The organism is Phormidium tenue FACHB-1052, assembly GCF_014696675.1.
Lineage (GTDB): Bacteria > Cyanobacteriota > Cyanobacteriia > Phormidesmidales > Phormidesmidaceae > Nodosilinea > Nodosilinea tenuis_A.
In genome coordinates, this window is record NZ_JACJQN010000001.1 from 568,193 (window position 1) to 797,350 (window position 229,158).

211 protein-coding genes, 2 tRNA genes and 1 riboswitch (2 of these 214 only partly in view) are annotated in these 229,158 nt (G+C 56.6%); of the genes, 102 read left to right on the plus strand and 111 right to left on the minus strand.

All coding sequences use genetic code 11. From position 1 onward, the window contains the following. Window positions 1-1,112 carry the 3' portion of an ABC transporter substrate-binding protein gene (locus H6G07_RS02615; protein WP_073606558.1) on the plus strand. 172 nt of this gene lie to the left of the window's left edge, so only the last 1,112 of its 1,284 coding nucleotides appear in the window; the start codon falls outside the window, past its left edge; its stop codon occupies window positions 1,110-1,112. Window positions 1,113-1,254: 142 nt separating this feature from the next. Here the strand turns inward: H6G07_RS02615 and H6G07_RS02620 are convergent, their stop codons facing one another. From H6G07_RS02620 to H6G07_RS02630, 3 genes are all read right to left on the minus strand, one after another. Beyond that, the gene (locus tag H6G07_RS02620; protein WP_073606557.1) at window positions 1,255-1,641 is read right to left on the minus strand and encodes a hypothetical protein; all 387 of its coding nucleotides are present in this window, start codon (window positions 1,639-1,641) and stop codon (window positions 1,255-1,257) included. Window positions 1,642-1,817: 176 nt separating this feature from the next. Beyond that, window positions 1,818-3,503: a hormogonium polysaccharide biosynthesis protein HpsL gene (gene hpsL / locus H6G07_RS02625; protein WP_073607021.1), complete on the minus strand. Its 1,686-nt coding sequence runs from the start codon at window positions 3,501-3,503 to the stop codon at window positions 1,818-1,820. Between the two features lie 176 nt (window positions 3,504-3,679). Continuing rightward, window positions 3,680-4,723: an MBL fold metallo-hydrolase gene (locus tag H6G07_RS02630; protein WP_199311848.1), complete on the minus strand. Its 1,044-nt coding sequence runs from the start codon at window positions 4,721-4,723 to the stop codon at window positions 3,680-3,682. 152 nt (window positions 4,724-4,875) lie between these two features. Between H6G07_RS02630 and H6G07_RS02635 the strand changes: the two genes are divergently transcribed. From H6G07_RS02635 to H6G07_RS02665, 7 genes are all read left to right on the plus strand, one after another. Beyond that, the gene (locus tag H6G07_RS02635; RefSeq protein WP_073606556.1) at window positions 4,876-5,196 is read left to right on the plus strand and encodes a nucleotidyltransferase domain-containing protein; all 321 of its coding nucleotides are present in this window, start codon (window positions 4,876-4,878) and stop codon (window positions 5,194-5,196) included. Then, the gene (locus H6G07_RS02640; RefSeq protein WP_073606555.1) at window positions 5,189-5,581 is read left to right on the plus strand and encodes a HEPN domain-containing protein; all 393 of its coding nucleotides are present in this window, start codon (window positions 5,189-5,191) and stop codon (window positions 5,579-5,581) included. Before H6G07_RS02635 ends, H6G07_RS02640 begins: the two co-directional genes overlap by 8 nt. Window positions 5,582-5,587: 6 nt before the next feature. Continuing rightward, window positions 5,588-6,979 carry a sensor histidine kinase gene (locus H6G07_RS02645; RefSeq protein WP_073606554.1) on the plus strand — a complete coding sequence of 464 codons (1,392 nt, stop codon included), beginning with the start codon at window positions 5,588-5,590 and terminating at the stop codon, window positions 6,977-6,979. Between the two features lie 42 nt (window positions 6,980-7,021). Continuing rightward, entirely contained in the window at window positions 7,022-7,153 is a 132-nt protein-coding gene (locus H6G07_RS26980) for a GNAT family N-acetyltransferase (protein ID WP_199311881.1), read from the plus strand. Between the two features lie 445 nt (window positions 7,154-7,598). Next, window positions 7,599-10,262: a DUF3536 domain-containing protein gene (locus tag H6G07_RS02655; RefSeq protein ID WP_073607019.1), complete on the plus strand. Its 2,664-nt coding sequence runs from the start codon at window positions 7,599-7,601 to the stop codon at window positions 10,260-10,262. Between the two features lie 68 nt (window positions 10,263-10,330). Continuing rightward, window positions 10,331-10,609, plus strand: a complete 279-nt coding sequence (locus tag H6G07_RS02660; RefSeq protein WP_073606553.1) for a BrnT family toxin — start codon at window positions 10,331-10,333, stop codon at window positions 10,607-10,609. Next, window positions 10,572-10,847: a BrnA antitoxin family protein gene (locus H6G07_RS02665; protein WP_073606552.1), complete on the plus strand. Its 276-nt coding sequence runs from the start codon at window positions 10,572-10,574 to the stop codon at window positions 10,845-10,847. The genes H6G07_RS02660 and H6G07_RS02665 overlap by 38 nt, the downstream gene beginning before the upstream one ends. Here H6G07_RS02665 and H6G07_RS02670 read toward each other — a convergent pair. The 3 genes from H6G07_RS02670 to ribBA form a co-directional block, all read right to left on the minus strand. Next, window positions 10,844-11,071: a hypothetical protein gene (locus H6G07_RS02670; protein ID WP_242026580.1), complete on the minus strand. Its 228-nt coding sequence runs from the start codon at window positions 11,069-11,071 to the stop codon at window positions 10,844-10,846. The genes H6G07_RS02665 and H6G07_RS02670 overlap by 4 nt on opposite strands. Window positions 11,072-11,471: 400 nt before the next feature. Continuing rightward, window positions 11,472-11,996, minus strand: a complete 525-nt coding sequence (locus H6G07_RS02675; RefSeq protein ID WP_073606551.1) for a dihydrofolate reductase family protein — start codon at window positions 11,994-11,996, stop codon at window positions 11,472-11,474. 102 nt (window positions 11,997-12,098) lie between these two features. Continuing rightward, window positions 12,099-13,844 (minus strand): bifunctional 3,4-dihydroxy-2-butanone-4-phosphate synthase/GTP cyclohydrolase II, encoded by a 1,746-nt coding sequence (gene ribBA / locus H6G07_RS02680; protein WP_073606550.1) that lies wholly within the window; start codon window positions 13,842-13,844, stop codon window positions 12,099-12,101. A gap of 290 nt (window positions 13,845-14,134) precedes the next feature. On the opposite strand from ribBA, the gene argC reads away from it, so the two are divergent. After that, window positions 14,135-15,202 carry an N-acetyl-gamma-glutamyl-phosphate reductase gene (argC, locus tag H6G07_RS02685; protein ID WP_073606549.1) on the plus strand — a complete coding sequence of 356 codons (1,068 nt, stop codon included), beginning with the start codon at window positions 14,135-14,137 and terminating at the stop codon, window positions 15,200-15,202. Window positions 15,203-15,366: 164 nt separating this feature from the next. Here argC and H6G07_RS02690 read toward each other — a convergent pair whose 3' ends face one another. Both H6G07_RS02690 and H6G07_RS02695 read right to left on the minus strand, forming a co-directional pair. Beyond that, complete coding sequence (locus H6G07_RS02690; protein ID WP_073606548.1) at window positions 15,367-17,070, minus strand: response regulator; 1,704 nt, start codon at window positions 17,068-17,070, stop codon at window positions 15,367-15,369. Window positions 17,071-17,159: 89 nt separating this feature from the next. After that, a complete protein-coding gene (locus H6G07_RS02695; RefSeq protein ID WP_073606547.1) occupies window positions 17,160-23,900 on the minus strand; it encodes a HAMP domain-containing protein in 6,741 nt (2,246 codons plus the stop codon). A 514-nt stretch (window positions 23,901-24,414) separates the two neighbouring features. Here H6G07_RS02695 and H6G07_RS02700 point away from each other — a divergent pair. Further along, window positions 24,415-24,747: a hypothetical protein gene (locus H6G07_RS02700; protein ID WP_073606546.1), complete on the plus strand. Its 333-nt coding sequence runs from the start codon at window positions 24,415-24,417 to the stop codon at window positions 24,745-24,747. Between the two features lie 262 nt (window positions 24,748-25,009). On the opposite strand, the gene H6G07_RS02705 is transcribed toward H6G07_RS02700, so the two are convergent. Continuing rightward, on the minus strand, window positions 25,010-25,396 hold the full coding sequence (locus tag H6G07_RS02705; protein ID WP_139296887.1) for a slr1601 family putative cell division protein: 387 nt from the start codon (window positions 25,394-25,396) through the stop codon (window positions 25,010-25,012). Window positions 25,397-25,615: 219 nt separating this feature from the next. Here H6G07_RS02705 and H6G07_RS02710 point away from each other — a divergent pair, with 219 nt between their 5' ends. Beyond that, complete coding sequence (locus H6G07_RS02710; protein WP_073606544.1) at window positions 25,616-26,377, plus strand: metallophosphoesterase family protein; 762 nt, start codon at window positions 25,616-25,618, stop codon at window positions 26,375-26,377. 225 nt (window positions 26,378-26,602) lie between these two features. After that, window positions 26,603-26,764: a hypothetical protein gene (locus tag H6G07_RS02715; RefSeq protein ID WP_171972929.1), complete on the plus strand. Its 162-nt coding sequence runs from the start codon at window positions 26,603-26,605 to the stop codon at window positions 26,762-26,764. A 29-nt stretch (window positions 26,765-26,793) separates the two neighbouring features. On the opposite strand, the gene H6G07_RS02720 is transcribed toward H6G07_RS02715, so the two are convergent. Then, window positions 26,794-27,321 (minus strand): alpha/beta hydrolase, encoded by a 528-nt coding sequence (locus tag H6G07_RS02720; RefSeq protein ID WP_073606543.1) that lies wholly within the window; start codon window positions 27,319-27,321, stop codon window positions 26,794-26,796. A 274-nt stretch (window positions 27,322-27,595) separates the two neighbouring features. Continuing rightward, the gene (locus tag H6G07_RS02725; RefSeq protein ID WP_073606542.1) at window positions 27,596-27,940 is read right to left on the minus strand and encodes a GIY-YIG nuclease family protein; all 345 of its coding nucleotides are present in this window, start codon (window positions 27,938-27,940) and stop codon (window positions 27,596-27,598) included. A 461-nt stretch (window positions 27,941-28,401) separates the two neighbouring features. Here H6G07_RS02725 and H6G07_RS02730 point away from each other — a divergent pair, with 461 nt between their 5' ends. Continuing rightward, window positions 28,402-29,802, plus strand: a complete 1,401-nt coding sequence (locus H6G07_RS02730) for an ATP-binding protein (protein WP_073606541.1) — start codon at window positions 28,402-28,404, stop codon at window positions 29,800-29,802. Further along, window positions 29,780-31,258: a tetratricopeptide repeat protein gene (locus H6G07_RS02735; RefSeq protein WP_073606540.1), complete on the plus strand. Its 1,479-nt coding sequence runs from the start codon at window positions 29,780-29,782 to the stop codon at window positions 31,256-31,258. The genes H6G07_RS02730 and H6G07_RS02735 overlap by 23 nt, the downstream gene beginning before the upstream one ends. 25 nt (window positions 31,259-31,283) lie before the next feature. Here the strand turns inward: H6G07_RS02735 and H6G07_RS02740 are convergent, their stop codons facing one another. Both H6G07_RS02740 and H6G07_RS02745 read right to left on the minus strand, forming a co-directional pair. Beyond that, window positions 31,284-32,492 (minus strand): MFS transporter, encoded by a 1,209-nt coding sequence (locus tag H6G07_RS02740; protein ID WP_073606539.1) that lies wholly within the window; start codon window positions 32,490-32,492, stop codon window positions 31,284-31,286. 98 nt (window positions 32,493-32,590) lie between these two features. Then, window positions 32,591-33,310, minus strand: coding sequence for a GntR family transcriptional regulator (locus H6G07_RS02745; RefSeq protein WP_073606538.1), 720 nt, complete (start codon window positions 33,308-33,310; stop codon window positions 32,591-32,593). 235 nt (window positions 33,311-33,545) lie between these two features. On the opposite strand from H6G07_RS02745, the gene H6G07_RS02750 reads away from it, so the two are divergent. From H6G07_RS02750 to H6G07_RS02765, 4 genes are all read left to right on the plus strand, one after another. Further along, window positions 33,546-34,478: a fatty acid desaturase gene (locus H6G07_RS02750; RefSeq protein WP_073606537.1), complete on the plus strand. Its 933-nt coding sequence runs from the start codon at window positions 33,546-33,548 to the stop codon at window positions 34,476-34,478. Further along, window positions 34,478-35,494, plus strand: coding sequence for an alpha/beta fold hydrolase (locus tag H6G07_RS02755; protein WP_073606536.1), 1,017 nt, complete (start codon window positions 34,478-34,480; stop codon window positions 35,492-35,494). The genes H6G07_RS02750 and H6G07_RS02755 overlap by 1 nt, the downstream gene beginning before the upstream one ends. Before the next feature lie 384 nt (window positions 35,495-35,878). After that, window positions 35,879-36,541: a GNAT family N-acetyltransferase gene (locus H6G07_RS02760; RefSeq protein ID WP_199311849.1), complete on the plus strand. Its 663-nt coding sequence runs from the start codon at window positions 35,879-35,881 to the stop codon at window positions 36,539-36,541. A gap of 118 nt (window positions 36,542-36,659) precedes the next feature. Further along, window positions 36,660-37,646 carry a homocysteine S-methyltransferase family protein gene (locus tag H6G07_RS02765; protein WP_073606535.1) on the plus strand — a complete coding sequence of 329 codons (987 nt, stop codon included), beginning with the start codon at window positions 36,660-36,662 and terminating at the stop codon, window positions 37,644-37,646. A gap of 65 nt (window positions 37,647-37,711) precedes the next feature. Here H6G07_RS02765 and H6G07_RS02770 read toward each other — a convergent pair whose 3' ends face one another. From H6G07_RS02770 to H6G07_RS02800, 7 genes are all read right to left on the minus strand, one after another. After that, window positions 37,712-38,221 (minus strand): OsmC family protein, encoded by a 510-nt coding sequence (locus tag H6G07_RS02770; RefSeq protein WP_073606534.1) that lies wholly within the window; start codon window positions 38,219-38,221, stop codon window positions 37,712-37,714. Between the two features lie 26 nt (window positions 38,222-38,247). Further along, the gene (locus H6G07_RS02775; protein WP_073606533.1) at window positions 38,248-38,697 is read right to left on the minus strand and encodes a GNAT family N-acetyltransferase; all 450 of its coding nucleotides are present in this window, start codon (window positions 38,695-38,697) and stop codon (window positions 38,248-38,250) included. Between the two features lie 157 nt (window positions 38,698-38,854). Further along, the gene (gene petE, locus H6G07_RS02780; protein WP_073606532.1) at window positions 38,855-39,271 is read right to left on the minus strand and encodes a plastocyanin; all 417 of its coding nucleotides are present in this window, start codon (window positions 39,269-39,271) and stop codon (window positions 38,855-38,857) included. Window positions 39,272-39,491: 220 nt separating this feature from the next. Next, complete coding sequence (psbV, locus tag H6G07_RS02785; RefSeq protein WP_073606531.1) at window positions 39,492-39,998, minus strand: photosystem II cytochrome c-550; 507 nt, start codon at window positions 39,996-39,998, stop codon at window positions 39,492-39,494. 199 nt (window positions 39,999-40,197) lie between these two features. Next, window positions 40,198-41,142, minus strand: a complete 945-nt coding sequence (accD, locus tag H6G07_RS02790; protein ID WP_073607016.1) for an acetyl-CoA carboxylase, carboxyltransferase subunit beta — start codon at window positions 41,140-41,142, stop codon at window positions 40,198-40,200. A 185-nt stretch (window positions 41,143-41,327) separates the two neighbouring features. Then, window positions 41,328-43,895, minus strand: a complete 2,568-nt coding sequence (locus H6G07_RS02795) for a GAF domain-containing protein (RefSeq protein WP_073606530.1) — start codon at window positions 43,893-43,895, stop codon at window positions 41,328-41,330. A 257-nt stretch (window positions 43,896-44,152) separates the two neighbouring features. Beyond that, window positions 44,153-44,908 carry a dienelactone hydrolase family protein gene (locus H6G07_RS02800; protein WP_073606529.1) on the minus strand — a complete coding sequence of 252 codons (756 nt, stop codon included), beginning with the start codon at window positions 44,906-44,908 and terminating at the stop codon, window positions 44,153-44,155. 237 nt (window positions 44,909-45,145) lie between these two features. Here H6G07_RS02800 and H6G07_RS02805 point away from each other — a divergent pair, with 237 nt between their 5' ends. The 4 genes from H6G07_RS02805 (at window position 45,146) to H6G07_RS02820 (ending at window position 50,658) form a co-directional block, all read left to right on the plus strand. Continuing rightward, complete coding sequence (locus H6G07_RS02805; RefSeq protein WP_073606528.1) at window positions 45,146-46,084, plus strand: serine hydrolase; 939 nt, start codon at window positions 45,146-45,148, stop codon at window positions 46,082-46,084. A gap of 292 nt (window positions 46,085-46,376) precedes the next feature. Then, a complete protein-coding gene (locus tag H6G07_RS02810) occupies window positions 46,377-47,201 on the plus strand; it encodes a porin family protein (RefSeq protein ID WP_073606527.1) in 825 nt (274 codons plus the stop codon). 162 nt (window positions 47,202-47,363) lie between these two features. After that, the gene (locus H6G07_RS02815; protein ID WP_073606526.1) at window positions 47,364-48,836 is read left to right on the plus strand and encodes a RecQ family ATP-dependent DNA helicase; all 1,473 of its coding nucleotides are present in this window, start codon (window positions 47,364-47,366) and stop codon (window positions 48,834-48,836) included. 199 nt (window positions 48,837-49,035) lie between these two features. Next, window positions 49,036-50,658, plus strand: a complete 1,623-nt coding sequence (locus tag H6G07_RS02820; protein WP_073606525.1) for a B12-binding domain-containing radical SAM protein — start codon at window positions 49,036-49,038, stop codon at window positions 50,656-50,658. Between the two features lie 123 nt (window positions 50,659-50,781). Here the strand turns inward: H6G07_RS02820 and H6G07_RS02825 are convergent, their stop codons facing one another. Beyond that, complete coding sequence (locus H6G07_RS02825; RefSeq protein ID WP_171972928.1) at window positions 50,782-50,931, minus strand: hypothetical protein; 150 nt, start codon at window positions 50,929-50,931, stop codon at window positions 50,782-50,784. Between the two features lie 363 nt (window positions 50,932-51,294). Between H6G07_RS02825 and nrdJ the strand changes: the two genes are divergently transcribed. Continuing rightward, complete coding sequence (gene nrdJ / locus H6G07_RS02830) at window positions 51,295-54,585, plus strand: ribonucleoside-triphosphate reductase, adenosylcobalamin-dependent (RefSeq protein WP_073606524.1); 3,291 nt, start codon at window positions 51,295-51,297, stop codon at window positions 54,583-54,585. A gap of 294 nt (window positions 54,586-54,879) precedes the next feature. On the opposite strand, the gene H6G07_RS02835 is transcribed toward nrdJ, so the two are convergent. Genes H6G07_RS02835 through H6G07_RS02855 form a run of 5 tightly spaced genes read right to left on the minus strand, consistent with a single transcriptional unit; the run spans window position 54,880 to window position 58,494 of the window. Beyond that, on the minus strand, window positions 54,880-55,674 hold the full coding sequence (locus H6G07_RS02835) for an energy-coupling factor ABC transporter ATP-binding protein (RefSeq protein ID WP_073607015.1): 795 nt from the start codon (window positions 55,672-55,674) through the stop codon (window positions 54,880-54,882). A 14-nt stretch (window positions 55,675-55,688) separates the two neighbouring features. Then, the gene (gene cbiQ / locus H6G07_RS02840; RefSeq protein WP_073606523.1) at window positions 55,689-56,486 is read right to left on the minus strand and encodes a cobalt ECF transporter T component CbiQ; all 798 of its coding nucleotides are present in this window, start codon (window positions 56,484-56,486) and stop codon (window positions 55,689-55,691) included. Between the two features lie 6 nt (window positions 56,487-56,492). Beyond that, window positions 56,493-57,137 (minus strand): cobalt transporter CbiM, encoded by a 645-nt coding sequence (gene cbiM, locus H6G07_RS02845; protein WP_073606522.1) that lies wholly within the window; start codon window positions 57,135-57,137, stop codon window positions 56,493-56,495. Continuing rightward, entirely contained in the window at window positions 57,137-57,625 is a 489-nt protein-coding gene (locus tag H6G07_RS02850) for a carboxypeptidase-like regulatory domain-containing protein (RefSeq protein WP_073606521.1), read from the minus strand. Before H6G07_RS02850 ends, cbiM begins: the two co-directional genes overlap by 1 nt. Next, a complete protein-coding gene (locus H6G07_RS02855) occupies window positions 57,622-58,494 on the minus strand; it encodes a DUF4382 domain-containing protein (protein ID WP_073606520.1) in 873 nt (290 codons plus the stop codon). The genes H6G07_RS02850 and H6G07_RS02855 overlap by 4 nt, the downstream gene beginning before the upstream one ends. A 215-nt stretch (window positions 58,495-58,709) precedes the next feature. Between H6G07_RS02855 and H6G07_RS02860 the strand changes: the two genes are divergently transcribed. The 3 genes from H6G07_RS02860 to H6G07_RS02870 all read left to right on the plus strand — a co-directional run bounded on the left by H6G07_RS02860 (window position 58,710) and on the right by H6G07_RS02870 (window position 60,492). After that, complete coding sequence (locus H6G07_RS02860; RefSeq protein ID WP_073606519.1) at window positions 58,710-59,828, plus strand: geranylgeranyl reductase family protein; 1,119 nt, start codon at window positions 58,710-58,712, stop codon at window positions 59,826-59,828. A 69-nt stretch (window positions 59,829-59,897) separates the two neighbouring features. After that, complete coding sequence (locus H6G07_RS02865; protein ID WP_073606518.1) at window positions 59,898-60,194, plus strand: BrnT family toxin; 297 nt, start codon at window positions 59,898-59,900, stop codon at window positions 60,192-60,194. A gap of 34 nt (window positions 60,195-60,228) precedes the next feature. Then, window positions 60,229-60,492, plus strand: coding sequence for a hypothetical protein (locus H6G07_RS02870; RefSeq protein ID WP_242026582.1), 264 nt, complete (start codon window positions 60,229-60,231; stop codon window positions 60,490-60,492). A 17-nt stretch (window positions 60,493-60,509) separates the two neighbouring features. Here the strand turns inward: H6G07_RS02870 and H6G07_RS02875 are convergent, their stop codons facing one another. Next, entirely contained in the window at window positions 60,510-61,208 is a 699-nt protein-coding gene (locus H6G07_RS02875; RefSeq protein WP_073606516.1) for a TIGR04283 family arsenosugar biosynthesis glycosyltransferase, read from the minus strand. 104 nt (window positions 61,209-61,312) lie between these two features. Then, window positions 61,313-62,002 (minus strand): glycerophosphodiester phosphodiesterase family protein, encoded by a 690-nt coding sequence (locus H6G07_RS02880; protein WP_073606515.1) that lies wholly within the window; start codon window positions 62,000-62,002, stop codon window positions 61,313-61,315. A gap of 179 nt (window positions 62,003-62,181) precedes the next feature. Here H6G07_RS02880 and H6G07_RS02885 point away from each other — a divergent pair, with 179 nt between their 5' ends. Then, window positions 62,182-62,892 carry a TIGR02466 family protein gene (locus H6G07_RS02885; protein ID WP_073606514.1) on the plus strand — a complete coding sequence of 237 codons (711 nt, stop codon included), beginning with the start codon at window positions 62,182-62,184 and terminating at the stop codon, window positions 62,890-62,892. Window positions 62,893-62,928: 36 nt separating this feature from the next. Next, window positions 62,929-63,384: a GNAT family N-acetyltransferase gene (locus tag H6G07_RS02890; protein WP_073606513.1), complete on the plus strand. Its 456-nt coding sequence runs from the start codon at window positions 62,929-62,931 to the stop codon at window positions 63,382-63,384. Window positions 63,385-63,433: 49 nt separating this feature from the next. On the opposite strand, the gene H6G07_RS02895 is transcribed toward H6G07_RS02890, so the two are convergent. Continuing rightward, entirely contained in the window at window positions 63,434-63,760 is a 327-nt protein-coding gene (locus tag H6G07_RS02895; RefSeq protein WP_073606512.1) for a DUF433 domain-containing protein, read from the minus strand. A gap of 737 nt (window positions 63,761-64,497) precedes the next feature. Here H6G07_RS02895 and H6G07_RS02900 point away from each other — a divergent pair. After that, the gene (locus H6G07_RS02900) at window positions 64,498-65,373 is read left to right on the plus strand and encodes a hypothetical protein (RefSeq protein ID WP_190740677.1); all 876 of its coding nucleotides are present in this window, start codon (window positions 64,498-64,500) and stop codon (window positions 65,371-65,373) included. A gap of 161 nt (window positions 65,374-65,534) precedes the next feature. Here H6G07_RS02900 and H6G07_RS02905 read toward each other — a convergent pair whose 3' ends face one another. Together H6G07_RS02905 and H6G07_RS02910 are read right to left on the minus strand one after the other, a co-directional pair. Continuing rightward, window positions 65,535-65,825, minus strand: a complete 291-nt coding sequence (locus H6G07_RS02905; RefSeq protein ID WP_073606510.1) for a hypothetical protein — start codon at window positions 65,823-65,825, stop codon at window positions 65,535-65,537. A gap of 962 nt (window positions 65,826-66,787) precedes the next feature. Continuing rightward, on the minus strand, window positions 66,788-67,645 hold the full coding sequence (locus tag H6G07_RS02910; protein ID WP_073607014.1) for a hypothetical protein: 858 nt from the start codon (window positions 67,643-67,645) through the stop codon (window positions 66,788-66,790). Window positions 67,646-67,970: 325 nt separating this feature from the next. Between H6G07_RS02910 and H6G07_RS02915 the strand changes: the two genes are divergently transcribed. After that, a complete protein-coding gene (locus H6G07_RS02915) occupies window positions 67,971-68,477 on the plus strand; it encodes a 2'-5' RNA ligase family protein (protein ID WP_073606509.1) in 507 nt (168 codons plus the stop codon). A gap of 194 nt (window positions 68,478-68,671) precedes the next feature. Here H6G07_RS02915 and H6G07_RS02920 read toward each other — a convergent pair whose 3' ends face one another. Both H6G07_RS02920 and H6G07_RS02925 read right to left on the minus strand, forming a co-directional pair. Further along, window positions 68,672-70,108, minus strand: coding sequence for a glycosyltransferase family 2 protein (locus H6G07_RS02920; protein WP_073606508.1), 1,437 nt, complete (start codon window positions 70,106-70,108; stop codon window positions 68,672-68,674). Between the two features lie 15 nt (window positions 70,109-70,123). Continuing rightward, a complete protein-coding gene (locus tag H6G07_RS02925; protein WP_206756250.1) occupies window positions 70,124-71,539 on the minus strand; it encodes an acyltransferase family protein in 1,416 nt (471 codons plus the stop codon). 466 nt (window positions 71,540-72,005) lie between these two features. Here H6G07_RS02925 and H6G07_RS02930 point away from each other — a divergent pair, with 466 nt between their 5' ends. From H6G07_RS02930 to H6G07_RS25970, 6 genes are all read left to right on the plus strand, one after another. Then, window positions 72,006-73,370, plus strand: coding sequence for a GH1 family beta-glucosidase (locus tag H6G07_RS02930; protein WP_073606507.1), 1,365 nt, complete (start codon window positions 72,006-72,008; stop codon window positions 73,368-73,370). Window positions 73,371-73,428: 58 nt separating this feature from the next. Beyond that, window positions 73,429-73,680, plus strand: a complete 252-nt coding sequence (locus H6G07_RS02935; protein WP_073606506.1) for a type II toxin-antitoxin system Phd/YefM family antitoxin — start codon at window positions 73,429-73,431, stop codon at window positions 73,678-73,680. After that, window positions 73,677-73,931 carry a Txe/YoeB family addiction module toxin gene (locus H6G07_RS02940; RefSeq protein ID WP_073606505.1) on the plus strand — a complete coding sequence of 85 codons (255 nt, stop codon included), beginning with the start codon at window positions 73,677-73,679 and terminating at the stop codon, window positions 73,929-73,931. The genes H6G07_RS02935 and H6G07_RS02940 overlap by 4 nt, the downstream gene beginning before the upstream one ends. A gap of 74 nt (window positions 73,932-74,005) precedes the next feature. Continuing rightward, window positions 74,006-74,665, plus strand: coding sequence for a hypothetical protein (locus H6G07_RS02945; RefSeq protein ID WP_073606504.1), 660 nt, complete (start codon window positions 74,006-74,008; stop codon window positions 74,663-74,665). A 64-nt stretch (window positions 74,666-74,729) separates the two neighbouring features. Next, complete coding sequence (locus tag H6G07_RS02950) at window positions 74,730-75,893, plus strand: lipase family protein (protein WP_073606503.1); 1,164 nt, start codon at window positions 74,730-74,732, stop codon at window positions 75,891-75,893. A 234-nt stretch (window positions 75,894-76,127) separates the two neighbouring features. Further along, window positions 76,128-76,391, plus strand: a complete 264-nt coding sequence (locus tag H6G07_RS25970; RefSeq protein WP_199311850.1) for a hypothetical protein — start codon at window positions 76,128-76,130, stop codon at window positions 76,389-76,391. A gap of 185 nt (window positions 76,392-76,576) precedes the next feature. On the opposite strand, the gene H6G07_RS02960 is transcribed toward H6G07_RS25970, so the two are convergent. The 4 genes from H6G07_RS02960 to H6G07_RS02975 all read right to left on the minus strand — a co-directional run bounded on the left by H6G07_RS02960 (window position 76,577) and on the right by H6G07_RS02975 (window position 80,101). Continuing rightward, a tRNA-Val gene (locus H6G07_RS02960) sits at window positions 76,577-76,650 on the minus strand. Window positions 76,651-76,707: 57 nt separating this feature from the next. After that, on the minus strand, window positions 76,708-77,922 hold the full coding sequence (locus H6G07_RS02965) for a SpoIID/LytB domain-containing protein (protein ID WP_073606502.1): 1,215 nt from the start codon (window positions 77,920-77,922) through the stop codon (window positions 76,708-76,710). 158 nt (window positions 77,923-78,080) lie between these two features. Continuing rightward, window positions 78,081-79,439: a hormogonium tapered terminus morphoprotein TftA gene (gene tftA, locus H6G07_RS02970; protein ID WP_073606501.1), complete on the minus strand. Its 1,359-nt coding sequence runs from the start codon at window positions 79,437-79,439 to the stop codon at window positions 78,081-78,083. A gap of 155 nt (window positions 79,440-79,594) precedes the next feature. Continuing rightward, window positions 79,595-80,101 (minus strand): GNAT family N-acetyltransferase, encoded by a 507-nt coding sequence (locus H6G07_RS02975; RefSeq protein WP_073606500.1) that lies wholly within the window; start codon window positions 80,099-80,101, stop codon window positions 79,595-79,597. A gap of 581 nt (window positions 80,102-80,682) precedes the next feature. Between H6G07_RS02975 and H6G07_RS02980 the strand changes: the two genes are divergently transcribed. Beyond that, window positions 80,683-82,161, plus strand: a complete 1,479-nt coding sequence (locus tag H6G07_RS02980; protein ID WP_073606499.1) for an alpha-amylase — start codon at window positions 80,683-80,685, stop codon at window positions 82,159-82,161. Between the two features lie 33 nt (window positions 82,162-82,194). On the opposite strand, the gene truB is transcribed toward H6G07_RS02980, so the two are convergent. From truB to H6G07_RS03000, 4 genes are all read right to left on the minus strand, one after another. After that, window positions 82,195-83,070, minus strand: a complete 876-nt coding sequence (truB, locus tag H6G07_RS02985) for a tRNA pseudouridine(55) synthase TruB (protein WP_242026584.1) — start codon at window positions 83,068-83,070, stop codon at window positions 82,195-82,197. Between the two features lie 85 nt (window positions 83,071-83,155). Continuing rightward, entirely contained in the window at window positions 83,156-83,815 is a 660-nt protein-coding gene (msrA, locus tag H6G07_RS02990; RefSeq protein ID WP_073606497.1) for a peptide-methionine (S)-S-oxide reductase MsrA, read from the minus strand. A gap of 48 nt (window positions 83,816-83,863) precedes the next feature. Next, window positions 83,864-85,153 (minus strand): dicarboxylate/amino acid:cation symporter, encoded by a 1,290-nt coding sequence (locus tag H6G07_RS02995; protein ID WP_073606496.1) that lies wholly within the window; start codon window positions 85,151-85,153, stop codon window positions 83,864-83,866. A gap of 16 nt (window positions 85,154-85,169) precedes the next feature. After that, complete coding sequence (locus H6G07_RS03000) at window positions 85,170-86,054, minus strand: ABC transporter substrate-binding protein (RefSeq protein WP_084172819.1); 885 nt, start codon at window positions 86,052-86,054, stop codon at window positions 85,170-85,172. A gap of 591 nt (window positions 86,055-86,645) precedes the next feature. On the opposite strand from H6G07_RS03000, the gene H6G07_RS03005 reads away from it, so the two are divergent. From H6G07_RS03005 to H6G07_RS03020, 4 genes are all read left to right on the plus strand, one after another. Then, window positions 86,646-87,353, plus strand: a complete 708-nt coding sequence (locus tag H6G07_RS03005) for a GntR family transcriptional regulator (RefSeq protein WP_073606494.1) — start codon at window positions 86,646-86,648, stop codon at window positions 87,351-87,353. 76 nt (window positions 87,354-87,429) lie between these two features. Further along, window positions 87,430-87,717: a small RNA NsiR4-regulated ssr1528 family protein gene (locus tag H6G07_RS03010; RefSeq protein WP_073606493.1), complete on the plus strand. Its 288-nt coding sequence runs from the start codon at window positions 87,430-87,432 to the stop codon at window positions 87,715-87,717. Window positions 87,718-87,940: 223 nt separating this feature from the next. After that, window positions 87,941-89,017, plus strand: a complete 1,077-nt coding sequence (locus H6G07_RS03015) for a hypothetical protein (RefSeq protein ID WP_242026586.1) — start codon at window positions 87,941-87,943, stop codon at window positions 89,015-89,017. Between the two features lie 250 nt (window positions 89,018-89,267). Then, window positions 89,268-90,203, plus strand: coding sequence for a c-type heme family protein (locus H6G07_RS03020; protein ID WP_073606491.1), 936 nt, complete (start codon window positions 89,268-89,270; stop codon window positions 90,201-90,203). Window positions 90,204-90,314: 111 nt separating this feature from the next. Here H6G07_RS03020 and H6G07_RS03025 read toward each other — a convergent pair whose 3' ends face one another. The 3 genes from H6G07_RS03025 to H6G07_RS03035 all read right to left on the minus strand — a co-directional run bounded on the left by H6G07_RS03025 (window position 90,315) and on the right by H6G07_RS03035 (window position 94,256). Then, on the minus strand, window positions 90,315-92,357 hold the full coding sequence (locus H6G07_RS03025; RefSeq protein WP_084172818.1) for a DUF8082 domain-containing protein: 2,043 nt from the start codon (window positions 92,355-92,357) through the stop codon (window positions 90,315-90,317). Window positions 92,358-92,664: 307 nt separating this feature from the next. Beyond that, window positions 92,665-93,543, minus strand: coding sequence for a phosphate/phosphite/phosphonate ABC transporter substrate-binding protein (locus H6G07_RS03030; protein ID WP_073606490.1), 879 nt, complete (start codon window positions 93,541-93,543; stop codon window positions 92,665-92,667). Window positions 93,544-93,674: 131 nt separating this feature from the next. Further along, the gene (locus H6G07_RS03035) at window positions 93,675-94,256 is read right to left on the minus strand and encodes a thioredoxin family protein (protein ID WP_073606489.1); all 582 of its coding nucleotides are present in this window, start codon (window positions 94,254-94,256) and stop codon (window positions 93,675-93,677) included. Between the two features lie 61 nt (window positions 94,257-94,317). On the opposite strand from H6G07_RS03035, the gene H6G07_RS03040 reads away from it, so the two are divergent. From H6G07_RS03040 to H6G07_RS03050, 3 genes are all read left to right on the plus strand, one after another. Beyond that, window positions 94,318-94,767 carry a protein tyrosine phosphatase family protein gene (locus H6G07_RS03040; RefSeq protein ID WP_073606488.1) on the plus strand — a complete coding sequence of 150 codons (450 nt, stop codon included), beginning with the start codon at window positions 94,318-94,320 and terminating at the stop codon, window positions 94,765-94,767. Between the two features lie 57 nt (window positions 94,768-94,824). Further along, window positions 94,825-95,535: a J domain-containing protein gene (locus tag H6G07_RS03045; protein WP_073606487.1), complete on the plus strand. Its 711-nt coding sequence runs from the start codon at window positions 94,825-94,827 to the stop codon at window positions 95,533-95,535. Between the two features lie 70 nt (window positions 95,536-95,605). Continuing rightward, window positions 95,606-96,559 carry a pseudouridine synthase gene (locus H6G07_RS03050; protein ID WP_073606486.1) on the plus strand — a complete coding sequence of 318 codons (954 nt, stop codon included), beginning with the start codon at window positions 95,606-95,608 and terminating at the stop codon, window positions 96,557-96,559. A gap of 47 nt (window positions 96,560-96,606) precedes the next feature. On the opposite strand, the gene H6G07_RS03055 is transcribed toward H6G07_RS03050, so the two are convergent. Further along, window positions 96,607-97,026, minus strand: coding sequence for a GNAT family N-acetyltransferase (locus H6G07_RS03055; protein ID WP_073606485.1), 420 nt, complete (start codon window positions 97,024-97,026; stop codon window positions 96,607-96,609). A gap of 273 nt (window positions 97,027-97,299) precedes the next feature. On the opposite strand from H6G07_RS03055, the gene H6G07_RS03060 reads away from it, so the two are divergent. Next, window positions 97,300-97,731 (plus strand): pentapeptide repeat-containing protein, encoded by a 432-nt coding sequence (locus H6G07_RS03060; RefSeq protein ID WP_073606484.1) that lies wholly within the window; start codon window positions 97,300-97,302, stop codon window positions 97,729-97,731. A gap of 457 nt (window positions 97,732-98,188) precedes the next feature. On the opposite strand, the gene H6G07_RS03065 is transcribed toward H6G07_RS03060, so the two are convergent. Both H6G07_RS03065 and H6G07_RS03070 read right to left on the minus strand, forming a co-directional pair. Next, window positions 98,189-98,259 (minus strand) — tRNA-Cys (locus tag H6G07_RS03065). A 153-nt stretch (window positions 98,260-98,412) separates the two neighbouring features. Then, a complete protein-coding gene (locus H6G07_RS03070) occupies window positions 98,413-99,231 on the minus strand; it encodes a creatininase family protein (RefSeq protein WP_073606483.1) in 819 nt (272 codons plus the stop codon). Between the two features lie 155 nt (window positions 99,232-99,386). Then, window positions 99,387-99,442: riboswitch (Glutamine riboswitch) on the plus strand. Between the two features lie 39 nt (window positions 99,443-99,481). Here H6G07_RS03070 and H6G07_RS03075 point away from each other — a divergent pair. From H6G07_RS03075 to H6G07_RS03090, 4 genes are all read left to right on the plus strand, one after another. Continuing rightward, entirely contained in the window at window positions 99,482-99,652 is a 171-nt protein-coding gene (locus H6G07_RS03075; RefSeq protein WP_084172817.1) for a DUF4278 domain-containing protein, read from the plus strand. A gap of 177 nt (window positions 99,653-99,829) precedes the next feature. Then, on the plus strand, window positions 99,830-101,188 hold the full coding sequence (locus tag H6G07_RS03080) for a sensor histidine kinase (RefSeq protein ID WP_073606482.1): 1,359 nt from the start codon (window positions 99,830-99,832) through the stop codon (window positions 101,186-101,188). A 150-nt stretch (window positions 101,189-101,338) separates the two neighbouring features. Further along, entirely contained in the window at window positions 101,339-102,121 is a 783-nt protein-coding gene (locus H6G07_RS03085) for a pseudouridine synthase (RefSeq protein ID WP_518518783.1), read from the plus strand. Between the two features lie 32 nt (window positions 102,122-102,153). Further along, a complete protein-coding gene (locus tag H6G07_RS03090) occupies window positions 102,154-102,933 on the plus strand; it encodes a helix-turn-helix domain-containing protein (RefSeq protein WP_073606480.1) in 780 nt (259 codons plus the stop codon). Window positions 102,934-103,011: 78 nt separating this feature from the next. On the opposite strand, the gene H6G07_RS03095 is transcribed toward H6G07_RS03090, so the two are convergent. Continuing rightward, a complete protein-coding gene (locus H6G07_RS03095) occupies window positions 103,012-103,836 on the minus strand; it encodes a prohibitin family protein (RefSeq protein WP_338420677.1) in 825 nt (274 codons plus the stop codon). A gap of 154 nt (window positions 103,837-103,990) precedes the next feature. Further along, the gene (gene purM / locus H6G07_RS03100) at window positions 103,991-105,043 is read right to left on the minus strand and encodes a phosphoribosylformylglycinamidine cyclo-ligase (RefSeq protein ID WP_073606478.1); all 1,053 of its coding nucleotides are present in this window, start codon (window positions 105,041-105,043) and stop codon (window positions 103,991-103,993) included. Window positions 105,044-105,663: 620 nt separating this feature from the next. On the opposite strand from purM, the gene H6G07_RS03105 reads away from it, so the two are divergent. From H6G07_RS03105 to H6G07_RS03115, 3 genes are all read left to right on the plus strand, one after another. Beyond that, a complete protein-coding gene (locus H6G07_RS03105) occupies window positions 105,664-106,779 on the plus strand; it encodes a septal ring lytic transglycosylase RlpA family protein (RefSeq protein WP_084172816.1) in 1,116 nt (371 codons plus the stop codon). A 255-nt stretch (window positions 106,780-107,034) separates the two neighbouring features. After that, entirely contained in the window at window positions 107,035-108,603 is a 1,569-nt protein-coding gene (locus tag H6G07_RS03110) for a bifunctional pantoate--beta-alanine ligase/(d)CMP kinase (protein WP_073606477.1), read from the plus strand. After that, window positions 108,600-109,460, plus strand: coding sequence for a shikimate dehydrogenase (locus tag H6G07_RS03115; RefSeq protein ID WP_073606476.1), 861 nt, complete (start codon window positions 108,600-108,602; stop codon window positions 109,458-109,460). The genes H6G07_RS03110 and H6G07_RS03115 overlap by 4 nt, the downstream gene beginning before the upstream one ends. An 89-nt stretch (window positions 109,461-109,549) precedes the next feature. On the opposite strand, the gene H6G07_RS03120 is transcribed toward H6G07_RS03115, so the two are convergent. Continuing rightward, the gene (locus H6G07_RS03120; protein ID WP_073606475.1) at window positions 109,550-110,902 is read right to left on the minus strand and encodes a serine hydrolase; all 1,353 of its coding nucleotides are present in this window, start codon (window positions 110,900-110,902) and stop codon (window positions 109,550-109,552) included. 118 nt (window positions 110,903-111,020) lie between these two features. Beyond that, on the minus strand, window positions 111,021-111,392 hold the full coding sequence (locus H6G07_RS03125) for a hypothetical protein (protein WP_073606474.1): 372 nt from the start codon (window positions 111,390-111,392) through the stop codon (window positions 111,021-111,023). Between the two features lie 68 nt (window positions 111,393-111,460). Between H6G07_RS03125 and recR the strand changes: the two genes are divergently transcribed. From recR to H6G07_RS03145, 4 genes are all read left to right on the plus strand, one after another. After that, the gene (gene recR / locus H6G07_RS03130) at window positions 111,461-112,054 is read left to right on the plus strand and encodes a recombination mediator RecR (RefSeq protein WP_073606473.1); all 594 of its coding nucleotides are present in this window, start codon (window positions 111,461-111,463) and stop codon (window positions 112,052-112,054) included. Between the two features lie 164 nt (window positions 112,055-112,218). Continuing rightward, the gene (locus H6G07_RS03135; RefSeq protein WP_073607010.1) at window positions 112,219-112,863 is read left to right on the plus strand and encodes a histidine phosphatase family protein; all 645 of its coding nucleotides are present in this window, start codon (window positions 112,219-112,221) and stop codon (window positions 112,861-112,863) included. Between the two features lie 13 nt (window positions 112,864-112,876). Further along, window positions 112,877-113,530 (plus strand): histidine phosphatase family protein, encoded by a 654-nt coding sequence (locus H6G07_RS03140; protein ID WP_073606472.1) that lies wholly within the window; start codon window positions 112,877-112,879, stop codon window positions 113,528-113,530. Between the two features lie 296 nt (window positions 113,531-113,826). Further along, window positions 113,827-114,888: a PQQ-dependent sugar dehydrogenase gene (locus H6G07_RS03145; protein WP_244901892.1), complete on the plus strand. Its 1,062-nt coding sequence runs from the start codon at window positions 113,827-113,829 to the stop codon at window positions 114,886-114,888. A 285-nt stretch (window positions 114,889-115,173) separates the two neighbouring features. On the opposite strand, the gene H6G07_RS03150 is transcribed toward H6G07_RS03145, so the two are convergent. The 6 genes from H6G07_RS03150 to grpE all read right to left on the minus strand — a co-directional run bounded on the left by H6G07_RS03150 (window position 115,174) and on the right by grpE (window position 121,591). Continuing rightward, the gene (locus tag H6G07_RS03150; RefSeq protein ID WP_084172815.1) at window positions 115,174-115,398 is read right to left on the minus strand and encodes a DUF2811 domain-containing protein; all 225 of its coding nucleotides are present in this window, start codon (window positions 115,396-115,398) and stop codon (window positions 115,174-115,176) included. Between the two features lie 677 nt (window positions 115,399-116,075). Next, a complete protein-coding gene (gene rsgA, locus H6G07_RS03155) occupies window positions 116,076-117,239 on the minus strand; it encodes a small ribosomal subunit biogenesis GTPase RsgA (RefSeq protein ID WP_073606471.1) in 1,164 nt (387 codons plus the stop codon). 3 nt (window positions 117,240-117,242) lie between these two features. Further along, window positions 117,243-117,485 (minus strand): sulfurtransferase TusA family protein, encoded by a 243-nt coding sequence (locus H6G07_RS03160; RefSeq protein WP_073606470.1) that lies wholly within the window; start codon window positions 117,483-117,485, stop codon window positions 117,243-117,245. Then, complete coding sequence (gene dnaJ, locus H6G07_RS03165) at window positions 117,482-118,603, minus strand: molecular chaperone DnaJ (RefSeq protein ID WP_073606469.1); 1,122 nt, start codon at window positions 118,601-118,603, stop codon at window positions 117,482-117,484. Before dnaJ ends, H6G07_RS03160 begins: the two co-directional genes overlap by 4 nt. Before the next feature lie 97 nt (window positions 118,604-118,700). Then, window positions 118,701-120,656, minus strand: a complete 1,956-nt coding sequence (gene dnaK / locus H6G07_RS03170) for a molecular chaperone DnaK (RefSeq protein ID WP_073606468.1) — start codon at window positions 120,654-120,656, stop codon at window positions 118,701-118,703. 233 nt (window positions 120,657-120,889) lie between these two features. Next, on the minus strand, window positions 120,890-121,591 hold the full coding sequence (gene grpE / locus H6G07_RS03175) for a nucleotide exchange factor GrpE (RefSeq protein ID WP_073606467.1): 702 nt from the start codon (window positions 121,589-121,591) through the stop codon (window positions 120,890-120,892). Between the two features lie 330 nt (window positions 121,592-121,921). Between grpE and H6G07_RS03180 the strand changes: the two genes are divergently transcribed. The 3 genes from H6G07_RS03180 to H6G07_RS03190 all read left to right on the plus strand — a co-directional run bounded on the left by H6G07_RS03180 (window position 121,922) and on the right by H6G07_RS03190 (window position 126,659). After that, window positions 121,922-123,925 carry a GspE/PulE family protein gene (locus tag H6G07_RS03180; protein WP_073606466.1) on the plus strand — a complete coding sequence of 668 codons (2,004 nt, stop codon included), beginning with the start codon at window positions 121,922-121,924 and terminating at the stop codon, window positions 123,923-123,925. A 143-nt stretch (window positions 123,926-124,068) separates the two neighbouring features. Next, window positions 124,069-125,193 (plus strand): type IV pilus twitching motility protein PilT, encoded by a 1,125-nt coding sequence (locus H6G07_RS03185; RefSeq protein ID WP_073606465.1) that lies wholly within the window; start codon window positions 124,069-124,071, stop codon window positions 125,191-125,193. Between the two features lie 245 nt (window positions 125,194-125,438). After that, the gene (locus H6G07_RS03190; protein ID WP_073606464.1) at window positions 125,439-126,659 is read left to right on the plus strand and encodes a type II secretion system F family protein; all 1,221 of its coding nucleotides are present in this window, start codon (window positions 125,439-125,441) and stop codon (window positions 126,657-126,659) included. Window positions 126,660-126,759: 100 nt separating this feature from the next. Here the strand turns inward: H6G07_RS03190 and H6G07_RS03195 are convergent, their stop codons facing one another. The 9 genes from H6G07_RS03195 to rpaB all read right to left on the minus strand — a co-directional run bounded on the left by H6G07_RS03195 (window position 126,760) and on the right by rpaB (window position 135,138). Then, complete coding sequence (locus tag H6G07_RS03195; RefSeq protein WP_073606463.1) at window positions 126,760-127,911, minus strand: geranylgeranyl reductase family protein; 1,152 nt, start codon at window positions 127,909-127,911, stop codon at window positions 126,760-126,762. Window positions 127,912-127,944: 33 nt separating this feature from the next. Beyond that, complete coding sequence (locus H6G07_RS03200; RefSeq protein ID WP_084172814.1) at window positions 127,945-128,943, minus strand: homogentisate phytyltransferase; 999 nt, start codon at window positions 128,941-128,943, stop codon at window positions 127,945-127,947. Between the two features lie 91 nt (window positions 128,944-129,034). Next, on the minus strand, window positions 129,035-130,120 hold the full coding sequence (locus tag H6G07_RS03205; protein ID WP_084172813.1) for an AI-2E family transporter: 1,086 nt from the start codon (window positions 130,118-130,120) through the stop codon (window positions 129,035-129,037). Then, a complete protein-coding gene (locus H6G07_RS03210) occupies window positions 130,110-130,520 on the minus strand; it encodes a DUF2288 domain-containing protein (protein WP_338420669.1) in 411 nt (136 codons plus the stop codon). Before H6G07_RS03210 ends, H6G07_RS03205 begins: the two co-directional genes overlap by 11 nt. Then, window positions 130,510-131,148 (minus strand): lysophospholipid acyltransferase family protein, encoded by a 639-nt coding sequence (locus tag H6G07_RS03215; protein ID WP_073606461.1) that lies wholly within the window; start codon window positions 131,146-131,148, stop codon window positions 130,510-130,512. The genes H6G07_RS03210 and H6G07_RS03215 overlap by 11 nt, the downstream gene beginning before the upstream one ends. Before the next feature lie 66 nt (window positions 131,149-131,214). Then, complete coding sequence (gene fabD / locus H6G07_RS03220) at window positions 131,215-132,102, minus strand: ACP S-malonyltransferase (RefSeq protein WP_073606460.1); 888 nt, start codon at window positions 132,100-132,102, stop codon at window positions 131,215-131,217. A 222-nt stretch (window positions 132,103-132,324) separates the two neighbouring features. Next, window positions 132,325-133,308, minus strand: coding sequence for a beta-ketoacyl-ACP synthase III (locus tag H6G07_RS03225; protein ID WP_073606459.1), 984 nt, complete (start codon window positions 133,306-133,308; stop codon window positions 132,325-132,327). 15 nt (window positions 133,309-133,323) lie between these two features. Continuing rightward, on the minus strand, window positions 133,324-134,358 hold the full coding sequence (gene plsX / locus H6G07_RS03230; protein ID WP_073606458.1) for a phosphate acyltransferase PlsX: 1,035 nt from the start codon (window positions 134,356-134,358) through the stop codon (window positions 133,324-133,326). A gap of 51 nt (window positions 134,359-134,409) precedes the next feature. After that, on the minus strand, window positions 134,410-135,138 hold the full coding sequence (gene rpaB / locus H6G07_RS03235; protein ID WP_026072530.1) for a response regulator transcription factor RpaB: 729 nt from the start codon (window positions 135,136-135,138) through the stop codon (window positions 134,410-134,412). 299 nt (window positions 135,139-135,437) lie between these two features. Between rpaB and radA the strand changes: the two genes are divergently transcribed. Together radA and grxC are read left to right on the plus strand one after the other, a co-directional pair. Then, a complete protein-coding gene (radA, locus tag H6G07_RS03240) occupies window positions 135,438-136,958 on the plus strand; it encodes a DNA repair protein RadA (protein WP_073606457.1) in 1,521 nt (506 codons plus the stop codon). A gap of 92 nt (window positions 136,959-137,050) precedes the next feature. Next, window positions 137,051-137,320, plus strand: a complete 270-nt coding sequence (grxC, locus tag H6G07_RS03245; RefSeq protein WP_073606456.1) for a glutaredoxin 3 — start codon at window positions 137,051-137,053, stop codon at window positions 137,318-137,320. 156 nt (window positions 137,321-137,476) lie between these two features. On the opposite strand, the gene hpf is transcribed toward grxC, so the two are convergent. Then, on the minus strand, window positions 137,477-138,124 hold the full coding sequence (gene hpf / locus H6G07_RS03250) for a ribosome hibernation-promoting factor, HPF/YfiA family (protein WP_073606455.1): 648 nt from the start codon (window positions 138,122-138,124) through the stop codon (window positions 137,477-137,479). Window positions 138,125-138,301: 177 nt separating this feature from the next. Between hpf and lipB the strand changes: the two genes are divergently transcribed. After that, a complete protein-coding gene (gene lipB, locus H6G07_RS03255) occupies window positions 138,302-138,961 on the plus strand; it encodes a lipoyl(octanoyl) transferase LipB (protein WP_199311852.1) in 660 nt (219 codons plus the stop codon). Here lipB and H6G07_RS03260 read toward each other — a convergent pair. Beyond that, the gene (locus tag H6G07_RS03260; protein ID WP_073606453.1) at window positions 138,930-139,517 is read right to left on the minus strand and encodes a DciA family protein; all 588 of its coding nucleotides are present in this window, start codon (window positions 139,515-139,517) and stop codon (window positions 138,930-138,932) included. The two genes, lipB and H6G07_RS03260, sit on opposite strands and share 32 nt — an antisense overlap. Before the next feature lie 237 nt (window positions 139,518-139,754). On the opposite strand from H6G07_RS03260, the gene H6G07_RS03265 reads away from it, so the two are divergent. Continuing rightward, a complete protein-coding gene (locus H6G07_RS03265; protein WP_073606452.1) occupies window positions 139,755-141,335 on the plus strand; it encodes a metallophosphoesterase in 1,581 nt (526 codons plus the stop codon). Between the two features lie 8 nt (window positions 141,336-141,343). Further along, the gene (locus H6G07_RS03270) at window positions 141,344-141,928 is read left to right on the plus strand and encodes a DUF924 family protein (RefSeq protein ID WP_073606451.1); all 585 of its coding nucleotides are present in this window, start codon (window positions 141,344-141,346) and stop codon (window positions 141,926-141,928) included. A 69-nt stretch (window positions 141,929-141,997) separates the two neighbouring features. On the opposite strand, the gene rppA is transcribed toward H6G07_RS03270, so the two are convergent. The 4 genes from rppA to glpK form a co-directional block, all read right to left on the minus strand. Continuing rightward, complete coding sequence (gene rppA / locus H6G07_RS03275) at window positions 141,998-142,675, minus strand: two-component system response regulator RppA (protein WP_073606450.1); 678 nt, start codon at window positions 142,673-142,675, stop codon at window positions 141,998-142,000. Between the two features lie 42 nt (window positions 142,676-142,717). Next, window positions 142,718-143,176 carry a DUF29 domain-containing protein gene (locus tag H6G07_RS03280; protein ID WP_073606449.1) on the minus strand — a complete coding sequence of 153 codons (459 nt, stop codon included), beginning with the start codon at window positions 143,174-143,176 and terminating at the stop codon, window positions 142,718-142,720. 60 nt (window positions 143,177-143,236) lie between these two features. Beyond that, complete coding sequence (locus H6G07_RS03285; RefSeq protein WP_084172812.1) at window positions 143,237-144,601, minus strand: aspartate aminotransferase family protein; 1,365 nt, start codon at window positions 144,599-144,601, stop codon at window positions 143,237-143,239. A gap of 69 nt (window positions 144,602-144,670) precedes the next feature. Continuing rightward, a complete protein-coding gene (glpK, locus tag H6G07_RS03290; protein WP_073606447.1) occupies window positions 144,671-146,185 on the minus strand; it encodes a glycerol kinase GlpK in 1,515 nt (504 codons plus the stop codon). A 181-nt stretch (window positions 146,186-146,366) separates the two neighbouring features. On the opposite strand from glpK, the gene H6G07_RS03295 reads away from it, so the two are divergent. Then, a complete protein-coding gene (locus H6G07_RS03295) occupies window positions 146,367-147,521 on the plus strand; it encodes an HhoA/HhoB/HtrA family serine endopeptidase (protein WP_338420670.1) in 1,155 nt (384 codons plus the stop codon). A gap of 75 nt (window positions 147,522-147,596) precedes the next feature. Beyond that, window positions 147,597-147,941 carry a DUF4870 domain-containing protein gene (locus H6G07_RS03300; protein ID WP_073606445.1) on the plus strand — a complete coding sequence of 115 codons (345 nt, stop codon included), beginning with the start codon at window positions 147,597-147,599 and terminating at the stop codon, window positions 147,939-147,941. Between the two features lie 46 nt (window positions 147,942-147,987). Here the strand turns inward: H6G07_RS03300 and H6G07_RS03305 are convergent, their stop codons facing one another. Beyond that, window positions 147,988-149,028 carry a YheT family hydrolase gene (locus tag H6G07_RS03305; protein ID WP_073606444.1) on the minus strand — a complete coding sequence of 347 codons (1,041 nt, stop codon included), beginning with the start codon at window positions 149,026-149,028 and terminating at the stop codon, window positions 147,988-147,990. 109 nt (window positions 149,029-149,137) lie between these two features. Between H6G07_RS03305 and H6G07_RS03310 the strand changes: the two genes are divergently transcribed. Further along, window positions 149,138-150,187 carry a Gfo/Idh/MocA family protein gene (locus tag H6G07_RS03310; protein ID WP_073606443.1) on the plus strand — a complete coding sequence of 350 codons (1,050 nt, stop codon included), beginning with the start codon at window positions 149,138-149,140 and terminating at the stop codon, window positions 150,185-150,187. Here the strand turns inward: H6G07_RS03310 and H6G07_RS03315 are convergent. Then, entirely contained in the window at window positions 150,147-150,344 is a 198-nt protein-coding gene (locus H6G07_RS03315; protein ID WP_073606442.1) for a heavy-metal-associated domain-containing protein, read from the minus strand. The genes H6G07_RS03310 and H6G07_RS03315 overlap by 41 nt on opposite strands. Before the next feature lie 296 nt (window positions 150,345-150,640). Between H6G07_RS03315 and H6G07_RS03320 the strand changes: the two genes are divergently transcribed. The 6 genes from H6G07_RS03320 (at window position 150,641) to H6G07_RS03345 (ending at window position 156,196) form a co-directional block, all read left to right on the plus strand. Further along, window positions 150,641-151,822 (plus strand): citrate synthase, encoded by a 1,182-nt coding sequence (locus H6G07_RS03320; protein WP_073606441.1) that lies wholly within the window; start codon window positions 150,641-150,643, stop codon window positions 151,820-151,822. Window positions 151,823-152,174: 352 nt separating this feature from the next. Then, window positions 152,175-153,293, plus strand: coding sequence for an NADH-quinone oxidoreductase subunit NuoH (gene nuoH, locus H6G07_RS03325; protein WP_073606440.1), 1,119 nt, complete (start codon window positions 152,175-152,177; stop codon window positions 153,291-153,293). Between the two features lie 107 nt (window positions 153,294-153,400). Beyond that, window positions 153,401-154,036: an NAD(P)H-quinone oxidoreductase subunit I gene (ndhI, locus tag H6G07_RS03330; protein ID WP_199311889.1), complete on the plus strand. Its 636-nt coding sequence runs from the start codon at window positions 153,401-153,403 to the stop codon at window positions 154,034-154,036. 83 nt (window positions 154,037-154,119) lie between these two features. Then, entirely contained in the window at window positions 154,120-154,731 is a 612-nt protein-coding gene (locus H6G07_RS03335; protein ID WP_073606438.1) for an NADH-quinone oxidoreductase subunit J, read from the plus strand. Window positions 154,732-154,820: 89 nt separating this feature from the next. Then, window positions 154,821-155,126 (plus strand): NADH-quinone oxidoreductase subunit NuoK, encoded by a 306-nt coding sequence (gene nuoK / locus H6G07_RS03340; RefSeq protein ID WP_073606437.1) that lies wholly within the window; start codon window positions 154,821-154,823, stop codon window positions 155,124-155,126. A gap of 149 nt (window positions 155,127-155,275) precedes the next feature. After that, the gene (locus H6G07_RS03345; RefSeq protein ID WP_073606436.1) at window positions 155,276-156,196 is read left to right on the plus strand and encodes an NAD(+) kinase; all 921 of its coding nucleotides are present in this window, start codon (window positions 155,276-155,278) and stop codon (window positions 156,194-156,196) included. On the opposite strand, the gene H6G07_RS03350 is transcribed toward H6G07_RS03345, so the two are convergent. Next, the gene (locus H6G07_RS03350; protein ID WP_073606435.1) at window positions 156,193-156,822 is read right to left on the minus strand and encodes a type I restriction enzyme HsdR N-terminal domain-containing protein; all 630 of its coding nucleotides are present in this window, start codon (window positions 156,820-156,822) and stop codon (window positions 156,193-156,195) included. The genes H6G07_RS03345 and H6G07_RS03350 overlap by 4 nt on opposite strands. Before the next feature lie 114 nt (window positions 156,823-156,936). Then, a complete protein-coding gene (locus H6G07_RS03355) occupies window positions 156,937-157,227 on the minus strand; it encodes a hypothetical protein (protein ID WP_073606434.1) in 291 nt (96 codons plus the stop codon). 276 nt (window positions 157,228-157,503) lie between these two features. On the opposite strand from H6G07_RS03355, the gene H6G07_RS03360 reads away from it, so the two are divergent. The 3 genes from H6G07_RS03360 to H6G07_RS03370 all read left to right on the plus strand — a co-directional run bounded on the left by H6G07_RS03360 (window position 157,504) and on the right by H6G07_RS03370 (window position 159,830). Then, complete coding sequence (locus tag H6G07_RS03360; protein WP_073606433.1) at window positions 157,504-158,025, plus strand: photosystem I assembly protein Ycf3; 522 nt, start codon at window positions 157,504-157,506, stop codon at window positions 158,023-158,025. Between the two features lie 169 nt (window positions 158,026-158,194). Beyond that, on the plus strand, window positions 158,195-158,482 hold the full coding sequence (gene gatC, locus H6G07_RS03365) for an Asp-tRNA(Asn)/Glu-tRNA(Gln) amidotransferase subunit GatC (RefSeq protein WP_073606432.1): 288 nt from the start codon (window positions 158,195-158,197) through the stop codon (window positions 158,480-158,482). A 205-nt stretch (window positions 158,483-158,687) separates the two neighbouring features. Further along, a complete protein-coding gene (locus H6G07_RS03370; protein WP_073606431.1) occupies window positions 158,688-159,830 on the plus strand; it encodes a TRAP transporter substrate-binding protein in 1,143 nt (380 codons plus the stop codon). 25 nt (window positions 159,831-159,855) lie between these two features. On the opposite strand, the gene H6G07_RS03375 is transcribed toward H6G07_RS03370, so the two are convergent. From H6G07_RS03375 to puuE, 5 genes are all read right to left on the minus strand, one after another. Beyond that, window positions 159,856-161,190 carry a TRAP transporter large permease gene (locus H6G07_RS03375; protein WP_073606430.1) on the minus strand — a complete coding sequence of 445 codons (1,335 nt, stop codon included), beginning with the start codon at window positions 161,188-161,190 and terminating at the stop codon, window positions 159,856-159,858. 66 nt (window positions 161,191-161,256) lie between these two features. Next, the gene (locus tag H6G07_RS03380) at window positions 161,257-161,868 is read right to left on the minus strand and encodes a TRAP transporter small permease subunit (protein ID WP_199311853.1); all 612 of its coding nucleotides are present in this window, start codon (window positions 161,866-161,868) and stop codon (window positions 161,257-161,259) included. A 57-nt stretch (window positions 161,869-161,925) separates the two neighbouring features. Then, on the minus strand, window positions 161,926-162,264 hold the full coding sequence (locus H6G07_RS03385; protein WP_073606429.1) for a nucleotidyltransferase domain-containing protein: 339 nt from the start codon (window positions 162,262-162,264) through the stop codon (window positions 161,926-161,928). Further along, window positions 162,257-162,661 carry a nucleotidyltransferase substrate binding protein gene (locus H6G07_RS03390; RefSeq protein ID WP_073606428.1) on the minus strand — a complete coding sequence of 135 codons (405 nt, stop codon included), beginning with the start codon at window positions 162,659-162,661 and terminating at the stop codon, window positions 162,257-162,259. The genes H6G07_RS03385 and H6G07_RS03390 overlap by 8 nt, the downstream gene beginning before the upstream one ends. A gap of 26 nt (window positions 162,662-162,687) precedes the next feature. Further along, on the minus strand, window positions 162,688-163,602 hold the full coding sequence (gene puuE, locus H6G07_RS03395; RefSeq protein WP_073606427.1) for an allantoinase PuuE: 915 nt from the start codon (window positions 163,600-163,602) through the stop codon (window positions 162,688-162,690). A 384-nt stretch (window positions 163,603-163,986) separates the two neighbouring features. On the opposite strand from puuE, the gene H6G07_RS03400 reads away from it, so the two are divergent. Both H6G07_RS03400 and H6G07_RS26195 read left to right on the plus strand, forming a co-directional pair. Continuing rightward, window positions 163,987-164,763, plus strand: a complete 777-nt coding sequence (locus tag H6G07_RS03400) for a phosphoadenylyl-sulfate reductase (protein WP_073606426.1) — start codon at window positions 163,987-163,989, stop codon at window positions 164,761-164,763. Window positions 164,764-165,319: 556 nt separating this feature from the next. Further along, the gene (locus H6G07_RS26195) at window positions 165,320-169,429 is read left to right on the plus strand and encodes a PAS domain S-box protein (protein ID WP_073606425.1); all 4,110 of its coding nucleotides are present in this window, start codon (window positions 165,320-165,322) and stop codon (window positions 169,427-169,429) included. Between the two features lie 145 nt (window positions 169,430-169,574). On the opposite strand, the gene H6G07_RS03410 is transcribed toward H6G07_RS26195, so the two are convergent. Then, on the minus strand, window positions 169,575-169,964 hold the full coding sequence (locus H6G07_RS03410; protein ID WP_073606424.1) for a response regulator: 390 nt from the start codon (window positions 169,962-169,964) through the stop codon (window positions 169,575-169,577). A 153-nt stretch (window positions 169,965-170,117) separates the two neighbouring features. Then, a complete protein-coding gene (locus H6G07_RS03415) occupies window positions 170,118-170,786 on the minus strand; it encodes a hypothetical protein (RefSeq protein ID WP_073606423.1) in 669 nt (222 codons plus the stop codon). A 406-nt stretch (window positions 170,787-171,192) separates the two neighbouring features. Here H6G07_RS03415 and H6G07_RS03420 point away from each other — a divergent pair, with 406 nt between their 5' ends. Further along, window positions 171,193-172,482: a glucose-1-phosphate adenylyltransferase gene (locus tag H6G07_RS03420; RefSeq protein ID WP_073606422.1), complete on the plus strand. Its 1,290-nt coding sequence runs from the start codon at window positions 171,193-171,195 to the stop codon at window positions 172,480-172,482. Window positions 172,483-172,869: 387 nt separating this feature from the next. Here the strand turns inward: H6G07_RS03420 and H6G07_RS03425 are convergent, their stop codons facing one another. Next, entirely contained in the window at window positions 172,870-175,941 is a 3,072-nt protein-coding gene (locus H6G07_RS03425) for a Rad50 family protein (protein ID WP_073606421.1), read from the minus strand. A 652-nt stretch (window positions 175,942-176,593) separates the two neighbouring features. Here H6G07_RS03425 and H6G07_RS03430 point away from each other — a divergent pair. From H6G07_RS03430 to H6G07_RS03455, 6 genes are all read left to right on the plus strand, one after another. Then, window positions 176,594-176,776: a CsbD family protein gene (locus H6G07_RS03430; protein ID WP_073606420.1), complete on the plus strand. Its 183-nt coding sequence runs from the start codon at window positions 176,594-176,596 to the stop codon at window positions 176,774-176,776. Window positions 176,777-177,029: 253 nt separating this feature from the next. Continuing rightward, entirely contained in the window at window positions 177,030-178,430 is a 1,401-nt protein-coding gene (locus tag H6G07_RS03435) for an MFS transporter (RefSeq protein WP_084172811.1), read from the plus strand. 101 nt (window positions 178,431-178,531) lie between these two features. After that, window positions 178,532-178,882, plus strand: coding sequence for a hypothetical protein (locus H6G07_RS03440; protein ID WP_073607003.1), 351 nt, complete (start codon window positions 178,532-178,534; stop codon window positions 178,880-178,882). Between the two features lie 23 nt (window positions 178,883-178,905). After that, window positions 178,906-179,169, plus strand: coding sequence for an AtpZ/AtpI family protein (locus tag H6G07_RS03445; protein WP_073606419.1), 264 nt, complete (start codon window positions 178,906-178,908; stop codon window positions 179,167-179,169). A 218-nt stretch (window positions 179,170-179,387) separates the two neighbouring features. Then, window positions 179,388-179,981, plus strand: coding sequence for a DUF3177 family protein (locus H6G07_RS03450; protein ID WP_073606418.1), 594 nt, complete (start codon window positions 179,388-179,390; stop codon window positions 179,979-179,981). A 6-nt stretch (window positions 179,982-179,987) separates the two neighbouring features. Beyond that, window positions 179,988-180,281, plus strand: a complete 294-nt coding sequence (locus tag H6G07_RS03455) for a DUF7734 family protein (RefSeq protein ID WP_073606417.1) — start codon at window positions 179,988-179,990, stop codon at window positions 180,279-180,281. 101 nt (window positions 180,282-180,382) lie between these two features. On the opposite strand, the gene glmU is transcribed toward H6G07_RS03455, so the two are convergent. The 8 genes from glmU to H6G07_RS03495 form a co-directional block, all read right to left on the minus strand. Next, entirely contained in the window at window positions 180,383-181,756 is a 1,374-nt protein-coding gene (gene glmU / locus H6G07_RS03460; protein WP_073606416.1) for a bifunctional UDP-N-acetylglucosamine diphosphorylase/glucosamine-1-phosphate N-acetyltransferase GlmU, read from the minus strand. Window positions 181,757-181,876: 120 nt separating this feature from the next. Further along, a complete protein-coding gene (locus tag H6G07_RS03465; RefSeq protein WP_242026588.1) occupies window positions 181,877-182,806 on the minus strand; it encodes an FTR1 family iron permease in 930 nt (309 codons plus the stop codon). A gap of 114 nt (window positions 182,807-182,920) precedes the next feature. Beyond that, window positions 182,921-184,501: a gamma-glutamyltransferase gene (gene ggt, locus H6G07_RS03470; protein WP_073606414.1), complete on the minus strand. Its 1,581-nt coding sequence runs from the start codon at window positions 184,499-184,501 to the stop codon at window positions 182,921-182,923. Window positions 184,502-184,518: 17 nt separating this feature from the next. Further along, the gene (locus tag H6G07_RS03475; protein WP_073606413.1) at window positions 184,519-184,806 is read right to left on the minus strand and encodes a DUF3288 family protein; all 288 of its coding nucleotides are present in this window, start codon (window positions 184,804-184,806) and stop codon (window positions 184,519-184,521) included. A 130-nt stretch (window positions 184,807-184,936) separates the two neighbouring features. Continuing rightward, entirely contained in the window at window positions 184,937-185,191 is a 255-nt protein-coding gene (locus H6G07_RS03480) for a DUF5615 family PIN-like protein (protein WP_338420671.1), read from the minus strand. Window positions 185,192-185,193: 2 nt separating this feature from the next. Further along, window positions 185,194-185,541, minus strand: a complete 348-nt coding sequence (locus H6G07_RS03485) for a DUF433 domain-containing protein (RefSeq protein WP_073606412.1) — start codon at window positions 185,539-185,541, stop codon at window positions 185,194-185,196. Between the two features lie 8 nt (window positions 185,542-185,549). Next, the gene (mnmA, locus tag H6G07_RS03490; RefSeq protein WP_073606411.1) at window positions 185,550-186,665 is read right to left on the minus strand and encodes a tRNA 2-thiouridine(34) synthase MnmA; all 1,116 of its coding nucleotides are present in this window, start codon (window positions 186,663-186,665) and stop codon (window positions 185,550-185,552) included. Between the two features lie 134 nt (window positions 186,666-186,799). After that, window positions 186,800-187,222, minus strand: coding sequence for a heavy metal-responsive transcriptional regulator (locus H6G07_RS03495; protein WP_073606410.1), 423 nt, complete (start codon window positions 187,220-187,222; stop codon window positions 186,800-186,802). A gap of 134 nt (window positions 187,223-187,356) precedes the next feature. Between H6G07_RS03495 and H6G07_RS03500 the strand changes: the two genes are divergently transcribed. The 3 genes from H6G07_RS03500 to H6G07_RS03510 all read left to right on the plus strand — a co-directional run bounded on the left by H6G07_RS03500 (window position 187,357) and on the right by H6G07_RS03510 (window position 190,839). Then, on the plus strand, window positions 187,357-187,947 hold the full coding sequence (locus H6G07_RS03500) for a thioredoxin-like domain-containing protein (protein ID WP_073606409.1): 591 nt from the start codon (window positions 187,357-187,359) through the stop codon (window positions 187,945-187,947). A gap of 194 nt (window positions 187,948-188,141) precedes the next feature. Then, on the plus strand, window positions 188,142-190,043 hold the full coding sequence (locus H6G07_RS03505; RefSeq protein WP_073606408.1) for an ArsA family ATPase: 1,902 nt from the start codon (window positions 188,142-188,144) through the stop codon (window positions 190,041-190,043). A 232-nt stretch (window positions 190,044-190,275) separates the two neighbouring features. Further along, window positions 190,276-190,839, plus strand: a complete 564-nt coding sequence (locus H6G07_RS03510) for a response regulator (protein WP_073606407.1) — start codon at window positions 190,276-190,278, stop codon at window positions 190,837-190,839. 103 nt (window positions 190,840-190,942) lie between these two features. Here the strand turns inward: H6G07_RS03510 and H6G07_RS03515 are convergent, their stop codons facing one another. The 4 genes from H6G07_RS03515 to H6G07_RS03530 all read right to left on the minus strand — a co-directional run bounded on the left by H6G07_RS03515 (window position 190,943) and on the right by H6G07_RS03530 (window position 196,538). Beyond that, window positions 190,943-192,754: a mechanosensitive ion channel family protein gene (locus H6G07_RS03515; protein ID WP_084172809.1), complete on the minus strand. Its 1,812-nt coding sequence runs from the start codon at window positions 192,752-192,754 to the stop codon at window positions 190,943-190,945. Between the two features lie 288 nt (window positions 192,755-193,042). Continuing rightward, window positions 193,043-194,029 carry a c-type cytochrome biogenesis protein CcsB gene (gene ccsB, locus H6G07_RS03520; protein ID WP_073606405.1) on the minus strand — a complete coding sequence of 329 codons (987 nt, stop codon included), beginning with the start codon at window positions 194,027-194,029 and terminating at the stop codon, window positions 193,043-193,045. Between the two features lie 86 nt (window positions 194,030-194,115). Further along, window positions 194,116-195,903 (minus strand): DUF3352 domain-containing protein, encoded by a 1,788-nt coding sequence (locus tag H6G07_RS03525; protein WP_190740678.1) that lies wholly within the window; start codon window positions 195,901-195,903, stop codon window positions 194,116-194,118. A gap of 74 nt (window positions 195,904-195,977) precedes the next feature. After that, complete coding sequence (locus tag H6G07_RS03530) at window positions 195,978-196,538, minus strand: hypothetical protein (protein WP_084172807.1); 561 nt, start codon at window positions 196,536-196,538, stop codon at window positions 195,978-195,980. A gap of 689 nt (window positions 196,539-197,227) precedes the next feature. Here H6G07_RS03530 and arfB point away from each other — a divergent pair. The 3 genes from arfB to lspA all read left to right on the plus strand — a co-directional run bounded on the left by arfB (window position 197,228) and on the right by lspA (window position 198,866). Then, a complete protein-coding gene (gene arfB / locus H6G07_RS03535; RefSeq protein WP_073606403.1) occupies window positions 197,228-197,641 on the plus strand; it encodes an alternative ribosome rescue aminoacyl-tRNA hydrolase ArfB in 414 nt (137 codons plus the stop codon). A gap of 120 nt (window positions 197,642-197,761) precedes the next feature. After that, a complete protein-coding gene (locus H6G07_RS03540) occupies window positions 197,762-198,361 on the plus strand; it encodes a biotin transporter BioY (protein ID WP_171972926.1) in 600 nt (199 codons plus the stop codon). 4 nt (window positions 198,362-198,365) lie between these two features. Next, complete coding sequence (lspA, locus tag H6G07_RS03545) at window positions 198,366-198,866, plus strand: signal peptidase II (RefSeq protein ID WP_073606401.1); 501 nt, start codon at window positions 198,366-198,368, stop codon at window positions 198,864-198,866. Window positions 198,867-198,953: 87 nt separating this feature from the next. On the opposite strand, the gene H6G07_RS03550 is transcribed toward lspA, so the two are convergent. The 8 genes from H6G07_RS03550 to trxA all read right to left on the minus strand — a co-directional run bounded on the left by H6G07_RS03550 (window position 198,954) and on the right by trxA (window position 208,284). After that, window positions 198,954-201,485: a glycogen/starch/alpha-glucan phosphorylase gene (locus H6G07_RS03550; RefSeq protein ID WP_073606400.1), complete on the minus strand. Its 2,532-nt coding sequence runs from the start codon at window positions 201,483-201,485 to the stop codon at window positions 198,954-198,956. A gap of 923 nt (window positions 201,486-202,408) precedes the next feature. After that, window positions 202,409-203,041, minus strand: coding sequence for a uracil phosphoribosyltransferase (gene upp, locus H6G07_RS03555; protein ID WP_073606399.1), 633 nt, complete (start codon window positions 203,039-203,041; stop codon window positions 202,409-202,411). 92 nt (window positions 203,042-203,133) lie between these two features. Continuing rightward, complete coding sequence (locus tag H6G07_RS03560) at window positions 203,134-204,405, minus strand: URC4/urg3 family protein (protein WP_073606398.1); 1,272 nt, start codon at window positions 204,403-204,405, stop codon at window positions 203,134-203,136. A gap of 2 nt (window positions 204,406-204,407) precedes the next feature. Continuing rightward, window positions 204,408-205,718, minus strand: a complete 1,311-nt coding sequence (locus tag H6G07_RS03565; RefSeq protein ID WP_199311854.1) for a GTP cyclohydrolase II — start codon at window positions 205,716-205,718, stop codon at window positions 204,408-204,410. A gap of 190 nt (window positions 205,719-205,908) precedes the next feature. Next, window positions 205,909-206,202 (minus strand): hypothetical protein, encoded by a 294-nt coding sequence (locus H6G07_RS03570; RefSeq protein ID WP_073606397.1) that lies wholly within the window; start codon window positions 206,200-206,202, stop codon window positions 205,909-205,911. Window positions 206,203-206,227: 25 nt separating this feature from the next. Continuing rightward, complete coding sequence (gene glgA / locus H6G07_RS03575) at window positions 206,228-207,709, minus strand: glycogen synthase GlgA (protein WP_084172806.1); 1,482 nt, start codon at window positions 207,707-207,709, stop codon at window positions 206,228-206,230. 78 nt (window positions 207,710-207,787) lie between these two features. Further along, window positions 207,788-207,937, minus strand: a complete 150-nt coding sequence (locus H6G07_RS03580) for a hypothetical protein (protein ID WP_171972925.1) — start codon at window positions 207,935-207,937, stop codon at window positions 207,788-207,790. A gap of 23 nt (window positions 207,938-207,960) precedes the next feature. Further along, the gene (gene trxA / locus H6G07_RS03585) at window positions 207,961-208,284 is read right to left on the minus strand and encodes a thioredoxin (protein WP_073606396.1); all 324 of its coding nucleotides are present in this window, start codon (window positions 208,282-208,284) and stop codon (window positions 207,961-207,963) included. A 399-nt stretch (window positions 208,285-208,683) separates the two neighbouring features. On the opposite strand from trxA, the gene rbp reads away from it, so the two are divergent. After that, window positions 208,684-209,013, plus strand: a complete 330-nt coding sequence (rbp, locus tag H6G07_RS03590) for an RNA-binding regulator (RefSeq protein ID WP_073606395.1) — start codon at window positions 208,684-208,686, stop codon at window positions 209,011-209,013. Window positions 209,014-209,133: 120 nt separating this feature from the next. Here rbp and H6G07_RS03595 read toward each other — a convergent pair whose 3' ends face one another. Beyond that, the gene (locus H6G07_RS03595) at window positions 209,134-210,204 is read right to left on the minus strand and encodes an adenosine deaminase (protein WP_073607000.1); all 1,071 of its coding nucleotides are present in this window, start codon (window positions 210,202-210,204) and stop codon (window positions 209,134-209,136) included. Between the two features lie 315 nt (window positions 210,205-210,519). Here H6G07_RS03595 and H6G07_RS03600 point away from each other — a divergent pair, with 315 nt between their 5' ends. The 5 genes from H6G07_RS03600 (at window position 210,520) to dprA (ending at window position 215,680) form a co-directional block, all read left to right on the plus strand. After that, the gene (locus H6G07_RS03600) at window positions 210,520-211,854 is read left to right on the plus strand and encodes an adenylosuccinate synthase (protein WP_073606394.1); all 1,335 of its coding nucleotides are present in this window, start codon (window positions 210,520-210,522) and stop codon (window positions 211,852-211,854) included. Between the two features lie 50 nt (window positions 211,855-211,904). Continuing rightward, window positions 211,905-212,501, plus strand: coding sequence for a 50S ribosomal protein L25/general stress protein Ctc (locus H6G07_RS03605; protein WP_073606393.1), 597 nt, complete (start codon window positions 211,905-211,907; stop codon window positions 212,499-212,501). Between the two features lie 95 nt (window positions 212,502-212,596). Further along, window positions 212,597-214,132 carry a bifunctional aminoglycoside phosphotransferase/ATP-binding protein gene (locus H6G07_RS03610; RefSeq protein WP_073606392.1) on the plus strand — a complete coding sequence of 512 codons (1,536 nt, stop codon included), beginning with the start codon at window positions 212,597-212,599 and terminating at the stop codon, window positions 214,130-214,132. A 42-nt stretch (window positions 214,133-214,174) separates the two neighbouring features. Continuing rightward, window positions 214,175-214,462 (plus strand): hypothetical protein, encoded by a 288-nt coding sequence (locus tag H6G07_RS03615; RefSeq protein WP_073606391.1) that lies wholly within the window; start codon window positions 214,175-214,177, stop codon window positions 214,460-214,462. A 54-nt stretch (window positions 214,463-214,516) separates the two neighbouring features. Then, the gene (gene dprA, locus H6G07_RS03620; protein ID WP_073606390.1) at window positions 214,517-215,680 is read left to right on the plus strand and encodes a DNA-processing protein DprA; all 1,164 of its coding nucleotides are present in this window, start codon (window positions 214,517-214,519) and stop codon (window positions 215,678-215,680) included. On the opposite strand, the gene H6G07_RS03625 is transcribed toward dprA, so the two are convergent. Then, window positions 215,677-216,255 carry an FHA domain-containing protein gene (locus H6G07_RS03625; RefSeq protein ID WP_073606389.1) on the minus strand — a complete coding sequence of 193 codons (579 nt, stop codon included), beginning with the start codon at window positions 216,253-216,255 and terminating at the stop codon, window positions 215,677-215,679. The two genes, dprA and H6G07_RS03625, sit on opposite strands and share 4 nt — an antisense overlap. Window positions 216,256-216,665: 410 nt before the next feature. Between H6G07_RS03625 and H6G07_RS03630 the strand changes: the two genes are divergently transcribed. Genes H6G07_RS03630 through H6G07_RS03640 form a run of 3 tightly spaced genes read left to right on the plus strand, consistent with a single transcriptional unit; the run spans window position 216,666 to window position 221,393 of the window. Beyond that, window positions 216,666-218,078, plus strand: a complete 1,413-nt coding sequence (locus H6G07_RS03630; protein ID WP_073606388.1) for a 1-acyl-sn-glycerol-3-phosphate acyltransferase — start codon at window positions 216,666-216,668, stop codon at window positions 218,076-218,078. A 29-nt stretch (window positions 218,079-218,107) separates the two neighbouring features. Further along, entirely contained in the window at window positions 218,108-219,388 is a 1,281-nt protein-coding gene (locus H6G07_RS03635) for a P-loop NTPase fold protein (RefSeq protein ID WP_073606387.1), read from the plus strand. A 55-nt stretch (window positions 219,389-219,443) separates the two neighbouring features. Next, entirely contained in the window at window positions 219,444-221,393 is a 1,950-nt protein-coding gene (locus H6G07_RS03640; RefSeq protein ID WP_073606386.1) for a tetratricopeptide repeat protein, read from the plus strand. 170 nt (window positions 221,394-221,563) lie between these two features. Here the strand turns inward: H6G07_RS03640 and H6G07_RS03645 are convergent, their stop codons facing one another. From H6G07_RS03645 to H6G07_RS03655, 3 genes are read right to left on the minus strand one after another with little or no spacing between them, the layout of a single operon-like run. Continuing rightward, complete coding sequence (locus H6G07_RS03645; RefSeq protein WP_073606385.1) at window positions 221,564-221,752, minus strand: prevent-host-death protein; 189 nt, start codon at window positions 221,750-221,752, stop codon at window positions 221,564-221,566. 59 nt (window positions 221,753-221,811) lie between these two features. Beyond that, window positions 221,812-222,384 carry a DUF1802 family protein gene (locus H6G07_RS03650; protein WP_073606384.1) on the minus strand — a complete coding sequence of 191 codons (573 nt, stop codon included), beginning with the start codon at window positions 222,382-222,384 and terminating at the stop codon, window positions 221,812-221,814. Between the two features lie 26 nt (window positions 222,385-222,410). Continuing rightward, a complete protein-coding gene (locus tag H6G07_RS03655; RefSeq protein WP_084172805.1) occupies window positions 222,411-223,193 on the minus strand; it encodes an HAD family hydrolase in 783 nt (260 codons plus the stop codon). 103 nt (window positions 223,194-223,296) lie between these two features. On the opposite strand from H6G07_RS03655, the gene aspS reads away from it, so the two are divergent. Both aspS and H6G07_RS03665 read left to right on the plus strand, forming a co-directional pair. Next, window positions 223,297-225,087 carry an aspartate--tRNA ligase gene (gene aspS, locus H6G07_RS03660; protein WP_073606382.1) on the plus strand — a complete coding sequence of 597 codons (1,791 nt, stop codon included), beginning with the start codon at window positions 223,297-223,299 and terminating at the stop codon, window positions 225,085-225,087. 145 nt (window positions 225,088-225,232) lie between these two features. Continuing rightward, on the plus strand, window positions 225,233-226,717 hold the full coding sequence (locus H6G07_RS03665) for an ammonium transporter (RefSeq protein WP_084172804.1): 1,485 nt from the start codon (window positions 225,233-225,235) through the stop codon (window positions 226,715-226,717). Window positions 226,718-226,750: 33 nt separating this feature from the next. Here the strand turns inward: H6G07_RS03665 and H6G07_RS03670 are convergent, their stop codons facing one another. Both H6G07_RS03670 and H6G07_RS03675 read right to left on the minus strand, forming a co-directional pair. Further along, entirely contained in the window at window positions 226,751-227,455 is a 705-nt protein-coding gene (locus H6G07_RS03670; RefSeq protein ID WP_171972924.1) for a GvpL/GvpF family gas vesicle protein, read from the minus strand. A 150-nt stretch (window positions 227,456-227,605) separates the two neighbouring features. Beyond that, window positions 227,606-229,158, minus strand: partial view of a hypothetical protein gene (locus H6G07_RS03675; RefSeq protein ID WP_139296883.1) — the 3' portion only. Its footprint extends 79 nt past the window's final position; 1,553 of the gene's 1,632 nt are visible here — the last part of the coding sequence; its start codon lies off the right edge, out of view; the stop codon is at window positions 227,606-227,608.

Here is a 229,158-nt window from a genome sequence, read left to right on the forward strand (position 1 = left end):
TCAATGGGCTGATTGCCGACTACGAAGCGCAAAACCCCGACACCACCGTGCGCTGGGTCGATGTGCCCTGGGCCGACATGCAGAGCAAAATTCTCACCGCCGTCACCGCTGGCACCGCCCCCGATGTGGTCAACCTCAACCCCGACTTTGCCGCCCAGTTGGCCAGCCGCAACGCCTGGCTGCCGTTAGATGACAAAGTGCCCGCCGAGGCCAAGCAGGTTTATCTACCCAACATCTGGGAGGCCAACACCCTCAATGGCCAGAGCTTCGGCATTCCCTGGTATCTGACCACCAACGTCACCCTGCACAACCAGGAGTTACTGGAGGCCGCTGGGGTCGAGCCGCCCACCACCTACGCTGAGCTGGCCGAGGTGGCCCGCCAGGTGAAAGAAAAAACCGGCAAGTACGCCTACTTCACCACCTTCGTGCCCGAGGACTCCGCCGACGTGCTGCAATCCTTTGTGCAGATGGGGGTCGAGCTGGTGGATGATCAGGGCCAGGCGGCCTTCGACACCGACGCGGGCCGCGCCGTCTTCCAGTACTGGACTGACCTCTACCAGCAGGAGTTGCTGCCCCAGGAGGTGCTGACCCAGGGCCATCGCCGGGCGATCGATCTCTACCAGGCCGGAGAAGTAGCGCTGCTATCCACTGGGGCAGAATTTTTTCCCACCATTGAGGCCAACGCCCCCGACATTGCCGCCGTCACTGGCAGCGGCCCCCAAATTACCGGCGACACCGGCAAGACTAACGTCGCGGTGATGAATGTAGTGATTCCGGCGGGTACCGATGTGCCCGATGCGGCGCTAGATTTTGCCCTGTATGTCACCAACGACGCCAACCAGCTCAGCTTTGCCAAAGCCGCCAACGTGCTGCCTTCTACCACTGGGGCGCTTGAGGATGGCTACTTTGCTGCCGAGGCCACCAAGGGCGTGGAAAAGGCGCGATCGGTCAGTGCCGAGCAGATGAACCAGGCTGAGGTGCTGATCCCCGCCATGGATGGAGTTAAGGAACTGCAAGCCATCATTTACGACAACCTGCAAGCGGCGATGCTGGGCCAAAAAACCGTAGACCAAGCTGTCAGCGACGCCGCAGCTGCTTGGAACGCTCGATAGCCGGTAGGGTGCATCCGCATAGCGATGCACCACCGAGGGAGATGAACGCTTCTTGTCACAGTGAGCGGTTCATTACGGCGGAGCGCAATTTAAGCTCCGGGGATCTTAGGTAGCTGACCGCCTAATGACACCCTACGGATAATTACGACTTGAGCAACTGATCTAAAATCGCTCGGGCCGGTTGGGCGCGCTCCAGTGCCCCTTGGTAGTCGCTGTAGAGCTTCAGCAGCTTAGAGAGGCCGCTGATGCCGCCGCGCAATTCTTCTAGATCGTCGCCAGATACCAGTTCGCCGTCGAGCAGCCGCACAATTAGAGGCTTGATATCGCCCACATCTTGCCGGGCTTTTTGCAGCTTTTCGACGGTGCTCAACAAGGTCTTGAGGTCTTTGAACAGGTCGTCAATTTGGTCGTGATCGACCGCTTCAACAGCGGTGTCTTCGCCATCGTCATCGACTGGAACCGCAGTGTCTAAATCTATAGTGGCGCTGTCTGACTCTGCGATCGCGCCGTTCCGTTTTGCCTGTGCCATTGAGCCGTCTCCGTAGAAACCGTGGATGGGGAGAGTATAGTCTAGCCTGGTTCAGGAGTACTATTGACTAACTCACTGCTTTCCCTGAGTTTTACCACGTTGGCCCTGCTGAAGCGCAATAAGTTGCGCGAACAATCGACCCCTGACGGCAAAACCTGACTCAGCGCAGCAGGCCTTTACTCAAACACAATGGTTTCCTGCTGCTGGAGCTGCTTGCGCTCGCGCTTGGTGAGCTTACGGCGGCGACTGGCCTCTTCTAAACGCTGTTGTAGTCGCTCTTTTTGGTCGATTTCGGGCAGTTTGAGCACAATGCCTGCCGCCAGCCAGTAATACACATTCACCGGATCTACATCCAGCGGGTAGTAGTAGGGAAAGATGCTGATAAATAGCACAAACACCCACATAGAAGCGCCATAGCCCCGCAGGTTAGGGTCTTTGATGGAGCGGTAGGCTTTGAAGGTGGCGACGGTGAGGGAGAGGTACACCGCCAGGGTGGCCAATAGCCCCAATGGCCCAATTTCGTACATCAGCTTGGGATGGTAGGTTTCGACCAGCTCGGTTTTGCCAAAGATGCGGGCGGCGTTGGTGGCGCGGCCCACCCCTCGGCCCAAGATGCCCTCCTGCTGTTTTTGAGCCCACTGGAACTGCTGCACAATAAATTCATGGGGCGGCGAGGCACTCCAGCGGCTTTCAAAGCTGGCCCACCGTTCGTTGACCACCGCTGGGTTTTGGGCCATAAACAAGGTGAGAATGAGCGCCAGACCAATGCCGATGGGCAAAAAGCGCTTCAAGTTAGCTACTTGACCCGTGAGAATTAGCAATCCAACAATGGTGACAGGCACCAGAGCCAGGGCGATGCGCTGCCCCGAAACCACCGCCATCACTCCCACCGCCGCCAGCGACCCCAGACCTACGATGCGCCACAGGGGGCTGCGATCGCTAAACGCCGTGCCAAAGGCAAAAAATCCGCTTGAAATCAAAAACCAGCCCCACTGCCAGGGGGCATTAAACGTGCCCGGCAGGCGAATCTGGCCCTGGGCCGGGGTATACAGCAGCGACCCACCGACAAAACAGCGCGACTCCAGGGATGCTTTGAACAGGTCTTCGCCCTCGCCGATAGTGCCCTGGCAAATGCCCAGTCGCAGCATCATGTACTGAATGAAGCCCAGGCCGCAGCAGACCAAAATCAGCACCACTTGCAGGCGCAGGAGGAAGTAGACGTCTTCGCGATCGCGCAGCAAATAGTAAATGCACGGAATAATTAGCACGTAGCCGATCAGCACCTTCAGCCCGAGCACGCCGATCAAAATTGGCACCTCGCCCCCCGCCGCATCGAGCTGCTGGCCCCCATTCACCACCAGCAGGGTCAGCCCGCTCATCCCCAGCAGCGTCAGCAGCGGAATTTTGATCATTTGAGGAATAATCAGCGGCTGCCGAGTGCGGCGGCAAAACTGCATCACGCCAATCAGCGCGGGGATATAGATGGCATCTTTGGCTAACTGCAAAATGCCGCTGCCCCCCAGGGCATAGGTAACGGTGCCGCTAAAGGGTACGTAGATAATCAACCCATAGATCGCCTGGCGGGGATATTTGAAGGAGAGGGCTAGGCATGCGATCGCCACCACCGCCGCCAGCGCCAGCTTTGGTTCCCCCAGCAGCGCCAGCAAGACTCCGATCAGCCCCGCGACAAACAATGTTGCCGACAGGTATTGAATTAATTCCTTCCGCGCCTTTTGGGCCTGGCGCTTCTTAGCTCGCTCTGCTTTGCGGCTGAGGGGAGAAGCTTGATCCGCCCGATCCTTTTTGCCTTTGCGCCATTGGGGCCGAGACGTTTTTACCTGAGTCTGGGGAGTATCTACCACGGCACGATCGCATGGGGCTTGCACTGTCAGGGTAGCCTTTAGCCCAACGCTTTGAGCAGCGCTCGTCCCATCGCCACACATTCCACAACAACAAGCGGAACCCAGATTCTCCATCCGGGTTCCGCTGGCTACTTTTCTCGGGGCTTAACTGTCTAATCGAGTTCCAAACCTAGAACCTACAACTCAAACCCAAAATCCCAGACGATCGGCTCCCAGCCGTAGGCATCGCCTTGGGCGCGCACGTGACCGAGGCCGGGGAAGGGCATGTGGGGCACTAGCAGTTTGCGGCGATCGCCCGTAACCGTCTCCAGCAATTGTCTTCGCGTAGCCACGCCCTCGGTGGGATCAGTGTCAAAGGCCACTTCCCAGTCAGGATTTTCCAGGTTCAGAGGGTCGCTAAAGAACACGTCCCCGGTGGCCAGCAGGCTGTCGTCGCCGGAGGTGATCAGGTAAGAGGCTTGCCCAGGGGTGTGGCCCACCGAGGGTACCGAGACAACGCCGGGGATGATCTCGTCGCCTAGGGTGAAACGGGTGGTGCGGTCAGCGATCGCCCCCAGCCATTCCTTCGCTACGGCTACCGTAGTCGCCTGGGTATCTGCATCCGACAGCGCGTTGGGCATTTCTACCGTCGGTGCCGTCCAAAAGTCCCACTCTGGCTCAGAAATGTAGTAGCTGGCGTTGGCAAAAACCGGGTTGCCGCTGTCGTCGAGAATGCCGCCGATGTGATCGGGGTGAGCATGGGTCAAAATGACGGTGTCAATGGTGTCGGGGGCAATGCCCGCCGCTGCCAGATTGTCGGCCAGATAGCCGACGGTGGGGCCAAAGGTGTTGCCCGCCCCAGTGTCGATCAGCACCTTGTGCTCATCGGTTTCTAGATACAGCACGTTGAGATGGGCTAAGACATTGTCAGTCGGCAAAAAGTTGTCCATCAGGGCTGCCGCTGCCGCCTCAGGATCGGCATTGGGCACAAAGAACCCCACCGGGAACGTCAGCGTGCCGTCACTCACCACCCTTGCGCTGTAGTCGCCCACAGTAAAACGGTAGGTCGTGGCATTGGTAGGGATGGCCCGTTCTACGGCGGGTTCAGTCTGGGCATGGGCCGTTGTGGATGGCCAGTGCGGCCCGCCCAGCCAGAGAGAAAAGCCAAGGGTAGCTGTGGCGACGAGGGCCATCAGTCCCCACCGCTTTGAATGCTTTGCAGCAGCTAAAAAATTGGGCACGAATCGTCTCCTCAGTACAACGTCAGGCTGCTTTGGGGGAAACCAGCCCCCTCATACCTCACTCATCGTAGATCAGGAGTTTTGCCGCTGCATGGTGCTGGATTAGGATAGAACCAGCAATCGCCGCCCACCTCGCCAGGGTTAGGTAACCAGTGCCACCACTCACCACCGATCTGCTCGACCAAATTACCCAGCGTTTGGTGACTGCCCTTCAGCCAGAGCAGATCATTTTGTTTGGCTCCTATGCCTACGGCGAACCCACCGCAGACAGCGATATTGACCTACTCGTGATTGTTTCGCAGTCAGACGAACCTCGCTATCGCCGAGCGCGAGTCGCCTACAAAGCGCTGCGGGGGTTAGGCATTCCCAAAGATATTTTGGTAATGACCCGCGAAGAAGTCGAGCGCAAGAAGAACGTGGTGAGTTCCCTGGTCTGTCAAGCAATTCGCCAGGGCAAAGTTCTTTATGGCTGAGGATCAGCGTGCGGAGGTCGAGAAATGGCTGACCATCAGTAGACGAGATTTGCAATCAGCCAGAGCACTTTTTAAAGAACTGATACTTGAAAATGTTGTCTACCATTGCCAGCAGTCAGCAGAGAAAACGCTGAAGGCTTATCTTGTGAATCAAGGCGTAGTATTTCCAAAAACCCACGACCTAGACCTAGATGTTTTGCTCGATCTCTGCTGCCAATCGGATACAGGTTTCAGACGTTGGGATGATGCAGCAGATATCTTAACTCCCTACGCCACAGAGTTTCGTTATCCCTCAGACAGCCTCGAACCCGAAGAAGAAGATGCCCAACAGGCTATAGAGTTGGCCGCGTCAATTCTCGATTTTGTCATTCAAAAACTGCCCTAGAGGTCTATGTTTCAGGCGACTCGGCGGCGACTGGCGCTTTGGTATACGGCGGTGACGGCGGTGCTGCTGCTGCTGTTTGCCAGCGGTTTTTATCTCTACGTACGCACCACCCTAGTCGAGCGGGTGGATGACACCCTGAACCATGTGGTGGAAATTGTGGAGCGATCGCTCGTCATCGAACCCGACGCCGCCGGGGATCACATCTTTGCCACCGTCGATGCCAATAGCCCGCCGCTGCGCGTCAATGTGGAAGCCAGCTTTCGCGACAACGCCCGCGCCGTCGAAGACGACCACATCGACCTGGAGTGGTTTGGCCCCGATGGGCAGCTGCTGTGGTCCACCTTTGCAGACCTCCAGCCCGTGCCCCTGCACGTGAACCCGGCGGGCGAAACCGTGCGGGTGGGGCAAGAGACCTTTTTTCGCCAGATTACCGAGCGGGTGCAAGACCAGGGGCAGGTGCTAGGCTATCTGCGGGTCAGCCATCCCTGGTTTGAGGTGACGAAACCCAGTCGTCGGCTAATTGTAGATCTGGCCCTGGGCACCAGCTTAATGGTGGGGGCGGTGGCGGCGATCGGCTGGCTGCTGTCGGGCATCGCTATGGCCCCAGTGCGCGACTCGTACCAACAGCTCAAGCAGTTCACTGCCGACGCCTCCCACGAGCTGCGTAACCCGATCGCCGTGATTCAAACCAACGCCCAGGTGGCCCTGTCCGACCCCAACCCCGATGTGGAGATTCAGCAAAAGCAGTTTCAGGTGATTGAGCGCCTCACCCGGCGACTGGGGCGGCTGGTGGATGACCTGCTGTTTCTCGCCCGCCAGGAGAGCGGACTGATTGCTTTTACCCCCGCTTCGCTCAGTCTGGAGGGGCTGCTGGAAGATGTGCTGGAGGAGCAGCAGGTGATGGCTACCGAACGCCAGATCGCACTGCAAATGGCAGTAGCAGAAAACGGTTTGGGTAAAAATTCTGGCAAACAGCGGTCTAAAAACGTAGCCCTGTTGGCGGCTCCCCCCACGGCTAGCTCCACGATTTTGGGCGATCCCGGCCAGCTCACTCGGCTGTTCACCAACCTGATCAGCAATGCGGTGCAGTACACCCCCAATGGCGGCACCGTGACGGTCAAGGTCAAGCCTACCAAACACCAGGGACAGCCAGGGGTGCAGGTGACGGTGCAGGATACAGGCATTGGCATGGATAGCGAGGCGATCGCCCACGCCTTCGATCGCTTCTATCGGGCAGACCCATCGCGCCTGCGCAGTGGCGAGCAGGGCACGGGGCTGGGGCTGGCGATCGCCAAGGTGATCGTCGATGCCCACCGGGGCCACATTCACCTCGACAGCCAGCCTGGACAGGGAACCACGGTAACTGTAGTGCTACCCCAGGGCGGATTGGGCGGATAGCATGACTCCGGTCATCTACAGGCAACCCCAGCTAGCCGAGCGCTGTTTGAGCAATGCGCCTATGACCTAGACACAGTTACGGTTAATGCCGCTGAAGCTGCGGTGGGCTTTTATCAAACGGTAGGGTTTAGGGCCCAGGGCGATCGCTTCTTTAAGCATGGAATATGGGGTTAACCCATGGTCTGGGTTAACCCTGCGGTGAGTCTCTAGGAAAGTCTCGCCCTAGTTCACGCCTCTTCCCCCTTGGGGTGGATGGGCGAATCGCCTGGTTGCCGTAATTTTGAATGTGGGGCACGATTCTTGACTCTGCTTGAGAAACGTCAACGGAGGTTAAGCGCAACCAACTGTTTTTCAAAAGCGGGTTAAAATTAGCAAAGCTATAATCACTGGGTAGACACCTTAGCGATCGCGTCAGTCGCCCTAGTTCCCAATGCCGCCACCGCTGTTCCAACGGCACTAGTTTGGCTCTTAGCGTTTAACCAATCTGCCGCATTGCCCCCAGAGCAATGATCCCTGGCTCCAAGCTTTTTCTAAAACCCAATCCCTGGTTGCAGCCCGGCTAATGCTAAGTTGGCTGCTGCGTTCAGGATTTATTCAATTCCTCACTCATTTTTCTCCTATGGCTGATTCACTCCAGCATCCGGCATTGCAGGCTAGTTCTGCGGTCTCCACGGCCTATGATGGCCCCCACGATGGCTTGATCCCCGCTGTTAGCACCGGGGTTTTTGTTTGCGTCCACGGCCACTTTTACCAGCCGCCCCGCGAAAATCCCTACCTGGATGCGATCGAGAAGCAGCCCAGCGCCGCCCCCTTCCACAACTGGAACGAGCGCATTCACCACGAGTGCTATCGGCCCAACGCCTACGCCCGCATTCTCAACGATCGCGGGGAAGTCGTCCGCATCGTCAACACCTTTGAATACATCAGCTTTAACATCGGCCCCACCCTGATGAGCTGGATGGAGCGCCACGATCTCGAGACCTACCAGCGCATCATCGACGCCGATCGCAACAGCTGTGCAAGGCTGAGCGGGCACGGGAATGCGATCGCCCAGGTCTACAACCACATCATTTTGCCCCTGGCCAACCAGCACGACAAAGTTACCCAGGTGCACTGGGGCATTGAGGATTTTCGCCGCCGCTTTGGCCGCAATCCTGAGGGGATCTGGCTGGCAGAAACCGCCATTGATTACCCCACGCTAGACGTGCTCCACGCCGAGGGGATCAAATTCACCATTCTGGCGCCGTCGCAGGTGCAGCGCTGCCGCCCGATGGTCAGCTACAACGGCGAGCGTGACACCTGGCAAGAAGTCGGCGGTGGCCAGATCGACCCCAGCCGCCCCTACCGCTGCTTCCTCAAGCATGCCGACGGCAGCCCCGACCCCAGCCGCTATATCGACATTTTCTTCTACGACGGCCCGATCTCCCGCGACATGGGCTTTAACGACGTGCTGAGTTCCTCCCAGCACTTTGTCGGGCGCATCGGCCAGGCCATCCACGGGGATCACCGGCCTTTTCAGCTGATTTCGGTGGCCACCGACGGCGAGACCTTTGGCCACCACCGGGGCGGGGCCGAAAAAGCCCTTGCCTATGCCCTCACTGAAGAATTTCCCCGCCAGGGCTGGACGGTGACCAACTACGCCCACTACCTGGCCACCCACCCGCCCACCTGGGAAGCCGAACTGAAGCCCGTCACCGCCTGGAGCTGCTCCCACGGCGTCGATCGCTGGCAGGATGACTGCGGCTGTGGCGGCGGCGGCGAATGGCACCAGCAGTGGCGACGCCCCTTGCGCGACACCCTCGACTGGCTGCGCGATCAGCTGGTCGCCGTCTACGAAGCGCAGGGGTCAGACCTGCTGCGCGATCCCTGGGCGGCGCGCAATGCCTATGTGGCGGTGGTGGGCGATCGCAGCCCTGAAAACCTAGACGCCTTCTTTGCCACCCACCAGACCCACAAGCTGTCGGCGATCGAGCGGGTCACTGCCCTGCAACTGCTCGAAATGCAGCGCCACGCCCTGTTTATGTACACTAGCTGCGGCTGGTTCTTTGAAGAACTCTCTCGCCCCGAGGGCACCCAGATCCTCCGCTACGCTGCCCGTGCGATGGAGCTGGCTGGCGAAGTCTCGGGGATCGCCCTGGAAGCCGAGTTTGTGAAGCGCCTGGGCCACGCCGCCAGCAATGTGGAAGAATTCGTCACCGGCACTGGAGTTTACGAGTCTCTGGTTAGGCCTTCCCGCATTACCCTAGAGCAGGTGGTAGCTCACTACGCCATGGGGTCGCTGTTCACCGACTACCACCGCGAGCAGACCGTCTACTGCTACACCGTCGAGCAGCACGACTACCGCCGCCAGCGCCTCGGGCCGATTTCCCTAGCGGTGGGTCTGGTCGAAATTACTTCCACCATCACCCGCGAGAGCATTAGCCTCGCCTTTGCCGTGGTACACCTGGGCGGCTGGGACTTTCATTGTGGGATCAAGGGAGTGCGATCGCGCCTCGACTACACCCAGGCAAAAGCCGCCGTGTTTGAGAGCCTCAGCCAAGCCAGCGCCGCCCAGGTAATTCTTGCCATCAACAGCGCCTTTGGCCCCCACACCTACGGCCTGCAAGACCTGTTCGCCGAAGAGCGCCACCGCATGATGGGACTGCTCTCCCAAGATACCCTGCTGCGCCTCGACCAGCTCTACGCCCAGGTCTACCGCGACAACTACGGGGTGCTGCGGGCCTTCCACCGCGACGGTCTGCCTGTGCCCCGTGAACTGCAAGTGGCGGCGGATATTGCCCTCAGCCACCGGGCGATGGAGGTGCTGCAATCCCTGGAGCGCGAGACCAGCGACCCCACCGCCAGCCCCCTGCGCCAAGGTGAAGACTATTTGAATGAATTGGAGGCGATCGCTACCGAAGCCAGCACCTGCAATGCTTCCCTGTCGCTAGCGGCGGCCAAACCCATGCTGGAGCGACTGATTGGGCGATCGGTCTGGCAAATTCTCAACCAGGCACCGGCAGAATCCCTCGCCGCCGATGTCGATTGGCTGGGGCGACTGGTCAACCTGGGCCAGCAGCTCAACCTGGGCCTTTCGTTAGAACGCCCCCAGGAGCTGTATTACCAGCACCTCAACCGCCAGGTGTTTGCCCTACTCAAACAGGCAGCAGTGTCTAGAAAACCTCTCGGCTCCGACAGCCGCGCCCAGGTCAACGACATCCTCCGCCTCGGCGAATACCTGTCGATGGATGTGGGAGCCGTGCTGAAGGCATTGGATCACCTCGCTCCGGGTCGCCCTGCATAACCAGTCCGACGTTGGAAATCGTCCTGGTTCTAAAATAGAAATAGCTCAGTTGGCATTGCTAGGCTGTCATGCAGTTTGAATGGGATGAAGCAAAAAATCTCGAAAATGTTCGCAAACACGAGATTGACTTTGCCGATGTCCCTGAAATCTTTGAAGGCCCAATGCTAATTGAGCTAGACGAACGGTTTAACTATGGTGAAGACCGATGGTTTGGCATTGGGCTTCTCGGCAACGGCGTAGCAGTTGTGGTTTGGATAGAACGCCAAAACGATGTGATCCGAATTATCTCAGCACGAAGGGCTAACCGACATGAGCGGCAAAGACTTAAGCAATACCTCTCGTACTAATTGGGCAGCACTAGAGTCACTAGACGATGAAGGAATCGATTATTCCGATATTCCTCCTCTGACAGAAGAGTTCTTTGAGAAGGCGACACTAAGAATTCCGGCGTCACAAGCACAGCAGCTTGTGCAAATTGAGCCTGATGTGTTGCAGTGGTTTCAGGCTCAAGGCGAAGAATACAAAGATCTAATCAACTCGATTTTGCGTCGTTACGTTGAAAGTCATACTGGGTCAAGTTCTTAAGTTTGCTCGGCATGATGCTCAGCTATTGCTGAGGCGGCAAGTTTAGCTAATAGATCTGGTGAGCGGGAAAATGACTCATCCCAACTCCGCTCTTCTTCAATTTCTTCCAGGATGATGAACGCGATCGCATTTTGCTCACTTTCAGGCAAAGTCTGCAACCGTGCGATCGCCCTGGACAATATATTGTGCCTCATCGCCATCAAGCAACTTGCGGTCTTGGACATAGTTCCAGAAAGATTCTGGCCAGCCGTTTTCCGAAATAATGTCCCGGTTATGTAGCTTAAGCAGTTCAACTCGGACTACTTTGTTCACTGGAATTTCGTGAGCTGGAATCTTCTAAAATTTTGCACTCATAACATCACCGCAAAAACTAAGTACTTATCTGACATTGGAAATTTAAACCAGACCTTAAACGATTCCAGAGAAAATTTCATATCGATTTAGACTTACTATCTTTTCAAGAATTTAAGTTTTTTGAGAGCTTAGACAATCTTTTTCGTAAAACGTTTGGCATTAGCGGTGCGCATAGAACATGAAGCATGAAAAGTCAGTTGATTGCACGTCCGCTGCATATCGTTGTTAGATTGCGCTAGCACCGTACGAACGGGCGCTACCCTCAACACCTTACTTCTTTACGCGGTAGGAAAGCAGCACAACACCGCTGTCATAAACCTTGCTATCGATTAACTCTAAATCAACATTCTTGCCGATGTCGGCCATCAGCGGGATACCCGAGCCGAGCAGCAGCGGATTCACCTTCAGGATGACCTCGTCGATAAGGCATTCTTTAAACAGCGCTGTCGCTAAAGCTGCGCCGCCACACAGGTAGATGTCTTTACCCGTTTCAGCTTTCAGTCTCCTGACCACATGCACGGCGTCCTCGCCGACGACCTCGACACGCTCGTCCGGGCTCTCCTTCATCGTGCGCGAAAAGACGTAGCTCTTCAGGTGCGGGTAGGGGTCGGTAACGCCCACCTTCAGCCCCACCTCGTAGGTATTACGCCCCATGAGGACGGCACCGTACGACTGTAAAGACTTTAGATAATCTGCTACATGCTCACCTTCCATGGGGAAGCAGTCGAAGGAGCCGTCCTCACGAGCGATAAACCCATCGGCGCTAGTGGCGACATGATACTTTAGTTTTCGCATCCTGCTTAAATCCAATCCAATACGAGACCAGCTAACAAATTACTATGCTGACAGTTTCCGTATAACTTCCCCTAGGAAAGCAATTACACGGATAGTCTCTAACTAATCTGCTGGAATGTGGCTGGAGAAGACATAGATGCGCTGGCTTTCTAGACTGCCACAGAGGTCGGAGGGTTTGACAGTTTCGGGAGTTGGCACTGCATCGTGGTGAAACACCTGGCGATCGAGGCCCACCTGCAAGCCGCTGAAGGGGTCGCTGCCATTAGAGATTAAGAAGGCGAGCTGGTCAATCTCGGGCCAAGCAGCGAGTTTGTCGAGCAGGGTGGCGATCGCCTTCATCTGCGGTAGTTCACAGTCGTGGTACCACGCGTCAGCCCCCTCGACAGGCAAAGTATCTAGCCCCAAATTCACGATTAGATCGGGCTGGCTAAATAGTGCCGCCGCCACCGGGCGGGCTTCTTCTTGCAGCATCAGGCCCTGGCTGTGGGCCAGCTCGCGCAGGTGCTCTAGCTTTTGGTAGCGCTCCTGCACCGGCAGATCGCCGCTGCGCCAGTGGATCGCCACCGTAGCCAGATAAGTTTGCACCAGCAGGTGGCCCAGCTTTTGGGCCTTAGTAGCCAAGTAGCCCGAGTTGTAGTCGGTGGCCTCGATAATCAGCGGCACCCGGTTCACCATTTCTAAGCCATAGCCTTTGATGCCCGCAATTTTGCGCGGGTTGTTGGTGATCAGGCAAAACTTTTGCACGCCGATGTCGTTGAGAATCTGCGCGCCGATGCCGTAGTTGCGCTGGTCTACCGGTAGGCCCAGCTTTTCGTTGGCCTCTACCGTATCGAGGCCCATGTCTTGCAGGGAGTAGGCCTTGAGCTTGTTGACCAGGCCAATACCGCGCCCCTCCTGGCGCAGGTAGACCACCACGCCGCGCCCCGCAGCATCAATCATTTTGAGCGCCGCCTGGAGCTGCATGCGGCAGTCGCAGCGCAGGGAGCCAAAGGCATCGCCCGTCAGGCATTCGGAGTGGACGCGCACCATCACCGACTGGTCGGCAAAGGTGGCAGGGTCGCCCTTGACCATAGCCACATGCTCGGAGCCATCGAGCAGGTTGCGGTAGGCGTAGATGGCAAAGTCGCCAAACTGGGTGGGCATCTTAGCCACCGCCTCGCGCTGCACAAAGCGCTCGTGCTGAAGGCGATAGTGAATGAGGTCGGCGATGCTGATCAGCTTTAGGCCAAAGTTTTTGGCGTAGTTGACCAGCTCTGGCAGCCGTGCCATCGAGCCGTCAGGATTTTGAATTTCGCAGATCACCCCGGCGGGGTAGAGGCCCGCCAGCCGAGCCAGATCGACCCCGGCTTCGGTGTGACCCGCACGCTTGAGTACGCCGCCTTCCTTGGCTCGCAGTGGAAAGATGTGTCCCGGACGGCGTAGGTCTTGGGGGCGGGCGTTTGGGTTGATGGCCACTTGAATGGTGCGGGCGCGATCGTCGGCGGAAATGCCGGTGGTAACGCCCCAATTCAGGCCGGCGTCGATGCTGACGGTGAAGGCGGTCTGCTCGTTCTCGTCTTCGAAGGCGCTGGGGCTGACCATGAGGGGGAGATCGAGTTGATCGAGCCGTTCGCCGGTCATGGCCAGGCAGATCAGCCCGCGCGCTTCTACCGCCATAAAGTTGATGTTGTCGGGGGTGGCAAACTGGGCGGCGCAGATTACATCGCCTTCGTTCTCGCGGTTTTCGTCATCGACTACCACAATCGACTTACCGGCGGCCAGGTCGTGGAGCGCCGACTCAATGGAGTCGAACTGAAAACCGGGCGGCAGTTCAAGCTCGGCGGCAGAGGGTTTAGGGGCTTGAGACATCTCCGCTTCTGGGTTAAGCACGGTGGGGCGAACCTGTAGAAAGTACGATTGCTTCTAAAATTCTAGCTTTACGGCCTGCGCTTCATCGGCAGAATCGCTGCATCCGACCCCGCCGTTCTTGGCCTGGGACAATCGGCCCGCGACAGCATCCCAAGCCACCATGTTGAATTGAGATTACTGGTTTACTATTACAGTGCTGAACGAAGGGGAAGGTGCTAACTGGGTTAGCGATCGCCCCCAAGCCCGGCTCTCGGCCCTGTCTATTCTTTCAACCAGCTAGCCCCAGAACCATGAGCGAGTCGTCACCCGTCGGAAAAATCAAAGTCGGCATTGTGGGGGCCTCGGGCTATGGAGGGGTACAGCTAGTGCGCCTGCTTACTCAGCACCCCGAGGTGGAGCTGGTCTATTTGGGAGGCGACAGCAGTGCCGGACAGCCCTACACCGACATCTATCCCCACCTGGCTGACTCCGTAAATTTGACGGTAGAAGCTGTAGACTTGGGCGAAATTGCCCAGCGCTGCCAGGCAGTGTTTCTCTCGCTGCCCAACGGGCTGGCCTACACCATGGCCCCTACCTTGTTAGAGCGAGGCTGTCGGGTGCTCGACCTCTCGGCTGACTACCGCTTTGAAAATTTGAATACCTATCAGTCGTGGTACGGGGGCGATCGCACCGACCAGACCACCGCCGTCGAAGCCGTCTACGGGTTGCCCGAGCTGTTTCGCGATCGTATTCGCAACGCCCGCCTGGTGGGCTGCCCCGGCTGCTACCCCACCGCCAGCCTGCTCGGCATTGCCCCCCTGCTCAAACAGGGCCTCGCCCAGCCCGAAACCCTAATTATTGACGCTAAATCGGGCACCTCGGGCGGCGGACGGGTAGCCAAAACCGGCATGTTGTTGGCTGAAGCCAGCAACTCTCTCGGAGCCTACGGCGTTGCCCGTCACCGCCACACCCCCGAAATTGAGCAAATTTGCACCCATTTGGCCAGTCAAGAGGTCACGGTGCAGTTTACGCCGCACCTGATTCCGATGGTGCGGGGCATTTTGGCCACCATCTACGCCACCCTGCGCGACCCTGGCCTGGTGCGCGACGACCTGCTCACCATCTACAGCGCTTTCTACCGATCATCCCCCTGGGTGACGGTGCTGCCCAGCGGCACCTACCCCCAAACCAAGTGGGCCTGGGGCACCAACCGCTGCTACATCGGCCTCGAAACCGACGCCCGCACCGGGCGGGTAGTGGTCATGTCGGCGATCGACAACCTGATGAAAGGCCAGGCCTCTCAGGCCGTGCAGTGCTTCAACCTAATGATGGGTCTTGAAGAAGGCCTTGGTCTACCGACCACTACCTTTTATCCTTAATCCCAAATCCGAATTACATAACCCCGATTCCCAAGAGGCCAAACCTTAGGGGTGTAGGCATAGCCAAGCCAGGGGCTTTATCGCATTTGCCCTTCTAAAGCGTGGATAGCCAAGCAGGATTTAGTATTAGCTGTCAGGGACTATCAAAGAGTTTTAATGCGTGTTTAGAGGGCTGTCAGATTGCCGACTTTTGTTCTGGCTGCCGTTGCTACGACTTCAATTAACTGAATTGGATCAATGGGTTTGGAGAGAAATTGTTGGAAGCCACCTGCGAGGGCTTGATCTCGAGCTTCTTGCTTGGCAAAGGCCGTTAGGGCGATCGCCGGGATTGTTATCCCCCGTTCTTGTTCAACCATCCGAACCCGTTGCAGTAGTTCATAACCATTTTCGTTGGGCATGGCAATGTCACTTAACAACACGTCGGGGTGTGAGTGTTGCAGGTAATCTATCACCTCTTGTCCAGTCGCCACCGCCGTGACTTGAGCACCCGCTAGCTCCAGCGCGGTTACTAGATAATTTCGATTATCAACATTGTCATCTACTACCAAAACAGAGATATTCTCTAGGGCTAAATTGCTATGCACTGACTCCGGGTTTGACATATCGAAAGATGGATCAAGTTGGGTTGGAATGTGCAACGGCAGCAAGATAGTAAAGGTCGTGCCTTTATCCTTGCCCTCGCTAGCAGCGTCAATTTTGCCGCCGTGAAGCTCAACGAGTTGGCGGACGATCGCCAATCCTAGCCCTAACCCATCATGAGGACGGGTGGAAGAGGAATCTGCTTGGCGAAAGTATTCAAAAATCTGAGGTAGAAAATCAGCGTCAATGCCGATGCCGGTGTCAGCTACAGTGATTTGGGCAAATGCAGGGATTGGTGAGGGGGGTTGGGTCGTTCGTTGTGACTCTTGGTCTCTGCTAATTATCCATGACTCATCACCCATAATTCGCTTTAACCCCACCTCAACTCGCCCACTTTCTGGCGTGAATTTAATGGCATTTGAGAGTAAGTTGCGAATGATTTGCTGTAGGCGTTGCATATCGCCGCTGACAATGCAGGGATCGGGCATAAACTCACCCGTCAGTTGAATACCTTTTTCGTTTGCGGCAGGACGAATGGACTCCAGTTCTTCTGAAATCAAGTTGAGTAAATTGACCGGCTGTTGATGAATTTTCACTCTGCCGCCGGTAAGGCGGGCAACATCCAGGATGTCATCAATGAGTTGCGCCTGAGATAGGGCATTGCGATTAATCGTTTCGATCGCACGACTCTTCGCGCTCTCGTCAAGTTTGCCTGCTAGCAATAGTTTTGACCAGCCTAAGATCGAGTTGAGCGGGGTTCGTAGTTCATGGGAAACGATCGCCATGAATTCATCTTTCATGCGGTTGGCAGATTCTGCTTGTTGACGAGCAAGCTGTTCTTGGATAATCTCGATCTTCTGCATAGCTAATTCCGCTGATTGCCGCTGGATCTCCTGGGTCTTTTTGAACAATTCAACAAATACAGAGACTTTAGAAATGAGAATGTCAGGGTTAATTGGTTTGAGTAAATAATCCACTGCTCCCAACGCGTAGCCCTTCATCTGCAAGTGATCGTCGGTGCCAAAAGCAGTGACAAAGATGATTGGGGTATGTTGCGATCGCTCTCGCTGCCGAATCAGGGATGCGGTTTCAAATCCATCCATGCCTGGCATTTCTACATCTAACAAAATTGCGGCAAAATCCTGATTCAGCAGACAGCGAAGCGCCTCTTTCCCTGATTGGGCGGTCACGAGGTTCTGCCCCAATTTGCACAAAATTTCTTCTAGGGCGATCAAGTTTTCTACGCGATCGTCAACCAGAAGAATGTTGGCTTTGAGCTCAAAGGACATGGTGTGGAGAATTGGAGGACGGAGAGGACGAACTGCCAAGCAAAGCGTGAGTTGGGGGTGAGAGGAGCCCAGTTCTCACCCTCTAGCACCTAGTCTCTGGATTGGGAGAGCCAGACTCGTAGTAGTGACAGCAGTTGCTCCATTTCGACCGGTTTCGTAATGTAATCGGTTGCACCTGCTTCCAGACATTTTTCGCGATCGCCTTTCATGGCTTTAGCCGTGAGGGCAATCATCGGTAAATCGGCAAACTGACTAATCTGTCGGATTGCCCCCATGGTTTCATAGCCGTCCATTCCAGGCATCATAATATCCATCAGTACTACATCAACATCAGGATTTGCCTGCAAAACACTGATGCCATCTTGGCCGCTTTCGGCGTAGAGCACCTGCATTTGCTGACGCTCTAACAGGCTGGTAAGGGCAAAGATGTTGCGAACATCATCATCTACAATCAGCACTTTTTTGTCTGCCAGAATCGGATCGTTCCGCCGTAGTTGTTCTAGCATCGACCGTTGGTGATCAGGTAGGTTTGCCTGAATCCGGTGGAGGAACAGACTGGTTTCGTCGAGCAGGCGTTCGGGCGATCGCGCATCCTTGATGATCAAGGTGTCAGACAGGCGGTGCAGTTCTGTTTCTTCCTGAGTGGTTAGATCTTTGCCCGTGTAGACGATGATTGGCAGGCGACCTAGGTTCGGTTCGCGTTTGATTTGTTCGAGTAGCTCAAAATCCTTAGCATCGGGCAGCATCAGATCGAGAACTACACAATCAAACTGTTCGGCGCGAATAGCGGCTAGGGTTTCGGCAGCGGTGGCCACTGCCGTGATGCTGACATCGCTATTTCCAATCAAATCGACGATGCTTTGGCGTTGCTGGTCGTCGTCTTCTACCACTAGCAAGCTCTTGACTAACCGTTCCACAAACTCTTTCATGCTGGCCAGGGCATTGAGCAGAGATTCACTGCTGACGGGTTTTTGGAGGTAGGCGATCGCGCCCTGTCGCAAGCTGCGACCCTGCCCATCTTCTACGGTCATGATGTGAACCGGAATGTGGCGAGTATCAGGGTCGTGCTTGAGATAGTTGAGCACGGTCCAACCGTCCAAAACGGGTAACCGGATGTCAAGCATGATGGCGGAGGGTTGAAATTCTCGCGCCATCTGGAGTCCCACATCTCCCCGGGTGGCAACTAAGCCTTTGAAGCCGTGTTCCCGCGACAGATCGAGCAAGATGCGGGCGAAGTTAACATCATCTTCAATGATGAGCAAAGAGCGATCGTCGGGTTGAATCGAAACGCGATCGTCTTCCAGCATCGGATCAACTGAAAAGGTACCCACCTGAGTTGCGGTGACAGAAATAGCATCTCGGATTCCCCCTGACGGGGCGGGTGACGCGACTTCTGGGGGGCGCAGGGCGATCGTCGAGTTAACCGGGTAAGCCGTGGAGCCCGCTCTGCGAGTTTCTACCGGCATGGTTCTCTGCTCCCTACCGTCCCATCTGCCTGTCTCCCCGTTCTCCTGGCGCTCCACATAGGTCAATGGCAAATATAGGGTAAACGTACTGCCCTGACCCAGTTCACTCATCAGGCGAATTTCACCTCCCAAAAGCTGGGCGATTTCCCGGCTAATCGACAGGCCTAAACCGGTGCCACCATAGCGGCGGCTCGTTGTTCCATCTTCCTGCTGGAAGGCTTCAAAGATAATCTGCTGCTTCTCGGGAGCAATGCCGATGCCCGTATCGGTCACCGCAAAGGCAATTACTTGATCCGCCTGATTTAATCTGGCTTTCTCTAGACTCCAGCCTTGGGTAACAACGCTAATTTCTAACTCGACTTGTCCCCGCTCTGTGAACTTGAAGGCGTTTGCCAGCAGGTTTTTTAACACCTGTTGCAGCCGCTTGGCATCGGTGTAGAGGGTGCGTGGTAGTTGCTCGCTGAAGCGCATGGAAAAATCGAGTTTGCGATCGATGGCAACCTGGCGAAAGGTACGCTCTAGATGAACTTGCAGATCGGCGAACAGGATCGGCTCGGCATTGACTGAAATGGTGCCGGATTCGATCTTCGCCAGATCGAGGATGTCGTTAATCAGCCCTAGCAGGTCATTGCCCGCGGAGTAAATGGTCTGAGAATATTCCACCTGCTTGTGGGTCAAGTTATTCTCGCTGTTGTCAGACAGCAGTCGCGCCAGAATCAGCAAGCTGTTCAGCGGAGTTCGGAGTTCGTGGGACATGTTTGCCAGAAACTCAGACTTGTATTTAGATGTGAGCGCTAGCTGTTCAGCTTTCTCTTCCAAAGACAATCGCGCCTGCTCAATTTCGCTGTTTTTGCGCTCCACTTCCCTGTTCTGCTTCGCCAATAGTTCGGCTTTTTCTTGTAGTTCTTCGTTGGTCCGTTGTAGTTGCTCTTGCTGGCTCTTGAGTAAGTCTTCTGACGCTTTCAAGGATTGCGCCTGCTGCTCCAAACGCCGGTTGGTGTCGGTGAGCTCAGTTTGCTGGCCCTGCATTTCTTCTGCCAGAGATTGGGACTGTTTGAGCAGTTCCTCGGTTCGCATACTGGCGGCGATCGTGTTGAGAACGATCGCGATACTTTCGGTCAATTGGTCAAAGAAGGTGAGGTGAATTTCATTAAAGCGGTTGAAGGACGCGAGTTCGACTACTGCCGTCACTTGCCCCTCAAACAGAACGGGCAGCACGACCACATTCATCGGCGAAGCTTCACCCAGGCCAGAATTGATTTTGATGTAGTCTGAGGGCACCTCAGTGACCAGAATTCGCTCTTTCTCCAGGGCACATTGTCCGACCAAGCCTTCGCCGAGATAGAAGCGATTGGCTAGACTCTTGCGCTCTCGATAGGCGTAGGTGCTGAGCAATTTCAGGATTGGTGGATGGATCTCGCTGGTTTCTAGCAGGTAGAATACGCCGTGTTGAGCGGATACCAGAGGAGCCAGTTCGGACAAGATCAGCTTGGAAACCGTTTCCAGGTCGCGCTGACCCTGCAACATCCGCGTAAATTTTGCCAGGTTGGTTTTGAGCCAGTCTTGCTCGATGTTTTTCTGGGTGGTTTCGCGCAGGTTGGCAATCATCTGGTTGACGTTGTCTTTCAGAATGGCAACTTCGCCCTGGGCCTCAACCGCAATCACCCGCGTCAAATCGCCCTTGGTCACGGCGGTTGCCACTTCGGCGATCGCGCGTACCTGAGTGGTCAAGTTGGCCGCCAGTTCATTCACGTTGTCGGTCAAATCACGCCAGGTGCCTGATGCCCCCGGCACTTTCGCCTGACCACCCAGTTTTCCTTCAATCCCTACTTCCCGGGCTACGGTTGTCACCTGATCGGCGAAGGTTGCCAGCGTGTCGATCATCTCGTTGATCGTGTCGGCCAGGGTTTCAATTTCCCCTTTGGCATCCAGCATCAGCTTCTGTTTTAGGTTGCCGTTGGCGACGGCAGTCACGACCTTAGCGATGCCTCGAACCTGCGCCGTCAGGTTGCCGGCCATGGAGTTGACGTTATCGGTCAGATCTTTCCAGATACCGGCTACGCCAACTACCTGGGCTTGACCGCCCAGTTTGCCTTCGGTGCCCACTTCGCGCGCCACCCGCGTTACCTCGGAGGCAAAGGAACTCAGCTGATCCACCATCGTGTTGACGGTGTTTTTCAGTTCAAAAATCTCACCGCGCACATCTACGGTAATTTTCTTGGACAGGTCGCCGTTGGCGATCGCGGTTGAGACCTCGGCAATGTTCCGCACCTGCGCCGTCAGGTTGCCGGCCATCGAGTTTACCGAGTCGGTCAGGTCTTTCCAGGTGCCGGCAACCCCAGACACCTGCGCCTGTACACCCAGTTTGCCTTCGGTGCCCACCTCCCGCGCCACCCGCGTTACCTCAGAGGCAAAGGAGTTGAGCTGATCCACCATGATGTTGATGGTGCTTTTTAGGTCAAGAATCTCACCTTTGACATCGACCGTGATTTTCTTGGAGAGATCGCCGTTCGCCACCGCCGTTGTGACTTCGGCAATGTTCCGCACCTGCGCCGTCAAACTACCCGCCATGAAGTTTACCGAGTCGGTCAGATCTTTCCAGGTGCCCGCCACCCCAGGCACCTCTGCCTGGACGCCCAACTTCCCTTCGGCGCCGACTTCCCGCGCCACCCGCGTCACCTCCGAGGCAAAGGAATTCAACTGATCCACCATCGTATTGACGGTGTTTTTCAGCTCCAAGATTTCGCCCTTAACATCCACCGTGATTTTCTTGGACAAGTCGCCGTTGGCCACAGCGGTTGTCACTGCGGCGATGTTCCGCACCTGGGCCGTCAAACTGCCGGCCATGAAGTTGACGGAATCGGTTAGATCTTTCCAGGTGCCAGCCACGCCGCGGACATCAGCCTGCACACCCAGCTTGCCTTCGGCACCCACTTCTCGGGCCACCCGCGTTACCTCAGAGGCAAAGGAGCTGAGCTGATCCACCATGATGTTGATGGTGTTTTTCAGCTCCAAGATTTCACCTTTCACCTGCACGGTAATCTTCTTGGACAGGTCACCGTTGGCGATCGCCGTTGCCACGTCAGCAATGTTTCGCACCTGCCCGGTGAGGTTGCCTGCCATCGAGTTCACATTGTCGGTCAAATCCTTCCAGGTGCCGGCAACGCCAGGAACTTCCGCCTGCACGCCCAGTTTCCCTTCCGTTCCCACTTCCCGTGCGACCCGCGTTACCTCAGAGGCAAAGGAACTGAGTTGATCCACCATCGTATTGATCGTGTTCTTCAGTTCCAGAATTTCACCTTTGACATCCACCGTGATTTTCTTGGACAAATCGCCGTTGGCCACAGCGGTTGTCACCTCGGCAATATTCCGCACCTGCGCTGTCAGGTTGCCCGCCATCGAGTTCACGGAATCGGTCAAATCCTTCCAGGTGCCAGCCACCCCGCGCACCTCGGCCTGGACGCCCAGTTTCCCTTCAGTGCCCACCTCCCGCGCCACCCGCGTCACCTCCGAGGCAAAGGAGTTGAGTTGATCCACCATGATGTTGATAGTGCTTTTCAGGTCGAGGATTTCGCCTTTTACGTCTACCGTAATTTTTTTGGAAAGATCGCCATTGGCCACAGCGGTGGTCACTTCGGCAATATTCCGCACCTGCGCCGTCAAACTACCCGCCATGAAGTTTACTGAGTCAGTCAAATCCTTCCAGGTGCCAGCAACGCCACGCACTTGCGCCTGCCCGCCCAGTTTGCCATCGGCTCCCACTTCCCGCGCTACCCGCGTCACCTCAGAGGCAAAGGAGTTCAACTGATCCACCATTGTGTTGACGGTGTTTTTCAGCTCCAGAATTTCACCTTTGACATCGACCGTGATTTTGCGGGACAGGTCACCATTGGCGATCGCCGTTGCCACTTCAGCAATGTTTCGCACCTGCCCGGTCAAATTGCCCGCCATCAGGTTTACGTTGTCCGTCAGATCTTTCCAGGTGCCAGCAACGCCAGGCACTTCCGCCTGCACGCCCAGCTTTCCTTCGGTGCCCACTTCCCGCGCCACCCGCGTTACCTCAGAGGCAAAGGAATTCAGCTGATCCACCATCGTGTTGACGGTGTTTTTCAGCTCCAGAATTTCACCTTTGACATCGACCGTAATTTTGCGGGACAGGTCACCGTTGGCGATCGCCGTTGCCACTTCGGCAATGTTTCGCACCTGTCCGGTCAAGTTACCGGCCATGAAGTTTACCGAATCGGTCAGGTCTTTCCAGGTGCCCGCCACGCCGCGCACCTCGGCCTGGCCGCCCAGCTTACCCTCAGCGCCCACTTCCCGCGCCACCCGCGTCACCTCAGAGGCAAAGGAGTTGAGTTGATCCACCATTGTGTTGATGGTGCTTTTCAGGTCAAGAATTTCGCCTTTAACATCCACCGTAATTTTCTTGGACAAATCACCGTTTGCCACAGCGGTCGTCACTTCGGCAATGTTTCGCACCTGCGCCGTCAGGTTCCCCGCCATCGAGTTCACGGAATCCGTCAGGTCTTTCCAGGTGCCAGCTACCCCAGGCACCTGCGCCTGCACACCCAACTTTCCTTCGGTTCCCACTTCCCGCGCCACCCGCGTCACCTCAGAGGCGAAGGAGTTGAGCTGATCCACCATGATGTTGATGGTGCTTTTCAGGTCAAGAATTTCGCCTTTGACATCGACCGTAATTTTCTTGGAGAGGTCGCCGTTGGCCACAGCGGTCGTCACTTCGGCAATGTTCCGTACCTGCGCCGTCAGGTTCCCCGCCATCGAGTTCACGTTATCGGTCAAATCTTTCCAGGTGCCAGCCACCCCTTTGACTTCGGCCTGCACGCCCAGTTTCCCCTCGGTTCCCACTTCCCGCGCCACTCGCGTCACCTCAGAAGCAAAGGACTGCAGCTGGGCCACCATTGTGTTGACAATTTGTGCCGTTTGCAGAAACTCCCCTTGCAGCGATCGCCCTTCGATCTCCGTTGCGATCGCCTGCGACAGGTCACCATTGGCTACGGATCGGATTACCCGTGTAATCGCCGCCATGGGCTGCACTAAATCCACAATCAGCGTGTTGATTGACCCTTCACAGGCTTTCCACGACCCTTTTGCTCCACCTAACGAAGCCCGTTCGTTCGTCTTGCCCTCTTTCCCCACCACTCCGCTGATCCGCTCTAGCTCCGTCGCGATCTGCTCGTTCTTGTCAATGATGTCATTGAGCGTATCAGCAACTTTTCCGGCGATCCCCGTCTGATCAACCGGCATTCGCACTGAAAAATTTCCTTTCTTCACTTCGGTCAAAACTTTAAGCAGTTGCTTCAGGTCGAAGCTATTGGTCTCAGTGAGGGTTTGAGCGGTTGTCATAAACTTCTACGGCTGCTTGTGGTGAGGATGGTGATAAAAAAAGATGATGCTGAATCCAATTTTGCAAGTAACCCCCCATCCCCAACCCCTTTTTCCAAAAAGGGCGAAGGGGAGCCGGATTCAATGTTCCTCTCCCGCTCTGGGAGAGGAATTTGGGGTTAAGGGCTACAAAAGTGGGACGCATCCGATGACGCTTGAGACCGTGAGGTAGTAGGTTTCTACAGCGAAAGGCTTTTCAAAGGACAAACACGCTCCCCCTTATGGATCATCTACCGCAAAGGATAGAATCGGCTTCATACCTTGGACAGAAGGCTAAATTATCATTGATCAGTCTAAAGAGAGATGTCGATATAGCAGTTTTGGCTCAATTTAGGTAGGCTAGCCATTACGCTTAAATTTACACAATAGTTGCTTGCAGGCTGGATGGCGAGTAGTTGGCAATGGATCGTAATTACATTTCCGACTGTTAGTTATCTACTGCCCATACCAGCTCCCCTACTAACCCGCAATTCCCTTGGACGACCAATCCTTACCGAATGAATCGAGTCAGTGGGGAATCAATTTACCCCAACTGGTCGAAGCTGTAGTTCAAGCTGTCACAAAAGTCGGTGAAAGCCGGGACTTAGAGACTGCCTTAGCCATTCGGGATGAAATCCGGCGCTTACCGGACGAGCTAGTGACCGAGGTTTTGAATCAGTTGATTCTAAGATTAATTTTTATTGATCTGCCGCTGTGTCGTTGGTTTGTGCTAGACGTGTTTTTGCATGATGCTGATCCAGAGGCAAAAGCTGATGTCGCCGAGCGAATTAATATGTTGATGACAGATTTGCGATCGCAGCAAAAATGATTTTTTTCGTACAGTAGCCCAAGCTTGATTGCTTACTATAAGGTTGTGAATAAGCAACCAAGGCAGGATGCCTTGAATCAAATAGACTGATTCATTCACGCAACACGCCCGCTCTAGTCATACCCGCTGTTGCCCCATTGGCCTGACATTGAGCATCGCACTATATTCAGGCATCAGATGGATGTGGCGCTCTTATGCCAGTTTCTTGACCAGTTACAAGCATTACATTCAGCGGGAGCTTGCGTTTACCGACTAGGCTCGCCTAATCCGTCCAGACCACCTGGCGTTCTGACTTGGTGCGATAGCCCGTTTGCTCCTGAATGATCCGGCCTGACTGAGCGGGGTCAAAGTAGCGATCAAAATCGGCTCGTAAACGGGCATGGGTGACTTCGGCCTGGTCAAGGTCGCGGCGCACTACCTCTAGCTGCTGCACCTGAGCCTGGAGATAAGGCACCAAACGCCCCAGTGACACCGCCGATACCAGCACTAAAAAACCGTTTACTCCTAGCCGAGCGCTCAGCTCAAACACTGGGGTGTGGCGGGCTAAGCGCCGCAAAGGGTCGGCCCGCCGCTGTCCTCGTCGCCGCTGAGGAGACATTCGATGGGCAGAAGACGTAGACAGCGAGCTACGAGATCGGGAACGGCGCATAGGTTAGGTGCTATAAGCTGGCCTTTATTATGCCTGAGAATAATGAGAATAAACGCCATCTGCCTCCAGAAGTAAGCGGTTTGCCTTTTAGGCGATCGCAAATCTCCAACCTTGGTTAGAAACTCCGCTTTGAATGGCCTTTAAACATCTAAGCATTATGAAAAACCAGGAGTTGAGTTTGGGGTTAAGGCATAATAAAGGCAATGGATTTCCTACACCATGCCCCGACGCATTTTTATTGGCGACATTCACGGTCACTTCGATGGTCTGCAACGGCTGTGGGAGGCGATCGCCCCAGAACCCGACGATAAAGTCTACTGTGTCGGCGACCTGATCGATCGCGGCCCTAAGAGTGCTGATGTGGTTGACTTTGTGCGCCGTAACGCCGCTGGCTGCGTGCGGGGCAACCATGAGCAGCTGATTCTCGACACCTTTGTCGACGGCAAGATCAATCCTCCCACCCTCCAGGGCTGGATCTTTAGCGGTGGTCAGGCCACTCTATCCAGCTACCACGGCTCCGCCGCCACCCTCGAAGACCACCTTGACTGGCTGCGCCAGCTGCCCCTATACATTGACCTGGGCGATCTGTGGCTGGTGCATGCTGGGGTCAACCCCATGCTGCCCATCGCCGAACAGAGCAGCTACGAAATGTGCTGGATCCGTGAAACCTTCCACAGCAGCCTGACGCCTTTTTTCTCCGACAAGCTGATCATTACCGGCCACACCATTACCTTTACCTTTCCCGGCGTAGACCCTGGCCAAATCGTCGCTGGGCGCGGCTGGCTCGATATTGATACTGGCGTTTACCACCCTCGCAGCGGCTGGCTCACTGCCCTCGACTGGGATAACCAAATCGTCTACCAAGTCAATGTATTTGAGCCCATTGAACGGGTGCGATCGTGCGCCGAAGCCATTACCTACCTCGACCCCACGCTGATCAAAAAACGTCCCCGCGACATGGTCAGCCGATCGGCGTTTTAGCCCGCCCCTTTCCATAGAAGAATAGAAGAAATGCCTGGGTAAACTTTTACCCAGGCAAGAGCTAGGCTTTTATTTCAGAGTTCAGTTTTGGCTAGGGCGGCTAAAATACTGGCTTAAGTTGGTAGCGAGACAAAACGGCTCTGGCTGGAGCAAACTTTCGGTCAAGCTCAGTTTTCGCCGTTACCGCTGCACGTTGAGTTTGAGTCGGCCCTAGGAGAATGCGTTGTGTTTACTGGCCTAGACCTAGTTGTGATATTGCTGGTGTTTTTCGCGTTCTTTTACGCCACGGGCTCTAGCAAAGACTCGGAATTTAAGCTAGAGCCGCTGACGCTACTGGTGGTAACGATTGTGGTGGGGATGATCGCCGTTTCACTTCTGAACCGTTGAGCTGGCCAAGGGCTCTCAATGGGAGAAGACTACAGAAAAATTGACAGGGGTCGCAGAAAACTGGCCAGACTATTGTAGGCATCCTGAATGCGATCGCCCTCTAGCACCACTTCTTCGGTGGGGTACTTTTGCAGCACCTCCAGCAGGGTGATCTGGTTATCGTCGCTGGCTGACAGCACCAGGGCCGATCGCAGCGCCTGGCGATCGGCCTCGCCTTTGCCGGTATGAATAGAGTCGCCGAGCTGGTCAAGCGCCCACTCTCCAGGGCCGCTGTTGAGAGAGCGATCGAGCACAACCGAGTTGACGGGCAGCGGGCGAGTTAGCAGCGATCGCAGCTCTGCCGGATTTTGCCCCGCCTGATCGAGCAACCCGCCGAGCGGCCCAGACGATTCTCCAGTTTCGGCCAAAGCAGCCAACAGCGCTACGGGCACCGTGCGGCTAAACCCCCGGTAATTAAGGCGCACCGACTCAGCCGCCCCCGCTGGAGCTACTAGGGCACCCAGGCCCAGGCTGATGAATACTACTGCCGTTGCGACTTGACCGGCTCGATGTTGCATCGCGACCTCCTACCGATTGTTCTGCTGACGTCACGGCTTGCCCAAAGGTTGCAGCCCTGACGCGTGTAATCAGTATAACGAGGCTGACTCAATCGCCCAGCAAACCTGTGACGCGTTAGCCCTGTGGCCACAGGGCTAGCCGACTAATCTCAGCACTTAATGATGGGTTGAGACTAGCGGCAGAAGCGATGTAGTAGACAAAGCATTTTCTAAACATTCAGCACTCTAGTTTTTCTTATTAGAAGTGCCGCACTAGCATTTTCACTAATAGCGCTCAGACTTCCTCCAAGTACTTAACTAATCGCTTCTCATGACCCACAGAAGAAAGTTTTGTCAATTCTGCAGCTTCAGTACCATGGGGATTATTTGAATAGCCAAATGAGAACCACAGGTCATGCCCCTGATCTGTCAACAGGTCGATTGTTTTACTTCCATGACCAATAAAGAGTTCCTTCAGCCGATTGCGAATATTATTTGCCTTTCCGAGATAGACAGGTAAGTCTTCTGCGGTTTCGTCGTAAATTGCATAGATACCCTCTATTTCTGGCACTGAGTTTATATGAATGCTGGCAAAAGGTTTGACCTCATTTCCTCTCATTGCCTTCTCCTTAGGTGCCATAAAAAACTTATTTATCGACACCAAGAAGGGTCGATTCAACTTGCATTTAACTTATTCAATCCTTTGGACACGGATTCATAATATATGTTTGGCCATCGTCTCTCCACTATGGTCAAGGGTCTATAGAATTTCTGTGGTCATAACTTAGCCCGGCGTCAAAGAGTAAGTTGGCCATTGATGCTGAACACCGCTGTGATTAATTTCACTATGCCTTTGTTAGACACTTTATTACTTGAGCGTTAAACAGCATTGATGCCAACGCCATCGTCTTCGCCTCTGTAAAACTTACCTGCCTAGGAAAAGTCAGGTATCTCATTATGGTTGGTCAATATACTGAGCCATGTCTCTACGGTTGACTCAGTAATATTTGCGGTTATTTGGTGATTTTTCGTGGGTGAATTGGCGATCGCGCCGTAGGATTAACGGAATTGAATCAAGGAATCAACTAGTCACCAGGGCTGATGAGCAAAAAGCGCGATCGGTTAAAAGCATCACTAAAGGGGCTAGAGCTGGTTGAAGACACCATTCGTCAACGGGGATGGGGGCGGCAGTCGGCGGCTTGGTACGATCGCGCCCATGTCTCCCTCGCTACCCTGCGACGGTTTTGGCAGCGGATTCCGATCAGTGCCGATTACTTCAAAGCGATTTGTGAGGCAGCCCAGGTCGATTGGCAACAGGTGGCCGATCGCACTCCACCCTCGGCAAAGCCAGCCCTCTCTGACAATTACTACGGCGAGGTTTGGGTTGGGCGAGCCGCCCTGCTCGATGAGCTGGTGGAGCGCAGCCAAACGCACTGCCGTCTACTGCTGATCACAGGCATGACCGGGGTGGGCAAAACGGCTCTGGTCAATCAGTTGCGCCACCGGCTAGCACCGTCTTTGCCGAACCAGCGCTGCATTACCTTTGATGCCCGCGATCAAACCAGCTTTAGCCAGATCGCCCCATCCCTGAGCGACAGCCCTGTAGAAACCGCCTCGCTTTTGCCTGAAGAAAGAGTGAGTACGGTGGTGAACCAGTTGGCAACTCAGCCCAGTTTGCTGGTGCTAGACGGGCTAGAAGCCGCGCTGCAGGGCAACGAAGACACCGGCTGGAGTGAGTTTAAAGACGCCGAGTGGAAGCAGTTTTTCCATCGCCTGTTAGCGGCTCAAGCGTGCAAGAGCGTGGTGCTGGTGGCCACGCAGGAGTTTCCGGTGGAGCTGCGATCGCTCGGCAGCCGTTATCAATCCATCTGGCACTGCGCTTCCCTCAAAGGGTTAGCGCCCCCCGAGCAAATGCTGTTATTCGAGCAATTGGGGCTAGAACCCAAGGCCGATAGCCTGACCCAAGACCGGCTCCGCCGCATTGGAGCAGCCTACGAGGGCCACCCCCTCACCCTCCAAATCATCGCGGGAGAAATTCTCAACGCTCCTTTTCATGGCAACTTCGACGCTTACTGGAGCACCTACGGCCAAGAGATCGAGCGGCTAGAGCAGGTCGCCCAAGCCCTGCCCGTGGAGGGAGAAGACGATGGGCTGAGGCTTGATTCCTGTACCCGGCGTTTGCGGCAAATTGTGCGCCAGCGGGTTGAAGCCAGCTTTGACCGCCTGCGGCAGGAGGTGCCATTGGCCTACTGGCTGCTCTGTCTAGGGTCGGTCTATCGTCGCCCGGTGGTAGAGGCCTTTTGGCTGAATCTGTTGGCCCCCCTGCAACCCAATCTCGACCAGCAGCAGCTCATGGTAGACGCGCTGCTCGATCGCTATCTGGTCGAAGACCTCATAGAGCAAGGTCAGCTACACCTGCGCCAGCACAACTTAATCCGCAGCACTGCCCTGAGCCACCTGCGTCACCTGAGAACCCGCGATGACAACCCTGCCAGCTCCTGAGTACAAAACTCTAGAGGCTATGCCCCTAGACAGCTTAATTGCCAGCACCCTAGGAGGGGATCTGGCTGCATTGCGGCCCAGCCAGTTGGCCAATCTGCCGACGGTGGATCTTTCATCGCCCTGGGTATATGCCCACTATCTGGCGATCGCGCAGTGGTTGGAGCACTACAGACCTCACAGCCAGGCCCCTTTAGACCAGGTGCGGGGCTGGCTAGAGGCGTTTTATCACGCCTGTGAGGCGGAGTTGTGGCCGATCGCCCAGGCGATCGCTACGGCTCCCGTCAGCGATGGCATCGCTCTTTATCGGCAGCTGGGGCTGTGGGGGCACCGCCGTGAACAGGTCGAGCTGTGTGAGGCCTTGTTAGACCGGGTAGATCAAGAGTTACAGACCGAGCTACGGCAGCTAGCTGGAGACTGCTGGCAGCAGTTGGGAGCCTACGACAAAGCCAAACACCACTACGAAGTTCTGTTAGCAGAAAGTCGCGCCCAACCCAATCTGCGGCTAGAGGTCAAGGCCCGCCATAGCCTGGCCGATTTAGAGATGGCATGTTTGCGCTATCGCCCTGTCATCAAAGAGCTAGAAGCGATATTACCCCTGGCCCAAACCTTGGCGGACTGGGAAACGACGGCCAAGGTTTTGCAGCAGCTTGCCCGAGCCAATGGTTATACCAGGCGCACTCGCCGCAGTCTGGAGGTGTTGCAGGAGGCGTTGGCCCTGGCCCAAACCCATCGGCTTTCAGCCCAAGAAACAGCCACGCTGTACCATTTTGCCAAGATGTACGAATGGCGTGGCGAACCAGAGAAAGCATTACCTTACTTCAACCGCTGCTTAGTGTTGAGCCAAAATCAAAACGACCTGACCCTGCAAGCCAGTACCCTCACAGGGCTGTGTCGGTGTTCTTGTCTCAGCCGTGATTGGCCAGCGGCGATCGCCTACGGTCAGCAAAGTCTTGCCCTCTCTCGCGAAATCCACGCCTATAGCCAAGAGTTCATCATCCTTAACGATCTGGGCGTGATTTATACCTACGGTCTAAGCGATTTTGCTGAGGCCATGACCTACTTCAAACAGGCCGAAGGCATGGCTCAACGCATGGGGGAAGGGCAGGGCGCGATTGCGATTATCACGGCTCACCAGGCCTACTGCTACGCCGCCCTAGGCCAAGCCAGCCTAGCCCACCAGGCTATCCAAATGGCCTTGGCCGCAATAGAGGAAGAAGATATCGAAGCGTATATCGGCGCGATCGTCTACGCTTGTCTGGCCAAAGTGCGCTGGGAGCAACGCCATTACAGAGAAGCTCTAGTGTTGGTTTACCGAGCACTGCGCCTATCGCCTCCGTGGGAGACTGCCAATAGTCGTTTGCTGTTCCGCAAGTTTTTGGAAACCCTGGCTCGCCCCTTAGAAAAATGGCGATTGCTCGGCGTTGCACTGCTAAAGAGGCAAAAAGGAGCTGGATAACCGTCGAGGCTGCGGCCCACCCACGTCAGGGCTGGCGAAAAATCAGCCAACTGCCCACGGCGAGGATGTAGCCCGTCCCGACCAGGGCAACAGTGCCAAAGGGCAACCCCAGGTCGTAGAGGGTGCCGCCCACCACCAGCCCCAGGCTAACGGCAAGGTTTGAGACTGACATCAACAGGGCGTAGGTAAGCCCCTCGGCCAGGGGTGGGCAAGCGGGCACAACTCGCCCAAACAACCCCAGAAATCCAACGATCCCCAGCAGACCGCGCAGCAGGTAAACCCCATAGGCCGAATTCACATCGTGCATGAAAGCCAAGCTGAGGGTGGCCCCCGCCTGGCCAATGACAGCTAAGCTCAGCAGCGGCAGCTGCGGCGCACGCCAGGCCCATAGCCCAAACCCGATCGCCCCCAAAGCCGTGCCCACCGCCTCCACCGCCTTGAGTTGGCCAATCACCCCATTGCCAAAGCCCAGCTCCTGGGTCTGATAGAGGTAGTCCACCGGCAGCGGACTGATCTGTAGCACCACGACCAGGCCAATCACCCGACGCAGGTAGGGTTGTCTCAAGGCTCGGCAAAATTGCTGCCAACTGGCCCGCAGACGTTGGGTAGCGTCGGGTCTTTCAGGCAGCTTCCAGACCACCAGCCCCAGGGCAACCCCAGGCAGCAGGGTACTCAGCCAAAAGATTGTGCGTAGGGCAACGTGGTCGGCCAACCATCCTCCAGCCAAAAACATGGCTACCGCTGTGCTGCCCCACCCCACCCACTGAGCCGCCTGAAACAGGTTCGCCCGCTGTCGCCGCTGCCCTTCTACAACCATTAACCGATCAGCTAGCACATCCGAGACAGCCACCGCCGTAGAAACGATGCTGATGCCGATCAGCAGCTCGACAGCGGTGGGCTGCGGCACCAGACCCAACCCCCCAAATCCCGCCACCACCAGGCCGTAGCACAGGATCAGGTAGCTTTTAATCCGATAGTTCACCAGCGCAACCCCATCGGCTAGCAGCGCCCACAGCGGCTTGGTAAACCAGGGCAGCAGCACCGCAGCCTGAAAACTAGCTAGCTGTGTTGCCGAAAAGCCCAGGGCATCGGTCAGGTAGGCGGCTACGGGCAAATAGGCCAAGCCTGGATTGCTGCTGGCCGCCTGCACCGCATATAGCAGCGTCATGAAGCCCACCAACGATCGTTCTGTCAGGCGATGGGGCGTAGCCGGTAGTGCTGGGGGCGATCGCATCGGTCGTCAGGTTTGGTGCAGCTCATGGTAACGGTTAGCCCTGGCCCCAGGTCGATGCCCACCGTTGAGGTTTGTGGTTGATCGATTGGTCAATCCCATCAATCGGTTTTGGCTGGCGTGCTGAGGGAATAGCAAAAGCGATCGGCGCGAGAAATCGTGGATCCATGCAGCACCGGCTGCTGGTTCTGGGTATAGGCCGTATAGCGATACACCATCAGGGCGTGGCCCAGCGGCACCTCCAGATAGCTGCTGAGATCGTAGTCGGCGTGGGTGCATTCAATCACGCCGTCTAGCCGTTCAACCGGGATGCCGTTTTCAGCCAGGGTAGGAAAGGTCATCTGTCGCTTGAACAGGGGGACAAAGGGTTCACCCAATTCAGTGCTCAAGTAAGAAACATCCACTGCCCCAGCCGCACCGTCCATGCGCAGGAGTTTTTTTTGCAGATACACTCCAGTTTTTTTGACAATGCCCAGCTCGGTGGCGACGTCAGCCGGTGCAGGCACTGTTTCAAAGACTAAATTTTCAAAGGAGAAGGCGATCCCTTGACGGGCCATATCCTGCTCCAGAAACACCAGCGGGGTAGAGAGGGAATAGGTGACCTTTTTTTGGGGGGTAACGAAGACGCCCTTGCCTCGGTAGGCGATCGCCAATCCTTGGCTGACCAAATTCGCCACCGCCTGACGGGCCGTAATGCGGCTGACGCTGAAGGTTTCCATTAGCTGGTGCTCACTGGGCAGGCGATCGCCAGACTGGTACTCCCCCGCCTCAATCTGGTGGCGCAGCTTTTCAGAGATGCTGACATGTAGCGGAGTAGCCATGGTCAGGGAACCATCAACGGACGGCGGACATTCTTCAAAACGGCTTGGTCACCCCGCATAATTGTGCTAAGCTCACTTGTCATAACAAGTTGATCGAGGGTCGTTGTGCTGGCCAATTTAGTCAGCAGTTTTTTGTGGGAAAAGGGATTTGAGCGTCTGGGCGTTTCGCAACCCGGTTGTTTCCCACGTTTAATTATCTGACGTTGCCCCAACATTTTCTACCAGAACGTTAACCATGCTTACGAATCCTACCCCTGCGGTCGAAGCCACGTTGCCCCGTCAGCCGCGCCAGATTTTATCGGCGGCGACCTTGACCACCCTCAACCAGCGATCGAACTGGGCCGGGGCCAGGCAGTTTTTGGGCCACTTGGCAGTGACGGCCATCAGCGGCTACCTCTGGGCCACCGCTCCTGTGGAGCTGGCTCTGCCCGCCTTAGTGGTCTATGGAGCCAGCCTAGCGCTGATGTTTTGTGCCATGCACGAGTGCTGCCACCGCACCGCCTTCGCCAACCCCCGGATCAATGACGGTGCCGCCTGGCTGGCGGGGCTGCTGTCGTTTTATAACAGCACGTTTTACCGGCGCTACCACAAGTGGCACCACCGCTACACCCAGATTCTGGGCAAAGACCCTGAGCTAGAAGACGACAAGCCTACCAGCTTGAGCAACTACATCTGGCAGATGAGCGGCATTCCCTGGTGGATCGGCAAGGTGCGCTACCACAGCAAAGTCGCCCTAGGGCAACTCGACGGTCTATATTACTTACCCGAAAGCTCCCACACCGAGGTAGTTCGTTCAGTGCGTCTTCAGCTGCTGGCCTACACAGCGGTAATTGTTGTCTCGACCCTGCTGGGCCAGCCGTGGTTTTTGTTTACCTACTGGGTGCTGCCGCTGGCGGTGGGTCAACCCCTGCTGCGGGTTGTGCTGCTGGCCGAGCACACCGGCTGCCCCAACGACGCCAACCCGCTGATCAACACCCGCACCACGCTCACCGTCTGGCCCCTGCGTTGGCTAATGTGGAACATGCCCTACCACGCGGAGCACCACCTCTATCCATCAATTCCGTTTCAGGCGCTACCGGCGGCCCACGAGCAGCTCAAGCCCTACTTTGCCTGCATTGATGCTGGCTACGTGCAGGCCCATCGCAGTATTGCGGCGGATTTTAGCTAATGGGTAGGGCCACACCGGGGCGATTTGCGCTTCAGGAGTTTTCCCTCCAGTGCGGGGTTGTACTGCCCCAGGTGGAGGTGGTGTATCAGGTCTATGGCGAGCTGAATAGTCATCGCAACAACGCCATCCTCTACCCCACCTCCTACGGGGCGCAGCACACCGATGTTGACTGGCTTATGCGCCCCGGTGGCATTCTTGACCCCGATCGCTGGTGCGTGGTGATGGTCAACATGCTCGGCAATGGCCTTTCGACCTCGCCCAGTAATGATCCAGCCGTCGCCCAGCCCGGCGTCTACTTCACCCACTACGACAACGTGCGCGCCCAGCACGCCCTAGTTACGCAAGAACTGGGAATCGACCAGCTAGCCTTGGTCTACGGCTGGTCTATGGGAGCGCAGCAGGGCTACCACTGGGCAGCCCTCTACCCCGATCGCGTACAGCGCCTGGCGGCCCTCTGCGGCACCGCCAAAACCACCGATCACAACAAAATTTTTCTCTACAGCCTGCGGGCCGCCCTCACGAGCGACCCGACTTGGAACGGCGAACGGTTTGAGGGCATTCCCGATCGCGGCTTTCACACCTTTGCCCAGATCTACGCCAGCTGGGCCGCCAGCCAGGCCTACTACCGAGCCAAGCCCTACCTGGCCTGGGGCTACGACTCGCTTGAAGACTATATTCTGCGCGGCTGGGAGGCAGGCTACCGCCAGCGCGACCCCCACAACCTGCTGGCGATGATCGACACCTGGCTGCGCTGCGATGTGAGCGATAATCCGGTTTACCAGGGCGACTACGCTAAAGCGATGGGGTCAATCACCGCCAAAACCCTGGTTATGCCAGCCACCACCGATCTGTACTTCACCCCGGAGGATTGCGAGGCCGAGGCGGCACTGATTCCCAATGCCGAGTATCGGCCCATCCCCTCCATTTGGGGACATCGGGCGGGCAACCCCTACCAAAACTCTGAGGATGAGGCGTTTATTCGGGAGGCGATCGCAGCCCTGTTGAGCCAGTCCTAAATCGATGAGAACAGGCCATAGATCGCCAAGTTAATTTATGCATGCACCCGTGAACCACCGGGTTTTAGCAGTGGTTACAGTTATTTTCAGGGAGGGCTATGGTTGACATCGCCACGGCCCGTTGCGGCTTAAAGCAAAGGATTGTCTGGCCAGTGTAGGTGTCGTGGAGGATCATGACGACCCGGACAGTCGAACCACCGGGACTGTTGCCCCAGCTATGGTTGCCCCGGCCTAGGGAAAATCCCGCTTGCGGCCCACCACCATGAGGGGTTGCCCACCCCAACCAGCGGGGCCGGATCGCTTTGAGAACGCTTTGGGAACGGTTCTGGATCGGCACCTTTCGTACCGTAGGTTCAGATGTTGAGTAACCCATCGGAGAACCTTATGTCCCAACAGACTTCTACTGTGGCGCAGCCCACCGCCCTGGGCGATCGCGGCCTGGTCAAACTGTCAGAGCATCAAACGTCTACAGCAGCGGCGATTTTGGCCCGCAGCTTTGTGGATGACCCCATGTTTGACTTCATCTTCCCCCAGTGGGACACGCGGCTACAGGCGCTGACGGCCTTCTTTCGCCCCTTTGTGATCGATGGTCTGCGGCGCGGAGAGGTGTGGCTGGCCCCAGCGGATCAAGGGGCGTGCGTCTGGTATCCCAGCGACGTGCCCCTCTTTTGCGATGCGTTTGAGGCGGTGATAGACGAGGCGATCGCAACCGCCACCCATTTTGCTGGCCCCGCTGCCGCTGCCCGACTAGAACACCTTGTCAACCAGGTCAGCGCTTACGAGCCCACCGTGCCGCGCTACGAAATCCTGTGGATTGGTCTGGTGCCCGAAGCCCGAGGCCAGGGTCTGGGTGGTCAGCTCCTTCAGCCTGCGATCGCCGCCGCCGATGCCCAACAGGTGGGCTCTTATCTAGTGTCATCCAACCACCGCAATCTCTCGTTCTATCAGCGCCACGGCTTTCAAAAAACCGCCACCATTGCGATCAGCCCCACCTATGCCATGACCGGCATGGGTCGCCGTCTCGACCAATCATCCCTAGCTGCTTAACCCGTAGCTTGGGCGCAGCCCGCCCCCAAAAGCCTTGACCCAGGCGAACCCGCCGTACTTTCCCTGAGATGACTCAGCTGAAGACCGAATTATCTATCACCCAGACCAGGAGGCCCCTATGGCACGCTATCGACACAACTTGCCCCAGCTGTCCGATCACCTATTCTTAGCTGACGGTGGCATCGAAACTACGCTGATCTTCCACAACGGCTTTGATCTGCCCTACTTTGCCGCCTTTGACCTGTTGCGCCACACCGAGGGCCAGCAGGCGCTAGACAACTACTTTCGCACCTATGCCGCTCTGGCCGCCGAAAACCAGGTGGGTCTGGTTCTCGAGAGCGCTACCTGGCGCGCCAGTGCCGACTGGGCTGCCAAACTGGGCTACACGCCCGAAGACCTAACCCAGGTACAGTATCAGGCCATTCAACTGCTAGAGGCCGTGCGCAGCCAGTACGACACCGAGCGATCGCCCATTGTCATCAGCGGCTGCATCGGCCCCCAGGGCGATGGCTATAATCCCGAGAGCTTTCTGACTGCGGAGGAAGCTCAGGTTTACCACCAGCCACAGATCGCGGCGTTTCGCGATACCGAGGCCGACCTGGTGACGGCCATTACGATGACCTACGTACAAGAGGCGTTGGGTATTACCCGCGCCGCCCAGGCGGTCGAGATGCCTGTAGTGATTTCCTTTACGGTGGAGACCGATGGCCGTTTGCCCTCGGGGCAGGCGTTGGGGGATGCGATCGCCCAGGTCGATGCTGCTACCGACAATGGCCCAGCCTACTACATGATCAACTGTGCCCACCCCAGCCACTTTGCCCACATTCTCGCTACGGACGAACCTTGGCTCAAGCGCATTCGCGGCCTGCGGGCCAATGCTTCTACCAAAAGCCATGCCGAACTCGACGAAGCCGAAGACCTCGATGACGGCAACCCCGCAGAACTGGGCCACCAGTATCGCGAGCTCAAGCAGGCACTGCCCAACCTGAACGTGCTGGGAGGCTGTTGCGGCACCGACGATCGCCACATAGCCGCTATTTGTCAGGCCTGCCTGCCCCTGTGGTGGAATCAAGCCGCCGGGGCTGGCCTGTTGCGGCGGATCTGATTTGCCTACTAGCCGCTTCACGCTCAGCCCCTTGCTGGTCATCCCTGGGTACTGGCGTGCCTGACTCAGCTGGAACCTGACGAATTAGGACTTCCGTCGGGTTCCAGCTGCACCGATGGCTCACACTGCACTGGAAAGTTCATCGAATTGGCAATAAAACACTTTTGATGGGCCTGTTCGTGAAGCTGTGCCGCCAGCACACTGTCGCTCTCGGGCGTAATGGTCACGATAGGCCGAAGCAAAACCTTAGAGAACTGCCCGCCACCCTCTACCGATTCCATCATGGTGCCGATTGGATAGTCGACGTAGCGGGTGACAATTACCTGGGCCTCAGCGCACAGGTGCAGGTACCACAGCATGTGGCAGCTCGATAGCGAGGCGACCAGCAGCTCTTCGGGATTGTATTTGGTTTTGTCGCCCCGAAAGACCGGGTCAGCAGAGGCCGCGATCGCCGGTTTGTCGGCAGCGGTAATGGTGTGGGCGCGATCGTAAGCGCTATAGCTCTGGGTGCCTTGACCGGTGTTGCCCGTCCAGGTCACCTCAACCCGGTAGAGGTGGGGCTTTGCTTTGGTCATCCTAGTCCTCTGAAAGTTAAGACAGGCTACAGATCTAAGGTAAGAATGACACGATCGCGGCACCAAATGCCGTTTTCATAAATTGGCTCTGGATAGTGGCGCACAAAGTAGTCGCGATCGATCGACTCCATGCGAAAGCCCATTTTTTGGTAAAAGGCCAGCTGCCCAATGCCAGCGGTGCCGGTGCCTACAATCATGCGCTTGGCTCCCTGCTGACGCGATCGCTCCACAGCCGCCGCCAGCAGCAACTTCCCCAACTTCTTGCCCTGGTGGCTGGGGGCAACGGCAATATTCATGACTTCGACTACCTGGCGATCGCGCGGCAGCAGAACCACCACAGCAATCACAGACTCCTCCGCCAGCAGCCCCATCACCGTAGATTGATGAATGTAGGCTTCGATCAGCGATCGCGACGGATCGGCATCCAGCAGTAGTGGCCAGGGCCATTCTGCTGGGGTGAGATCTTTTACCTGCATAGCCTGTCCAACCGTGGGTGGGCCAATGTATCTAGCAACCGTGAAGAACGAAAACCCACCATTAGGATAGCCCTCAGCAAAAAAGGGCGTCCCATGGGACGCCCTTTTTCACAACTATTGTTAAGCCTGAGGCCTTAAGCACCTCAGAGTCAAAAGACTAGTTCTCTAGAATGACCTTGGCTACCATGCCAGCGCCACGGTGGGGAGCGCAGTAGTAGGTGTAGGTACCAGCAGGCATGTCGCTGGTAAAGGTGGTGGCGTAGTTCTCGCCAGGGGCAAAGGTCAGCTGGGTGTGGGAAATGCTGTCGGCCAGAGCCTTGTCGCCGGGCACACCAGCAGCGTCAAACACGACGTTGTGGGGGGCCATTTTGTTGTTGACCCAGGTCACGGTGTCGCCGGGCTTAACGGTGACGGTGCTAGGTTCAAACACCAGCAGACCCGCATCAGAACCCATTTTCACATCATAGTTGGTGGCCGCAGCGGGGGCAGAGGCCAGGGTGAGAGTACCCACCACTAAAAGAGCAGACAGAATAACCAAGCCCAAACGCTGGGCGGCGCGGAATACACGTTGCATAACTACCTCTAAAGCTCGTATCTCTAGTTCAATTAGTCAGGAAGCCGTTGAACAGCCTTCCTATGGCATATTACCTGCTTTGCGCAGTAACTTGGGGCCTCAACCCTGGAGTAATTGCCGTCCTCGGCAACCGACAAAACTCTGTGAGCAGAAATCGCAGGTGTACACTCCAGGGCTTAATCATCAAACGATGGAGAAGACCCAAGTAACCTATCCATCCCTAGACTTGAGGAGCAGAGAAGCGGGTCTTACCAGCTCCCCACATGTCGCCAATCACCCTGGGCTGAAGCAAAATATGGCCTGAAATCGCCACGAGATCTTCCTCAGTCAAACTACGCATTTTCGGGAAGATATCAGCACTCTTTTTGCTGGGGTGTACCTGAGAAATATCGGTCAGACCGTCGTAGGTCATCGGCTCTTTCAGATAGGCCACCAGGGATTCAAGGTTATCGCGGGGAGGCAAGGAACCGGCTAGGGAGTCCGGATCAAGGCCAACGGTGGGGTTGGTTTTGGTGATCCCCCCGACGTGGCAGGTGCCACAGGCGTAGTTAAACTGGCGACGGCCACGGGTTACCTGCTCCAAAGACAGCACATAAGTGTCCCCTGCGGGATTGAGCTGTACAGTACGGGTGGCTTCATCTAGCTCAGCCGCGACAGCGTCTCCCATGACCAGGTGGCTGACAAAGAAGAGTGCGACCGCAACTAGCCAAATGCATCTCTTCAACATGGTTCTCCTCGAATGTATAGGGCTTGGGTATGAAATCAACACAGCTATGTTAAGTCCAACTTAGAACCTAGAGTTTCCCATGAGGCAAAACTCCACGTCTGATCTTGGATTTAGATGTAATTCAACGGAGTTTTCCCCATTAAATTATTCACGTAATGTCTATCATGCCACCGAAGGGGGCCATTCCCAATGCTCGCCGTTATAAATCGACGCCAATATGGGTTGGCTCTGCGGCATTGAGGCCGTTGGCCCAGGGGGTGTGGTTATCGACAACAGCGGGGGCAGCGACCGGCTGGTGCAGACGAATGAGCTGAGCCAAGGTCTGCTTGAGCTGGGTGCGCGGCACGATCGCATCGACAAAGCCGTGGTCGCGCAGGTACTCGGCGGTTTGAAAATTGTCGGGCAGTTTTTCGCGTAGGGTTTGCTCGACGACGCGGCGACCGGCAAAGCCAATGGTGGCCTTGGGCTCAGCCAAAATGATGTCGCCCAGCATGGCAAAGCTGGCGGTGACGCCCCCAGTGGTGGGGTGAGTGAGCACCGGCATGTAGAGCAGTTTGGCTGCCTGGTGCTGCTGAAGCGCGCCCGAAATTTTGGCCATCTGCATCAGGCTGAGCATGCCTTCCTGCATGCGGGCTCCACCGGAGGCACAGACGATGATCACCGGGCGGCTCGTGGCGGTGCCGCGCTCGATCAAACGGGTGAGTTTTTCACCGACCACCGAGCCCATGCTGCCGCCCATGAAGCGAAAGTCCATGACGCCGAGGGCGACGGGCAAGCCGTCTAGTGTGCCGAGGCCGGTTTGCACAGCGTCGGTGAGTTTGGTTTTGGCCTGGGTATCGCGCAGGCGATCGCCGTAGCCCTTGCGATCCTTAAATTTGAGTGGATCTTGAGGCTGAATGTGAACATCGAGAGGCTGCCAGGTGTTGGCGTCAATTAGCTGGCGAATGCGCTCGTCGCTAAAGATGCGGTGGTGGTGACCACAGTCGCTACATACCCACTGATTGGTGCGCAAATCTTTGGTGTAGGTGAGCACGTCGCAGTGTTCACACTTCGTCCAGAGACCGTCGGCAATTTCTCGCTCCTGGCGGTCTTCGCTAATGGGACCTGACTTACGGCGATTGGCAAACCAGTCAAACAGAGACATGCGTGGGTTCATCGGCGACAGAACGACCTAAAAGTGTTCGTTTTGAACACAACCCCCATCCTACCGGGTTTGCTCCTTCTCCGATAGATGGGCTCCGATAGATGGGCTGAGTCAGACGCGGGTTATGAGCGCCGCGACTGGAGCCATGGCAGAACTAGGGCTAAACCAAGGTTGCAGCCTGGCCGCTACTTTGTCGTCATGACATAGACCCCGTCCCAGTCTTCGGGGGGCGGCTGCACTAAATATTGCCGGGCGCGGCTCAGGTGCACGGTCACGGCTTTGTCGTGGGGGCGCATCTGCTGGGCCTGCTCAAATAGGCGCAGAGCTTGCTCAAACTGCATAGCGGTGTAGGCGCTGCGGGCCTGGGCGTAAAGGCCGAGAAAGGCTTCGGTATCGGCGGTGAGCGGGGCGTCACGCTGATCGATCAGTTCATAGATGCCAACGGCGCGCTGTTTGCCTTTAACCTGGGTGCGGTCTAGCTCGCGGGCCCAAATTCTGTCGGCGCAGAGGGCATAGGTGTACTCGCTGATCACGATGTCGCAGCCATACTCTTTGGTCACCCCCTCCAGGCGAGAGCTGAGGTTAACTCCGTCGCCGATAACGGTGTATTCCATTTTGCGCTGGGAGCCAATGTTGCCCGAGACGACTTCGCCGGAGCTAACACCAATGCCAATGCGAATTTTGGGCTGCCCTAGAGCCCCGCGTTCGTTATTAAACTTAGCTAGCCGTCGCCGCATGTCGAGGGCGCTTTGCACAGCGGCCCAGGCGTGGTTAGTCAGGGGCAACGGTGCACCAAACACGGCCATCAGCGCGTCGCCAATAAACTTATCGAGGGTGCCCTCAAAATGAAAGACCGACTCCACCATGGTTTCGAAGTAGGCGTTGAGCATTTCGACGACTTTGTCGGCTTCCAGGTCTTCGGTCAGGGTGGTGTAGCCGCGAATATCTGAAAAGAGCACCGTGACATCTTTGCGCTCGCCTTTCATCAGCAGATCGTCACCTAGGGCCATCACCCGCTCGGCGACACCGGGGGTCATGTAGCGGTAGAGGGTGCTCTTCATCCGCTTTTCTTGGCTGATATCTTCGAGCACGAGCAGGCCGCCCAGCACACCGCCCTCGGGGTTAGTCAGGGGGTTAACGGTGAGATTGATGCTGCGCTCAATGATCTGCACCACCTCTTTGGGTACCGGAGTCCCGGTCGGATCGCCCCAGGGTCGGTAGAGGGCAGGATTGTCGCTGTCGGGCAGGGCCAGCTCAGAGATCGGGTCTAGCTCAGTGCCAGGGCCAGGGGCGATCGCTACCCGCAAACTCTGCTCCGGCACGTAGTGGCGCGCTCCGGTACTGAGGCTGTCTTGAATGCGACAGCGCAGGCTCTCAACGGGGATCGCCTCCCACACCGGGCGGTGGAGTAGAGCCGCGCACCAGCGATCGCGAATGGTGCGACTGTGATCGGTGTCTTCGGGGCAACCGATTAGCTGGAGGGCAGCATCGTTGATGGTGATAATTCGCCCGTCCATATCGGTGGAAATTACCGCATCGGAGAGGCTTTGTAGAATGTCTTTTTGGTACTGCTTCTCGACTAAAACGCTCTCAAACAGCTTGGCGTTTTCTAGGGCGACACCGGCCTGAATGTTGAAGGCCCGCATGAAGGCTTCGTCTGAGGTGGTGAAGGTGCCCTGGGCCTTATTGATTAGCTGGGTGACGGCAATCAGCTTGCCGCCCGAGTCAAATACCGGCATGCAGAGGATATTGCGGGTGCGGTAGCCGGTGCGTTTGTCGGGTTCGGGGTTGAAGCGGGGATCCTGGTAGGCATCGGGGATATTGAGCAGTTCACCAGTAGTGGCGACATGGCCGACAATGCCGCTGTTTTTAGGATTGCGCAGCTCCACCATCGATTTGCCATCGGCAGATTTTACCTTTGACCACAGATCGCCGCTCTCATCGTCGATCAGCCAGAGAGTGCTGCGATCGGCCTGCATGAGCTGACGGGCTTCTCCCATCACAGATTGCAGGGTCTTCTCCAGATCTAAGCTCTGCTCCAGCGACGAGATCGCCTTGAGCAGAGCAGCCACGCCCTTCTGGTTGCGGGCGGCGATGTAGAACGAGTTGCAGCTTTCGAGAATCACCCCCAGGGATTCGGCAAACTCTTTGAAGTGGCGCTCGTCTTGCTCGTCGAAGGGGGTGTGGTTGAGCTTGTTGAGCAGCTGCACCACCGCCACAATGTTGTCGGTTTTTTTGCTCAACACCGGCATGCAGAGAATGCTGCGGGTGCGGTAGCCAGTCTTTTTGTCGTGGGTGGGGTCAAAGCGATCGTCGGCGTAGGCGTCGGGAATATTCAGCGGCAGCACATGGGTAGCCACGTGGCCCGAGATGCCCTTGCCCATGGGCACGCGAATTTCGAGCGATCGCTCCCCATCCCCCTGGGCAATCTTCGACCACAGCTCCTGCTTTTCCTGATCCACCATAAAAATGGTGGTGCGCTCAGCCTGAAGAATCTGACCGATCTTGAGGGTAAACGCCTCCAAAATCTGCTCCAGCATGACCTCCAACGACTCGTTGTTGATCATGTCGATGGCGCGCAAAAAATGCTCAAACTCCGCCGTAATTTGGTCGAGCAGACTGATGAACTGCGGCGTGGGCAGATCGCGCACCCGGTTAGTGAGAGAACTGGTTTGGTTAGCCAGAGACAGCGCGGTGATCATGCTGCGTTGGTTGAAGACCGGCCCCGAAAGGCCATCGATCTGAGGTGCCATGGGAACCCTATTCAAGCGTGGCAGATGGAAAAACAATGGGCGCAGTCAGCCGCCTGGATAAATTGAGGAACTGTGCAGGCTCATTCCAGAAGCGGCAAATCGACAGGGAAACTTCTCCCCACAAAACCCTCTCGCCGAGGTATTAGTGAACCTGCTAACACCTCTTACTCTAACCGTATACCCCAGGTCGTAGGACAGAAAGTTGCGATTCGCACAGAATGCCCGATCCCTGACTGCGCCTTAACATACCCGGCCTTTCAAGCATGCGACACAGTAGTGCCAAAACCATGGGCCAAAAAAGTCACCACCTCTGCCCAGGCCGCGTCAGTAGCAGCAGGGTCGTAGCGGTAGCCATCGTCGCGCATAAAGGTGTGATTGGCCGGGTAAATCAGGGGTCTATGGTCAACGCCCGCTGTGGCCAGGGCACTGAGAATCGTTTCGCGACCCTCAGCAGGCACGTGGGGATCTTGATCCCCAAAGATCAGGAGCAGCCGGGCGGTGATGTTGCTCAGGCGCTCCAGGGTGTCGGCCCGGTCTTTGCCCAACTTGCCGCTGTGAATGCCGGTCGGATAGCAGCACACCGCCGCCCTGACAGCAGGGTTTAGCGCCGCCCGACAGGCCAAATGGCCCCCGATGCAAAACCCCACTACCCCCAGTTGTCCAGGGGCGACGGCGTCTGAGGTCTGAAGCCAGTGCAGCGCTGCGATCGCATCGGCATCGTACTGGGCAACCGCCGTCCGGCTAGCAGCATCATTACCCCGCAGACGACCCAGGTCATTCGGTTCAATCACGGTGCCAAGGGGCTCTAGGCGATGGAAGATCTCTGGAGCCGCTACGACGTAGCCATATCCGGCCAGGCGATCGGCCAGGCGCAGAATTGGCCCGCCTAGCTGATAAATATCTGAGTAAAACAAAATGCCGGGATACTGACCAGGTACGACGGGCTCCGCCACATAGAGCCGCATCAGGCTATCATCCACGGTCAAACCCACCTCGCGGCGTTTAATCTGCATTAGATCTCCTTGAGAAGCACAACTTAGGATTTGGCCAAGCTGAGTTTGATGGGAGTAAGGGAGTGGGGGGTGGGGGGTAGGGAGCAAAACCACAACGAGGTTTCCGCCTTTGTCTGCTCCCGACCCCATCTGAACCCTTTCACTCCCTACCCCCTACCCCTCACTCATCCACCCATCCACCGCTATGGTGAAGGATGATTTAATCAACAAGCGGTTACGCAGAACACAAGCACTGGCATGACAACATTTTTTGCCCCCAATCCTGACCTGCAAACCTCCCTGGAAGGAGTGTTAGAGCAGGTGCGGGCCGAGTTTGCGCTGACGCCGACTCAAATTGCTGTGACCTGGGTGGTCTATGACCGGCCCTACCTCGTCAATACTGGCGGGGCCTTGAGTGCCGATGATTTTTGGCAACGCCGTCCTCGGGGAGCCAGCTACCGGGGGGTTGAGCTGGTTTACCCGGCCAGTGTGGTGAAACTGTTTTACCTGGTAGCTGCCCACGAGTGGGTAGAGCAGGGCATGATTCCGACGACGACAGAGCTAGATCGGGCACTCAAAGACATGATTGTCGACTCTAGCAATGACGCGACTTCTCTAGTTGTCGATCTGCTCAGCGGCACAACCAGCGGCCCGGAGCTGCCCCCTGGCCCCTTTGAAACCTGGTGTTACCAGCGCAACATTATCAACCGCTTCTTTCAGTCGTTGCCGTGGCCTGAGTTGGTGGGGGTCAACCTGAATCAAAAGCCCTGGGGCGATGGCCCCTACGGTCGCGAGCGGACTTTTGTGGGCGAGCATTACGAGAATCGCAACCGGCTCACCACCGATGCCACGGCCCGGTTGATGCACAGCATTGCGGGCGGAGTGGCGGTGTCGGCGGCGCGATCGCAGACCATGCTCTCCCTGATGGCGCGCCACCAACCCACTACCCTGCCAGAACCCGGCGAAGAAGACCAGTTCACCGGCTTTTTGGGAGAAGGCCTACCCCAGGGTACTCGGCTCTATTCAAAAGCGGGATATACCAGCAAGGTGCGCCACGACGCCGCCTACTTTGAGCTACCCAGCGGCGAACCCGGTCTGTTAGTAGCGTTTATCGAAAGCTCTGGGCACAGCAAAAATCGACAAATTTTACCTCGGTTGGCCAGTCTCATAGTTCAGCATATGGTGGTCAGTCCGTAGAGTTAGAGCCAATGTTCCAAGATACGGATCGTCCTTCGGTATTGATCTGCCTTAATGTAGAGTCGCGTCTATCCAAAGTAGGTGCAGAATGTTGTCAACATGGCCTCGCTCCTAGGCTGGAGATGGTACAATTCAGCCAATTTCAGAGGCACATGTGGTGTGTGAATCTGTAGCGACGGGAATGGTTTTAACTTTCCTGAATCTCACTACGGCAATGCGATTTTAAGAGCGATTAATCATTGGCATTTAGCCGATGAGCCTGACTGTTAAAAATCTGAGGAGTGAACGAATCATGGCGTATCTCAAGCAAGTTTCCCTGGCTCTAAGCTTGGCGGCTGTAGCCGGTATGGCAGCCCCGGCCTTGGCCCACAACCACTTGGCCGAGCTAGAGCTGGCCCAAAACACTTTAGCTGAAACAGTCGAAAGCTCTACTGAAGCAACCGCTGAGCCTGTTGTCGCTGACGAAGCCACCACCGCTGAAGTGCCCGCTGCATCTGAAGTGCCTGTTGTTGAGGCGATCGCCCCCGTGGAGCCCATGGAGTCTGACGCCAGCCTGCTAGCTCTACCCGAGGCTGCGTCGCTAACCGCTGACCAAAGCCTGTTCGAAACCGCCGATATTGAGTCGGCTCTGACGGCGGCCACCATTGAAACCACTCCCGCCGCTAGCGATTCTATTGACCTAGCCCAGAGCACCCGCGCCGCCTACGAAATCTCCCCCGCTTACCTGGGCGTGGGCGGCAACATCGGCATCGGCAACCGCGACAACAGCGCGCTGTCTAGCTTTGGTTTCAACGTCATCAGCAAAATTTCCCTTGGGCCTCGCTTCTCGGTACGGCCTGGGGCTACCATTACCAACAGCCGGTCAAGCTTTACTATTCCAGTGACCTACAACTTCAGCACCTTGAGCTACAACGGGTTTCGTGCCCAGCCCTATGTTGGAGCCGGGGTCGAAATTCCGACCAGTGGCGATGTGGGCCTGCTGATCAATGCTGGGGCTGACGTACCCATCTCCCGCGACTTTACCTTTAACGCCGTAGGCAACTTCCGAGTCACCAGCGGCTTTGCTCTGGGTATCTCCCTGGGTGTTGGCTACAACTTCCCCTTCATCTTTGAATAGATTGAGGGATAAATTACCCGTCTGCCCATGCCTCTGAGGCAACGGTAGCCACTTATAAGGGGATCGTGTTTAGGCTCGATCCCCTTTCTTATAAAGCTGCTGACCAGGGCTGAATCGCGCGACTGACCTGGGCATTCTGAAGGCACGATTCAGGGTGCGACGATGGCAGAACAGTCCATGGCCTGGGCCAGCGTGCTCCAGGCATTTCAGCAAATTTGGGGCTACAGCGACTTTCGACCGCCCCAGGATGCGATCGTTAGAGCCTTACTCAATCGTCAAGATATTTTGGTCGTGCTGCCCACCGGCGGCGGAAAATCGGTGTGTTTTCAGCTACCGGCGCTGCTGCAATCGGGCCTAACGCTGGTGGTGTCGCCCCTAGTGGCGCTGATGGAAAACCAGGTGCAAGAGCTACACGACAAAGCCCTGCCCGCTGCCACCCTCCACAGTCAGCTGCCGCCGCCCGTCCGCCACCGCACCCTCAGGGTGTTAGAACGGCAAGAATTGCGGCTGCTCTACGTTTCGCCTGAGACCTTGCTCAGCCCGCCCGTTTGGGAGCGGCTTTGCCAACCAAAACTCCGACTCAACGGCCTCATCTTGGATGAGGCTCACTGCCTCGTTCAGTGGGGAGAGACCTTTCGTCCTGCCTATCGCCGCCTGGGGACAGTGCGAAAAGCGCTGCTAGACTGCCGCCCGGCTGGCAGCACCTTACCCATTGCGGCCTTTACTGCCACCGCTGACCCTGCGGCCCAAACCGTTCTGCATGAAGTGCTACAGCTTCAGTCGCCCCAGGTGGTGCGGCTTAACCCCCACCGTCCTAACTTAGATCTGCGGGTGAAGGCTGTGGTCAGCGAGGGCCAGCGTAAGGGCGTGTTGAAGCGCTACCTTGAGCAGCACCCTAACCAGGCGGGGTTAGTTTACGTGCGCACTCGCAAAGACAGCGAGGCGATCGCCCAGCAGTTGGGCGATCGCTATCGAGTCGCGCCCTACCACGCCGGGTTGAGCAGCCGCGATCGCCGCCAGATCGAGGCTGACTGGATGGCCGACAAGCTCCAGTTCGTGGTCTGCACTTCGGCCTTTGGCATGGGGATCAGCAAGTCCAATACCCGCTGGGTGGTGCATTACCAGGCCCCCTGCACCATTACTGAGTACGTGCAGGAGGTGGGGAGAGCCGGGCGCGATGGCAATGCCGCTGAGGCGCTGACTTTGGTAAGTGAGCCGACGGGCTGGCTGGAACCGGGCGATCGCCAGCGAGCCAAATTCTTTGAGGCCCAAACCCAGGCCCTACAGCAAAAGGCCCAGCGCCTGGTGAGCCAAATTCCGCCCGAGGGAGACGTACGCGACATTAGCCAGCAGTTTGAGCACGGAGCCATCTCCCTGTCGTGGCTGCACAGCGTCGGCCAGTTAGAGTGGGTGAGCCCGTTTCAATACCAGCTTAATGACCGGCCAGGACAACCGGCAAAATTGCAGGCGTCAGCCAGCCAGCAGATGCATCAGTTCCTCCACAGCCGTCACTGTCGCTGGCAGGCTCTGCTGGTAGCCTTTGGTTTTCGCAGCGAGGCGCAGCGCTTGGGGGGATGTGGTCACTGCGACAACTGTCATTCCCCGGCCAAAGCTCGTCGGCCTGCCGCGAACTAATTGTGAATTTCCACCGTCTTTAGGCCATGCACAAACTGATACCTGCCTGCGATCGCGATCGGCAAGATCAGCAATTTGAGAGTTAACACCCCAGATTTTTCTATAGTTTTTGTTACCGTTAGGTATCAGATTTTCAAGTTTTGCGTTTGATTATTTCAGATAACTCCCGTAGCATGGCGAGGATACCCACACGGTCTCTATGAACATTCTTTTGGTTTATCCCCGCTTTCCTCAAAGCTTTTGGTCGTTTGACAAAACGCTAGAGCTAGTTGGGCTGAAGGCGCAACTGCCCCCCTTAGGACTAGTGACCGTAGCGGCAATTTTGCCCCAAACTTGGGACTACAAGCTGGTAGACCGCAACGTGCGGGAAGTGCATGAAGACGAGTGGCGCTGGGCCGACATTGTCATCATCTCGGCGATGATCGTCCACCGCGTAGACTTTTTAGACGCCGTACAGACCGCTAAGCGCTACGGCAAGCTAGTGGCGGTGGGTGGCCCCTACCCCACCGCTATCCCCCAAGAATCTGAAGCCGCTGGGGCCGACTTTTTAATTTTGGACGAAGGGGAAATCACCCTGCCCATGTTTGTTGAGGCAGTGGAACGGGGCGACCAGCGCGGCACTTTCCGCTCCGGCGGTGAAAAGCCCGATGTCACCGGCACCCCCGTGCCCCGCTACGACCTGCTCGAGATGGATGCCTACGCCGAGATGTCGGTGCAGTTCTCGCGCGGCTGCCCCTTCCAGTGCGAATTTTGCGACATCATTGTGCTCTACGGTCGCAAGCCCCGCACCAAAGCCCCCGAGCAGCTACTGGCCGAGCTGCAATGCCTCTACGACCTGGGCTGGCGGCGCAGCATCTTCATGGTCGATGACAACTTCATCGGCAACAAGCGCAACGTCAAACTCCTACTCAAGGCCATGAAACCCTGGATGGAGGAGCACGGTTATCCCTTCTCCTTTGCCACTGAGGCCTCTGTGGATCTGGCTCAAGATCCAGAGCTGATGCAGATGATGGTCGACTGCAACTTCGGCACCGTCTTTTTGGGCATCGAAACCCCCGACGACGACAGCCTCAACATGACCAAAAAATTCCAGAACATGCGCGACCCCCTTTCGGAGTCGGTGATCTCCATTGCCCAAGCGGGGCTGCGGGTGATGGCCGGGCTGATCGTCGGCTTCGACGGCGAAAAATCTGGGGCCGGTCGGCGCATCTACGAATTTGTGGAGCAGACCGCCATTCCCACCGCGCTGGTGAGCATGCTGCAAGCCTTGCCCGACACGGCCCTGTCTCACCGTTTAGAGAAAGAAGGCCGCCTGCTGAGCAAAAGCGCCGACATCAACCAGACCACCCTGATGAACTTTGTGCCCACCCGGCCCATCGAAGAAATCACCGAAGAGTACATCCAGGTGTTTTGGGATCTCTACGACCCGCTGACGGTGCTCAACCGCACGTTTCGCCACTTCTTGATGCTGGGCGAGGCCCAAAAGCGCAACTACAAAAACCGCACCGTCTCCGCTGGCGCTCCCGACATCAACTGGGTCACCATTCGCGCCTTTTTGATTGTGGTGTGGCGGCAGGGCGTGCTGCGCAAGACCCGTCTGCGATTTTGGATCAACCTGGCCATCATGCTATGGCGCTATCCAGCGGTAGCTGCCAACTACATATCGGTGTGTGCCCAGGCTGAGCACTTCATCGACTTCCGCCAGCTTGTGCGGCAGAACATTGAGGAACAGCTGGCGGCTTACCTAGAAGCTAAGCAACTCACCGATCAGACAGCGGCAGCCGCCGCATCGGTTGAATCTGTTGCTGTGCCTGTCAGCTAGATTTAGCCCTAGTGCCACGTAAGGAAAATTCATTGCAAATGGCCGAGGGGTTTTAGCCTCTCGGCCATTTTTTGGCACGGGTTAAGGGGTAGTCACAACCTCTGTCTAAAAATGGAAAAGACGCTACTGATGGATTGGCCCTAATGATGCCGCATCCATCAGGCACGATCGCCGCCACTGTTGATAGGCCCGTTGATAGTCAGCCCAGGCTTTCAGCTCGCCATCGGGGCCTTCGTAGCGGTGCTTAAACTGCTCCCAGCAAACTTTTTCCATGGGGCCGCTCCTAATCAGAAAGGGCTGATTTAGAAAGTTTTGGATCCTAATTTGATGATGACAGAAACCTTAGAGCTGGGGTTGACCTTGCAACACAACTTGAACTTCTGAGCAGTACAACTTAGAGACTCTAAATTGAGAATCAGACTTTGTGAAGCAAGGAATTTCTAGATTTAGCGCTATGTCTACAGAATGTTGATTGCTAGACACTACATCTGAAGATAATCAGTTATGATGAACGACCATTGGGGCAATCTACTCGGCCCAGGCGAGAATCTGCCGATGCATGCGGGTTTCTACCTCTGGGTTTGGGCAACGCGCCGATCTACGTATGTACTCTCTTGCTAGCAAAAGGCTGATCCCATGGTTCAAGAACTTCCCCGTACCCGGTCACAGGGGCCATTCCCTGAGGCAGCTCCGGCGGCGTTTCCTGTGTTTTATCGCACCTACAGCCGTCGGGGCGAGGTGGTAGAGGGGCAGCGCGAAACCTGGGATCAGGTGTGCGATCGCACCCTAGCGGGCCTGATTGAACTCGGCAACCTCACAGACGAAGAAGCCGCCCTACTCAACCGCATGCAGCGCCAAGTCAAGGCACTACCTTCTGGCCGCTGGCTGTGGGTGGGCGGCACCGACTGGAGCAAGCAGCCCGAGAACTTTTCTGGAGCCTACAACTGCACCAGCACCGACGTGGTTGACTGGCGCGCCTTCGGCCTGATGATGGATCTGGCCATGATGGGCTGCGGCACCGGGGCAATTCTCGAACCCAAGTACATCAATCAAATCCCTGTCATTCGCAACCGCCTAATCGTCACCATGGCGGGCGACATCGGCGAAACTCCCGTGGCCGATCGCCGTGAAGTTACCGACGTTGCGATCGAGGGCAACCAGGTGGCTATTCGCGTCGGCGACAGCCGCCAGGGCTGGGTGAAGTCCTACGAAACGCTGCTTGAGCTGTCTACCGATGAGCGCTTCACTGGGGAAGTCCAGGTCACCATCGACCTGCGCGACGTGCGCCCCGCAGGCGAAAAGCTCAAAGGCTTTGGCGGCGTGGCCAACCCCGTGCGCCTATCCCTGCTCTACGATCGCTGCGCCAGCATTCTCAACAAAGCTCTGGGTCGCCAGCTCAGCTCGGTCGAGTGCTGCCTGCTGATCGACGAAGCTGCCGCCTGCGTGGTAGCGGGCAACATTCGCCGCAGCGCGGGCATGCGCCAGTTTGACAGCAACGATGAATTGGCCGCCAGCGCCAAAGACAACCTCTGGCAGCAAGACGCCGAGGGCAACTGGCGCATCGACCCCGAGCGCGACGTGCTGCGCATGGCCAACCACACCCGCGTCTTCCACACTAAGCCCAGCCTGCAAGACTGCATCGATTCGGTCCGCAAGCAGTTTTATTCGGGCGAAGGCGCAATCCAGTGGGCGGGGGAAGCGAAAAAGCGAGCGGGCGGAGACGATCGCTACGGCTTGAATCCGTGCGTCACGGCTGACACCTGGGTACATACTGGCGATGGGCCACGGCAGGTAAAAGACTTAATAGGTCAACAGCACAGCACTTACGTCAACGGAGAGCTATTTAGCACTACCCCTGAAGGCTTTTTCTACTCGGGAACCAAGTCAGTCCTGAAGCTCGTGACCCAGGAAGGTCAGACCCTGCGACTAACCGGCAACCATCGCGTGCTGAAGGTGACAGCCCAAACTCAAAAAGCTCAGTATACGGAATGGGTCGCTGCGGACACCCTTCAGCCTGGCGATCGCGTCATGTTGCACAACCATCGGGACTTGCAGCCATGGGACGGCCCAGGTAATGCTGAATCTGGTTGGCTGTTGGGAAACCTAGTGGGCGATGGCAGCTTGGCCGAAACCCAGTGGAATGACGCGGCGCTCCTTAGATTCTGGGGCGATTCCCAGGAGGAAATGAGTGAGCATGCGATCGCTCTATTGACCACTAACGTCGGCTATGAGCGTCGAACAGCCTCGGCGCACTACCACACCCAACTTAAGCATCGAGTGGTTAACTCTGCTGGCCTGGCTAGATTAGCAGCTAAATTTGGCATTGCCCCACGACAAAAAGCCGTTACAACTGCGATTGAACAGGGTAGTTATGAGTTCTACCGGGGCTTTTTGCGAGGCCTTTTTGACGCCGACGGTAGTGTTCAGGGGCATCAGACCAAAGGTGTCAGCGTTCGCCTGGCCCAAAGTAACCTGACTAACCTAGAAGCCGTGCAACGGATGCTAGGTCGCCTGGGCATTGTAGCGACGATTGACCAAGAGCGACGGCCCGAGGGCCATCGGCTGCTGCCCGATACCAATCGTGAGCCCGCCTCCTACTTCTGCCAATCCCAGCATGAGTTAGTGATTGCCAATGATAACCTGCAAGTCTTTGAGAGCCTAGTTGGTTTTCGGGAACCATTCAAATCTGCCAGGCTAACCGACTTACTTGCCAACTACAAACGCCGCCCCAACCGGGAACGGTTCACGGCGACTGTAGCTACCATCGTGCCCGATGGCGTAGAAGCGGTTTACGACTGCACCGTACCGGGGCCAAATCGATTTGATGCCAATGGCTTTGTCGCTCACAACTGTGGTGAGATCCTGGGGGCCAACTTCCACTGCAATCTGGCGGAAGTACACCTCAACCAGCTCGATCCGACGAACTTAAAGGATCAGGAAGACGCCTTCACCGCAGCGGCCCTGTCTGTAGCGGTGCTGCTCAACCACCAGTTCAACGAGCCCCGCTACCAGAAGTCGCGCCTGGAAGACCCGATCGTCGGTGTCTCCTTCACCGGTCTGTTTGACTTCTTCGTAATTGCCTTTGGGGTCGAGTGGCTGCGCTGGTGGGAAGCCGGTCGCCCCAACACCATGCAGGGGCTTGACTTCAAAGCCAGGGAGGAAGAATTTCTGACTCGGTGGAAGGATATTGTGCACCGGGTGGTGGGGGAATATTGCGATCGCCATAACCTGGTGCGCCCCAACCGCTGCACTACGGTACAGCCAGCGGGCACCAAATCGCTGCTCACGGGCGCTAGCCCCGGCTGGCACCCCCCCAAGGCCCAGCGCTTCATTCGCCGCATCACCTTCCGCAAAAATGACCCGGTGGCGATGGCCTGCATCGACTACGGCTACTCCATCGTGCCCTCTCAGTCGGACAAGGACGAGAACGGCGGGTTGCTTGACGATCCCTTTGATCCCCGCTGCACCGAGTGGCTGGTGGAAATTCCGGTCGAGGTGCTGTGGGCCAACCTGCCCGGTGCCGACGAAATCGCCATTGAGAAATTCTCGGCGGCGGCGCAGTTTGACTTTTACATGCAGGTGCAGAAGCACTACACCACCCACAACACCTCCGCCACCATCGAGTTTCGCGAACCCGAGCTAGAGGATCTGGCCGAGCGCATCTACCAAACCATCCAAAACGACGAAGGCTACATTTCCGCCGCCCTGCTAGCCCGGTTTGACGACCTGCAAACCTTCCCCCGCCTGCCCTTCGAGCCCATCGACAAGGCCACATTCGAAGCCCTCAAGCAGCAAGTAGAAGCGCGGCGCGGCACCGAAAACTTCCACTCTGCCCTATCGCGCTACGACGCTGGCGAGCTGATCGAAGCTGGCCCCGCTGGCTGCGACTCCGACAAGTGCATGATGCCGGAGAAAAAGCCTGACTAGATTGGCCAGTTGAGACTAGGAAGATAGCGAAAGGGGTTCCTGAACAGTGCAGGAACCCCTTTTTTCTTGGTTTTATAGCGATCGTCCATGCTTCTGACGCGGCACTCCCGACGACAAAATCTATTTCTAGAGCAAATCCTGCTTATCTATCCCCGATTACCTAGAGGTGCATTGCAGCTATCAAAGCGATCAGGACGTTGCCGGACGGGGGTATGGCCGCGTAGGCAGAGCCGCGCCCTTAGCGCTATACACCCTACGGTTCTCAAGAATCTTGCCCCCCCTACCCCCTACTCCCTACCCCCCATGGTGGGGCTCAACATGGGGAATCAGCGAATGGGGCTTCTCCAGCCCATGGGCTTCCATCAGCGCCCGATCGCCCATGATCTGGTGGGGGCAGCCGTCGGCAATGATATGACCCTCGTCGATCAGAATGACGCGATCGCACACCTCCAGCACAAACTCCAGATCGTGGGAGGAGATCAGCACGGTCTCGGTGGAGTTTTGCAGAAAGCGAATCAGGCGGCGGCGGGTGCGCAGGTCGAGGCTGGCGGTGGGTTCATCGTAGAGAATGATCTGGGGGGTCATGGCCAGCAGCCCGGCGATCGCCACCATTTGCTTTTCGCCCCCCGACAGGTGGTGGGGCAGGCGATCGAGCAGGTGGGTGATACCTGCCATATCTGCGGCCTGGACGACGCGGGCCTTCACCTCAGCCGGGTCGAGGCCCATGTTTTGGGGACCAAAGGCCAGGTCGTCGCGCACCGACGCAGAAAATAGCTGATCGTCTGGGTCTTGGAAGAGCAGACCGACTTCCGGGCGAAACTGGCCGGGCTTAAGGGGTTCGCCAAACAGGTGAATGGTTCCGGCGGCGGGGGTGAGCACGCCGCACAGCAGCATAAACAGCGTGGTCTTGCCGCAGCCGTTGTGGCCAATAATGCCGACGCGATCGCCCTCACCAATCGTCAGCGAAATATTCCCCAGCACCTCAGGCTGGTCGGGGTAGCCAAAGCAGAGGTCGCGAGCCGCGATCGCCTCTCGCTGAGGCTTTTGGGCCAGGGCTAAGGGGTCAAACCCAGTCGAAATCGAATTCATCATCGGCGTATCCATCACAGGCGCAACAGTCCTTCAGCGATTACTAGACTCACCGCCGCCGTCAGCACCGCCGCCGCCAGCATCCAACTTAGGGTGCCGGGCTGCGCCGCCGCACTCTGGCCCACCACCACCTTGCCGCCGTAGCCATAGCCCCGCAGCCGCATGGCCCGGTAGACCCGGTCAGACTGCTCGTAGCTGCGAATCAGTAGATTGCCCGCTAACATCGCTAGCTGCTGCATCATTTGACCGTTGATCTGTAGCCAGCGCTGCCGCCGCTGGCCAAAGCCCCGCAGCCGCATGGCCTGCTGCATGGTGGCCAGCATGGCGGCAATTTCAAACAGGTAGCGATAGGAGAGCAGCGTCATATCCGCCAAGATGGTGGGCAGACCGAGCGATCGCATCGCGTTGAGCAGGGTCAAAAACGGCGTCGTCCCCAGCAAAATAAACCCCAGGGTCAAAATCGACAAAAACCGCCCCACAATCAGCAGCGTCGCCATCAGACCCTCCTGGCGCAGGGTCAGCCAACCCCACTGGCCCAGCACCGTATCGCCCACCGTCAGCGGCAGCACCACCACCAGGCCCAAAATGAATAGCCCCGGATAGCTCAGCCGCTGCCGCAAAAACGCCACCGGCAGCCCCGAAAGCCCGTACAGCGTCGCCGCCAGCCCCAGCATCCAGGGCACCAGGGTCAACTGTCGCACCATGGCAAAGGCAAACATTAGCGCCACCAGGCTGACCAGCTTCAGCCGGGGTGACCAGCGGTGAATCACCGACTCGCGATGGATATAGGTATCGAGGTTAGCGGCTCCCATGGTGGCTTAACCCTCCAGCAGCTCGGGCTTCACCCGGCGCAAAAACAGCACCAGCATGGTCGTAAACATACCTTCAATGATGGCCAGGGGCACGTGACCTACCGACAGCGTCAGCACCGCCGCTTGCTCCGCTCCCGCATTCAGCTCAGCGGGAATGTTAAAGATAATCAGCGCCAAAAAGATCAGGGCGGCGATCCCCAGGCCCAAGGCACCGCCCAGAAACGCAAATACGCCCGTGCGAGTCGGCTCGGCCAGGGGCTTACCCAACGAATTGCGCAGCTGAAAGATGTGGTAAGCCAACAACGCCGGAATGCCCATCATCGCTGCATTCACCCCCAGGGTGGTAATGCCGCCGTGGCCAATCACCAGCGCCTGAAAAAATAGGCCAATCAGAATGGCCGGAAAGGCAAAGTAGCCCAACACCACCCCCAGCAGCCCGTTCAAAATTAGGTGCACACTGGCAGGCGGCACCGGAATATAAATAGACGAGGCCACAAAAAACGCCGCCGTCAACAGCGACGCCTTCGGAATTTCGGCAGTGGGGTCGGACTTCCGGTTAATTTGCCGCAGGGAATACCAGGTGGCTAAACCGGTAATCGCATACCCCGCTGCGCAGACCTGGGCGGGTAAGATTCCGTCGGGAATGTGCACTAGCGCTTGCCTCTGGCAAAAAATAGAGCGGTGCCAATAAAGCCCCAGATTACAGAGCCAATAGTAATGCCCTGCTGCACTGGGGATAGGCCAGTACTAGGAGAGATTAAAGAATTGGGCTCTGCTTCCGCCTCTGTCCCAGGGTTAGAAGCGGAGTTCTCAGAAGCCGGATCCGCTACCGGAATGGTGGTCACAACCCCATGCCCCGCCTGGCGAACCATCACCTCCCATCTGCCGGGCTGGGTGGTGTCTGGGGTAAAGCTGAATTTTCCCTGGTCATCGGTGGTGCCTTGCTGCCAGGGTTCGGTGGGGTTATCTGGAGCGTAGACCAACACCTGGGCCTGGGCCATAGGCTCACCGGTTTCAAATTGAGCGCTGATTTCAACAGAACTGACCTGACGATGCTCCACCGTCAAGCCATGGGCGATCGCCGGTAGCGCCCAGCCAGCCCAGCCTAAGGTCAATGCCAATATCAGGTTTAGTCTCATAGGGTAGTCAGCTTAGTTTCTGCACAATGGCCTTCGCCCACGTGGCCTAGACTCGGCAACATGCTTAAAAGCGTAGTGTAGTCGGCCTCAGAAAGTTCTGCTTGAAGAGCGGCGCTATCGACATCGACCACGCCATTTTCGGCCAGGGCTGCCAGGGGCTCAAAACCCAAAGCATCCGTGTTAATGCTGTCATCAGCGGGGGCATCGCCGTCGCCAAACAGGTGGTCAAAGTGGAAGGTAGCTTCTAAATCAGCCGCTTCGCCAGCAGTGAGAATGCCCTTGCGATCGTCGCCCACAAAGTCGCCGCAGGCAAAGGCCAACTCTTCATTCACCTTGACGGTAAAGGGGATCGCTTCGCCCTCCTTGGTGGCCGTGCCCTGCATCCAGATTGAATAGCCCTTTGAGGGGCCGCTTTCGGCAGGCACCATGCGCCAGGCCAGGGCGTTAAAGCGTCCCGCTGGGGCTTCTACCTCACTTACCGCGACGGGCTCAGCCGCTTCATTGCCCTCCGCCAGATCGACCACTTGGGTGCCGTCTACCTTGACCTCGGCCTTGGCCTCTAGGGTATCGCCCGCCTCAGGGTCAAAGGGAGGGTCAGTCTGGGCAGCGGTGATATCGGCCAGAGACACGTAGAGGTTGTCAAACTCGATCGCCCAGCCGTCTTTGGTGGTAAACCCCTGGCGCACAAAATCTTCGCCATTGGCGCGAATCACCAGGGTGCCGCTTTCACCCTCGGCGCTGGCAGGTTCGGTGGATTCGGCCTCAGGTGCGGTGGCATTAGGGCTTTCGCCACCGCAGCTAGCCAGCACGCCCAAGGCCAAATAGCCCAACGCACTAATCTTGAGAGCTTTAAAGAAATCGCGTTGCATGGTACCTAAGAAAATTGAATGGCTCAACGCCAGGGGGCAGTCGTTGGGAGCCAGGCTCTGTCTCACCACGTCCCAACCTGTTTACTTAACCCTGAGCCTCCTAAAACGCGCAATGCCCAGGGGGGGCACCTATATTTCGCGCTGGTTTTCCCAAACCGCTAAAACGGTAGGATGAGGGCAGCCCCCTGGGCCTCATCTACCAACCTGAGAATCCGATGTACGACGTGATTGTTGTAGGGGCTGGCCCCGCCGGAGCATCGACCGCCTACCACCTGGCCAAGCAGGGGCACTCGGTGCTAATCGTAGAAAAGGATTCGCTACCCCGCTACAAGCCCTGTAGCGGTGCAGTATCACCCAGCGTGGCAGAATTTTTTGACTTTGACTTTGCCCCGGCGATCGATCGCCCCATGCGCCGGGTGCGCTACACCTACAAACTCGGCGACCCCATCGAAGCCGAACTCGCCACCGCCGACCCGATCTGGATGGTGAAACGCGAGGTGTTTGACCACTTTTTGGTGCAGCAAGCGCAAAAGCAGGGGGCACAGCTCAAGGATGGTACAGCCGTCACCGGCATTGAGAATAAGGGCGACTACTGGCAGGTAACCACTGCGGATGGAACACTGGAAGCGGCTTACCTGGTGGCCGCCGACGGCGCTACTGGCCCCATGGCCAAATGGCTGGGCTTCCCCGACCTAACCCTGCGCACCGCCAGCGTGTTAGAAGTGCTTACCCCTCTGGGGGATGACTGCGCCATCAACTTTGAGTTTGGCCTCGTCAAGCAGGGTTGCGCGTGGAACTTCCCTAAAGCAGAGGGCTACTCGATTGGGGCAGCCACCTTCTTGGGCCAGGCTCCGACAGACTATAGAAAAGCTTTAGAAAAATACAGCCAGTCCTTTGGGGTCAGCCTTGACCAGGGCACAGTATACAGCCACCCGCTGAAGCTGTGGGATGGCAATCATCCTCTACACACCCATCGGGCGGTGCTGGTGGGCGAAGCCGCTGCCATTGTCGATCCGCTCAGTGCCGAAGGCATTCGCCCCGGCATGATCAGTGGGGTGCGGGCCGCCGAGGCGATTCACGCGGCATTGGGCGGCGACACTCAAGCCCTAGCCAACTACACCGCCACCATGCACGCCACCTGGGGCGAAGATATGCCCTGGGCCAGGCGCATTGCCGGGCTGTTCTTTCGCGTGCCGGGGATCGGTTACCGGGTGGGAATTAAGCGCCCTACAGCCACGCAGCGACTGGGGCAGATTTTGGCTGGAGAAGTGCGTTACGCCGATATCGCTGGCCGAGTGATGAAGCGGCTGAGTGGAGGCCTATTGTCAGGGTAGACAGGGATGGGGCTTGCCTAACTAAAACGTATTGGCGTTGTCATTACGATCTAGCTATGATTTCAAGGTATGGACGTTTACTTCGTACTCAATGGGGTTTCCTTTGTCTGGAATGATGACAAAGCTCAGGTTAACCCTCAAAAGCATGACGGTGTGACGTTTCAACAGGCTGCGCAAGTATTCTTTGACCCCTTGCTGGTGGTAGTTGATGCCAGCCGTAACGATGAAGCACGGGATGCCGTCATCGGTTTAGATACGCGTTGGAACCTTCTATACGTTGTCTACATTGAGCGAGAAAACGACACCATTCGGATTATTTCGGCGCGAAAGGCGACACGAACGGAGCGTGAATACTATGAAAGCTGACGCTTTGAAGAAACGGCTAGACAGAAACCGGCCTATGACAACAATCACCATTCGCATGCCTGAAGATGTGATTGAAGACCTCAAGCGGATTGCCCCTCTGCTCGGTTTTTCTGGGTATCAGCCTTTAGCCCGGGCTTATATTGGTCAAGGGCTGCGTGTCGATTTAGAGCGACTTGAAGGAGGTCATATATCTGAGCTAATTGCAAGCTTGAGGCGGCATGGTGTTAGTGATGAAGTGCTGCAAGAGGCTCTTCGAGAAGTGATGGAACCTGTGGCTAATGGGCTGAGCGAGCCCTAAGCCTTAATTTTTGTCCCTTAGGGCCTAGGTTTCCCCAAGTGGCGGTACCAACGGGCGAGTCGGTGGGGATCAACACCGAGTAGGTAGGCAGCGATCATGGCTTGATTTGCCAGAGTGGTGCGCAGAATGCCCAGGGTGCGCCAGCGACGATCGCTCGTCAACACGGCGCTAGGGGCGATCGCCACCCTTCCCACCTTTCGCAGCCGCCGCACCAGCTCAAAGTCTTCCATCATCGGCAAATTGGGGAAGCCACCCATTTTGTCAAAGACCTCGGCGCTTAGAAATATCCCCTGATCGCCGTAGGGCATTTGCAGAAGGCGCGATCGCAGATTCACCCCCCACTCTACCCAGCGCAGGCCATGGCCAGGGCCATCGATGGCGAGGCGAAAGGCTCCGGCAACCACTCCCGGTTGGGCCAGAGTTTGTCGAATGGTGCGATCGAACCCTTCGGACAAACGAGTATCGGCGTGGAGAAACAGCAGAATTTCGCCAGTGGCCGCAGCGGCCCCCGCGTTGAGCTGGCGCGATCGCCCCGGCACAGACTCGATGACCTTCATCCCCAGATCTTTGGCCACCGCTACGGTCTGATCCTCACTGCCGCCGTCAACCACCACCACCTCTACCCCGGTCGCCCTTGGGAGAGTGGCCAGGGTCTGCGGCAGAGTTCTAGCCTCATTGAGGGTAGGAATAATGACTGAGACGAGAGGCAATGTCATCGCTAAAGCCCAAGCCAGGAAGTAGTGCAGGGAGCCCAATGTAGCTGACCCCAGGGGCAATTCCTATGAAAAATCCCTGAATGGTTGTTGAGCAGCGGCGGGCTCTAAAACTGGTCAAAGATGTAGTTGTCGGCATACTGAAGGGCGCGATCGCACTCAGCCTGGCAGCGCACCGTCCAGGCCAGCAAGGGCAGGTTAAAGTAGCAGCGGGCCAGGGTGGTAGGTAGCGTCGGCAGCGCCTTAACGTTGTAAGAAATAAAATGCGGAGAACTGGCCCAAGTGAGCAGCAGGTTGCTGCGCAAAAATTGCTGCGGTTTGCTGGCTAGCTGCCCGCGAATAATGTCGGGAGCATGGCGCTTAAACCACTGGAGCGATCGCGGGTTAAACGACTGCACCGCAAACTCCCCCCGGTAGCCCGCCAGAGTTTTCACCAAAGCCTGCTCGGGGCGACCAACCTTTTTCTCATTTTTGATCTCAATGAGCAGGGGCACTCGACCATCGACACAGGCCAGCATTGCGGCCAGCGAGGGGATGGTCTGCTCGGTGTCATAGAGGCGAAACTGCTTGAGGCTCTGGAGGTTGTGGTGGGCAATGCGGCCCTTGTGGCCCGTCAGCCGCTTTAGGTCGCGATCGTGGAACACAACTAGATTGCCATCGGCCAATAGCTGCACATCAAGCTCAATGGGATGATGAGCTGCGATCGCCGCCTCAAAGGCCGCCAGCGAATTTTCTGGCACCGCTGTCCCCTGGTGCAGGCCCCGGTGGGCAATGGGTCGGGTCGTTATCCACTCCATCGCTGGCCTCTCCTAGGCTGATAAGCTGAGCAATGTCCTAAACTGGGCGGTCAAGCTATATCAAGACTAAACAGTACAATCCAGCAGAGACCCGCGCCAGCCCCATTTACTTACCCCCCCTTAACTCTTTCCTGCTCACGCCCCCATCTCCCCCGCTCCCTATTTCCCCCATTCTCCCAATGCCCGTCGATACCTGGTTTCCCCTCGCCGTCTACTACACCGACCTGCCCGATGCGGCCCAGCACAAAGCGGCTCTCTCCGAAGCCATTTTTGACCTAGAAGCCAACGGCAGCGAGCCCCGCAACTTTCCCGAAATGGCCTGGACGGGCGACCTGCACGGCGTCGAAAAAGTTCACACCGATCCCCGGTTTAGCTGGGTGGTCGCCCAAGTCGAAACCCATGTGGTGAACTACCTCACCGAGCTAGGCCTTGACCTCAGCCAGATCGATCTCTACATTCAGCGGGCCTGGCCTGTGGTGTCGCGCCCCCAGCAGGAAGTCGGTGCCCACTGCCACAACACCGCCCACGTCAGCGCCGTGTATTACGTTGCCGTGCCCGAGTCAGGCACTGATGCCGCTGGCTGCCTCACCTTTTTAGATGACGCCCGCCCCAACGAGGTCAGCCCCGGCCTCGGCAGCGAAAACACCGACATCATCTCTACCTGGAACTACCTCAACCAAGATCAAGCCCTCTACCTGCCCACCGAAGGGCGGCTGATTGTCTTTCCCGCCAAACAGCGCCACGGGGTAACGCCCAACCACACCGACGAGCTGCGCCTGTCACTCTCGTTCGACATTGTGCTCACCGCCGCACCGGGGCAAGCCGCCGGGGCCTACGAATTTCTCATGCCGCCCCCGGTTCAGTGGCAACGGTTTGGTCAGATTTCCTAACGGTAGAATTTCCCAACACGTTAGGAGGTGAGCTGAATGCACATCCGCGAAGATGACCTGACCGGGCCGCAGATCATCGCCCTGCTGCGCGAACATCTGCAAAACATGTATGAGATCACGCCCCCCGGCAGCGTTCACGCGCTGGATTTGGAGCGGTTGAGGACACCAAACATCACCTTCTGGACAGCCTGGGATGGGGATGACCTGCTGGGCTGTGGCGCACTGAAGGAACTCGACCCCACCAGCGGCGAAATCAAGTCGATGCGTACACCCGCAGTTCACCGCCGCAAGGGCATCGCCTCTAGCATTTTGGAACACATTATTGATGTGGCTCAGCAGCGCGGCTACACCCACCTGTATCTGGAAACCGGCGCTTTCCCCGCTTTTGCCCCGGCCCGCACCCTGTACGAGCGCTACGGCTTTGAATATCGAGGCCCCTTTGGCGACTACACCGACGACCCCAACAGCTCATTTATGCAGAAAAGTCTTTAACGCCAGCGTCTAAAGATTAAGTTCTTATCAGCGTAGAGTTGAGCCGTACTCAGGCTGCTGCTTGCCGTTGAAGGGCAACTTCAATCTCGGCTTGGTGGGTACTGGCGTAGAGCCAAGCGTTGGTTAAGCCTGCGGCGGTGAGGTCAGGATAGTCTTCTAAAAGAAAAGCTTCGGTTGCGCCCTGCTGGCGGAGGCTGACTAGCAGCCAGATGGGAATGCGGGTTTGGCGAATGCAGGCATCGCTGCCCATTACGCCAGGAGTTTTCTCAATGCCAACCCAGGTACCGCTAAGGCTAGAGACCAGCAGTTGAAAAACTTGGGCTTTCTCCTGGGGCGAAAGCGCCAGTAGTTTGGTTTGGAGTTTATCAAGGGTCATGGTTGTGGGCTCCACACCATCAGCTTGCAAAAGATTTCAGCTAAGACTAGTGAATATAGGTTGGGTGGCGCAATCGCAGAATTCAACAAGACAGTAGCTCTGGCAGTGCGACGGGGATGTCGGGTTCCACCTCATTGCATCCAACCTACAAAGCTCTTGCGAATAGCGATTCAACAAAGAAATGATCGTTAAACAATGATAGAAATAAATATGCAATCAACTTAATCTTCTAATAGAGTTAAAGTCATGGGTAAAATAACTTAGCCAAATTCCAGCAAACTGATTATTCAGGAATGTTATGACTTATCACAGGGCTGCATTGCCCCTATTCGATACGACGTTGCCATTAATCATCTAAAAATCAAATATGGCATGTCAGAAAAAGAAGTAATGGATGGTCTTGACCTCTTAAAATCACAAGGCAAGCTAAAGAGCGATACCTTTCTAGACTTCAAGCTGACGCAATTGGGAATCAATACAGTCAAAAGAACAAGAAGCATATAAATCATAGGGTTTTGCTTTATGCTAAAGGTTGAGTGAAGCAGAGTAAAATCCAACACAAAATTGGGCTTTATTGGAGTCCGCGAACGCTTCACCCAACCTTGTAGAACGGGTTAAACCAAAGAAATTATTTTCATCTTTTTGTTAGCATGAATGAACTAGTAGCTCTATATAGAAGGTACGTCGCCACATTATCTGCCGCGACGAAAGACCTATTTGAACTTCAATTCTGGCTCATGAATTGGCTTAGCAAAAATAGAACGGATTTGCTCCAGGAGGAGTGGATTTTCTTGAGCATCATAGCAAAATCAACATTAACCTTGAATAGTGTTTTAACCTTACTTCCACCAACAGATCAAATAGAATTTTCCGTGCATAGGAATAGAGACAAAGTTGAGAGCAGTCACTTATTACCCGCAAGAGACGACAGCTGGGAAAGTTTTGACTTGTCAGGGATATGTAGCTTGACTCGTGATGCTATTGATGCTAGCAATACCATCTTCTATCTATTTAGTGAGCGAGTGAGTGAATCTGAGAGTGAATTCAGATTCCTCTTGTACTTATTCCATGGCTACATTCGTGAAAAAGAATTCATTGAGCTACTTCCTTTTCATGATGGAATTGGAGAAGATGGCCTGAGTATGATTGAAGAAGTTAAACAGAAAATTGATTCTAACGATTTCTTTAACTTGCTTAAATCTGAGATGAGTCAAAAAGATAGTTTTAGGGGAAAAAGGGCGAAAGAAATACTTAGAATGAGCGGCGACGGAAGAATAATTTCCGTCACGGATTCCTTGCTCTGGAGCCGCAAGAGAATCACTGAAATAAGGGGCATGGATGTATCTGAATTTGACATTATTTACAAGTATTCATCTAGTCATATCCACTCTCACTCTATGGGAATAGGTGACATAGCAGGCTCTATGTTAATGGACAATAAAAGCTTAATGATCCTATCAATAATGACGAGAGGTGCTTCGTTTTATGCGTCTTCAATATTAGTAGATTTTATCTGGAACTTTCCAGAAGCAAAAACCATAATTAGTACAGATATGCAAGAAGTTGTTCGGGGAATTATGCAGGATGGGCGCTTTTCCCCATTGACGAAGTAGGCTAGGAAGCCAGTTCCAGTCTACATTCATCCAGTCCTAGGGCAACCGCTGGTTCGAAGGCACGAAGCGCAAGCTGAGTAGGAGCGAGTCAGCAAAAGTAGGATGGGCAAGGTTTAAAACCCTTGCCTATCCTACAATTTTTAGCTTAATTGCCGATCGCCCTAAAGCTCCGTTCTGCGAAGATCCCGCCTCAGCAGACTAAACACCTCGCCTTGCTCCGGGGTAATCAAAATCCCCGATCGCGGCACTGTAATCAACTGGCTCCAGGTGGCTTGCTCGGCATAGTTCAGCACATGCAGACTGTGGATAGCCGATCGCACCCCCTCGGTCGAGCCAATCACTAAATGCAGCAATCGCTCTCGCTCTGGCTGCTCCTGCGAATTTGCTAGCCGCAGAGGATTGGTCGCCTCGCCCCTGCGGGCCTGCGACACCAAAAATGGCAAACACAACATAATTTAGGGTTCCTTCCGATGTAACGACGGGTAAGAAACCCAAAAACTTGGCCGCCCCAAACATGTGCAGTTCAAGGCGGCCAGGTAAAATCAACCTAGCCTCCGAGACTGGTACTTCAGCCTTGGGGGTTAGCCGCTGGTTGGTGTTGCTGCACCTTCCAGCGGCGCTTGACCAAATTTTTGGGAAACAAGCTGCACGCTCACAGCTATAGCTCAGTAATGTAAACCAAGGGGCCACCGGACGCAAGTAAACTTTGCTACAGAGAGCCTACTTTGTAAGGCTGCTTAACAAAGGCCGTACCGAAGCTTGTCTTCATTCCCCAGGTGGTTGCTTTGACAGCATGTAACCCTGCTTTTCAAGCTTGAACCATTGGTTTTGTAATCCTCAAGGTTCGTTCACCTTCCCACCAGCTTTGTCTGAACCCTGCGTGATCTCTTTCGTCCTCGTCAACCGTTCCTTTCACTCTATGGAGGAATGGTTTGAACTCCTGGAGGAATGAGCTGAACAGCTAAAAGAAAGGTTTTGCCCTCCGGAAGAAGCATCCCAGCGCTAAAACCTTTCCTCCAACGCCGTGAAAGATTTCTCTACAGAGCAAAACTATTCCTCCAACAGCACAAACCTTTGCTCACGAAGGCGAAACCATTGCTTCACAGCCTCAAATGGTTTCTCCAGAAGTGCAAACGATTCCTCCATCAATGCGAATCTTTTATTGCATTGACAAGAATCTTCGTTCACGATCCTAGATCTTGCTTCCGGGCACACAAACGATTCCTCCATCAATGCAAACCATTAGTTGCATAGACAAGAATCTTGATTCACAGCCCTTAACCTTGCCTTCGAGGGCACAAAGCGTCCCCGCATAAACCCAACCCTTTAATAGCGGCGTCACCCAACAACGCAGCAGCCCCGATGACGAAATGGGGATATTGAGTGGTTCCTCATTTCACCCAATCTACTGAATTTACGGTGTTTGCAAACGATCCGGCACAATGTCGATATCCGTGACCGAATAAGGTTGACCATTCAAGCACTTGCGAAATTCATCTCTTACCGTGAGACCACTGTGCCAAGTGGTATTGGCCACAGACTGACCATCTATTGTTACGTCAAAACTCTGGACATCTTCCATTCCGGCTAAGGCAGCATCGATGGTCGGCACAGCAAAAGCAATCACCCCAAATGGCAGGTTGGGCATTGCGTAATTGAAGGCCTGTACCGTTGTGGGGGGTTCATCATTTTGAGTTAGGGTAACCGTAATAGTCTCAACTGTTGCAGGGCTTGGAACGGCTTCTGCTGCGAAGGTAAGAAGCGCCCCTTCGTAGTCGCCACCAGGCCCTGATAACGTTATCATCACAGGTGCATCGTTAGCCGCTGGGTCCATCGATGCTTTAAAGAAGGATGCAGCACAATAGTCACCCGGGGTTACATCCTCTGAAGCTGATGTCGGAAAAAGTCTCCAACTTCCCGATAGGTATCTCAGATACTCTGGGTCTTGCAACAACTCAAGCTGTTGTTGTACTTGGAGCATGGCAGAAGCAGTTTCAAATTCTAGCGCTGCAAACTCTGGGTCATAATAATCAGAGCCAGGACTACTACTCTCCTCATATTCTTCATATTCCTGATAATTGGGATCAGTGTCACACAGAAGAACAGAGGCTACACCATATCCACCTTGGGTACTACCAACCACTACTTCCCCAGGTCCAGCGAACGAGCAAGGATATTCGGCACCTGCTTCTGAAGCGGGAAAAGTTAGACTGACGGCAAGAGGCAAACTGAGTAGCCCAAGCTTTTTGAACGAGTTGGCAGACAAATTCATCTTGATAAATTCCAAACTATGGTCTGTGTAAATTAGGGAGAGTCTAGCCGTCTAAGGTAATTTAGAGCCAAGAGAATCCTCTCTAATGAGCCACTCTACCGCAGGGTCAAATGAGCGTTTCGGGCTGATTAGGTAGAAAGATTCAGTATAGTGACCTCTCAAGTCTCGCTGCGATCGCTCAGGCTATCTTTACGCCTTCGTCAACCTAAGCTCCGGATCATTGCAGGTAGCATGAAGGCAAGACAACGTTGTGTCTTACCTTTCATGGGTAAGCATGAGCGTTACGCCTCACCTCTTCATACATGTTCTCTGAGTTCTTTTCCTGATGAATACTCCTCTGATTTTGACTCTGAAGTTAGATCAAGCTACTTTCGAGCGAGCAAACTTGTTACGCCAGCAGTACTTTCCCCCAGAGCGTAATGTCGTTCCTGCCCACGTTATTCTGTTTCATCAATTACCGAGCGATCGAGAATCGGCTATTTCCCACAGTTTGAAAACCCTGTGCGCTCAGACAAAGCACTTTTCTTTTTCCTTACCCTCACTCCAGTTTCTGGGCAACGGCATCGCCATCCACGTTAGTTCCCCTGAGCTGATGCAATTACACAAAACCCTGGCAACCATTTGGGAGGCTTGGCTCATTCCCCAAGATCGCCAGGGCTACCGCCCACACATCACCATTCAAAACAAAGTGAACCCCGAAACAGCCCGCCAACTGTACGGAGAACTGGAAGCGCAATGGCAACCCATGGAGGGATGGGGCGAAGGCCTGTTGCTGTGGTATTACCACAAGGGCCCGTGGGAGTTAGCCAGAGAATTTTGCTTTGCTCAATAGCCCATACCTCATGTTCTAGAAGGCTTACAATTTCAGGCGTTGCTGAATTGAGGAATGAATTTGCAAAAGCAACAGTTGCTGCATCGGCCCCCCAACCCCCCAATTTTGGGGGGCTTTGAAGTCGTCTGGTTCCCCCCAGAATTGGGGGGCTGGGGGGGCAAATCATACTGCTAATCAGCAACGCCCGATTTTCCTTAACCCTGCTTGAGGCGATATTGCTTCTGCGATCGCGTATCGCGAGGGGTCACCACCCAGGTGTTTTCGCCATTGAGATAGTCGTAGATAGCGACGATCGTGATTGAGTTTTTGAGGGTGACGTAGAAGGGCAAAAACAGCACATGCTTGATGTAATAAGCCAGTGGGTAATGTCTAGACGCGATCTTTGCGGTCGCTAGGATTTGGTAAATTCCGCTAAAGAGCGATAGGCCACCGGCAATGAGGAAATAACCGCGCATTTGGCCAGACACCGCACCGGGCACCAGCAAAAAGGCCAGCAGCACCGGCAAAAGCTGTACCGAAACTAGGGCAAAAAACTTGCAGTAGTAGAGCAAATACGTCCAGTAGAATCTTTGCCAGTTGTTGAAGTGGGGCGATCGCCACAGCCGACGCTGATAGAGCAGCGACACCTCCAACCAACCGTGGGCCCAGCGTTTGCGCTGAAACCAAAATGTTTTGAGCGAGGCGGGCGCTAGCTCACTAGTGACAATGCTGCGATCGTGCAAAATTTTGTAGCCATTGAGCAGCGTTCTTAGAGAGGCATCAATGTCCTCGGTCAACCGATTGGGGTTGAAGCGAATTTGTTTGAGCACCGAAGTTCGCCAGTAGCCGTTCGAGCCACCAAAGATGCTGGAGTCGGTGAGAAATGACTTTGCCGCGTGGCTAATGCCATAGAGCTGCTCAAACTCGATCGCCACATTTTGAGCTAAGAAATTTTCGTCATAATTACGAATGACATTGCGTCCTTGAATCACATCATAGCCCTGGGCAATCCAGTGCCATGACCGCCTAAAACAGTCGGCGCTAGGATGGTGGTCAGAATCGAGCACGCAGGTGATTTCTCCCGTCGCAATGTCGAGGGCGGCATTCATATTTTCGGCCTTAGATCGACTGCCTTCGACCCGTAAAATGATCAGCTCATCATGCTGTCTGGCCAGTTGATGCAGCTCAGCTTCAATGGGCAAATCCACCGGCGTGTTGTAGGCCAAAATAATTTCTAACCCACCCGCTGGTCGCTCAATGTGAGTGAGCAAATGGTGGAGAGTCTCAACGATAATGCTCTGCTCATTGGGCAAATAGGCGGCAACCAAAAACGAGCAGCGGGGCACCGGATCAAGGGGAGAAGGGTATTCAGCTCCCCGCACTCCCATCCAGGCTTTGACCTGGTTGCGAGTCTGCTCTGACGGATCATTGAACCGATGACGATGGGTCGCAAACCGGCGAAACACCGCGTTGCTCGACTCGATGATAATCATCACCGCGTTGAACAAGAAAAGCGTCAATACGACGGCCCGTGGCCCCACTAAAGCCCAGCCGCTAAGCAGCAAATACCCATAAAAAACGGCGGGCAGGCCAATCAGCAGCACGTGGGTAAAGATGACCTTTTGAATTTCGCTAGACCATGTTTTGGCCACTACAGTGCTCCTGGCTTAAACAACAGTTTTGATCGGGGCATAGGGGCTGCTCTGAACCCGTGACGTGGCCTCAATGAGGCTCAAATGGTTGGCGTTGACCCAAATTGTGCGGTGACCCTCTGAAATTTGGCAAAGATAGGATTCGCCTTCGTCGAGCAGGGTTTCAACTTTATACACAATCCAGTCTCGGCGGCCCTTATAGCTGACGCGATCGCCCGCCACCGGCTGCCAGCTAGCTCCTTCAGTCGTTGGGTTCTGCATTAATAGGTAGTCAATGTCACGCCACAACTGCACAGCGCTGCGCTGGATAAAGGGCCGCGCCGCATCGGCAATCATGGCCAAAGCCATGGTGCCAACGACCATCAGCGGCAGAGCCACCCAATAGCGCCAAACGCTGTCTTGCACCCACAGATTGATCGTGCGATCGATCACAAAGCCGTGGATTAAAAAGTAGCTATAGCTATGGACACCCAGCCGCCCCATAGCCGCCGACAGGACAGGTAAATCGCTGAGCGATCGCAGCACCACCGCCGCCACCATGACAAAACCGATAGGCAACAGCAGGTCGCAAACCACCCAGCCGATTTGATAGAACTGCGCTACAAAACCCAGAGCGTAGACTGAGAGCCCTACCCAAAGCAGCCGCTGAGGACGCCAAAACAAGGGGCCACGGTGCTGGCAGTAGGCCTCTGCGATCGCCATGCCGACTACGAAGGTGCTCAGCTTGGCCGCAAATGAGACAAAGGGCAACCAGTTGTTGGGCGTGTCGAGCATAGAGTAAGTCAGATGTCCACCAAAGTGGTAGACCGCTGCGTAGCGGTAGAGCAGCGTGAGCCCTAAACTCACCAGCAGCAGATTACGGCTTCCCCAGCGGTTCAAAAGTTGCCAGAGGATAGGAGAAATTAACGCAAAACTGATAATTAAAGGAATAAACCACCAGGGGCCACTGGTCGCCAGCAAACGTTCGCCGTCAAAGCCAAACAGCAGCGGAAATGTTGCCCCAGCAAAGGTATCCCACGGCGACGGTCGATAGCTGTTGGTAGCAATACCAATCAGCCAAAGAATGGGATAGCTTAGCCAAGCTACAGTCCAAAACGGCCACAGAATTCGCAGCAGACGACTTTGAATAAACTCGCCTGCACCGACAGCGGAGGCTTTGCTGCGCAGCGACAAAACCAGCACAAAGCCAGCGATTAAAATAAAGATATCGACCGCTTGAAAGCCAAACCAAACCGGCAGAGCGATCGCTGAAGCCAGCGCATTTTGGCCAAGATGGGCGTTGGCCTCAGCAATGGCAGCCCAGTTGGCTCGCAGCCCAGTGGGTTGGGGAGTGTAGGCATACTTTGTAAACAGTAGCTGGGCATGATAGAGCAAGATACTAACGGCTGCTAATAGCCGAATACCTTCTAGCCAATTAAGCCGTTGTTTCAAAGGCTGATAATGCTTAGAATTGAATGGAGACATAAACCGACGACTTCAGTAAGTTTGGCCTCGAAGCGCTCTAAACCCTCATTTACACAAGTGTCACTAGAGTGGGTTAAACCAGTGAACACCGCTATGCCCACAGGCGCGACCCATGGGAAAGCTGTCGCTTAGGCATAGCCATCAATTGAGAAAAACCTACCGATCGCGCAAGCAGCAGCGAGCGTAACATATCGTTCAGAATACATGCAACAAAACTTGATGAAAATCCGCCCTAGGTAGTATTTACCTAGCCTGAAGAGGCCAGCTTTAAGAGGTTTTGAGACGACGTTTTTTGCAGGGTTTTAGTTCCCCACTTCTGCTCTAGAGCAAACTTTATGCTCTGATTTACAGGGAACAAACCATCACTCAAGCTCTTTAAAACGTCCCTCAATTGAGTAACGTGGCATCCAAAAACAGTATTTAGGACAAAGCGATGGTATATACATTTCCGCCGGGGTTTCAGTGGGGGGTAGCGACGGCGTCATACCAGATTGAGGGGGCAGCAGATGCTCGCGGGGTCAGCGTGTGGGATGTGTTTAGCCAAACTCCGGGGCGGGTGCTGCATGGCGACACCGGGGCGATCGCCTGCGACCACGTTCACCGCTTTCGCGACGACATCGCCCTGATGGCTGACCTGGGGGTGCGCCACTACCGCTTCAGCATCTCTTGGCCCCGCATCATTCCTGAGGGGCGCGGCGCGGTAAATGATGCTGGTTTAGCTTTCTACGGCGAGCTGGTCGATACCCTGCTGGAGTTTGGCATCACGCCCCACGCCACCCTGTTCCACTGGGATAGCCCCCAGGCGCTCGAAGCCGAGTATGGCTCGTGGCGCAGTCGCCAGATGGCTCAAGACTATGCTGACTATGTCACGGTGGTGGTGAAAAAGCTGGGCGATCGCATCACCCACTGGATGACCCTCAACGAAATCTTTTGCTTTACCCACATCGGCTACGGCGTCGGCCACGTTCCCGAAATGGCCCCCGGCACCGTGGTCAAAACCAGTAAGGAAGTCTGGCAGACCTCCCACCACGCCCTGCTGGCCCACGGTCTCGGCTGCCAAGCCATTCGTGCCGCCTCACCTCAGCCCTGCCAGGTGGCACTAGTCGATAACTATCTTGCCACCGTTCCCCTCACCGATACCCCCGCAGATATCGCCGCAGCCCAGGCCGCCTTTCCCCTCACAGGCACCAACGGCGGCATTCTCTACCCGGCCCTGACTGGCGAATACAATCCTCAACTGCTGGCAGACCTAGGCAAGAATGCCCCCGACATTTTGCCCGGCGACCTGGCCACCATTCACCAACCGCTGGATTCTCTTGGGTTCAACGTCTACACCGGGGTCTATGTGAGAGCGGCAGACAATGCCAGGGGTTTTGAAAGCCTGCCCTTTCCCCAGAGCTACCCACGCATGCACATGCCCTGGCTGCATATCTTGCCCGACAGCCTCTATTGGGGCGTGCGCCACATTAGCGATACCCTTCAGCGCCCCGAGCTGCGCGTCTTTATTAGTGAGAATGGTTGCGCCGCCCAGGATGAACTCACGTCCGCTGGCGAGGTGCTCGACCTCGATCGCATCCAATACCTACAGCAATATCTGCGATCGGCCCACCGCGCTGTGCAGGAGGGCTATCCGCTCATGGGCTATTTCCTCTGGACTTTTATGGATAACTTTGAGTGGGCCTATGGGCGCGATCGCCGCTTTGGCGTCACCTATGTGGACTTTGCCACCCAACAGCGTATTCCCAAAGCCAGCTACCACTGGTACGCCCACTGCATCGAAGAAAATCGGGTGGTGTAGCTCCAAGAGAAACTGTACAATTATTGGTACATGTACTCTTTTGGGGTTCGCCAGGCAAATGGACACCATCACCTACACCGCTCTGCGCAGCAATCTGGCCAAAACTATGGAGCAGGTCTGCGACGATCATGCTCCTGTTACCATTACCCGCAGCAATGCTCGGCCTGTGGTGATGCTGTCGCTCGAAGACTATCAGGCTCTAGCCGAAACCGCCTACTTGCTCCGCAGCCCCAAAAATGCGAAGCGATTGCTGGAATCTGTAGTAGAACTCGAATCGAGCGGCGGGCAAGAGCGGGAGATGCTGGAGTGAGGCTAATTTTTGCTGCCAACGCCTGGGAAGATTACCTGTATTGGCAAAAAAGCGATCGTAAAATCCTCAACCGCATCAACACCCTGATCAAAGACATTCAGCGCCAACCGTTTGAGGGCATTGGCAAGCCAGAACCCCTCAAACACGGCCTGTCTGGCTACTGGTCAAGGCGCATTACCGATGAACACCGCATGGTTTACAAGGTTGAAGACGACTCAATTCTGATCGCTCAACTGCGATACCACTACTAAGTTAAGACAATAATTCCCGATCGCAACCGGGCAACCTGAAAGCATTAACAGCCCTCGACTGCCTTAGGTTTACCGTGCGCGAGTTTTACAATATTGTCCAGGCCGCGACAGATGAGCAGCGCCATGAACTGGGTGAACTGACGGGTTCGGGATTTGGCAGCCAGCCAGATACGCTCTGTGATCACATCAAATATTTGCGGGCTGGCACTATCGGGCAACTGTTCTGGCAGTCGTCATGGAAGCAGGTGGTGACAGATGTTGCCGACCATGTGGGGATTGACTGGTTGATGCTGCTTGCCGAACGACAGTGGTATGAGTTGCCCACGCAGGAGATTGAAGCGGCAGTGATAGCCAAGCTGTTTCACGACATGTTCGACCAGCTCTCGCCCGAGCAGCAGCAAAAGGTCGTTATGGAAATGCAACGAGAAAGTGATGACCCTCGCTTGGAAGCATTACTGCTGGGCGGTGGCGCAATGGCGGTGGCTAAGATAAGTGGGTTTGGTGTCTATTTGATGGCTAGTACGGTACTGGGCGGGCTGACGAATGCCTTAGGCCTGACATTGCCGTTTGCAGTGTATATGGGCACGAGCCAGGCGATCGCCCTAGTATTAGGCCCGGTCGGGTGGGCAGTCTTAGCAGGCGGAGTCGTTTGGACACTGAACCAACCAAACTGGGAAAGGTTAACATTGGGTGTGATTTATGTGTCACTCCTGCGCAATGCAAAGGAAGTCTGACATTACTCTTGATATTCAAAATCACAAATTAAAGTATATTTTCTAATCAAGAAACATTTAAATTATGCTGGTTTTCTTTATTCATGGCGTTGCGACTAGAGATGTAAAATACTCCAACTCGCTTATCGAAGGCATCAAGAAAGAATTTAATCAAATCGATCAAAAGCTACCCTACTTTTATACTAGCTTTTGGGGCCACGTTTTAAATGACTTCAACAAAATCTGGAATCACATTGACGAAGATTTGCATTCTCTTGAGAAACGTAACCCTGGCGTTAATGCCAAAGAATCATTTCGGTATAGGCAGTTTAGAGAAGGTCTAATTTCAGAGTTCGCGGGTGACATGTTCACCTATATGAATGAGAAGCAGGGCCGCGAAGTTAGGCAGCTCATTGCAGATCAACTTCTCAAATTTGTGGAGAAGCACCCAGACGAAGAAGAGATCCACATTATTGCCCACTCGCTGGGAACCGTCATCTTATGGGATATTCTCTTCTCTGACAAATTTGAGGATGGAGATCCAGCGCATGTAATTCGAAGCATAATATCAAAACAGGGAAGTGGAGAGAACACTAGAAGAGTATCTCTCTCCAGTATCACAACGATGGGTTCTCCAATTTTGTTTTTCAACGCGATGCTAGGCATCAACGCTAAAGACATTGAACGGAAGATACGAGACTATACTTCTAGACGAATTAAGTGGCTTAATGTAGTGCATGCCTCTGACATAATTGCATATCCATTAAGTACAAGTTTGAACTTAAGTGACAAGAGCAACCTCGTATTTAGAGATCAGTTTATTTGCAAAGACGCAAATTTGTTAGAGACAGCAGCTCGCAAGATCAATCAACAAGAAGTTGCTCTCATCGCAAGCACGGTTGATGCACACAATAGCTATTGGACGCTACATGAAGTTTCCCAATCTATTTCTAATCAAGTTACTAGTCAGGTTAAATTTTCTGAAAGGATAGTCCTTCTTTTGAAGAAAGTGCCTGGCATGTCTCAGGTCGGCATCAAGCTCCATTCAAATAAGGATGTTGTTGACACCATCAGATTTAAAGATCGAAGTGGAAGACTGAAATACTTTAAGAATTTTGCTGGAGTCTATCATATTTATGTTTATAATGCTTCGTCAGAATGTGTTTTTTCTGGTTTCGTAAATTGGTCATCCACAGATCTCTTGCTTGAAGAAATTGAATACATAAGGTGGGAGTTTGGGGAGTCTTGAAATATTTTGGATCTTTAGAAACCCAAAAAATACGACTAAAAGCATCTAACTACCATCCAGAAACAGATACTTTCTGATGCAAGCGCCACACTAGGTATCCCTACATTTAGCTGTGAAAACCAAATCGTCACTATTCCCCATGAATTTATGCTGCCGGGAACTGAAGTGCTGTTACGCAAAGAGAGCGATCGCTACCAATCACTTAAAATAAAGGCATCTTAGTAGGCAAAAGCGATGTCGGTTGCCATCACAGAGGCGATTACAACCTTGGCAGAGGCCGAGCAGCGGTTTCAGCTAACCCGCATAAAAGATGAAACATTCTTTTGGGAGTGGAGCACTGACCTACTCAGCCTCCGTGACACCGAAAAAGTTGGACTGGCAGACCTGCGACGGCGCTATCTATATCAGCGATCGCAAGGGTACCTACTCGAAAGCACAGTTTTATTGCTCTTTGCCTCTGCCCTCCTCACCCTGCCGGGTTCTACGGCCCACCCTTGAGAGTGAAAGCAGAAGAATCAGTTCGGCTTACCCTGCAAGACCCAGAGGAAACTTTGCAGGGGTGGCTCGATGTATTGGCTTTAAAGGGCCAGTTTTGGATAGTGGTGCTCGAATAGTGCTTTGCCACCGTAATCGAATGCTCGTCTCCGGAGACGAGCACGCCACTGTAATTTTTAAATTTGGTATGGACGTAACTGGACTCGAACCAGTGACCCCCACGATGTCAACGTGGTGCTCTAACCAACTGAGCTATACGTCCGGGCAGACATAAAAGTAGCATATTGGGCGGCGCGATCGCAACCTCCACCGCCCAGTGCTACCGACCAAAAACTGGCTGAAGCATTTTGGGATCTAGCAGCAGCGGCGCATCCTGCTTGGTAGTAGTGGCCACTCGCAGGTTCGAGAGGGCCGTGCCCTGGTAGTAGTGGGCCAAGATTTGCTGGTAGTTTTGACCTCGGGTGGCCAGTCCGCGAGCGCCCCACTGGCTCATCCCCAGACCGTGGCCATAGCCACGCCCGTCAACCCGCAGGGTATCGCCCGCCAGGGTCAGGGAGCACAGCGAACTGCGGAGACCCAGCGCCTGGCGTAGCTCAGTACCCGTCATGGTGCGGGTGCCCTGGGTGCCCTGAAGCCGAATAGAGGCGATGCGCCCCTGGGGCGTGGCTCGCTCAGTGACGATCCCAGTCAGACGGCCAATGCCGGTGATGCGCTGCGCCACCTGCTGAGTCGAAAAGGTTTCAGACCACTGAAACACCGGGGCCTCTTGGTCGTAGTCGGCTACGGCCCGGAGGTAGGGAGTAGCGCGCTGCCAAATATCTTCGGAATTTTCGGTATAGCCGCCGGAGGAGGAGTGGAACACGGCCTCAATCACCCGACCGCCGTAGGTCAGCACCTGGCCCTGGGTAGCGTTGACAGCAGCCTGCACCGAGGGAGCCTCGGCAGCCAGCCCCCCATAGACCTGGTGAGCCGTGGTGCCCCCTACATCAAACAAGTCGCCCTGGGTGCGATCGCGCCGATAGAGCGCGTAGGAGCGAGCCGCTACCGCCTGGGCCTTAAGCGCCTCCTGGGGCCAGCTAGCAGGCATTTCGCCGCCAACCACACCGTAGAGGTAGGCTTCGAGATCCACCCAGTTGACGGCGGTTACTTTGCCGTCGATGGGCACCACCAGCACCCGACCCCGATACCATTTTTCGTTGATAAAGATATAGCCACCGCCGGTCGGCTCGACCCAAAAGGACTGCCCCTGCCAGTCAGCTAATTTCAACCCGCCTCCCTGGGGAGTGACGGTAACCGATCGCCCCTGGGGAATTTGGCCCACTCCCTGGCCAGCCCCGTTTTTGACCACCGCTGGGGTCGAGCTACCGACCACCGCTTGATTGAGGCGATCGCCCACGGCTACCCGCATTTCGACCGCCGCCTGCACCGGCAGCGTCGCTAGCCACCACAGCACCGACAGGCTAAAACCATGCTTGAGAAAGCCTAGGGAGCGGCTGAGCAGCAGCCCAAACAGAGGTTGGCGAAGTAAAGTCATCGGTTACGGCAGAACGTAGGAGAACGTGGGGGATCACCGGACAGCGCTTTTTACGGTATCACCGATGGCTCAGCCCGGCACATTAGGATCCAATCATTCCTATGACGACCTCGGCGCTCGCAGGTTGCCTCGGCAGAGCCAGCAATCAAACTGGTCGCTTAGGGCGGCACGATCGGCTCATAAAGCCTTCGCAGAAAGGCCATGATTTTGCGACCATATTCTGGGTCGGCGCTCCAACGACCGCTGAGTTGATCGACTAAGGGCGCAACTCCCCTGACTACAAACAGAAAGCGTGGATCGACCTGGCGCTGCACCAGGGGGTCGAGGCTAGCGTAGGCCTTGAGGTGCTGAATCTGCGCCCGCACCCCCACCCGCGCGCTGGGAAACGATGACCCCTCTGGCCCGCCCGTGGGTGAGCCAATGCCGCCAAAATTGTTTTGGGCCGGGTTGAGGCTGCCGCCAAAGTTGAGGGAGTTGGTTTCGACCAGCATTTGACAAAAGGCGATGTCGTGGTTGACCCCCTCGATCGCGGCCTCTTCGCGGTAGAGCTTGGGCAGGTCGCGGTAGGTGTTGACGGCACCCTGGTTGACGCTCTGCAAAAACAGGGTCAACTGCGTATCTGACGTGCTGCCGTTGCCCATGATGCGATCCATCGAGCCAGGGCAAAATTGAGTGCCCGTGCGCGATCGCAGCCGAATCGTGCGGCTAGCCGCATCCCAGGTCACGGTCACGTTGTAATTTTGCAGGTCCACCGCCTTGATATAGACCACATTGGCATAGCGAATGCGGGTGATGTTGGGGGAACTGGTCGCGTCGATCCCCAGCAGGTCGGCAATGTCGATGGGCACGTAGGCATTGCCGTTGACGATAATGCCAGTCTCTGGGTAGATGCCGCCGTTGAGATTGATGCGAATTTCGGGCAGGTTGCTCCCTGGGGCGGTGGGGGTGCCGCTGCCCACTGCGCGGCTCCAAGAGGCCAGCCCGTCGGCAATACCGAGGGCCACATCGCGCCGCTGCCGCTGAATGACGGCCAGATCCTGGGGATTGCTCAGATAGCCCACCTCCATCAGCAGCGACGGGCAGCCCAGGTTGCGACAAAAGGGCAGCAGACCCGTCGGCGACTCGGTGTCGGGCTTGACACCTCGGCTAGGCACCTGGGGGATGCGGCGCAGCAGGGCCAGCAGCACAATTTCGGCATGGGTGCGACGCGTGTCGTTTTTGGCAATGTAAAACACCGCCGACCCCCTCACCGCCGGATCACTAAACACCCCAGCGTGAATTTCGAGGGCCACATCTTCAGGGCGACAGCGGGCGTTAATCCAGGCCAGGGTAGCGGCGGCGCTGAGATCGTCGGGCACAGACAACACCGCGAGCTGGCGCGACCTCAGCTCAGCCACCACCAAATCGCGAATCTGAATCATCTCCGCCGCTTCGGTGGTGTTGGGCAGCACGGCACCGGGGTCTACCACCCCATTCTCAAAGCCGCCGTGGCCCGCCGAGATAAAAATCTGTGCCATATAGAACCGAATTCTGAGACGCTCTGGCCAGAATCATACCTAGGAAATGGGGAAGGGGAGTGGGAGAAAGTTTTGAGTGTTTAGTTTTGAGTTTTGAATTCATGCCCTGCATCAGAAATTCAAAACTCAAAACTTAAAATTGAGAACTTGAATTTCTACATCTCCCCAAACGCCTCTAACGCCTCCCCCGTCACCCGGCAGGTCTGCCACTCGGGCTTAATCTCAGCGCCCATGCGCTGGTAAAACTCGATCGCCGGAGTGTTCCAGTCGAGCACGCTCCACTCAAAGCGACCGCAGCCGCGCTCTAGGGCCAGCTTGCCCAGTTGCACTAGCAGCGCTTTGCCAATGCCCTGTCCGCGATAGTCGGGGTACACAAAGATGTCTTCCAGGTAAATGCCGGGCTTCATTAAAAAAGTTGAAAAATTGTGAAAGAACAGGGCCATACCCACCGGCTGTCCGTCTACCCAGGCCACCAGGGCTTCGGCGTAGGGGCGATCGCCAAACAGTGCCCGCTCCAGATCCTCCGGTTTGCCGGTCACCTCGTGGGCCAGCTTTTCGTAATCGGCTAGGGCTTTGATCAAATTCACCAGGGCGGGAATATCGGCGGGGGTAGCGGGGCGAATCTCAATCGAGCGAATCGAGCGATCAGCGGTGGAGGTCATAGGGTCTAATTCAGGCTAGATAGAAACTGGGGTTGGGTGCGATCGCAGTATGAACGGAGCTACGGTGAACCGCTAGTCCTACCAACGATGGCAGGTAACCATTTAATTCATACATTTAGTTCATACATTCCTTCGGGCAAGCTGCTCAAACGCCTAGCAAAGAAGAACTGAAGCCTTGGTTGAGGCCTTTAACTAGACGGCAGGTTGCCGGGAGAGTCGAGTGCGGGTGACTACGCGCAAGTTCAAAAAGCTGGAAGCGGCGATTGAGAGGCTGGAGGGGTGCGATCGCATTCTCCGCCGCCTTGAAGGTGAACTGGCTGAAACTGACGTTCTTTAAGTTTTATCATTCACAAAGAAGAGTGCGTCTAATGTAGTAAGCAATACGTATGAAGATGCCTACTTAGTGGTGTTTAGAAACCAAATAAAGCAGCATTCCCTTCTTACCCAAAAGCGCAATAGTAAACAGCTAAGCAGAAATCAGAATCTTTGGCAATATCCCAATAGACAGACTAGAAAAACCAAAGACATCTGCCATAATCTCGGAGCTAACATTTCTTATTACCTAACGGAGACTGCGGGCTATGTCTGAGCCGAATGGCGTGATGATGCAATATTTTCACTGGTATATTGAGCCTGACGGCAACCTGTGGAATGAGCTTGCTAAGAACGCAAAAGACTTGGCAGAGGCTGGCATTACCTCCGTTTGGCTCCCCCCTGCCTACAAGGGCAACGCTGGCGGCTACGACGTCGGCTACAGCGTCTACGACTTATATGACCTGGGCGAATTTGACCAAAAAGGCAGCGTTCGCACAAAATACGGCACCAAAGACGAATACCTTCAGGCCATAAAAACCGCCAAAGAAGCGGGTATTCGAGTCTATGCCGACGTGGTGTTTAACCACATGATGGGCGGCGATGCCCTTGAAGAAGTCGAAGCCACCCCCATGAGCCACGACAATCGCCATGAGCAAATTGGCGAAAATCGCACGGTCAAAGTGTGGACGCACTTTAAGTTTCCCGGTCGCCAGGGCAAATATTCTGATATGGAGTGGCACTGGTGGCATTTTGACGCCGTTGACTACGACGACAATGATCCCGATTACGACGCGGTTTATTTATTTCAAGGCAAGTCTTTTGATGAAAACGTTGACCTCGAAAAAGGTGCCTTTGACTATCTGATGGGCTGCGACCTCGACATGGAGTCGGACGAGGTGCGCGACGGTCTCAAGGCGTGGGGATCGTGGTACACCGACACCACCCAGGTCGATGGCTTTCGCTTTGATGCGGTGAAACACGTGCGGGCAGGCTTTTTTCCCCACTGGCTCCAGCACTGTCGGCGCGAGGCGGGCCGCAGGCTGTTTGCAGTAGGCGAATATTGGTCCTACGAAATTGAGGCGCTGCACCACTTTATTGAAGTTACCGAGGGCGATGTGCATCTGTTTGATGCGCCCCTGCACTACAACTTCAGCGAGGCCAGCAAAGCCGGTGGCGACTATGACCTCACCACCATTTTTGACAACACCCTGGTCAAAGAGCAGCCCGCTCTCGCCGTTACGCTGGTAGACAACCACGACTCGCAACCCCTGCAATCGCTCGAATCGGTGGTGGAGCCCTGGTTTAAGCCCCTGGCCTACGCGCTGATTTTGCTGCGCCAGGATGGCTACCCCTGCATTTTCTATGCCGACTACTACGGGGCTCACTACAAAGACAACGGCAACGACGGCGGCGAATATGAGATTTGGCTCGACAGCCATAAGTGGCTAATTGATAAGTTTCTGCACGTGCGCCGCACCTACGCCTTTGGCGACCAGTATGACTACTTTGACCACCCCAGCACCATTGGCTGGACTCGGCTCGGCAACGAAGAAAACCCCGGCGGCATGGCCGTGGTGCTGACCAACGGCGATGATGGTCGCAAATGGATGGAGGTGGGCCAGCCCAACCGCACCTACTACGACATTACTGAGCACATCAGCGAGCCGGTCACCACCAACGACGAAGGCTGGGCTGAGTTTAGCTGCGAGGCTGGGTCAGTTTCGGTGTGGGTGCCGAAGGATTAAGGGAGTGAAGGAGTAGGGGGCGATTCTACTGGCTTAGAGCACCATTTTTGCTTTGAGAATCGGCCCTTCTTCCCGTTCTTCAAGCTGGGCGATGCCCAAAAAGGTTCCGTTTGACTCGTTGAGCACTCGGTAGGGAGTGTTTGACGGTATCACCATGGTGGGCGGAAACTTTTGCCCCTGCTGCCAGCGCAGGGCTAGCTCAGCGGGAAGGGCGATCGCTGGTAAATGCTCCAGGGCGATCGCTGGATCCACTAACTCCAGCATCTGCTTTTCGATCAAATCCGCCACGGTCTCCAGCGTCAGGCTGTGGGACGCGTCAAAGCCGCCGCTGCGAGTGCGGGTGAGGTGGGCCAGGGTGGCTCCGGTGCTGAGGCGATCGCCCAAATCCCGTGCGATCGAGCGAATGTAGGTGCCAGGGCCGCAGTCTATGTCTAGGGTTAGCTCCGGCTGCTCCCCCGGCTGCCAGTGCTGCACCGTGAGTTGGTGGATAATCACCGTGCGCGAGGGCGGTGTGACGACTCGGCCCTTGCGGGCCAGATCGTAGAGGCGCTGCCCCTGCACCTGAATGGCGCTAAAAGCGGGGGGCACCTGGTCAATTGTCCCTTCAAACTCGAGCAGGCAGGCCGCGATCGCCTCTACCGTGAGGCGATCGGCAGCCTGCTGGGTCAAAATTTCGCCTTCTAGATCGTCAGTGGTAGTAGTAAGACCAAAGCGAATCACCGCTCGATAGGCCTTGCCCTCGGGCAGGTAGGGCAGCAGGCGCGTGGCTCGCCCTACGGCTATGGGCAAAACGCCCTCAGCCAAAGGATCTAACGTCCCCCCGTGGCCCACTTTTTTGATACCCGTCAGTCGCCGCACGGCCCCCACGCAGTCGTGGGAACTCATGCCCTGGGGCTTGTAGAAGTTCAAAAATCCCTGCACGGTAGTCGGTTTGTTTTAGATTTTGGATTTTAGATTTTGGCGGGGTTACAAGGTTTTCCCTACTCCCTACCCTCTACTCTCCACTGCCCCAAACCTCGGCTAGGCGGCGATCGCGCCCACAGGCCGTGCGGTAATACTTGTAGCGCAGCGGGTGCTTGAGGTAATAGTCCTGGTGGTAGTCTTCGGCAGGGTAAAAAGTCTGGGCGGGCTCGATGGCGGTGACGATGGGGGTTTTTCTAAACGTTGCCTGACGGCTCAGCACTTGCTTAGACTGCTCGGCCAGGGCCAACTGGTCATCGTCCTGGGCAAAGATTTTGGCCTGGTACTGGCTGCCCTTGTCGCAGAACTGGCCCCGGCTGTCGACTGGATCGACATTCTGCCAAAAGACTTGCAGCAGCGTTTCGTAGGTGACTTTAGCGGGGTCGTAGACGACTTGCACCGCTTCCACATGGCCTGTGCCCCCGGCAGAAACTTCGGAGTAGGTGGGGTCAGCCTTGGTGCCGCCGGTATAGCCCGAGGTGGTAGAAATCACGCCGTCTAGCTCATCAAATGGGCCTTCCATGCACCAGAAGCAGCCTCCGGCAAAGGTGGCGGTGGCTAGGCTGGGGTCAGTGACCGCCACCTTTGCCGGAGGCATTAAGTCGGCGGTAGCGTAGAAGGGTAGGGCATCCCACATCAGCCCCAGGGTGGCCAGCAGCAGTAAACCTAACAACAGCCTGCGAATCATCGGCATTACAAGCGCTTTTTATGAATAGTGATTCTCTCATCAGCATACTATTGCCTACCCCTGGGTCGCGCTCTGAAGAGTCGGCTGGAGCAGCGGCTGAGGCGCATCCATCAGTATGGTGGTAGCGCAATTGGCCTGCACGTTCACCAGGGTAATTAGCGGATCCACAAGGGGGTCGATGCCGATTAATAGAATCAGAGCCACATCCACCGGCAGACCCAGGGGCTGCAAGATAATCGAGATCATGGCCAGGGCCACCGCGCCAGGAGCACCCGAGGCCGCAATACCTGCCAAGACTGCGCCTAAAAAGATGACGACGTAGTCAGCCGGATTCAAATGAGCGCCGTAGATGTCGGCAATAAAAACGGTGGCCAGGGCAAAATGGCACACCGACCCCGGTGGGTTGAGGGTAATGCCTAGGGGCAACACCAGATCGGTCACCGTTTTGTCGGTGCCCAGCTTATCTTGCAGTCCTCGCAGGGCGGAAGGAATGGCGGCGAAACTGTTGGCCGTACCCAGCGCTACCACCATGGTCTCTCGCAGCGCCTCTAAGGTGTGGAAGGGGTTGCCCCGCAGCCGCAGCCACATCAACAGGCTGTAGAGAGCAAGCAAAATCAGGCAGCATAGGTAGATCAGCATCACCAGCTTGAGCACGGCCCCGACAATGTTGAGGCCGAGCTGAGCGAGTTGACCGGCTGCCAGGCAAAACAGGCCGATGGGCAGCAGGTACATGAGCCAGGAGGTAATTTTGAGAAAGGTTTCGTAGAGGGCTTCTAGCACCATGAGCACGGGGCGGGCCTTGCGCTTGCCAATGGAACCCAACGCCACCCCCACCACAATGGAGAAAAACAGCACCGACAGCCGCTCTCCCTGGCTGAGGGAGAAGAAAATATTGTCAGGAATCATCTGGTCAAAAAACAGCAGAAGACCGGCCTGACTGGGTTCTATCGCTGGGGTGGTGGAGAGGTTAAATTCGTAGTCTGAAATCAGGGTGCCGAGGGTAGCTCGCGCTGAGGGGGCCAGGTTTGCCCCTGGGTGCCAGAGCAGCCCCACCCCGATGCCGATGACGCTAGCCCCTGCCAGGCCCGCTGTAATCAGCCCAAACAGTCGCAAAATGTAGTTTTGAGCGCTGCCGTGAATAAACAACCGACTAATGCTGCCAATGACGGCGGTGAGCAATATGGGAATGACGCACATTTGCAGCAGACTGGTGTAAAGGCTGCCCAGGGGCGCAAGCTGAGCCCCTAGCTGGGGAAAGTGCCAGCCCAAAAGGGCTCCGGCGACAATGCCCCCGATCACGACCCAGGGGTTGAGGGCTAAGTTGAAGAGCTGTTTACGAGTCATAGGGCGGAGATGGGGTCTATTGGGTGCGCCAATCGCTGTGTTCTAAGTAGGTTTTTATGAGCCGATCGAGGCTGCCGTCATTGCGCATTTTGGCCAGGTAGAGATTTAGCCAGGTCAGCAATTCTTTGTCTTGGCGGTTGACGGCAATGGCAATCGTGTCTTGGCGATCGCCCAGCAAAATCATTTTCAGCCGCAGCCCAATGTCGGGGTGGTCATAGCGCCAGTTCAAAACTTCTAGCTCGTCGTAGAGCAGGGCAAACAGATCCCCGGTCTCCACATCGCGAATCATGCGGCTGAAGTCGGAATAGAGCACTGGCGTGGCCAGAGGGTAGTCGGTTTTGAGAAAGTCGACGTAGGAGGTACCTTGAATCACCCCGATTTTGAGCCCTGCTTGGTTCAATTGAGCACGAATTTCGTCGTTGGTCTGGGCCTGGGGAAAGCGTTGGGCTAACTGTAAGCGGTTGGCCAACAACGTTTGTCGCAGCACCACATACTCCTCTGAAAAGTTGACCTGTAAGGCGCGGTTCAAGGTGTTGCTGAGCAGGCTAATGGCGATGTCAGCTTCCCCTAGAGCCAAGCGATCAATCACGGCATCAAAGGTCTGGGGCTGGCGATTAAAGCTCACCTTTACGCCAAGTTTTTCGGCAATATCTTGAGCGAGCTGGGGGTCAATGCCTACTAAGACGCCCTGGCGATTGTGCATAAAAAAAGGCGGCACGTCCTCAAAGAACATCACCACCTCAAGCCGACCCTGTTGCTTAATGCGATCAAGCTCGGTTAGGGGTTGGGCAGCGGCATCCGCAGCCCAGGCTGATGCGCCTAAGCTAAACAGCACGCAGTTGCACACCACACCAACCAGCACTAAGACCTTAAACCACCGTAGTAACCCCGGTGTACCCATGCCACTTACCCAAATAAACGTTTCTCATCTGGTCTATTTGGCCGCTCTCTACAGGGCTCATCAGGTGCTGAAAGCTGTGTTTTAGTACCTGGCTTAGCTCTAGAGTCTAGAGCTTTTTTAGAAACACCTTCAGCGCTCTGATCAAGAATTAACGATCTTGCCCAGACAGCAGTTGTTCGAGGTCTGAAGACAAGCTGGAACCGCTGAGGTCAAAGGCTAACGCCCTCATCACTGCCGCATCGGCAGATTATGGAGCCAACCAAGGGTAGAGCGATGGGATGATAGGTCAGGAGGGCCTAGGCAACGGTGGACAGCCCTGATGAAAATCGAGAATAGGTCGGTATTGCCAGGGGACAGGGGCGATCGCTCCCTTAGCTTCTCCAACCTCAGCCAGGGTTGTGGGGGCGGTTCAGTTCAGCAATTCTTTAGTGATTGCCGGTTTAATGCGGCATTTCTGCCCCTTGAGCACTTTTTCAGCCCCTATTAGGGGTCAACTTTGTATGATTAGGAAGTATTGCCGTCCTAGCCGCACAGCGTGTTACGGCAGTCCATTGGGCCAGTATTCTCCCTGCTCCAGAGGTTAAGCCGCCTGTGATTTTATCGTCTCCCCCTACCATCAATCGCGGCAAGTCTCTGTATGAGCAGGTTTACCACGCGCTGCGATCGGCCATTTTGACCGGGGCACTTGCGCCGGGCGATCGCCTGGTAGAAACCCAGCTCGCCGAGTGGCTCCAGGTCAGCCGCACCCCCCTGCGCGAGGCTCTGCGCCAGCTTCAGCAAGACGGCTTGGTGACTGCCGACATCAGCGGCGGACTGCGGGTGACCACCATTACCGCCGCCGATGCCGAAGAACTCTACGACTGTCGCCTGGCCCTAGAGGCGCTGGCAGTGGCCGGGGCCTGCACCCACGCCACGGAGGATCAGATGGCGGCGATCGCCGCCTGTGTAGCCAAGGCCGAAGAGGCTACCGCCAACAGCCACGGCAGCCTCTCGGCTGAGAGCCTACTCGATGTTGACTACCAGTTTCACCATCTAATTGCCGAAGGCTCGGGCAATCGGCGGCTGGTGTCGCTATTAGACAGCCTGTTTGATGCCATGGCGCTGCTGCGCATTCAAACCCTTCAGCAAAACCCCAATGTGCTTGATATTCGTCTAGAGCATCGCCAAATCTACGAGGCCATTCGCACCCGCGACCCAGAGGTGGCCGTGGCGGCCATTAGCCAACACCTGAGCGCCAGCAAAACCCGCGTGGTCAAGGAGATCGAGAGTAGTCAACCCGTCGCGGCGACCAAGGCCTAGCGGCTGGCGCGGTCAGCGACGGGGATCGCGCTCTGGTAGGATTTTGAGACTACTCACATTAGCAGGACTAGCCACCATGTCTCAGACACCCACCACCGGGGCCGATGCCGTCGATGCTGCGATCGCAGCGGGCATTGACCTCGATGGCACCCCGATTCCCGCCGCTAAGCTCGACCTCTACCACACCGTGATGGCCAAAGAAGCCGACCGGCAGCGCAGCGGGGTGTCAAACTCGATGCGATCGCGCATTGTGCGCATTGGGGCCAAGCACTTCGCCGCCGATGACCTCAACGCCATGCTGCAAGCCGCCGACTTTGCGCCCCTCAAAGACAAAGAGATTGCCTACTTCTACGGCGGCAAGTAGCCTCGGTTAGTCGTTCAACTGCGAAACCCCGCATCTCAGTTCTGGGATGCGGGGTTTTTTGTAAGTGTTGAAATGGCATTGCGGTGCTGCGGTGCTAGCGATCGCTAAATCAACACAACTCGATGGCCCTCCAAAGCAACAGATCTGCCTCCCAGGGGAACACTGAAACAGCTTTTGCTTTGATCGAGAAACAACGGTTATGGTGGCTCGTACAGTTGGGTGTTTGGGTTCGGCACTAGTGACGGTGGCCGGGCTGGCCGGGGTAACGTGGGTGCTCAACCTGCCCTACCCCATGATTCGCTGGCCGGTAGCCAAGACGGCTCCCCTGATTCTGCTGCCCAGCTACATCAAAATGGATCGCGACTATCGGCAAGCCGTGTCATTGGTAGAGCAGGCCGACCAACTGGTAAATCAGGCCACCTCAGCCCAAGATATTGAACTAGGTGAAGAAAAAGTCACCCAGGCCCAAGAGCATTTGGACGGTCTGCCGGTGTGGTTTTTGGGCTACTACCCGCAGGGCTACTGTGGGTTTGTGGGCTGTAGCTGGCGGTTTACCCTCGATGAGTTTGAGACCGCCCGCGCCGAAATTGGCCGCATGGAGGCCGTCGTGTTTCAGGAGCGCAACGCCCAAACTCTGCTGGCGCAAGGCACCATGGCCGTCGATGGGGCACAGCAGGCATTTCAAACGGCAGAATCTAGCACCGACCGGGCCACAGCCCTCACCACCTGGCAGCAGGGGATGGATCGGCTCAACGAAATTCCACCAGAAACCCTGGCCGGGCGGCAGTCGGCGACTAAGCTGGATGCCTACCAGCGCGACTATCAGCAGGTGGCGGGCAATGTCGCTGGTAGCGATCGCTCGGGCACCTTGGTCGATGCGGCCAAAGCCTTTGGCTATGAAGCTGCCGTCGCTGGCCAAAACCCGCCCCACAGTGCCGCCCGCTGGGAAACCATGGCGGGGCTCTGGGAAACGGCGATCGCCCGTTTAGAAAATATCCCCATCGAAGACCCTGGCTACAGCGAAGCCCAGACCCTGCTAGCCCAATACCAAACTAACTTCGGCATTGTGCAGGAAAATATTGCCAAGGAAGAGTCCTCCGCCAGGGCCTTTGACAGCGCCAACGAAAAAAGCACTCGTATGCTGGCCCAAAACCTAGAGGGCATGGAGCGTAACCAAATTGCCAGCCTGCTGCAAGACATCATTAACGATTTAGAAAAAGTTCAGCCCAACACCACCAGCCATGCTCGGGCCAGCGAAATGCTCAGATCTGCCAACCAGAAGCTGGCCCAGCTTAAGTAGAAAACTTAATTAACTTAAGGTTTTTTGATCTCAGGCAACAGGCTACCCAACGCTAATTCTTCGCAGATGTTGAACTGTTAATAGCCCCTTTAGGTGGGTAAACTTCGCTCTACAATTGACAGCATCTGCGCCGCAGCCAGAGGGTTTGGGCAACGGAAGTATTACTCTTCTTTGCAAAACCCTTGGCGTCTCCGGAAGCAGGCCGGGTGCAAGTGTATTTGATGACGCAACTATCCACCCATGCCACTCCATGCTCAAGCTCGATAACTTGCAACTCGGCCAAAAATTTACCCTGCTGCTGCTGCTCGTATTTGTGGGGGGCATTATTGCCAGCAGCATTGCCCTATCTTCGGTTCTCAACAAGAGCGCCCAGGCTCAGCTCACCACCAACGCCCTAATGTTGATGGAAACGATGAATTCTGTGCGAGATTACACCACTAATCAGGTTAATCCAGAACTGATCGCACGGCTAGAGACTGAATTTTTGCCGGAAACGGTGCCCGCCTATTCTGCACGCGAAGTATTTGAAACCTTTCGCGGCAACCCAATTTATGCTGACTTTTTCTATAAAGAAGCCACCCTCAACCCCACCAATTTAAGAGATAAAGCCGATGGCTTTGAGACCCAGCTCGTCGAACAATTTAAACAGCAGAGCATAGCCCACGAAACCAGTGGATTTCGGCAAACTCCGGCGGGTGACCTCTACTACATTGCTCGCCCCATCAAAATTAGCAAGCCGAGCTGTTTAGAGTGCCACAGCACCCCTGCCGCTGCCCCCGCCAGCCTGATCGAGCGCTACGGTGCCAACAACGGCTTTGGTTGGCATTTAGATGAAATTGTTGGGGCTCAAATAATCTCAGTGCCCGCCGAAAAGGTGCTGAAGAGTGCCCGCCAGTCGCTTGTGCTGATCCTCGGCATTTTTGTGATAGCCTTTTCGCTGGCGATCGTGCTGGTAAATCTCTGGCTTAAGCGCTACGTGGTGCGCCCCCTCAACCGCATGGCCTTAGCGGCGGAAGCGGCCAGCATGGGTGACCCGGTGGCGGAGTTTAGCCAAGACTCTAATGACGAAGTGGGCAAGCTAGCTGAAGCGTTTAACCGCATGCAAATGAGTTTGCAAATGGCCATGCAGCGCCTAGAGCGCTACCGCGAAGGGCGACGCAATTCGGGAGATTTTTCCGGTAAGTAAGCGTCTTAATCGGCTCGATAGTTAGGGGCGATCGCAATTCATTCAACAGCTAGAGTGTCCGCTGTCATCTATTTCTGCGTTGACTCTCAAATAGCGCGATCGGCTGTGCCCCTACTGCATTTGCTGCCGGAAGATTTCTGCCTTTTTGGGGTCAGGAATTTCAGCCGTTAGGCGAGCCACCAAATCTTGGGGCGAGAGGTGAGGAAAATCGGCCAGGGTGTCTTCGACTAGGTAGTTGGCCATGGGGCCAATGCAGCGGGTCAGCGCTTGCCGACAGCGGTTCACGAATTCTGGACTGGGGTGCTCTTTGGCCGGAGCTACGGCATCCAATATTGACTCTGGGTCGGCAGCCGTAAGCTCCTGGGAAGTATCGATTAGGCTGGCGGCATTGTTGTCTACGACACCCTGAATGCGGCTGACAAAATCGGTGGCCTGGCGACCATTTGATAGCTGACTCGCCAAGATTTCGACAAATTGCTCCGGTGTAGCCTGGGGGTGTTGCTCGATCATGTCTTCGACAATCACGCTGGCCATGGGGCCAATACAGCGGGCGAGTTCCTGGCGGCAGGCCTCCACAAATAAAGGATTGTGCAGCTCGGAAAAGGGCGTCTTGGGCGTGTCTGCCGGGGCGGTGAGCCGATAGCCAGCCGGTGCAACAGTTAGGGGAGAGATCGGGGCTTTGATTGCCTCTGCCAGGGGCAACAAGCACTGCATCACATCGCGGGCTGATTGAAACCGGGCCTTTGGTTTCTGCTGCACCATCTGGGTGAGGGTGGCGGCCAAGCTTGGGCTCACGCTGGCGTGGGTTTGCCAGTGCCACTCCAGCGACTCCCGGTCGATCAGGTCGCGGGGATAGCGGCCAGTCAGCAGCACGATCGCCGTCACCCCCAGCGCGTAGAGGTCACTAGACGGGAAATACTGGCCCAGGTGAATTTGCTCGGGCGGTGAGTAACCAAATTTGCCCACCATGGTGGCAGGCTGGGCATCGTCAGCGGCGGTCACCTCGTCCGATAGCAGAGTGCTAATGGCGTCGCTGACTAGGCCAAAGTCGATTAGCACCGGCAGGCTGCGATCGCGACAATACATAATGTTGTCCGGCGAAATATCGCGGTGCACAATATTCAAACCGTGGAGATAATCCAGCACTTGCAGCATCTGCATCAGCCACTGCACGACCTCGGCCTCAGAGAACTGGCTGTTTTGCTGACGGCGCTGCTTGATCAGTTGAGAATAGGGCACGCCGTCAATATATTCCTGCACGATAAACAGGCGCTCTTTCTGGGTAAAGCAGGCCAGAAATTTGGGTACCTGGGGATGATCGAGCTGATATAAGGTTTTGGCCTCTCGCTTGAATAGATCCAGGGCTTTTTGCAGGTTGCTCCCCGACTTTTTGGTGGGAAAAAACTCCTTCAGCACGCAGGCCTCACCAAACCGCTGGGAATCTTCGACTAAGTAAGACCGACCAAAGCCGCCCTGCCCCAGCACGCGCTGGACGATGTAGCGACCGCCCACCTTGGTGCCGGGGGCCAAGAGCTGGCGGTCTGTAGAGACGTCAGGCGGTGCCTCCAGCCCTTCTTCGGTGGTGATTGCCGAGGGGCTGGCCTCATTTTTCTCCCTCGGTAGGGCGTGGACATGGTAGGCCGGCACCAGCTCTTGAATGTTTTTGAGCTGGAGCGGCCCGGCGTAGGTGGTGTCTAGATCTAAGCGTGACTTGACCACGTCGTAGACAATTTTAGAGATGCAAATGCCGCTGGGGTGCGCTTCGGTTTGCAGGCGGGCGGCAATGTTGACCCCGTTGCCCATGACGTCAGACTGGCTAAAAAAGACATCCCCCAAATGGATGCCAATGCGGTGCAGCAGGGCGGGTTCACCCTCGCCATGGGCGTTGATGCGGTGCAGTTCTTTTTGGATCTCTAGCCCGCAGGTGACGGCCTGCACAGCACTGGCAAAGTACATCAGCAGGCCATCGCCGGTCGATTTGAGCACTTTGCCCTCAAACTGCTCGCAGAGTGCTTCCATCAGCGCCTGATCGCGCTCGAGCTGGGAGAGGGTTAATTCTTCCTGTACTGACATGCGGGCGCTAAAGCCAACCGCATCGGTCAGCATAATAGCGGCTAGGGTGCGATGGCCATGGGTCACACGAGTCAGCTCCAAGGGTTGCTAGAGACGTCTAAACAGCTAACGAACCGATGCGGTTAACTACCGTGAACTTCACCCTATGGGCGGCGATTCCTGAAGGCCTCGCAGACGGTGATGATGGTATAGCATGCACCCCTACACCTGAGATCTATCGTTTTAGCCGCCGCTTTAACAGCAAACTATGCAGTAAACAACGTTCCTCAGAAAGTAGCTTTGGCCCTAATTCTAGCCTACGGATAGGCCTCGCGCCGTCTCACAACTCACGCTCCAAGAACCTTGGTAAAGCCGATAGACAAAGGATTCACGGGTGCCGTATCTAGGGCTAGGGGCCGAGGGTTAGCACCGCAGGCTGCTCTTTGACGCGAGGCTCTAAGGGCCGCACTTTGTTAACCAAGGCAATTAGCTGACTGAGGTCGGGCGGAGGCGCGTTGGGAACGTAGCCCGCATCGGCGGTGAGGTTGGATGGGGCATTTTGCATGGCTTGCTCAAGGTACTGCTGCTGGTTGCGATCGACGTTGGGGCTGATCAAGACCGCCCCTGGAGGAATGGCCCGGCTGGCATGCAAAACGCGAAAGGTGTCGCCCGCAAATGCGCTGCGGGACTGCTGAAAGGCGTCCTCTGACATAGCCCCGGCGGCCACTCGACCGCTGGCAATCCACTCTAGGGTTGTGGCGGGGGTGGAGGAAAACTCAATGGCCTTGAGGGTGAGACCGTAAAGGTCATAGAGGGGCAGATAGTAGCCCGTGGCGGATCCAGCTTCCCCTAGAGCGAGGGTTTGGTTGGCCAGATCGCCCAGCGCCTGAAACGGGCTATCGCTGCGCACCACCAGCACCGATTTTTGGTTGGGGGCACCCAGCATGGGAAAGATGGGGAGGTAGTTGGCTTCGGCCATGGCGATCGCAGCTAATCCCGAGGGCGCAAACACCAGCGACCAGTTGGCATCACGAATTTGCTCAACGGCACGAATTTCGTTGAACACTGGCTCTAGCTCCACTACCGCCTTGAGCTGCTCGGCCAGGTAGGTCTGAAAGCGCTGATATTTTTCTAATGAGCTGGCCCCGTCGTCGTAGCTCACCAGCCCTATCGTCAGCCGCAGGGGCTGGTCGGCTACTTTGGCTGGGCCGCAGCCGATCGCCTGGAGCAGCACCACCGCCATCAGGCCCACCAGGCAGAATTTAAATAACCGACGCCATCGACTCATAGCGATCCACAACCTTGAGCGAGGTTTCTCCCCGAAACTCTGCACCCGTGTTTGCAGCTTAGATCGACGGCTCGAATAATCCAGATCTTCTTTGTATTCTGTGACGTTTGGGAGGCTGGGGGGCGATCGCGCTACCCAAAGTAGTCCGGTTCATTCCCCGGGGTCCACTTGATGTTGCAGCCAATGCTGGGTTTTTGGTGGCCAGGCATGGCCTCAGCCGCGAGCACGGCATCGAGTGCTGCCCGCAGATCTGCGCCCGTAACCGGCAGGTTGTTGCCGGGGCGGCTGTCGTCGAGCTGGCCTCGATAGGCCAGGGTTTTGGCCTGGTCAAACACAAAGAAATCGGGGGTGCAGGCGGCGGTGTAGGCCTTGGCCACCTCCTGGGTTTCGTCAAAGCAGTAGGGAAAGGTGAAGCCCACGTCTTGGGCCTGGGCCTTGAGGTGTTCTGGGCCATCCTGGGGGTGGGTTTGTAGGCTATTGGCGCTGATGGCGACGATGCCCACGCCTTTAGGGCCGTAGTCTCGGCCCAAGCGGGCCAGTTCTTGCTCCACATGCTTCACAAAAGGGCAGTGGCGGCAGATAAACATCACCAGCAGGGCCGGGGCATCGGCAAAGGTGCCGAGGTTAATGGTTTGGCCGCTGACGACGTCTCTGAGTTCAAAGTGGGGGGCAGCGGTGCCCAGGGGCAGCATGGTAGATTCCACCATAGCCATGGGATGAAGTCTCCAGGGTGAGTTTTCTTTATCGTACTGAATCCTACTGAGGGATCTGGCTATGACCGCTGATGCTTTGCAGGCCATCCGCAACTACCTGGCCCTTTCGCCTACCCTGGGTACCGCCGGGCAGCCCACCGCCGAGCAGTTTAAAGCGGTGGCCGAGGCCGGTTACACCGTCGTGGTGAACCTGGCGCTGTCCACCTCCGACCACGCCATCCCCAACGAAGCCGAAGTGCTGAAAAGTCTGGGGATCACCTACTTTCACGTTCCGGTAGTCTGGGAAGCGCCAACCCCAGCAGACCTGGCCATCTTCTTTAAAGTGATGGATCGCAACCGCGACGTTAAGGTCTTGGTTCACTGTGCGCTCAACATGCGCGTCTCTGCCTTTGTCTATCTCTACCGCGTGCTGCGCCTGGGGATAAACCCAGCGGTGGCGATCGCCGACCTCCACCGCATCTGGCACCCCAACCCCACCTGGCAAACCTTCATCGACCAATCCCTAACCTAACCCCATCTTCCCCACCTCCCCCTACCCCCCACCCCCTCCCTCCCCTAAAATGTCTCTATGGCAAACGAGACCCACTACCAAACCCTTGAGGTTCAAGAGTCAGCGACCCAGGCAGAGATTAAGCGCGCCTACCGTCGTCTGGCCAAGGAATATCACCCCGACAGCAAGAGCGATCAGGCCTCCCACGATCGCATTGCTCGCATCAACATTGCCTACGAAGTCATTGGTGACCCGTCGCGGCGTACCGTTTATGACCAGCAGCGCCAGGGGTTTGTGGCTACTGACCCAGTGGAGAGTGCCGCCAACCGGGCGAAGCGCACCGCTGCCGCTGCTGCGGTATATCGCCAGGCCCGCCAAGCCACGCAATCGTCTGAAGCGCGGGAAGATGCCTGGCTAAAGCTGGTGTATGGCCCAGTGGACAGGCTGCTGGGTAAAATCATGTCGCCCCTCAGAACGGAGATTCGCAAGCTGTCGGCTGACCCCTTCGACGATGAGCTGATGGAGGGGTTCATGGCCTATTTAGAGCAGGGCCGCACTTGGCTAGAGCAAGCCCAGAGCAAGTTTAACTCGATGGCGAATCCGGCGAGTATGGCGGGAGTGGCAGCGGACATTTACCACTGCCTGGGGCTGCTAGAGGATGGCTTGGATGAGTTCGATCGCTTCACGATGAGCTATGAGGAGAGCTATATTCACACCGGAACAGAGCTGTTTCGACGGGTAAAGCAGCTGCGGGCGGATGCAAAGGAGCGGTTGAAGCGGTTGGTGTAAGGTGTCTCGTAGGGTGCATCCGCGCAGCGATGCACCATCTTCAGGAGACCTTCCCATATATAGAACTGATATGAATCAAGGATGGGTTTACACCGATCGCATCACCTCCGCCGAAGCGGGTCTCACCGTCCTCGACTTCTACAGCAGTCGTTACAGGCAATTTAGTCGGGCGATATGGCGCGATCGCATCCTATCCGGCCAAATTCGCCAAAACGGCATTGCCCTAGCCGACGACGATCGCCTCAGTGCAGGGGACAGGTTGGACTACCATCGCCCCCCGTGGGAGGAGCCAGAGGCACCGCTGGAGTTTGAGGTGCTGTATGAAGATAAGGATTTGATGGCGATCGCCAAACCGTCGGGTCTGCCGGTGCTGCCTGGCGGGGGTTTTCTCACCCATACGCTGCTGCACCAGCTCAGGCTGCGCTATCCCGAAAATCCGCCCATTCCGGTGCATCGGCTGGGGCGGGGCACGTCGGGGGTAATGCTGCTGGGGCGATCGCCCCTGGCCCGTGCTGTGCTCAGCCGCCAGCTACGCGACTCGACCGCAGCAGCCCACGATCCCCAGGCCCCACACCCCATTCGCAAGACCTATCGAGCGCTGATTGGGGCCAGCGACTTGCCCGATGCGTTCACCCTCACAACCCCCATTGGCAAAGTCGATCACCCAGCGCTGGGGTATGTGTACGCGGCCTCGCCCACTGGTCTACCCTCCTACAGCGAGGGCCTGATTATCCAGCGCAATATAGATTCCACCCTAGTAGAAGTCACCATTCGCACCGGGCGACCTCACCAAATTCGCATTCACCTAGCGGCGGCAGGGTTTCCGCTCATCGGCGATCCCCTCTACGGGGTCGGCGGCCTACCGCTGCCGATTAAACCATCTGAAACTGGCAGAGTTCCCGTCCCCGGCGACGTTGGCTACCACCTGCACGCCTACCATCTAACCCTCCCCCATCCCCGCACCCAAGAGCCTTTAGAAATTCTCTGCCCTGCCCCCACCCTATTGCAGAGTTCCAGTCGCTAAGCTCATTCACATCAGCGAACTCCATCCACACCCCACGTCCCCACGCCCTACTCCTTACCTCCCCCACAAGGCCGCACCATCAACAGCTGCTCCGCCTGACCAAAGCCATATTTTTCGTAAAAGGGCTGCATCTCGGGGGTGCAAAATAGCTGAATACACTCCACCTGGGAGAGCTGGGGGTGACGGATCACTTGCTCGATCAGCATTGCCCCCAAGCCCTGCCCACGATGGTCTGCTGCCACAATCACATCAAATACGATCGCCCGATACACCCAGTCCGTCAGCACTCGACAAAAGCCCGCCAGTCGCTGCGTCTCTTCGCTCCACAGGCCAAAGAGGAGGTCGCTGTTGGCCAGCAGGCGCGGCACATCGGCTAGGGCGCGATCGCTGCTCCACCACTCTTGCAAATACATCTGGTGAAGCTGCTCAACCTGGGCCGGGGTGAGCTGATGAATAACAGTAAGCATGGGTGATTGCGATTCTTTACGGTACGGATATCCTGACCCAGCAGCCCAAAGAAAGGGCTACGATCAAGAAGTAGCACAGGCGCAAGACCTATCTTACTGCCGATGGCAAGGGCCAAGGCCACCGATACAGTATGGGTGTAGCTGCAACCTAGTTCCCCTCTCTGCCTAGGGCAGAATGCACGCGAAATTAAGGGGCAATGGCAAGCTACTTCCGTCAGCTAGGACTCACCCAAGCAGTGCTGGCACTGATCACCAATAGCGGAGGATTCCTCCATGAAACTCACTCTCCTTGCTGGGGCCGCGATCGCTATCCCGTTAGCGCTCGGTCTACCTGCTCAAGCCGAAAACCCGGCCCATGTCCAGCAGCTTCTCGAAACCAACCTCTGCCAGGGCTGCGATCTATCAGGGGCCAATCTTACCCAGGCTCACCTCATTGGCGCTGACCTGCGTGATGCCAATTTAGCAGGCGCAACTCTCCTAGAATCGAACCTGGAAGGGGCTGACCTAAGCGGTGCCGATCTAACTGGTGCCAACCTCACCCGCGCCTTTTTGACCAACGCCCTGCTCGAAAATGCTACTTTCGACCAGGCCAATTTAACTGAGGCATCCCTTTACTTTGCCGAGGTCACCGGAGCGTCATTTCTCAATGCCAATCTGACTGGAGCCGATATTGTAGGCACTCCAATTAGCGTTGGCGGCGACTAGCATCACGCCGATCATGGCCATGTAATGGCGGGGCCACTCGTGAACTAGGGGCAGCTAGTGGGCATACCCGTCATCACAATGGTAGAGCGTTTAATACTGACAACTTAGCTGACTCGGGGCCGCTGCGTCTGTACCTATCGACTCAGCTAGCAGCGATGTGAACTAATTCTGAGATAACGGGGTTAGCAACATAGTGGGACAACCCCTTGCGCAGCAGAAATTGTTGACTTTGTTGCCCAAGGACTCACCCATAAACAAATTGGAGCTGCCTCTGGACTACCAAAAGTTCTGCGAAGCGGGTGCTAAAGCACATCTTTCGTAGGCTCGATGTGTCGTCGCGAGCCGAAATGGTGGCAAAACTGTCTGCCTAATAGGTTGTGAGCCTGAACCGGATTTTTCTCTACGAAAGCGAAATCAGCTTGCAAATGCAGCTCACTAGATTCTTGTTTACCGTTAAAGGCGACACCCGGATTCGAACCGGGGGTGGAGGTTTTGCAGACCTCTGCCTTACCACTTGGCTATGTCGCCACCTTATCAGTTTTCGAGTATAGCAAACTCGGGACGCAATCCGGCGATCGCGCCACGCCGCCTTGGGCAAATCATCTTTTCTCGCCCAGAGACCAACAGATCAAGTTGGCTACGCTTTAAGGAGCGATTGCAACGGGTCTGTTCCTTCGCTCTCTAGGGCAAGTAGGCCGAGTCAGTGTGGGGCTGGCGAAATCGATAAATATCCTCCAGCGCCGTCGCCCAACTCGTAGCCAGAGAGGTGAGGAGCTGCTCCCCTTTTGCCCCCGTGGCCATAGTTGGGTCTCCCAAAACTCCGCTGGCGCTCAGATCGCGAGTTACCCAGGCAAAGGGCAACGCTCCCTCCATGGTGAGCCAGCTATCCGTTGGCAAATTTTGGGGAAACTCGGCCTTGGCCTCAGCCATGCGCACCTGCTCGGGCAGGATCGACAGCATCAGGCTGGTCTCGGCATCCCCAGCGTGAATGCCCAGTTCCATCTCTTTGGGCGTCAGCAAATCGCCAGCACAGTTGGGTACTGCCCAGACAAATAGAGGAAACACCATCAAATCATCGTGAACCTGATGCAAATCGCGCGCGGCAATTTCTAGCACCTGGGGTTGACCGCCGTGGGCATTGAGCAGCACCAGCTTGCGAAATCCAGCTCGGTAGATACTTTCGGCGACATCGTAGATGACCTTTAGCAGGGTTTCAGCCGAGAGGGTGATCGTGCCTGGAAAATGCCAGTGCTCGTTAGATTTGCCATAGTACAGGGGCGGCAGGCTGTAGACCGGTACTGCGTCATCTAGCTGGGCCAGGGCGTTGCCAAGCACGGTCGTACAGATGGCGCTGTCTACGGCGAGGGGAAGGTGCGGGCCGTGCTGCTCGATCGCTCCCATGGGCTGCACAATCACCGCATTGGCGCGCTCGGGCATGGCTTCGATGTCAGTCCAGGTGAGGTAAGCAAAGTAGCGGTGGGGAGGAATGGGGCCGTGCATAGTTCTTTACGAGGGAAGGAGTAGAGAATTTAAAGCTGCTCACCTTGTTTTAGCCCAGGGAAGGGGGAGCCTCACGTTCCTTGGCCTTGGGGCTGTAAGGATAAAAAAAGAGTTGACATTTACGAGTGAAACGGTAACAATAAATACAGAAACAAATCGTTCATCTCTCTGTGAGAGACGGAAGTAGAGCTTCAGCTCGAAGGAACGCGCCTCTGTTTATACACCTTCATTCTTTAAGGAGAGGCGAAAGATGTCCTTGAAATATCGCGGCGTTGATTACGAACCGGCTACTGCTCAGGTCGATGTATCTGAAGAAGTTATTGGTCGCTACCGTGGCGCTGTTGCTACCCGTCATGTAGCGCCCCAGGTTCGAGGCGAGCATCCCCAGGGCCTCAAGTACCGAGGAGCTACTGTTCGATAAGCTAAGTTTGCCCGGTTAGGCTGAGCGGTGGTTTTGGTTATAACACTGAAACCACCGCTAACTATGTTGAGGGCAGGAGATTACCTGAGTCGTTATTTTGCTGAAGCACCTCCGTGGGGGGTGCTTTTTTGTGCGATAGGCTTGGACAAGACGTGATCGCTGCGGCCAGGAAAAAGCTTGGTTATCTTTGCATATCTGCTGGGGTTGGCTACAGGAGTGCTACTGCTATTTTGGCAGCAGCGGCGGCAGCGGTACCGCGAGCGGCGTCTGATCAAGACACTGCAAGCTACCGATTGGCCCACCGCCTTAGGGCAGGTTGAGCAGTTGGTGAAAACCCAGCCTCAGCAGCAGCGGCAGCTGCGATCGCTGGGCACCAGCCGCGATACCCTAGAGCGCATTTTGCAGACGGCTCCCATTGGTTATCTACAGGTCGATGAAGAAAACCAGCTGGTTTGGTGCAACGACCAAGCCAACCGATTGCTCAAGATGAATCAGCCCCTGACCGGGTCAGTGCAGCGCCGCCGTCTGCTGCTAGAGGTAGCCCGCTCCTATGAGCTTGATGCGCTGATCGAAGAAACCCGGGAAAAGCAAACCCACTGCCAGCGTGAGTGGATGCTCTATCAAATTTCGCCGGATCCACTGCATCCCAAAGAAGAGCCCACGTTTCCTCTGCGGGGCTACGCCATTCCCCTCGATGGGGGTGAAGTTGGCGTATTTTTGGAGAACCGCCAGGAGGCGGCGCTGCTGGTGCAGCAGCGCGATCGCTGGACATCTGACGTGGCGCATGAACTCAAGACCCCTCTTACATCCATTCGCCTCGTGGCCGAAACTCTCCAGCCCCGCGTCGATGAGAGCCAACGCCGCTGGCTTGACCGTTTAGTTAACGAAACCATTCGTCTCAGCAATTTAGTCGAAGATCTGCTAAATCTCAGCCGTCTCCAGGGGGATCAGTTTCAGGGCCTGAGCCTCAAGCCTGTCGATTTGCCCCAAATGGTTCAACGGGCCTGGATTAGCCTAGAGCCTCTGGCCGAGGTCAAAGCGCTCAAGCTAGCTTACGATGGCCCCTCCCACCGCCTCGCCAGTCTCGATGAGCCGCTTTTTCACCGGGTGCTGCTAAACCTGATCGACAACGCTATTAAGCACAGCCCCAGTCACGCCACCGTATATATTCGGTTGTTAGAGCCGGGGTCTGCCCTAGCGTTGGATCACGATGCCGAAGATCCAGAGCCAGACACGCTAATTCTTGACGTGATGGATATGGGGCCGGGCTTCAATGCTAAAGATCTGCCCTATATTTTTGACCGCTTTTATCGGGCCGACCCCTCGCGCACCCGCATTGACCCGCTGGTTGGCCTGGTTCCTGTAGATGCCGGAACCACTCCAGAAATTGGCCGGGGTACAGGGCTGGGCCTGGCCATTGTGAGCCAAATTATAGAGGCCCACAATGGCACAATTACCGCCGCCAACCACCCCGATCTGGGTGGCGGCTGGCTGCGGCTGCGGCTGCCGGCTAACCAGTCCGATAGCCTGTTATGAGAGGCGTTTTGTCGCCCTTGACTGCCAGCAAGCTGGCCGAGTTGAGCAGCACCACTTAGCGATCTTAGTAAGAACTTATACTCAGATGCCCTAGATTGCTGCCATAATTGTTAAGCAGGTTGAACAAACCCTGCCGGGGTTACCCTATCTATGCGTCACCACGTCATGGCAGAACGGCTACAAAAAATCCTCTCTCAGTATGGGATTGCCTCCCGACGGCAGGCCGAGCAAATGATTGAGGCTGGGCAGGTACAGGTCAACGGAGTCGTGGCCTATTTGGGCCAGCGGGCTGACCCAAACTGCGATCGCATAGAAGTCAATCGACACCCCCTCCAGGCCCATCATCGGCCTACCCAGCACTATCTACTCCTGCACAAGCCCCTCGGCATGGTGTCTACCTGTGCGGATCCCCAGGAGCGCCCTACCGTGCTAAATGCCCTATCCCCTGAGCTGCAAACCGTCGGCATTCACCCCGTAGGGCGACTCGATGCCTACACAACCGGAGCGCTACTGCTCACCAACGATGGTGACTTCACCTTTCGGCTCACCCATCCCCGCCACGACGTCTCTAAAACCTATCGGGTGTGTCTTGAGGGCCAACTGTCGCCCTCAGCCCTCGACGCTTGGCGACAGGGTATCTGGCTCGATCGCCAACTTACCCGCCCTGCCCAAGTTCGAGTGATTGCCACTCACCCAAACCAAACCCAGCTTGAGGTTATTCTTCAAGAAGGGCGCAACCGGCAAATCCGCCGGGTGGCCAAGGCTCTAGGTTATCGGGTGATAAACTTACACCGAACCGCAGTGGGTTCAGTTACGCTGGGTAACTTAGGTGTGGGGGCTTACAGGGCTTTATCATCTGCCGAAATTGAGGCATTATTAGCTGAGTCATTGGTTCAATCAACCCCTCAGCAAACTGCCTCCGTCACGCTTTAGCTGTTCGCCGTCTTGAGCTAGATTTTCCCTGTATGAAGACAAAAGAGTTGGTTGACCCTAATGCCCTCTACCGAGAACAGCTCTCAGAGCTTGGTGCTCTGCTGCGATCGGCTCGCCAGAACCAGGAGCAAAGCCTGGAGGTCATGGCTGAAAAAACCCTGATTCGCCCTAGCCTATTGACCGCCATTGAACAGGGCGATCTAGATGGGCTGCCCGAACCGGTATACATCCGTGGTCTCCTGCGCCGCTACGGCGATGCTCTCCAACTCGACGGCGAGACCCTAGCAAGTCAGTTTTTTACTCCACCCCGCATTCAGCGAACCTCTTGGAAAGAGACTCCAGCCGCACAACTGCGCCCTTTGCATCTCTATGGTGCCTACTTTGTGCTGCTAGTGGCGGCCATTAGCGGATTGTCCTACGTACTGCGTCAGACAGCCCCAGAGGTGACTGTGTTGCCTCCTTTGAACCCCCTGGAGGGGGTGGAAGCACCGTCTAACCCAAGCTCAAACAATACCCCTACTCCACCTGCCGCCGAGCCTGAGGATCCTCAAGCTCCGATCAAAGTCAAAATGACGCTCACGGCCCAGTCTTGGCTGCGCATTACCTCTGACGGTAGAACGGAGTTTGAAGGCATTTTGCAGCCTGGCGATACCCGTCTATGGACCGCAGACCAGGCCTTAACCGTTCGAGCGGGCAATGCTGGCGCGGTGATGGTCAGCCACAACGACAAACAAGCCGAAGCCCTGGGCCAGCCTGGAATGGTGCGAGAAATCACCTACTCCCCCATTGATGCCATTAGCCTAGCCTGGTAAAAACCTGTTCTGACGGATGCTGACCTCACTTGCCCTATTAAACGGCGCAAGTGGGGTCGATTTTTTGGGGCGATTGAATTAGCCCGACTGATCTGTCTCGTCACCGGCGGCTTGCTGTAAGTCAAAGAGGAGCGGTACGTTGCTGCCTTGACCCATCACCAAGACTCGGGGTACTTGAGCGCCGCCTCCTTTCCAAGCCTCGATCGCCTCCTTTTGCAGAACAAGCTGACCACCCTTGGCCTTTAGGGTTTCAGCGATCAGACGCTGGGCTTCGGCGCGGCCCTTGGCCCGGTTGATTTCGGCCTGGGCTTCTTGTTCTGCCTCTTGGGCGATGTAGACGGCGCGGCGGGCACGCTGCTCGGCAATTTGCTTATCTTCGACGGCCTTGGCAAACTCAGTGGAGAATGTCAGATCAACCACGCTGGTGTCCAGAACCAAAATGCCGTACTTGTCGAGACGAAAGGTTAAGGCATCATCAAAGTCTTGCTTGAGTTCAGACCGCTGGGTAATCGCCTCCTCGACAGTACGGCGGGCAGCCGCGATCTTAAATGACTCCTGGGTCTGAGGTGCCACAATTTTAGACACGATGTTTTCGAGCGTGCCTTGGGTGCGCCGAATATTCACCACCTCAGTGGGGTCAAGGCGAAAGTTGATGGCAAAGCGGCCGGAAAGATCTTGCAGGTCTTTGGTGGAGCTTTGGGCTGGCACCTCAAACTTCTGCACTGTCACGTCGTAGACATCGACTGTAGACACTAGAGGTGGCTTCAAGTGAATGCCTTCTAGCAGCACCCCATCCTGAGATTTGCCGAGGATACTCAGCACCCCAGCTTGGCCTGGGTTAATAATTACAAAACTGCTGGTGACCAGGGCTAAACCCACAATCGTGAGAAAGCTCAGCACCACTGGTGGCCAGTTCAGAGTCGAAGATTTCAACGGATGTTCCTAAATATGCTGCCCTTCTACGGTATCGGCTATTCAGCCAGAACGGGGTAGTTCTTCAGCAAGGCTTCGGATCAGCGCTGCCTGGGCGACGCCGTAGTGCTCAGGCAAGCTGAAGCTACTCGGGCAGGCCGGTGACCGACCCCGACCCAGAGGTTATCTCACCCACCAGGTAGGCCTCGACTTGGTGTTGGGCCAACCAAGCCAGGGCGCGATCGATCTCCTGAGGAGGAACCACTAAAGCAAAGCCCAAGCCCATATTAAACGTGTTGTAGAGAGCGGCGGCGGGCACCTGCCCTGCCTCGGCCAACCAGCTAAACACTGGGGGTACCGGCCAGCTGCCCTCCTGGATATGAATGCTCTGGTCTGGCCCCAGGCAGCGGGGCAGGTTTTCGGGTAGCCCGCCCCCCGTGATGTGAGCCATGCCGTGGATGGTGAGCCCTTCCCGGCGAGCCTTGAGTACAGGCTCTACATAGATGCGGGTGGGGGTGAGAAAGATTTCTCCCAAGCTGTGATTGCCCAAAGCCGGTACGGTTTCGTCCCAGGTGTAGCCAGTATTGGTGGTGTCGGTTCGCTGGCCCTCAGCCACTACCTTGCGCACCAGGCTAAAGCCGTTGCTGTGCACACCGCTGCTGGCTAGGCCAATGATGCGATCGCCCACCTGCACCTGACTACCATCTAAGATCTGAGACTTCTCAACTACACCGACGCAAAACCCCGCTAAGTCATATTCACCTGGGCCATAGAAGCCAGGCATCTCGGCAGTTTCGCCCCCGAGCAGGGCACAGCCGGCCAGCCGACAGCCAGCCACAATGCCCTCTACCACCTCCGCCAGGGCGGCAGGCTCAAGCTTGCCCGTAGCTAAGTAGTCGAGAAAAAATAGCGGTTCTGCCCCGCTGGTAAGGATATCGTTGACGCACATAGCTACCAGATCGATGCCGACGGTGCTGTGGCGCTGGGTGATCTGGGCAATTTTGAGCTTAGTACCCACCCCATCGGTGCCCGACACCAGCACAGGCTCGCGGTAGCCACTGGGTAGCTCGCAGAGGCCGCTGAAGCCTCCCAGGGCTCCTAACACCTCTGGACGGCGGGTGCTGTCTACCAGGGTGCGAATGCGCTGCACAAAGCTACGTCCTGCCTCTACATCTACACCAGCATCCCGATAATCCATGGGGTCAATCTCCTGTGTGGCCAGTCTCTTACCTTAGAAACGGGGGTGAGCTTCGTCAATGGGCAAGGCAGTCAGCAGCGGCGATCGCCCCAATCAAAGCCCTAATTTCCTAGTTTTTGGATCCATAAAGTGCTATTTTTGAGCAGCTATTTAAGGGTTAGGGGGGGTGATTCTGGCCTTAGATAGAGCATCGTCATGAGAGACATTTGGTGACCAAAAGCACGCGTGAAGTTCCAGCAACTTCACGTCTTGTCGACAAACTCTGTCAAATCGCTGAATAGATTGATTAATTTTACATAACTCGGTTGACGCCATAGATAAATAATTTGAAAGTTGAGCGAAGTGGGTTCACACCCGGCAAGCCTAGCTACGATAGCGGGTTGAGCCAGTTACCGTAGGGCAAATACTTTTTTATTTTGTGGCAAAGGGCTAAGCCTGCCGGTAGATGCCCGGATTCGCAATGTCATCTGAACGTGCTAGGTTACATTTCGTCAAAAAAAACCGAAGACCAATTTGCAACGGGTATGGGATTTAAGGCAATTCCTGTGCTGCCTGTTCTGAGTCATTTTCCATGACCAGGATCTATCCCCTGCTCTTCCTGTTGAATTCTTTTGGTGTAAATGAAACATCGCGTATTGGGCGGACTGACGGTTGCCGTCGCTATGTCCGTCTTTGGAGCACCCTTGCCTACCCAGGCCCAGGATAGTGGCGATAACAGTCTCTCTTTGGAGCCAGAACCTGAGCATCATGCCAACATTCTTCCTCAGCTCCCTGAAGCAGGGTCGCCAGCGGACTCTGACCCTTCAGCTTTTGAGCCTAGTGAACCTGACTCAGCGTTATTACTTCAACCCTCCGATTCCACCGACGACATTCTCGAGACAGCCACTGTCTTTCCTCACGCTTTAGATGCCCGCCCAGGCGATGCCGCCGAACCTGACTCAGCACTCTCGCTGCAGCCCCCTGGCTCCGCCAGCGATACGATTGAGACAGCCACTGTCTTTTCCCACGCCCTAGACTCCCGTCAGGCAGCTACCGTCTACATTCGCTCGATTCCGGTTATCACCTTGGTGGGCGGCGAGCTAGAAACGCTGAGTGCCAGCCTTGGCAGCGTTGCCGTAGCCTCAGATGCCCAGGAGCCCCAGCACCGAGCCGAAACGGTTGTGTCTCGTCTACAAGAACTGGCCGCGAACGGCAATGCTGACGCTATTGTGGCCCGTTGGAACAGCGTCGATGAGTCATTTGTGGTGGCTTGGGGAGAGGAACCCCTGATCACCCTGGATGGCGAGACGATCTTGCCCGATACCACCGACAACCCCGGTGAAGACGCACTCCAGATCGCCAATCGACTGCGGCGACTGCTGGGCGATGCCCCTCCCCTGGCTCGGGTCGAGGGTCTACCTGAGCCTCCAGCCCCCGATACCCGAGTGGGCATAGTAACCTCTACTCTCACCGGCATGGCCTCCTGGTATGGGCCTGGGTTCCATGGGCGACGCAGCGCTAGCGGTGAGGTGTTTAACCAAAACGACCTAACCGCTGCCCATCGCACTTTGCCTTTTGGCACTCGAGTCCGGGTGACTAACGTATCTACGGGACAGTCTGTGGTGGTGCGGATCAACGATCGCGGCCCTTTCAGCCACGGTCGAGTCATCGACCTCTCGGCGGCGGCGGCCTCTAACATTGGGTTGAGAGCCAGCGGCGTGGCACGCGTGCAGCTAGATGTACTGTCGGCTGAGTAGTTGATCTGACCACCTTGGCGGCTCTAGAGCTTGACCTTTGAGGGGTTGAGCTAGCCCTCTCCACCGACTCGGTTGGAGAGGGCTTTTGACGGCCTGCCCTAGCATTGGCGCTACCAAAGAGCTGAAGTAAAGTCATAGCTAAAGCAGGGCACTGGCAATATGCCCATGACTCTAAATCTGGTACGGTATTACCTTTGGAGCGAGGTGGCCAGAAGTTCAGCTGTCACACACTCACGCAGTAGAGGGTAGAAGATTGTGCGAGTACTCAAGACGGTTGAAGGGGTAAAATGCTATTTGGCCCAAGTACGCCGCGAGCAAAACGCAGACGGCGTAACCGTAGGGTTAGTCCCCACTATGGGCAATCTGCACCAAGGCCATTTCAGTCTGATTGAACGGGCTCGGCTAGAGAACTCGGTGGTTGTAGTCAGCATTTTTGTGAATCCGCTGCAATTTGGCCCCCACGAAGATTTGGCTCGTTACCCCCACACCCCCGAGCAAGACCTGCATCTGTGTGAAGAGGCTGGGGTCGATGCGGTGTTTATGCCTACCGCCACGGCCTTCTACGGCGCTGCTCAGCCCCAGGCCGACGCCATGACTCGGGTGATGCCGCCAAAGGCGATGGTGACCGTACTGTGCGGCCCTCACCGGCTGGGTCACTTTGAGGGGGTGGCTACGGTGGTGACTAAGTTGTTGAGCTTGGTGGCTCCCGATCGCGCCTACTTTGGCTACAAAGACGCTCAACAACTGGCCATTCTCAAGCGCTTGGCTCGCGATCTCAACCTGCCCGGTCAAATGGTGGGTTGCCCTACGGTGCGCGAGGCGAGTGGGTTGGCTCTAAGCTCCCGCAACAGCTACTTGAGCGAGGTCGAGCGGCAGCAGGCGGCAGTGATCTATAGAGGGCTATTGGCAGCCCAGCAGTGCTTTCAATCCGGTGAGCGGCTAAGTTCGGCTCTGACTGCGGCTGTGGATGCTGAACTGGCCCAGGAGCCTGATCTGAGGCCCCAGTATGTGGAACTGGTACACCCCGAAACCCTGCAACCCCTGGAGCAGGTGGAGACCTTAGGCATGTTGGCGGTGGCGGCTCACCTGGGTATGACAAGGCTAATTGACAATATTTTGCTGCGCGATCGCCAGCCGATTGTGGCCATTGATGGGCCAGCTGGGGCCGGTAAGTCAACGGTGGCTCGCCAGGTGGCTCAACGGCTCAACCTGCTTTACCTCGACAGCGGCGCGATGTATCGGGCGGTGACTTGGCTGGTCTTAGAGCGGGGCATCGACGTGCAGGACGAGGTTGCGATCGCAGAACTCGTGCAGGACTGCGAACTTCGGCTAGAGGCCTCAGGTCATGACGCTGCCTTTGCTGCCTACCCCAGCCGCATCTGGCTCAACGGTCAGGAAGTGACCCAGGCCATTCGCAGCGCGGCTGTCACGGCTGCAGTCTCGGCGGTGTCAGCCCAACCCACGGTGCGCGAGATTCTTCTGCACCAGCAGCAGCAGTATGGCGTCTCAGGCGGCGTTGTCATGGAAGGCCGCGACATCGGTACCCAGGTATTTCCCCAAGCGGAGCTGAAAATTTTTCTCACCGCGTCGGTGGGTGAACGGGCTCGCCGCCGCCAGCGCGACCTGGCTGCCCAAGATCAACCAGGCGTATCCCTTATCGACCTAGAGCGGGCCATCGACGAGCGCGATCGCAAAGACAGCAGTCGCCGAGTGTCGCCCCTGCGTCAGGCCGATGACGCGATCGCCCTCAACACCGATGGCCTCTCCATCGAAGATGTGGTGAACAAAATAGTTCAGCTATTTGAATCGAGAGTAAGGCCATGAGCATCACTGGAACCACCCAAATCCTCGGTATTATTGGCGACCCGGTTACCCACTCCCTGTCGCCGGTCATGCACAATGCTGCGCTGGCAGAGCTTGGCGCTGATTATGTCTATGTACCCTTTCCGGTTTTGGCAGACGGGCTTGAGGCGGCGATCGCAGGCTTTGCCGCCACTGGGGTGCAGGGATTCAGTATCACCATTCCCCACAAGCAGGCCATTCTGCCTCTGTTGGCAACGATGACTGACGAGGCTCAGGCGGTAGGAGCCGTTAACACGGTGTGGCGCACCGAGCAAGGTTGGGCCGGTACCAATACTGACGTAGCCGGGTTTGTGGCCCCGCTCAAGGCATTCAGACCTTGGGCTGGATGCACGGTCTTAGTCTTGGGCAACGGCGGGGCCGCCAGGGCCGTAGTGGCGGGCTGTGCGCAGCTGGGATTTGAATCGGTGCAGGTGGTAGGTCGCAGGGCCGCAGCTCTGGATGTCTTTCAGCAGGGCTGGGTCAATTCACCTCTGCACCCTCCGCTCACGGTTCATTCCTGGGAATCGTTACCGACCTTGCTGCCCACCGCCGATCTGATTGTTAATACCACTCCCCTGGGCATGCACACCACCGCCGGGCAGACGCCCTTAGCCCCAGAGGATCTGGCTTTGGCTCCGTCCCATGCTGTAGTCTACGACTTGATCTATACACCCAGGCCTACTCAATTGCTGACTCTGGCCGACCAGCGGGGACTGGCCACCTTAGACGGTCTAGAAATGCTGGTGCAGCAGGGGGCAGCAGCTCTGGAGATTTGGCTGGACTGCCCAGTGCCCGTCGCTACGATGCGCCAGGCCTTAGTTGATTGGTTGGCGCGGTAGCTAAAGGTCTGAGGCGGCTTCCTGCGGTGTAGAACGGTTGAATCGCTTGACTCGCCTAGGTCATACTGAGCCCAAAGGCGATCGCTCTCTCAGGGCAAGAAGGTTCTAGGACGAGCAGCCATATCCTCAGCCTTGGCTACTTCATGCCCAAAGCCGTTGTGGGTGAGTAAGTGCTGAATGACCCCAGCCATAATCTTTTGCATAGCCGCGTCGTTGCCGCTGTGGTCGAGAGTAGCGGTGATGATGTAACGCTGGCCGCTCACCCTAACCGCTGTAGTGGTGCCCAGCACCTTCGAATTGCGTCCGGTCTTTTCGCCCAGCCAGTCAACGGGGGAATACACAGCCGTGTGGCCTAGATTGCGATCGCGCTGGTTGGCCAACGCCGCTTCTACCAGGTCGGCTCCCAAAAACTCTCGGTTGTAGATCGCCACCATCATGTCAGTCAGCTCGTCAGTGGTAATGACGTTAGGAGCGTTACCAGCATTGGCTGGGTGGGTCGATTCTCCCACCAGCTTGCTGGTAACGCGGGTCGCTTGATACCCTCGGCTGTGCAGACTGTGGTTAACACCATGCCACCCGATGTAGTCAATTAGCTGGTTGGTGGCGATATTGCCGCTAGCGCTAATCATGTCGGCCATGATCTGCTCTAGGGAATATTCGGTTCTGACCCAGATAGAACCGGCATCCTCAGTCCAGTTGCTGGGGTTTACCCAGAGCAGGGTGTTGGGGGCAATGCCCTCCTGGTGAAGCTTGGCCATAAGGGCGATCGCCACCGGCACTTTAATCAGGCTGGCAGGGCTAGCTGGCGGCAGGTGTCCCTGCCAGCGTCGGCACTCTCGCCGCAGCGAGCACACGGTCAAGCGTACCCGCGAGGCCAGACCAGTTTGTTCGACGATGGGCTTTAGAAAAGCCGATTGGGCCGTGTCGTAGTGATAAGCCGCGATCGCCCGCTGCTGCTCATACTGCTGTTTTTGAGCCGCTGCCTGGGTTTCACCAAAGGTGTTGGGTGGAATCTGGTTCAGCGCCGCTACGGCTTTGTCCCAGTGGGTGTAGGCAGTAGCCAGCTCTGTGGCAGAGAGGGCGGCGGGGTTACCCAGGGCGATCGCCGCCGCCGCCTGCTCGGCTCGCTGCTGAAGCTGTCGGGCGGTTTCTTCTTGCTGTAGACGATAGTTAATGGTTCCTAGCTGGGTCAGCACATCGGCAGGCGGGGGCTCAACCCCAGAGCGAGTTGCCACCGTTACGGTGGGGTAATGGCTGAGTTCACCCCCCAGGCGATCGCGCAGACGATACAGCTCTGCCAAGGTTTCAACCTTGGGTAGGACGGCTGTGGCCTGAGAGTTCTGCTCAGGTGCCGCCACCGGAAACTTGGGCAGCGCCACATTGGCCATCAAAATACCCACTATCACTGTGGGCTTTAACAACTGCAACCAGACAGAATGCATTGCTCCCCGATCCTGAATACAGTATCGAGGTTGCCTAGGGCAACCAGATAGTAGGCAATTTAAGCCCTCTCTGAGCCAAAAAATGCCAGCCAAGGCACAGAAACTCGATTTTTGACGCTTAGCTGCGGGTTGGTGCCAGATTTTGCTGCAAAATCGCCTGCCAGCTAGCACTCAAGTCGTCATCGCTGCGGTGAGCCTCCCAGGGGCCAGCATCGAAACCAGCGATGCTCCACTCCCCAGTAATATGATCCCCGTCTTCAGACACCGTGCCTGTGTAATCGATGGCGGCTTGCCCCCGACCCAAATAGCGCTTGACAAACCGTACCTGGCGACCCACTACGGTGCCGCTGAGTTGGGCCTCGCCCAGATAGCCGCTGTCGAGAATGCTGCCGCTCAGAGCATTGCCCCCCTGCACCAGGGTGGCCTCAAAGCGGGTTGGGGTATCCCGCTGCCAGTAGGTGCCTAGCCACATGCCGCTCAAATCTGCCATTGCCCACCTTACATGCATAGCCTTACACGTACAATTTAAATACTGCGCAACCCTAGGAGTCTCTCCCCATTTACACCCGTCCCCTAGCTCGACTGATCGAAGAATTCCAGCGGCTGCCGGGGGTTGGCCCTAAGTCAGCCCAGCGGCTGGCGCTGCACGTTCTCAAGCGCCCCCAAACCGAGGTGCAGGCTTTGGCCCAGGCGCTCCTAGAGGCCAAAGCCCAGGTGGGGCAGTGCTCGGTGTGCTTTCACCTGTCCGCCGACCCGGTGTGCGACATCTGCCGGGCTACCAATCGCGACCCCCAGACCCTCTGCGTGGTGGCCGACTCGCGAGACGTCATTGCCATTGAGAAAACCCGCGAATATCGAGGCCGTTACCATGTGCTGGGCGGGCTGATCTCGCCGATGGATGGCATTGGCCCCGAGCAGCTAAACATTGGCCCCCTGGTGCACCGAGTCAGCAAAGAGAGCACCCGAGAAGTGATTATGGCCATTAGCCCCAGCATTGAGGGCGACACCACTACGCTCTACGTAGGCCAATTGCTAAAGCCCTTTACTCGGGTAACGCGCATCGCCTTTGGCCTGCCTATGGGAGGCGATTTAGAATATGCCGACGAGGTCACCCTAGCTCGGGCCTTAGAGGGGCGCCGAGATCTAGACTAGGCCAAGATTTAGCTAGGTCTTATACAATTCTGAACCTGTTTTGGGTTGCCCAGCCCGTAGGTTAGATTAGGGATGATAAGCCCTTTGCCGTGGGTTGAGTGTTTTAGGGCTTGCTGGGCGAGGTGGTTCTCGGCACTCACGCAATTGTTTACCGCCAGGCACTGATGGGAGTTTTTCTCTATTTTTTACGGCATGGCCAAACAGCCTATAGCCTCACAGGGGGCTACTGTGGCACGCCTGAAAACGACCCCGGGCTAACTCCTGAGGGGATGGCCATGGCCCAGGAGTTTGCCGAAACCTACGCCCATCTGCCCTGGAGCGCCGCCTACGTCAGCCCTCTGCGGCGGGCGGTCGAGACAGCTCGACCGCTGTGTGAGGTGTTGAACTTAGAGATGCGGCTGCGCGACGGGCTGCGCGAGGTGATGTATGGCCGCTGGGAAGGCATGCACCCGACCGCTGTTGACCGCGATCACCACGACGAGTATGTAGCTTGGCTAACTGACCCAGCCTGGTATGCCCCAGTCGGGGGCGAACGCGCTGTAGACATCGCCCGGCGGTCGGCCCAGGTGCTGGATGAAATCGAGCGCACCCATCCCAGTGGCCACATCTTGCTCGTGTCTCATAAGGCCACTATTCGCATTATGCTCTGCACTCTGCTAGGCATTGATGTGGGCCGCTACCGCGATCGCATGGATATGCCGGTTGCCGCCGTAAGCGTAGTCGAGCTGGGCTCGCGGGGGCCGCTGTTCCACACGATTGGCGATCGCTCTCACCTGAGCGACCAGCTGCGATCGCTCCCCTCCACCTGAGGTCAAGTGCCCTATGCCCCTGAGGCTTTACCTACTCCGCAACGCTGAAACCGAGTACTGCCGCACGGGTCGCTACTGTAGCCAAGATGGGGTAGCGCTGACGGCCCAGGGTCAGCAGATGGCCGACTATTTTGCCAAGGCCTACCACCATCTCGACTGGAAGGCGGTTTTTTGTAGCCCGCTCAGTCATGCCGCCGCTACCGTGCAGCCCCTGTGCCAAATTACGGGGCTGACGGTACAGCGTCGCGATCATTTGCGGGAACTGGCCTTTGGGCAGTGGGAGGGTATGGCTCCCGCCGAGGTCAACACGGCATTCCACGATGACTACATTCGCTGGCTGGCTGACCCCGCCTGGAATACGCCCACCGAGGGTGAAAAGGCCATGCAGGTAGCCCGCCGCAGTTCCGATGTGCTGGCCGAAATCGAAGAGGCCTATCCCGACGGCAATGTGCTGATCGTGTCCCACAAGGCCACCCTGCGGATTATGCTGTGCACCCTACTGGGCATTGATGTCGGGCGATACCGCGATCGCCTGGCTATGCCCGTTAGTGCCGTGTCGCTAGTTGAGCTGATGGAGTATGGCCCCTTTGTGCGCCAGCTCAACGACTGTGCCCATTTGCCCCTTCACCTGCGCCGCCCCTGGGCAGGCAACGGCTCTGACAGCTAAGAAGATGATTGCAACCGGCAGCTCTATCTGTGGGTAGATGGCGCTGGCTATAGACCCCAGAGAGATTGGTGATTGAGTGTGATCGCCCCGACCGCGATCGTTTTATGTCAAATCTGAGTTGGTCATTTGCTTCGGTATTTATGGTGTTTACTCGGTTTACCGCTACTTGGGTGCCCTGCCTTGCCTTGATTGCCCTGGGCAGCTGCGCTTCAGCCCCTAGTCCCACGATCCCGAATTCGAGGGACACAGCCCAAGTCGAATCGCCGGCTCCTGAGAGTTCTCCTACAGAGGCAGTGGTGAATAGTGTCGAGCCAGTTACCGTTGTAGACGGCCTAGAGCATCCTTGGAGCATGGTCTGGCTGCCCGATGGCGATATGCTCATTACCGAGCGTCCTGGACGTCTGCGCCGGGTCAGCAACGGCACCCTAGACCCTACCCCCATCGCCGGGCTTCCTGAGGTATTGGCCTTTCGCCAGGGGGGACTACTAGACATTGCCCTGCATCCCGAGTTTGAAGACAATGGTCTTATCTACCTGGCCTACGCCGATGGCACCCAGCAGGCCAACCGTACCCAGGTGGCCCGGGCGAGGCTAGAGGGCAATACCCTCACCGACTGGACGGTGATTTTTACCAACAACCGCGACAAAGCAGACGGCCAGCACTTTGGCTCACGCCTGCTGTGGCTACCCGACGGCACGCTGTTGGTGGCCCTGGGGGATGGTGGTAATCCCCCGCTACAACTCGACGGCGAGCTCATCCGTAACCAGGCCCAAAACCGTCAGACCCTTCTAGGTTCGGTGGTGCGCCTCACCGACGAGGGAGAAGCCCCTAGCGACAATCCCTTTGTGAATGACTCAGGTGCCAACCCGCTGATTTGGAGCTACGGTCACCGAAACATTCAGGGCCTAGCCCTTGACCCTGAAACCGATCAGGTGTGGTCCACAGAGCACGGCTCTCGGGGTGGGGACGAACTCAACCGCTTGGAGTCAGGCAAAAACTACGGCTGGCCAGTGGTGACCTACAGTGAGGAGTATTCCGGTGGCCCGGTTTCTACGGAGCGATCGCGTCCAGATATGGTAGATCCTCTCACCTACTGGACGCCCTCTATTGCGCCCTCAGGGCTGGCAGTCTATCGGGGCGATCGCTATCCCCAGTGGCAAGGGCAGCTATTTGCCGGTGGGCTAGTCTCCCAGGATGTGCGCCGCATCGAGGTGGATGCCAATGGTGCCGTAGTCGATCAGGTTTCAATTCCCATTGGTCAGCGGGTGCGCGATGTGCGCCAAGGGCCTGATGGCTTTCTCTATGTCCTGACCGACGACCCCAATGGTCGCCTAGTGCGTCTGGAACCAGCCTCCTAGAGAGCTTCAACACGTAGACTCTGCTAACGCAAAGGGCATTCCGGATGGGATGCCCTTGCGACTTTCAACTTTGGGCTAGCTATTCTTTAAGCGTAGCTCCGATAAGCGTGGCTCCGGCCCACTGCTCACCCCCTCACAGCAAACGGTAATTGTGTGGTTGAGCGATCGCGGCATTGAGCTACGGGCGAAGGTCTTGCTGAAATACTTCAATTCAATTGCCTAATAGCCACTCTCTTGGACGAGAACCTATCCTGAAACGCTTCCTCGCCAAAGCTCCTTGCGAAGCTAGGCAGCGTAGTCAAACACCGCGTCCAGATACAGACGATTGATGCGGCGATCGCTAATGCCGTTCTGCATCAAAAAGAGTGACAGCGCCGCGCAGAATACCCGATGTTGACTCCACGATGGGTGGGCCTCTACATAGTCACGCATGGCCTCAAACAACTCCTCCGGCACCTCTACACTGAGGCTAATTCTCGATGCCATAGCCGCCATTGATTGCTCACTCATCTCCACTTCCCCAATCTGACACTAGACAGCAAAACAAAGCCCCCACCAACTGTTTAACAAGCTGGATCCCTTGCTGAAAGGGATTGTAAAGCCTGTAGACGAGCTGGAACAGAAGCGCTGTATAAGCTGGTCGCACCATTGTCACCAGAGGGCAGGGGGATGTCAATCTTGCCAACTCCTCCCCGATCCGCTATTCCCTATTTCTGGCAAACGAAGCCTCAAGGGTTTCAGCGATCCCCGGCTGAGCTAGCCGTAACCACCCACACCTAAGCGATCTAATGTACCTGTGGAGAAGTCCAATCCCCAGGTCGGGTCTAAATGACTACTCCGTCGTTCATTTCTGGGGAAAACTCTGCCAAAACTGGGGAAAACCCTGGGGAAAACCTGAGAAGAAAAAGAAAAAATATAAAATCCAGCAGAGCTGCAAATTTTAATCGTCTAGGCGGACAAAGTGTCAGCATGTTTTGCAGGTTAGGCGCTTGTGGTTCCAATCGCTGACGCCCATTGCGCTGGCCAAATAGCTGAGGACACAGAAAGCTGACCAAGACAAAACCTGTGACACCATCTGGCTCACCATCGCCACTCAAGGAGTTTTGTCTTTGCTTGTCCTCTAAAGATGGCTATACTTCATCCGATAGCAACCTGAGTCACTGGTACTAAACCTAAGCCCAATTTGATTAGCTTAGATCATTGTTCTCGGGCCAAGAGCCATCGCCAGACTGCGAATCAAACCCATCGCTAGACCCGTCTAGGTCGTAGCGTAGATAGTCGAGTCTTTGCTTCTGGTGGCGGCGCGACGGGCGACGGTATTTTTTGGTCTGAAGCCTTGGCTCTTGGCATTGCTGTCCCTGCTCTCCCATTCTCAGCTTGAGGGGGGCGTCGGGATCACGCTGCTGTTGTTGGCTCTCCTGGTACTCCAGTGCTTCATTCAGCAAGGTGAGATAAAAGTCATAGCGAGGCCAGTCGGGATCTACAGCACAGCCCGGTGCGTCCCGGTGTAGACAATCGTTGAATTGGCAGACACCCTGAGCTAGGCGCGATCGAATTTCTGGAAAGCACTGACCCAAGGCTAGCGGGGTCAGTGCCACATCGGGCTGGTTAAAGCCAGGGGTATCCGCCAAAAAGCCGCCCCCTGGCAGCTCAAATAGCTCTACATGGCGAGTAGTGTGTCGGCCCCGCCCCAACTTGCCAGACACCGCGCCTGTCCTCAGGCTGGCCTGGGGAATGAGCCAGTTAATTAAACTTGATTTACCTACTCCAGAGGGCCCAGAGATGATGGTTGTGCGCCCCTGTAGCCAAGGGAGTAGCCCTTGCACGGTTTCATCTTCTTGAAGACTGATCATCGTGGCTGGGTAGCCCCAGGCGTCTAGCTGCTCCTGCCAGTAGCGGCGGGTGGCAGCGCTGACTAGGTCTTGCTTGTTGAGGCAGAGGTGAACGGGTACCCCCGTTGATTCGGCTTTGACTAAGAACCGCCCCATCTGCTGGGGGTCAAGGTCAGGCTCGGCGAGGGCAAAGACTAGCAAAATCTGGTCAGCATTGGCCACAGGTGGCCGATCTAGCACCGATCGGCGAGAACCGACTGCGGCGATCGCGCCCCGCCCATCGACCCAGTCGATCGCCTCTAACTGCACGCGATCGCCCACCATCACCTGCTGACCAGTTTTCCTTAAGCGCGCCCGGCGGGTACATAGCAAGATTTGACCCGCAGTCTCATCTCCAAGCAGGTTGCTGGTTGTATCTAATCTCACCCGATAGTAGTTGGCTTGTATAGCTACTACTAGACCCCAGGGGCCTGATCTCGACTCAGTAAGTACCGTATCATCAAGCTCAGAGGGTGCCATCACCTAACTAGGTCGGCGCACATAAACAACAAAATAATCAGCACAATCTTCTAAATGCTCTACCTTGTATCCTTCCATGGTGAGACTATCAGGTACCTGCTCAACAGGTTCCCCAGCATCAAGCCACACCTCTAGCAAAGCCCCAGGTGCCATTTTCTCGAGCCGGAGCTTGGTTCGCACAAAATTGATGGGGCAGGGCGTGCCCCGCAGATCTAAACGCTCATCAGCGGCTGTAGAGTAACTCATCCGCGAAACAGCCCCCCCAAGAAGCCCTCAATACCACCTCGGTTGACCTTCTCGCCCCGAATTTCTGCTAGTTTCTCAACTAGCTCTCGCTCCTCAGGCTTCAGACGCGTAGGGATGTCAACCTGAACGGTGATCAAGTGATCGCCGCGACTAACGGGATTGCCTAGCTTGGGCACACCACGATTGTCGAGGGTGAGAACAGTACCAGGCTGGGTGCCAGCGGGTACGTCGAGCTCTTCTGGGCCTTCAACGGTGTCAATAGTCAGCTTGCAGCCCAAAATTGCTTGAAGATAGCTAATCTTGAGATCAGAGAGAATATTGATGCCATCCCGCTTAAAGGAAGCATCTTCAGCGACAAACAGGTAGACATACAAATCTCCAGCAGGCCCACCCCGTAGCCCAGTATCCCCTTCATTCGACACCCGCAGCCGAGTACCGTTGTCGACGCCAGCCGGCACAGTAATTTTGAGTTTTTTAGTTTCCTGGTTCTGACCGCTGCCGCCGCACACGTCGCATCGATCTTCAATGACTTCGCCTGTGCCATTACAGGTCGGGCAGGCCGACACTTGGGTAAAGCTGCCAAAGGGAGTACGGGTAGCCCGGCGAACTTGGCCAGTACCGCTACAGGTGCCGCAGGTAGAAGGACGAGTACCTGGCTTAGCCCCGCTGCCTGTGCAGGTGCCACAGGTTTCCAAATGGCTAATCTTAATTTCTTTCTCGCCGCCAAACACCGCTTCTTTGAAGTCAAGCCTGAGGTCAAGGCGGAGATCATCGCCTCGGGTCGGCCCGCGTCGTCGAGTACCCTGGCCCGCGCCTCCCGCAAAACCGCTAAAGAAGCTCTCGAAGATATCGGCGAAGCCACCCATGTCACCCATGTCTTGGTAGCCGCCAGCACCAGCGCCCAACCCGGCTTCTCCAAAGCGATCATAGCGAGCTCGAACCTCGGGCTCAGAAAGCACTTCGTAGGCTCGGTTGATCTCTTTGAAGGTGTCTTCAGCCCCAGGATCTTTGTTGACATCGGGGTGGTATTTGCGGGCTAAGCGTCGGTAGGCTCGCTTAACATCGTCCTGATCGGCGTTGCGCGAAATACCGAGAATCTCATAGAAATCACGGGCCATAGGGGGCTACCTAGACAACTCCAGCAACAATCAAACATTAAACCATTCTAAAAGGAGTTCCCACTTTGGCTAGGTGGGAATACCCGCCCCCTTAGCCTTAATCTATGGCTTCGTAATCGGCAGTAACGGTGGCGTCTAACCCCATATCATCGTCATAATCAGGGTCATAGGTCTCGTCGTTCCCGGCTTCAACGTTGGCATAGGCCGCTGCCGGAACGCCCATATCCACTTCGGCTCCAGTGTCTACATCGCGGTAAACGTTGGTACCAACGGCAAAGATAGCCGCTTGCAGAGCATCAATACATCCCTGGAATGTAGCGACATCAATGCTGGGGTCGTGGGTAGCAGCCCGGAGCTGACTGACTTTCTCGTCTAAATCAGCCCGAGTTGCCTCATCTAGCAGGCTGCCATGATCGCGCAGGGTGGCTTCGTAGCTATAAAACAGGTTGTCAGCTCGATTAGTTAGTTCGGCCAGCTGTCGCCGTCGCCCGTCCTCATCGGCATAGGTTTCAGCCTCCAAGCGCATGCGATCGACTTCGCTGTCGGTCAGGCCGCCCGTGTTAGTAATGCAGATGCTCTGGGCCCGACCCGTACCTTTATCGAGGGCCGCTACTTTAAGAATACCGTCGGCGTCGATTTCAAAGGACACCTCAATTTGCGGTACTCCTCGCGGAGCAGGGGGAAGACCGGTCAGCTCAAACTTACCTAGGCTCTTGTTGTCCTTGGCCATGGCTCGCTCACCCTGGAGAACGTGAATTTCTACAGAGGTTTGGCCATCGGTGGCGGTCGAAAATACCTGAGACTTGCTAGTGGGAATAGTGGTGTTGCGCTCGATAATTTTGGTAAATACTTCTCCCAAGGTTTCGATCCCCAGGGAGAGGGGGGTGATGTCGAGCAGTAGTAGATCCTTGACTTCTCCCCCTAGTACGCCTGCTTGAATTGATGCCCCTAGGGCCACTGCTTCATCAGGGTTCACAGAGCGATCGGGAGCTTTGCCGTTGAAGTAGGCACTAACTGCCTGCTGCACAGCTGGGATGCGGGTAGAGCCGCCTACCAGCAAGATGCGATCGATCGCATCAGGGCTCAAATCGGCATCTTTAAGGGCCTGCTTAACCGGATCTAGGGTGGCCTGTACCAGTTCTGACGCGAATTGCTCGAACTGAGCGCGAGTCAGCGTCATTTCTAGGTGCTTTGGCCCAGACTCATCGGCGGTAATAAAGGGAAGGTTGATGGAAGTCGAAGGCATGCTCGACAACTCGACTTTGGCTTTTTCGGCGGCTTCGCGGATGCGCTGTAGCGCCATGCGATCGGCAGATAGATCAATACCTTCTTGCTCGCGAAAAGCAGCGGTCATCCATTCAACGATACAGTTGTCAAAGTCGTCACCGCCTAAATGGTTGTTGCCAGCGGTAGCTTTGACCTCAAAGACGCCATCGCCTAGCTGCAAAATAGACACATCGAAGGTACCGCCCCCCAGATCGAACACCAGCACAATCTGGTCTTGGTCTTGCTTATCAAGCCCGTAGGAAAGAGCGGCAGCGGTAGGCTCGTTGATGATGCGCAGAACTTCTAGCCCCGCAATGGTGCCAGCGTCTTTGGTTGCCTGGCGCTGTGCGTCGGTAAAGTAAGCCGGTACGGTAATGACAGCCTGAGTTACTTCGGTTCCCAAGTAAGTTTCGGCATCCTGCTTAAGCTTCTGCAAAATCATTGCAGAGATTTCCTGGGGTGTGAACGCCTTGCCCCGGATCTGCACGTCTACAGTGTTGTCACGACCGCTAACGCAGACGTAAGGTACGCGGCTGCGCTCCGCCTCGGTGTCTTCCCAGCGACGACCAATAAATCGTTTAATGCTGTAGACCGTATTCTCTGCGTTGGTGACCGCCTGGCGTTTGGCCAACTGGCCTACCAACCGCTCGCCGTTTTTGCCGAATCCAACAATGCTGGGTACCGTGCGGCCCCCTTCGGTGCTGGCAATTACAGCTGGTTTGCCGCCTTCGAGGACAGCGACACAACTGTTTGTTGTTCCTAGGTCAATGCCGATTACTTTACCCATAGCCCACGGTGCTCAACTTAATCGTTCGCGTTACCTTCGAAATTGGCTCAGGCCATAACGGTCGGAGCTAATTGTGATTAGGTTGCCCGCTTGCACCGCAGAAGTTATCGTCACTGCGGTAACTTTTGACGGCACTGCCCAGAGGCGGGGGCTTGGTAGAACCTAGAGCACAGTGATAAGCCTGCCCTGCTGCTTATTAGAATAAGCCAGCACACAGTTAATCGGTCAGTGGATTAGTCAGAGGCACCAGAACTCTCAATGTCTGGGTTTTGAGAGCCCTCCTCTGGGGGAGCCGCTACTTTTACCATAGCGTGGCGCAGCACCCGATCACCAAGCTGGTAGCCCCGCACAAACTCTTCAATCACTACCCCCTCAGCATGGTCGGCGGTTGGTTCGCGCATGACGGCCTCGTGCAGCAGCGGGTCAAACTCTTGCCCTTCTGCACGCATGGCTGAAACACCTAAGCGCTTTAGTGTTTCCACGAGCTGTTTGTAAACGCTTTGATAACTTTTGTGAATGGTCATCTCGGCTTCGGTCTGAGGCTTAATCTGCGATCGCGCCCGTTCAAAGTTGTCAACCACGGGCAGTAGCTCAATAACGGTGTCGCCCTTAATCTGAGTAGCTAACTCGTCTTTTTCTTTGCTAGTGCGTTTGCGGTAGTTCTCAAAGTCGGCTGCAATCCGCATCGATTGATTTGCCCGGTCTTCAAGCTGGGCTTTTAGCCCCGCCACTTGGCGCTCTAGATCGGCTACTAAAGCCGTATCAACACCACTTCCGTCAGAGGGCGGTGCTGTTTCAGCGGCTTCAACGGTTGCTGCTGCGGCTTCGACCACGTCATCAAAGTCAATATCCACAGCGTCTTCTTCAAGAATCTCTTCAATAGCTTCAGGGTCAGAAGCGGGATCGTGGGCAGTGTGATGAATGTCGTCAACCATGCTGATAGGTAACTCGGCGGGTGAATGCAATAACGTGCCTAGGCCCAAGTCTATCTCAGCGACTTGCCCTTGGCAGTGCTTCTAATTCTATCGTGGAATGTGGGTTTGACTGCCGTGGGGTTGAGGCTCTGCCTGACTCCCAAGAGTGACACGCCATGGCCCAGTCGTGGTGCAGATAAATTAGATAAGGGTATTATCGACACTACGGGGTCAATGCGGGTAGGGCTTGCGATCGCGCTAGCTTAGTGGGTACAGCCCCCCGTTTAGGGCATACTGCCTGCATAGATTGGGTTTAAGCCTGTTTTACACCAGCACTTTGGCATCAGCGCTATGACTAATTCCTCCTCACGGCGAGCTCTAGTACTTCAGCGGAGTTTTTCGCCCTTCGGCAACAAGCTCATTCAAGCGGGCTATGTTGACTCTGAGCAGATGCAGAAAGCCCTGGCAGAGAGCCGCAAAAGTGGGCAGTCGCTGACTGATGTGCTTGAGTCGCTCACCGGGCAGCAGCTCTCTCCCGAACTGCTGCGGCAGTACAAAAAACAGCAGCTTTTTGAGCTCAAAATTCTTTACGGGGTTGAATCCCTCGATCCCGAACTCAACGATATTTCTCCGGCGCAAATCGGGCAACTAATCGATACCCTGGTACCAGTGGATATCTGCCGTCGCCACCGCTTGGTGCCTCTTTCCAAGGATCAAGGTGAGACCCCTTCGGTGCTCGTTGCCATGGTCGACCCAGAGAATTTGGAAGCTCAGGACGACCTCAACCGTATCTTGCGGGCCCAAGGTCTCTCTCTTCGGCGCATGGTCATTACCGTCGAAGACTATCAGCGGCTAATGTCTACCTATCTAGACGATGCGGTAGCTAAGCAGAAGAAAGAAGAACTAGATGCAGCCGTTGACGTTAACACTAGCCTGGAAGAGCTCGATTTTGGCGCAGGCAGCTTAGAAGATGTTATCGACGAAGAGGCCGACCTGGGCATGGCCCTCAAGGATGCCGGTGCGGCTCCGGTCATTGCCCTAGTCAACAAAATCTTGGCCAAAGCTCTACAAGAAGGCGTTTCTGATATCCATGTTGAACCTCAAGAGGAGTATCTGAGGGTGCGCTTCCGTAAAGATGGGGTGCTCAAAGAAGCGCTGCCGAAGATGCCCAAGAAGATCATCCCAGCAGTTACCGCCCGCTTTAAAATCATTGCTGAGTTAGACATTGCCGAGCGCCGAGCACCTCAGGATGGTCGGATTCGGCGGGTGTTCCAGGGGCGCAAAGTTGACTTTCGAGTCAACACCCTACCCAGTCGCTGCGGCGAGAAGGTGGTGCTGCGAATTCTAGATAACTCAGCGACTCAGCTCGGTCTAGATAAGTTAATTACTGACCCCGATTCCCTGCGCATTGTGCAGGAGATGGCCTCTCGGCCCTTTGGCCTGCTGTTGGTGACTGGCCCGACCGGTTCGGGGAAGACCACGACTCTCTACTCGGTGTTATCAGAGCGTAACGACCCCGGTATCAATATCAGCACTGCCGAAGACCCAATCGAATACACGCTGCCTGGTTTAACCCAGGTGCAGGTGATTCGCGAAAAGGGCATGGATTTTGCGTCGATTCTACGCGCTTTTTTGCGCCAAGACCCCGATGTGATTCTGGTGGGTGAAACCCGCGATCGCGAAACGGCTAAGACGGCAATCGAAGCCGCTTTGACGGGGCACTTGGTGCTGACGACGCTGCACACCAATGACGCCGCTGGAGCGATCGCCCGTCTTGACGAAATGGGGGTAGAGTCATTCATGGTTTCTAGCGCCCTGATTGGGGTACTAGCTCAGCGTCTAGTGCGGCGAGTGTGCACAGACTGCCGCATTGCCTACAGCCCGACTCACGAAGATCTAGCTCACTTTGGTCTGAGTTCTGCCTCTGAATCAGATATCACCTTCTATCAGGCTAATACTCTTACTGTAGAAGAACTTGTGGCCGCTAAAGATAACAATACTCTGTGCCAAAGATGTCAAGGTGGTGGCTACAAGGGCAGAGTTGGAGTATACGAAGTGCTGCGCGTCACCGAGCGCCTGCAAAAGTTGATTTCTGAAGGTGCCCCGACTGAGTTAATCAAGGAGGCAGCGGTAGAAGAAGGTATGCAGACTCTACTTTCCTACAGCCTAGACCTAGTCCGCCAGGGATACACCACCCTAGATGAAGTGGAACGGGTAACCTTTACGGATACAGGCCTGGAGGCAGAACTGAAATCTAAGCGCAAGGCCTCGCTGACTTGTGCCAGTTGCGCCGCTGAGCTTCAGCAAGATTGGCTTGATTGTCCCTACTGTCTCACTCCCCGCTTTCACGATTAGCGGTTGTTGACAGCATTTTGTGCCCAAGTGGGCATCTTGTTAGCAACAACGGGTCTTACAGCACCAATTGTTTTATCGGCTTAGCCTAAGCTTTTCCAACGCTGGATTTTCTCGACGTTTCTCAACCCCCATGAGGTAGCCCTATGGAATTGATGATCGAAGACTTGATGGAAGAGGTGATTGAGCGGGGTGGCTCTGACCTGCACCTTTCCGCAGGTTTGCCCCCCTATATCCGCATTAGCGGCAAACTCACCCCCACCGAGCACGAGCCGATGACTGCCGAGTCGTGTCAGCGGCTGATCTTCAGCATGCTCAACAATACCCAGCGCAAACAGCTAGAGCAGACTTGGGAACTAGATTGCTCCTACGGCGTCAAGGGGCTGGCCCGCTTTCGGGTCAATGTCTACAAAGATCGAGGTACCTATGCAGCCTGTTTGCGAGCCCTGAGCTCCAAAATCCCGAGTATGGATACGTTGGGGTTACCCAACATTGTGCGGGAGCTGTCAGAGAAGCCTCGAGGCCTAATTCTGGTAACCGGACCCACGGGTTCTGGAAAATCGACCACTCTGGCCTCAATGATTAACAACATCAACCTCACGCGGCCTGAGCACATTCTCACCGTTGAGGATCCAATTGAGTTTGTCTATGAGCCCATCAAAAGCCTGATTCACCAGCGCCAGATTGGGGAAGATACCAAAAGTTTTGCCAATGCCCTGCGCGCTGCTCTGCGGGAAGATCCAGACGTAATTCTGGTGGGTGAGATGCGTGACCTCGAAACCATTTCCTTGGCCATTTCGGCCGCAGAAACAGGGCACCTCGTTTTTGGTACCCTGCACACTAGCTCAGCGGCCCAAACCGTTGACCGGATGATCGACGTATTTCCGCCGGAACAGCAGCAGCAGATTCGGGTGCAGTTGTCAGGCTCGCTAGTGGCGGTACTCAGCCAAACCCTGGTGCCCAAGGCCAATCCTAAACCCGGTGAGTTTGGCCGTATCATGGCTCAAGAAATTATGGTGATTACCCCAGCGATCGCCAACATGATCCGGGAAGGTAAAACCCCCCAAATCTACGGGGCCATCCAGACCGGAGGGAAGCTGGCCATGCAGACCCTAGAAAAGGTTTTGGCTGATCTCTACAAGGCGGGCACGATTTCCTTTGAGGCCGCCATGTCTAAGACCTCTCGCCCCGACGAGCTACAACGGCTGATTGGAGGAGCGCCAGCACCCAATGCTGCTGCCCGCCAAGGGGCAGCAGCCGGACGCCATTAAGCCTGGGCAAACGGCTCCATGTAACTAAATAGGGCGCTTAGGGAAAATTAAACTGAGTGCCCTAGTCTAGAGAGGGAGCATAGACTATCTATTCCTCTCACGGGTTTGGGGTTAAACCTAGGAGCAAAGTGACCATGCTGCTAGAGCAAGGCACGCACCACGCGAGTTCGGGTAGATTTAGCGGGTTCGGTCAGCTGAACCCGTCGCTATAATTGCAGTACTTTTAAGCCATTGAGCTATTAGCCATGCCTACCTACGTTGCCATTGGTCGCGACACCAACGGAGCCCAGCGCAAAGAGCGGATCGCCGCCGAGAATCCCAATGAGGCCCGCAATCGCCTGAAAGATCAGGGCCTCTACGTGATGGATATCAAGGAGGAATCCGGGTTCACTATTGACATGGAGAGCATTAAAACCTCCATGACCAAGGTGACGGTTAAGGACAAGGCGATCTTTTCCCGTCAGTTTGCTGCTCTCGTTAACGCTGGTGTTGCTCTGGTGCGAGGGTTAGGGGTACTGGCAGATGACTGCGCCAACCCTAAACTTAAGAAGGCACTGATGGCCATTAACGCTGACGTGCAGCAGGGCACCAACCTGTCTGATGCGATGCGTAAGCACCCCGCTTGCTTTGATAACCTTTACGTAGCACTGATCCAAGCGGGTGAGGTCGGTGGCGTACTCGATGAAGTGCTCAATCGTCTGGCTAAGCTACTGGAAGATTTAGCCCGGTTGCAGAACCAGATTAAGTCGGCCATGGCCTATCCAGTAACGGTAGGGTTCTTGGCGGTGATTATCTTTGTCGGTATGACGGTATTTTTGCTGCCGATCTTTGCCGATATGTTTGAAGACCTAGGGGCTGATCTGCCGGTCTTTACTCAGGTGATGATGATGATCAGCCGGTTTTTACGCCAACCCTTAAACTGGGTGTTCATGATAGCAGCGATATCGGCGTTGACATTTGCCTACCGTCGATATTACGCCACTTTAAACGGGCGACGGGTGATTGACCGTTTATCCCTCAAGATGCCTTTGTTTGGTGACCTGATCCAAAAAACGGCTACTGCGCGCTTTTGCCGCACCTTTGGTTCTCTGTCGAAATCTGGGGTACCGATTCTAACAGCGTTGGAAATTGTGCGGGACACGGCGGGTAATCAGGTGATTGCTGAGGCTGTAGACGAGGCCCGTAAAGATGTCCAGGGTGGAGGCATGATTAGCTTGGCACTCCAAAAGCACGCGGTGTTTCCCGGCATGGCGATTCAGATGATCAGCATTGGGGAAGAAACAGGGGAGTTAGACGCAATGCTGATGAAAGTGGCTGACTTCTATGAGGATGAGGTAGAACAGGCCGTAAAAGCTCTAACCAGCATCATGGAGCCGATCATGATTGTGGTGTTGGGTGGCATGGTAGGGTCAATTTTGATATCGATGTACTTGCCAATGTTCAAGATTATGGATGCGATTGGTTAAGGGTTAGCAGCCCTCTGGAGTCCAATCTGGGACAATTGCTCGCACCAATAGCCAAGGCATCTTTGCCTTGGCTATTGGTGCGTTTAACGGTCTAATCGAGCTAAGACAGTAGCCCTTTGCTGAGTCGCTGGATAGCTCTGTGGGCGACCTCGCCATAACTGACCTCACCGCAGAACACCTTCACCATGGTTAGAGTGCTGGAGGGACGTTTCACCCCAGCACGATAGGCTAAGGCCGGTGCACTGTAGACTAGGCGGGCTATGCGTCTGGCCCAACGCATCTCTTCACCCCATTCTGTGTTCATTACCTGGCTATAGGTTGTGAGGGCTCGATGCCCCTTCGAGACTGGGGGTTGATTGTCTTCTTTAAGAGCCTGGGCGATCGCCTCTGCAGCCTTGAGTCCGCTAAAGATGGAGGGGCGAATGCCCTCAGCCGTGAAGGGATCGACTACGCAGGCGGCTTCCCCTGCCAGCACGGCCCGGTGGGTATGCAGATCCTGAGGGCCATCCCAAATGAATATGGGGTGGCCAAAGTGTTGCACGGTGCTGGCGTCTACGCCAAAAGCAGCAGAATAGTCACTGACTGGGGTTCGCAGGTCTTGCTTGCGCTGAGCTCCGGAGCGAAATACACCTCCACCGATGGAGTAGCCATCGGCTTTGGGGAAGTTCCATAGGTAGCCCTGCTGCATGAGGCCTAGGTCAAAATGCACTACGGGCTCGCTGGGAACCTCCAGTCGAGGCTCAGCTTCTAGGGCTGCGGCCAGTTTGTATCGCCGTTGAGAAAAGCCCAGCCACTTGGCCATTGCCCCCCGCGCTCCGTCTGCTGCGATCAAAAAACGCCCTTGAACTGGCCCCTGAGTAGTGTTGACCTGCCAAAAATCTCCTTGATTTTCGATGCTTTGGGCCTTGGTGCCATCCCACAAGGTCGCCCCTTGTTTTTGGGCCTGCTGCACAATGAAGTGATCAAACTCGTCGCGTCGCACCATCCACAGGGCTTTTTCGGCGGGCAGTTCGGCCTCAATGGGGTCGGTCATGTTGAAGGTGTAGCGCACCTTGCGCACCTTAACAGAGATGGCGGGGGCAAAGTCAAAGTCAAACCACTGAGCTACCTGGGGCGAGACGCCGCCGCCACAGGGTTTGTAGCGAGGGAGCTTGGCGGCATCGAGTAGCAGTACTTGGTGTCCGGCTTTGCTGAGGTGGTAGGCGGCGGTGGCTCCGGCGGGGCCGGCACCAACAATGATGCAGTCGTACATGGTTTTAGATCCGTTGTGCCAGTCTGCTCTGGGCTAGGCCAGCCAGCAGGCTAGGGGGAACATCAGGTATTGCAGGAAAAATAGTTTCCAAATGAATTGGTAAAACTCGGGATAGGCTAGTTTTTTCTGAGCTGCGATGTTTTGACCGCTGTGGGAAACTCGAAGACTCATCCACCCTAGGAAAGCTAGCACCAGCAGGTGCGATCCGGCCAGAAAAAGCCGATTGACTTCGGTCAGCCAGGGGGCGACTAGCGCCATGCCCAGATAGCAGACAGTCAAAATACCCAGCGCCAGCTTAAACACGGTGCGCTGGCCCAGTTTTAAAGACAGAGTGCGAATGCCGTAGCGGCGATCGCCCTCAATGTCGGGAATATCCTTAAATAGTGCAATAGCAATGCTAAATAGCAGAACGAACGCCGTCAGCGCCCAAACTCGACCAGGAACGGTGAGAGGCAAATTGAGGCGATCGCTAAAGTGCAAAAACAATCCCAAATTTACAATGGTGCCCCGCACCGCCAAAATACACACTGAGGCCCAAAAAGGAAATCGTTTGAGCCGCGCCGGGGGCAGCGAATAGGCGGTGCCGATGATCAGGCTCAGGCCCACTGTCGCCAACAGCCAGGGACCGCCTACAACCGCCAAACCCATGGCTCCTAGGCCCGCTAAGCCAACAATCCAGCGGCCATCAGCAACGGAGAATTCTCCAGCGGCTAGGGGCAGGTGAGGCTTGTTGATGCGATCGATCGCAATATCTTCGAGCTGATTGAGTCCAACAATGTAGAGATTGCCCAGCAGGCAGGCCACCACGGCAGTCCCGACTACACTCAGCAGAAGCTTGAAGGGTAGAAGATTATCGAACTCTAAATCAGCCAAAACGATAGCGGCAACGCCCACTACGCTCAAGCTAGTACCAATGACTGTGTGAGGCCGCCAAAATTTCCAGAGAGCGTAGAGCCAGGGGCGGGGAGACTGGGTAAAGCGCAGCCGCTTCCCCTGGGGCATGGAGGAGTTTGGCGGGGCAGCGTTGGTCATAAATCAAGTTTTATCGCCAGGGGTTCAGTGTTCTAGCTTATCGGCTGATGGCCTATTTATTGGCCTACTTTAACTAGGCTGGGCTGATTTTTTAGTCTCGGGTGGGTTTTCCCCGCATCGCTTCAATATCCAGCCAGGTGACAATTACCCCAGCCACGGGCACCGCTAGAAAAAGTCCCAACACTCCAGCTACCGTAGCCCCAACAATCAACGCAAAAAACATGACTACGGGATTGATATCTAACGAGTCTTTCATGATGTAAGGCAGCAGCAAATTTTCTTCAATCTGTTCTACGGCAACGCAAACGACAACGGCTTGAAGGGCTAACCACACCCCTTGAGATAGCAGCAGCAAGGACACAATACTGATCCCTAGGGTAGCCCCAATGCCTGGAATCAAATTAAATAACCCGGCAATGACGGCGAGCAGCAGCGGAAAGGGCATGCCCAAAAAGGCAAAGACCGCAAAGGTGGAGGTAATAGAAAACGCGGCCAGCAGCAGGCGACCCCAGAAAAAACCCAGCAAATTGTGCTGAATGACGGTATTGAAGCGCCTTTTGTTGCGAATGGGCAGGTGGTTGAGCAACCACCACCAAATTTTGGCCCCATCCAGCATCATAAACAGGGTCACAACCGCAATTAGGATGGCGAGAACCAGGTTGGCTAGGGTTGATTGCAGGAGCCCTAGCCCCGTTGTGAGGATAGTGACGGCCTGGTTCTGCAGCTGAGGCTCTAAACCCTGCAAATCGACGGGCAGATTTAGCGTCTCCAAGAGATCTTCGGCACTGCTGAGCCAGGGGGCGACCGAGTCAGAAAAATTTTGTATGCTGGCGGAAAGCTGCTGCCCCTGGGATAACACCGCCATGCCTAGGGTGAGGGAAAGGCCAACAATAATGGCTAAGCACGTGAGAAATACGGCGATCGCCGCTACCCCGCGCGGTAGCCACCGGCTGAGCCAGGTGACCGGATGGTTGAGCAAAAACGCCAGAATCGTAGCAGTGACAAACACCACTATCAGCACTTCAAAGTAGGCCAGTAGCTGAATGGTGGCCCAGCCGCTGGCAAACAACAGCAAGAATCGCACTAGAGTGCTGGTGCCCAAAGCGGCCCAGATACTATCTTTGCTCCGAGGCGACGCTCCCGGGGCAGTTTCTTCCTGGGCTTCCTCAGTTTTCATGGACTGGGGCTTCTTGCACGAGCACGAAGGGTTGCACAATCAACGATTGGAACTGCTTTTTAGCGGCTTGATCCCACACTTCTAGCTGCAAGGGCGAGGGTTTGGTGATTAGCGCTTCGGCAATCCAATGGTTGACAGCAGCGGTATTGTCGGTGGCGATCGCCATGCCCACCTCGACTAAATCTAGCTGTGGGTCAACTACCACCACTGCCCCCCGATTGGCGTGGGGGCTGATCCAGGCCCAGTCGGCGGGGGCAAGCATATCGGTGAGTTCTTGTTTGAGGTCTTGGGACATGGGCTTGCCGGGTGCGATCGCGGGTTTGTTACAGGCTACCAGATGGGGCGGGATGGGGGTGGAGGGGTGGGGAGTGGAGGGGTAGGTGAGGAGATTAGCGGCCAAGGTCGTGGAGGCGGTGAATCTCGGCGGCGCACTGAGCGGTGACTACCTCTAACCCTTCGCGGGCCGTGGAGGGGGGTGGGGCGATGGGCGCGCCAATGCGGATGGTGAGGGGAGCGGGGCGGGGTATCGACGAACCCTTGGTGAAAATGCGCTGGGTGCCCCAGAGGCTGACGGGCAGCAGCGGTACCTGAGCCTTGGCCGCAATCAGCGCCGCGCCGATTTTGGGTTCAGGAATGCGGCCATCGGGCGTGCGAGTGCCCTGGAGAAAAATGCCCACCGCCCAGCCCTGCTCCAACTGCTTGAGGGCTTCGCGAATGGCACTGCGATCGGCGCTGCCCCGCTTCACGGGGTAGGCCCCGTAGAGGCGAATGGCCTGACTGAGCACCGGCACCTTAAACAGCTCTTCTTTGGCCATGTAGGAGACGGGGCGGCGCACGGCAGCAGAGAGCAGCGGTGGGTCAAAATCGCTGGCGTGGTTGGCGACCACCACCAACCCGCCAGTTTGGGGCACCTGATCTGTGCTGTAGACCCGGCCCCGAAAATAGAGGCCCAGCATCGGGCTCACCACCGACCATTTGAACAGGTGGTACCACAGCAGGTTAACGGGGGGTTCGCGATCGCGGCTCATCTCGGGCCTATTCTGTAAAACCATCAAAGTCCCTTTGCCTAGGAAATTAGGACTGTCGCGTGGGGCTCAGCCTGCACTGGCAACCTGCTCTAGATTACCTACGTTGACCAGCGCGAGTTCTTTGCAGGTGCGCTTGGTCAACCCGGTGAGCACATTCCCTGGCCCCACTTCGACTACTGTGTCAATGCCTATTTCTGGCAACGCCAAAGTAATCTCGCGCCAGCGCACAGAGCTTGTCATCTGCTGGATTAGCCGCTGCTTCAACACCGAGCCGTCAGTGGAGGGGGTAGGGTCTACGTTGGAGAGCACCGGCACTTGAGCAGTGGCGAAGGGGATTGGTTCTAAAACTTCCTGAAATGTTGCGGCGGCATCAGCCATCAGCGGCGAGTGGAAAGCCCCGCTGACATTGAGCTTCACAGCCCGCTTGGCTTTCACACCTTCCATCACCGTGGTGACGGCCTCCGGCGTGCCTGAGATCACTACCTGACCAGGATTGTTGTCGTTGGCGAGCACCACGCCTGGGGTGGCCTCAATCTTGGCAGCTAGCTCATCGGCATCAAAGCCCAGCAGGGCAGCCATCATGCCGTCAGAGGCTTGAGCCATCAGCTCGGCACGACGCTGCACCAGGGTCAGCCCGGCGGCAAAGTCAAAGACGCCAGCGGCGTAGAGGGCAACGTATTCTCCCAGGCTGTGGCCAGCTACAACCGCTGGCTGGTGTCCCTGCTCTTTGAGTAAATCAACCAGAATACTTTCGATGACGTACAGACAGGGCTGGGTATAAAGGGTGTTCGAAACCTTGTCGGCAGCATCTTGAACCACATCGAGCACCGACCAGCCCAGGATGGCCTCAGCTTCGGCAAAGCGCGCTTGGGCTGGGGCCACGGTGGCCAGGTCTGTCCCCATGCCGATCGCCTGGGAACCTTGCCCAGGAAATACCCATGCTGCGTTTGTCATGCCTCTACCTTCCCGACTTGTGTGGCGATCGCGGCCAGCCCCAATACCTGCCTTGTCCCATCCCTAGATTCAGGGCTGACCTACAAAGTTATTAGCGCTGCCAGAACTACACAAGATACTGTCTCACAAAATGCTCACTGAAACCGCCGTGGGAAGGAGAGCGAGGGTGAGGGGAAACCTAAGTCGACTATCTGACTTGGCAACAGCAGCTGGCCCAATTGCCTAGCCCCACCGGATGATGGCAGAGCCCCAGGTCAGCCCCGCCCCAAAACCAGCAGTAGCAATCACATCTTCAGCTTTTATTTTCCCGGCCCGCACGGCTTCGTCGAGGGCAATAGGGATAGAGGCGGCGGAGGTGTTGCCGTGACGGGCCATGTTGCTGACTACGCGCTCAGCGGGTACGTCTAGGCGCTCGGCTACCGCGTCAAGAATGCGCTGGTTGGCCTGGTGGAGCACCAGCCAGTTAATATCGGCGGTGGTGAGGTTGGCGCGGAAGAGAGCTTTTTCGATCACTTCGGGGACGCGGTTGACGGCGAACTTATAGACTTCGCGTCCATTCATGGTGATGGGGGCGAAGGTGCCTTTCTGAACGGTGATGTCTCCAACCAGAACCTCGGATTCAGGTTGGTAAGCCAGGTTCAGGCAGTGATTTAAGGAGCCATCACTGCACAACTCAAAGCCAAGCAGGCGATCGCGCTCAGCCGCCTGTAGCACCACGGCCCCGGCCCCGTCGCCAAATAGCACACAGGTAGTGCGATCGTCCCAGTCCGTCCAGCGAGAGAGCACGTCGGCCCCGATCACTACCACGTTCTTAAATACTCCGGTGCGAATGTATTGCGCCGCTGTAACCAGGGCAAACACAAACCCTGAGCAGGCGGCAGTGAGGTCAAAGGCCACGGCGCGAGTTGCTCCTAGGGCCACCTGTACCCGGCAGGCACTACCAAAGAGGTCGTCAGGGGTAGAGGTTGCCAACACGATTAGATCGACCTCTTCGGCGGCTACCTCAGCCATCGCTAGCGCATTACGAGCAGCCTCAGTTGCTAAGGAGGCAAGCGACTCGTCTGGAGCCGCAATGTGGCGCTGGCGGATGCCCGTACGGGCCGCAATCCACTCGTCAGAGGTATCGACACGCTGGCTGAGGTCATCGTTGCTGAGCGGTATGGTTAGGCGTGCCGAACCGCTGCCCACCAGTGACACACCGGGCATAAACTGTTCCACGGGTTATTCTCCGTCTGCTGCGGGTATAGCCACCCGCTGGTACTGGGCCTGAATGCGGTCTTGAACGCGGTTGTCGACCGCTTCTTTGGCTAACCGAATGGCGTTAAACACCGAGGGTGCCTGGGAGCTGCCGTGGCTAATCACCGTCACCCCAGCTACACCCAGCAGTAGGCCACCGCCATGCTCGGCGTGATCGACTCGCTGCTTAATGCGCCGCAGATTGGGCTTGAGAATTGAGGCTCCAATCTTGCCGCGCACGCCTTGGGGCAGCTCTTCCCGCAAGATTTGCAGCACCGACTCACCCACCGCTTCGGCAAACTTGAGCAGCACGTTGCCCACGAAACCGTCGCAGACCACCACATCAAACTGGCCCGAGAGAATGTCGCGCCCCTCAGCGTTGCCCGCGAAGGGAATGTTGGGATTTTCTTCCAGCAGTTGGTGAGCCTTTAAGGCCGCGTCGTTGCCTTTGCTGGGCTCTTCGCCAATATTGATTAGCCCCACGCGAGGGTTATCGACCCCCAACACGTAGCGAGAATAGATGGTGCCCATGATGGCGAACTGTTCTAGATACTTGGGGCGGCAGTCTACATTGGCCCCCACATCTAAAATCAGCACCGACTTGTTGGCGACCACGGTGGGAAACACAGCCCCGATCGCCGGTCGGTCAATACCCTTCAGCCGTCCCAAACGCAGCAGGGCGGCAGCCATCGCTGCCCCCGAGTGCCCCGCAGACACTACTGCGTCGGCCTCATTGCGCTTGACCAAGTCCATCGCCACGTTGATAGAGGCTTGAGGCTTTTTGCGCAGGGCGCTGAGTGGCTCTTCGTGCATTTCGATGCTGCCCTCGGCGGGCACTAGCTCAATGCCCACCAGTTGCTCCGGACTAGCCGTAGATGCCTTGATCTGATCGATATCACCGACCAGGACAACATCGACATCTAGCTCGGCCTTGGCGCGAATGGCACCTGCAACGATCTCACCTGGGGCAAAATCTCCCCCCATGGCATCAATAGCAATGCGTGCCCGGTTAAAACCCATCTGCTAAATCTGTTAAAAACCTGAGGAAATTCTAGCAGACTACCCTACCGACTATTCTTCGCCGGGTTCCACTATGCGCTGAAACAGGTAGCCGGTACCTCGAGCAGTGAGAATCAGCTCTGGGTTGCTAGGGTCGTCTTCGAGCTTAGCCCGCAGGCGAGAAATGTGTACATCGACCACGCGGGTATCGACGTGACGTTCAGGGGTGTAGCCCCATACTTCCTGCAAAATCTCGGAGCGCGAGAAGGGCTCGCCAGAGCGGCTGACCAGCAGCTCTAGCAGGCTAAACTCCATGCCGGTCAGGCGAATGCGCTCGTCGCCCTTGTATACTTGGCGCTTGTTGGTGTCGATGCGAATGGTATTGACGGAGATGACGCCAGAGCTGGGGATGCCGGTCATGCCGGTTTTATCGACCCGGCGCAGCACGGAGCGAATGCGGGCTTCGAGTTCTTTGGGAGAGAAGGGTTTGACGACGTAGTCATCAGCCCCAAGCTCTAGGCCGGTGATGCGATCGGCCACATCGCCCAGAGCGGTGAGCATAATAATAGGAATGTCAGACTCTTTGCGGAGCTCTTGGCAGACGCCGTAGCCGTCGAGCTTGGGCATCATCACATCGAGCACCACCAGGTCAGGAGCGGCGTTGCGAAAGGTTTCTAGGGCTTCTTCGCCATCGGCGGCGGTGACGACGTCATAGCCGATCATCGATAGGCGAGTTTCGAGAATTCGCCGAATGCTGGCCTCGTCGTCGACCACTAGAATTTTTTCTTTGTTGTTTTCCAAGGCTTTCAAGGCTCCCTACATAACGTCATATTCTATAAACAATCGCAACGTTTAATGATTAACTTTTGAAAGCTAATTAGTCGATTGAGCGAAACAGCCCTAGGCACCGCTAAAGCAGTCCCCTAAAACGCTGCCGGAGCAGGACTTACGACGTTTGATTTGATTATCCTATGTGTATTGATTCATGCCGCATGCATGGAACATCTGTGCTTCAGGCTTTTTTAAGGTTTATTGCACAGTAGCGGCCATTGGTTTAGAGCCAAGTATCGCCCCGAGTAATCGGCGGGGCAGGGGTAGTGATGGCTAAATCTCGTTCAATTTTTGTCTGCAACGAATGCGGTGCTGAGTCGCCCCAGTACTTTGGCCGCTGCCCCGTGTGCAACAGCTGGAATGCATTGGTGGAGCAGGCTCAGCCCGCTAAGGAGACGACCGCTCGGGCCTCTGCGTTAGGGCGCAGTCGGGGTGGGTCGACAACGGCTAAGGTCAGTCAGCCGCGCTTGGCCATGACCCTAAACCAGATTCAAGACCATCCCCAGGCGCGGCTGCCTTCGGGCTATGGGGAACTCGACCGAGTGCTGGGCGGCGGTATTGTGCCGGGGTCACTGGTGCTGCTGGGGGGTGATCCCGGCATTGGCAAATCTACCCTGCTGCTCCAGGTGGCAAACCAGCTCGCGTCGCGGCAGCGGGTGCTGTATGTGTGCGCGGAGGAGTCGGGCCAGCAGGTGAAGCTGCGGTGGCAGCGCTTGGGGCCGGTGGAGAAGGTGGAGAGTGATGGAGTAGGGGGTGATAGGGTAAAAGCAAAAGGCAAAGGGCAAAGGGCAAAAAAAGAAGCGGTAGAAGATCTAGAGGTTTATGAGACTTCTGGCATGGAGGCGGTGGATAGCCAGCTGTTTTTGCTGCCAGAAATTGACCTAGAGACCATCTTGATGGAGCTGGAGTCGCTGAAGCCGACGGTGGCGATTATCGACAGTATTCAGGCGTTGTACTATGCGGCGCTGACGTCGGCACCGGGGTCGGTATCGCAGGTGCGGGAATGTACGTCGGCGCTGATGCAGCTGGCGAAGCGGGCGAATATTTCGCTATTTATTGTGGGTCACGTGACCAAGGAGGGGGCGATCGCAGGCCCCAAAGTCCTTGAACACCTTGTAGATACGGTGCTGTACTTTGAGGGCGATCGCTTTGCCAGCCATCGACTACTGCGATCGGTGAAAAACCGCTTCGGGGCCACCCACGAGTTGGGCGTGTTTGAAATGGTCGATCGCGGCCTGGCGGAGATTAGCAATCCTTCAGCCCTTTTCCTCGGCAACCGCGATGAGCAGGTGCCGGGCATTGCCACGATTGTGGCCTGCGAGGGCACAAGACCCCTGGTGGTGGAGCTGCAATCGCTAGTTAGCCCCACTAGCTACAGCTCGCCGCGCCGTTCCACGACGGGTGTGGAGTACAACCGGCTGCTGCAAATTTTGGCGGTGCTGGAGAAGCGGGTGGGGATTCCTCTATCTAAGCTCGATGCCTATGTGGCATCGTCCGGCGGGCTAGCGGTGGGGGAACCGGCGGCGGATCTGGGCATCGCGATTTCGGTGGTGGCTAGCTTTCGCGATCGCCTCGTCGATCCAGAACTCGTTCTCATTGGCGAAGTGGGCCTAGGTGGCCAAGTGCGCCCCATCTCTCAGCTAGAGCTGCGGCTAAAGGAGGCGGCGAAGCTGGGCTTCAAGCGGGCGATCGTGCCCAAGGGGCAGTCCGTAAAAGTAGACGGGCTGGAGATTGTGGAGGTGTCGCGGGTGGTGGATGCGATCGCCCATGCTTTGAAGGGAAGTGGGTGAGGAGGATGCCTATCCAACTATGGACGTGGCGACGGTGCCGAGAAGACTAAAATAATGTAAAGAACCTTAAATATCGCTCCTGGAGGTGCGCCATGACCCCTACCGTCGAAATTTACACCTGGAGAAGCTGCCCCTTCTGCATTCGCGCTAAGCGATTGCTCGACCAAAAAGGGATTGAATACACCGAATATGCCATTGACGGTGATGAGGCGGCTCGCAGCAAAATGTCTGAGCGGGCAAACGGGCGGCGATCGCTCCCCCAGATCTTCATCAACGATCACCATGTGGGCGGCTGCGACGACCTCTTTGCCCTGGATGCTAAGGGCGGCGTAGAACCTCTCCTGAGCGGCTCCCCTGCTTAGCAAAACTGCTGGCAGACAAAGAACCTGCGAATTCTCCTGCGGTCAGATAGCCCCTTTAGATAGCTCACCCACGCCCCTAGAGTTTATCCATGACGAAAGCCCCAGATTTCAAAAAGGAATCTGGGGCTTCTGGTTGGTGTGCAACTCACATAAGGGCTAGCTGTGAACAGTGGCTTCAGAAGCCTGCTGAGCTTTTTGCCCGTTTTGGTGGCCGTTTTGGTTGGGTTTGCGGGGCTGAATCAACCCGTAGCCACCGTGGTTGCGCTCGTAGATCACGTTGATTTCTTCGGTTTCTGCGTTGAGAAACATATAGAAATCGTGGTCAATGACCGAGAGTTGCTCCAGTGCCTCTGTCACAGACATGGGCGACATCGCAAAGTACTTGGTGCGAATCACCTCTTCAGGCAGCTGAGGCTCACTGGTGTTGAGCACGTGGGTGACATCGGTCAGGGGCGCTTCGTTGAGGTAGGCCTCGGTGGTTTTGCCTAAACTGCCCTGCATGCGGGTATTGCGCTTTTCTTTGAACTTGCGCAGCTGGCGGCTAATTTTATCGGCTACCAAGTCGATGCTGGCGTAGAGATTTTCGCTGCTTTCTTCGGCTCTAACAACGGCTCCGTCTACGAATAGGGTAACTTCGGCGGCCTGGTTGGCCCCAATTCTGGGGTTTTTAGCTACGGACAGATGAACGTCAACCTCGTTGGTCAGGTGTTTGAAGTGGCTCACCGCCTTGAGGATTTTTTGCTCTACATGCTCCCGAATCGCGTCTGTGATCTCAATATTTCTGCCATGGATTACCAACTTCATAAAGCGGACTCCTTGATACGTCGGCTTGGTTTCACCCTAACACCTTGTATTCTGCACAACAGCGTCCGTTAGAATCCTTTGCATGGGTTGATAATTCTTGATTGCAAAACCCAGAAAAATGGGCTATTTCCGCTGATTTTACGCTTGACAGGAATGAATCAAAACCTCGGGGAATCAATGCCCCGTTGCGATATTTACGAGCTGGGGGTGATGCCCTTTGCCGCAGCTTGGACGTTGCAAAAGACCTTAGTACAGCGCCACCGGGAGCATCCCCAGCCCGAACGCCTGCTCTTGGTCGAGCATCCTGGTGTCTATACCTTGGGCCAGGGGTCAACCCTAGATCACCTCAGGCTCCCAGCCAAAGAATTGCCTTATCCTCTATTTCGCACTGAGCGGGGGGGCGAGGTCACCCACCACTGCCCCGGTCAGCTAGTGGGCTACCCCATTCTCAACCTGAAGCGGCACCAGCCCGATCTGCACTGGTACCTGCGCCAGCTAGAGGAGGTGCTGATTCAAACCCTGGCGCAGTTTGGCGTGAGCGCCGAGCGGCAGGCCGGGCTAACCGGCGTGTGGGTAGGCAACACCAAGCTGGCGGCGATCGGCATTAAGGTGAGCCGCTGGGTGACGATGCACGGCTTTGCGCTCAATGTATGCCCTGATTTAGAAGGGTTTCAGGCGATCGTGCCCTGCGGCATTGCCGACAAATCGGTGGGCAGCCTGGCCCAGTTTTGCCCAGGCATTACGGTGGAGTCAGTGCGACCTGTCGTGATCACTCGCTTTGCTCAGGTGTTTGGGGTTAAGCCCGTCATACAGAATGTCGCCCAACTGGGCCTTTGAGCCCTTTGACCGCGCAGATGCTGCACCGTCCCCAGCGCTTGAGTTCCCCCGTGGGGCAGTGGCACTGACACTGGGGGCAGAGGGGTTGCTGGGCAGCTAGCTGTTGGGTGAGGCCTGCCCAGCGCTCAAAGCTCTCTGCGGCTGTCTCGGGTCGCTGGGGCGATCGCGGGATGGCTCGCGGCTCATAGCTAGGGTGCTGTCGCAGCCATTCAGGCAGTTCTGCGGCGGCTGGGGCCGTAGTAGTTTTGCCAGCCTTATTCTGCCGATACCAATCGCCGCTCGAAAAGCGAATGTCGCTGAGGTTGAGATGGAGGCGATCGTTGAGCTTGGCCAGAATGCGCAGGCGCTCTAGGGTCAGGGTTTGGGCCCACATGGGGTTGACCACCGCCACATGCAGCACGTCTTGATCGAGCCGCACTGGGGCAGCCTGGCGAGCAACGCCTTCCCCCACTACCGCAGCCCAACCGTTGAGCACGTGGCGAAACTGGCCCCGGCTGCGCCAGCGAGGCTGCTGCTCAAACTGGTGAATGACGTTGTGGATAGAGTCGAGGGGCATGGGTGAAGGTTGTACCGTAGTTCAGGGGGATGACCGTCGAATTTTCATGGAGAAAAGCGTCTATCTCGTCACCTGTTCGCTCTACCCAGAATGGATTTAGCTTAGCTTGGCCTGACCGGATTGCTCCCGTTGCAGCGTAGGAGGTTCGGCAATTTTGGGAAACACAGATTACCCTAAACTAGGGCCTTTCGCTTTGGGGCCAGCTCTTGATCGCCGCGCAAACTCACTCCCAGACCCATGGCTTCCATTCTTGACCCGCCCATTTTGACCAAAGTCGCCAAAATGAAGGAGCGGGTCTGCTGGCAGCACCCACTTTTAATGCAGCGCCGCATCGATCAAACCCGGCTGATGTTGGAAGATGGCCGCAGCGACGATCGAGAATTTTCGTTCTTGGTGATTGGCGATAGCGGCTCTGGCCCCCACCCCGACCATCACCCCCAGCGGCGCATTGCCGAGCAAATGCTGCCCCACCTGCCAGATTGCCGTTTTTTGCTGCACACGGGCGATGTGGTGTATCAGGTAGGCTCTAGCGAGCAGTATCCAGAAAATTTCATCAAGCCCTATCGGGAATGGCTGGTGGGGGGCGATCGCCCCGATCGCATTGCCTTTAACGATATGGTGTTCCAGTTTCCGTTTTTGGCGGTGCCGGGCAACCACGACTATTACAACTTGCCTCGGCTCTACAGCATTTTGGTGCAGTTGAGCCGACCCGTGCGCAAGCTGCTGGGGCTGAACCTCAACCCCAACGTGGGCTGGCACGGTTCTGGCATCGGCGACGCCTATGCCCGCGCTTTTTTAGATTACTTAAGAACGCTGTCGGATGAAGAGCTAGCCGCTCACCTCGATCGCCACTACGGCCCCTGGGGCGAGAACACCCTGGGGCTGCGCTACCAGCCGGGGCAGTTTACCCGCTTGCCCAATCGCTACTACACCTTTCGCTACGGCGGCATCGACTTTTTTGCCCTCGACAGCAGCACCTTTAACGACCCGGCTCTGTCGCCCCAGCGGGCTTCAAATGCGGCCTATCGAGGTCGGCTGCTGGCCCAGCGAGAGGCGATTCAGCGCCAGCAGCAGCAGGTGCGCGACGAAGCCATGCACCTGCAACGCACCGATCCCCACGCCCAGGAGCGCCTAGACGACCTACAGGCCAAGATCGAGCAAATGGAGGAAATGCTGCTCGACATTGAAAAGCAGGTGCACCCTCGGCCCACCACGCTGGTCGATACTGAGCAGTTGCTGTGGCTGCGGGACGGGCTGATTGCCTCCTGGCAGGATAAGGCGGTGCGGGGGCGCGTGCTGTTCTTTCACCACCCGCCCTACGTGACGGAAAACACCAAATGGGGTCAGGGGCAGACGATGGCTATTCGCCAAAACCTGCGCTGGGTGCTCGATCAGGTGGCAGCGGCGGTGCCCGAAATTAGCCCCGATCGCCCCCCGGTTAACCTGGTGCTCAACGGCCACGCCCACTGTTTTGAATATCTCAAGACCGAAGCCACGGGCTACGCCGACAGTCACATGAACTATTTAGTCTGCGGCGGCAGCGGTTTGAGCCTGCGGCGACAACGACCGGAAGGCACCATGCTCTATGAACCCTTGGGGGCTGACCCCGATGGACAAACGGAGTTTAAGCTGGTGGCAAAATCACAGCTATACATGGGCCTCGTGGGCCACAAAGCCGAGCGACGGCGGCCTTACTCTTTTGTGCGCATTGATGTCACCCAGGATGAAGTGCCCAAATTTATTGTGACGCCCCACATTTCGGAGCGATCGCACCAGACCTGGGAAGACTATGCCCTTGATCCGCTGGTGCTGGAGTAGATGAGCCGATGGAGCGTTGGCAGGCGATTCTGCGGTTTTGGTTTGGCGACCCAGAGAATCCGGGTAGTGAATATGGCCAGCAACGCCGAGTCTGGTTTAAGAAAGACCCGGCGTTTGACGACACCATTCGGCAGCGGTTTTTGCCTGACTATGAGCAGGCCGCAGCCGGTGCTCTGGCGACGTGGCGGCAGGAACCGCGATCGTGCCTTGCCCTGGTGATTTTGCTCGATCAGTTTCCGCGCAATCTGTTTCGGGGCGAGGCGCGCAGTTTTGCCAGCGATCGCGCTGCCCGAGACACTGCCAACTATGCCCTGGCCCAGGGCTACGACCAGCAGGTGTTGCCGGTGGAGCGCATCTTCTTTTACCTACCGCTAGAGCACAGCGAAAATCTGGCCGATCAGGAGCGCTCGGTGAAATTGGTGCGATCGCTCCACGCCGCCCACCCTGAGTTTGAATCTTGCCTTGACTACGCCCTGCGCCATCGGGACATCATTCAACGGTTTGGGCGATTCCCCCACCGCAACGAGATCCTGGGGCGAGAGGCAACTCCGGCAGAGGCGGAGTTTTTGCAGCAGCCAGGGTCGAGATTCTGAGAAGTTTTAAGTTTTAAGTTTTGAGTTTTGAATTAGCGAACTCAAAACTTAAAATTCAAAATTCAAAACTTACCCACCCAGCCGATAGCCTTTGCCGTAGACGGTGTGAATTATTGGCGCGGTACCCTTCGGCTCTATTTTGCGGCGTAGCAGGCGCATTTGGGCGGCGACGACGTTGCTGCTGGGGGCATCCTGGTCATCCCAAACACTTTGGTAAATCTGCTCGTGGGTGAGCACCTGATTGGCGTGGCGCAGCAGGTAGGCTAGCAGGCGGGTTTCTTTTTCGGAGAGTTCGGCGGGTTGGCCCTGGCGGTGGGCGAGCTGATTGGCTTCGTCGAGGGTGAGATCGCCGTAGGCGAGGCGGGGTGGGGTGGATGCTTCGAGGTTGGGCGATCGCCGCAGCAGCGCCCGCACCCGCGCCAGCAGTTCTCGCAGCTCAAAGGGTTTGACCAAGTAGTCATCGGCTCCGGCGTCGAGGCCATCGACGCGATCGTTAAGGGTGTCTTTGGCGGTGAGGAATAGGACGGGGGTGGAGTCTTGGCGCGATCGCACCTGCCGACAGATCTCTAACCCGCTTAACCCCGGCAGCATCCAGTCAAGAATTAGCAGGTCGTAACCGCCTTGGCCAGCCAGGTCACAGCCCGCTTCCCCGTCAGTCGCCACATCTACCTCATAACCCTCCCGGTTGAGCAAGCGACTCAGCGGGTCGGCGAGTTCGACTTCGTCATCGACAAGCAGAATTTTCATAGGGACAAGCGGCGGGTGAGGGGGTAGTGAGTAAAGCGTCTTTTAACGCCAAAATTCCTCGGCTAGTAGGGCTGGTAGCTCTTTGCTAAAGGGATATGCGGTAGGAAATTCGGTAGTAGGATAGGCGGCGATCGCCTCCGCCAAAGCATCCTGATACACTTCGTCTAACACGCCCTGAAAGTAGGTTTTGAGGCTTGGGGATTGCTTGAGCAACCGCTTGAGGGCGTTGCGCTGCTCCAAAATGGTGAGCTGCCAACCGCGATAGTCGTTGGGTAAATTCACATAGCAGCGCTTGAGCAAGTGAACGAGCAAAACACTCAGACGGCTTTCTAGCTCTCGCTTGGCCGATTTACCCAAGTCTTCAATCTCCTCTATCAGCCCGTCCCAGTCGAGCTGTTCAGTATCTCTATTCTTCAAACAGGCAGCAGTAGCTTCCACCCAGCGGACAAAATCCTCGTCATAGAGCTGCCGCAAAGGTGTTTGGAGAGGAGTCTTGGGCATGGCACCAAGGCCTAAAAGAACTATTCATCAGTTTAAGCCACGCCAGTGATGGGCAAGTCATCACAGACAGGCGCGAATCGCTTGCTCCAAAATGGCCAAGCCTTCGTCTAGCTCTTCGTAGGTGACGGTCAACGGCGGGGCGATGCGCCACACCGCGCCCATGCCGGGGAGGGCGGTGATGTTCATGCTCAACCCTAGTTCCAGGCAGCGTCGGGTAATGGCGGCACCTTTTTCTGGGTCGGGTTCACGGGTGGTGCGATCTTTAACCAGCTCTACCCCCAGCAGCAGCCCTCGACCGCGCACATCGCCGATCGCCTCGTAGCGATCCTTCAGCTTGAGCAATCCATCCTTCAAGTAGGCTCCCATGGTTGCCGCGCGCTCCGTTAGGTTTTGGCTGGTCAACACTCGCAGCACCGCCAGCCCTACCTCTGCGGGCATTGGGTCAGACACGTGAGAGGTGTAGAAGATAAAGCCTTTTTCGTAGCAGTCGGCCTCGATCGCCTCACTGGTAACGGTCGCGGCCAGGGGCAGACCGCCCCCCAAGGTTTTTGACAGGGTGAGAATATCGGGCACCACGCCCAGTTGCTCGAAGGCGAAAAAGCTACCCAGGCGGCCAAAGGCGGTTTGGGCCTCATCTAAAATCAGCACCATGCCCCGTTCCCGGCAGTAGCCCTGCAACCGCTGAAAATAGCCATCAGGGGGTACGATTACCCCGCCAGAGCTGAGCACCGGTTCGGCAATTACGGCGGCATAGGCCCCCACCGACTGGCTATCGACTAGGTCAAAGCCCACCGCCAGGCAGGTCATGTCGCACTGGTCTTGGCAGTGGCGAATGGGGCAGCGGTAGCAGTTGGGGGTGGGCAGCGCCAAGTTGCCTGGAATGGTGGGGCCATAGCCCTTGCGGGCCGACACAAAGGTGCTCGCCCCAGCCCCGGCGGTCATGCCGTGCCAGGAGGTGCTTAACCCCACCACCTCAAAGCCGCCCGTGTGCAGTTTGGCCATCCGCAGGGCGGCTTCGTTAGCCTCGCTGCCGGTGTTGAGAAATAGAGCTTTTTGCAGGGTGGGCGGCAAGAGCTGGCAGAGGGCGTCGGCCAGTTCTACCACCGCTGGCGACAACATGCCGCTAAACAGGTGCAGCACGTCTTCGCAGGCTTTGTGGATGGCCTGCACTACATCGGGATGGTTGTGGCCCAGGGTGGCGCACATTTGCCCAGAGGTAAAGTCGAGAATCTTGCGACCCTGGCGATCGTACAGGTGGCTGCCCCGCGCCCGCTCGATCAGCCGGGGGGTAAAATCGCCGCCGTAGCGCACCAGGTGATGCTCAACGATGTCCCACATTTCCTCATCCGAGGAGACATTTGCCGCAGGAACTAAATCTGCACTCGCGGGGAAAGGTGCGCTGACGTCATGGGTAGAGTCGGGCATGGCATATAGCGGGGAAGGGCATGTCTCCTTAGATTAGCGGGAATTTCAGGTTGCTTTAGCAACATCCCGCTAGTTAGCCCAACCCTTAGCCCGCTCGACCGCTTTCATCCACAGGGCAAAGTTTTCCTGGGCTTCGGCCTGACCAGTGCCGGGTTCAAAGATGCGATCGATCGCACGCCCCTCCACCAAAGTGCGGTAGTCATCCCAAAAGCCGACGGCTAGACCCGCTGCAAAGGCGGCTCCCTGAGCGGTGACATCGAGCATCTGGGGCCGCTCGACGGGAATGCCCAGCACGTCGGCCTGGAACTGCATGAGAAAGTCGTTGTTGCAGGCCCCGCCATCGACCTTGAGCTGACGAATGGGAGTACCGGCATCCTGGTTGACAGCGTCGACGACTTCTTTGACTTCGTAGGCGATCGCCTCTAGCACCGCCCGCACCATGTGCTCTCGCTGGGCACCGCGCGTCAGCCCCAGAAAGGCACCCCTGGCGCTCATATCCCAATGGGGGGCACCAAGGCCGCTGAGGGCGGGCACAAAGTAGACGCCGCCGTTGTCGCGGGCATTGCGGGCCAGAATTTCGGTCTCCGCCGCGCTGGAGATAATTTGCAGGCCATCGCGCAGCCACTGAATGCAGGCCCCAGCGGTAAACATGCTGCCCTCGATCGCATAGCCAAGATGGGGCCGCAGCGGATCGAGCGTGGCCTCAGACCAGGCCACCGTAGAAAGTAGATGATTTTGCGATCGCGCCACCTCATCCCCCGTGTGCGACACCAGAAACGCCCCGGTGCCGTAGGTGCATTTGAGCAGACCGGGGCGATCGCAGCCGTGGCCATAGAGCGCCGCCTGCTGGTCGCCAAAGATCGCCGCAATCGGAATTTCGGCCCCGAAAACAGACGCATCGGTATGGCCAAATACTCCCACGCTGGGCTGAATCGTGGGCATGATGTGGGGCGGAATGCCAAATAGCTTCAGCAGAGTGTCATCCCACTGGCCGCTGGCCAGGTTGAGCAGCATGGTGCGGCTGGCGTTGCTGTGGTCGGTGGCGTGCACCTGCCGCCCGGTGAGGTTCCACAGCACCCAGCTATCGATCGTGCCTGCGAGCACCTGGTCAAAGTCAACCGGCGGATCCACCTCTTTCTTGGCTTGCTCTAGCAGCCAGGCCAGCTTAGTGGCAGAGAAGTAGGCGTCAAGGATTAGGCCAGTGCGATCGTAGATTTCTTCGGCTTTACCCGCTTCTCTGAGCTGGTTGCACAATGGCGCGGTACGGCGATCTTGCCAGACGATCGCATTGGCGAGGGGGCGACCCGTGCGACTGTCCCACAGCAGACAGGTTTCACGCTGCACCGTGAGGCCGATAACGGCAATATCGGTCGGCTTGAGGCTGGCTTTGGCGATCGCTGACCCCATAGCCCAGGCGATCGCTTCCCAAATCTCACGGGCGTCGTGCTCAACCCAGCCGGGCTGCGGGTAATACTGGGTCAGCTCGCGGTAGGCCTGACCGGCGATCGCCCCTTCCCGGTCAAAGATGATCGCTCGGTTGCCGGTGGTGCCCAAATCTAGGGCCATGATGTAGTTAGCAGTCATCTAGAACTCTCGTTGCTGGCTTCCAGCATGCTATTCAACCCAGGCCTTCGGCCTTAACCACTCGAAAGTACGGTATCCCCCTCCCCCGCTGAGTGGGCAATTGTGAAACAATTTTGATCAATCGACAGGATACTACCCCCCTGCTGTTGTGCGTCGAATTTGCGTTATGAGGCATGCTCCCTTGAAACAAGGACTCTGGATACCCCTAAGACGGCTGCTGGCGGCGATCGCAGCGGCGGTGATGATGTTGAGTGGCGCGATCGCCGCCCCAGCCGAAGCGCAGTCGGCAGCCACAGCGGCGATCGGCAACGAAAGCTTTGTAGCGGCTGCTGTGCGCCAGGTTGGCCCAGCGGTGGTGCGCATTGACACCGAAAAAACGATCACTCGCCAGACCCGCGATCCGCTCTACGAAGATCCCTTCTTGCGCGATTTCTTTGGCGGTATGCCGCGCCAGCGCCAGGAGGAACTGCTGCGGGGTCAAGGGTCAGGGTTCATCATCGACGACACCGGCAACATCTTGACCAACGCCCACGTGATCAACGGCGCTGACCGGGTGGTGGTCACCCTCAAGGATGGCCGCAGCTTTGACGCCGTGGTGGAAGGGGTAGACGAAGTCACCGATCTGGCCGTGGTCAAAATTGATGATGGCGAAGACGACGTGCTGCCCATCGCTACCCTGGGCGACTCTGACCAGATCGAAGTGGGTGACTGGGCGATCGCCGTCGGCAACCCCCTTGGCCTCGACAATACCGTGACTCTGGGCATTGTCAGCACCCTCAAGCGCACCAGCAGCTCCGTGGGCATCCCTGGCAAGCGGCTGGAGTTTATTCAGACCGATGCCGCTATCAACCCCGGCAACTCGGGGGGGCCGCTGGTCAACCAGCGGGGCGAAGTGATCGGCATCAACACCGCCATTCGCGCTGATGCCATGGGCATTGGCTTTGCGATTCCTATCAACAAAGCCAAAGAGGTTAAAGACAGACTGGCTCGGGGCGAAACGGTGGCCCACCCCTACATCGGTGTGCAAATCGCCAACCTTACCCCTGAGCAGGCCAAGCGCAGCAACGAAGACATCAACTCGGGCATGTATCTGCCCGAAGTGGATGGCGTACTCATCATTCGAGTGCTGGAAGGCACCCCCGCTGCCGATGCGGGTCTGCGCCGAGGCGATGTGATTTTGCAGGTCAACGGCACCCCCATTCGCAGCGCCGATGGGTTGCAAATCAAGGTCGAAAACACCAAGATTGGCGATGCTTTAGAGCTTGAGATCCAGCGGGGCGATCGCCCCTTGACGGTGCAGGTCAAAACTGCCGAACTTCGTGAGCAGGCCGAATAACTCAGGCGCTCGGCTAAAGAGCTGACCAAATTTCAAAATTGCAGTTGTCAACATTCTTTATTCAGGAGACTTTCCATGCATTCCACCGAAGACACCGGCACCCGAAAAATTCTATCTGCGGTTAGCCACGGCTCAATTTTCTTCAATACTCTAGTAGTATCTGTGGGCGTTCCTATCGCCATTCTGCTAATTTCTGACGACTTAGTCGTTAAAGAAAATGCTAAGGAAGCCATAAACTTCCACCTAAACATATGGTTTTGGAAGGTGGTTGCAGGAATTTTGGCTTGGGTGCTGATCGGCATTCCGCTCTTGTTGGTTGTGTTTCTTGTGGACTTGATTATGCCTATCTTTGGCATCTTCCACAGCCTCACTAACCCCAACACAGCATTTCGCTATCCTCTCATTCTGCGACTGTTCTAGGGAGACCCTTGGTAGGGACGTTGCTTGCGATGACCCCTACCAAGCGTTATCCACCTACCTGCTCTACCCAATCCAGCGCTCGGTTCCATGCCCACCAGGGGTCGCTGTCCCCAGCTTGGCGTTGACCGGCGCTGCTGTTGTAGTAGCCCACGTGGCCGCCGAACTCGGTTAGCACCAAGTCAATCTTGGGGTTGGCTGCGCAAACATTATTTAAGTCGGGGATGATTTCGGGGCTGAATAGAGGGTCATCGGCGGCATAGAGAATCAGAGTGGGAATCGTCAGTTCGGCCATAAACGGGAGCGGACTGCTGGCGTTGTAGTAGTCTTCGACTGAAGCAAACCCCAGGCGAGGAATCACCAACTCGTGGTCAAAGCCCCAGATGCTGTTGGCGCGATCGATCGCAGCTAGGTCAAAGTGGTCGGGATGGGCCTGGTAGAGACGCTGGGCTAGGCGCTTGAGTTCGGCGGCGATCGATCGCTCTAAAAATTTGCCCAGCGGGTCAGCGCTCAGGTAGCGCAGCGATCGATTTGAGTCGAGGCTGGGGCAGACCACCACGACTCCGGCAATGTCTCCCGGCACTAAACCGCTGTCGGCGGGCAGTTGCATGGCCGCTTTAGCCCCCCACAGCGCCAGTTGCCCGCTGAGGGAATAGCCCATGAACCAGAAGGGCGGTGCACAGCCCAGCGCCTTGGCCTGGGCGGCTAGGGCTACATAGTCATCCCCTTCGTAGATGCCATCGGAGGTGAGGGTGGGCGAGAGGTCGGCAGTTTTGCCGTGGGCGCGCCAGTCAAACACCACCAGGCCATAGCCCCGATGGTGGGCTTTGCGGCCCAAAATATCGAGCTGCCACTGATCGTCGAGGCTGCCGGTAATGCCGTAAGTGGCGATAATGGTGCCCTTCGAGCGGTTGGGCGTTGTCCAGCGACCAAAGATCGGCACCTCCCCCTGGCCTGTGAAAATATGGTCTTGGTAGGAGACGGGCGATAGGTCAATGCTTTGGGGCCAGGTTTGGCTCGACACCAGGGCGGTATAGAGGGTCATGGCCAGGCCATTCTGCAAAAACCAAGGGGGCACATAGGGGGGCATAGGGACGGGCTGATACTGCCTTCAGCATTCCAGAGAACCCGTTGTAGCACCATCCCCCCGCTGGAGAAAAACGTACTATGGCGGTGGCGATATAGCTGAGGAACGGGTGATGGCAACCCCTAAGGTCAAGGGCGATCGGGTGCGGGTCGGTATGGTCGGCACGGGCTTTGTAGCGCGGCTGCGGGCCGAGGCGCTGCGGGGAAGCGATCGCGCCTCCTTGGTCGCCGTAGCTGGCCACAACACCGCCGACACCCAAGCCTTTGCCTCGCAGTACAACGCTGTCTCTGTGGATGACTGGAAAGCCCTAGTCGATCGCTCTGACCTAGATCTAATCATGGTCTGCCATATCAACCGCGACCACAGCACTGTCACCGCCGCTGCCCTAGAGGCCAACCACCACGTGGTGGTGGAGTATCCCCTAGCGCTGAGGGCCGACAAAGCTCAGCCCCTGCTCACCCTGGCTCAGGAGAAGCAGCGCCTGCTGCATGTCGAGCATATCGAGCTGCTGGGGGGCACTCATTTGGCAGCAAAAGCTAATTTGGGGGCGATCGGTCAGCCCTTCTACACCCGCTACTGCACCCTGGCCTCTCGCCGCCCTGCTCCTGCCGCCTGGACTTACTGCCCTGAGCTGTTTGGCTTTCCGTTAGTGGGGGCACTGTCGCGCCTGCACCGGCTGATCGACTGCTTTGGCCCGGTGGCGCGGGTCTACTGCCAAAACCACTACGGCAGCCTCACCCCCGGCCCTGAGGGGATGACCTGCTACACCACCTGCCTCTGCACCGCCCAGCTCACCTTTATTTCGGGGCTAATCGCTGAGGTTACCTACGGCAAGGGCGAGGCTCTTTGGCAGGCGACGCGGCGGCTAGAGGTGCTCGGCAGCGACGGCTCACTTTGTCTGGACGGCGATCAGGGTACTCTGACTGACGCCCAAGGCACGCGTGCTGTAGAGGTCGGCTCCCGCCGGGGATTGTTTGCGGCTGACACGGCCCAGGTGATCGAGCACCTACTCACCGGGCAGGCGCTGTACTGCACACCCGAAGCCAGTTTATATACCTTACAGGTGGCGACTGCTGCCCAGCGATCGGCGGCGACGGAGGGCGTGATCGAGGTTGCCGCGCCTATGCCACCGTATAGCCCGCCTTCTGAATTGCCTCGGTAAGCGCCTCGGCGGTCACGCTGGCGGTAATGTCTACTGCCTTAGACGCGAGGTCGGTTTTGACCTCAGCGCTGGGGTCAACAGCCTGCACGGCTTGGGTAATGGTGCTGACGCAGGCGCCGCAGGCCATATCGGGCACGGTCACAGAAAGGGTGGTCATAGGAATTGGTCTAGGAAATTAGAGGACTCAATCACTGTAGGCCATGGGCATTGGCACGGGGCGACGTTCGGCTTTTGGTCTGCTAGGGCGATCGCCGTTCCCACCCCCGTGCGATCGCCTCTGCGGGCTGTTTGGCCCTAACCAAATCGGGTTCACGAGCAAGGCTGTCGCGCTGTTATTCTCCCCACTCGGTTGACAGCAGCGCTAAGGTTGATCAGATGATTTGGTAGCGTTGATGACGGCGGGGCATAAACCCCCTTGGAATCATAGGTCAGCAAACGGGAGCGATAACTACTATGACCGCATGTGAGTACAGGCCCGGTTTAGAGGGTGTACCGGCCACCCAGTCGAGCATTAGCTATGTGGATGGCCAGGCGGGAATCTTGGAGTATCGCGGCATTCCCATTGAAGAGTTGGCCCAGCGGGGCACCTTTCTCGAAACGGCTTACCTGTTGATTTGGGGCGGGCTGCCCTCCAAGCCAGAGCTGGAAGCGTTTGAGTACGAAATTCGCTACCACCGCCGCCTCAAGTACCGCATCCGCGACATGATGAAGTGCTTCCCCGAGAGCGGCCACCCGATGGATGCCCTGCAAGCCTGCGCGGCGGCCTTAGGCCTGTTTTACTCGCGCCGGGCGTTGGATAATCCGGTCTACATTCAGCAAGCGGTAGTTCGGCTGCTGGCCAAAATTCCTACCATGGTGGCGGCGTTTCAGCTAATGCGTAAGGGCAACGACCCGGTGCAGCCCCGCGACGACCTCAACTACTCCGCCAACTTTCTCTACATGCTCAACGAGCGCGAGCCCGACCCCCTGGCGGCGCGGATCTTTGATATCTGCCTCACCCTCCACGCTGAGCACACCATCAACGCCTCCACCTTTTCGGCCATGGTGACGGCCTCGACCTTGACTGATCCCTACGCAGTAGTGGCCTCGGCGGTGGGCACCCTGGCGGGGCCGCTCCACGGCGGAGCCAACGAGGAGGTGATCGACATGCTCGAGGAGATTGGCTCAGTCGGAAATGTGCGCCCCTACGTGGAGCGCTGCATTGCCGAAAAGTCTAAGATCATGGGCTTTGGCCACCGGGTCTACAAGGTCAAAGATCCCCGCGCCACGATTTTGCAAGGGCTGGCCGAGCAGCTATTTGCCAAGTTTGGCCAAGACGAGTACTACGCGATCGCCCTAGAGATGGAGCTGGCCGTCTCCGAAAAGCTCGGCGCTAAGGGCATTTACCCCAACGTTGACTTCTACTCGGGGCTGGTTTACCGCAAGCTGGGCATTCCGACCGATCTGTTTACGCCGATCTTTGCGATCGCCCGCGTGGCTGGCTGGCTGGCCCACTGGAAAGAGCAGCTCGGTGAAAACCGCATCTTCCGCCCCACCCAGATCTACACTGGCCCCCACAGTCAGGCCTATGTTGACCTGGCCAACCGCCCCCACATCTGGGATAAACAGGGTTTTTCGGTGTCGCTACCCTCCTAATTGACCACTGATGGGTCAGACCCCCCTGGGCACTCTTCTCCCCTGAGCAGATTATTGATCTAGTGACGATTTTCAGGAACTCCTGCCCCTCTGGCGCTTGCGCTGGGGGGCTTTTGTTTGGGGATGTCACAGACGGGTTTCCAGGTGCGAGGGATACAGTGAACTGCCTTCCACCTCGCACCGTACAGCTTGAACCCCTCACAGGCCACCCCAACCGGCTTTTCAATCCCTTCCCGCCAAAACTTCCTATGAATCCCATCTGCCCGGCTCGGTGGATGGGGGAAGATGGCGGTAGAATCTAAAGTGTTTTCTCTTTGCCAGAGTTAACTGTACCGTTGCGAAGGACCAGCCCATGAACCAAGGAATTGACCTACGGGGTAGCTTCGTTGATGCCCTCGTCGACCTGGGGGTGCCCACTGGGGCTGCTAAAGCTCTGTGGCTGCCGCTGCCGATGGTGGTCATTTTAGTGGGGGCCACGGTCAGTATTTTTGTGACGGTATGGCTAGAGCGCAAGATTTCTGCCGCCGCTCAGCAGCGAATTGGGCCTGAGTTCGCCGGGCCGCTGGGCACCCTGCAGGCCGCTGCCGACGGCATCAAACTGATCTTTAAAGAAGACATCACCCCCGCCAAGGCCGACCCAATTTTGTTTACGCTGGGGCCTGCGATCGTGGTGATCCCAGTGTTTTTGTCGTACCTAATTGTGCCCTTTGGCCAAAATCTGGTGATCACCGACATCGGTGTCGGCATCTTTCTGTGGATTGCCCTCTCCAGCATTGCCCCGATCGGCCTGCTAATGTCGGGCTACTCCTCCAACAACAAGTACTCCCTACTGGGGGGCTTGCGGGCAGCGGCCCAGTCGATCAGCTACGAAATTCCCATGGCGCTGGCGGTGCTGGCGGTGGTGCTGATGTCCAACAGCCTGAGCACCATTGACATTGTCAATCAGCAGTCGGGCTACGGCATTTTAGGGTGGAATATCTGGCGGCAGCCCGCTGGCTTCTTAATTTTTTGGATTGCCGCCCTGGCGGAGTGCGAGCGTCTGCCCTTTGACCTGCCAGAGGCGGAGGAAGAGCTGGTAGCGGGCTATCAAACCGAATACACGGGTATGAAGTTTGGCCTCTTCTACGTCGGCTCCTACGTCAACCTGGTGTTGTCGGCGCTGATCGTCTCGATTTTGTACCTGGGCGGTTGGGAATCTCCCATCTCGGTGAGCTGGTTAGCTAGTCTGGTCGGGGTCAGCGAGACTACGCCCTGGCTTCAGGTCATCACCGCTTCGCTGGGCATCGTAATGACCCTATTCAAGGCCTACGCCCTAGTGTTCATTGCAGTGCTGCTGCGATGGACCGTGCCCCGCGTTCGCATTGACCAGCTGCTTGACTTTGGCTGGAAGTTTCTACTGCCGGTGGCGCTGGTCAATCTGTTGTTGACCGCCGCTCTTAAGCTGGCGTTTCCGGCTGCCTTTGGTGGCTAGCTGAGAAGGCTTGCCTTACCCTTTAGATAAGTGGCTGCTGGTGGCTAACCCCTGCTGAACGCTCAACCTCATCGACAATCTGTACCACTGCGGAGGTCTTCCCCATGCTGGGTTTTCTCAAACAAGTCGGCGATTATGCCAAAGAGAGCTTACAGGCGGCCAAGTATATCGGCCAGGGGCTCTCTGTAACCTTTGACCACATGAGCCGCCGCCCGGTAACAGTGCAATACCCCTACGAGAAACTGATCCCCTCAGAGCGGTTTCGGGGGCGCATTCACTTTGAGTTTGACAAGTGCATCGCCTGCGAGGTGTGCGTGCGGGTGTGCCCCATCAACCTGCCCGTGGTCGATTGGGAATTTGATAAGGCGACCAAGAAAAAAGACCTGAAGCATTACAGCATTGACTTTGGGGTCTGCATTTTCTGCGGCAACTGCGTGGAGTATTGCCCCACTAACTGTTTGTCGATGACCGAAGAGTATGAGCTGGCTGTCTATGAGCGCCACGAGCTGAACTACGACAACGTAGCCCTGGGTCGTTTGCCCTACAAGGTCACCCAAGACTCGATGGTTACCCCTCTGCGAGAGCTGGCCTATCTGCCTCAGGGCGTGATGGATCCTCACGATCTGCCGATCAATGCTCGGCGGGCGGGCCAAATGCCTCAAGAAATTTTGGAGGCGGCTCAAAAAGAAGTCAAAACGGCTGAAGGCGAAGCTAAGGCCAGCGAAGCCAAGCCCAAGGAGTAATACACCCGTTAGGGTTCCGTGGTACATTCGCCTAAGCTAAGACCACGGCTGCGATCGCTCAATGTTTATCAGGAGTCAAGACTGTGACGCTAGCGGAAGGGGTACAACTCGTTGCCTTTGGCATACTGGTGGCGATGACGCTGGGGGGTGCCCTGGGTGTCGTGCTGTTAGACAACATTGTCTACTCGGCGTTTTTGCTGGGGGGCGTGTTTACCAGCATGTCGGGCCTTTACATCTTGCTCAATGCGGGGTTTGTAGCCGCCGCTCAGGTACTGGTGTACGTGGGTGCTGTCAGCGTGCTGATTTTGTTTGGGATCATGCTGGTAAACAAAGAACAGCAGTTCGCCCCCATCAAGCAGGCCTGGGTGGGCAAGATCGCCACAGCCGGAGTTTGTGTTGGTCTGTTTGCGCTGCTGACAACCTCAACCCTAAACACGCCTTGGGCTATTTCTACCGAAGTGCCCCAGGGTGAGAATGCCACTGTCGCCATTGGTATTCACTTCTTTACCGACTATCTGCTGCCCTTTGAGCTGGCTTCGGTGCTGCTGCTGATTGCGCTGATTGGGGCGATCGTGCTGGCCCGCCGCGAGCTGATTCCTGACGTGGCTCCTGGGGAGGCTGCCTCCGAGGCATTGCAGCTGCCAGAGCGGCCTCGCGAACTGGTGTCGTCGATGGCAAGCCCAGAGTCTGACTAGACCTCTATTTGGCGGCCTTGGCAGGATGAGGAACTGCCGCTTGAGGCTCAAAACTGTTGTTCGGGATTAGAACGGATTCTTCTTCAGCCATGCAACTAGAGTATTTTCTGCTTACTGCCGCTGCCCTGTTCTGTATCGGCATCTATGGCTTGGTTAACAGCCGCAACGTGATTCGCGTGCTGATGTCCATTGAGCTGATGCTAAATGCCGTCAACCTAAACCTGCTAGCGTTTTCAAACTACCTTGACCCGGTGGGAATCAACGGTCAGGTGTTTGCAGTGTTTGTGATTAGTATTGCAGCCGCAGAGGCGGCGGTGGGCTTAGCCATTGTGCTGTCGATCTATCGCAACCGTGACACCGTCGATATGGAGCAGTTCAACCTGCTCAAGTGGTAGGACTACCGAAGCGTAAGAATGTCTGGATTGTAGAGGGGGTGGCATTGCTCCCTCTACAATTGTTTTTAAAGCACTGGGGTGTCGCTGTCTAGGGATGCTGAAAACGGTGTGCTTTCTCGCTCTGTACTGTCAACCCACGGCATTTTGTTGTGCAACTTGAGCAAGTCATCATTGTCCATAAGGCTGGTAACCGGCTGAGCCAAAAGTGGGCCGAGAAGTGCGCCCACCAGCTAGAGGCCCTAGGCAGCAAGGTCTTGCGCGGCCCCAGTGGGCCTAAAGACAACCCCTATCCGGTATTTTTGGCCTCGGTGAGTCAGCCGATTGATTTGGCCATTGTGTTTGGCGGCGACGGCACGGCGCTGACGGCGGCTCGCAACCTGGCTGCCGAGAATATCCCCATTCTCGCAGTCAATATTGGCGGTCACTTGGGATTTTTAACCGAAAGCTCTGAGGAAATGGACGACACCGAGGCGGTGTGGGAGCGGCTGCTGAGCGATCGCTTTGCCGTGCAGCGCCGCATGATGCTGCAAGCCCGCATCTACGAGGGTCATCGCACCAACCTCGACCCGGTGAGCGAGGTCTACCTGGCTCTCAACGAAATGGCGATCAAGCCCGCTTCGCCCGATCGCATGATCACCTCCATGCTCGAAATGGAGATCGACGGTGAAGTGGTAGACCAATACCAAGGGGATGGTCTGCTGATCAGCACCCCCACTGGCTCCACCGGCTACACCGTAGCGGCAGGCGGCCCGATTATTCACCCCGGCATGGATGCGATCGTGGTGACGCCCATTTGCCCCCTCAGTTTATCGAGTCGCCCCATTGTGCTGCCGCCCGGCTCAGTGGTCAGCGTGTGGCCCCTAGCCGACCCCGACCTCACCACCAAGCTGTGGACTGACGGTGTGCTGGGCACCGCCATCTGGCCCGGTCAGCGGGTGGATGTGCGCAGCGCCGAGGCCATGGCCCAGTTCATTATTTTAAGACAAGACCATTCCTACTACGGCACCCTGCGCAACAAGCTCAACTGGGCAGGCACCCGCGTCAACTATGTGAACAACCATAGAAACTAGGCTACAATCTCTTGCCCTAGACACTTCATTACCTGCAAGACCCGACCCAGCACATTTCGCCCCGGCAAGAGCAGCATCACATCGGACACCTCATAACGAGGTTCTGGGGTTTGAGCGAGCTTGAGGAAGGCAAAACTACTGCCATTAGTCACCAACCCATAGGTGAAGCGCTCTGTCTGTGGGCTAGCAAGCATATAACCCAACGCTTGAGGAATGGCCGTATCAATACCCAGGGCTGAGTTCTTAGCCTCAATCACTAAAATCCAAAACGAGTCTTTGACTACGAGGGCATCAATGCGGCCCCACCAAACCTGGTTGGCTTCAGTGACTTCAATTTGGACAGATTCCTCTAGCCTGACCTCAAAGGGACGGCGGTAAAACCCTGCTAGGTGCAGCAACGGCGATATAACAATCAGCTTGATTAGCCCTTCAGAAATTTGGCCGCTGCGGGTTTGATCAAAATACTCCCGTTGCACTTGGTCTAAGTAGCGCGTTTCCTCGTCGTTTAGGCCGGGCAGATTTTGGTGCCATTCTGGGAAAAAATCCAGGTTGTCGGTCAGCTTCAGGTGCTTTGTTTCCTCCAACTCGGGCAGAGTCAGATTGCCGATCGCAATGCTTTGTACCATCCCCTGACTCCTATCATTGGTTTTACGCGAGATAACTTGAGCGCAGCTTAATCTAATCCTGCCTGAAATCGCTCTCTAAGCGTTACCTAGCTGGATGGAATAGGAAACGATCGCTCAAGAACTGTGGCGATCGCGATGGATATCGTAAATCGCTTTTTCCCAGCACCACTGCTCACTCTGGCTGGGGTTGCGGAGCTGTACCTGCTCGACCAGACGCTCGGCTACGGCTTGGTTGCCCCCCACCAGGCGCAGGAGCTGTCGCTGGGTGGGGCCTCGCACCGACCGGCTAGGAGCGGTGACGGTTGGCGACCGATAGGCAGCGGGCCGTCGTCGGCCCTGGCGACGATTGAGCCAGAAGATGAGGGCGATGATCAGGGCGATCGCCAGTAAAAAAGATAAATCCATTCCAGCGGCATAACGTGGCTATAGCTCTCAGATCCCTCAGCCAGAAGCATCCACGGCCAGTTGATTCACGCCTAGGGCCGATTGAGCTAACTCTAGTTCTACACAAAAATGCCCTCTACCGGCAGGTAGCCCTAATGCCGCTGCCATTAAATCGCCAGGGTTTGCTAGTGTAATTTATATATTTGTCTAGCCTAGCCCCCCGAGCTTTTGCTGCGGCAACACCACCGCCATCGGGCTTAGGTAAGCGTTAAGTCCCTCATTTGCGCGTCGCTACCCATGCCAAGAACCCAACGCAACGACAACTTCATCGATAAATCCTTCACCGTCATGGCCGACATGATTTTGAAGATGATGCCCGCCAAAAAGAGCGAGAAAGAGGCCTTTGCCTACTACCGCGACGGCATGTCGGCCCAGGCCGATGGGGAATATGCTGAGGCTATGGAGAACTACCGCGAAGCCCTGATTCTAGAGGAAGAACCCTACGATAAAAGCTTCATCCTTTACAACATGGGCCTGATCCACGCTAGCAACGGCGAACATGAAATTGCCCTAGAGAAGTACAAGGAAGCGCTAGACCTCAACCCTCGCCTGTGTCAGGCGCTCAACAACATTGCGGTGATTTACCACTACAAGGGTGAGCAGGCCGAGGCCAGCGGCGACACCGACACCGCCGAAAACCTCTTCGACGAAGCGGCCCGCTACTGGCTAGAGGCGATCACCATCGCCCCCAACAACTACATCGAAGCCCAAAACTGGATGAAGAACACGGGCCGCATGAAGAACGACATCTTCTTCTAAGGCCAACTCTTTAACCCGTAGGGTGGGCAGTGCCCACCATCCAACTTTCGCTGTGTAGGTTCAATCTGTCCCTGCTGTCCCTTGCTGGGTGACTATTGTTGGGTGCCATTGCATTTGACCCAACTTACAGCCGATAAGCTTCAATTCCCCTTTCTGGATTCCCGTCCCCATGATCGATCTTGAACAGGTTCGCAAAGTGGCCCTGCTGGCCCGCCTAGAGCTAACCGCCGAAGAAGAAGCGCAGTTCACCGGGCAGCTCAGCGGCATTCTCGACTACGTGGAGCAGCTCAAGGAGCTGAACACCGACGACGTAGAGCCCACCACCCGCGCCATCGAGCTAAGCAACATCACCCGCACCGACAGCCTCCAGACCTTTGCCGAACGCGATGCCATTCTCGACTGTGCCCCCGATCGCGAAGATGGCTTTTTCAAAGTGCCCAAGATCCTCAGCGAGTAGGGCAGGGTTCAAATTTCACTAATTCAGTCTCAATGGCCGTTTAACCCACTGGTTGTTAGGCAAGGTCTGGTTTCTTACGATTTCCTACCGATAGCGCTGGCCGATCTCAACCTATAGGACAATCGACCTCAGCTTAAATATGTAGCAGTTGTCAGTCGATAGCTGCGGCATAGCTTTGTTCTGGGTTCTCCTATGTTGAGGTGCCATGAAGCGTCGGCAGTTGGTTAAAACGACAACCTTGGGCGTGGCAGCGGCTACGACCGCGAGTGTAGCCGCCTGCACTGGGGCTTCTTCCCCCGTGGCTGAGGGCGGCGCTGAGGATCTGCCCCGGATTGATTGGCAGATGGCAACTAGCTGGCCTGCGGCCCTCGACACGATTTTGGGCGGGGCGCAGACCTTTGCCGATCGCGTCAGTGCCATGAGCGGCGGGCAGTTCACCATTTCACCCCGCTCCGCTGGCGAAATTGCCCCACCGCTAGAAGTGCTGAATGTGGTCTCTCAGGGGGCGGTGCCCTGTGGCCACACAGCTTCGTACTACTACGTGGGGCGCAGCCCGGTGATGGGTTTTGGGGCCAGTCTGCCCTTTGGCTTCACGCCCCAGCAGCAAAACGCCTGGCTCTACGAGGGGGGCGGGCTAGACAAGCTCCAGGAATTTTATGCCCGCCAGTTCAACGTGATTCAGTTTCCCGCTGGCAATACCGGGGCGCAGATGGGGGGGTGGTTTCGCCGCGAGATCGCCAGCGTCAGCGACCTGGCGGGGCTCAAGATGCGTATCCCTGGTCTGGGGGGCCAGGTGATGAGCAAGCTGGGGGTGACGGTGCAGACGTTGCCGGGGGGCGAGATTTTTCAGGCATTGCAAACTGGGGCGATCGACGCCGCCGAGTGGGTTGGCCCCTACGACGACGAAAAGCTGGGGCTGAATAAGGTGGCCCAGTACTACTACTACCCCGGCTGGTGGGAGCCGGGCAGCACCCTCGAAGTGCAGATTAACCTCGACCAGTGGAACCAATTGCCCGAGGTCTATCAGCAGATCGTGCGCACGGCGGCTTTTGAGGCCAACTTAGAAATGCTGTCGCGCTACGAAACCCGCAACAACGAAGCTTTGCAGCGCCTGGTTGACGGCGGCGTGCAGCTGCGCGAGTACAGCGCTGAGATTATGACCGCCGCCCAGGAGGCTACCTTTGACCTCTACGACGAGTTTGCCGCTAGCGATGCCGACTTTAAAGCGATCTATGACGACTGGCGCGGGTTTCGCGATCGCATCTATGCCTGGAGCCAGCTCAACCAGGGAGCCTTTGAGCGCTTTGTCTACAGCAATCTGAAGGCTGGGGGCGAGCCGCCCGCCTAGTGCAAAGACTAACGCTATGGTGGGGCTACTGGAGCGATCGCTCTACCAGCCAGCTCACCGTCTGGGGAAACACCATCACGACCACCAGCACCACCAGCTGAATGGCCATAAACGGCAGCGCGCTGCGGTGAATTTCGCGGGTGGTAATGGTTTTTGGAGCCACGCTCTGCAAATAAAACAGCGAGAACCCCACCGGCGGCGAAATAAACGCCGTTTGCAAGTTCAGCGCCATCACCACCCCAAACCACACCATGTCGATGCCTAATGCCTGGGCGGCGGGCACCAGCAGTGGCATAGCGATAAAGCAAATTTCAATAAATTCTAAAAATACCCCCATAGCAAAAATAACCAGGTTGGCCACCAGCAAAAAGGTCACGTAGCCCCCCGGCATGTTCACCAGCAGATTGGTGATTAGGGTTTTGCCCCCCAGGGCATCAAACACTAGGCCAAAAAACGACGAGCAAAACAGAATAATCAGCACTACCCCGGTCACGATCGCCGTGGCGTGGGCCGCCTCCTGCAGCAGCTTGAGCGTCAGTCGCCGGTTGAGGGCAGCTAGCCCACAGGCTCCCACGGCCCCGACCGCGCCCGCTTCGGTGGGGGTGGCAAGGCCAAAGAAAATGCTGCCCAGCACCACAAAAATCAGCAGTACTGGCGGCACGATCGCCTTCATCACCCGCTTGAGCAGCTCCCAACGGCTGATCTGGCGCATCGCTAGGGGCAACGACGGGGCCGTACCGGGTTTAAAGTAAGCCACCATGAGCACATAGACCGCGTAAGCTCCGGCCAGCATCAGCCCCGGAATCAGCGCCCCCAAAAACAGATCGCCCACCGACACCCCCAGCTGGTCGCTCAGCACCACCAGCACCAGGCTGGGCGGAATTAGCTGCGCCAGGGTGCCCGAGGCAATGATGGTGCCAGCGGCCAGCTCCTTGTCGTAGCCGTGGCGCAGCATAATCGGCAGCGAAATCATGCCCATGAGAATGACCGTGGCGGCCACCACCCCAGTTGTCGCCGCCAGCAGGGTGCCAACCAGCACCACCGCCAGGGCCATGCCGCCGCGCAGGGGGCCAAGTACTAGGCCAATGGTCTCTAGTAGCTCCTCCGCCAGGCCCGACTTTTCGAGCACCGCGCCCAGGAACACAAAAAACGGAATTGCCAGCAGCGTGAAGTTGCCCATGGTGCCAAACCAGATGTTGGGCAGCAGCAGCAGGCGGGCGGGCTCAAAGGCCCCCAGCAGCCAGCCCACCAGGCCAAACACCAGCCCCGTACCGGCAAAGGAAAATGCCACGGGGTAGCCACTCATCAAGATCAAAAAGAAGCCAACGAACATGGCGATCGCCAACCACTCGTAGCCCATGGCGCACCTTACAAAGGGGACTTAAAAAACCTGAATCCTGAAAACGATGAAACTGCCCATGACTGCTCACTCCAGAGGCGGGAGATCAGCCTCGGCCTCTGGCAGCTGCCTGCCCTCGATATAGCCGCACCACACCGCCCAATATTTGATCGCCTGGGCCACGGCCTGAAGCAGCAGCAGCCCAAAACCCACCAGCACCATCGATTTGATCGGTGCTCTGGGCAGCCCGCTGGCGTCGGGAGACACCTCCCAGCGGCCCCAGGTGCCATCGGGCAGCAGCCCCCACGACTGCATCACCGGGTTCACCGTCACCCACAGCCCCAGCACGCAAAAGGGAATCAGAAACAGCACCGTGCCCCAGAAGCTAATCATGGCCTTACGGCGATCGCTCCAGCCCGACTCCAAAAAATCGACCCGCACATTCGCCCCCTGCTGAAGAATGTAGGGAAAGCTGAGCAAAAAGGTAATCGAAAATAGGTACCACTGCCACTCAAGCAGCCCGTTCGAGGCCAATTGCAGACCCAAAAAACGGCCAATGTAGCGAGCCATGACGTTGTAAAAACCCACGGCCACGGTGAGCAGCACCAGCCAGCTCAGACTCTTGCCAATCCACTCGCTCAGGTTGTCGATCGCCTGAGCCACCCGCAACAGCCGTCCAATCAGTCCAGGATTCAGCACTCTTTAGATCCCCCGCCGACTAGCGTTGGAGTTGATAATACCGCCTAATGGAATGTGCTACAGAGCAGAGGTTTGAGGTAGTGCATTAGCCCTGTCGTAAAGGACTACCCCAACGCGATCGATATGGTCAACCAGCGGCTGATCCAGGCTGTTGTAGTGAACTACGTCGAAAAAATAGGGCAGGGGCAGCTCTTCATTGAGCAGATCGGCAAGCTGGGCGAGGGTGCGGCGGGTGATGCGATCGCCCTTCACCGCCAAATCTACGTCTGACCCTGGTTTGTAATTGCCCTTGGCCCGCGAGCCAAACAGCACCACCGCCGCAATTTCCTCAAACTGGCAGCAGGCCGCAACGATTTGAGCCATATCGCTCTCTGTCAGCCCGTAGGCGTTAGCCATCAGCTTTCACCTTTAGGACTTGGTAAAGTTCGGTCAGCAAGGGAAAGTAGTCGTTGCGAATGCTAGTTTCGACTGCGATCGCCGTGGCTTCGTTGTAGGTATGCGTGGTCAAATTGCGGTCTTGTAGCGCGCTCATCCAACCATGCCCTTGACTAATCAGGCCGATTTGAAACCCCTGCTTAATTGCCTCCCTGGGAGTTTTGACCAGGATTCCCTCAGCTTCTTCATAGTCTTTCATCACCTTCCACGCTAGCTCAAAGGCCAGCTCAAAAAACTGAATGATCCCCGCCCTCTCCACCAGGGAGGGTGACTCAATCGCCAGGGCATCGCGCAGCAGCAAAAACGTGCGCTCGAAGTTAGCGAATCGCTGGACCCAGCGGGTATCGAGGGGATGCATGGGCGCGCAAGGTGAACTCTTCTAGATTAGGCGGGTTTGTGGTGTTCGTGCCAGTGGCGAGCGATGTCGACGCGGCGGCAGATCCAGACGCGATCGCGCCCCTGCACATAGTCCAAAAACCTCGCCAGTGCTGCCGTGCGCCCCGGCTTGCCCGCCAGGCGACAGTGTAGGCCAATGCTCATCATCTTGGGGCAGTCGTCGCCCTCAGCGTAGAGAGTGTCGAAGGCATCGCACAGGTAGGCAAAAAACTGATCCCCCGAGTTGAAGCCCGCATAGGTGGCAAAGCGCATGTCGTTGTTATCGAGGGTGTAGGGAATCACCAGGTGCGGCCTGCCGTACTCAGTATTCCAGTAGGGCAGGTCGTCGGCGTAGCTGTCGGCGTCGTAGAGAAAGCCGCCCTCTTCGACCACCAGGGCGCGGGTATTAGGGCTGTTGCGGCCCTGATAAAAGCCCAGGGGCCTACAGCCCGCCACCTGCGTGTGAACCTCCACCGCCTTCCAAATGTGCTCGCGCTCGGCCTCAATGCCAAAATACTGGTAATCAATCCAACGGTAGCCGTGGCTGGCGATCTCCCAGTCGGCCTCGGTCATGGCGGCGATCGCCTCAGGGTTACGGGCCATAGCCATGGCCACGGCATACACCGTCAGCGGCAGGCCGCGCCCCGTAAACAGCCGGTGCAGCCGCCAAAACCCCGCCCGACTGCCGTACTCATACATCGATTCCATGTTCATATTGCGCACTCCGCGCAGCGGTGCAGCCCCCACACTTTCTGACAGAAATGCCTCCGAGGCCGCGTCGCCGTGGAGAATGCAGTTTTCGCCCCCCTCTTCGTAATTAATCACAAACTGCACTGCAATTCTGGCGTTGCCGGGCCACTGGGCTTGGGGCGGAGTGCGTCCGTAGCCCACCAAGTCGCGGGGGTAGGAAGGAGAAATTGCCATAGGAGATGAGGAATGGAGTTTGCAGCGCGATTTAGGCTGGATTTTAAGGGTTAAATTACGCTTTGGTCTAGCTAACTTGCTGGGCTAGCTCACAACTTTTTCACCACAAAAAGGATCCCTCAAGTTCGGTTTCTCGTAAAAAAACATGGGCCAAGGTCACGAATTAGCGCTTCTACACTGGTTTATGATCTTATGATCTATAGATCGGCTAATGTCGAAATACAGCTAAAGGCGGATAAGAATACAGGGGGCTGAGCTACGGTGTAGCATGAAGTTTGTGTTCTTAAACATCAATTAACTCTGCTGGCGGCTTGGCTGACAGCACAACCACCACAGAATTGTGGCACTGGAGCTACGGCTTTGTTGAACGGAAGGAGTAAACCCATGTCAGATGTCGCGCTCTTGCCCAGCAAGGTGCAGGCCGCCCCCGTTCTTGACCTCGACGCTATCAACCGAGAGTGGGGAGAGGCTGACGCCAGCAGTCTGGTGCAGTGGGGCTACAGCACCTTTGGCGATGGTCTCGTCATGAGCACTAGCTTTGGTATTCAGTCGGCGGTGATGCTGCATCTGGTGACCCAGGTGGTGCCTCAAATTCCAATCATTTGGGTGGACACTGGCTATCTGCCGGTTGAGACCTACCGCTTTGCTGAGGAACTCTCGACCCGCCTCAACCTCAACCTCAAGGTCTACCAGTCGCCCCTCAGCCCGGCTCGCATGGAAGCCCTGCACGGACGCCTGTGGGAGCAGCACGATGTAGAGGCGCTAAACCGCTACGACAAAATCCGTAAGGTAGAGCCCATGCAGCGGGCCTTGGACGACCTCAACGCCACGGCTTGGCTCACTGGGCTGCGATCAGATCAGACTGACCACCGCAAGTCCCTAGGGCGGGTGGGCCAGCAGGGGGGCCGCTACAAGCTGCTGCCCATTCTTAAGTGGACTTCCAAGGATGTGTACGACTACTTGGTGGCCCACGACTTGCCCTACCACCCGCTGTTTGATCAGGGCTATGTGACGGTGGGCGATTGGCATTCTAGCCGTCCGATCACGGCGGCTGATGATAACGAGCGCGACACTCGATTTAAGGGGCTCAAGCAGGAATGCGGTCTGCACCTGCCTCAGTCACCTGAGGAGGCGGCTAGCTTAGACTCTAGTTCGCTGTAGGGCGGGTGGTTGACTGGCGATCGCCCCTTTCCGCCGCCCTCTCTGGCTTTAGTGATGCTGTCTTGTTGTTAACGCATCAGCCACTAGCAGTGAAGCAAAAACTGAACCCTCTGGGAAGGTTCAATGGTTGGATTAGCATCACCTTCTGCGGTATTGTCTGCTGTGGAAAAATGGGGCGATCGCCTCGATTTTTCAGTCTTGACTAGAGAAGTGCGAGACACTTTTGCGCCTGCTGTGTAGGTTCAACTAGGAAAAGATGGCAGAGACAGGATGAAGTTCAAAAGCATGGCTTTAAGCCTGGTTAAAGTTTGGGATCAGCCATTAACGCTATGGGCAACATTGAGGGTACGCACAACAATGGCTAGTTTGGTTACGGCTAAACGTGGGGTCTACCGAATGTCTAGGGCGACGCGATCAACGTCTGCCCCAGGGGGGAGGTTTCCCCATTCAAATTCTTTTAGACTAGACGGGTTAGGCCGAGGTATGACTTCTAACCATTCAGAAATGCCCATCAACGGCATAGCTTATCCCTCTTGGTACATGCCCTGAATCGCCAATGTCCTCAGCTCCCCTACCTAACGACGAAGCGGGACGGTTAGAAGCCCTGCGGCGCTACGAAATTTTAGATACTCCCCCCGAAGCTGGGTTCGATCGCATCACTGCTTTGGCTGCCCGGCTGTTTAACGTGCCCATGGCCCTGGTTTCCCTAGTGGATGAATCTCGGGCTTGGTTTAAGTCTTGCTATGGGTTTGAGGGGCAAGAAATGCAGCGGCACAGTACGTTTTGTAGCCATGCGCTGCTGTCTGAAGACGTGTTAGTTGTCCCTGAGGCGCGCCACGATCGCCGCTTTGCCGATAACCCCCTAGTGCAAGCTGAGCCAGGGTTGCGCTTTTATGCCGGAGCCCCCCTGCGCAATCAAGACGGCTTTATTTTAGGCACTCTGTGCCTGCTTGACACTCAGCCACGAGACGATTTTGGCCGTGACCAGCAGGCGATGCTGTCAGATCTAGCCGCCATGGTGATCGATGAACTCGACCTGCGTTTGGCCGCCCACCGAGTGGACTCCATCGACCAGGCCTTGCTAGCAGTTACCCAGGGGGTGGCTACCCAAACCGGGGATGCCTTTTTCTCGGCTTTGGTGCTGCATCTCACCCAGACCCTAGGGGTTGACTATGCCTATGTTGGTCTGGTCACGGGCGCTGGGCAAGATGCCATCCAAACCATTGCCGTCTGCGCCCAAGGGCAAATAGCCGAAAATTTTGACTATCTCCTACACCATACTCCCTGCCATCAGGTGCTGCTTAAGCGCGAACTGTGCTGCTATGCCAGTGGCGTTAGGGTTCAGTTTCCGCAGGCGGCGCTGCTGAAACCCTTGGGCATTGACAGCTACGCAGCGATTCCCTTTTTTGACCCCGAGGGCAATCCTTTAGGTTTGCTGGGCGTGATGGACAGCAAGCCCTGGGGCAACGTGCAGCTAATCAAAGCGCTGCTGCCCATTTTTGCTCTGCGCATTGCCACCGAACTCGACCGGCAGCGTACCGATGCCGCTCGGCTCCAGGTGCAGCAAGACCTAGAGCATTTGGTAGCCCAGCGCACTGCTGAGCTTTCCCAAACCAATCACCGACTACAGTTAGAAATTGAAGAACGACGGCAAGCCGAAATCGCCTTGGAAAAAGAGCAGGAGCTGCTGCGGGTGCTGCTCGAAAACGTGCAGGCGGGCATTGTGGCCTGCGATGAAGCGGGCATGTTAAGGCTGTTTAACCAGGCGGCGCGAGACTTCCACGGTCTGCCAGAGGCACCGCTACCCCCCGATCGGTGGGCCGACTACTACGACCTTTACCATTCCGACGGCAAAACACCTCTGGCTCAGGAGGCGATTCCGCTGTTTCGGGCGCTGCGGGGCGATCGCGTGGTCGACGCTGAGATGGTGATTGCGCCTAAGGGGGGTAAGGCACGTACGGTGCTGACGAGTGGCCAGGCGATCGCCACCCTAGACGGCAATAACCGGGGTGCCGTGGTCGTTATGCACGACATTACGGAACGCAAACAGGTCGAAAATGCCTTGCGCGACAGTGAAGCTCGGCTATCTAGCATTTTTGAAACGGTGCCCAACGGCATTATTATTTTTGACGACGAGGGCCAGCTAGTCACCGCAAACTCAACCGCAGAGGAGATCTTTAAGCTGACTCGCAGTGAATTGGCCGATCGCGCCTACAACGACCTGTCATGGGCTATTACTACAGTAGATGGGCAGCCCTTTGCCCCCGAAGACCTGCCCTTTGCTCAGGTCATGCGCGCTAAAACACCGATTCACGGCATTGAATATGCGATTACCCATGCCGATGGCAGCCGCGCAATTCTCTGCATTAACGCTTCACCGTTGTTCGACGCTGATGGCCACATTACCAATGTGATTACGTCGATTACCGACATCACCGAGCGGCACCAGTCTGCGGCTACTCTCCAGGCCTCTGAAGAACGCTATCGCTCGGTGATTGAAACCGTTGCCGAGGGCATTGTGCTCCAGCACGCCGATGGCAGCATTTTTACCTGCAATGCCAGCGCTGAAGAGATTTTGGGCCTGACCGCCGAGCAAATGATGGGACGCAGCTCCCTCGACCCTCGCTGGTCATCTACCTATGAGGATGGCTCTCCCTTTGCGGGCGATCAGCACCCCGCCATGGTCACGCTGCGAACCGGGGAGCCGCAGTCTAACGTGATCATGGGGGTGCATAAACCCGATGGCACCCTCACCTGGATCTCGATCAACACCCGACCGCTGTTTCACCCCAATGACCCCACGCCCTTTGCCGCGGTGGCTTCGTTTTCGAATATTACTGCCCGCAAGTTGGCCGAGGCTGAGCGGGCTCAGCTGATTCGAGAGCAGGCCGCCCGTCTCGATGCCGAAGTTGGCCAGTTTCGCTCAGCGCTACTGGTGGATATTAGTACGACGCTGGCCTCGCTGCTCAACCATACAGATACCCTAGAACGGGTTGCCGATCGGGTGGTGCCGTTTTTTGCCGACTGGTGTGCGATCGATCTGCTGCACCCAAACCAGGGCCGGAGCCAGAGCCTTGAGCGGGTGGCAATGGCGCACTGCGATCGCGCTAAAGTCGAGTTGGGCTGGCAGCTACATCGCCAATACCCACCGTCGCTGGATGCTCTAGAGGGAGTGCCCAAAATTTTGCGCACGGGCCAAACCCAACTGGTGGCCGAGATTCCACCAGCGATGCTAGAGACGGCGGCCCACGACGGCGAGCACCTGCGTTTGCTGCAAGGGCTAGGTCTGAGGTCTTGTATTATTGCCCCGCTAATTGCTCGGGGACAAACCCTGGGAGCGATTTCCTTTGTGATGGCTGAAACTGGCCGCCGCTATGGTGCTAACGACCTGGCCCTGGCTGAGAATATTGCCCATCAGGTGGCGATCGCCGTCGATAACGCCCGCCTCTACCAAGCAGAGCAAACCGCACGCAATGAGGCTGAAGCGGCTAACCGCATCAAAGACGAGTTTTTGGCGGTGCTCTCCCACGAGCTGAGGTCGCCCCTTAACCCGATTTTGGGCTGGTCGCAGCTGCTGCAAAGGCGATCGCCCGATGCCACCACGCTGATGCGAGGACTCCAGACCATTGAGCGCAACGCCAAGCTGCAAACTCAGCTAATTGCCGATCTGCTCGATATGTCGCGGATTTTGCAGGGTAAGCTCAGCCTGGAGGTAGCGCCAGTGCAGCTTCAGGCCACCGTCGAAGCAGCCATGGAAACCGTGCGGCTCGCAGCGGAGGCCAAGGCCATTGAGATGCGCGCCCAGTTTGACCCAACCCTTGCCCCTGTGATGGGCGATGCCGGGCGGCTCCAGCAGGTGGCTTGGAACCTGCTAGCCAACGCGGTGAAATTTACCCCTGAGGGTGGCCGCGTTGAGATTCAGCTACGGGCCATTACCCCAACCAACCAGCGGGCTGAGTTGCCCACTGCCAGGCACTTAGCTCAGGCCGAGCTGACGGTGACCGATACTGGCAAGGGCATCGCCCCAGAGGTGTTGCCCTACATTTTTGAGCGCTTTCGCCAGGCCGATGGCAAGACCACGCGCCAGTTTGGCGGGCTGGGGCTGGGGTTGGCGATCGCCCGGCAGCTAGTCGAGTTGCACGGGGGCACCATCACCGTAGCTAGCCCCGGCGATGACCAAGGGGCTACGTTTACCGTACGTTTACCCCTCCAGCGCCACCCGCTCCATCGGCTAAAGGGCAGCTTAAACTCTACAGCCGACCTGCCAGGTTCTTTGCAGACCGGCACCTTGGCAGGGATTCGTATTTTGGTGGTCGAAGATGAAATTGATGCCCGCGAGCTGCTGGTATTTGTGCTAGAGCAGGCTGGGGCTGCCGTCACCGTTACGGCCTCTGCTGAGGAGGCGCTAAAACGACTGCCCGATCTGGAGATAGACATCTTGATTAGCGACATTGCCATGCCCCAGATGGATGGCTACATGCTGATGCATCAGATGCAGGCTGAACTAAACCGTCGGGGCCAGCGCTGCAAAGCGATCGCTCTCACTGCCTACGCTAGCGATTTAGATCAACGGCAGGCGTTAGCAGCGGGGTTTCATCGCCATCTCAGTAAACCCTTTGAGCCAGCACAGCTCATTGAGGCGATCGCTACGTTGGTCGCTGAATAGATGTAGCCCAAAAGCAAAACGTGTGGGGCTTTTTTGCGATCGGTTGCTTGCGGTTGCATAGCGATCGGGCTGAGTCACCGTGACTCAAGCAAAGCCCACCGGTGCTCAGCCCCACGCTGACTCTTTAGGGTGATCTAATCACCCTTCAATGGTGATGATTGGCCTCAAGCAAGGCTGCAACCTTATTGAGTAACTGGTCAAACTCGATTGGCTTACGGATGAAATTGCTAGGTTCTAACGCCAACCCCTGACTTGTTTGGAGAGTGTCATAGGCTGTGACAATTAAAATTGGCATCTGCGGCAGGGCAGGATTTTGTCGGATCTTTTTAGTGACTTCATAGCCATTCATATCCGGCATCATTACATCCATCAAAATCAGGTCGGGAGGCGCATGCTCAACCTTAGCTAGAGCTGAGCCGCCATTGCCAGCGGTTTCAACTTCGTAGCCTTCTGTTTCTAAAACAGTTCTCAACAAAAACAAATTATCTTCTATGTCGTCAACGACCAGAATACGAAAATCAGAGGGGGTGCACACAGCAAGGGACTAAATGAAGTATATGAATATAGCTAGTCTAGTTGATAAGTTATTCTACCTACCTCAAACTTGAGGCACAGATCTAAGCCGCAAAAAAGGTAGGCTTATGCCTACCTTTTTTCCTTTTGCTGGATTGACAAAGGTTCGCTAGCGCTAGCGAGGAGCAGCGCCGTAGGTGCGGGGACTACGAGCACCGGTAGCAGCACCAGCGAGGGAAGCCACTAGGCCCAGCAAAGACCCCAAGGCAAATGACCAGCCAACCTTGGCGGCATTGCCAGCAATGTTTTGGGCTTGCTCTTGGGTGACGTTGGGGTCAGCGGCATTGGGCAGAGCGTCAACGGGCACCTGATTAACGACGGCGTCGGCTCCCTGGGCTACTAGGCCAAAGGCACCGGCCACGCCACTCGAAAGCAGCCAGGCGCTAACAGCCAAGGTGGTTGCCCACAAAATAGCGCCATTCAGTAGAGCAGTTTTGCGATTCATGGGACCGCAGGCACGGGAGGTAACGTAGCCGCCTAAAAACAGGGCAATCAGCAGGCTAATAATTGACCAGATGCCCACGGCAGTACCAACGTCGCCAGCATTACTTTGGGCAGCATCTGAGCCAGCAATGTTGGTGAGGCCCACAGCAGCGCCCAAGGCGGTGAGCACGAGTTGGGTGGCGATCGCAACCACCAGTCCGGCAAAAATTGGGCCCCAGCGTACCAGGTCGTGGTAGCCAGTGACGGCAACGGGCGCTGTGTCTGCTACGCGCTGGCTAGGATTGGTGCTATAAGCGACGGGCTCTTCTCGATAAGCGCCGGGTTCGTTGGTGTAAGACATGGATACTCTTTACCTCTCAGTGGACTAACTCTTAGACTGATAAATCGCTTGGGCTGATAAATCTTGTCCCCAATTTATGACGTTGTCGGAATCTGACCATCTACACAGAGATACAAACTAAAACACCTAAAGAGGTAGATGCAGCATGTTCCTATTGAGATGTCTTGAAGAGTACTCTGATCAAGTCTATAGACAGGCCTAAAAAATCGTAAAAGGAGCCAGAAAACGGTCGGCATTTTTTATTTACAAAAAGTAAGTACCGCGCCTTAGACAACTCTGCCCTTAGGTGTATGCCCAAAATGGGGTAATACTACACCCTAGGAAAAGCTGCCAATTGGCGATCGCCCTTTGAGGGTGAGTTGGGCGGTTAGTTGTCGTGGCGATCGAGCGTGATTAAGGAGATGTTGTGAATAAAGTATTAGGTATTGTGCTGGGTGGTGGTGCCGGAACCCGTCTCTATCCCCTAACGAAGACTCGGGCAAAGCCAGCGGTGCCCCTAGGTGGCAAACACCGCCTGATCGACATTCCTATTAGCAACTGCATCAACTCAGGTATCTCAAAAATCTACGTTCTCACGCAGTTTAACTCGGCCTCGCTGAACTCCCATATTTCCCGGGCCTACAGTTTTTCAGGTTTTCAGCAGGGTTTCGTAGAAGTATTAGCAGCCCAGCAAACCCCCGAAAACTTAGACTGGTTCCAGGGAACTGCCGATGCCGTGCGACAGTACCTGCCGCGTTTTGAAGACATGGATGTAGATGAATATTTGATCCTGTCGGGCGACCACCTATATCGCATGGACTACAGCGATTTTGTAGAGCACCATCGGCGCACCAACGCTGACATTACCCTATCGGTGCTGCCGGTTGATGAAGCTCACGCCTCCAGCTTTGGGTTAATGAAAATTGACGATTCAGGCCGCATCATCAACTTTAGCGAAAAGCCCAAGGGTGATGCCCTCAGGCAGATGCAGGTTGATACTACCACCCTAGGCCTCTCTCCAGAAGGCGCTAAAGAAAAGCCCTACATCGCCTCCATGGGCATCTATTTATTTAAGCGAGAGGTATTGATAGACCTGCTTAAAAAGCAGCCTGAATCACCTGACTTTGGCAAAGAGATTATTCCAAATTCTGCTAAAGACCATAATGTGCAGGCCTATCTCTTTAACGACTATTGGGAAGATATTGGGACAATTGAGTCGTTCTTTAACGCCAATTTGGCTCTGGTCAAGCAGCCCAACCCGCTGTTTAGCTTTTACGATGAGTCAGCCCCAATCTATACCCGCGCCCGCTATCTGCCGCCGACAAAACACCTTAAGTGTGATATCACCGAGTCGATGATTAGTGAGGGCTGCATTCTTAAGGAGTGCCGTATCACTAATTCGATTATTGGCATTCGCTCTCGCATTGAGTCGGGCTGCACCATTCAAGACAGCCTGATTATGGGAGCCGACTATTACCAAGACAACTTTGAGCGTCGCGGCAGTTGTGATACAGCCAGAGTTCCCCTCGGCATTGGTGCTAACACCACTATTAACCATGCCATTGTCGATAAAAATGCCCGCATCGGCTGCAACGTAAAAATCCTCAATAAAGACCGTGTTAAGGAGGCCGAGCGGGAAGATGAGGGATTTTACATTCGCAGCGGCATTGTGGTTATTCTGCGAGGAGCTATTATTCCCGACGACACGGTTATTTAAGCTGAGCTAATTAGACAGCACAAGCCATAAAAAAGAGGCTCTAGTCGTGACTAGAGCCTCTTTTTGTGCATATTGAGCAGCTGCATTGCGGACTATAGCCACGTATGACTGGAGAGATGACCATAGACTTGGAGTCTAACATTTTAGGTTACCCTAGCAGTGCTGCTACGAGCGCTCTTCAAGATGAGACACTAGGCTGTCTCAAGTTTAATTTGCCTACAGCATTTCCCTACTGCGTGAATAAGCCTAATGGCTAGATATCGAGGGATTTAGAACGCTCCATATCCCTCACTAGCTTTTTGGGAAAGGGGTAAACGTATTGAACGGGCAATAAAAAGGGCGATCGCGCTACCAACGCGATCGCCCTTTTCTATCGTTACTCTATATCTAGCTCCCGACGGCTAGACCACCAGCAGCGGCGGCACAGAGAGCCGAAATCGTAGCGGTAGCAAAGATCCACCAGGAGGCAGCGGCGGCGGTTTTGCGAGTGTCTTCCACCTGCTGATAGGCCTGGTGCTTGATCTCACTCAGACGATTTTCGACCGCATGTTCGAGCTGTTCGGCTTTGCTGAGAGCGCCAGTGCGGACATCTTCGATCTGGTCGATGATGCGGTTGGCATCGGTCTCTGAAATCGCATCGTGGGAACTCATGATCGCCACCAGGGTGCCGCGATCGACCTGGCCGAGGCGCACCTTAAGCGACTCAAAACCTGCTTGAGGGTCATCCAAAAGCTGCTGCAAGTCGCGGCGGATGCCATAGTAGTCGAGCTCGGGGCGGCCTAGGGAGTCGAGATAGTTGCGAATTCGAGACATAATGTTGCTCACAACCGACGTAACCCGCGCCTGCACGTTGCGGATTTGGGCCACGACCTGGTTCCGCACCGATAGCACCTGATCGACGGCGGCCTCAGCTTCGGCCTGGGTCATGTCGGGGCGCTGGGCCAGCAGAGCCACAACGGTATCGCGGTCGATTCTCGACAGGCGAGTTTGCAGACGCTCGGCCCCTAGACGCGGATCGTTGAGCAGCAGCTTGAGATCGCGCTTGATGTCGTCGGGGTTGAGCGCAGCTTTGTTGGTGTTGCGCAGGTAGTCTTCTAGGGCAGTCTCGAAAGAGATCACCTGGGCCTGGGCCCGACGAGCCAGCCGCTGAGGCATGTGCAGAATATCGCGAATGTTACCTAACACATCGTCAATGATGCGATTGGCTTCTGCCTCGCTGAGGTCTTCGCGCTGGCTGAGCAGCTGCACCAGGGTGTCACGATCCATCGCCGACAGGCGATCGCGCATGGCCCCAACCCCCGCTTTAGGGTCGTTCACCAGTAGCTCTAGGTCGCGCTTAATGCCCTCGGGGTTGAGCTCGGGCTTGCCGGTTTCGAGCAAATAGCGCTCGATCGCACTGGTGGCTTCGTCGTATTTAGCCTTGGCCTGGGCTGTCAGCGCACCGGGCGCATTAATCGTCTTGTACCAGGTCGACTCAACTTGGTCGAGGGTGCGGTTGATCTCAGCTTCGGAGAGATCTTGACGCTGGTTGAGCAACTGCACCAGGGTATCGCGATCGAACTGGGCCAGGCGCTGACGCAGGCGATGCACGCCAGCATCGGGCTCGTGGAGCAGAGTAGCCAGGTCGGCTTTTATACCCTCAGGGTTAAGCTCAGCTTTGTGGGTGTTTTGCAGGTAGTGCTGTAACCCCGTCCACTGGTTCTCAACTCGGGCTTTAGCCGAAGATTGCAGCCCGGCAGCGTCGGCCCGCACGTTGTTCATCACCCCTTCTAAACGGCTGGCAACAGCCTGGATTTCGGCCTCGCTCAGATCGCCACGGGTGCTTAGGGTCTGGGTAAGCGCCTCATAAGTAAACGGGGTGAACCGCTCTTGCAGATCGTCAGCATCGGCGTAGGGATCGTCTAGCAGGCTGCTAAAGGCACGGGTGCCCATGTCAGATAGCAGCTCTTCGCGCGGAGTTTGACGCAGGAAAGTGTAGACCTTAGATTGGGTATCCTTAGCCGCTTCGATCCGATAGCGCTCAGAAACTTCGCCCAGAGCTTGAAGCCGCACGGCTTCGAGCTGGCGAGAGACTTCGGCAATTTCGCCCTTGGTCAACAGCCCCCGCGAGGCCAACAGCTCGGCGAAGAATGATTGATCCAAGTTCATTAGCTCTTGGCGCATCAGACCAGGGTCGGCAAAGGGATCGTAGATCACATCCCAAAACTCTTTTTGCATGCGCTGGGTGTTGAGCTGCCATGGGTAGGCGTTGAGCAGGTAGGTCTCAACGTCGGCTCTGACAACGCTGTAGCGATCGCTGCCACTCACCTGGCTGGTGAGCGTGTCAACCTGGCCGGTGACATCGTGCTTGAGCTGCTTGAAGCGATCGGTGATTTTCTCCACATCCAGGTCAGAGAGGTCGGCTCGACCCATCACCACACCCATCAAGGTGGTTAGCCCCTGGTTGAGCGGGTTAGTCTTAGCCTCTTTGCCCTTGCGCTGCTGGCGCATTTCGCCCAGAAACTCGTCTAGGCGGCTACCCAGCGTGTCAGCCAACAGTTCTTCGGGGTGAGCTGACTTGAGATAGTTGACCAGTTCACCCAGGCTGTCGCCGCCGGAGGCCTTGCCTAGAGCCTTGTTCCAGGTGCCGTAGAGGCGATCGGCGATGCGGCTAGCTTCTTTGCGCGACAAATCGGTACGGCTGCTGACCAGCTTCTCAAAGCTGTCGCGGTTGAGCTGGGATAGAGTATCGCGATCGGCCAGCGATGTCAGGTCAGACTCGTGAATCAGGCGCTCGAACTCCGCTTCTAACCCTGCAATATCTAAGGCTGGAGACGTGAGGGAACTAACGTAGTCGCGCAGCGTGTCCTTAATATCGTTGCCGCTCCAGCCAGCAGTGAGTTCGCGGCGCACGGCGGCAGCGGTAGCTTCGGCGGTCTCAATCACCTGATTGCTGGCCATCTTGGCTCCCACAGCCCCGGTAGCTGCCCCTAATAGAGACTGAAAGCTAGATGTAGCGGTTTTGACCACTGATCCAATCAGCGACCCAACGGTGGTGGAGCTGACCCAAAACAGCAGGCAAAAGTAGGTGCCCCACACCACCAAACCGGTAATAGCCCCTAGCAACGCACTGCTGTAAAGGCTGAGCTTGACGGCCAAAAAGCAGGCGCAAAAAAGGGCCAAACTGACCGTAATCACGGTCCAAACGCCAACTTTGGTGGCAATTTTTTTGTCACCGCTACCAGAGCCGCTGCTACTACTACTCGATGAAGACTGGCCAATGTAGGTGAGGCCTGCGGCGACCGACAGGTTGGTTAGCAAAAGATGGAAGCCAAAGGCCAAAATTACGCCCGAAAGCAGGGCAATAAAAAACTGAGGCCCCGAAAAAATAAGGGCAGCATCTTCAGGAGTTGCAACTCCTGGAGATACTACCTGGGCCAGAGGGCCACTTAATAGGTCTAATCCAATGTGCTCAATCACGGTACTGTTCCTTTGAAAATTGCAACTGTCTTGATGCCGCTTGGTCTACCCGTTTCTAGTAACTGTTAGTGGAGATACTGAGAATGCAGTTTGATCTGCCAAAGACTAGAAGGCTATGGGTGAGGTTTGACTTGGCGATCGCTCTTAGCGCTTCGGGACATAAAACCGATGGAGCAGTTGCCAAGACTAGGTCTCACAAAAAATAGACTTAAAAAATGAAAAATCTGAGTAGTCTGAGTCGCAACTCTAGATACATCAGGACAACCAATACAGCCTCTAGGCTTACATCAAACTCTATTAGTCCCCAAAAAGCATCTATCCCACTGCCTAATTCTTTGGGGGGATAATATGTGCGTCTAGACCCGATTGGGTCTAGGGTAGGGCCGATGGTGGACTGGCCCTTCGGGGGAGCGATCGCCCCTAGCCCCCCTCTTGGCACTCCAAAACCTCCGCAACTGTTCGACAAAGGCTTTAGCCTCTGCTTAGCTATCCAATCTACCTATCGGGTTAAAGTCGGGCTAGATCGCAGTAGCTCGTCAACAACACCGTGCGAGGGTGCCGCCAGAGTGAAGTGTACCTCTTGACGGATGATGTCTCCAAACCCTGTCGTTACGTTATGGAAAGGAAAAATTAGAAAGCAGAGGAATAACCCATGAGCATTCAAGATAGGGCTGAAGCCACCGGCAAGAACATTCAAGGTAAGGCGCAGGAAGCAGCCGGTAAAGTTACCGGAAATACTTCCGACGAAGCGAAAGGCAAGTCTAAGCAGGGCGAAGCCAGCGTTCAGCATGCCAAAGAAGATGTCAAAGATCAAATCAAAAAAGTGATTGATTAGGATTGACTGACGGTTCTTCGTGAGCCGTAGATCAAAAAAGGAGAGCATCAAAATTGCTCTCCTTTTTTGATCGTTTTTTTGAAATTAAGTATTTTTAAACGGGGGCAGTGTGTGGGCTCATCCGCCATGGAGTGCACAAGCAAACGGCAAAACCAATATCCTGAGTTTCTATGTCTAAGGTTTCTATGTCTAAGGACTGTTTAGAAAAGGATAGTTGCAACTTTATCATCTTGTGAAAATTATCGTGTAAAAGATGTGGCTGTTGCTACACCCCCAGCAGGATAAGACGAGTTTTGACCTGTATTCCCACGCGATCGCCATGGACTCTGAACCCCCAAGTCTGCGTCTGCTGATCACGATGAATTTAGGCTTTTGGGGAGTGCAGATTGGCAATGGTCTGCAAACTGCCCACGCCAGTGCCGTTTTTGAGAGCCTGGGGGCCGAGGCCAGCCAGTTGCCCCTGCTGTGGCTGGGGGCACCGTTGATGGGGCTGCTGGCCCAGCCGATTGTTGGCGAACTCAGCGATCGCACCGTCAGCCGCTGGGGCAAGCGGCAGCCCTACTTTCTGGGCGGTGCGGTGATCGGAGCGGCGATGCTGGTGACGATGCCCATGGCCACCAGTCTGATGCAGGCGGTGGCGCTGTACTGGGTGCTACAGCTCGCCCTCAATGTCAGCGTTGCCCCCAGTCGCCCCTTTGTGGGGGATTTGCTGTCTCCGGCCCATCGCACCCTGGGCTACTCGCTCCAGGGGTTCTGCATTGGGCTGGGCACCATCTGCGCGGCGGGGTTGCCCTGGATGTTAGAGCATGTCTTTCGCCTAGAACCCGTCTCCCACGCCGGTATTCCCGACGTGATTCGCGGAGCCTACTGGGTGGGGGCAGCGTTTTGTTTAGTCGGTACCCTGGCCACTTTTTGGGCCGTGGAGGAACCGACCCACGAGGTGATGGCTCTCCCTCACGAACCAGCGGGCGATCGCCTACCGATGCTAGCGGCGATCGCTCAGGCGGTAACGGATCTGCCCCCGATGATGCGGCATCTGGCGGCGGTGCAAGCCCTGAGCTGGGCTGGCATCTACTGCATTTTTGTGTACCTGCCCAATGCGATCGCCCTCAACGTTTTGGCCACCCCCGACCGTTCCATAACCAGTTATGCCCACGGCGTGGAGTGGGCCGGTCTTTGTACAGCCTTTTATAACCTGGTCTGCCTTGGGGTTTCCTGGGCCATTCCCTCCCTGAGCCAGCGCTGGGGTCGGGTGACGGTGCATGCCTGTTTTCTGATGGCTGGCTGCGTGGGCCTGCTGTCACTGCTGCTGGTGCACAGCCGCTACCCGGTACTGCTCTCAATGGTGGGGCTGGGCATCGCCTGGGCCAGCATCTTGTCCATTCCCTACTCGCTGCTGATGGATGACCTGGCAGAGGGCCAGAGCGGCGTCTACATGGGGATTTTCAACGGCTTTATTACCCTGCCTCAGATCGCCATGTCCCTGGGGTTTGGCTGGGTCATGAAGGCTCTGCTGCAAGACAATCGCCTTTGGGCGCTGGCGCTGGGGGGCATCTTCCTGGGGCTGGCGGCTTTGCTCATGTTGCGCGTACCAGAACCCACTGGGGCTGATGAAAGCAAATCGGCAAGTGCCCTGGCTACAGCGCAAAAATAGCTACAACGGGAGACTTGACCTGCCCCCTTTGAGCGATGTGGCCAACCCTTTCAGAAAGTTACTTTGGTTTTATTCAAACGCTACTCAAAGAGGTGAATCCCATGGATACTCAAAATTCTGAAGAGCGCAAGCCCATCAGCCAGCCCCTCACCCCTGAGGAGGTTTCTCCCGAGCAGCGGGCGGAAATGAAAAGAGCCATGAAAGAAGATGACCTCGTGCTCAACCCCGGCGACTACGTCAAGGGCGAAAAGACACTCGAAGAAAAGTCTAAGCAGGTAGCGGTTGACACGGCTGACATTACGGGCGATCGCATCGTCGTCCCCACCTACTTCGTTGTCGATGACACTGATGGAGAACAAAAAGCTCTGCACCACATCAAGGATGCAGAGGAAATCTCCGACGTCATTCGCCAGGCCCGCATTGATGAAGACGGCAATCGCACCTGGAACTAGCCCCATCCCAGCTTTGCTCCACCATGAAATACCCTGCCCATAACCCCAACGCTTCTGTCCTGTCAGTCAGGGCTCAAGACAGCAGCTTGCCTGCTTTTCTGACTCGGGTTTCGCTGTCTATTCTGGCGCTGCCCTTGGGTGGATACGTCCTCGGTAGCCTTGCTGACAGGCAGCTACAAGGGGAAATTTCCTGGGCGATCGCCGTGGCCCTGCTGGGCTTAACCGCTGGGCTAATCCACCTCTGGATGTGGATGAAACGCCCGGCCCCTGAACAGACTCTCAAATAGTCGAGGTTTGTGGGCATGAGTTCCGCCTTCCCTAGAAAGCGGGGTCGGGGCAAATGCTACTCTATAAGCTGGTTTAGCAGACTGCTAAACCAGCTAGCTGCCGTATTTACTCTCAGAAGTTCCTGGCCAAAGCTATGTTCACGCCAGCCTGAGGTATACCCCACACCCATCTCTGGTGTGGTCGCTAGCTTACTCGACTGTATCGCTACTGCGCCCCTATGTTAGAACCTTCGCTGCTGCGCGCCCTAGTCTGGACAGACTATCGACTAGCGGTTTTATTCACCGTATTTTTGCCCCTGGTGCTGCTGATTTGGGCCTTTGTGCAAAAAAACGAATCCATTCAGCACCTGCTCACCATCTACTGGAAGGTGGCCAGCCTGCTAATGATCACCGTCTATCTGATGATCGGCGGCTTTAATATCAGCTTTTTATCAGGGCTGATGGCGCGCATCCTGATTCCGGTGGGGCTGTGGTTTTGGGTAGACCTCAACGAAGAGATTCGCGAACAGCCCGACTCGCTGCTCAAGCTGCTGTTTAGCGCCTGGCGCTGGGCCATCACCCTCTACAACATCATTGGCGGGGCGATTGTACTCGGCTTTTTGCCCTGCGCCTTCTCCAACGCCCGCTTTGGCGCGGCTGACTGCCAAACCTGGCTAGAGCCACCGCTGCTCTACAAAGAATATTTCCACGCGGGCTATACCAACGGATTTTTAGGCTTCTTTGGCATTTTGGGCCTGGTGGTTTATATGGCTTGCCTAGCCTGGTTTGTGTTTGTGCGCCTGGGCAAACAGGGTCGCCAGGCAATCAATTAATTTGCCATGACTCCCGGTTTTCGACTAGAACAATACACTCTACGGATACCCCAAGTGGTGCTGCTGGTGCAGGCGATCAGCGATGGAGAAGTCGACGAGGTACTAATTTTTCGCGGCTTCTCTAGCTCACTGATGCACCCTACGGCAGCCGACCCTGAGGTGCCCGTACTGCCTGGAACCGCTGATATTAAGGCCATTGATATCATGGCTGGCCCCTACAATCCCGCTGCGCCTCAATACCTGCACCGGGGCCTTTCCTGGACTGACATGCTGCCTTTGTTAGAATCTGCTGGGGTTTAGGGGTTGTTTTGGGGAAAGCAATGGGTGCGGGGTTTATAGGGTGAAGACTCTGCTAAACCTGGCTCCCATCCTTAGACCCTGTACCTTGCACCCTATACCCTCTACTCCTCTGTCTTCTCTTCCCGCAGATGCTTGGGTTGCCACCCTTCGTGATTTTTTTGGGGGGCGCGGGAAACGACGAGGCAGTTGTCGGGGGCATCTTTGCGTACCACTGACCCGGCGGCGATGGTGACGTCGCTACCGATGGTGATGGGGGCAACGAGCACACTGTTGCTGCCGGTTTTGGTGCGATCGCCAATCACAGTCGGGTGCTTTTTATAGCCGTCGTAATTCGCCGTAATCGTCCCCGCTCCCACATTCACCTTATTGCCCAGGGTAGCGTCGCCGAGGTAAGACAGGTGAGCCACGTTGGTGCCCGCCCCCAGGGCCGATTTCTTAATTTCCACAAAGTTGCCGATGCGGCAGTTGTCGCCCACTACCGCATCGCCTCGCAGGTGGGCATAGGGACCAACTCGCGTACCATTGCCCACGGTGCTGTTACTCACCACCGAAAAGGCTACGGTGGCATCGGCCCCAATTTGACTGTTTTCAATCAGGCTACCGGGGCCAATGCGGCTGCCGGTGCCTACCGTGGTTTTGCCCCGCAGATGGGTCTGGGGTTCGATCACCACATCAGGTTCAAGCTGGACGGTGGTGTCAATGGTGGTGCTGTCGGGGTCAATCAGGGTCACCCCCGCCGCCATCCAGTAGTCTTTGATGCGGTCTTGCAGAATAGCGTAGGCTTCGGCGAGCTGCTTGCGGCTGTTAATGCCAAAAATCTCCTGGCAGTCTTCTACATCTACCGCCATGGCCGGGGTCAGGTCTTTGACCACGTCAGTGAGGTAATACTCCTGCTGGTCGTTGTCGGCGCTGAGGTGGGGCAGCACCGTCATCAGCTTGGCCCAGTTAAAGCAGTAGATCCCGGCGTTGATACGCGGATTTTGGCGCTGGGCAGGGCTACAGTCGCGGTGCTCAACAATTTCGGTAATCAAATTTTGCTCGGTGCAAAACACTCGCCCATAACCCGTGGGGTCGGTGAACTGGGCCGTGAGCAGGGTGGCGGCGTTGCCCTTGCCTTGATGGGTTTTGACCAGGGTTTGAATGGTTTCGGGTCGCAGCAGCGGCACATCGCCGTTGAGCACCAGCAAATCGCCATCAAACCCCTCCAGATGAGGAATCACCTGCTGCACAGCGTGGCCAGTGCCGAGCTGTTCGGTCTGCTCCACAAAGGTGAGACCGGGGATGTGGGCTAGGGCCGCTTTCACCTGATCTTGGCCAAAGCCGACAACGATGATGGTGTGGCTGGGGTTGAGGTCGGCTAGCCCATCCAGCACGCGCTCGACCATTGATTTGCCGCCTACCGAGTGCAGCACCTTGGGCAGGCTCGATTTCATGCGGGTGCCGCGCCCGGCGGCAAGAATGGCGACAGCGACCATGGGTGATTGTCCTTAGTGGGGATGGCTCGAAGGAGTATATCGCGGTTTGGGGAGGGGTGGGGAGTAGGGGAGTAAGGGGGTGGGGGGTGAGGAAGATGGGGGAGGTGAGGGAGTGGGGAGTTAGGGGGTGGTGGATGGGGTGGTGGGGGGGAGAGAGGGGTTGAGGCTGCGGAAGTAGCGGCTGCCGACGAGGGCTAGGAAGCTGAGGTAGGCCACGATTTGGAGTAGATATAGGTGATCGCGGTAGCCGAGTAGGGTTTTGAAGACAATGCCAGGGAATTGGCGATCGCTCAGAATGCTGCTGCCATCCCACACTAGCGGGCCGAGGATGCAGGAGCTTTGGGCGAAGCAGAGGTCGGCGGCGGGGTTGATTTGGCTGATGGCGGCTAGGGCCGCATCGAGATTCTTAAAGACTGACACTACCAGGCCGCCGACGATCAGGAGTAGCAATATCCCCATCACCTGGAAGAAGCGCTTGAGGTTGATGCGCAGACCCCAGCGAAATAGCGCTAGGCCAATGAGCACGGCACCGAGCAGTCCTCCCACAGCCCCCGCGACGGCAGACACACTGGTTTCGACGTTGGTGAAAATAAACAGCACTGTTTCAAACCCTTCGCGCAGCACGGCGATGCAGACCAGGCTAAAGACGCTCCAGCCTGCGGTTTGGGCATCATCAAGGGCCGATCGCACCGTGCCTTCAATTTCGCCCTTCAGACTGCGAGCCTGGCGGGTCATCCACAGCAGCATCCAGCTCAGCATGATGATGGCGATCGCCCCAAACAGCACATTCAACAGCGGCTTGATCACCGTTTGCAGACTGGGCAGCACCTGCTGAATCTGCTGAAGCCCCAGCCCCAGCGCGATGCCGAGCATGACGCTGCCAGCTAGCCCGGCGGCGATGCCAGCATAGGCCCAGGAGTTGAGGCTTTGGCGGTTGGCCTTAGCTAGGCAGGCCAGCACAATGCCGACGACCAGGGCCGCTTCTACCCCTTCGCGCAGAGTGATAAAAAACGTGGGCAGGGCAGCGGTGAAATCCATGCTTAGGGCCATGCTGGAGTGTTATGGGGCTATTGGTATTGTGTCAAACAACCTCATCCTTTGCCGTGAATCTGGGCTAGGTCAGCGGCATGGGGGGTGGCATTTGTGGTTGGAAATGCGTTGGCCCTAGCCATCAACCACAATCCAGGCTCCCCCCCGGCGACCGTCGCCTATTCCTGAGAGAGTGCCGTCGGGGTCAACCGCTACGGCATGAACGCCGCCAAAAAACATGCTGGGAGCCTGCCACCAGGTGCAAACGTCATCGCCGGTAATGCCCTGGGCCGCGATCGCCGCCTGTTCATAACCTGGCTCCAAATGCAGTGCCCCCCGTTCCCAGTGGAGCCGGGGCGCGCTGACGGCGGCTTCAATATCCATGTCAAAGTCGAGCACGTTCGACACCACCTGCAAAATCGCGGTGCGAATCCGGTTAGACCCACCCGACCCCAATACCAGGCAGGGCTTGCCGTCCTTCAGTACTACCGTGGGGGCCATCATCGACGACATCCGCTGGTTCGTCGGCCATTGGTGAAAGCCCTGGGGGTTGAGGTCTTCTTCCCCCAGCATGTTGTTCATCATGATGCCGGTGCCTGGGATGACGTAGGCCGAGCCTTCACCGTTGGAGGTGGTGAGACTGGCGGCGTTGCCCTCGCCATCGACCACGCTGATGTGGGTGGTGCTGCCCCACTTGCTGCCCCCCCGGCTGAGAACGGCCTGAAACTGTTCCAGGTAGGGGGCAAGATGAGCCACACCTAAGAATTCCTGGGCAATCTCGCTACGGTAAAGGTGATCGTCGTAGCCCTTTTGGCGAGCCAGGTTGGTGAGACTCATCACCTCCCGCAGCATGGCTACGTGGCGAGGACTACCATGGGCAGTGAGAGCAGGGGAAGCCTGGGCCAATAGGTGCAGGGCAAAGGCAATCAGTGTGCCGCCGGAACTGGGGGGCGGGTTGGTAAGCAAGGTGGCGCTGCCGTAGGGCACCGCTAGCGGTTCGCGCTCGACGACTTGGTAGGTTTGCAAATCCTCTAGGGTGAGGTAGCCGCCGTGGGCCTGGCAGTCTTGGGCGATCGCATGGGCCAAATCTCCCCGATAAAACAGGTCGGCTCCCTGACGCGCCAGGTCGTCTAAAAACGCGGCAAAGTCGGGTAGATAAAAGCGATCGCCCGCCGTCAGCAACGTGCCACCCGGTGCATAGATTGCCCTGGCCTCGGCAGTTGCTGTGAGAATGGGAGCCAAAATCTGAAAGCAACCAGCCCGAAACGGCTCTACCTGAGTACCCTGGGTGGCCCAATGTTGGGCAGGAGCTACGATCTGCTTAAGCGGCAGTCGTCCCAGCCTTTGGTGGACATGGAGTAACCCGGCGATCGCCCCTGGCACCGCCATTGACCCTAAGCCAATGTGAAACTCCTGCACGGTGTCGCCAAAGTTGGCGTGGATGGGGTAAAAATCGGGCGATCGCCCAATCGCTTTCGAGCGGGGCGTCTGGCAAAAAAAGTCGAATAGTCGGTTTTCGCCCGCCGCTGTATGGGCCAGCAAAAAGCCGCCCCCCGCCAGGGAGGTCAACGACGATTCCACTACGCAGGCGGTGAAAGCGGCGGCGATCGCGGCGTCAAAGGCATTGCCGCCCTGACGCAGCATCTCGGCACCGGCTTCGGCGGTAAGGGCGTGGCCTGCTGCGATCGCGCCCCGATTGACTTTAGGGATACTCATAGCTGAGTAGTATATCCCTAGCTCCAGTCTTCGCGGCCTCGACCTAGCCCTTTGTAGACCTCGCCCTGCTGGTGGATGGCGCGGGTTTTTTCAAACAGTTCGGCCTCGGTGAGCTGCCAGCGAGTGAGAGCCTTTTTGAGGTCGGTCTGAATGTCACGGGCACCGGGAAAGCCTTCATAACGAGTGATCAGCCGGGCCAGTTCGACCAGGTTGTAGTCGTTGGCTTCGCCCGCCAAAAGCTGGTTCACGACCTGGCGATCGGTCTTGTACTGAGGATGCTGCTGGTCTTTAGTGATATCAGCCATGGGGCAGTACCTGATTTGATCGGCTTTGTAACAACGCTATGCACCTGAAACACCTATCTAGGACGACTAACTCGCAGCAGCTTATCTTGAAGAGTCACCTCATGGCAGACAGCCTCATTAATTTGATGAACTAGTCCGAGGAAGTCTCGATTTTCAGAGCAAACAATGATTTCATCATGGTTAGAATTCGCTGGTGTAGCTTGCTGAAGTCACGGCGATTTTGCGTTAAGACAGTAAGCTGATTGGCGATCGCAAAGGCCAGAACATCGGGATCATCCGCTCCTGCTTGCCCGGCTTCTTGAACGGTCGTGACATGATGGCCAAATCTGCGCAGTGCTTCTACAACAGGACGAGGAAACTGCTCATCAGCGTATAGCTTGGCCATGACTAACGTTCAGGGGCACCGTCCGCAGCATTTTCCTGTTCTTGAAGGGCGATCGCGATTTCCTCAGGGTGAGCATCGGCGTAGGCCCAAACATTGACTAAATCTGCTGCCGTCAGGTGGGGATAAGCCTCCAGCAGTTCTGCATCCGTAGCGCCCTGCCGCCGCAGGCTAACAAACAGCCAAACGGGTAAGCGAGTCTTGGCAATGCAGGCATCACCACCCATTACCTCGGGAATTTTGGTAATGCCTAAAGAAGGCCGACTCAGGGTTTCAGTCAAAATCTGCAAGGCGTCGCCCCTCTCTGCGGCGGTGAGGGTTTGAAACTGAGTCTTCAACGATTGAGAAGTCATAGGTGCGATCAATGGCTAAGGGCTCCAGCTTCGGTCATAGGGGCAGATAGCTCAGGGACAGCGGCCTCAATTAAGCCACCACCGAGCACCCGATCGCCGTCATACCACACCGCCGCTTGGCCGGGGGTAACGCCAAACTGAGGCTCGTCAAACACAATCCGTACTCGGTCGCCTGTGCCGTTTCCAGACGCTAAGGGAACTAGCGTCGCCCCCACCGCCTCACTGCGATAGCGAATTTGCACAGAGACCTTCATGGGTTCCTGGGGGGCGGCGATCGCCACCCAGTTCACCCGCTGCACGGTGCAGTCGGGCAGGTGGGCATCGCTGCGATCGGCCACGATTACATGGTTTTTGCCCATGTCAAAGCCCACCACGTAGAGCGGGTTAGCGGCAGCAATGCCCAGGCCTTTGCGCTGACCAATGGTGTAGTGGTGAATGCCGGTGTGCTGACCGAGAATGCGGCCTTCGGTATCGACAATGTCGCCGGGTTTGGGGGCCAGGTACTTATCCAAAAAGGTCTGCATCGAGCCGTGGTGCTCGATCAGGCAAAGGTCTTGGCTGTCAGGTTTCTCGGCGGTGTGCAGGCCCAGCGCGGCAGCCACACGGCGGGTTTCGGTCTTAGTTTGGTGGCCGAGGGGAAAGTCACAGGCGGCCAGCAAATCCTGGGTAAGGTCGTAGAGAAAGTAGGACTGATCTTTGGCCGGGTCAACGGCGCGGCGTAGCTCATAGCGACCCGTCTCAGCATTTTGAGTGATGCGAGCGTAGTGACCAGTGGCAATGCGATCGCACCCCAGCTCCTCCCGCGCATACTGCAACATCGGCCCAAACTTGACCGCTCGGTTGCACTGCGAGCAGGGCAGCGGCGTAATGCCGCTGCCGTAGCCGTCTACTAAATAGTTAATGATTTCGCGCTCAAATACCTCGCGGCTATCGACCACGTGGTACTCAATGCCCAGGTCTTCGCAGAGTTTGGCCGCATCGACCATGCCCTCAGAGCAGCACTGACCCTTGCCCTTCATTAGCCACAGGGTGAGGCCCACCACGTCATATCCCTGCTGGTGCAGGGTCGCCGCCGCTACAGAGCTATCTACGCCGCCGGAGAGCCCGACTACAATCCTTTCCATGGCCAAAATGCTGCGCCTAAACCGCTGATGAGAGTTTACGGGTGGAAATTTCACCTTACAAGGCAAAATTTCAATCTAGCTTTCCATTCTAGCTCACGGCCTTTGGCCCTACGGAAGGTTTGGCATAGCTGCGGCTACACCGTCAGCGGCACAGTTTCAATCAGCGGGCAAATATCCCCCGGCTGCGGGCGGGGCTGCGACTCGGCCCAGCGATCGCGATACTCCTCTAAATCGGCCTTAAACGCTGTCATTTGCTGAATTTGGTCTTCTAACTGCTGAATTTTGTCTTGCAGCAGCGATCGCACAAACCCACAGGGCACATCTCCCCGTTGATGCACGTTGAGCACATCCCCCACATCCTCCAGGGAAAATCCCAACGCCTGAGCTTTCTTAATAAACTGCACTTGGTGTACGGCCTCTGGTGAATAGTAGCGGTAGCCGTTGTCGCCCCGTTGCGAGCTGAGCAAACCCAGGCTTTCGTAGTAGCGCAGTGCCCCCACCGCAACGCCAGTTTGCTTAGCCACATCGCCAATTTTGAGACCCGTTGCCACAGCCATAGTCAACCTCCAACCTAGACATTCCCATCCTAAACCCTATAGCTCACTACAGAGTCTAGCCCCCACACCTCACCGCCCGCGGTCGCCGCTACACTGGTCAACAAGACCTATGTTGATAGTTTTACCTGGAGATTATGACTCGGACTGCACGATCTAAGCGTCGCCGCACCTCTTCTAGCGCACTGTCGCTGATACTTGGCCCAGTGGGCATTACCGCGCTCATGGTCGCCCTAATTGGCGGGCTGTGGTACCGCAACCGCCCTCAGTCGGTAGCCTTTGAGCCCAACACCACCGTTGGCGAAGCAGCAATGGCGGCGATCCAGACCTTCCCCGACCAGGGGCAGGCTCACGTTAATCCTGGTCAGGCAGTTAATTACGACAGCGACTTCCCCACCTCTGGCCCCCACGACCCCAATCCTGTTTTGCCGGGGGTTTACGCCCAAGAGCAGCGGTTAGAAGAACTGGTGCACTCCATCGAGCACGGCAACATTGTGATCTATGTTGACCAGCCTGGGCAGGCCGCCATGGACACGCTCACGGCCTGGGCCAGCGAATTTCCAGGTCTTTGGGATGGGTTGGTGGTAGTGCCCAAAGCCGGACTAGGCAAAGAAGTCGTGCTCACCGCCTGGACAAAAAAGCTAATTTTGCCCGAATTTGAGCCAGAAGCCGCCGCCACCTTCATCGACGCCTATCGCGGACGCGGCCCCGAGAACCCAGTGCGGTAGCTAAGGAATGAGTCAATCGGGAAAAATTTCGCACCGAGAAAATTCCCCTTTGAGCCGTCGTTTCCGTAGGGGCAAACGACCGTTTGCCCCTACGGAGAAGCTCGTCCCAATCCATGCCCTTAAGTTTCATGCTGCGGCCAGCGTTGGTGGATGGCTCTGGGCACCCTAGGTTCAGCAGTCTGTAAGGTTGGCCAATGCTGACATCATCGCCCCATCAATTGTTTATGGTTAGCGGCAAGGGCGGCGTGGGCAAAACCACTCTTTCCTGCGGGTTTGCGCGGCAGCTAGGCCAACAGCACCCCAACGAAACGGTGTTGCTGCTCTCTACCGACCCGGCCCATTCCCTCGGGGATGTGTTGCAGCTTCCTGTCGACAATACGCCCCACCCCCTGCCCGACTTGGCGAATGTGCAGGTGCGCGCCCTGGATGCGCTGCTGCTGCTAGAGCAGTTTCGGGCTGACTATGGCACCGTACTAGAACTGCTGGTTGAGCGGGGTAGTTTCGTTGAGGGCGATGACCTCAGCCCCGTGTGGGATATGGGCTGGCCCGGCCTTGACGAGCTGATGGCGCTGCTGGAGATTCAGCGAATTTTGCGCGATCGCGAAGCCGATCGCGTCGTCGTCGATATGGCCCCCAGCGGCCACACCCTCAGCCTGTTTGCCCTGATGGATTTTCTCGATACCTTGCTAGAGGCGCTGGGGCAGTTTCAGCAAAAGCACCGCACCCTGACCGAAACCCTGGCGGGTCGCTACACCCCCGATCATGCCGACCAGTTTATTACTGACATGCGCCACGACCTAGAGCAGGGTCGGGCGCTGATTCAAGACCGCGATCGCGCTGCCTGCTGGGTGATCGGCATTCCCGAGCCGATGAGCTGGGCTGAGAGCGATCGTTTCATCACGGCTTTGGGACGGTTAGGCGTTCCCCTCGGGGGTCTAGTGATTAACCGCGTGCTGCAAGAATCGGGCCAAGTTTTAGAAAGCCACCGCCGGGTGCTGGCCGAGTTTGAGGCGATCGCCCAGGGCCAGCCAGTGCTGTGGTTGCCAGCCCAAACCCAGGAACCCTTAGGCGGAGTCGCCCTCGATGCCCTCATGCCCCAGCTCATGCCCCTGACCTCAGCGCAGACGCTAGCCGATCCTGCCGCAGCGCTCTCCCCCCTACTCCAATGGCCGCAGCCAATTTCCCCCGGCGTGGAAGACCTAATCACCGCAGGGCGACGGCTGATTGTGGTGGGTGGCAAGGGGGGCGTGGGCAAAACCACCATATCGGCAGCCCTGAGCTGGGGGCTGGCAGAGCGCCATCCCGAGGCCAACCTGCGGGTCATGTCCATCGACCCAGCCCACTCCCTGGGCGACGCCTTTGGCCAGCCCCTCAGCCACGAACCCACCCTGCTGCGGCCTAATCTCCAAGCCCAGGAGGTCAGCGCCGACATGGTGCTCGACCAGTTTCGCACCGACTACCTGTGGGAGCTGGCCGACATGATGGCGGGCGATGGTGATATTGCCAGCGGCATTCAAATGGCCTATGGCCCCGCCGCCTGGCGGCAGATCGTCGCCCAAGCCCTGCCTGGTATTGACGAAATGCTCTCGCTGATTACCGTCATGGATCTGCTGGAGCGCAATGAGCAGCAGCTGATTGTGCTCGACACCGCCCCCACCGGTCATCTGCTGCGGTTTCTAGAGATGCCCACCGCCCTGGGCGACTGGCTGGGGTGGATCTTTAAGCTCTGGATTAAATACAAAGATGTGGTGGGTCGGGTGGAGTTTATGGGTCGCCTGCGCACCCTGCGCCAGCGCGTGCTGGCCGCCCAAGACAAGCTCAAAGACCCGCAGCACACCGAGTTTATTGGCGTGGTGCAAAACCAGGCGGCGATTTTGGCCGAGGCCAGTCGGCTAACTCACACTTTGGGCGATCGCGGCATTGCCCAGCGCTATATCGTCCACAACCGCTACCAGGTTGGCAGCGATTTACCGGCTGAGCTGTTTCCCCACCAGTGTGTGGTGCGACTGCCCGCGCTGGTGCCCTGCCCTAGCGCTCTTGACCAGGTAAAGCAGGCCGCCCATCTGCTGCTCGCTCCAAAGTCGCCCCAGGCTTAGGACAGCCAAATTTAGCTCAGTATTTCTAGGGCTGCACCTGTCAGTTTTGAGGTTCAGCAGGGCATACTAAAGCCAGTTCTGGGCTAGATTGGGCGGGGCGGTAGCAGGGTATTTGAAACCCACACTGAGCTGTCGCTATATTCTTCGGCCCCAGCACAGACTTTCCGGAAACCTGAACTATACTTAATGGCACCGCCTACCATGGCCTTCGACACCGCGAGAGGAATCAACTGTGGCAAATCATAGGATTTTGGTCATCGATGATAGCCGGGTGATTCGCATGCGGGTGCGCGACATGCTTCCCCAGGGCAATTTTGAAGTCATTGAAGCCCAAGATGGTGTAGAAGGCATGGATGCCATTCGCAGCCAGCGCCCCAACTTGATCATGCTCGACTTCCTGCTGCCCCGCATGAGCGGCTGGGAAGTCTTCCAAGAAATTCAGGCAAACCCAGACCTCCAGAACATTCCCCTGGTGCTGATGTCGGGCCGCAAAGAAGAAGTTACCGAAAAAATCACCGAGCCCTTCGAGTACTTCGAGTTTATTCAAAAACCCTTTGAGCAAAAAGAACTAATCGAAGCTATCAAAGCGTCGATGGTCAAGGCCCGCAAGCCGCGTCGTACCCCGATGACAGCCCCCGCCTCAGCAGGGACTGCGGCGTCATCCGGTGGTGGCGATGTGAGTGCCGCCGAATTCCAGGCTCTCCAGGCCCAGGTGGCCCAGCTTCAAGGCGAGGTGGCCCAGCTCAAAGGCCAGCTAGGCAAAATGCTGGCCTATATCAAGCAAAAGCTGAAGTAGAGCAATTGGGGGCGGCGGCGATACAACAGGCATTGTGTTGCCGCCACCCACCAGAACGGGTACTGCATCCTAAGCTCAGCCAGCTTTTAAGCTCATACGACTACTAGCGGGGTTCAATAGCCCCGCTTTTTGCGGTTTTGTGGACGCCATCACCGTTGTGGTTGTGGTGTTCTGTAACGTTAGGCAGCTCCGTAAACGCCTGCTGGGGTACCCCGATGGCAATGCCCGCCTTGTCAAAGGCGATGCGCAAGCGGCGGCGAAACTCACGTGCCACCAAAAACTGTTTGAGGGGTCGGGTGCGAATCCAAATCAAAAGGGTGAGGCCTGCGTGGGTCATGCTCTCAACCCCCAGCATTTCAACCGGGTTGAGAATGGCGTAGCGCCACTCGGGGTCACTGGCCATGATCTGGGCGGTCTCGTGTAGGACCCATAGGGCCTCATCGACGTTGGTACCGTAGGCCACATCAATGAGGATATTGGCCCGTGACCAGCTGCGACTGAGGTTTTCGACCTGGGCAATCAGGCTGTTGGGCAGGGTGACCAGTCGACCGTCCTCACCGCGAATTTGAGTAATCCGCAGATTGAGATTTTCGACAATGCCGGTGGTGGTGCCGGTGGTCACCAGGTCACCGATGGCGTATTGGTCTTCTAGCAAAATCAAAAAGCCATTGACCAAGTCTTTAACCAAATTCTGGGCCGCAAAGGAAATGGCCAGGGCAGAAATCGCCCCAAAGGCCAGCAGCGACGCTGGAGCAATTCTTAGGGTTTGGAGCACTAGCAGGGTGGCTAGGGCGTAGATGACAGCCGTCTTCAGTCCTTTAAGCGCACCGATGATGGTCGAAATGCGCATCGATTTGCGCTGAATGTCGTCCAAATCGCCCAGCTCATTTTTGCTCCAGGCCTGAGCTACTCGCTCAATGGCCAGGTTAGCCAGTCGGTTGAGCAAGCCGGTAAAAAACCAGGTCAGCAGCAGCAGTACCGGAATGGAAAACAGCCCAAAGGCATAGCTGCGGGTTTGCGGGAAAATGTAGAGCCCGCTGGCGATGCCCGTAATCCACACGAAGGCAATGCCCCAAAACATCAGCCAGCGCAAAAAGGCTACGACCTGAAGCCGCTGGGCCAGGGTGAGCTGGTAGCTAAACACCTGCAAGAGCTGCTGCTCGGGGACATCGGCTCCGGGGGAAATGGGGAGATTGTTTTGGGCCGTTTGTTTTTGCTCTAGCTCACTTTTGCGCCTGCCCAGCACTCGCCAAATGCCGGTTAGCACAAGGGTGAGCAGCAGGCTGGCTAGCAAAATCCAGACAGTGCGGCGAATTTGCCGCTGGCGAGCTTCGGGCAGGCGGCTGTCGACGGCCTGCCGCAGCGAGTCGCGCAGCACGGCCTGCCAGCGGTCAGCCAGATCGAGTTGTGACGCCCCGTTGTACTGAGCATCGGTGTCGGTGATGGTGAGCAGTACTCTCGGCTCAATCAGGCCCGATTCGATCGCAAATAGTACCGGTTGGCCGCTAATGGTTTCAATGCTGACATTGAGGGATGAGCTATCGACGGCGTTGTCGTCATAGATCCGCTCCAGGGTGCGATTGACCACCTGGTTGAGGTTGGTCTCGATCTGCCGCGCGCGCACCTCGACGGGCACCTCTGTGCCTGATTCATTGCGGTTAAACACCGCCGGGGAGGCGATATCGAAAAGGGAGGTGCCATCGAGGGTGATCGGCGTGGTCTCAAGCAGGCCAATGCGCTCTACCCCGGCTGGGGGGAGGGTGCTGTTGCCGCCGAAGGGGTTGGAGATTTGGGCCACGGCTGGAGACAGGCCCCAGCCTAGGGCGAGCAACAGTCCCAGCAGGGCTAGCAGCAGCTGCATCCACCGTTGGGGACGGCTAGACCTAGTCGTCGGTTTGGGTGTGGGTCTGGGCATAGAAAAACGCGATTCTCGTTTCGAGAGGCTTCGCCAGTGCAACAACAGGGCGGGGCAGGTTCACCCCTGGGTTGTTTTAGCATTCTGACAACCTCAGTTGCACAGCCTAGTCTACAAGTGTGTCAAACGTGAACCCCGTTCCACCGCAGCATTAGGATCCAGAACGTAGAAAACCACGCTCTGGAAATGCCCCAAACCAACGGCATGCCACCATTTCGATGCGCTGCAAAAAACGATGGGCTGAAGAGCCGCAACGGCAAGTTCGTTAACTCCGTTCCCTAGGTGACCCTAGAAAAACCAGCCGTAGCTGTGTAGCCCTTTGCCGAGAATATTCACTCCCAGATAGCACACCCACACCACCACAAACCCTGTGGCCGCGAGAATTGCTGGACGACGCCCCTGCCAGCCCTTGGTGATGCGGGCGTGGAGGTAGGCGGCAAACACCAGCCAGGTAATGAGCGCCCAAGTTTCTTTTGGATCCCAGCTCCAGTAGGAACCCCAGGCTTCGTTGGCCCACACCGCCCCGGCAATGATGCCAATGGTGAGCAGCGGAAAGCCCAGGCCAATCATGCGGTAGCTGATGTTGTCGAGGGTGTCGGCCAGGGTTAGCCGCTGGGGTGAGAGGGTGGCGGCAGCAGGTTTTTCGAGCACCGCCGCGCCCCCGGCAGACATTGTCATCACAGACGAGGCTTCAGCGGCGTCATCCTCAGCCCGGCGCAGCTTGACGTTGCGAAAGCCGCCGGTGCCCACGGAGCTGCCTTTAAGCTCTACTGCCTGGCCCTGGGTGACGAGGAGGAATGCGATCGCCAGCAGTGCCCCCACCAGCAGCGCCGCGTAGCTCAGCAGCATGACGCTGACGTGCATCATCAGCCAGTTCGACTTGAGTGCGGGCACCAGCGGCTCTGACCCCTGCATGGTATCGGGCAGGGTCAGGGTGGCAAAGGCGGCGATCGCCATAGCAATAGGAGCAGTGACGGCCCCCACCAGAGCGCTGCGGCTCATGCGCTCGGCCACCAGGTGCATAGCGGTGATTCCCCAGGCTAGGGCAAACAGCGACTCATAGAGGTTACTCATGGGGAAGTAGCCCCCCTCAATCCACCGGGCACCGAGCAGGGCGGCAATGGTGAGGTTGCCCACGGCCATGGCGGCGGTGCCCAGCGATGGCAGCACGCTGGCCTTGGGAAACGCCACCCCGCACCAATAGAGCAGCATTGCCGCAAACAGCACCGCAAAGGATGCGTTGTCGAGCCAGCCCTGGAGCGCAATCAAATCCATGTTCGGTAGCCACGAGGAGTCTCTCCTATCGTACCGATTTTTTGGGCCGACTTTTGCGGGGTGACTTGTCGAGGCGGCGGTGAGAGTTATTGGGGAGTGGAGGGAGCGGTATCGGGAGCGGCCTCGGGGGTAGCTCCTGGAGTGGGAGTGGCTTGGGGCTCGGCTCCACCAGGGAGGGGGCCGGGGCGATCGCCCCGCTTGAGCGCCACCGCAATGTCGTAGCGCACCTGGCGATCGCTGAGCACCGTCGCCGTTACCCCGATCGCCTCGATCGCCTCAGAACTCAGCAACCCATCCTGGGGCAAGGGCGGCAGCAGCAGGTTGTTTTCGACCCCGGTGAGGGTTTCTAGATTGATAAAAAAGTGGCCGTTGTTGGGGCGCGGTGCGTTGCCAGTAGTGGTCTGGAAGAGGTCATTTTCACCCAGGCTGCGGTTGGGGGCTGGGGCCACCTGCTCGGCGATGCCCTGACCCAGGGTAAAAAAGGCAATGTCGCCGTCGAGCCAGCCGTGGGCCATCACCAGCGAGTCAAAGGGAGACGTCCAGCGGGTGACGGGCACGCCGCCCAGCTCCGTAGTCTCGATCGCAAAGCGGTAGCGGCTCTCCATCACGGCGTCGAGCTGCTCAAAGGTGGCGGTGGCGGCTTCGCGATCATTGGTTTTAACCATCAGCACCAGGGCCGGGTTTGGCAGCGGCGGGGCATTGTCACCATTGGCCAGTGGGGGAGGGTTGAGCACCCCCAGGGCAAATTCTCCGGCCATCCAGGGCAGCAGGTTTTCTTGCAGGCTTAGGCCAGTAGCGGTTTGCAGCCCCACAGATAAATCGCTAGCTCGCACCGGCAGCAGGGCCGAGAGTTGCTCGCCAGCCTCAAAATCTTCCCAAAACTGCTGAAAGTCGCCCCCTGACACTGCCACCAGAGTACCCGCAGGCAGTCGCTGGGGCATTTGGTCGGCCCGGTTGCCGGTGGCAAAGGTTTGAGGGCCGGGTTCGAGCCAGCTAATGCCCTGGAAACCAACGCCGCGATTTTGCAGCGCGATCGCCCCTACCAGCCCCCGTGGGGTCTGAAACGCCCGCAGCCGAGCCGGGGCAATGGGTGGGTCAGCCGCCGCTGCCACGGTTTGAGACAGGGCCGGTACATCTACATAAAAGCGGGCTAAAGGCCGAGTTTCGGTAAGTTGCTCAAAGGCTTTGCCCACCCCAGGACGAGTCACTAATGACTCGCCTCCTCGATAGGTGTCGATCGCTCGCTTCAGCAGGGGCAACTGCGGACTGAGCACCGCCGTTTCGGCGTCGAGCACGGCGGCGTAGAGGGGTGTGTCTGCCTCGCCATTGAGCTGCTGTAGGGCAATGCCTCGGTAAGGGGCATCTTCTACCGACTCAGCGGCTCCCAGGCGATCGCCCAGATCGTTTTGAGCGCGGTTGGCGTCGGCAATGGGGATGATGACGACCACGTTTGAGGCTAAGGCCAGCTCGGGAGCGGGCAGCGACGGGGGCAGATCGCTGGGGCCGGTCTCAACGGGCAACACCGCCAAGGTAATCTCGGGGCCAACCCAGGGCTGAATGTCGCGGGCAAAGTTAAGATCTTGGTCGGCCAGCAGGCGATCGCGCCACTGCACTAGCTGCTGGTCAAACTGGGCCTGGGTAGCCTCGGTGCCAAACTGCCGCAGCCGTCGCCACTGAGCTTCATCGCTGCTCAAGGCCACCACCGCTAGCGCATCAGCCGGAATGGCATTGGCCCCAGCGGGCAACGTTTTGGCGAACTGTCCATGTCGCGAGGTGGCCCAAAAGGTCAGCGCGCCGCCACCAATAAAGAGTAGAGCTGCGCCCACGGGCAACAGCAGCGGAGGCTTTTTCTGCAGCAGCTTAGAATGCAACACTATGGGAGCCTGGCCAATTTGTCCTGCCACTCTAGCAAAGAACTCCAACAACGAACCAAGGATTCTACTGCGCCCTAGCGGAAGCGAAAATCGTATCCGGCGTAGCGATCGCCCTCATAGAGCACCACCAGCCAGGTTTGGGGGTCAAACTCCAGAGGGTAGGCCTCGCGATCAGCGGGCAGCCCCGCCTCAGTTTTGCCCGGCGACAGCACGCAGTAGGGCATTTGAAGGAATTCCTGTACCGTAGCCTTAGGCGCTTGCAACTCGGTTTCTAGGAGCTTTTTTATTTGGTCGCGCGAGACTAGCGCCTTGGGCTGCTCTTGCCGAATGCAGGTAAAGGCCTCGGCCTCCTGCACCTTGGCCTGATCGAGGTTGGGCGAAACCAGCAGGGCGGCTAGAGCGAGCATTGAGCCCCCGGCCATGCCTCCGGCCATCAGCACCTGGCGAGGCCGAGGTCGATCTGGAAGGGCTCCAGAGGCAGCTCGTCGAGGTTGAGGGGCATAGGCATAGGAGCCAGGCTGAGTCCGCAATGGCTGCGGTGGCTTCGACTGGAGGTTCTCCGGGCGAGGATGCACCGGCTGGGGCTGGGGGGGCTGATAGTGGGCTGATACAGGGTAAGGAGGACGTTGAACCATGGCGTTGACCTTTACTGTCTACCGTTTTGGATCAGGGGAGCGCCCAACTTTAGCGGGCAACCAAAGTAGCACCTCTAGCCCTGAAACTTTGCTTGAAGCAAAGAACTAGCACAGGGATCCTTAAGCACAGGTGTTCTGCGCTAGGGGTGAGTGCCGCTGGGCTAGATAGTGATTCGCCGCCGAGGGAGCATAGCCCCAAAATGGAACCTGGGTGGCAGCGAAGAGAGTGAGAAATCAATAAACTCAAGTATAGTACTAAAATACTATTAGGCGCTCAGGTAGGCCGGTTTTTCGTTACGGTTAGAGAAGCCGTCTTGTTTCTCAGTAATTGCTCAACCGGGTTAACAGGTGCTACTGATGAGAGAGGGCGGGTTTTGATTCGTTGGCTGTAGGTCATGGGTTCCCGTTACCAGGTTTCTCTAGTTTTGTTAGGTTCCATCTGCTGAAGCAGTTCTAGCAGCGGTATAACTTGCCCTTGGAGTAACTCTAGGGGCGGCTTTTGGCGAGACTCAGCTCGCATGTAGTCTCCCTGATGTCTGAATCTTTGGCCATGATGAAGACGACCGCGATCGCCAGGTGGTGACAGGCCATAAAAGATGCCATACAGCATAAAGCCTTATCACGTAACGGCCTCATGCTGCATCCTGACTTAATTTGGCTATGGTGTAGACAGCATCCTTGATCGTTTCATGCTGCAAATTACCAACCGCACCGCCATTCCGCTTAGCGAAATTGAGTTAAGCGCCGTCCGTTCCCAGGGGGCGGGAGGTCAAAACGTCAACAAGGTGGCCACTGCCATTCACCTGCGGTTTGACATCAATGCATCTTCCCTATCGCCCCTCTATAAAGAACGTCTGCTCAACCTCAATGACAGCCGCATCACTAAAGAGGGAGTTGTCATTATCAAAGCCCAGCAGCATCGCACCCAAGAGCAAAACCGAGAAGATGCCCTCGATCGCCTCAAAGTTTTAGTCAAAAGCGTCACCATCACACCGAAAAAGCGCAAACCCACTAAACCCTCAAAAACTGCCAAGCGCAAACGCCTCGATAGCAAAGCGAAGCGTGGACAGATTAAATCTCTGCGGGGTAACGTGCGCGACTGAGATGCCTTTGTCGCGCCCTGAATAGCGGGCGAAAATCTTTCTGCGAACCCGTGCCCAGCCTGACAAACCCTGCTAATGTGAATGTCTGAATTCTGCCGCCAACGGGTGAAGACATCGCCAGTGCTAGCACCATTTGAACTACTGTGGGCTTTGATTGGGTTGGTTCTCACCATTGTGGCCACCTGGATGGAAGCCTTTACCCTCAATGCTCCCTGGACCTGGGGACAGTCTGGCATGGCACTGCTGTCGCTAGGGGTGAGCTTTCAGGTGGGGGCTGTGCTGCTGACCGGCTGCGTGGGGGGCAAAAACGCGGCGGCGCTGTCGCAGGTTGCTTACTTGGTGCTGGGGCTAGCGCTGTTTCGAGTGTTTGAGTTTCCAGTGTTTACTCAGGGGGGCGGCCTGAGCTACGTGCGCGAGCCGGGCTTTGGCTATCTGATTGGCTTTGTGCCCGCTGGGTGGGTGTGCGGCTACCTGGCCTTTCAAAACCCGCCCAAGCTAGAGACGCTAGCGCTGAGCGGCCTCAGCGGGTTGGGCATCATCCACGGGCTGGGCATTCTTTACCTGACTCTCGCCTCCCTGCTAGGCTGGTTGCAGACCGTATCGGCCTCCTACTGGGAGTTGCTGGTGGGATACTCTATTTTGCCGCTGCCGGGCCATCTGGTGGTAGTGTGTGCGGTGGCAGTGCTGTCGCTGGTGCTACGACAGCTGTTGTTTTACTAGGCCCATGAGAGTGCGCAATCGTTGGTTTTGGATCGCCGCTGGGGTTGGGCTAGCCCTCGATCAGCTGACTAAGTTTTGGGTGGCTCAAACCTTTGAACTCACCACCCCTCCCGACTCGCTGCCCATCTGGCCAGGGGTGTTTTACTTTACCTATGTCACCAACAGCGGGGCCGCTTTCAGTCTGTTTAGCAACAACGGCGAGTGGCTCAAGTGGCTGTCGCTGGCTGTCAGTCTGGGGCTTATTGCCTTAGGTTTAAAAGCACGATTGCCCAACCGCTGGGAGCAGGTGGGCTACGGGTTCATTCTCAGCGGGGCGTTAGGCAACGGCATCGATCGCCTTCTGTCGGGCGAAGTCATTGACTTCTTAGACTTTCGGCTGATTCGCTTCCCGATTTTTAACGTGGCTGATGTGTGCATTAACATCGGTATTGTCTGCCTGCTGGTGGCGGCGCTGAGGGAACCGCAGCCACCTAAGCGAGGAAATGAGGGAGGGAGAGAGTTTTAAATGCCTAGTTTTGAGTTTTGAGTTCTTTGGCTATTGAATTCAAAACTCAACATTCAACATTCAAAACTCCCCTAACCCATCACTCCCCTACTCCCCCGCCACCGGCACTGCTTTCACCTTCCAGATCTCGCGGGCATAGTCGGCGATCGTGCGATCGGCGGAGAATTTGCCGATGCGAGCGGTGTTGAGAATGGCCATGCGCACCCAGCGATCGCGGTCTTCATAGGTGCGGCTGACATGCTCTTGACACTGCACGTAGGCGGCAAAGTCGGCCATCACCATATAGGGATCATCGACCAGCAGCGAATCGAGAATGGGCAAGAACAGGTCAGGCTCGCCGGGCGAAAATAATCCTGAGGCGATCACATCCAGGGTGCGCTTCAGCTCGGGGTTGGTGTCGTAGTAGTACCAGGGGTTATGGCCCACGGCCTTACAGGCCGCAACCTGCTCCGTGGTCAAACCAAACAGGAAGAAGTTGTCGGCTCCCACCTCCTCGCGGATTTCTACGTTAGCGCCATCGAGGGTGCCAATGGTAAGGGCACCGTTGAGGGCAAACTTCATGTTGCCGGTGCCCGAGGCCTCCATGCCAGCAGTCGAGATCTGCTCTGACAGGTCAGAGGCCGGGAACAGCCGCTGGGCCTGGGAGACGTTGTAGTTGGGCAAAAACACCACCTTCAGCCGCCCATTGACGCTTGGGTCATTGTTGACCACATCGGCGACCGCGTTGATCAGCTTCACCACTAGCTTGGCCATGGCATAGCCGGGGGCCGCCTTGCCGCCAAAGATCACCGTGCGCGGCACGACGTGATCCCCAGGGTTTTGCACCATGCGGTTGTAGAGGGTGATCACGTGCAGCACGTTCATCAGCTGCCGCTTGTACTCGTGGATGCGCTTAATCTGCACATCAAACATGGAGTCGGGGTTGACCTCTATACCCACAGCGTCATGGATGTAGCGGGCCAAACTCCACTTGTTTTCTTGCTTGATGGCCTGCCAGGCGTGGCGGAAGGCCTCATCGTCCAGGTGGGCCTCTAGCTGCTTGAGATCGTCGAGGTTGGTAATCCAGCTATCGCCGATGGTTTCAGAGATTAGCTGGGCCAAGCGGGGGTTGCACTGCAACAGCCAGCGGCGGGGGGTGATGCCATTGGTCTTGTTGCTAAATTTGTCGGGCCACAGCTCATAGAAATCTTGCAGCACCTCCTGCTTGAGCAACTCGGTATGCAAGGCGGCGACGCCGTTGATGGCGTGGCTGCCGACGCAGGCCAGGTTGGCCATCCGCACCCGGCGCTCGCCGCCTTCTTCAATCAGAGAAAGGCGTTCGAGGCGATCGGGGTCGTTGGGGTAGCGCAGCTTAACCTGGGCCAAGAAGCGGTGGTTGATTTCGTAGATGATTTCGAGGTGGCGGGGCAGCAGCTTACCAAACAAATCCACCGACCACTTCTCTAGCGCCTCGGGCATGAGGGTGTGGTTGGTGTAGCCAAAGGTGCGCTGGGTGATTTGCCAAGCGGCAGCCCACTCGAAGCTGTATTCATCGATCAGCAGACGCATGAGCTCGGCGACGCCAATGGCCGGGTGGGTATCGTTGAGCTGAATGGCGGAAAACTCGGCCAAATTCCCTAGGTTGCTGTGGTCGCGCAGGTGCAGGCGAATGATGTCTTGCAGCGAGCAGGCGACGAAGAAATACTGTTGTTGCAGACGCAGCTCTTTGCCCTGGCGAGTTTCGTCGTTGGGGTAGAGCACCTTGGTGATGTTCTCGGAGATCATCTTGTTGGCTACCGCCCCAAAATAGTCGCCAGCGTTAAAGGCATCAAGGTCAAAGGCTTCTCCGGCCTCGGCCTTCCAAAGCCGCAGCAGGTTGACATTGTCGGTGCCATAGCCCGGCACTGGCACATCGTGGGGAATGCCAATCACGGTCTGGGCCTGAATCCACCGCACCTGGTAGTCGTCGTCACCGTCTTTCTTATAAACCTCGGTGTGGCCACCAAACTTGATCTCAACCCGGTAGTCGGGGCGGGCAATTTCCCAAGGGTTGCCGTAGCTGAGCCACTTGTCAGGCGCTTCGACCTGGTGACCTTGGCGAATGAGCTGGGTAAAGATGCCAAACTCGTAGCGAATGCCGTAGCCGATCGCAGGCAGGTTAAGCGTCGTGAGCGAGTCCATAAAGCAGGCGGCGAGGCGACCCAGCCCGCCGTTGCCTAGGCCCGGCTCGGCCTCACGCTCGAGCAGTTCGTCTAGATCTAGCCCGCAGTCAGCCAGGGCGTGGCGCATGGTGTCGTACATGCCCAGGTTGATCAGACCGTTGCCGAGCTGGCGGCCCATGAGAAATTCTGCCGACAGATAGTACACGTTTTTGGCCTTCGCTTCGGCGTAGGTCTTGGCTGTGCGAATGCGTTTTTTCAGCAGCTGATTGCGTACGCTGTGGGCCAGTGCTGTGTAGTAGTCGTGGGCATTAGCAAACTGTTCGTCTTTGCCTTGTACCCAGTGCAAGTTGTTGACCAACGCCTGCTGAATTTGGCTCACCTGCGTTTCAGCATCGAGCGCAACACCTGCCGAGCCTAACGACAGTGGCACCTCTGTCTCTGTGTTTGATTCGGGCAGACGAATAGATTGCTTAGCCATAAGAACCCTTAATACTGTAGTAATCACACAAGAATTCGCTGGCAGCCCGTAGGCTCGAAGCAGATACCGCAATGGTCCTAGATTGCCTGTAGAGGCGATCGCATTACCCAAGACAAATACCCAGGGCAATTCACCATTCACGTTGACAACTTGGTCTCAATGACTTGAGACGTTTACACCAACAAACTCAAACATGGATTGGCTCACTCACCAGTGCTGGGGCAATAAATTGACCCCTTAGCTTGACGGGAGTGAACTCATTTTAACTGGCCGCGAATAAAACTCTGTTGCCTAACCAACTCTGAAAAGCGGTAGGCGAAAGAAAAAAGCCCGCCGCGCGCCATAAAAGATTCCTAAACTGGCAGCACAACTCTCGATAAAACATGCTGGCGATCGCCCTAACACCGCTAACTACAGCGATCGCAGAGTCCTTAAAAGAATGTTAAGGGCAATATTATGAGTAGGTGATTTAGAAGTATTAAGTTAAATGTATTAGTGCGTCAGAGAGCCTATTTTGCCGACACAAAATTTTGAATCCCTCTCCCTGCGGTCGTTTCGCGTGTAAAGAAAATGTTATGAAGGATTCTAAATATTGCTAGAAGCCACTTCACATTGCTTAACGCCATGCCTCTATTGCCCCTAAAGAGCGCCGTCGCTGATGCGTAGCAGGCTTGTGATTATCTTAATCAATTTATCGATAAAGTGAATTTTAGATTAAACGGTCTAGCGGCTAGTGTCAGCGTTTTTAGATAATAAATACTGATTCATTTAAGATCCGGTTCGCTTGAACCCTGCGGCCAGAGGCATGACTTTACGGAAGCAACACAAACAGTTATTTCAAAGCAGGGGAAAGGAGCATTTCTTCGCTTTTCTAATCAAGACAAGCTTAAGGACACACTGATCTTAGGGTTTGGGTTTAACAGCTACTTAGTGCCAAATAGGCGATCGCCCGCATCCCCCAGCCCTGGCAAAATGTAGCCACGCTCGTCCAGCTTTTCATCTACGGCGGCAGCGTAGAGGGGTACGTCGGGGTGCTCACGGTGGAAGTGGGCGATGCCCTCGGGGGCGGCGAGCAAGCAGAGAAAGCGCAGCGATCGCGGTTTGGCCTGCTTCAGCGGGTATAGTGCTGCCACTGCCGTATTGCCCGTAGCGATCATGGGGTCAACGACAAGAACATCCCTGTCTGACAGATCCTCCGGCACCTTAAAGAAATACTCAATCACCCGCAGGGTTTGGGGATCGCGGTAGAGTCCAATGTGCCCTACCCGCGCCGAGGGCATGAGTTCTAAAATGCCGTCGAGAATGCCCTGCCCCGCCCGCATGATCGAAACCACAACCAGCTTTTTCTCTGGAGCCAGCACCGGGGCTTCCATCGTAGCCATGGGCGTTTGAATGGTTTCTAGCTTGAGGGGCAGATCGCGTGTCACCTCGTAGGCCATCAGCAGGCTAATTTCCTTGAGCAACGTGCGAAACTTTGCCGTGCTGGTCTCAGCTCGACGCATGAGGGTGAGTTTGTGCTGGATGAGGGGGTGGTCGATGAGGTGGAGATCGGGCATGGGAAGTGTAGGGGAAATGGGTAAGCGAGGGAAGGGGAAAATTCAAAATGGAGAATTCAAAATTTTGAATTCTCCATTTTGAATTTTGAACTCTAAAACACCGTGCCATCACTGGCCAATTGAATCGGTGGCCCTCCACCTGCCCGCCTCTCCCCAGCGATCTGTCGCCCCGCTGTCCAGGTGCCACCCTGGAGAACTTTGACCAGGGGTAGCGTTTCGGCATCCAGACTCAACGACTGGCGAAGGTGAGTAGCGAGGTCATCGAGCAGACAGAGGGTGAGGGCACGCCATTCAACAATTAGGGGCGAACCGGGTGTATGGGCGGTTTCAGCCGCAGCGGGATCCTTCAGGCTCAGCACGCCACAGTCCATGAACAGACCCCCGTTGCGGTATTCAGCTAGGCCAGTGAGCTGATCGAGGTTGGTGATGGTGAGGCCCAAGTCTTGCAGGGGTTCCAGCAGTGAATAGGTGAGCCACTGGGAGAGCTTGTGGAAGGGTACTAAGTTGCTGCCGGGGCCAGTATCAGGCAGTTGAGGATGGGGCCACACGTCGCCCAGATTGATCCCCGCCAGCTCTACCCGTCCGGGCCAGATTGGCCCCAAGCCCAGCAGGATGGTTTGCAGGATGGTCGTTGCCGATAGCTGGCTATGGGAGGCAGTTTGTAGCCAGTAATTCACTAAGTTGCCTGGCCGGGGCAGATCAGGCCCAAAGAATTGAGGCTGTTGGTGCAGGGCGTGGCCGAGTTTTTGCAGCAGCGCTACTCGTCCTTCCAGCCCTAGCAGTGGATTGTTGTCGTGAACCTGGAAAGCTTCGACAAGGCGGTTAGCGGTGAGTTGCGTGAGTCCGTGGGCGTCGGCTTGCCAGGGATGGTCGGGTTGGCTAGAGAACAGTCCGGCGGTGAAGCTGTGAAAGCTGGCGATCGCCAATCCTTCCGATCTGGCAAACCCCAGCCCCGTCCCCGGCTCCACGTACCGCCACCGATTCCCCGCCCCGGCATCTAGCAGCACGCTGGTGATCGCCAGATCCACCTTCAGCTTTGTCCGCTCTACAGGATCCAGCCTCGATAACTCTGGCTCTAGAAGGTCTAGGCGCGATCGCCCCGCTACCTCAAAATGCCGCCAGCGGGAGTGAAAGGGAATGTCGCCATCGGGATACTGCTGTCGCATCACGTCGAGCACGTAGGCGGTGGTGGCGGGCAGGGCTTCGGGATGATAGCGAAAATGCTGGAGCCGATCCTGCTCGGCTAAGTGGAAAAGGGCGCGGGTGCGATCGCGAATCGCCTGCGGACGTTGCAGGTAAGCGATCGCGGCCTCCGCCGTAGGGTGGTCACCGCCCACCATCCCACCCCCGCCTAAAGTCACCATTCCTACTCCAAACCCCGCCCTTTGATCTGGGCCAAATCTTCTTCTGTCGGTGCAACCTTGTCGGTGTAGTAGCCCGCCGCCTTCTTGGCCTCAATTTCCACCCGCGCATCGGGCGGCACCAGGTCGTCGGGGATCGGCACCCGCTCGACAATCTCGATGCCCGATCGCACTAGGGCGTTGTACTTCATGTCGCTCATCGACACGAAGCGATCGATGCGGGTCACCCCCAGCCAGTGCAGCACATCGGGCATCAGCTCTTGAAAGCGCACATCCTGCACCCCGGCCACGCATTCGGTGCGGGCAAAGTAGGCGTCGGCGCGATCGCCCCCTTCCTGCCGCTTGCGGGCGTTATACACCAAAAACTTGGTCACTTCCCCCAGGGCGCGCCCTTCCTTGCGGAAGTAGACGATCAGCCCCGCGCCCCCGGCTTGGGCTGTAGCAATACATTCTTCCAGGCCGTGCACTAGGTAAGGGCGGCAGGTGCAAATGTCAGAACCAAACACATCCGAGCCGTTGCATTCGTCGTGAACCCGTACCGCTAGGGGGCGAGCCGGGTCAGTGATCGCGTCAGGATCACCCACGATATACACCGTAATGCCGCCAATGGGGGGCAAAAACACCTTCACATCAAACCGCGTCACCAGCTCAGGGAACATTCCCCCAGTCTGCTCAAACAGGGCGTAGCGCAGATCCTCTTCACTCACCCCCAGGCGCTGGGCCACCCCCGGCAGATACCACACCGGCTCTACGGCTGCTTTTGTCACTACTAGATCGCCGCCGGGTTTAACGATTTTGCCGTCTTCTTTAATTCGTCCCTGGCGCACCGCCTCTAGCAACTCCGGCATTTGAATGTGGGCGCGGGTGACGGCGATCGTGGGGCGAATATCGATGCCTTCAGCAATTTGGGACGCGTATAGGTTGCCGACCAAGGCCCCAAAGGGGTCGAGGGAGACAATTTTTTCAGGGTCAGCCCAGCTGGGATGGGGGCCAATGGGAATAGTGGGCGCTGTATTGGTAAAGTCAGGCTTATGATCAGGATCCAGCACCCCGCTGGCCACCGCCAGGGCGCGGTACACGGCATAGGAGCCAGAATGAGTGCCAATGGCGTTGCGGTGGTTGGGATCGCTAACCGTCGCCACGATCGCCCCACGCTGGAGCGGATCCCCATGGCCCCACTGCACTGGGATGCCTTTGAGCCCAGACCGATTGGAATGAGAGGTGAGCACTATATGGCGGCGCTTGGGCAAGGTTTCCGCCTCGGGTAGACCGGGTTGAGCCAGGTTTCCCGCTGCCAAACCGTTACCATCACTCATAGGTGCCTCATGGAGCAGAAACCACTAATCTGCCACACTTTTTCTCGGATAAACCGCTCACAAGTGACAGACAGCAGTGACTTCATTCTTTCTTGAGTTTACATTGGGGATCAGCCCAATCCTCAGAGGCGCATTGAACGATTCCGATGTCCCATACTCAGGGGTACAGGAAAAAAGATTCACATTGCAACTATTTGGCTTCAACTTTCTCAACTAGGAACTGGGCCTTTGCCACTACCCATGGCTCAGTTTTTTCACTATTTGCTATTTTCTTTAGCGCATCTGCGGCACGATCTTCCCGAATAATACGTCGAGCTGACAAAACCCTAGTCTTTGCACCGCTTTCTTCGTAGCCCTCAATTTTCGTCAAAGCATCAATCAAGTCATCATCATTCTTTTCAGCATCAGAGAATGCTTCAAAGTATTTTACGAAGCATCCCATTCCAATTGATTGGATGCCTCTCTTGAGCTGCTCGTCATCCATTTACACAACCTTGATACTGCATTCGTTAAGACTTCGACAACGACGACTTTGGAAAGTTCGCCTCCCCTGTTGTCTCCGTTGATTTTTCTAGCTTAGTCACTTCCGGCCCAGGCTTAGCTAGCTGGTCTTTAAAGTCGATCCCCAGCATTTCGCTGTAGAGCTTGACGTAGTCGATCGCCGATTTGTCCCAGCTAAAGTCTTGCTCCATGGCCCGCTGCTGTAGCGCCCGCCAGGCATCCTTAAAGCGGTAGCCTTCCCAGGCGCGAATCAGGCAGGTAAACAGATCGAGCGGCTCGTAGCGGTCAAAGCAGTAGCCTGTGCCCGCTTGATGCTCAGGGTCGTGGTGCTGCACCGTATCCACCAGGCCGCCCGTGCGCCGCACTACTGGAATACAGCCGTAGCGCATGGCAATCATCTGGCTAATGCCGCAGGGCTCAAACCGCGACGGCATCAGAAACGCGTCGGCTCCAGCGTAGATGCGGCGACCCAGTCCCTCGCTGTAGAGCAGGTAGGTGGCCATGCGGCCCCGGTAGCGGCTGGCCATCTGCCAGAGCTGGGTTTCGTAGTAGCGATCGCCCGTGCCCAGCAAAATAAACTGCGCATCGGTGTACGACAAAAACCGATCCAAAATTTGCAGAATCAGGTCGAGCCCCTTCTGCTCGACCAATCGGCCCACTAGACCCACCAAAAAAGCCTTTGAGTTGACCTCTAGACCCAGCTCTTCTTGAATAGTGATCTTGTTAGCGCGACGCTGATCGAGGGTGTCAGCGGTGAAGTTTTTAGCGATGTAGCGATCGGTGGCTGGGTCGTAAGACTCATCATCAATGCCATTGAGAATGCCGCTCAGCTTGCCGCTGATAAACGACAGCAGCCCTTCCAGCTCTTCGCCGTAGTCGGGGGTTTTAATTTGCTGGGCATAGGTGGGCGATACCGTGTTGACGCGATCGGCAGCCTGCACCGCCGCCGCCATGGTGTTGTGCCCCTGCATATACCACGGGCACCAGGTAATGCGCTCTAGCTCCCAGCGCCACGGCCCCTGGTAAGCCAGGTTGTGGATCGTAAACACCGTGCCAATGTCGGGCGACTGCTGCATCCACACCGGAATCATGCCCGTGTGCCAGTCGTGGCAGTGAATGATCTGGGGCTTCCAGTAGTTCCAGGCAAACTCAGCCGCGCCGTTGGCAAAGAAGGTAAACCGCCAGGCTTCGTCGTCGCCGCCATAGACCTTGCGAGGGTCAAAGGCGGGATGGCCAAATAGATACACCGGCACGTCCGACTCAGGCAGAGTAGTCTCGTACACCGCAAAGTCGTTAAACATGGCGGTGCCTTTCCACACCGGCTCTTCAGGAATATCGACCTTGTCAGGCAAAAAGCCGTAGTAGGGCATGAAGATGCGCACATCGTGCCCCATTTTGCGCAGCACTTTAGGCAGAGAACCCACGACGTCACCCATACCGCCGACCTTAGCCAGGGGTGCCGCTTCCGCTGCTACAAAAAGAATTTCCATATCGCCCGCCCTGCTGTTGGATCAATCGGTTGTCCTCAGTCTACGGGGGTGTGGGCGTTATGCCTAGATCATTGGCCCTCAGCCATTCTCCATTTCGGGGCCCACGCTCGACCCCGCCGAGAGCTGCCCTTCCCCTCGATCGCAGCTCGGCCAGTTGCCCGATTCACGAGCGGTTTGGGCAACTGGCCCTAGACGATCGCGACCTGCGTCTAGAACGGCAGTGGCCACAGAGGTTGGGCAAGGGCAATGGTCTAGCTCAGGTACTTAGTTAGAGTTTCGCTATATTCGTCGTATTTTTTTGCCCCCACCAAGGTCTCCGCGACATCGCCCTGCTGAAAGAACATCACGGCGGGAATGCTGCGAATGCCGTAGCGCTTGGCCACCGCCTGATTGGCATCTAGATCGAGCTTGAGGACTTTGACGCGATCGCCGTATTCGTCGGCTAGCTGATCCATCAGCGGGGCCACTAGCTTGCAGGGGCCACACCAGGCCGCCGTACAATCGACCACAAACAATGACTCTGCACTGAGCAACGCATCAAACTCAGTTTCGTTTTCAATGTAGGCAGCGGGCATAGGTGAAATCTCAGTTAAAAGCCTATTCTCCCACGGGGATGGTTCAGGAAACCGGTCGCTCCCCATCGCCCCTTTCCCTAGATAAAGTGGGCGAGGCGGCTAAAACTGACCTAAGCAAGAATTTGCTCAAAGTCGGGGCCATCAAAATATACAAAACTTTACAAGTAAAACGCTAGATATACGGTTGCACGTTGTTTGTTGCTCCACAACTAGTTTTTATTTAGCAATTTGACCGTCTAAGGTTCCACCAGCTTTTCAAACGTGCTAGGGTATCTCCAGAGATTTAGAGTTCGGTTAGCAGCATTTGTTTCTAGTACTAACGAGTTTTTCCGTTTTTCCATTGACAGACTTCTCTCCGAAATTTTGCTCTGTACATCCTTTAATTTTTGGAGAAAAGATATGTCAATCTACGTAGGCAACCTGTCCTATGACGCTACCAGCGAAGACCTAACCTCTGTATTTGCAGAGTACGGGTCTGTTAAGCGGGTACAACTTCCCACCGATCGTGAAACCGGGCGCATGCGCGGCTTTGCCTTCGTTGAGATGTCTGCTGATTCTGAAGAAAACGCCGCCATCGAAGCCCTAGACGGTGCTGAGTGGATGGGTCGTGACCTCAAAGTCAACAAAGCTAAGCCCCGTGAAGATCGCGGTGGCGGCGGTGGTAACTTTGGTGGTGGCGGCGGTGGTCGTCGTGGCGGTGGCGACAGCTTCTCCCGCGGCGGTTACTAAATCTGTCCTGCGGCTTGGCTCTAAACGCTAGGCTACCAGCAGTAAAAAGGGACTTAGGCATGACTGCCTAAGTCCCTTTTTTAATGTATGTTCTTCATCGTCTCTTACCCCAACGTGGCGCTAAGACGGCATCAGTACCTCTTGGCTGATGCCGTTGTTGATGGAGTGATTATGGGGCGACACTTGCAGCATATCGGTGAGCAGCGTAGTGGGGGGCTGGCTGTGGGGCCAGGCAAAGGCGTGGCGAAAGGCCGCTTCCTGGCAGGCTTGCAGCTCTTCAAAGCCGATCACGTCGTGGGTGAGCAGGTTTTCGTACTCAAAGGGCAGTCGCACGTTATGCAGCCCGGCGTTGTCGGTGCAGATGGCAATATCGACCCCGGCCTCAAAGCAGCGATCGAACACGACCTTGAGCTGACTAATCTCCTCTAGGGTGCCGGTCTTGAGGTAGGTGGTGGGGCACACCTCCAAGCACTGGCCTCGGGCCGCCACCTCCGGCAGCAGCTCCGGGTGCCGCAGTGGAATTTGAATGCCGTGGCCAATCCGCATCAGGTAGGGCAGCAGCTTGGGATGGTCGCCATCGACAGTTTCGTAGAGGTGGCCTGTGGTTTTGAGGCCTAGATCCTGGGCGCGTTGGTAGAGTTGGGTAAATTCGTCGATGCGATCGCCGTACTTGGCATCACCGCCCGCCACATCCACAGCGCACACGTACTCAGGGTATTGCCCCGCCAGTTCCACAATCGCCTGGTTCACCTCGTGGGGCAGCCGCGAGTGCATACAGAGAATCTGCTTAGTCACAATCGGGTACTCAGGTTGCTGGCTGGCTCGCCCGACAATTTCGACAATCTCAGCCATCGCCTCAATGCGCTGGTTCTGGGTCAAATGCTCAGGGGTGCGCAGGTAGGGGGTGTAGCGCAGCTCTAAGTAGGCCAGATTTTCAAAAATGTAGGCACCCCGAATCAAGCGATAGATGAAGTAGGGCAAAGCCTCGTAGGTTTGCACACTCTCGACGAGGGTATGCAGCTCTAGATACTCTGCGAGGGTGTTGCGAGGACGGGTGTAAAACTGCTCAAACGCCGGATAATCAGCAAACTGGCCCGACAGATCGGGGCGATTGCGCTCAAAATAGCGCCACAGTACTCGGGGTACGACAGAACCGCCCAGATGGCGGTGTAGCTCGGCATATAGACTCACGGGAACCTCCGCCTTAGTGAAGATTTGATGGGCTAAGCCCGCGATCGCCCCTCCGAACCGACGCGTCTCTTGCGGAGAGGCTGCGCCCATGGCGATCGCAAATCCGTAGGAAATCTGAAGAAATGTAAACTCAATCTGCCTCCGTTCTATCGCATATTTCACTCATTGGGTATAAGGTTAAACACATTTAATTTGCTAGGGGTTCGGGCTTTAGGTAGAATTACCCCTTGAGCAGCGCTGCAAATTCCAAGTTGACACAATGACATTTACCTAGTGATAATGGGAATTTGTGTGAACTTTAGAGCCTGAATTCCCTTGGCAAACGTTGTAGTAATTGGGGCCCAGTGGGGCGACGAAGGTAAGGGCAAAATTACCGATTTGCTGAGTCGTTCGGCAGACGTAGTTGTGCGCTACCAGGGTGGGGTCAACGCCGGTCATACCGTCGTTGTTAAAGATCAAACCTTCAAGCTGCACCTGATTCCCTCCGGCATCCTCTACCCCGATACTGAGTGCGTCATTGGCAGTGGCACCGTTATTGACCCCAAGGCTCTAATCGGCGAACTCGACAAACTCGTCGAGCTAGGCATTTCCACCAAAAACCTCTTCATCTCTAACGCGGCCCACGTCACCATGCCCTATCACCGCCTGATCGATCAGGCGTCGGAGGAGCGCCGGGGCAACCACAAAATTGGCACCACCAAGCGCGGCATTGGCCCCACCTACGCCGACAAGTCTGAGCGCATCGGCATCCGCATCATTGACCTGATGGACTACGCCCGCCTCCGCAAGCAGCTGGAGTGGACGATTCAGTACAAAAACGGCATTCTCGAAAAGCTCTACGACCTCGCCCCCCTCGACCCAGCGGCGGTGATTGACGAATACATTGAGTACGCCGAGCGGCTGCGGCCCCACATCATCGACAGTTCGCTGCACGTCTACCAGGCTATTCGCCAGCGCAAAAATGTGCTGTTTGAAGGGGCCCAGGGCACGCTGCTCGACCTCGACCACGGCACCTATCCCTACGTTACCTCCTCTAACCCGGTGGCGGGCGGGGCCTGCATTGGCACCGGCATTGGCCCCACGGTGATCGACCGGGTGATCGGGGTGGCCAAGGCCTATACCACCCGGGTCGGGGAAGGCCCCTTCCCCACCGAGCTGACCGGCGGCATGGGTGAGTTGCTCTGCGATCGCGGGGCCGAGTTTGGCACCACCACCGGTCGCCGCCGCCGCTGCGGCTGGTTTGATGCCGTGATTGGCCGCTACGCGGTGCGCATCAATGGCCTCGACTGCCTCGCCGTCACCAAGCTCGATGTGCTCGACGATGTCGACGAGATTGAGGTGTGCGTGGCCTACGAACTAGACGGTGAGCGCTGCGAAGAGCTGCCAGCCAGTGCTGAGGCCTTTGGCCGCTGCAAGCCGATCTACAAAACCATGCCCGGGTGGAAGCAGCCCACCGACCACTGCCGATCGCTGAGCGACCTGCCCAAAGCTGCCCTAGACTATCTCAAGTTTTTGGCGGAATTGATGGAAGTGCCGATCGCGATCGTGTCGCTCGGGGCTAGCCGCGACCAGACTATCATCGTAGAAGACCCCATCCACGGGCCGAAGCGGGCGCTGCTCTACGAGAATGGCGAGTCCCAGGTAGCCTAGGGCTTGGCAGGTTTGTTTTTTTGAATTTATTTCTAACGGGGGGATTTTCCATGGAACTGACTATTGAGTGCAAATCGCGCGATGCAAAGGCTAAGCCTAACGCCCTACGCCGCGAAGGGCTGCTGCCGGTAGTTCTTTACGGTCACCAAGGCACTGAGTCGGTGTCGCTGACCGTCAACCAAAAAGATGCTGACCTGCTGCTGCGCAAGGCCGCCGTCAACAACACCATGATTGACCTCAAAATTCCAGATATGCCTTGGAATGGCAAGGCTCTGCTGCGGGAAGTTCAGGCCCACCCCTGGAAGAAAACCGTGTACCACCTCAGCTTCTTTGCCGTTAAGGCCCAGGATTTTGTGGAAGTGGGCGTAGTGCTCAACTTTGTGGGGGAGCCCACGGGTGTGAAAGACGATGGCGGTGTGCTCAACACTGAGATCAACGAAGTTACGGTCAAGTGTAAGGCGATCGACATCCCTGAGGCGATTGAGGTAGATGTATCTGGGCTGGCTGTGGGTGACTCACTCACCGTGGCTGACCTGGTGCTGCCCGAGGGCGCTGTGGTAGCTGGCGACCAAACTCAAACCATTGCTACGGTGCTCCAGGGCCGCATGGCTGAGGGCGAAGGCGAGGCCGAAGCGGCGGCAGAATAGGCTGGCTCGCTAATACGGCAAGTTTTAATCCCTAGGGGCTAGGAAACATATTCCTGGCCCCTTTGTAGCGTTAGGCACTTTTTGGCAGGTAGAATATGGCCGATTTTGCACTTCCCGAGTTGATTCAGCAGATGAGTCAGCCGGGGTTTTATCCCCACCCGGTAGTTGAGCCGATTCGGCTGCTGCAAACCCACGTGTCCTATGTGCTGCTGACCGGCGACTACGCTTACAAAGTGAAAAAGCCGGTAAATTTCGGCTTTCTAGACTATTCCACCCTGGAGAAGCGGCAGCACTTTTGCCAAGAGGAACTGCGGCTTAACCAGCGGGGGGCCGGAGCGCTGTACCTAGAGGTGGTCGCTCTGGGCCAGACCGGCGATACCTACCACCTGGGCAGCGGCACGCCCGTGGAGTATGCCGTCAAAATGGTTCAGTTTCCGCAGGATACGCTGCTCAGTTCCCTGTATGATCGCGGCGAACTCACCCCAGCCCTGATGGTAGAGCTAGCAGCGGCAGTGGCCGACTTTCACCTGGGAGCCGAAACTAATGACCACATCCGCACCTTTGGCGCAGTGGAGCAGATTCGCCAGGCCTTTGACGAAAACTACGAGCAGACCACTGGCTTTATCGGCGGCCCCCAGACCCAGGCCCAATTCAATGAGACCAAGGCCTACACCGACTCTTTCTTTGCGGCCCATGGCGATCTGTTTAAACGGCGGGTTGAACAAAACTGGATTCGCGCCTGCCACGGCGACCTGCACCTAAACAATCTGTGTCGCTGGCAAGATCAACTCTATCTCTTTGACTGCATCGAGTTTAACGAGCCCTTTCGCTACGTCGATGTGATGTACGACGTCGGCTTTGTGGTGATGGATTTGCTGTCTAAGGACTGCGCTACTCTGGCTACGGTGTTCTTAAACCACTATGTAGAGCGCACTGGCGACTGGGAAGGGGTGCAGCTGCTGCCCCTGTACATTAGCCGCCAGGCCTACGTGCGGGCCAAGGTGACCTCATTTTTGCTCGGCGACCCGTCGGTGGATGAGGAGAGTAAGCGCAAGGCTGCTGAGACGGCGGCTAGCTACTACCGCCTCGCCTGGTCGGTGTGTCAGCCCCGCAGCGGTGCAGTTTATGTGATGGCTGGGCTATCCGGTTCGGGTAAGTCCACCACCGCTCGGCAGTTAGCGAGTCAAATCAACGGCATTCACCTGCGCAGCGATGCGGTGCGCAAGCACCTAGCCGGGGTGCCCTTAGACCAACGAGGCGACGACAGCCTCTACACCCCAGCCATGACGGAGAAAACCTACGATCGCCTCCTCACCCTGGGTATTGCCCTAGCCCAGGCAGGCTACCCGGTAATTCTCGATGCCAAGTACGATCGCCAGGCCCTGCGTCAGACTGCAATTGAGACCATTCAGCAGGCAGAACTGCCGGTGAGCATTTTGCACTGCACGGCTCCCCCTGAGGTATTGGAGCAGCGGGTGCGCGATCGCGCGGGGGACATTGCTGACGCCACCGTAGCGGTGCTCCAGCGCCAGCAGATGGAGCCCTTTACTGCGGTTGAGCAGCCGCTGGTGCAGGCGATCGACACCACCCAGGCGGTGCCCCTGCAAATAGCCGCTATAGTAGGGGCATAGGCGCTTGCCTAGCCTCGCTAGCGCCCCAGAGAGGATGTACCGGTGGCCGACAAAATTATTCCACCAGCGCTAAAAATTTGGCTGGCCTTTCTATTTATATTCTTGCTGCTGGGCTATGGCGTGGTGCCCAGCATTTTGTTGGGAGCGGTGGCTGGGTTTGCCGGAGGCACCATCAATGCGTGGTGGATGACCCCTGGTGGCGAGCCCACCACCACCCTAGAACTGCCGGCCCCGCTGCGCCAGCTCAACCCGAGACGGCTGCCCCTGGGCAACCTCTTGCGGCGCGGCGGCACCCAGCGGTTGCCACGGTTGCCTCGGGCGCGGCGGTAGGGCAGACGGGAGAATACGGGCATACTGAGCGGGAGAATCTTACCCCCGTCCAGCATGTCAGAACGAGCGTATTGGGTGGCCTGGGCTCAGGCCCACGGCCTTGGCCCAATTTTGTTGAAGCGACTGTGCAGCCACTTTGGCACCCTATCCAGCGCCTGGCATGCTGATGGAGCTGACCTGCTAGAGGTAGAAGGTATTGGCCTGGGGACGGGGGCCAAGCTGGTGGAGTATCGGCAGAAAATTTCTCCGCTAGAGCTACTGGCCAGCTACGAACAGCAGCACTCCAATTTTTGGACACCAGCCGATGCGGAGTACCCAGCCCTACTCTACGAAATTACTGACCCGCCACCGCTGCTGTTTTATCGGGGACAGCCTGAGTTGGCCGCTGCCCTGCGCCTGGTGCCATCGGTTGGGGTGGTGGGCACGCGCAACCCATCGGACTACGGCCAGCGCTGGACTCGCCGTCTGACTCAGCAACTGGTGACCCACAATGTGATTGTGATCTCGGGGCTGGCCAAGGGGGTCGATCGCTACGCCCACCAGCAGACCCTAGACAGCCACGGTCTCACCATCGCGGTGCTGGGGACGGGGGTTGACCAGGTTTACCCTCTGGTCAACCGCGATCTGCACGATCGCATTGCCCGCCACGGTCTGTTGCTCAGCGAGCACCCCGACGGCACTCCCCCCGATCGCGCCCACTTTCCCCGCCGCAACCGCATCATTGCCGGGCTCAGCCGAGCGGTGGTGGTGACCGAGGCCCCGGCGCGATCGGGGGCACTGATTACAGCGCAGTTGGCCAATGACTATGGCCGCGATGTATTTGCGGTACCGGGGTCGCTGGATAACCTCAACAGCGAGGGTTGCCTAGGGCTGATCAACCAGGGTGCCCAAATGATTTTGAACGACATGACGCTGATCGCCGCTCTCGGCCAGATGCCCCAGATCGGCAGTGAATCGGCGGGCGATGCCTTGACGGGAAAGGGCGATTCGCGAAGCGATCCGTCCCGGAATCGCCCAACCGTAAGTCCCCCGGTGCTGCCGCCCTTATCCCCAGTTATGGCCCAGGTAATAGCCGCTATTAGCGACGAGCCGATTTCCCTCGACGGCCTAGTGCAGCAGCTGGCCCAGCCCACCGGGGAGGTGCTGGCCACCCTCGTGCAGCTAGAGCTGATGGGTCTGGTCACCCAGCTGCCGGGCATGCGTTACCAGCGCGGTTAGACGTCGTGCCACACCGATTGGTCGCAGCGCTGCTGCAAAAACTCGAACCGCAGGCTGCCTAGCTTCACCAAGTCGCCGTCTTGCAGGTAGTGGCGCTGGGCCGGAGCCAGGCGGCGACCATTCACCCAGGTGCCCCCATTGCTGCCCAGGTCGGTGAGAAAAAAACCCTGCACTGGGTCAAAGTTGAGGGCCGCATGGCAGTCGGCAATCCCCGGCTGGGGCATGGGCACGGCGCAGCGGCGACTCTGCCCCAGCAGCCAGCGGGTGCTGCACAGCGTGACCTGAATGGCGCGATCGGCGTTGATATTGGTGCTGAGAAAGGCGCGATCGGTGGCCACAATGCCCTGCACATACCAGTCGGTGCGGTAGCAATGGTTTTGGGCCGTCAGAATGGGGTCAATAATATCGGCCACTTGCTCTAGGTCATAGCTCAAGTTGCGAAAGAGCGTATCTAGCATCCAGGGAGGCGAAGTGATTCCCGTTGGGGTCACTTCGCGAATCGCACCATTACCTGCTTGGGGAACAGTGCTAAATCGCTGATCTGGATCGGCAGAAAAGAAGGGGGAGGAAACCATAACAAACCGTCGTTTTACCGCTAACTACGTCTCTAAAACAGGTCATTTATCAACCGCAGCCTGGGCCGTAGCCTTATTTGGAAGGGGTGGGGTTGGGTGTAACCTGGCTTATGCACCTGCCCAAAGTTCAACAGGTAACGTTGGGCGTTGTAGAGAAACTCCTTAGGGACTGTGAGAATCACATGTGACGATTTTCCTCAGGTGCCTCGCCCAGTCAGGCTTGGCTCCTGCCATTAAACTGGGTTTCTACAGTAGGCACAATGCCGGGGCTAGGGATGCTTATAAAAGCTTTATAGTTTCTCCGCAAATCTACCGTTGAGCTTTAATCCGCTACTGGCACCGGCAGAGTTTGGCTCTACTCTGCTATATCATCGGAGGGTTCATTAAATGCCTGGCCAGGGTCTAACCCCGTGAACCCCTCCACCCGTGCTCAGCCACCGTTGAGCTTTATTCCCCCCGAGTTAGATACTCGGGTGCTAGCCCTGGTGCGCCTGGGGCTACCCTACTGGATGCGCTGGCGAGAACAGGTTCAGCACGTAGAGGTGGTCAACGCCGAGGGGCTGGTGCAGTTATTCAAAGCATTTGATGCTGGAGAAACCCGGTTTCTACTGGCCTTCCGCCATCCCAGCCCGCTCGACTCATTTTGCATAGGACATTTGCTGTGGTATGCGGTACCCCAGCGAGCCCGAGAATTGGGTGTTGAGCTCAAGCGCCCGGTTCACGTGCACTTCATCTACGATCGAGGCATTCCCCTTTGGGCTGGTGCTTGGGTCGGCAAGCTCTACGCCAAACTGGGCGGCACCCCCATCCAGCGGGGCAAAGTCGATCGCCAGGGGCTGCGATCGGCCCGTCATTTGCTGGCCAATGGGCAGTTTCCCCTCGCCGCTGCTCCCGAGGGCGGCAACAACGGCCACACCGAAATTGTCAGCCCCCTAGAGCCAGGGGTGAGCCAGATGGCCTTTTGGTGTGTCGAAGATTTGCACAGCCAGGGACGCGCAGAGCAGATGGCGATCGCCCCTCTGGGCATCTCCTACCGCTACATCACACCGCCCTGGCGCGAACTCGATCGCTGGCTCGATCGCCTAGAGCAGGAGACTAGTTTGGCTCCACAGAAGCATCTCTACCCGCCCGGCGACACCTCTAAAACCGCCATTGAGCAGCGCTATCGTCGGCTCTCCGACTTGGGTGAGCGTCTGCTCACCCTGATAGAAAATTATTACCGCCGGGTATATCGCGTGGCGCTTCCCGTAGTCGATTCTAGCGATCGCCTCGATGCTACGCCCCCGACTAACGCCCTGAGCAATCGCCTCGAAGCCCTGATGAATGCGGCCCTACAGGTGGCTGAAAGCTATTTCCAGCTCCAGCCCAAAGGCAGCTCCATTGACCGCTGCCGCCGCATTGAGCAAGCCGGGTGGGAGCATATCTTTCGTCAAGACGTTGCGGGCAACCCACGACTGTCAGCGGTGGAGCTGGGGCTGGCCGATCGCGAGGCCGAAGAAGCCTCCCTGCGCATGTGGCACATGCGCCTAGTGGAGAGCTTCATTGCCGTCACGGGCCAGTACGTACGCCAGCGGCCCTCCGCTGAGCGCTTTGCCGAAACAGTGATGATTCTGCGCGATACGGTGTGCTTAATCCAGGGCAAAAACCCCTTCCCACGGCCCAAGCTGGGGCCACAGCGGGCGGTGCTCACGGTGGGGGAGCCGATCTCGGTGAGCGATCGCTGGCCCGCTTACAAAGCCAACCGCAAACAGGCCGTCGCCCAGCTCACCGCCGACCTGCAAGCGTCGCTAGAAGCCATGATTCCCCCGCCGCCTTCGGTATGATGGGCTAGGTTCTCTACGAGGCTGGCGCGGTGAACGACCTCTATCAGCGGTACATCGACACCTACCGCAAACTGAATCTGTTTCCGCTGCTCAAGTCAGAGGATATTGAGCGGTTTCGCATTACCCACAGTGCTGAAACCCTGGCCCGGCTGCGCAGCGCCATTGTCGCCAGCGAGGCCAACGGCAAGCTGATCTTTACGGGGCATCGGGGCTGCGGCAAAACCACCCTCCTCAATGAACTGGCCCTAGAGGTTCGCAAGCGGGGTCTGTTCGTCGAGTTTTTCTCCATCGCCAATATGGTGGAGATGTCGGATGTGAACCATATCAATATTCTCTATGCGATCGCCCTGCGGCTGCTGCGACGAGCTATCCGCAACGATGTGCCGATTCCTGAAAGCACCCGCGAGAGCCTAAAGAGCTGGTTTACCCAAACCAAGTCAGTCACCTACACCGATCAGCTCAAGAAAGAGACTGCCCTGGGTGGCGACTTTTTCAAAGTGTTTACCGCCAAACTGCAAAAAGAAGACTCTTTTCGCCAAGAGATTAAAGAGACCTACGAGCGGCGGGTGTCTGAGCTGGCTCAGCACATCGATCTGATTGCCGCCGCCATTCAAACCGCTACGGGCAAGGAAGTCTTGGTGATCATTGATGATCTGGACAAGCTCGATCTGGGCGTGGTGGAGCCTATCTTCCGCGACAACATCAATGCCCTCTTTTCCCCTCAAATTCGCATTCTGTTTACCATTCCCATTGCGGTAGTGCGTGAGCCAGAATTGGTCGAAATTTTAGAAACCCAAAGCTCGATTTTGCTGCTCTCGGTGACCAAATTTTTTACCCGCGATGCCTCTCACCAGCCTGATGCCCAGCCCATAGAAGCCAACGTGGCCCGACTGCAAAGCATGCTAGAAAAGCGCATCGATGCCGACTTGATCGAACCCGAGGTGATGCGGCAAATGGTATTGCTCAGTGGTGGTGTGCTGCGCGAACTGGTACGGCTGGGGCAAGAATGCTGCCGCGAATGCATGCTGCGCTTTGAGCTGGAGCCTGAGATTCGCGAGGTGAAAATTGACAGCGAGATTTTGGCCGCCGCTGTGAGAGAACTTCGCAAGCAGTACGCTCGGCCCTTGGGCAACAACCTCTACGAACTGTTGCGGCAAACCTACGAGTCGTTTACGCCGCCCGATACAGGCGATCCTAAGTTTTTAGAACTCCTCCACGGGCTGTATGTGTTGGAATATGAGAATGATGATCTCTGGTACGACCTACACCCCTTGGTAACTGACCTGCTAAAGCGCAAAAAACTGATCTAACCCACAGATCCCAAGGTTCTTTGAGAACCCTGGGATCTGCTCCCCGGCACCGCCTATGCCCCCAGCCGACCTCTCACCGTTGAACGATCGCGAGTATCGCAAACTGCTGCTGACGCTGACGCTCAACAGCCAGCAGCTCGACTTGCTGGTGGCCATTACAGACGATCGCAACCTACAAGACCAACTCATCACCGCCTACGAAACCGATCTGAGAGACCAGGGCATTGCCCCCCTACGCGCCCGCCTCGACCCCAAGCGCCCCAGCCTGCGCGCCACCCTAGAGGAACTGGTGGCCCAGACTCCGGCTCTGCAAAATGGGGAACCCGCTGTGGTGACGGTGTTGAATGCAGGCGAGCTGCTGGGGGTGCGCCTGAGCGACGAAAAATCTGAGCAGGAGAAGTTTTTCTTTTCGTTGCAGTGGACGCGGGAGGCGCTGCGAAATTTTGCTTTCCCGATTGTGCTGTGGTTACCGGATGCGGTGGCTACCCGCCTGGCCCAGCAGGCCCCCGACTTTTGGAGCTGGCGCGGCGGTGTATTTGAGTTTTTGGCGGAAGCGCGTGTGCCAGAGCGGGGTGGGATGGTGCCGCTGCCCAACCGCGATAGAGCAATGGAAGAACCCAGTAGCACAGTTGCCATTGAAGATCTGCAACAGCAGATTGCTCAGCTAGAGCAAACCGCCCCAGAATCGCCCCTGCTGATTACGCTCTACAACAACCTGGGCGAAGCCTATGAAGGCAAGTACAACTACAAGCAGGCGCTAGAGCTATACGAAAAAGCCCTGACTCTGGCTGAGGCCAAAGCCGACACGCCTGGGCAAGCTAAATCACTCTTTAATTTGGGGAATGCGCTGAGATATTGTGGGCGACCTTTTCAAGCGGTGGACTATTCTCAGCAAGCGTTGATCAAGTATCAAAAGCTGGGTGATCGCCAATGCGAGGGCGCTTCATTCGGTAATTTAGGCCTTGCGTACAATGCGCTGGGCCAATACCCCCTGGCAATTGAGTACCACCAGCAGTCGCTGGCAATCGCTCGCGCGATTGGTAATCTCCGAGGCGAGGCCGCTTCTCTGGGCAATTTGGGTCTTGCGTACGATGCGCTGGGCCAATACTGCCAGGCGATTGAATACCACCAGCAGAACCTAGCGATCGCGCGGGAGATAGGCGATCGCCGCAGCGAGGCCAATTCGCTGGGCAATTTGGGTCTTGCTTACTATTCGCTAGGGCAAGATCAACAAGCGATTGAGTATTATCAGCAACAGTTAGCAATCACACGGGAGATTGGCGACCGTCGAGGCGAGGCCGCTTCGCTGGGCAATTTAGGTCTTACGTATAATGCGCTGGGCCAATACTCCCAGGCGATTGAATACCACGAGCAGAACCTGGCGATCGCGCGGGAGATAGGCGATCGCCGCAGCGAGGCCAATTCCCTAGGCAATTTGGGCAATGCGTACAATCGCCTAGGAATGTTGCCCCAAGCGATTGAGTACCACCAGCAGAGCTTAGTGATCGCGCGGGAGATAGGCGATCGTGCAAGTGAAGCAGGTTCTTTGTGCAATTTAGGTTTGGTATTGAACTCTCTTGGAGAGTATCAACGCGCTATTAAGTATTTTCAAGAAGCTGTAACTATTGCGCATGAAATTGGCAAACGTAACTTTGAAGCCAATTCTCTTTTTAGCTTTGGCAATTCTCTAGCCAGGGTTGACCAAAAATGGGACGCCCGTCAAGCCTATGAAGCAGCCAGAGCACTATTCCAAGATATGGGTTTACAGAAAGAAGTTGAAGACTGCGATCGAGCCATTTATAACCTTGGTCAGATAGTTGTAGCCGAACCCAAGCACGCCCCAACCATTGGCGAACCACCGCCCAAAGACCCAGATTGGCTCGCCAAGTCTATGCCGACCCCACCACCCACCACCCTATCTACTCGCCCTCAAAAGTTGCCAGTCACCGTATGGTTTGTGGTGGGTATGGGGCTGGCCGGGTTGCTGTGGAGGCTCCTGCAATAGGGTGCATTCGCGACCCCAAACCCACTCCTCCAACCATAAATCCTTGCTCCGCAATGCACCACTGCCCCATCACGAGAATCCCAATATCCGACTCCCTGCTGTGCATTGCGACGAGACGAAGGTGAAAGGGTTGCAGCAGGGGCGATCGCGCCGCGAATGCACCCTACAATTCACCCTTTGAAGGCGACCCCAGTGGAGCGCTGCTTGGCTGCTAGAAGTCGCTGGCGCATCGTCTCGCTCTTAAGCAAATGCTGAGTCTCCAGTTCGCTCAGAATATCCCGCCAAAGCTGAATGGAGAGAATCACTCCAGTGACCTCTCCCTGGTCATCAGAAACGTATTGCACTTGGGGGTCATTCATAGCGGTTAGCGATCGCTCTATCTGTTTGCAGTTTAACAGGAGTCCTTTCAAGACAATCGCTACGGGACAATTGGCATCACCGTAGGCAGCGCGGCCAAAATGGCGTTGACTTGGTCGGTGTAATCGGTCTCAGCCATGGCAGGTATGCTATTCCCCACCGCTACCGATTCGCCAATTTCAACCCAAGAACGGCAGCCGTTGTACCCAGCATGGCGGGGCAGCACCAGCGATGCATCTAGTCGATAGGCTCGAAGCAACAGCCCATAGAGGGGGCGATCGGGTTGCCAGTTGAGCCGTTCTGCCACAAATTGCTCATTCCACACCAGGTAGGGCAGCAGGGCCACCACCTCTGCCTCTGCGCTGAGGGGCAGGGCGTGGGTAATGGTCGCCCACCCGTCAAACCGCACTTGGTCATCGTGAGCGACTTCCTCGGTGATCAGGGGTCGAAAGGCATCCTTCAGCAAGGCTGCTTTTTGATGTTCTGTGGTGGGCAGCAGCAACACTTGCCGCGCCGCCAGCGCAAACTGCCCCTTGGCTTCGCGAATGCCGCCCTTACGCAGCAGCAAGATGGTTTCGCCCTGCAACAGAGCCGTAACCGCAACTTGCCATTCCTTTAAAACCCACGACACCATAGCGTTTGCTCTCCATCGTTATCGGGTCAGCCGAACTCAGTCTCGGCAGTTAAATCATCCCACTGGCTTAAAACTAGGGTGGCACCGGGCACGGGCGATCGCCCCCAGGGCTCAGATACCGACACAAACCCTGCGGCTTTAGCCTGTTCTGCCAAGGCTAGATCGACCCAGCTATCGCCGACAACTAGGGTGTGCGCGACTGAAACCTGGAGGTGATCGCACAATACCCCCAGCAGCGTCGGATCCGGCTTCGGCGGATCCTCTGGCCCTGTCCCCTGCCACTCATCTACCCAGGGCAGCAGCTTGTAATAGGTCAAAAATTCTTCGACGAAGGCCGGGCTATCGGACGACAGCACGCCAATTTTGAGAGGACTCTGGTGCAACCGTTCTAGCATAGCCGCCGTACCTTCAAAAGGTGGGGTATAGGCCGCCTTGCCGTTGCGGGCTGCATTCACCGCCGCAAAGCAGTCCGCCACCCACTCCGTAGCCTGCGCTAGGGAATGCCCCGCCTTCACCAGCACCGTTACCGCCCCCTGCTTATTGGCCTCGCGGGTGCCCGCCGCCATCAACCCGTCGGGGTCAATGCCGTGGGCAGAGACGCCAAAACAGTCTAAAAGGGCTTGAATCAAGTCATCCCCCGCCCCCGCTGCCGCTGCGCAGGCCGCTGCCCGTGCCAGAGCCGTGCGCTGCAACAGATGGTGGGAGTTAGCCAAAGTGCCGTCTTTATCGAAGACAATCGCCTGCACGTTAGCGATCTGCTGTTGCCCGCACTGCACCCCAACCATTCCTTCATCCTCAAGCACTGACATCACAGAGTTTCGTTAGAAATTCGCCGAAAAAAATAGCTTTCAAGCTCACCCACTATCCTAGATAATGGGAAGGTTTTGAAATTTCAACTATAAGCAGTTCACTATGCGCACCCACTACTGCGGCACCCTGCGGGCCAGCGACATTGGCAGCACCGTTACCCTGTTCGGCTGGGTCGATCGCCGCCGCGACCATGGGGGCGTTATTTTTATTGACCTGCGCGATCGCACCGGAGTCGTGCAGATCGTCAGCGACCCCGAACGCACCCCGGCCTCCTATCCCCAGGCCGACCCGCTGCGCAACGAGTATGTGGTCAAAATTCAGGGCCGGGTCAGCCAGCGCCAGGAGGGTTCCATCAACCCCAAGCTGCCGACCGGGGAGGTCGAGATCTTCGCCGACACCATTGAGCTGCTAAATGCGGTGCGCAAGCCGCTGCCGTTTCAGGTCTCCACCGCTGATTCTGAGAGCGTGCGCGAAGATCTGCGGCTGAAGTATCGCTATCTGGATTTGCGGCGGGAACGCATGGCCCAAAACCTGCGCATTCGCCACGAAGTTACCAAAGCCATTCGCCGTTTTCTCGAAGACCAGGAGGGCTTCTACGAAGTCGAAACCCCCATTCTCACCCGCTCCACCCCAGAGGGTGCCAGAGATTATCTGGTGCCCTCGCGGGTCAACCCCGGTGAGTTTTACGCTCTGCCCCAGTCGCCCCAGCTGTTCAAGCAATTGCTGATGGTTTCCGGGGTCGATCGCTACTACCAGATCGCCCGCTGCTTCCGCGACGAAGATTTGCGGGCCGATCGCCAGCCCGAGTTCACCCAGCTCGACATGGAAATGAGCTTCATGACCCAGGACGAGATTCTGGCGCTGAATGAAGCCCTGGTGGCCCACATCTTTAAGGAAGTGAAAGGCGTTGACATCCCCTTACCCTTTCCCCGGTTGACCTACGCCGAGGCGATGGATCGCTACGGCAGCGACAAGCCTGACACCCGCTACGGTCTGGAGCTGGTGGATGTGTCTGACCTGGTGAAAGGCTGCGGCTTTAAGGTGTTCTCGGGCGCGATCGCAGACGGCGGCATCGTCAAAGTGCTGCCCATCCCCAACGGCAATGACCAAATCTCGAACGTGCGGATTAAGCCGGGCGGCGATGTGTTCAAAATTGCAGCGGATGCCGGGGCTAAGGGTCTGGCCTACGTGCGGGTGCGGGGCAATGGCGAAGTGGATACCATCGGCGCAATCAAAGACAACCTAAATGCCGATCAAATGGCGGAACTGCTGCGCCGCACTGGGGCCACCGAGGGCACGCTGCTGCTGTTTGGGGCGGGGCCAACGGATATTGTCAATGCCACGCTGGATCGGGTGCGCCAGGCGATCGCCCGCGAAATGAACCTAATCCCCGAGGGCACCTACAACCTGCTGTGGGTGACCGACTTTCCCATGTTTGAGTGGAACGCCGACCAGCAGCGCCTCGAAGCCCTGCACCACCCCTTCACCGCGCCCAACCCTGAGGATATTGACGACCTCAAGACCGCCCGGGCGATCGCCTACGACATCGTGCTCAACGGCTACGAAATCGGCGGCGGCAGCCTGCGCATCTACCAGCCCGAGGTGCAGAGCCAGGTGTTTGACACCATTGGCCTATCTGAGTCAGAAGCCCGCGACAAGTTTGGCTTTTTGCTCGAAGCCTTTGAGTATGGCACTCCGCCCCACGGCGGCATTGCCTACGGGTTGGATCGGATTGTCATGCTGCTGGCGGGTGAGGAATCGATTCGGGATGCGATCGCCTTCCCCAAGACCCAGCAGGCCCGCTGTCTGCTCACCCAAGCTCCCTCGGGTGTAGACGAAGCCCAGCTCAAGGAACTCTATATCGCCTCCACCTACGAGCCAGAGGAAGATTAGGAAAAATAGGTGGAGAGGTGAGACTGGCGGGTGTGACGAGCGCTCCCGACGTGGTTGGGCGCATCGTTGTCATCCGCAGGCTCGCCGTCGTTAATCTGACGGTGGTATAAAAACTTGCGCTACTAACAGTAATTCGTGGCAACCTATGGGCTTATTAGAGAAAGCCGATTGGGAGACACACCGAGCTATGTTGCAGCAGGAAAACGCCTCAAAACAACTACTGCATCCGTTGGGAAAGCCAGGGGGGCGATGGCGTTATGTGCCCTGGGTAACGTTGGGTAGTTTACTGCTGCTTTGCCCTGCTGCTTTAGCGCAGGGCGTCAGCACGACTGACCTTCAAGTTGCCTTAGACACGGTGTGGGTACTGGTAGCCGGGTTTCTGGTGTTCTTTATGAATGCTGGCTTCTGCATGCTTGAAACCGGCTTTTGCCGCAGCAAAAACGCCGTCAACCTGCTGGCCAAAAACCTGATTGTGTTTGGCCTCTCGACCCTGGCATTTTGGGTAGTGGGCTTTGGCCTCATGTTTGGCGACGGCAACCCTCTGTTTGGCTTCTCAGGATTTTTGCTGCAAGGGGCCGACAACAGCCCCGCCATTGGCGATGCCTACCGAGGCACCTATAGTGCGTTGAACTGGGCTGGGGTGCCGCTAAACGCCAAGTTTTTCTTTCAGCTAGCCTTTGCTGGGACGGCTGCAACCATTGTGTCTGGGGCCGTAGCCGAGCGAATTAAATTTTTGGCGTTCTTCATCTTTAGCCTGCTGCTGGTGGGCATCTCTTACCCCATCACAGGCCACTGGATCTGGGGCGGCGGCATGCTGTTTGACCTGGGCTTCCGCGACTTTGCCGGTTCTACGGTGGTGCATTCTGTGGGCGGCTGGGCGGCCCTGGTTGGGGCGATTTTGCTGGGGCCACGGCGGGGGCGGTTTCAGGCTCGCCCGGTGGCGATGCCAGGGCACAACCTGAGCATTTCGGCGCTGGGCTGCCTAATTTTGTGGCTGGGCTGGTTTGGGTTCAACCCCGGCTCAGTCATGGCCGCTGACCCCTTTGCCATTAGCCATATTGTGGTTACCACCAATATTGCCGCTGCGCTCGGCGGGTTGGCCGCTACGGTGACATCTTGGATTTATCTGAGCAAGCCTGACCTATCAATGATTATCAATGGCGTGCTGGCGGGGCTGGTCTCTGTGACGGCTTCCTGCGCCTACATTAATCTGGGCAGTGCGGCGCTGATCGGCTTGGTCGGCGGGGTCATTGTGGTTTTCTCGGTCACGCTGCTCGACGCGCTCAAAATTGATGACCCAGTAGGGGCGGTTTCGGTACACCTGGTGTGTGGCACTTGGGGCACTGTAGCCCTGGGGCTGTTTAGCGCTACGCCAGGTGTGTATTCCTGGTACGACGAAGCCTCTGGGCCCCTGGCTGGACTGCTGATGGGGGGCGGCATTCAGCAGCTACTCATTCAGATCTTGGGCATTGCAGCGGTGGGGGCATTTACCGTGTCCTTTAGCCTGGTGGGTTGGTTGACGCTGCGGGCTACTGTAGGCATTCGCGTATCTGAAGCTGAAGAAATTCAGGGCCTTGATCTGGGCGAGCACGCGATGGAAGCCTACCCAGAGTTTCAGGTGGGGCCATAGAGGTGAGGGGATGGGTGGGTATGGAAAACTCCCTTAGACAAAATGGTAGGGGGGAAGCGGTTCACTGAGAGTGATTTGCCAGTGGGTGGTCTGCGATCGCAACTCTTCCACCCGCTGCTCCAGACCCTCAGCGGCAGCGCGATCGATCAGCAGGTAGACCCGCGCCTCCCCGGCAGGGCTCTCGGCCTCGAGATAATTTTCGTAGGCAGCGTGAAGCTCATTGAGCACCTGCTCAAGCTCCTGGTGTTGCTGCTCTTGAGCAGCGGTTTGATCTTGGAGGCGCTGTTTTTTTGCCAAAAAGTAGTCGCGCCCGGTCAACCCCTCAGCCAGGGGCGGTAGCTCAACGGGTTGGGCCACCAGCTTGAGCTGGTATTCAACCTGGTGGCCTAGGATGGCCAGTTTGGCGGCATAGTCGGCTCCCTGGCTGGCCAGGTGGGCCTTGAGATGCTCGATGGTGGCAATTTGCGTGCCAAACCGCAGGGGCAGCAGAGGCGTGTGCTGAAACAGCTCGCAGATGACGCGATCATGGCTGAGCACCGCATTGAGCAGTCGCGGTTCGTCGGTTTGCAGAGCCTGGAGATCGACACCAGTTTCAACTAGGGCAGCAACGTTGTCTACGGCAATTAGCTGGGTGGGTGCAGCCAGCCCCAGGGGCAGGGGCAGAGGTTGCAGAGGGCGAGGGCAAATACTGTAGAGGTAGATGGGCTCTTGGATCAGCCCTGGGGTCAGTGGAGACACGATATCTAATGCCTTTGGGATGCGCCACAGTTCGTTCTCACTCTAGGCGATTTGCTCTTTGGCAAGGGGTGAGATGTCATAAAGCGGCCAAAAAATTCACGGCCTTTGCCATCATTGGAACGGCGGCCAAATTATCTTGAACAGCTACCGCTATAGCGTGGTTTGCAGGGTGAAGCACCAGTCGAGGGTGAGCTGCCCTGCCTGGCAACCGACTTCGGCATCGAGCCGGTGCAGGTGAATGGAGGTGCCCTGGCGCAGAGCTGCGATCGCAGGCGTATGCAAGCTCAGATCGCCATCCACCAGCGTGGTTAGATCGGCCACGGTGAGCGGCGGCCCCCAGGGGTCATCGGCCACATCGACGGCGGCCTCGGCGGGTAGTGCCTGGGGTGTGGTGGGCAAGAGCCGTCCCCGGCCTAAGTCGACAATCCAGCTGCGATTGGAGGTAGTGAGCTGCATCAGCGGGCGCAGGTAGAGGCTGCCCTGCTGCCAGCTTAGCCCTGGCGGCAACACCTGAGCCGATACGCCCCCCATTAGCTGCATCACCCGTTCTGAGCTTTGGGCCAGGTGCCAGCGCAGTCGAGGCCACAGATCTGCTACCAACACCGGCTCATGGACAAAGGTGTGCTTAAAGAGGCCGCTAGCACCCTGCACCAGATCGGTGGCGGCGTAGGTGACACGATTACAAAGATCTTCCCGTTGGCGAAGCCGCTCCGAAGGAGTATCGCCCGCCTGGCCCAGCAGCATTTGAGGTAGATGCTGCGCCACTACCTGCTCGGCGTAAGCACTCAGAAAAGTTTGAATCCAGCGTTCATTGGTGAAGGTGAGCCAGTCGCCCAGCACGCCAGCCGTAGCATCGTCTGGGCCATCGACCAGAGTGCTGGCAAAGTCATCTAGGGTAAAGCCCGACGCCGTTGTCCCAGCGCGTTGCTCACCCCCCGGCGGCAGATACAGCGCATCGGGCATCGCCTCGCTATGGCTACTGTAGGACTGAGATGGCGCCTGGGTCTCCATTTCAGCCAGGTGCAGGCGGAGGTGCAAACTGCCGTTCTGCCAAAGTTGAAAGGGGCGGAGCGCCTCAACCTCGCAGCCGCCAGCGAGTAGAGCACCCAAGCCAGGCTGGGTGTAGCCCACTTGCCTAGCTACCTGAGTCAACAGGTCACCGCAGGGCAAGGGCTGGCTGTCGAGGTCATTCTCTAATAGTCGAATTTCGATATCTTCGGCCAGATATAGCACCGGCGCTGGGTCTGTTTGCGTGACCAGATCCAGGGCATAGCCGGTCTCTTCTAGGGTGAGGGTGAGCACCGGCACCAGGCGCACAATGCAAATGCCCCCCTGGTTTTGGGGGTTAAAGATGCGGGCTTGCACACCCTCGATCAGGCGCATCACTTCGTAGCCGCTGCTGGCGAGCAGCCACAGCAGGTGGGGCACCAACTGGGGCACCGGAACCAGGGTGCTGGTGACGGACGGCACCGATGCGGCTGACGCAGTTAGGTGATCCAGCAGTTCCCCCGTTTCTTCGCTCAGATAGGGGGCCAGGCTGTCGGGGGTTTGAGGCAGGTCGGCGGGCCAGCCGCCCAGGGGCGATCGCAGCCTCATGCTCTGGGCCACTAGCTGCTTCATTGCCGCCGCGATCGCTGGCTCACGACCCAGGGTGGGGCGCTCAATGGCCAAGGGCACCATGCGACACACCGTATTGCCCAGGG

What these genes read in the sequence shown, in the direction of transcription:
- H6G07_RS02620 (WP_073606557.1), bottom strand. Translation starts at nt 1,641, where the DNA reads ATGGCACAGGCAAAACGGAACGGCGCGATCGCAGAGTCAGACAGCGCC.
- H6G07_RS02640 (WP_073606555.1), top strand. Translation starts at nt 5,189, where the DNA reads ATGGCTGAGGATCAGCGTGCGGAGGTCGAGAAATGGCTGACCATCAGT.
- H6G07_RS02645 (WP_073606554.1), top strand. Translation starts at nt 5,588, where the DNA reads ATGTTTCAGGCGACTCGGCGGCGACTGGCGCTTTGGTATACGGCGGTG.
- H6G07_RS02655 (WP_073607019.1), top strand. Translation starts at nt 7,599, where the DNA reads ATGGCTGATTCACTCCAGCATCCGGCATTGCAGGCTAGTTCTGCGGTC.
- H6G07_RS02660 (WP_073606553.1), top strand. Translation starts at nt 10,331, where the DNA reads ATGCAGTTTGAATGGGATGAAGCAAAAAATCTCGAAAATGTTCGCAAA.
- H6G07_RS02665 (WP_073606552.1), top strand. Translation starts at nt 10,572, where the DNA reads ATGAGCGGCAAAGACTTAAGCAATACCTCTCGTACTAATTGGGCAGCA.
- H6G07_RS02670 (WP_242026580.1), bottom strand. Translation starts at nt 11,071, where the DNA reads ATGTCCAAGACCGCAAGTTGCTTGATGGCGATGAGGCACAATATATTG.
- H6G07_RS02675 (WP_073606551.1), bottom strand. Translation starts at nt 11,996, where the DNA reads ATGCGAAAACTAAAGTATCATGTCGCCACTAGCGCCGATGGGTTTATC.
- ribBA (WP_073606550.1), bottom strand. Translation starts at nt 13,844, where the DNA reads ATGTCTCAAGCCCCTAAACCCTCTGCCGCCGAGCTTGAACTGCCGCCC.
- argC (WP_073606549.1), top strand. Translation starts at nt 14,135, where the DNA reads ATGAGCGAGTCGTCACCCGTCGGAAAAATCAAAGTCGGCATTGTGGGG.
- H6G07_RS02690 (WP_073606548.1), bottom strand. Translation starts at nt 17,070, where the DNA reads ATGTCCTTTGAGCTCAAAGCCAACATTCTTCTGGTTGACGATCGCGTA.
- H6G07_RS02695 (WP_073606547.1), bottom strand. Translation starts at nt 23,900, where the DNA reads ATGACAACCGCTCAAACCCTCACTGAGACCAATAGCTTCGACCTGAAG.
- H6G07_RS02705 (WP_139296887.1), bottom strand. Translation starts at nt 25,396, where the DNA reads ATGCGCCGTTCCCGATCTCGTAGCTCGCTGTCTACGTCTTCTGCCCAT.
- H6G07_RS02710 (WP_073606544.1), top strand. Translation starts at nt 25,616, where the DNA reads ATGCCCCGACGCATTTTTATTGGCGACATTCACGGTCACTTCGATGGT.
- H6G07_RS02720 (WP_073606543.1), bottom strand. Translation starts at nt 27,321, where the DNA reads ATGCAACATCGAGCCGGTCAAGTCGCAACGGCAGTAGTATTCATCAGC.
- H6G07_RS02725 (WP_073606542.1), bottom strand. Translation starts at nt 27,940, where the DNA reads ATGGCACCTAAGGAGAAGGCAATGAGAGGAAATGAGGTCAAACCTTTT.
- H6G07_RS02730 (WP_073606541.1), top strand. Translation starts at nt 28,402, where the DNA reads ATGAGCAAAAAGCGCGATCGGTTAAAAGCATCACTAAAGGGGCTAGAG.
- H6G07_RS02735 (WP_073606540.1), top strand. Translation starts at nt 29,780, where the DNA reads ATGACAACCCTGCCAGCTCCTGAGTACAAAACTCTAGAGGCTATGCCC.
- H6G07_RS02740 (WP_073606539.1), bottom strand. Translation starts at nt 32,492, where the DNA reads ATGCGATCGCCCCCAGCACTACCGGCTACGCCCCATCGCCTGACAGAA.
- H6G07_RS02745 (WP_073606538.1), bottom strand. Translation starts at nt 33,310, where the DNA reads ATGGCTACTCCGCTACATGTCAGCATCTCTGAAAAGCTGCGCCACCAG.
- H6G07_RS02750 (WP_073606537.1), top strand. Translation starts at nt 33,546, where the DNA reads ATGCTTACGAATCCTACCCCTGCGGTCGAAGCCACGTTGCCCCGTCAG.
- H6G07_RS02755 (WP_073606536.1), top strand. Translation starts at nt 34,478, where the DNA reads ATGGGTAGGGCCACACCGGGGCGATTTGCGCTTCAGGAGTTTTCCCTC.
- H6G07_RS02760 (WP_199311849.1), top strand. Translation starts at nt 35,879, where the DNA reads ATGTCCCAACAGACTTCTACTGTGGCGCAGCCCACCGCCCTGGGCGAT.
- H6G07_RS02765 (WP_073606535.1), top strand. Translation starts at nt 36,660, where the DNA reads ATGGCACGCTATCGACACAACTTGCCCCAGCTGTCCGATCACCTATTC.
- H6G07_RS02770 (WP_073606534.1), bottom strand. Translation starts at nt 38,221, where the DNA reads ATGACCAAAGCAAAGCCCCACCTCTACCGGGTTGAGGTGACCTGGACG.
- H6G07_RS02775 (WP_073606533.1), bottom strand. Translation starts at nt 38,697, where the DNA reads ATGCAGGTAAAAGATCTCACCCCAGCAGAATGGCCCTGGCCACTACTG.
- petE (WP_073606532.1), bottom strand. Translation starts at nt 39,271, where the DNA reads ATGCAACGTGTATTCCGCGCCGCCCAGCGTTTGGGCTTGGTTATTCTG.
- psbV (WP_073606531.1), bottom strand. Translation starts at nt 39,998, where the DNA reads ATGTTGAAGAGATGCATTTGGCTAGTTGCGGTCGCACTCTTCTTTGTC.
- accD (WP_073607016.1), bottom strand. Translation starts at nt 41,142, where the DNA reads ATGTCTCTGTTTGACTGGTTTGCCAATCGCCGTAAGTCAGGTCCCATT.
- H6G07_RS02795 (WP_073606530.1), bottom strand. Translation starts at nt 43,895, where the DNA reads ATGGCACCTCAGATCGATGGCCTTTCGGGGCCGGTCTTCAACCAACGC.
- H6G07_RS02800 (WP_073606529.1), bottom strand. Translation starts at nt 44,908, where the DNA reads ATGCAGATTAAACGCCGCGAGGTGGGTTTGACCGTGGATGATAGCCTG.
- H6G07_RS02805 (WP_073606528.1), top strand. Translation starts at nt 45,146, where the DNA reads ATGACAACATTTTTTGCCCCCAATCCTGACCTGCAAACCTCCCTGGAA.
- H6G07_RS02810 (WP_073606527.1), top strand. Translation starts at nt 46,377, where the DNA reads ATGGCGTATCTCAAGCAAGTTTCCCTGGCTCTAAGCTTGGCGGCTGTA.
- H6G07_RS02815 (WP_073606526.1), top strand. Translation starts at nt 47,364, where the DNA reads ATGGCAGAACAGTCCATGGCCTGGGCCAGCGTGCTCCAGGCATTTCAG.
- H6G07_RS02820 (WP_073606525.1), top strand. Translation starts at nt 49,036, where the DNA reads ATGAACATTCTTTTGGTTTATCCCCGCTTTCCTCAAAGCTTTTGGTCG.
- H6G07_RS02825 (WP_171972928.1), bottom strand. Translation starts at nt 50,931, where the DNA reads ATGGAAAAAGTTTGCTGGGAGCAGTTTAAGCACCGCTACGAAGGCCCC.
- nrdJ (WP_073606524.1), top strand. Translation starts at nt 51,295, where the DNA reads ATGGTTCAAGAACTTCCCCGTACCCGGTCACAGGGGCCATTCCCTGAG.
- H6G07_RS02835 (WP_073607015.1), bottom strand. Translation starts at nt 55,674, where the DNA reads ATGAATTCGATTTCGACTGGGTTTGACCCCTTAGCCCTGGCCCAAAAG.
- cbiQ (WP_073606523.1), bottom strand. Translation starts at nt 56,486, where the DNA reads ATGGGAGCCGCTAACCTCGATACCTATATCCATCGCGAGTCGGTGATT.
- H6G07_RS02850 (WP_073606521.1), bottom strand. Translation starts at nt 57,625, where the DNA reads ATGAGACTAAACCTGATATTGGCATTGACCTTAGGCTGGGCTGGCTGG.
- H6G07_RS02855 (WP_073606520.1), bottom strand. Translation starts at nt 58,494, where the DNA reads ATGCAACGCGATTTCTTTAAAGCTCTCAAGATTAGTGCGTTGGGCTAT.
- H6G07_RS02860 (WP_073606519.1), top strand. Translation starts at nt 58,710, where the DNA reads ATGTACGACGTGATTGTTGTAGGGGCTGGCCCCGCCGGAGCATCGACC.
- H6G07_RS02865 (WP_073606518.1), top strand. Translation starts at nt 59,898, where the DNA reads ATGGACGTTTACTTCGTACTCAATGGGGTTTCCTTTGTCTGGAATGAT.
- H6G07_RS02870 (WP_242026582.1), top strand. Translation starts at nt 60,229, where the DNA reads ATGACAACAATCACCATTCGCATGCCTGAAGATGTGATTGAAGACCTC.
- H6G07_RS02875 (WP_073606516.1), bottom strand. Translation starts at nt 61,208, where the DNA reads ATGACATTGCCTCTCGTCTCAGTCATTATTCCTACCCTCAATGAGGCT.
- H6G07_RS02880 (WP_073606515.1), bottom strand. Translation starts at nt 62,002, where the DNA reads ATGGAGTGGATAACGACCCGACCCATTGCCCACCGGGGCCTGCACCAG.
- H6G07_RS02885 (WP_073606514.1), top strand. Translation starts at nt 62,182, where the DNA reads ATGCCCGTCGATACCTGGTTTCCCCTCGCCGTCTACTACACCGACCTG.
- H6G07_RS02890 (WP_073606513.1), top strand. Translation starts at nt 62,929, where the DNA reads ATGCACATCCGCGAAGATGACCTGACCGGGCCGCAGATCATCGCCCTG.
- H6G07_RS02895 (WP_073606512.1), bottom strand. Translation starts at nt 63,760, where the DNA reads ATGACCCTTGATAAACTCCAAACCAAACTACTGGCGCTTTCGCCCCAG.
- H6G07_RS02900 (WP_190740677.1), top strand. Translation starts at nt 64,498, where the DNA reads ATGAATTGGCTTAGCAAAAATAGAACGGATTTGCTCCAGGAGGAGTGG.
- H6G07_RS02905 (WP_073606510.1), bottom strand. Translation starts at nt 65,825, where the DNA reads ATGTTGTGTTTGCCATTTTTGGTGTCGCAGGCCCGCAGGGGCGAGGCG.
- H6G07_RS02910 (WP_073607014.1), bottom strand. Translation starts at nt 67,645, where the DNA reads ATGAATTTGTCTGCCAACTCGTTCAAAAAGCTTGGGCTACTCAGTTTG.
- H6G07_RS02915 (WP_073606509.1), top strand. Translation starts at nt 67,971, where the DNA reads ATGAATACTCCTCTGATTTTGACTCTGAAGTTAGATCAAGCTACTTTC.
- H6G07_RS02930 (WP_073606507.1), top strand. Translation starts at nt 72,006, where the DNA reads ATGGTATATACATTTCCGCCGGGGTTTCAGTGGGGGGTAGCGACGGCG.
- H6G07_RS02935 (WP_073606506.1), top strand. Translation starts at nt 73,429, where the DNA reads ATGGACACCATCACCTACACCGCTCTGCGCAGCAATCTGGCCAAAACT.
- H6G07_RS02950 (WP_073606503.1), top strand. Translation starts at nt 74,730, where the DNA reads ATGCTGGTTTTCTTTATTCATGGCGTTGCGACTAGAGATGTAAAATAC.
- H6G07_RS25970 (WP_199311850.1), top strand. Translation starts at nt 76,128, where the DNA reads ATGTCGGTTGCCATCACAGAGGCGATTACAACCTTGGCAGAGGCCGAG.
- H6G07_RS02965 (WP_073606502.1), bottom strand. Translation starts at nt 77,922, where the DNA reads ATGACTTTACTTCGCCAACCTCTGTTTGGGCTGCTGCTCAGCCGCTCC.
- tftA (WP_073606501.1), bottom strand. Translation starts at nt 79,439, where the DNA reads ATGGCACAGATTTTTATCTCGGCGGGCCACGGCGGCTTTGAGAATGGG.
- H6G07_RS02975 (WP_073606500.1), bottom strand. Translation starts at nt 80,101, where the DNA reads ATGACCTCCACCGCTGATCGCTCGATTCGCTCGATTGAGATTCGCCCC.
- H6G07_RS02980 (WP_073606499.1), top strand. Translation starts at nt 80,683, where the DNA reads ATGTCTGAGCCGAATGGCGTGATGATGCAATATTTTCACTGGTATATT.
- msrA (WP_073606497.1), bottom strand. Translation starts at nt 83,815, where the DNA reads ATGCCGATGATTCGCAGGCTGTTGTTAGGTTTACTGCTGCTGGCCACC.
- H6G07_RS02995 (WP_073606496.1), bottom strand. Translation starts at nt 85,153, where the DNA reads ATGACTCGTAAACAGCTCTTCAACTTAGCCCTCAACCCCTGGGTCGTG.
- H6G07_RS03000 (WP_084172819.1), bottom strand. Translation starts at nt 86,054, where the DNA reads ATGGGTACACCGGGGTTACTACGGTGGTTTAAGGTCTTAGTGCTGGTT.
- H6G07_RS03010 (WP_073606493.1), top strand. Translation starts at nt 87,430, where the DNA reads ATGTCTCAGACACCCACCACCGGGGCCGATGCCGTCGATGCTGCGATC.
- H6G07_RS03020 (WP_073606491.1), top strand. Translation starts at nt 89,268, where the DNA reads ATGCTCAAGCTCGATAACTTGCAACTCGGCCAAAAATTTACCCTGCTG.
- H6G07_RS03030 (WP_073606490.1), bottom strand. Translation starts at nt 93,543, where the DNA reads ATGAGTCGATGGCGTCGGTTATTTAAATTCTGCCTGGTGGGCCTGATG.
- H6G07_RS03035 (WP_073606489.1), bottom strand. Translation starts at nt 94,256, where the DNA reads ATGGCTATGGTGGAATCTACCATGCTGCCCCTGGGCACCGCTGCCCCC.
- H6G07_RS03040 (WP_073606488.1), top strand. Translation starts at nt 94,318, where the DNA reads ATGACCGCTGATGCTTTGCAGGCCATCCGCAACTACCTGGCCCTTTCG.
- H6G07_RS03045 (WP_073606487.1), top strand. Translation starts at nt 94,825, where the DNA reads ATGGCAAACGAGACCCACTACCAAACCCTTGAGGTTCAAGAGTCAGCG.
- H6G07_RS03050 (WP_073606486.1), top strand. Translation starts at nt 95,606, where the DNA reads ATGAATCAAGGATGGGTTTACACCGATCGCATCACCTCCGCCGAAGCG.
- H6G07_RS03055 (WP_073606485.1), bottom strand. Translation starts at nt 97,026, where the DNA reads ATGCTTACTGTTATTCATCAGCTCACCCCGGCCCAGGTTGAGCAGCTT.
- H6G07_RS03060 (WP_073606484.1), top strand. Translation starts at nt 97,300, where the DNA reads ATGAAACTCACTCTCCTTGCTGGGGCCGCGATCGCTATCCCGTTAGCG.
- H6G07_RS03070 (WP_073606483.1), bottom strand. Translation starts at nt 99,231, where the DNA reads ATGCACGGCCCCATTCCTCCCCACCGCTACTTTGCTTACCTCACCTGG.
- H6G07_RS03075 (WP_084172817.1), top strand. Translation starts at nt 99,482, where the DNA reads ATGTCCTTGAAATATCGCGGCGTTGATTACGAACCGGCTACTGCTCAG.
- H6G07_RS03085 (WP_518518783.1), top strand. Translation starts at nt 101,339, where the DNA reads ATGCGTCACCACGTCATGGCAGAACGGCTACAAAAAATCCTCTCTCAG.
- H6G07_RS03090 (WP_073606480.1), top strand. Translation starts at nt 102,154, where the DNA reads ATGAAGACAAAAGAGTTGGTTGACCCTAATGCCCTCTACCGAGAACAG.
- purM (WP_073606478.1), bottom strand. Translation starts at nt 105,043, where the DNA reads ATGGATTATCGGGATGCTGGTGTAGATGTAGAGGCAGGACGTAGCTTT.
- H6G07_RS03105 (WP_084172816.1), top strand. Translation starts at nt 105,664, where the DNA reads ATGAAACATCGCGTATTGGGCGGACTGACGGTTGCCGTCGCTATGTCC.
- H6G07_RS03115 (WP_073606476.1), top strand. Translation starts at nt 108,600, where the DNA reads ATGAGCATCACTGGAACCACCCAAATCCTCGGTATTATTGGCGACCCG.
- H6G07_RS03120 (WP_073606475.1), bottom strand. Translation starts at nt 110,902, where the DNA reads ATGCATTCTGTCTGGTTGCAGTTGTTAAAGCCCACAGTGATAGTGGGT.
- H6G07_RS03125 (WP_073606474.1), bottom strand. Translation starts at nt 111,392, where the DNA reads ATGGCAGATTTGAGCGGCATGTGGCTAGGCACCTACTGGCAGCGGGAT.
- H6G07_RS03135 (WP_073607010.1), top strand. Translation starts at nt 112,219, where the DNA reads ATGGGAGTTTTTCTCTATTTTTTACGGCATGGCCAAACAGCCTATAGC.
- H6G07_RS03140 (WP_073606472.1), top strand. Translation starts at nt 112,877, where the DNA reads ATGCCCCTGAGGCTTTACCTACTCCGCAACGCTGAAACCGAGTACTGC.
- H6G07_RS03150 (WP_084172815.1), bottom strand. Translation starts at nt 115,398, where the DNA reads ATGAGTGAGCAATCAATGGCGGCTATGGCATCGAGAATTAGCCTCAGT.
- rsgA (WP_073606471.1), bottom strand. Translation starts at nt 117,239, where the DNA reads ATGGCACCCTCTGAGCTTGATGATACGGTACTTACTGAGTCGAGATCA.
- H6G07_RS03160 (WP_073606470.1), bottom strand. Translation starts at nt 117,485, where the DNA reads ATGAGTTACTCTACAGCCGCTGATGAGCGTTTAGATCTGCGGGGCACG.
- dnaJ (WP_073606469.1), bottom strand. Translation starts at nt 118,603, where the DNA reads ATGGCCCGTGATTTCTATGAGATTCTCGGTATTTCGCGCAACGCCGAT.
- dnaK (WP_073606468.1), bottom strand. Translation starts at nt 120,656, where the DNA reads ATGGGTAAAGTAATCGGCATTGACCTAGGAACAACAAACAGTTGTGTC.
- grpE (WP_073606467.1), bottom strand. Translation starts at nt 121,591, where the DNA reads ATGGTTGACGACATTCATCACACTGCCCACGATCCCGCTTCTGACCCT.
- H6G07_RS03180 (WP_073606466.1), top strand. Translation starts at nt 121,922, where the DNA reads ATGACTAATTCCTCCTCACGGCGAGCTCTAGTACTTCAGCGGAGTTTT.
- H6G07_RS03185 (WP_073606465.1), top strand. Translation starts at nt 124,069, where the DNA reads ATGGAATTGATGATCGAAGACTTGATGGAAGAGGTGATTGAGCGGGGT.
- H6G07_RS03190 (WP_073606464.1), top strand. Translation starts at nt 125,439, where the DNA reads ATGCCTACCTACGTTGCCATTGGTCGCGACACCAACGGAGCCCAGCGC.
- H6G07_RS03195 (WP_073606463.1), bottom strand. Translation starts at nt 127,911, where the DNA reads ATGTACGACTGCATCATTGTTGGTGCCGGCCCCGCCGGAGCCACCGCC.
- H6G07_RS03200 (WP_084172814.1), bottom strand. Translation starts at nt 128,943, where the DNA reads ATGACCAACGCTGCCCCGCCAAACTCCTCCATGCCCCAGGGGAAGCGG.
- H6G07_RS03205 (WP_084172813.1), bottom strand. Translation starts at nt 130,120, where the DNA reads ATGAAAACTGAGGAAGCCCAGGAAGAAACTGCCCCGGGAGCGTCGCCT.
- H6G07_RS03215 (WP_073606461.1), bottom strand. Translation starts at nt 131,148, where the DNA reads ATGAGCCGCGATCGCGAACCCCCCGTTAACCTGCTGTGGTACCACCTG.
- fabD (WP_073606460.1), bottom strand. Translation starts at nt 132,102, where the DNA reads ATGACAAACGCAGCATGGGTATTTCCTGGGCAAGGTTCCCAGGCGATC.
- H6G07_RS03225 (WP_073606459.1), bottom strand. Translation starts at nt 133,308, where the DNA reads ATGCCCGGTGTGTCACTGGTGGGCAGCGGTTCGGCACGCCTAACCATA.
- plsX (WP_073606458.1), bottom strand. Translation starts at nt 134,358, where the DNA reads ATGGGTTTTAACCGGGCACGCATTGCTATTGATGCCATGGGGGGAGAT.
- radA (WP_073606457.1), top strand. Translation starts at nt 135,438, where the DNA reads ATGGCTAAATCTCGTTCAATTTTTGTCTGCAACGAATGCGGTGCTGAG.
- grxC (WP_073606456.1), top strand. Translation starts at nt 137,051, where the DNA reads ATGACCCCTACCGTCGAAATTTACACCTGGAGAAGCTGCCCCTTCTGC.
- hpf (WP_073606455.1), bottom strand. Translation starts at nt 138,124, where the DNA reads ATGAAGTTGGTAATCCATGGCAGAAATATTGAGATCACAGACGCGATT.
- lipB (WP_199311852.1), top strand. Translation starts at nt 138,302, where the DNA reads ATGCCCCGTTGCGATATTTACGAGCTGGGGGTGATGCCCTTTGCCGCA.
- H6G07_RS03260 (WP_073606453.1), bottom strand. Translation starts at nt 139,517, where the DNA reads ATGCCCCTCGACTCTATCCACAACGTCATTCACCAGTTTGAGCAGCAG.
- H6G07_RS03265 (WP_073606452.1), top strand. Translation starts at nt 139,755, where the DNA reads ATGGCTTCCATTCTTGACCCGCCCATTTTGACCAAAGTCGCCAAAATG.
- H6G07_RS03270 (WP_073606451.1), top strand. Translation starts at nt 141,344, where the DNA reads ATGGAGCGTTGGCAGGCGATTCTGCGGTTTTGGTTTGGCGACCCAGAG.
- rppA (WP_073606450.1), bottom strand. Translation starts at nt 142,675, where the DNA reads ATGAAAATTCTGCTTGTCGATGACGAAGTCGAACTCGCCGACCCGCTG.
- H6G07_RS03280 (WP_073606449.1), bottom strand. Translation starts at nt 143,176, where the DNA reads ATGCCCAAGACTCCTCTCCAAACACCTTTGCGGCAGCTCTATGACGAG.
- H6G07_RS03285 (WP_084172812.1), bottom strand. Translation starts at nt 144,601, where the DNA reads ATGCCCGACTCTACCCATGACGTCAGCGCACCTTTCCCCGCGAGTGCA.
- glpK (WP_073606447.1), bottom strand. Translation starts at nt 146,185, where the DNA reads ATGACTGCTAACTACATCATGGCCCTAGATTTGGGCACCACCGGCAAC.
- H6G07_RS03300 (WP_073606445.1), top strand. Translation starts at nt 147,597, where the DNA reads ATGCATTCCACCGAAGACACCGGCACCCGAAAAATTCTATCTGCGGTT.
- H6G07_RS03305 (WP_073606444.1), bottom strand. Translation starts at nt 149,028, where the DNA reads ATGCCCCCCTATGTGCCCCCTTGGTTTTTGCAGAATGGCCTGGCCATG.
- H6G07_RS03310 (WP_073606443.1), top strand. Translation starts at nt 149,138, where the DNA reads ATGGCAACCCCTAAGGTCAAGGGCGATCGGGTGCGGGTCGGTATGGTC.
- H6G07_RS03315 (WP_073606442.1), bottom strand. Translation starts at nt 150,344, where the DNA reads ATGACCACCCTTTCTGTGACCGTGCCCGATATGGCCTGCGGCGCCTGC.
- H6G07_RS03320 (WP_073606441.1), top strand. Translation starts at nt 150,641, where the DNA reads ATGACCGCATGTGAGTACAGGCCCGGTTTAGAGGGTGTACCGGCCACC.
- nuoH (WP_073606440.1), top strand. Translation starts at nt 152,175, where the DNA reads ATGAACCAAGGAATTGACCTACGGGGTAGCTTCGTTGATGCCCTCGTC.
- nuoK (WP_073606437.1), top strand. Translation starts at nt 154,821, where the DNA reads ATGCAACTAGAGTATTTTCTGCTTACTGCCGCTGCCCTGTTCTGTATC.
- H6G07_RS03350 (WP_073606435.1), bottom strand. Translation starts at nt 156,822, where the DNA reads ATGGTACAAAGCATTGCGATCGGCAATCTGACTCTGCCCGAGTTGGAG.
- H6G07_RS03355 (WP_073606434.1), bottom strand. Translation starts at nt 157,227, where the DNA reads ATGGATTTATCTTTTTTACTGGCGATCGCCCTGATCATCGCCCTCATC.
- H6G07_RS03360 (WP_073606433.1), top strand. Translation starts at nt 157,504, where the DNA reads ATGCCAAGAACCCAACGCAACGACAACTTCATCGATAAATCCTTCACC.
- gatC (WP_073606432.1), top strand. Translation starts at nt 158,195, where the DNA reads ATGATCGATCTTGAACAGGTTCGCAAAGTGGCCCTGCTGGCCCGCCTA.
- H6G07_RS03370 (WP_073606431.1), top strand. Translation starts at nt 158,688, where the DNA reads ATGAAGCGTCGGCAGTTGGTTAAAACGACAACCTTGGGCGTGGCAGCG.
- H6G07_RS03375 (WP_073606430.1), bottom strand. Translation starts at nt 161,190, where the DNA reads ATGGGCTACGAGTGGTTGGCGATCGCCATGTTCGTTGGCTTCTTTTTG.
- H6G07_RS03385 (WP_073606429.1), bottom strand. Translation starts at nt 162,264, where the DNA reads ATGGCTAACGCCTACGGGCTGACAGAGAGCGATATGGCTCAAATCGTT.
- H6G07_RS03390 (WP_073606428.1), bottom strand. Translation starts at nt 162,661, where the DNA reads ATGCATCCCCTCGATACCCGCTGGGTCCAGCGATTCGCTAACTTCGAG.
- puuE (WP_073606427.1), bottom strand. Translation starts at nt 163,602, where the DNA reads ATGGCAATTTCTCCTTCCTACCCCCGCGACTTGGTGGGCTACGGACGC.
- H6G07_RS03400 (WP_073606426.1), top strand. Translation starts at nt 163,987, where the DNA reads ATGTCAGATGTCGCGCTCTTGCCCAGCAAGGTGCAGGCCGCCCCCGTT.
- H6G07_RS26195 (WP_073606425.1), top strand. Translation starts at nt 165,320, where the DNA reads ATGTCCTCAGCTCCCCTACCTAACGACGAAGCGGGACGGTTAGAAGCC.
- H6G07_RS03415 (WP_073606423.1), bottom strand. Translation starts at nt 170,786, where the DNA reads ATGTCTTACACCAACGAACCCGGCGCTTATCGAGAAGAGCCCGTCGCT.
- H6G07_RS03430 (WP_073606420.1), top strand. Translation starts at nt 176,594, where the DNA reads ATGAGCATTCAAGATAGGGCTGAAGCCACCGGCAAGAACATTCAAGGT.
- H6G07_RS03435 (WP_084172811.1), top strand. Translation starts at nt 177,030, where the DNA reads ATGTGGCTGTTGCTACACCCCCAGCAGGATAAGACGAGTTTTGACCTG.
- H6G07_RS03440 (WP_073607003.1), top strand. Translation starts at nt 178,532, where the DNA reads ATGGATACTCAAAATTCTGAAGAGCGCAAGCCCATCAGCCAGCCCCTC.
- H6G07_RS03445 (WP_073606419.1), top strand. Translation starts at nt 178,906, where the DNA reads ATGAAATACCCTGCCCATAACCCCAACGCTTCTGTCCTGTCAGTCAGG.
- H6G07_RS03450 (WP_073606418.1), top strand. Translation starts at nt 179,388, where the DNA reads ATGTTAGAACCTTCGCTGCTGCGCGCCCTAGTCTGGACAGACTATCGA.
- H6G07_RS03455 (WP_073606417.1), top strand. Translation starts at nt 179,988, where the DNA reads ATGACTCCCGGTTTTCGACTAGAACAATACACTCTACGGATACCCCAA.
- glmU (WP_073606416.1), bottom strand. Translation starts at nt 181,756, where the DNA reads ATGGTCGCTGTCGCCATTCTTGCCGCCGGGCGCGGCACCCGCATGAAA.
- H6G07_RS03465 (WP_242026588.1), bottom strand. Translation starts at nt 182,806, where the DNA reads ATGGCCCTAAGCATGGATTTCACCGCTGCCCTGCCCACGTTTTTTATC.
- ggt (WP_073606414.1), bottom strand. Translation starts at nt 184,501, where the DNA reads ATGAGTATCCCTAAAGTCAATCGGGGCGCGATCGCAGCAGGCCACGCC.
- H6G07_RS03475 (WP_073606413.1), bottom strand. Translation starts at nt 184,806, where the DNA reads ATGGCTGATATCACTAAAGACCAGCAGCATCCTCAGTACAAGACCGAT.
- H6G07_RS03480 (WP_338420671.1), bottom strand. Translation starts at nt 185,191, where the DNA reads ATGGCCAAGCTATACGCTGATGAGCAGTTTCCTCGTCCTGTTGTAGAA.
- H6G07_RS03485 (WP_073606412.1), bottom strand. Translation starts at nt 185,541, where the DNA reads ATGACTTCTCAATCGTTGAAGACTCAGTTTCAAACCCTCACCGCCGCA.
- mnmA (WP_073606411.1), bottom strand. Translation starts at nt 186,665, where the DNA reads ATGGAAAGGATTGTAGTCGGGCTCTCCGGCGGCGTAGATAGCTCTGTA.
- H6G07_RS03495 (WP_073606410.1), bottom strand. Translation starts at nt 187,222, where the DNA reads ATGGCTGTGGCAACGGGTCTCAAAATTGGCGATGTGGCTAAGCAAACT.
- H6G07_RS03500 (WP_073606409.1), top strand. Translation starts at nt 187,357, where the DNA reads ATGACTCGGACTGCACGATCTAAGCGTCGCCGCACCTCTTCTAGCGCA.
- H6G07_RS03505 (WP_073606408.1), top strand. Translation starts at nt 188,142, where the DNA reads ATGCTGACATCATCGCCCCATCAATTGTTTATGGTTAGCGGCAAGGGC.
- H6G07_RS03515 (WP_084172809.1), bottom strand. Translation starts at nt 192,754, where the DNA reads ATGCCCAGACCCACACCCAAACCGACGACTAGGTCTAGCCGTCCCCAA.
- ccsB (WP_073606405.1), bottom strand. Translation starts at nt 194,029, where the DNA reads ATGGATTTGATTGCGCTCCAGGGCTGGCTCGACAACGCATCCTTTGCG.
- H6G07_RS03530 (WP_084172807.1), bottom strand. Translation starts at nt 196,538, where the DNA reads ATGGTTCAACGTCCTCCTTACCCTGTATCAGCCCACTATCAGCCCCCC.
- arfB (WP_073606403.1), top strand. Translation starts at nt 197,228, where the DNA reads ATGCTGCAAATTACCAACCGCACCGCCATTCCGCTTAGCGAAATTGAG.
- lspA (WP_073606401.1), top strand. Translation starts at nt 198,366, where the DNA reads ATGAGAGTGCGCAATCGTTGGTTTTGGATCGCCGCTGGGGTTGGGCTA.
- H6G07_RS03550 (WP_073606400.1), bottom strand. Translation starts at nt 201,485, where the DNA reads ATGGCTAAGCAATCTATTCGTCTGCCCGAATCAAACACAGAGACAGAG.
- upp (WP_073606399.1), bottom strand. Translation starts at nt 203,041, where the DNA reads ATGCCCGATCTCCACCTCATCGACCACCCCCTCATCCAGCACAAACTC.
- H6G07_RS03560 (WP_073606398.1), bottom strand. Translation starts at nt 204,405, where the DNA reads ATGGTGACTTTAGGCGGGGGTGGGATGGTGGGCGGTGACCACCCTACG.
- H6G07_RS03565 (WP_199311854.1), bottom strand. Translation starts at nt 205,718, where the DNA reads ATGAGTGATGGTAACGGTTTGGCAGCGGGAAACCTGGCTCAACCCGGT.
- H6G07_RS03570 (WP_073606397.1), bottom strand. Translation starts at nt 206,202, where the DNA reads ATGGATGACGAGCAGCTCAAGAGAGGCATCCAATCAATTGGAATGGGA.
- glgA (WP_084172806.1), bottom strand. Translation starts at nt 207,709, where the DNA reads ATGGAAATTCTTTTTGTAGCAGCGGAAGCGGCACCCCTGGCTAAGGTC.
- trxA (WP_073606396.1), bottom strand. Translation starts at nt 208,284, where the DNA reads ATGCCCGCTGCCTACATTGAAAACGAAACTGAGTTTGATGCGTTGCTC.
- rbp (WP_073606395.1), top strand. Translation starts at nt 208,684, where the DNA reads ATGTCAATCTACGTAGGCAACCTGTCCTATGACGCTACCAGCGAAGAC.
- H6G07_RS03605 (WP_073606393.1), top strand. Translation starts at nt 211,905, where the DNA reads ATGGAACTGACTATTGAGTGCAAATCGCGCGATGCAAAGGCTAAGCCT.
- H6G07_RS03610 (WP_073606392.1), top strand. Translation starts at nt 212,597, where the DNA reads ATGGCCGATTTTGCACTTCCCGAGTTGATTCAGCAGATGAGTCAGCCG.
- dprA (WP_073606390.1), top strand. Translation starts at nt 214,517, where the DNA reads ATGTCAGAACGAGCGTATTGGGTGGCCTGGGCTCAGGCCCACGGCCTT.
- H6G07_RS03625 (WP_073606389.1), bottom strand. Translation starts at nt 216,255, where the DNA reads ATGGTTTCCTCCCCCTTCTTTTCTGCCGATCCAGATCAGCGATTTAGC.
- H6G07_RS03640 (WP_073606386.1), top strand. Translation starts at nt 219,444, where the DNA reads ATGCCCCCAGCCGACCTCTCACCGTTGAACGATCGCGAGTATCGCAAA.
- H6G07_RS03645 (WP_073606385.1), bottom strand. Translation starts at nt 221,752, where the DNA reads ATGAATGACCCCCAAGTGCAATACGTTTCTGATGACCAGGGAGAGGTC.
- H6G07_RS03650 (WP_073606384.1), bottom strand. Translation starts at nt 222,384, where the DNA reads ATGGTGTCGTGGGTTTTAAAGGAATGGCAAGTTGCGGTTACGGCTCTG.
- H6G07_RS03655 (WP_084172805.1), bottom strand. Translation starts at nt 223,193, where the DNA reads ATGTCAGTGCTTGAGGATGAAGGAATGGTTGGGGTGCAGTGCGGGCAA.
- aspS (WP_073606382.1), top strand. Translation starts at nt 223,297, where the DNA reads ATGCGCACCCACTACTGCGGCACCCTGCGGGCCAGCGACATTGGCAGC.
- H6G07_RS03665 (WP_084172804.1), top strand. Translation starts at nt 225,233, where the DNA reads ATGGGCTTATTAGAGAAAGCCGATTGGGAGACACACCGAGCTATGTTG.